Genomic DNA, 228,411 nt, shown 5'->3' on the forward strand with positions numbered 1-228,411 from the left:
GGTGTCTTTCCTTCATGGAACGTGGAGCCCTTGAATTCGTCCACGTAGTCCTTGATCCGGCCTCGGCGGTGGGTCTTGTGCGCTTTTACCCAGTCGATCTTTTCCAGGGTCAATCCCTCGGGATCGTGGATGAATCCGCCGGAATCCGACAGCGTAACCGGCTTCCCGCCAAGGTGGACGATCTTCTCCGCAGCGTGCGTGGCGACATTGCCCGAACCCGAAATTACGGCGATCTTCCCATCGAGATCCATGCCCTTGGCTTCCAGCATGTTCGCAAGGAAATAGACGGCGCCATAGCCGGTTGCTTCCGGCCGGATCAGCGACCCGCCGTATTCCAGGCCCTTGCCCGTGAGAACACCGGTGAAATGTCCGGTGATCCTTTTGTACTGGCCAAACATGAAGCCGATCTCCCGCCCCCCCACGCCGATATCGCCTGCGGGGACGTCCACGTCGGCACCGATGTGGCGATAGAGCTCTGTCATGAAAGACTGGCAAAAACGCATGATTTCGCGCACGCTCTTGCCCTTGGGATTGAAGTTCGATCCCCCCTTCCCGCCTCCCATAGGCAGCCCGGTCAGCGCGTTCTTGAACGTCTGTTCGAATGCCAGGAACTTGAGAACCGATTCCGTTACCGAAGGATGAAAGCGAATACCGCCTTTATAGGGGCCGATGGCATTATTGTTCTGAACGCGCCATCCTCGCTGTACCCGGATATTGCCGTTGTCATCCTCCCAGCACACCCTGAAGCTGACGACACGGTCGGGCTCGGCGATCCGGCGCAGGATTTGCTGCTCGTGATATTCCTCCTTGTCGGCGATGAAGTCGAAGATGTCTTCAGCGACTTCCTGCACGGCCTGCACAAATTCGGTCTGGTGCGGATTGCGCCGCTTCACGCCATCCATAAACCCGCCGAAATCGACGTGATCGGAAATCGCCATTGCCCTTCTCCCGTTTGCCCCCGCCAGCCGTTTTTGATGCAAATGTCAGGCTGTATTTTCGATCATGTCATGGGGAATCGTTCATCCTTCGATCGGGTTTGCCACAAACGGGGCTGGTAAATGTCCCTGCCGGGCAACCCTGGTGTCTTGGAGCTTCGCGCCAGTCGAACCGGACACGAAGCTCGATCCATGGGATCAGACGCCGCCGCTGCCGGCGTTTTGGTTGCTCGACGAGGTGGCGGCGATGATCCCCGCCGTCCCCAAGGCGGTCCCCAACCCCACGAGGGCCGTGGTGCTGAAGCCAGACGAAACCGAAGAAGATGCGATCGTCCCTCCCCTGCTGGAGCCTTGAGCACTTCCAACTCGGCTGCTTCCCGATTGCCCCGCGCCTTCACCCGAAGCCACGCCGCCAGTGGCCCCGGCCTGCAATGCCGCCATCGTGCCGGCAAATGATCCGGGCGCCGTACGCAACACCACATCGAAAGAGGAATAGGTCGGAACATTCAGCTGGAAGGGACCGATCGGCTGCGCCCCCGGATAGGGAATAAAGAGAGCTTGGCCTGGCGAGTTCAGCGTGACCGTCTTGCCACCGGCATTGACGTCGATCATTCCAGGATGCTCGCCCATCTGCGCATTCGGCCCTGGTCCGCGCAGCACAACCATGGTTGCGGTGCTGGGATCGGTATTGCCCGGCAAGGAAAGCCGTTGCTGCTGGGCCATGATCATGGCGTCTTCGCCGACTGCACCTTCCAGCATGGTTCCCCGGATACCGATCGTCGCAGCGGGCGTCTTGACCGAGTGCGATCCTACCTTCTGGGCTTTGCCGGACATGAAGCGGAAAGTCCCCTTGACGACGGACGCGCCTACCGAGGAGGCGTTCTTGGCGGGATCGTAGACGAACCGGTCGACCGTGAAATTGGCGTTGGGCCCGACTGTCAGGTTGGAACGGTCCAACAAGGTCACCTGCAGAGCGCTGGACTTGCCGGTGCGCACCCGATTGCCCAAGGCAACCTTCTCCTTGACCACCGCCGGCCGATAGTCCGACTGCGCATCCCGTTTCACTTTCACGTCGTTGCGCACGGCCGTATTTATGCCGACCACCTCCTGGCCGTCGACCGGGACGGTCGCGAGAATGCATGCCGCCGTGACCACCGCGGCCGCGGCCTTCGCCTTGTTGGGCATCTTCACTGCTCCATCCCCCCACCAGTGTACTCGGACAAGTCTGTCACCCCGCCGCACATAGCCTTTACGCGATCCAGTGCTTCGCTACCGGGTGCCTCGCTCGCCACTTTTGCGCCTTCGAACTTACCGCTTTGCAAGTCATCGAGCCGGCACAGCAGAACGGCGTATTGCGACCGGGGTTCAATGGCATTCTTGTCGATGAGCAGATAGCGTTCCAGCACGGCGGCGGCACCAGTAAGATCGCCCTTCTCGGACTTGCTTTGCGAGAGCGCAAGCGCCCCTGCTTCGCTCGACGACTGGTCCGCTTCCGCCTCCAATTCGGCGACCACTTGCGCGTCCACCCGCTGATCCATGCTTGTCGCGTCGGCAGCCTCTTGCGCACGGGCGGTGCCGGCACTGCCCAGAGCAACAAGGGTTGCCATGGCCAAGGCCCCGCCTTGCTGGCGGAACCTGACGGAAACCTTCCCCCTCATCGTCTTTCTCCTCACCTTCTCCACGACCGGTATTTCACTTGCTCTCCGCCGTGTAAACACCGTCCCAGTTCTTATCGGGGTTTTTAAGCATATAGGCCGCGATACGTTCACCATAGATGTCGTAGAGTCGTGTGAGGCCGTATTCGGCCGCTCGATCCAGTAAAGCCTTCCGGATTCTTTCCGCCTCATCCCAATCCTGGCTGCGATATGCAGCAAACATTTCCGCGTGCTCGGCAGCGAATTTGCGGAAGGCCTCGTTTTCGGCCAACGTCTCGTCCCCCAGCAATGCGTAAACCGCTTCGGCCGTATCGCGACCTACGACGCGGACGAGATCGAGCTGAATTGTAGCGAACGATGCCAGGGACGCCGCCAGCGAGCTTCCGATAGCGATCTGCACGCCATAATACTTGGTCAGCCCCTCGATGCGTGATGCCAGGTTCACCGTGTCACCGATCAGCGAGTAGGACAGGCGCTGCTCGGAGCCCATGTTGCCGACGCAACACCGTCCGGCGTTCAGACCGATACCTATCCTGACCTCGCCCGGCCACACCACGTCCTCCCGCATGGGCATTTCGGCATTGAGCTGCTCGAGCTTTGCCACCATTGCCAAGGCACTGCGTGCGGCGTTGGTGTCCTGGTCGGGATCATCCAGCGGGGCGTTCCAGAATGCCAGAATGGCGTCGCCGATATACTTGTCGATGGTCGCCTTGCGAGCGATCAGCAAGTCGGTCATCGGCGTCAGAAACGCAATCAGGAAGCGAATGATTTCATCGGGGGAGAGCCCTTCGGAAATACTCGAGAAGCTTCGCACATCGCAGAACAGGACTGTCATGTCCCGTTCCTCGCCCCCGAGGTTGAGCCGGCTGGGATCATCGGCGATGCGCTTGACCAGTTCAGGTGCCAGATAGCGATCGAAAGCACGGTGAATGTACGCGCGTTTACGTTCTTCCAGGTAGAAGGTGAGAACGGTCACGATCAGATAACCGAACACAAGCCCGATGATCGGCCAGGTCGGGTTCAGCAGATATCCCCATTCGGTGAAGGCGTACCAGCTTGCCCCGGCCATGAGAGTAATGGCGAAAAGGCCCAATATCGCGCCCCACACTGCACCGAGACGGGGCAAGAGAAGAACCAGTCCCAGACCGGTGACCAGCAGCAGCGTCCGTTCCAGCCCTACGGCCCAGTCCGGACGATAGAGGAACTTGCGAAGGATCATTTGTTCTGCCGCCTCGGCATGGACGATCACGCCCATTTCGCCCTCGTTGAGTGGCGTGGATCGCAGGTCCCGCAAACCGATAGCGCTGGTGCCGACAAAAACTATGCGGCCAGCAAACAGTTGGGACATGGCTTCGGCGTCGAGCTTTCCGGACATGATCTTCCATGCCGGCACCACCCGCTCGGGAACATCTCGGGTATAGTGCATCCACAATTCACCTTCGGCGTTCGTCGGAATCTCTATGTCGCCGACCTTCACCGAAACGACGTCTCCCGGAGCGCTGCCTTCCGCGCTGCCGTCCGTAGTCTTGATCATCACCGAGTCGGTCTGGAAGGCTAGCCGGATCGCTTCGAGCGACAGCCCTGGAAGCATCGTCTTGCCCTGCCGCTGGATCAGCGGCGCGCGGCGGATGATCGAATCCTCGTCTGGCACAATACTGAGCGAGGCCGCGCCTTGCGCCGCGTTCAGCAACACAGGGACGGGCGCAATCGCCGTTCGAAAGTTCCGAACCGACCGCGGAGGCGTCCCCAGGACGACCATGCCTGCCTTGGGTTCCACTTTGGCGCCGGCCCCGCCTTGCGCAAGAAAGAAGCCGAGGACTGTAGGATAGTATTCCACTACCCGTGCGAACTGCTCGTCATTGTCGGGCAATTCGGCAAGGACCTGCGCCGCCTTCGGATCCGTAGCCTCGAACCGTCGCGCCAGTTCGTGCGGTGAGGTGCGATCCTTTTCCGAAAACACGATGTCGTAAGCAATCGCCGCTGCCCCAGCTTCGCCCAGCGCCATGGTCAGCCGGGCAAGGTCGGTACGGGGCCAGGGCCATTGACCAAACCTGCGGATCGTCTCCTCGTCGATGTCCACGACCCGTACCGGCGCGTCTTCGTAGGGCCTTGGCGAAATTCGCTGATAGGCATCGAAAACGGTGTGTCCCACACGCTGGAGAACCGGCGTGACTACCGGCACGTCGACCGTCTGAAAGAAAGCAATCAAGAGGATCACGACCACGCCGGGGATCACGGCCAGACGCCTGTGGCGCGCCCACAGCCTTATTGAGTGCCACGTACGTATGGCCCACTTCTGCCCCAAACTGAGAATGTGACAACCCCTCCCCGTGTCATGTGCCATTCTACTGATCAGCGCTCAAAGCGCGATCACTCGCCCGGTCAGCACCCGCCCTGCATTTCCGGCAAGGTATTCGGCAGGTGTCGGATTGCCAATAGCCATGCTGGCCTCTGCGAGCCTTGCCTGTTCAGGATATCCAGAGATCTATCACCGATACACGAACTCAAGACGTCCAGCCGCGCGTTCCTTCCGTTATCGGAAGAGCGGCTTTCCGCAATCGCTCGTAACGCGGCACAGTTGACCGATGCCGACGGGCTGGTGGGCACGGGATTACGCGGCAAGGCGCCTCGGCCATGGTTCACGTAAGCGACCAGGAGCGCGAGCTGCCAACGTACCGCAACCCTACCAATGTTTGCTAGCGACGAGGCGCGTCAGCACCTCGTCGATTTCATTGGCATTTCACCGCGGCTTACGCTCAGACCAATGCGCCGTGGCAGTGCTTGTACTTGTTCCCGGACCCGCAGGGGCATGGGGCGTTGCGGCTGATGGGCAGGTCGGCATAGGGATTCTCGCCGCTGCCGCCCGGGCTCGCCCCGGCCTCGGGGCTTGCCGCCAGCGAACCGAACAGGGCAGCCTGTGTCGCGGAACCATCGCCGTCACCTGAATCTTCCATGCCGGTGAGTGGATCGATGTGGCCCGTCAGGAAGTCCGGGAGGTCGGGCAATTGCGCCGGTTCCGGGATGCGCAGTTCGCTGACCGACAGGATACGCGTCACGTCTTCACGGATGCCATCAAGCATGCGTTCGAACAGGCTGAAGGCCTCCTGCTTGTACTCGTTGATCGGCGTACGCTGGGCATAAGCGCGCAGGAAAACCACCTGGCGCAGCGCATCGAGCGTGGCGAGGTGCTCTTTCCAGTAATGGTCGAGTCGGTCGAGGAGAATGGACTTTTCGACCTGACGCCAGATCGACGGATCGTCCTTGCCCATCTTTTCGTTCATGTGCGCATCGGCGAGTTCGGTGATGCGCTCCTCGATGATCTCCGGCTCGATGCCGTCCTCGTCGATCCAGGCCTCGATCGGCGGGTCGATGGCGAGAACGTCTTTCACCTTCTCCTTCAGTCCATCGATGTCCCAATGCTCGGGATAGGAACCCTGCGGGCAGGCGTCCGCGACGATGGCGTTGATCGTGTCGTGCCGCATGTCGATGACGACGTCGTCCACCGCCTCGGCATCCATGATATCCGCGCGCTGTTCGTAGATGACCTTGCGCTGGTCGTTCATCACGTCGTCGTATTCGACGACCTGCTTGCGCACTTCGTAGTTTCGCGCCTCGACCTTCTTCTGCGCCGTCTCGATCGCCTTGGACAGCCACTTGGATCCGATCGCCTCGCCGTCCTGCAGATTAGAGTTCATCATCTTGGCGAACAGCGTGTCCGGCCCGAAGATGCGCAAGAGATCGTCCTCGAGGCAAAGGTAGAACTTGGACAGGCCCGGGTCGCCCTGACGCCCTGAACGGCCGCGAAGCTGGTTGTCGATGCGGCGGCTTTCGTGCCGCTCGGTACCGATCACGCAAAGGCCGCCGGCGTCGAGAACCTTCTGCTTCTCTTCGGCGACTTCCATCTTGATACGGGCGATGGCTTCTTCGCGTTCAGGACCTTCGGACATGTCCCTGAGTTCATCGTCGATACGAAACTCGACGTTGCCACCGAGTTGGATGTCCGTACCGCGGCCAGCCATGTTGGTGGCCACGGTGACGGCCCCGAGACGGCCGGCCTGGGCAACGATATGGGCTTCGCTCTCGTGGAAGCGGGCATTGAGCACCGAGTGCTTGACGCCTTCCTTGTTGAGGAAGTCCGACAGCAACTCCGACTTCTCGATCGAGACGGTGCCGACAAGGACGGGCTGGCCCTTCTCGTTCTTCTCGCGGATGAGCTTGGCGATAGCTCCGAACTTGTCCATCGTGTTCTTGTAGAATTCGTCTTCCTCGTCGACGCGCTGGATCGGCAGGTTCGTCGGAATGGTGACGACGTTCATCTTGTAGATGTCGTAGAACTCGGCCGCCTCGGTCGCCGCCGTACCGGTCATTCCGGAGAGCTTCGGATACATCCGGAAATAGTTCTGGAACGTGATCGATGCGAGTGTCTGGTTCTCGGGTTCGATCTTGACGCCTTCCTTGGCCTCGACCGCCTGGTGCAACCCGTTCGACCAGCGCCGCCCATCCATCATGCGGCCGGTGAACTCGTCGATGATCACGACCTTGCCGTCCTTCACGACGTAGTCGGTATCCCGCTTGAACATCACCACGGCCTTGAGCGCTTGGTCGAGGTGATGCACTACCTGCGTGTTTTCCACGTCGTAGAGGTTCGAGCCTACCAGAAGCCCTTCGTTTTCTAGGATGCGCTCCACCTTCTCCACCCCGTCTTCGGTCAGGGTGACATTCTTGGTCTTCTCGTCGGTCTCGTAATCGTCCGCATCGAGCCTCTTCACGATGGCATCGACCGAGATGTACAATTCCGACTTGTCGTCGGTCGGCCCCGAGATGATGAGCGGCGTGCGCGCTTCGTCGATCAGGATCGAGTCGACCTCGTCGACGATGGCGAAGTTGAAGGGGCGCTGTACCATCTGGCTGCGCTCGTGCTTCATGTTGTCGCGCAGGTAGTCGAAGCCGAACTCGTTGTTGGTGCCGTAGGTGATATCGGCGGCGTAGGCCTCGCGGCGTTCGAACTCGTTGAGGTTGGGCACGATCACACCGACCGTCAGGCCGAGGAAACGGTGCACCTGCCCCATCCACTCGGCGTCGCGGCGGGCGAGGTAATCGTTCACCGTAACGATGTGCACGCCCTTGCCTTCGAGCGCATTGAGATAAGTCGCGGTAGTGGCCACGAGGGTCTTGCCTTCACCGGTGCGCATCTCTGCGATTTCGCCGCGATGGAGCACGATGCCGCCGATCATCTGCACATCGAAATGGCGCATGCCGAAGACTCGCTTGGAGGCTTCGCGCACGGTAGCGAATGCTTCGGGGAGGATATCGTCGAGACTGGAGCCGCTGGCCAGTTGCTCGCGAAACTTGGCGGTCTGCCCTGCAAGATCCTCGTCGCTGTAGGCTTCAAGGGTCGGTTCGAAGGCGTTGATCTGCTGAACGATCTTGTCGAGCGACTTGACATAGCGGTCGTTGGACGAGCCGAAAATGGATTTGACGATAGCGCCGAGCATGGCGGGAATCCCTGTTTTCTGAGATTTGTATAGAAATTCGATAACGCGTCACCGGCGCTTGCCGGATGCGTCGAAAACACTCGCGAAGAAGCGAAAAGCCTGCAGGATCCGCCGCTATTCGCGGGCGCGGTCTATCCCTGTCAACACCGACGCAAAGGCAAGCGCGACCGGCTCGGCAATGCGCGCAGGCGCATGGCGGCGAGTGTTGAGACGCCCCGGTTCGGGCAAGCGCGCCAGCGCCGCTGGTGCACGCGGCGCGTTTGCCGCAGTCACTTCGGCCAGGATCGCAACCTGCATGCTGGCGACCTGCGACGCACGTGCCTCGGCCGGGCCGATTTGCGCGGAAAGGCCCGTTAGGAGGGCAAGCAGGGTCAGGAGCAGGCGGTGGGCCATGGCGGTCAGATAAGGACGCTCGGGCCATTAGTCTACTGTCCAACGCATATTGGCCAAATTTACGGATGGGATGACAACGACGCCTCCGGTCTCTGTACCGCTTGACCTGCAAAACCCATGCGCTAGGCGCCTATGGCATGACACATCCCATATCCCCTCTTGCCACGCCTTTCCCTGATGTGCCGCAGATCGCCGGCGTCATCCCGCATGTGGTTCGAGCCGGATACAAGGACTGGGGCCGCTGCGACCTCACCTATGTCACTTTGGACCAAGGCACGGCAGTGGCAGGGGTGTTCACGAAAAACCTGTGCTGCTCCAATGAAGTCGAACTGGGACGGGAAAACGTGAAGCGCGGCAGCGCGCGCGCCCTTGTGGTCAACGCGGGCAACTCCAACGCGTTCACAGGTTATCGCGGCCGCGAGGCCGTTGAGCAGATCATGGAACAGGTAGCGAGCCATCTCGGCTGTGCGAAGCAGGATGTCTTCGTTTCCTCGACCGGCGTAATCGGGGTGCCGCTTCCCAAGGAGAAGGCGCGCGAAGGCGTGGAGAAGGCGCTCACTGCCGCGCCCTGCTCCTGGGAGGAGGCCGCCAACACCATTGCAACCACCGATACGTTCCCCAAGGGCGCGACGGCCACGGCCATGGTCGGCGACACCAAGGTCACGATCAGCGCGATCATCAAGGGCTCGGGCATGATCGCGCCGGACATGGCGACGATGCTCGGATACCTGTTCACCGATGCCGCAGTCGAACCGGGATTCCTCCAGGAATGCCTCTCGGCCGCGAACGAACGCACGTTCTCGTGCATCACTGTCGATTCCGATACATCGACCAGCGACACCGTGCTCGCTTTTGCAACGGGCAAGGCAGGCAACACCCTGCTCTCCTCATTCGACAGTCCGGGCGCCGACGCCTTTGCTGCCGCGATCCACGACGTCTGCCGCCAGCTGGCCCATCTCGTCGTGCGCGACGGCGAAGGCGCGCAAAAGTTCATTGCCGTTACCGTGACCGGAGCAGTCTCCGACGAAAGTGCTCGCAAGGTGGGCTTGGCAATCGCCAATTCGCCGCTGGTGAAGACCGCCATCGCCGGCGAGGACGCGAACTGGGGCCGCGTTGTCATGGCTGTGGGCAAGGCTGGCGAACCGGCGGACCGCGACAAGCTGTCCATCGGGTTCGGCGGGACATGGGCCGCGCGCGAAGGTCTGCCGCTCGCCGACTACGATGAAGCGCCCGTGACGGAACATCTCAAGGGACAGGATGTTACCATCGACGTCGACCTCGGATTGGGAGAGGGCCGCGCCACGGTGTGGACCTGCGACCTCACCCATGGCTACATTTCGATCAACGCGGATTACCGGAGCTGATGACCAAACCGTTCTTCACCGTCTGGGGACGTACGAACTCCCACAACGTCAAGAAGGTGGTCTGGTTCGCGGAGGAATTGGGTCTGGCCTACGAGCGGCGCGATATCGGCGGCCAGTTCGGCTACACCGACGATTATCTCGCCAAGAATCCCAATCGGCTGATCCCGACGATCGAGGACGGCAAGATCGTGCTGTGGGAATCGAATGCGATCCTGCGCTACATGGCGGCCGAATACGGTGGTGAGCGCTGGTTTCCCACCGATCCCATCGACCGCGCCCGCGCCGACCGCTGGATGGACTGGCAAATGACCTATGCAGAGGCCCAGCGTACACCCTTTCTCAGCTTTGCCCGCACTCCGCAGGAGGAATGGGACACCTCCGCCATCGAACAGGCGATTGCCGTTTGCGCCCGGCACTTGTCGGTCATGGAGCATTATCTGAAGGACCGGTTCTGGCTTTCAGGCGGCCGAATCGGCATCGGCGATATCCCCATGGGCGTCTACGCCTACACGTGGTTCAGCCTGCCGTTCGAAAAACCGGAGTTTCCCGCCGTGGCTGACTGGTATGAACGCCTCTGCGAGCGCCCGGGCTACGCCGCGCAAGTCATGATTCCGCTGACATGATTATGCCGATTCTCACCAAGGCCGTCGAAGCCATCATGCGCGAAGCGAGCGAGCAGGCCATCCTGCCGCACTATCAGTCGCTGTCGAACGCCCAGATCGACGCCAAGGCACCCGACGACGTCGTCACCGTGGCCGACAAGAATAGCGAAGCGCTGCTGACCGAGCGATTGTCCGCGCTCCTTCCCGAGGCCGCAGTCGTCGGCGAGGAAGCGACGTTCGATGATGCCAGCGTTCTCGATCAGCTCAAGGACCGCCTGTGCTGGATCGTCGACCCGCTCGACGGGACCAACAACTTTGCTGCCGGTAAACCTCCTTTCGGCGTCCTGGTCGCGTTGGCGGACAAGGGCGAAACGCTGGGAGGCTGGATTCTCGATTGTCTGACCGGCCGGTTCTGCCATGCAAGCCAAGGGGGCGGCGCCTGGATCGACGGCGAGCGCGCTACAGCCACACCGAGCGGCGAACCGCAGCCTGTCGCGGCGATATCGTTGGTCTTTCTGGACGATGCACAGCGTCAGCAAGTGATGACGACCATGGCGCCCTACTATCGGCTCGTCGACATCCCGCGATGCGCGGCGGAACAATACCCCCGGCTCGTGTTGGGCGAGAACGACCTTTCCGTCTTCAAGCGAACGCTGCCGTGGGACCACGCGGCCGGCGCGTTGTTTCTGAATGAAGCAGGCGGCCGGTGTGCACGGCCCGACGGATCCGAATACCGCGTCGACGAGTTCGAGCGCACCGGCATGATCGGCGCATCTTCGCCGGCCCTGTTCGAAGACCTCGCCCGACGGATCGCGGATCTGGGCTGACGCAAACCCCGGCCATTAGGCGATTACCAGATCTGCATTTCCGCTTCGTCCGCCGAAATGCGCCCTCGTTCCTCCATCATGTCCTTCGTGAGGTGGGTCACATAACCGCCGAGCTCGGCTTCATAGGTAAGATCGTTCCAGGGTAGCGGAAGGTAACGCGAAGCCCCGAGGCCGAAAAATCCGCCATCGGAAACGATCACGTGAGCGACCCTCCCGGTCCTCTTGTTGACCATGAAGTTGTGGACGTGACCGATCTTGTCGTGATCGAGACTGTAAACCGCGGTGCCCTCGACGCGGTCGGAAGCGATCAGCTCGTGGTTGCCGACAGTTTCGATCGGGGCACCCTCGCCGGTGGTGGGGACTTCACGTTCAGGCATAGTGGCTCCTCCAGTTCCGCTCGTCTTGAAATGATAACTCGCCCATTCTCCGATATATTGCCGGAAAGACAAAGCCCCTCCCGCCAGTGGCGAAAGGGGCTCTGCCGATCCAAATGCAGTGACGTTCAGGCCTTCACAGCTCGCCTTCGAGCCATCCCTTGAGCGCACTCTTGGGGGCGGCACCCAGCTTCTGGGCCACTGGCTTGCCATCCTTGAACAGTACCATGAGCGGGATCGACTTCACGCCGATCTGGCCGGGGATGTCGGTATTGGCCATGATGTCCATCTTCGCGATAGTCACCTTTTCGGCCAGTTCCTCGCTGATTTCCTCGAGTGCCGGGCCGATCATCTTGCACGGGCCGCACCAGTCCGCCCAGAAATCGACGAGAACGGGCTTGTCGGCATTCAGGACGTCGGTCTCGAAGCTGGCATCGGTGACGGCAATGGTGGACATGAAATAACTCCTCGGGATCTGATGAAGTAGCAATCTAGAGACGAAAGCCTCAGGCGCAACGCCTGCGGTGAAAAGCATTACTCATTGCCCGCCAAGTCCGGCTTGTGAGCGGCCAGCACATCGGCGGGAACGGGAATGAGCCGGGGCGCCGTCGTGTAGAGCAAGGCCACCTCGATTGTGCGTCCGGGAAACGTCGTCTCAAGAGCGGCGGAATAGGCGGCCATCTGACGCAGGACACCCCGGGGCACCTGATCCAGCGACACGGGAGGACGACGCGACGTCTTGTAGTCGACGAGACGGACTCGCTCGGGACTGACCACGAGACGATCAATCGTGCCCGCGACGACCTGCCCACCGACCACCGCCGCGACAGGAACTTCAGCCAGACTGCCCGGCGCAAACAGATCTGCCCAGTCGGAATTCGCAAGCACGGCCAGCGCTGTTTCCAGCAAGAGATCGCGGTCAGCGGTAGAGATATCCTGTGCGTTGCGAGCCAGCCAGGCCCTCCCCGCTGCCTCGCGTCCATCGGGCCCAAGCTCCGGAAGCCGTTCAAGCAGCTTGTGAACCAACGTACCCCTACGCGCGGCGTCGCGGCCTGCCCCGGGCGGAAACGGCGGATCGGGCGCATCGTCCTCGCCGAGGGCGGACGGCGCGAGCGGACGCGGGGGCCGCGGTTCGGCCGGAGGACTTCGCTCCAACCAAGTCGGCAAAGGTTCTTGCAGCGGCAGTTCGGGCGCCGCCGCCGCCGCGGGCAGCGATGCCGGCATCGTCCCATGATCGCACCGGGCACCCCAGATCGGATCGGCCACTTCGGCTTCGGGCGGGAACAGTTCCCGCAGCCGCGCGTACCAACTCTTGGGCGGCGGACCATCCTTGTCGCGCCGCCCTAGTGCGCCGCCCACGAAAAGCGCTTCCTCGGCGCGTGTCATCGCGACGTAGAGGAGGCGCCAGTGCTCTTCCTCATCGGCCTGCTTGTTGGCCTCGATCCGCTCGGCAATGCGGCCCTGCTTTTCTTCCCTGGAAAGCGGCGGCAGCGGGATGGCTCGTTTCTCATTGGCCGGATCGGGCAGGTCCAGCCCGCGTTCGCGCGCGCTTTCGGGATTGCCCGTGGCATCTGCAAGAATGACGATGGGTGCCTGCAGGCCCTTGGAGCCATGCACGGTCATCACCCGCACGAGGCCGGCGGCATTGTCGGCTTCGCGCTTCAGCTCGCCGTCGCCTGCATCGAACCAGGCGAGGAACCCGGCAAGGCTTGGTGTATCGGTGGCAACGTAGGCCTTGGCCGCATTGATCAGTTCGTCGATCGGATCGTTGGCCTCGGTGCCGAGCCGCGCGACAAGCCGCCGCCGTCCCTGCCACGGCCCAACCAGCAGCCAGTGCAGCAAGTCCTGCGGCGGTTCATAGTCGGCAAGTGCGAGCAGTTCGCCGAGTTGCTGCAGCACGGCCACCACTTCCGGCTCGCGCGAGCGGCGCAAGTGGTCCCACAGCCGCGTATGCTTGTCGCGATAGCCGTGCTGCAGCAGTTGCTCCTGGCTCCAGCCCACCAGCGGAGAGACCAGCAGCCCGGCAAGATTAAGATCGTCGAGCGGTTGCACGGCAAAACGCAGCGCGGCGACCAGGTCCTTCACCGCCAGCGGCGCTCCAAGGCGCAGGCGGTCGACACCGGCCACTTTCACGCCGGCCGCATGCAATCGCGCCACGATCAGGCCGGCGAGTTCCTTGCGCTGACGGACCAGCACCATGATGTCGCCTTCCGTAGCCCGGCGCGGTTTACCCTTCACCAGCGTGAAGCCTTCGCCCAGCGGATCGAGCCACGCCTTGACCTGCCGCGCAATATTGTCGGCCATGCGGCGGTCCGGACGCGAGAGCCAGGTCTGGGCGGTGCCCTCTTCCTGTTCCTCCTCGGCTTCGTCGTCGCTCGCTTCTCGGATGGGTTGCCACAGGGCGACATAGCCGGGACGGTCCTGCCCCTCGTGCCGGTCCGGCTTGTGGTCGAGGCCGAAGTTCTCCGGGCCGATACCGGCAATCGCCTGATCGACGAAGTCGAGCACTTGCTGCGCCGTACGGAAGCTGCGGTCGAGCCCCAGCTCGATCAGCTTGCGCGCACGCTGATTGCTGCGCAGCATTTCGGCGTTCTCGGCAGCGAGCAACATCTCGCGGCGCACGCGGTCGGCGGCGCGGCGGAAGTTTTCGGGGCTCGTGCCCTGAAACCGGAAGATCGCCTGCTTGTAGTCGCCCACCACGAAGAGCGTGCGCATGATGTCGCCGCGCTGGCCGAGGCCGGCCCAGAACTCCTCGGCCATGGCGAAGATGATGTCCCACTGCGCAGCATTTGTGTCCTGCGCTTCGTCGACGAGGATATGATCGAAGCGGCGATCCAGCTTGTAGCGGATCCAGTCGGCCTGCGCCTTGTTGCCCAGCAGATCGGCAGCCCGGCGGATCTGGTCGTCGAAGTCGATCAGCCCTTCACGCTGCTTCGCCTCGTCCCAAGCCAGCGCAAAGGCACGACCGAGCCGCAGGGCAGGGACAAGCCTTTCAGCCAGCGCCAACAGTGCCGCAGCCGCACGCACCTTGGCAATGCATTCGATCACGCGCGCAACGTAGTCGGCATAGGCAGGATCGAGTTTCTCCTGCGATGTGCTCGACTTGGGCAGGCCCTTCTGCGTAACGAAGACACTGGCCAGCGCATCTATGCCGTCCATGCGCTGCGCCGCATCGCCGAGCAGCCATTCGCTGATCGCATCGACCGCGCCGAGACCGGTCTTGGTACCCCACTCGTGGTTCACTTCCATGCAGCGGCGCAGCGACTGCACGTCGAACTGTGCATCCTCGCACATGGCCGCCACCCAATCCGCATCGGCGTTGCTTGGCAGGCCGAGCAGACGCAGGACATTGGCGCGCATGTCGCTCGCCTGCCAGCTGCCGGGTCCGATCCACGCTTCGCGCGCTGAAGCACAGCGCAGCAGAAAGCCGACGACCGCGTCGGGCCCATGCCGCACCGACAGTTCCTCCACCGCACGCAGCAATTGCGGATCGCCCAGCGGGTCGCTTTCGGCATGGAGCAGGAGATCGGCGAGCACCTGCCGAGCGAGCAGCACCCGCTCGCGGTCCTCCATCGGACGGCTGCCGGGGATGAGATCGGCCTCAAGCGGGAATGTCGCGAGCAACCACTGCGAAAAGGCGTGGATCGTATCGATCCTGAGCCCTCCGCCCGGGCAGTCGAGCACGGCGGCGAACAGGGTGCGCGCATGGGCCAGCGTATCCGGATCGCTCGGCGCGCCGATAGCGTTCAGGCGTGCGAACAGATCCGTCTCGCTCAGCCGCACCCATTCGGCCAACGTGCCGTTGATGCGCGCCGCCATTTCCGTGGCACCGGCCTTAGTGAAGGTGAGGCACAGGATCTGTGACGGCTCCACGCCCGGCTGCAGCAGAAGTCGCAGCACGCGGGAAGACAGTACCTGCGTCTTACCGGTGCCCGCCGATGCGGAGAGCCACACCGTCTCCTGCGGGTCGACCGCGCGCATCTGGTTGCCATGGAGGGGATGGACCGTGGCCGCGCCGCTCATGCCGCGTCCTCGCCGCCAGTGTCGCCGAGCGACGTCAGCCATTCGTCGAGACGCATCACCTGATCGTAATCGGCATAGCTGCCGAGTTCCGGATTGAGCCGTGCGGTGAAGGGCTCGGTGCCGAGGATCCAGCGGTCGAGCGCGTCGTTCAGGAAAAACTCGGTCTTGGGCAGGAATTCCTCCGGATCGATGCCGCTGCGCTTGTTGCCGATCTTGAGCGGAGTCGCGGCATAGCCGATCTGGTCCTTGTTCTTCGCCAAAGACCAGTATTCGAAGTCGGTTGCCTCGCCATCGATACCGTCAAACCCGCCCCTCTCGGCAATCATGCCGATCAGGCCGAGTTGGAGTGCGAAGCCTTCCTCCACCCGCCGCGAAGACGGCGGCGTCCCGGTCTTGTAGTCGACCACTGCCAGGCTTCCGTCGGGCAAGCGGTCGATGCGGTCGGCGCGCCCGTGGATGCGCACGTCGCGATAGTGCATGCCGCCCCACTGCTCGACCGCGATGACCTTGCGGCCCGCTTCCTTTTGCGCAGCAATGGCCTCGTCGATCCAGTCGAGCCCCTTGAGCAGACGCGGACGCCACAAGGCGCGCATCAGCGGGTGCGCGCTCATCTCGTCGAGCACCTGTTCGGCAATCGCGTGAAGGCCGCCGACAGGCTCGCCGGCCTTGTGCCAGCGCTCGAGAATGGCGTGGACGGCAATGCCCTGCCAGGCCGGGGTCGGTTCGGCATCGAGGCTGTCGAGCGCGCGCAGATGCAGGATCGCATTGGCATAGAACTGGTACGGATCGCCCCGCAGCCTATCGAGCCCGGTGACGGAGACCTCCACCTTGCGCTGCTCGGCCGACGGCATCGGCTGCGGGCGCGGATGCGCCGGCACCGCAGGCGCATCGTCGAGCTTGTGGGCCAAATCCAGCGCGCGCTTTTCCTCATGGCGAGCTACCTGATCGCCGAGCATGGCCTTCAGCCGCAGCACGAAACGCGACGGAATGACGGGGCCACCCTCGTCCCGTTGCGCCCAGCTCAATACCACTTCGGGCGCGCCCAATGCTGCAGCGAGATCGTGCGCAGCAAGACCGATGCGGAAGTCCGCGCCCGGCACGCCCAGTGCGCGCAGTACCGCTGGGGGCAGCAGAGAATCCTGCGAAGGTGTGGCAGGCCAGACACCTTCCGCCAAATTGCCACAAATGACCATGTCGGCCCGACTCATCCGCGCTTCCAGCAGACCGTAGATCGCTACGCGGGGGTGCCCGCCCCAAGGAGGACGTACCGAGCTGCGATCCATGGCATCGCGCAGCACGGCATGCAGTTCGCGCGGATCGAGCACCGTCCCGGCAGCGGCGGCGGCCTCGCGCACCTCCTCGATAAAGGCGCCAAGCGCACGGCCGTCCGGCCCGGTCCAGATCGCCACGCCGCACAGCGCCTCGGCCGTCTCGGATAGCGCCCCCAGCATCGTCGCGAGCAGTTCAGCATCGTCCAGCGTGAAGAGCGGCGCCAGGATCGCTTCGACCTGGCCCCACCATTCGCCGAGCTTATGCTGCGCAGCAATGTCCTTGAGCGGTGCCAAGCCAGCGCCGGGCCTCGGGCCACGTAGCGCGAGATCGAGCTTGCGGGCATTCTCCAGCCAGCGTGCTCTGCCCTCGCCGCTTCCGGCCAGCGGATGCACCAGCAGCGCTATGAGCGGCACGGGCGCGGCTTTTTCGGCCATGACTTCCGCGAGCAACAGAAACAGGCGCCCGGCTGCGGTCTGCGGCAAGGGCTGCCCGGCAGTATCGTCTGCTTCGATCCCCCAGCGCTGCAGGTGCGCAACGACACGCGCGGCCAGACCGCGATCCGGCGTAACCAACGCTACGCGCCGTTCCGGCACTTCCAGCGCCTCGCGGATCATCACCGCGATGGCCTGTGCCTCCTCGCCCGGATGGGTCGCTTCCATCAGCCGCACACCGGACAAGCGGCGATGCTCGGGCTTGAGATCGGCCCATGCGGCAGAAGCCTTCGGCGGCAGGAACAGGTTCGAGATCGCCTTGCTGCGCAAAGGCGGTGCCGCGGACAGACCCGAGCGGTGCCAGGGCTGCACTTCGCCACGCGCAATGCCCATGCGGTTTAGCAGCAATTTGAGATGATACTGCGGATGCGTCACCGCATCCTGCCTGCCGAACGGCGGGTCGTCCTTTTCGGCAGGGGCACCGGCGGTGCCGAGCTCCTCCCAGACCTCCGAGGCAAGTGCCAGATCGAGATCTGGCAGGATCACGCTGCCACGCTCCAGCTCGCTCACCACCCGCAGCAGACGCGCGAGCGAGGGCGAAGCACTGGTGACGCCGGCGGCGACGATCGGATGGGCGGGCGGTGCATCCCGCCAGCGCCGGGCGGCATGCTCGAACAGCCGGTTGCGACGCTCGGGCGCGTCGATCTCGCCGCGTTCGGCCAGTTCGGCGATCCAGTATTGCTGCACCATCAGGAAGGTGCGGGTATTGTCGCTCCAATGGCCGGCCAGATCGCCGACGATACCGATCACCTCTTCGGACATCAGATCGATCGGCGCGATTCCCTCGACCAGCAGACGATCCATGGTGCGGCCGATTTCCCATGCGCGGCGCAGCAAAGCCGCCCCCTTGCCCGCCTTGTCCCCTTCGACCTCACGCAGATAGTGCGCCAGACGCAGCCATCGGCGCGTCGGGTCGGATGCAGACGGAATTTCCACAGCACCAAGCGGATCGAGCAGCGGCCCCAGCGTCTCGTCGAGATCGAGATCGCCGACCACCGCCATGCGCGGCAGCAGCATGCCCTGCGATGTTTCGCCGCCGGAATGTCGCACGAAAGCTTCGGTCACCGTGCGCACCGTGCGGCGGCTCGGCAGCAGCAAAGTCAGCCGGGCGAGACCGAGGTCCGGTTCCGCATATCGCGGGACGAGCCCCGCCACGAGAGCATCGGCAAAACCGCGATGTGCGGCAATCGAATAGAGCTTGGGCCCGGCCCTTTCAGGCACGGGTCAGCCACTCCTCCGTCGGCTTGATCGCCGCCGGTTCGCCGACCTCGAACCACAATCCCATATGCGAGATGCCGAAGAGGCGGTCTTCCTCGATCGCCCGGGTCCACAGCACGTTGGTCGAGAAAGGCCCTTCCGGAGCATCGCGCAGCAAACGGTGCGAAACGAGCTGAATGCCCGAATATATGAAGGGCGCAACATAGCCGCGCTTGCGGCGGGTGATGCGGCCTTCGGGATCGAGATGGAAATCGCCTTCGCCGCGATAGTTCATCGCGCGCGGATGCGGGACGAGCAGCAGCAGCGCATCCATCCGATCCGCGTCCCACGCCTGCGACAACTCGTGGAACACATCGATGGGCCCATCAACCCAGATATTGTCGCTATTGAGGCAGAAGAACGGATCGGGGAGCAGCGGCGCGGCTTTGACCATGCCACCGCCAGTCTCGAGAAGCTGCTCGCGCTCATCCGAAACTTTGATCTTTGGTGCTCGGCTGCGGACCTTGAAATGCCCTTCCAGTGCATCGGCCAGATAGTGGACGTTCACCACCGCATTCTCGATGCCCGCACTTTCGAGCTTGTCCAGCGCATGGTCGATAAGCGACCTGCCGGCCACGCGCACCAGCGGCTTGGGCTGGGTTGCAGTGAGCGGCCGCATGCGTTTGCCAAGCCCTGCCGCAAGGATCATCGCGGTGTCGCTGGCGAGAGGTTTTCCGGTCATACCTGGAATTGTCCTCCATGCGCCGAACGCAGCTCGTCCGGGATATTCGTATCGAACCACGCGGCAACGCGCCCGAGCGCCGGGTGCGCCAGATCGCGTTCGAGCAGCGCCCATACGCGCGGGATCAGATCAAGGTAGCGCGGCTTGTTGTCGCGCCGCCAGAGCCGCACAAAAATGCCGACGATCTTGGTGTTCCGCTGTGCTCCCAGACGCGCATAGTCGGCCAGGAATACCTCGCTTTCCACGCCTGTCGCCCGGACATAGCGATCGAACATTTGCGCTTCCACATCCGGAGACACGTCGCGCCGCGCGTCCTGCAGCAAGGAGACGAGGTCGTAGGCGGGATGGCCAACCAAGGCATCCTGGAAATCCAGCAACCCCTGCTTTTCGAGCGAGCCCAGCAACATGATGTTTTCAGCGTGATAGTCGCGCAATACGGTGACGCCCGGGCGCTGACGCGGCAGCAGGTCGCCGATGACCGATTCCCAGGCGGATACGAACCCGGCGGAGTCGACGTAGAGATTCTGCGCAGTGCAGTACCAGTCGACGAACAACCGGGCCTCGCGCAGGTACTCGCTCATCGAGTAATCGAGGAATGGCCCGGGAGGAAGGTCGTGCAGATTCACAAGCGCATCGACAGCCGCCTTGTAGATCGCGGTTTCGTCATCCGGCCACTGATCGAGGTAATCGCGCATCCGCGCGTCACCGAAGTCTTCCAGCAGCACCAGTCCACGCTCGGCATTCTCGGCAAGGATGCGAGGGGCACGCATGCCATTGCCATCAAGCCAGCGCGCGGCCCGCAGAAAAGGTTGCGGATCCTCGTTGGGTGGAGGGGCGTCCATCAACATTGCGGTCTTTCCGCCCGCCCTGCGAACACGGAAATAGCGGCGAAAAGAGGCATCGCCCGGCAAGGGCTCGACTTCTGCCCCTTCCCACCCGGCCGAGGCCAGAAAGGAATCGAGGTCGGGGGGAAGGTAAGATGGATTCGATGTCATTGCGGCATCCGCCCTAGCCAATCCGAGCCGCCCTCGACAATGGCGATCCTGCCCTCGCCAACAACATCCAGCGCAATCGACAGGCACCCCGGCTCATGCGCGAAACCGCCCGCGTGGTCCGGCCACTCGGCAATCATGGCCGCGTTAGCCCGGTAATCGTCCAGACCTATTTCCTCGGCCTCCAGAGGATGGGCCAAGCGATAGAAATCGGCATGGACCAACGGCAGCCGTACCGCCGGCGGATCGTACCGTTCGACAATGGAGAAGCTGGGCGATGGCACCTCGCCCTCGTGACCGAGTCCGGCAATGATGGCGCGGGCGAGCGTCGTCTTGCCGGCACCCAGGCCTCCGGAGAGAGCCACGACGTCCCCGGACTGCAAGGCTGCTGCGATCTTGCGCCCCAGACGATCCATCGCCGAAAGGTCGGGCAGAGCGATCTTCACGGCAGCTCGATGATTGCGCTGGTGCCCTTGCCCGGCTCGGATTCAAGCCGAAGCGTGCCACCGTGAGCCTCGATGAGCTGCCGAGCAAGCGGCAGCCCGAGTCCGCGGCGCCGCTCCATTGTCCTGCCGTCGGCACTGACCTTCATGCCTTCCATGGCGCGCGCAAGGCTGCGGCCGTCCATGCCCCTGCCCTGATCCTTGACCAGGATGCGGATGCGATCGGAATCGCCGATCTTGCGGCGCGAGACCTGCACGAGAATGCGCCCGCCGCTCTTGCTCGCGGCTATGGCGTTGTCGACGATATGGCCGATCGCCCTGGCCAGTCTGCGCCTGTCTGCCGAGACAACGCGCAGCAAGCCTTCTGCGCGCAGATCCATGCTCAGCCCGGCCTTCTCGAGCCGCGCTACCCTTTCTTCGGCTACCCCGCGCAGGAAAGGCATCACCTCGATGTCCTCCTTTTTGAGCGGAAGCATCCCGGCCTCGCTCTGCGACAAGTCGAGCAGGCTATCGATATGTTCTCCGAGTTGAGCGGACGCCTGCAGGATCGAGGCGACGTATTCCTTGCCGGATTCCGTCAGGTCTCCACCCAATCCGTGCTCGAGCATCTCGGCGTAGCCGCCGATCGAATTGAGCGGATTTCGCAACTCGTAGCTCATCGTCGCCAGGAAACGGGTCTTGATCGCGTCGGCCTCGATCAGCGCGGCATTGCTTTCGCGCAGCGCATCCTCGGCTTTCTGCGAGTCGGTGATGTCGAGCACGGCCAGCAACCCATTGCCGTCGGGCAACGGGACCCCGGCGAACTCTAGGATGCGGCCGTCGGCCAGAGCAATACGCCCACCCTTCTGGGCCCGATCGAGCGTTGCAGCGCGCACAACATTGCCCACGGTTTCGGCCTCGCCGGGACGCTTGAGGCGCGATGCGATTTTCTTGAGCAGCGTTTCGACATGTGGGTGGGTATCGAGGAATTCGCTATCAAGACCCCAGTCAGCGGCGAACCGGCGGTTCCAAAGCTGCATGCGCCCGTCCGGCGCAAAGACCGCGATCGACTCGAACAGGCTGTCGAAGGTCGCGGTCCGAGTGCGCAAAAGTGTGTCGCGTATGGCAGAGAGCCGCAATTGCTCGGTGCGGTCCTCTACGATCAGCAGCAGACCACCGTCGGGAACGGGCTGGGCAACAATGCGCAGGTGGGTCCCGTCCGCCAGCGACCAGGCTTCCTCGTGGGTGTCGCCCGATGCAAACCAGGCCGCCTTTTCGCGCCGCCATGCGGGGAAGTCCCGCACTTCGGGAACGCGGCCGGCATCGCGCGCTGCATCAAGCAGGCGCTCGAAGGCCGGCGGGTCCTTCATGTCGCGGGAAGAGAGGCGGAAGAGCCGCTGGAAAGGCTGATTGGCAAAGGACAGGCGTTTCTTCGCATCGAACTGGGCAACGCCCGCCGAAAGCTGGTCCAGCATGGCACGCTGTGCCTCGCGGAACGCGCGAAACGATCGGGACATTTCCTCCATGTCCTCGATGTCCACCGCATATCCGGCGATTCCGTCCTCTCCCAATGGCAGGTCGCTGACACGCAGGGCCCGGCGTTGTCCGCCGATCGTGGCGTGGACGATCCGTTCGACAGGTGCCCCTTGCGACAGCGCCTGTCGCGCGACCTGCGCCGGCGTCTTGCCATCGACAGTCTCGATAAGTTCGGTGCCGCTCGCGACCACCGCCTCGGCACTGCTCGAACCGACGGCGGTGACATAGGCGGAATTGACGAGCTGCAGTTCGCCGTCGCTGCGGCGAAACCACATCGGCATAGGTGCCGCTTCGATGAGAGAGACGAGCGCATGAAAATCGCCGCGGGCTCGAGCCGCCTCCTCGCGCAGGCGATTGAGTTCGCTTTCGCTGTCGCTGAAGTCGAATATCCACACCAGGGCGGCACCGCCCGGGGACACTTGCGGATCGGCCAGATGACCGCGCAGCGCGAGACTGCGGGTAGAACCTTCCGGAGTGGCCACCATGCGAAAAGGCGCTGCTGTCTTCTGGCAGCGGCGCACCGCTTCGGTCAGTTCGTCGAGTTTGTTCTTCGGCAGGCCGCGGCCGTTGCCATCCAGCTCCGAGAGATATTGCGGCACGGCATCGAGCCCCAGCCATTGCGCCAAGCGCGGGCTGGCTTCGATACGTCCGTCTGACCGCACAAGCAGCGGCAATGCTGGCGATTCTTCCACCATCCGGGCCAGTCGCCGTGCGGAACGGAGCTGGTTTTCGGTACGCTGATACCGTGCCCGCGCTGACAAGACGGCCCAGGCCGCGACCAGGGTCCAGGCCCCCAGCAGCAGGCCGATCAGCAACGGCAGGAAACGGTTCAGCTCCATCGCTTCCGGCTATGGTGCCGCAAACGCTTCATGACAATGGGGGGAGAGCGCCGTGCGGGCGCAATCCCCCGATCTGTCGGATCAGTAACGGTAGTGGTCGGGCTTGAACGGACCCGCCTGTGGCACGCCGATATACTTGGCCTGCTTTTCGGAAAGCTTGGTGAGTTTCACGCCCAACTTGTCGAGATGCAGCGCCGCCACCTTCTCGTCGAGATGCTTGGGCAGCACGTATACGCGGTTCTCGTAATCGTCGGACTTCGTGAACAGTTCGATCTGGGCCAGCGTTTGATTGGTGAAGCTGGCGGACATCACGAAGCTCGGATGGCCAGTGGCGCACCCCAGGTTCACCAGACGTCCCTTGGCCAGAATGATGATCTGCTTGCCGTCCGGGAAGGTAACGAGGTCGGTACCCGGCTTGATTTCCTTCCACTCGTAGTTGTCGAGCGCGGAAATCTGGATCTCGGAATCGAAATGGCCGATGTTGCAGACAATCGCCTTGTCCTTCATCTGCTCCATGTGGTCGCCACTGATGACGGCCTCGTTGCCGGTGGCGGTCACGAAGATGTCGCAGCGCTTCACCGCCTCCTCCATCGTGACCACTTCATAGCCTTCCATGGCCGCCTGCAGCGCGCAGATCGGATCGATCTCGGTGACCATCACGCGGGCCCCACCGTTGCGCAGCGAAGCAGCCGACCCCTTGCCGACGTCACCGAAGCCGGCGACGCAGGCCACCTTGCCGGCGAGCATGACGTCGGTCGCACGGCGAACGGCGTCGACCAGCGATTCACGGCAACCGTAGAGGTTGTCGAACTTCGACTTGGTCACCGAATCGTTCACATTGATGGCGGGGAACGGCAGCTTGCCGTCCTTGGCGAGGTGGTAGAGGCGATGAACGCCGGTGGTGGTCTCTTCCGAAACACCCTTGATCGCGTTGACCGAGCGCGAGAGGTAACCGGGCTTTGCCTTCAGGAAAGCCTTGAGCGCGCGGCAGAACTCGATCTCCTCGGCATTGGAGGGTTCGAAAAGCTCTTCACCCGCTTCGACGCGTGCGCCCCACAGAGCGAACATCGTGGCGTCCCCGCCATCGTCGAGGATCATGTTGGCGGTAAGGTCGGGGCTCCCTTCCGAAGACCAGTCGAAGATCCTGCCGACGTAGTCCCAATAGTCGGCAAGGCTTTCGCCCTTGATCGCATAGACGGGAATGCCCCGGGCAGCGATGGCGGCGGCGGCATGGTCTTGAGTGGAAAAGATGTTGCAGGTCGCCCAGCGCACTTCCGCACCCAGAGCCACGAGCGTCTCGATCAGGACCGCGGTCTGGATCGTCATGTGCAACGAACCGGTGATGCGCGCGCCTTTGAGTGGCTGCGCGTCACCGAATTCCTCCCGCAGGGCCATCAGGCCCGGCATCTCGGTTTCGGCAATGGCGATCTCGTCGCGGCCATATTCGGCAAGCGAGATATCGGCGATGGCATAGTCTTGTGCGTCGATCTTGGCAGTGGCCACGGGCGCGAACTCCTGGGTAGCTTAAGGAACGGTGCCGAGCCCTCGCACATCATGCGTCCAGCGGCACCGGCAATGGGCGATCCCTACCCATTCCGCCGGGCGGACGCAAATATAAAGATATCTTTATATCATCGCGGGAGGGTACCCCTACTCTCCCGCGATGATGATCATCGCATCAGGGATTGGTCATTGTCCGGCAAGCGCCAGGAGCGGCCTCGGGTGTGCATCCAGCAGCTGATCCGCGGCTTTCACCAGCGTTTCGTGCCCTTCGACCTTGGCAAGGTTCTTCGTGGCCTGACGCAGCTGCGCGCAGCTCAACCAGGGGTGTCCGGCACCGTACTGGTTGGCGATCGTGACGCTGATGCGATCAAGCGCACGGTCGGCGCCTCTCGTGCCGTTACGCCCTGTCAATTCGATCCGCAGATCCCGGTTCGCCGCATTGAGTTCGCCGAGGTGATTGCGAGTGAACGCACCGTAATCGACTCTGAAGTCATCCGACGTGGTCCTGCAGCGCAAACTGGTGACCATCAGCATGATGTCGAGCCGCCGCAAAATTTCGGCCTCGCTTCTTCCCGCGGACGCAGCAGCAGGCTGAGCCACGCCCATCGCCAGCGCCAAAACCGCCATCACGCACAAAGATGGACGGGCTGACATCCGCTGTCGCCTCCGCCGTCCGATCCCGCCCCGGCCGGCAGCACCGTTTACGAAGTGTTCAATAGTACCCATTTTAAGTCTCCCCCGCACATTGCTCATGCGGCGAGGGAAGTATCCGGCGTCGCGCCTAACCGGCCTTCACAGCTTGCTGTTAATGGCTGTCGTCAATGGGTGGCGTTAACCGTGATTCACCATACGGGGACGTTGTTCTGAGCAGACTGCTCCCTATATCTCCCCGGATTGCGACTCACTTGCAGAAAAAGGATGCATTCCATGACAATCGCCGTTGGAGACAAGCTGCCTGACGTGAAGCTGATGAAGGCTGGAGAGAGCGGTCCCGAGCCCGTGCAGACTGCCGATTACTTCGCCGGCAAGAAGGTTGCCCTTTTTTCGGTTCCGGGCGCGTTTACGCCGACCTGCTCTGCCAAGCACCTGCCCGGCTTTGTCGACAAGGCCGGCGATCTCAAGGCCAAGGGCATCGACGAAATCGCCTGCACCGCTGTCAATGACGCATTCGTCATGGGTGCGTGGGGCAAGGCCTCTGGCTCGTCCGACATTACCATGCTGGCGGACGGGAACGCAGATTTTGCCAAAGCTGTCGATCTGGTGATGGACGGTTCCGGCTTCGGCATGGGCACGCGCGGCCAACGCTTCTCGATGGTGGTAAACGACGGAGTGGTCGAACAGCTTAACGTCGAAGAGCCGGGCACCTTCGAGGTGAGTTCGGCGGAGCACATGCTGAACCAGCTCTGACGCGCATACGACGGATTCGCCGAAAGGGCGGTCTTCCAAAGCGGGAGGCCGCCCTTCGTTTTGCAGGTGTATCGGGGGGGCGGTGGCCTCCCGGACCGTCTTGCCCCCCTGCCCCGCCCAAGATAGCTTCTTCGCAAAGCAAGGAGTTTTCATGGCACGTTCGGTAATTGTAACGGGTGGTTTCGGAGTCCTGGGTCAGGCCGTGGCAGAAAAGTTCGCCGCTGCGGGCGACAAAGTGGCCCGCATCGATTTTGCCCCTGAAGCAAAAACATCCATCGCCGGCGCACTGGACATCGGCGGCGTTGATCTGACCAACGAAGACGCGACCAATGCCGCTCTCGAGAAGGTTGTCTCGACCCACGGCGGCATTGATGTTCTGGTCAACATTGCCGGCGGCTTCACCTGGGAAACCCTCGAAGACGGCTCGGTCAGCGAATGGGCGCGCATGCACTCGATGAATCTCATGACCGCCGCCACGATCACCAAGGCATCGCTGGGGGAACTGAAAAAATCGAAAGCCGGGCGTATTGTCAACATCGGCGCAGGCGCTGCCGTGAAGGCGGGAATGGGCATGGGCGCCTATGCCGCATCCAAGTCCGGCGTGCATCGGCTGACCGAGGCCTTGGCGGACGAGTTGGCGGGGACCAGCGTGACCGTCAACGCCGTACTGCCGACTATCATCGACACGCCAACCAATCGCGCCGACATGCCCGATGCCGATTTCTCGCAGTGGACGAAGCCGGACGCGATCGCAGACGTCATCGCCTTCCTCGCTTCGAACGAAGCGCGGGCCGTCACCGGGGCCCTGGTGCCGGTTCCTCGCGGAGGGTAAGAGCCCCATCTGCGTTCGGATTGCCGGGCGCGACCGTTAAGGAGACGCCGGGGCCAAGCCCCGGCGTTCTTTTTTCAGTAGCCCATGAGGCTCAGCACTTCCTTGCGCGAGCGATCGTCCTCCAGGAAGGTCCCCATCATCCGGCTCGTTATCATGCCTACCCCGGGGGTACGCACGCCGCGCGCGGTCATGCAGGCGTGGCTGGCTTCGATCACGACAGCTACGCCGTGCGGCTGCAGATTGTCCCAGATACACTGGGCGACTTCGGCCGTCAGCCTTTCCTGAATCTGCAGGCGACGGGCAAACCCGTGCAGGACGCGTGCAAGCTTTGAAATTCCGACCACGTGGTCACGCGGAAGATAGGCGATTGCTGCCTTGCCGATAATCGGCGCCATGTGATGTTCGCAGTGTGACTGGAACGGAATGTCCTTGAGCAGGACAACCTCATCGTAACCGCCCACTTCCTCGAAGATGCGGGACAAGTGAATCGATGGGTCCTGCTGATAGCCCTGACAATATTCGAGCCATGCCCTCGCCACGCGCTTTGGCGTGTCCTGGAGGCCTTCGCGTGTCGGGTCATCCCCCGCCCAGCGGATCAGCGTGCGGATCGCTTCCTGCACATCATCCGGGACGTCCGGTTTGCCGAGCGGATTGTCTTCGTCCGGGCCGACCAGGCTGCTCATCCCTTGAAACTCCTTTTCAACCTTCTCATCAGGCGAATACGCATCAGTTGTCCTTTACGACGGAACAACCCGCGTGTTTCCATCGGCTCGAACATTTCGCCGGGGCGTTCCGGATCGAGAACCCCACTGGAGCCCAGCGCTCTTTCAGCTTCGGAGAGATCTTTCAAGGGCAAGTGTTCCAGACGCTTGCCAGTCCGAGAGAGCGAATCGATCATCCCAGCCATCGAACCATGCCGTTCAATCCCTGCGACGACGTCTTCTTCAGAGGACCCGCAATGCTCCGCAAGAAGTCGTATCCGCAAGTTTCGTATAGTCGGTCCGATATGGGCATTTGCGGGCCGCGCCGCATCGATGAATACATCGCATTCGCTATCGAGCCCCATCGATCGATTGTTCATGTTGGCGGAACCTACGCGCAAGAGTTCGTCGTCCACGATCATCAGCTTGGCGTGGACATAGATGGGCGTGCCGTCCGAGGCCACGGGATGATAGATATGGAAGCGGTTCTGGCGGTCGGCTTCCTGCAGCGTTTCGACCAGTTCCACGCGGGCGGTATCCATTGCGACCTGCTCAAGCCAGCCTTGGGCGGTGAGAGGGTTCACGATTACGATTTCAGGGGGGGCAGGCTCGCACAGCCGTTCGCAGATGACCTCGGCAATGGCCCGCGACGCGAAATATTGCGTTTCGGCGTAAACAAAATGCCTAGCCCGGCGGATCTGCTCGACGAACAGCCGCTCGATCTCGCAAATCTGCGGAGATTGCCCGTAGGCTGCACTGGTACGGGCGATACCGACCTCGACATTTTCGAAGTGGGGCTGGAGCTTCTTCGGCCATGGAGTTTCGTTCTGTGGCTTGCAGGGCGAAAGCGCCCGTCCGCCGGCCGTACGCCAGCGCTCCCTGCCCAGTTCGCCCAGTGCTACGGCGACTTCGCCTTCCATAACCATCGTAACGTCATGCCATGGCCCGTGAAGGCGCCCGCTCGGCCGGCGGCGACGCGGATCGTTCGGCAAGTGTTCGGAGGTATCCCAGCGGTCCGTGGTCATGTCGATGCCGCCACAGGCGGCCATGACGTCATCGAGTACCACGATTTTCTGATGGTGGCTGCAGCCGACCGGATGGGCGGAATCGAACTTGAAATCGATCTGCTTGCGCATGGCCCAGCGCACCAGATCGAACAGCATAGTGCCGCGGAACAGATACTTCACCATGGCGAAGTTCCATTTCAGCAGCCGGACCTCGATCTCCGGGTGTTTTTTCACCAGCCACAGAATGTAGGACCCGAGCCTTGCGGGAAATCGCTTCTTGCGTCCAGGTTGCCACCAACGTCGACCGGCCGGCAGCAGAATGCGCGAATCGAAATCCCACCCGATCAGGAAAATCCGTTGTCGCGTCGCAAACATCGCGTGGCGCATGATGGCGAAGTATTCGGCCGCATCAATGCAGAGATGAGCGCGCTTTGCCTTTTCAAAACGCCAAACGGAGTTCGGCCCCCCGTCGACGCATACGGCTCCCTTGATGATATCGTCTTCCATCGCCCACCTTGCTGAATCAGCCGCTACGCCCGATCAAGCGCCGAATGCACCCCGTTGTTCCCTGAACGCCGCTCCCAGACCCGCTCGGCTGTCAGGCTTGTCTGGTGATGACAGCGGGCAGCCAATTGTTGCACCCACGCCCCCTACCGCCGATCCTTCCAGCACATTCAAGACATGAAGCGGGAGAAGAGACATGTCCACAAAAGTCACCAGGATTGCCGAGGAGCTCGCGGACCGCGAAGCCATCCGGGAATGCCTCTATCGCTATTCCCGCGGTGTCGATCGGCTCGACGCCGACATGGTCCGCTCCGCCTACTGGCCCGACTGCATCGACGAGCACATGGGATTTTCAGGCAATACCGAAGAATTCATAGCCTGGGCCTTTCCGATCATGGGAGGAATGGACCAGACGATGCATATGATCGGCAATGTCCTCACGTCCATTCGCGGAAACCAAGCCGACGTTGAAAGCTATTTTTACGGCATCCATCGCATCAATCTTCCCGATGGCGGCAAATCCGACGTGATCGGCGCAGGGCGTTATCTCGACCGGTTCGAGAAGCGGGACGACGAGTGGCGCATAGCCAAGCGCCTGGTCGTCACGGACTGGTTTCGGCAATATCCGGATTCCGCGGACTGGTCGCAGGGGATGCTGGGGATCATGGTCGATCCCGGGGGGCGCTTTCCCGATGACGACAGCTATCGGCACCTCAAGATCGCTTGATCAACGGGTCGTCAGGCCATTTTCTGGCCTTTTGGCGCGGAAAACTGTCAATTCGCAATTGATCTGAAACCGTTCAGCGGCCATTCGGTTTTCATGATGTAAATAATGCATCTACGCCGTTCGCCCTTCCGCGCGCCTCGACGCCGGCGAGCGCATCTCGGTCCATCGGGCCGGGTCAGCCGTCCGGGCTTTGTTTCCGGACCGTGTTTTGCGCCCCCACAGGGTCGGGGGCATGTTCCGGGATCGCGTTGTGGTCCCGCACCGAAGAGGAGTACAACATGAAGAAATCCCTCATCGCCGCCGCGATTGCTGCTGCGAGCCTCGCTCCCGTCGCCGTCGCGGCGCAGGACGCTGCTAGCGCGGCTGTCGCCCCGACGGTGGGAGCCAAGGTCTACGGCCCCGAAGGTAACGAGGTCGGCTCGGTCGAATCCGTGGCGAATGGTGTCATCACCATCAGCACCGGTTCAGCTCGCGCCGGTCTTCCGCCCAGCGCATTCGCCATGCGCGAAAAGGGCCTGACCATTGGCATGACCAAGGCCCAGCTCGAAGCTGCCGTCAATGGAGCGAAGGCCGAGACCGGCGCGGCGAAGGAAGCCGCCATGGTCGTTGACGCCCCGATCAAGAGCAGCGATGGCATTGTCCTCGGCACGATTTCCAAGATTGAAGGTGACGACGTGACCGTCCAGCTCAGCGATGGCAATTCGGTCATCCTGAAGAAATCGTACCTCGGCCTGGTCGACAACGCGCTTACTCTCGGCATGACAGCCGAGGCTTTCCATCAGCAAACGCAGGCGAGCGCTTCAGCGCAGACTGGCGCTGATGCTGCTGCCCCGGCAACCGGTGAAGCTGCGGCATCCACCGATGTGGCCGCCACTGAAGAAAGCACTGGCGAATAAATCAGAGGCAATCGTCTCGGACGACTGACCGGAGGGCCGGAGCGAGGCAATCGCTCCGGCCCTTTTCCATTGGCGGCTCAGCCTTATCGGCGATAAAACCGGGCATCTTCTCGAAAGCGCGATATTTCGGGGAAAAGTCTTGCTCTTGGCTGCACCATTGGCGCAATAGGGCCCGTGAAAGCCCCTTGCGCGCTTCGGCGTGCCTTCACATCCAGTGCAGCGAGCGACACCGCCTTGACCTCCCAGGAGAGAATTCGGAAACTGATTCACGCCGTCCCCGGCTTCGACAATTCGCTCAATCTCGCCCGTCGGCGTGCGGCGACAGCGATCGGGGCGATCTCTCTTGGCCTCATCGCAATCGTCTTTGCATGGCTCGGCGACAAGTCTCAGGAAATCTTCAACCAGTTCCAGGCAGAAAATCCCTACATCCCGTTGGTCCTCACGCCAGCCATCTTCGTGGCCGTGGTCTGGATCACCAACCGTTGGTCGCCCGACGCGCGCGGTTCCGGCATCCCGCAGGTCATGGCCGCCGGGCGGGACCTAGACCTCGCCTATACGAAGCTGCTGTCGATGCCGACCGCAATCATCAAGCTCCTGCTGACGCTGGCAATGCTGCTGGCCGGCGGTTCGGTGGGGCGCGAAGGGCCCACGGTGCAGGTTGCGGCCGCGATCATGATTACCTGTCATCGCATCTTTCGCGTTCCGATGACGGCCGGCGTGTTGATTGCTGGCGGTGCTGCCGGTGTCGCGGCTGCCTTCAACACCCCGCTGGCAGGGGTTGCCTTCGCCATCGAGGAACTGGCCGCCGCTTTCGAACAACGCGTCGCTGTGCTGGTGATGGGCGCCGTCGTCATTTCCGGCCTCGTCAGCCTCGGCCTTTCCGGCGACTATATCTACTTCGGCGTCATGCATGAGACGCTCAACGTCGGTTCTGTCGTCATCGTCGCGCCGGTGGCCGGCATCGTTGGCGGTTGCCTGGGCGGTCTCTTCTCCCGCACGCTTCTGGCATTTGCGCGCAGCGGTCAGCGTTGGTTCGTACTTTTCCGGCAGCGGCCAGTGCTCCTGGCGCTGATCTGCGGGATCATCGTCGCCGTGACAGGTCTGCTCACCGGTGGTTCGACGTGGGGCACGGGCTACGAAGTCACCAAGTTGATGGTGGAAGGCCAACAGAGCGCCTCCCCCTGGTTTGGTCCGGCCAAGCTCCTTGTCACTGCCGCCACTGCCGTCTCGGGTGCGCCGGGCGGCATCTTCGCCCCGTCGCTCTCTGTGGGCGCGGGTGTGGGCCAGTTACTTGCCTATTGCTTTCCCGACGACCCGATGTCGGCCGTGATCCTGCTGGGCATGACCGGCTATTTCGTCGGCGTCGTTCGCGCTCCGCTGACGGCGGTCATCATTCTCATGGAGACGACTGCGAGCCGCGGCATGATCCTGCCCCTGTTCGCCACGGCCATCATCGCCGACGCCGTCAGCAAGCTGGTGTGCCGCGAGAAGCTCTATCATGGCCTCTCGCATGGCTTCGCGCTGCAAAGCGAGCCGCACCGCACCAAACAGGCGTAGACCATCCGGCTGCCGATCTCCGCGTATCGGGCAGGAGACGGAACGGTTGAACAGCACCGAAACGAAGAAAGCCCTGTCTCACCGACAGGGCTTTCTTCGTTTCGAGAGATGATGGCGCGCCCGGAACGATTCGAACGTCCGACCCTCAGATTCGTAGTCTGATGCTCTATCCAGCTGAGCTACGGGCGCGCAGATACCATCTCGATTCCCGCGGCAGTCCGTGGACCAAGACGGGATAATGGCGCGCCCGGAACGATTCGAACGTCCGACCCTCAGATTCGTAGTCTGATGCTCTATCCAGCTGAGCTACGGGCGCGTTGGAGGTGCGCCAATAGAAAGGGATTCGAGTCCGGTCAACGTCTATATGACCTAATTGCCCGAGGAATCTGCGCGAAGATGTCGAATGAGCGCTTCGGACAGCGGGTAATCGAGAGGCGGCATGGAAAGGCGGGCAATCGTTTCGGGACGATACCAGGCCACCGCCTCAGCTTCGCGGGCCTGAGGCTCGCCCTGCCAGAGGCGGCAAGCGTAAAGAAGTATGACAAGTGTCCTTTGGTGCCGGGACTGGTCCGTTGACGACGGCAAGGCCGAGCTACTTGCAAAGCCGACAGGGTCGAGTGCTTCGGCGGAGATACCGATGCCGAGTTCCTCTTCGAGTTCGCGAACAGCGGCATCTTCAGGGGTTTCGCCCACTTCGACCTTGCCTCCGGGGAATTCCCAGAGCCCGCCATGCACTGCCGAGAAATCCCGTTTCTGTAACAGGACCCTATCGTCCGGTCGGACAAGAGCGACGGCGGTGACCAACAAGGGTGTCAAAAGTTTTTCCAGTTCGATGGCCCCTGTTAAAGATTAATTAAGACCCTCGTGAGACTTCGAGAGTGACGCCAGACGCATTGAAGGATTCGTATGACAAGCTTTCAGCGCCTTTCAAATATTATACGAGATGCGCGGGGTGCGTCCTCCGTCGAATATGGTATTATTCTCGGCATGATCGTGCTTGTGATCTTTGTCGCAATGCAGGGTGTAGCCAACGAGACTATCGGTTTGTGGACCACTATTTCCAATGAGTCTGCAGACGCGATTGCCGGCAACTAAGCTTCCCGAAGCTTTAAACCTTTCTCAAGACTTTTCACTTACTCCTCATAGTGTCCAATGCGCAGCAAATGGGTTGAGGCGCGGCGGAACGGGTACATACGACTGCATCAACAGGAGACACATTATGAAGTTTCTCGCCAAGCTGCGCCGCAACGAAGAAGGCGCCACCGCTATCGAATACGGCCTCATTGCTGCTCTGATCGCCGTTGCCGCGATCGCCGCTATGCAGGGCATGGGTTCGCAGCTCTCCTCGACCTTCGAGAAGACCTCGTCGACCATGGCGGCAGCCTGATCCAGCCCAATTGGCTGAAAAAGATCGGGGCGGCAGGGAAACCTGCCGCCCCTTTCTTTTGTCTGCAAGAGAAGCCAGGGAACGAAATCGCTCTAGTATCTGATAATCTTGACTTTCTGACCTGCCTGGAGGGTTGAATCGGCCTGTAGGGCATTGAGCACCAGAAACCGTTCCAGCTGTCCATTGGTGTAGGCCATCTGCCGGGCCAGGCTCTGCACGGTGTCACCGGGTTTTACAGTCACCACGTCGAGGACACGCGGCTTGATATTACCGGCCTGCTCCGCACTGATGCGGTGGAAGCTCTTGAACATCGGATTGAATACGCCGGCTTGCCCCGCCTGCGTGATCGTCACGAAGTGATAGGCCTTGCCGCCACCGAAGTCATAGGCAAACACGGTAACATCCACCTGCCCGTTCGAAGTCTGGACCCGTGCCACGCTATAAGCGGCCGGAATGCCGTTCACGGTCGTACGTTCGATGCTCGCAGGCGTGATTCTCGTCTGGTTCGAATCGGTCAGACCGGCAAATACATTCTTGATGTATTGATCCATACCGCCCGAAAGATCGCCGCTCGAGAACTGGGCCTTGCCCGACTGCCCGTTGATCGAAACTGCCCGCGTTCCGTTGACCATGTAGAAGCCATTGGGCGCCTCGAATGCGAATCGCAGAACCGGATGGACGAAATCGCTTCCGTCGATGATGCCCTGCTTTGGGTCGTCACCGTAGAGAAGCCCGTCGACATTCGCCAGAAAGCCATCTCGGTTGGTTATGCCGGCGGCGCCGGAGCCTGCCGTAGCGAGGGCATCGCGCACGCGCGAGGCAGGATCGGGGTGGGTAGAAGCCCATTCTGGAACCTGATTGGTTGTGCCGCGCAATTGCGCATCCAGCGCGTTCTGCCGCGCCAGGCTCTCCAGCACATTTGCCATCGCCCGCGGGTCGTAGCCTGCTCGCTTCAAATAGGCGATGCCGAGATCATCCGCCTCCAGTTCCTGCGACCGCGAGTACTTGAGCGTCAGTAGCTGCGACCCCTGGGAGAAAACCTGTTGTCCCAGACGACCGAACGCATTGTCGCCCAGCAACACACCTGAAAGGATCGAACCGAGAGCGCCCAGCAACTGGTTGCGCGACGCGGCCTCCTGCCGCTTGGCTGAATGGCGGGCCGCAACGTGGCCCACTTCGTGCCCCAGCACTGCCGCAAGCTGCGCCTCGTTGTTCATCAAGGCAGTGAGTTGCCGGGTCACGTAGACATACCCGCCCGGGATCGCGAAAGCGTTGTTGACTGGTGAGTTGAGCAGGGTGACGGTGAAATCGCTGCGGGCATTTCCGAGACCGGACTGCACCGCGATAGTCTTGCCCACGTTCTCCACATAGGCTGCTTGCGGACCGGTAACCTTCCCGCCGAATTCGGCGACGAGTTGCGGATGCGCCTTGGCGCCTTCGGCCTTGTCGGCCTGGCTGATCGTGGCTGGAGTCGCGGATTCTCCCGTCGAGGCGAGACCACCACCGCCGCCTGCAGGGACGCAAGCCTGCAGCGTGAATGCGAGTGCGGTTACGGATCCGGCTGCGATGATCTTCAGCCGACTTGAGCGGCGTACCTCAGGCATAATCTTCCCCTATCATGTGCGCTTTTCGCACCGGCTTCCGTGCACAAAACGGCACAAACCGCCGCTAGTTCCCCCGCGCACCCAGAGGGTGCCGTGCATTGACCAGTGCCACCAGCCTTGCGCTATCCACGTGCGTGTATATCTGGGTGGTGGCGATGTCCGCGTGGCCGAGCAGCATTTGCAGCACACGCAGGTCCGCGCCGCCTTCAAGCAGGTGCGTAGCGAAGGCATGCCGTAGAACGTGCGGTGAAATGCGTGTTGGATCGATCTCCGCGCGTACCGCGAGGTCGCGCAGAAGTTGAAACAGTCGCACGCGGGTCAGGTGTCCGCTGGCTCCGTTCGAGGGGAACAGAAACTTGGACCCGCCCGGCCTCACGGACAGCCAACGCGAGAGGACGTGGCGTGCCCGGGTGCTGACCGGGACCATCCGCTGCTGCCCGCCCTTCCCCGTGATATGCAGGAACGGCGCATCTCGCGGAACCGACGCGACAGGCAGCGAGACGAGTTCGCTTGCCCGCAACCCGGACCCGTACAGCAGTTCGAGCAGTGCCAGAAGCCGCACCGCCGCGGGGATTTCACCGGCTGCTTCCGTCTCCGCCTGCGCCAGGAAACGTTCGACCTCGTCGCGGCTGAGAAGTCTCGGCAAGGGGCGTCGGGTACGTGGTCGCGGCAGGGCTCCGGACGGATCGTCCTTTCGTAAGCCTTCGTCGACAAGGAAGCCGTAAAATTGGCGAAGGGCAGAGCACTTGCGGGCCAGGCTGGAAGCTGCAAGGCCACTCCAAGCTTCTCCCAGAGACGCCAACGCCGGGCCGTCGGCCTTGGCCAGATTGCCAATCGCCTCGCGCGCGGATTCCAGATCGCGACGATAGGCAGTCAAAGTATTCGCTGCGGCACCGCGCTCTACGGCCAGCATCGCCAGAAAACGTTCGGCGAGGTCCTCTCCCGCCATCGGTCTTCAGGCTCTTGCGACGGCTTCTGCGGCGATCATGCGCGCTTCTGCCTCCAGGCCGACCTGTCGCAACGTCGAAACGATGTGATAGAGGTAGCGCGGCGTCATGCGGTGCCAGTTCGTGCCCTGCATGCCGAAACCGGCCAACAGCACTACGCTCGCTCTGTCCCCGCGCCGTGCCGCGCTGTCTATGGCGTTGGTCCAGCGGGTCGATCCGCCGAAGTTGAGCGACATGTCATTGGAATAGCGCTCGATGTCACCGGGCGTCAGCCGTTCGAGTCCGGCAAGACCTGCAACGAGGAAAGTCGACTTGCGCTTGTCCGCGCTCTCGTCGGCATCGATGAAGCTATCCAGTGCCCCGGTATCGACGGGGCTTGTGCGCCCGGGCGCTGCCAGCGACAGGAGACCCCAGCTTTCGCTTCCCGACGGCACCACCGAAGCCCAGCGCATGGCATTCGCATCGAAGCCTGCCGAGAGCATCGACGTAATCAGCGGTCCTGACTCGTCGGCCAGGTCCTCGCTCGCCGACATTCGCGCGGCCGCCGCGGCCGTCAGGACCTGGCGCGCATAGCGGGCCGAAGCGTTCGACGCGCCGTTCCACAAGGATTGCATGGCCGCCAGGCGGGCATCGCTGTCGGTAAGGGTATAGGCATCGCGCAAGGTCTCGGCATTGTCCTGCCAGGTCCCGATAACGTCGCCGTCCGAATAGATCTGCGAATAGAGGTCTACCATTGCCGCATTGGACAATATCCCGGCAGCGCCGGCTCGATCTGCTGCAGCAGCACGACGCTCAAGGCCAACCATCGGCGCCAACGCGGTGACGTAACTGTACTGCGGGCCGGCAGCAGTCATCAAGCGCTCGGGCGGCTCGAGTCCGACGCCGATGGCAAGGCCGTAGCGCCAGGGCGTCAAGCTATCGACGTTGTCCCACTCGATAGTAACGGCTCGGCGTGTCTTGCCGGCCGCACCCGCGTATTTCTGAGCCAGGAGAAGGTCTATTTTGGGTAGAGTCCCGCGCGAAGTCTCGCGATCCAGTGCTGAAAGGGCAGCCCGGCTGTTGCCGCGGAAAGCCTCGCATATCGTCTTGGCCGCATCCCAATGCGCATCGTCGCGCAAGTCACCCTGCGTTGCCATGATCGGACACAGCCCGGTGAAGTCGGCTGTCTTTTCGTAAACGGCAAGCGCCACGTTGCCCACCGCCGGGGTGTAGTCTGCGATGTCCATGTCCTGCAGCAGCGCTCGGGCCGCGTCGGTTTCTCCCATGCGCAGCAACAAGCCAACGCGCAGCGCAAGGAAATGCTGGGGCGTCATTCCTTCCGGCGCCTGCAACCTTGAAAGTAGCGCGCGCCGCAAGAGAATATGGCCCCAGCGTGAGACAAGAGCGCCCTTGTTGCCGGAGAGTGCCAGATCGATCAGCCTGGCATTTTGGCCTGCAAGCGAATCCGCCGCCAGCCCGCCTTCGCTCTGGTCGAGCAGCCCGGCCTTCGCCATCGAGCGTCGTGCCTGCGGCGGCATGTCGAATACGACCTGGCTGCCGAACAGTGCCTCGAAGTCGTCCGGCGTCATCTTCGCCAGTTCCTCGAGACTGGGAACCCGCTTCAACGCACCGTTCGTCCCTGTGTCTTCCGCCGCCTGATTGCTGGCATCTGCGCTTCCGTCCGGAATTTGCTGGACGACAGGATTCGAAACCGATTTGGCTCCCTCGCTGCTTGCAGAAGGGGAAGCCGTTGCTGCAGGGCGGGTCGGCGTGGGTCTGGGCGCCGAGGGCGTGGGGGTTGAAGAGGGTGTGTCCTGGAATATCTTTGGAAGAAGCGATTCGGGCGCGTCCTGTGCGACAGCCCACGCCGACGTCAGCGCCAGCGCCGCACCCGTCAGTAGATAGGGAACCCTCATTGCGGCAGCTCCGGCACTGGAACGGCAATCACTATATCTCGCACAGGACGCCGGCCTGCATCGATCCAGGCGAAGGTGCACAAGGCGATGGCGGCAAGCGGAACAGCCACGGCGATTGCTAGAAAAACCCCGCGTCCGCGCATTTGGATCGTCACTCGCCTTCCTTTACCTGTGCTTGCGCTGCGACCTAGCGCAACTATAGGCGATGGAGCAATGGACGTTCAACAAACCCACTTCTCTGCCCAGGAAATCGCGGCGCTGGCGCGACGTATTGATCGCCCAATCGTGCTCGTGGGGATGATGGGCGTGGGCAAGTCCAGTGTCGGCAAGCGGCTTGCATCCCTGCTGGGGTGCCCCTTCGTCGATGCCGACGAGGAAATCGAACGCTCCGCTCAGATGACCATTCCGGAAATCTTCGAGAATTTCGGTGAAGACTATTTCCGCAACGGTGAACGCCGCGTGATTGCGAGGCTGATTAACGAAAGCCTTGAGGACTTCGGCGGGCATATCGTCATTGCCACGGGCGGCGGGGCCTTCTGCAATCCGGAAACCCGCGCCCTGATTCTCGACAAGGCGATCACCGTGTGGCTCGACAGCGCAATCGACACGCTGGTCGAACGTACCTCGCGCAAGGACAATCGCCCTCTGCTCAAGGAGGGCAATCCGCGCGAGATTCTCACGCGGCTGCGTGAAGAACGCGCAGGACACTATTCGCAAGCCCCCATCCATGTGGTCAGCGGCAGCGGACCGCATGTCCAGACCATCAACAAAGTACTTCAGGGAATTTCGCAATGGCTGTGATCTCCGTAGACATCGCCGGCCGCCCCTACGAAGTTCGTGTGGGTGCAGGTCTTCTCGCAGAACTGGTGCCGCATTGCCGCAGTCGTTTGCGCAAGCGTGGCGTACCGATCGTCACGGACTCCAATGTCCACGCCGCCTGGGGCGAGGTAGTCGAGAAAAGCTTGCGGGATAATGGACACGAGCCGCACTGGCGCATCCTTCCTCCCGGCGAACAGACCAAGTCATGGGACGAACTGGCCGCCACGGTGAATTGGCTGCTCACGCTGGAAGTGGAGCGCGGCGATCACATCATCGCGCTGGGCGGCGGGGTGGTCGGTGACCTGACCGGTTTTTGCGCATCCGTGGTGAAGCGGGGGTGTAAGTTCATCCAGGTGCCCACGACACTGTTGGCGCAAGTCGATTCCAGCGTAGGCGGCAAGACCGCGATCAACACGCCCGCGGGCAAGAACCTCGTCGGTGCGTTCCACCAGCCCTCGTTGGTCCTAGCCGATCTCTCGGCGCTCGAAACGCTGCCCGAACGCGAACTGCTGGCCGGCTATGCCGAAATCGTGAAATACGGCCTGATCGACGATGCCGACTTCTTCGCCTGGTGCGAACGCAACGGCGCCGCGCTCATCGCCGGCGACAGCGCGCTGCGCGAATACGCCGTTTCGCACTCGGTGGCAGCCAAGGCACGCATCGTGGCGCAAGACGAATTCGAAACCACCGGCAAGCGTGCCCTGCTCAACCTTGGCCATACCTTCGGCCATGCGCTGGAGGCCGAGACCGGCTTTTCCAACCGGCTGCTCCACGGCGAGGCTGTCGCGCTCGGCATGGTCCTGGCTGCGCGCTACTCGGCTCGCAAGGGGCTCATGCCCAAGGCCAGCGCCGAGCGCGTGGCGCAGCACATCGACGAAGTCGGGCTACCCGCTTCGCTATCGGGCCTCGGACTGGATTGCGACGGCACCGGGCTCGCCAGGCATATGCTGCACGACAAGAAGATGGATGCGGGCACGCTGCCTTTCCTGCTGCTGCATGGCATCGGCAAGACCTACCTCGACAAGGAGGCCTCGCTCGACGACGTCGCCGCTTTCCTCGGCGAGGAACTCGCGCGCGAACCCGCCTGACGCTCTATACGCGACGAACCGATCCGGAACCGTTTGTGCAGCGGCTGCATTTTCACCGTGAAAGGAGAAAATCATGCCAGCCAAGTCCAAAGCACAACAAAAGGCCGCGGGCGCCGCGCTTTCTGCAAAGCGTGGCGATACGAAGAAAAGCGATCTGCAGGGCGCCGCGCGCGACATGTACGATTCCATGTCCGAAAAGCAGCTCGAGGAATTTGCGGAAGGTGGCCGCAAGGGTAAACCAGAGCACGTCGACGAATAGCGTTCGACCTCACCCGGCGTCCTTCCAGCGTGACATTGCCGAAAGGCGTGTCTAAGTTGCGCGACAAGACAACAATAATACGAGGGTCGCCATGACAGCCGCCGAAGCCACGCCGGAACTCGACTTCCCGGAGGAAGCCGCGCACGACGACCGTGCCTTTCTCGGGCACCCCAAGGGGTTGGGTTTCCTCGGCATGGTCGAGGCGTGCGAGCGCTTTTCCTATTATTCCATGCAGACGCTGTTGACGCTCTACATGGTGAAATACCTCCTGCTGCCCGGCCGGCAGGAAAGCGTCATCGGGCTCGCCTGGCTAAAGGCCCATGTCTTTCCCGGGCTGGAGGGACAGCCGCTCGCCTCTGAAATCTTCGGGGTCTACACCGCGACGGTCTATCTGACGCCAATTCTCGGCGGCATACTGGCTGACCTCCTGCTTGGCCGACGCGCCGCATTGATAGCCGGCGCTCTCATCATGTCGCTGGGCCACTTTCTGATGGCCTTCGAAAGCGCCTTCCTTTTCGCGCTGATTTCGCTCGTCGTCGGTGTCGGCCTGTTCAAGGGCAACATCGCGAGCCAGGTCGGCGAACTCTACGGCCCTAACGACAACCGCCGGGCAATGGCATTCCAGATCTTCTACATCTTCATCAACGTATCGGTGATCGCGGCCCCACTCGTCTCCGGCACACTGGGCGAGAAAGTGGGCTGGCATTGGGGTTTCGGCTGCGCTGGTGTGGTCATGGTCCTGGGCCTGTTCCTCTATATCTTCGCTCGTCCGTGGTTGCCCGCCGACAGCGGTAAGCCAGAGAAGTCGGCAGAACCACGTGCCAAGTTCCAGCCCGGAGACGGCCCCCGCGTACTGGCGGTGCTGGTGCTGGTGCCGATCATGGCGGTCTCGCTGCTGACTAATCAGGAAATCTTCAACGCCTATCTCGTCTGGGCGGACCAGCAGTTTCAACTGACTTTCTTCGGCACCACGCTCCCGACAAGTTGGATGATCACAATCGATGCCACGCTCAGCTTCTCGATGCTGGTTGCCGTTGCCGCGTTCTGGGCGTGGATCGGCGGACGCACCGGCAAGGAGCCGGACGAACTGGGCAAGATGCTGATCGGCTGCGTGTTCATCATCGGCGGCGGCCTGTGCCTCTACACGGCAGCCATCACACAAGGCGCGGGCAAGATCGGACTGTTCTGGCCGGTGATGTTCCACCTCGTGAACTCGATCGGCTTCGCGCATCTCCTGCCGGTCAGCCTCGCACTGTTCACCCGGCTGGCCCCACGGGCGCTCAACGCCTCGATCATCGGGATCTACTATCTGTCGTTCTTCGGCGCGAACCTTGCAGTGGGCAAGATCGGTACGTTGTTCGAGACGATGCCGACGCCGCAGTTCTGGCTGCTTCACGTCGCCTCGGCCGTGATCGCGCTCGTAGGGTTCGGCGCCTTCAAGCTGTTCCTGGCCGATCGGCTTATGGGCACAAGTGAAACTGCCGCTGACCGCGAAGCCCAGGCTTTCGACTAGCCGAACAGGGCGATGGACTGCATGCCGGCCATGACCGGCTCGCCCTGCGTATTCCAGATCGCCATGCGCTGGCTGGAGCAGCCACACTCGGCATAGTCGCCGACAGTGCTGAGCAACCACCATCCGTCCTGTGTGGCAGGAGCGGGCGTCAACAGATTGACCTGCCAGTGCATGGTCGAAACGGGCACCGCTGCATGCAGCATCGGCATGACACCCGGCGGCAAGGCATCGCCGACGAGGAGCATCTCGACCATCGGATCGAGGCGATCGCGTTCGCAGGTCCGCACCCAGCGGCACATTTCGGGACGCTTGCCCTCTCGCGGAAGCAGCGCGTGGCGGGTCTCGAAATTGTTGGCAAGGAATGCAGGCGTGTGTCGGGTGTAAGTCACTGCGCGCGCCTCATCGCAGGGAACGAGATGCTCTGGCGTGGGCCTGTCGTTGATGTGAAGGCCGCTATCGACAGCGCCCATGAAGACAAAGCTTGCGCTGAAGGCGAGACCCTTTTCGGCATGTATTTCCGCCGCGATCCAGGTGGCGTTGCGCCCTGCCCGCTCGATCCGCGCACGTGCTTCGACGCGACCATTTACCGGCGCCATCATCGCCATCTGCGCTGAGCGCAGCGGCGGCAGCCCGTCACCGCCGATCTTGCAGGCGGCAGCGAGGGCCAGCGCCGAGGAAAACCCGCCATAGGCCGTCCGCCCCTGGTGCCAGGTCTCCGGCACCATCAGCGCAAGGCCATCCTCCAAGGGCTTCGCCGCAGTTAGCAGCCCGGCAAATCCGGTCATCAGAACAACCGCGATCCGTTCGGGACAGCTTTGTCCGGCGAGAACAGCGTGACTCGCCCTTCTTCATCCGCAAAGCCAAGCGTGAGCACTTCGGACAGAGCCTTGCCGATCTGGCGTTTGGGAAAATTCACCACGGCCGCAACCTGCCGGCCGACAAGGTCTTCCGGCGTGTAGAGCGCGGCAACCTGCCCGACGCTTTTCTTCTCGCCGATACCCGGACCGAAATCGATCCGCAGCTTGTAGCTCGGCTTGCGCGCACCTTCGTAGACTTCCGCCGCGACGACGGTGCCCACGCGAATGTCGACTTTCAGAAAGTCGTCAAACGCGATCTCGGCACCGGCGGGCGCGGCGGGATCGTGATCGAGATGCAACGGTTACTCCAGTTCGAGAATAACCGCGTCCACCGCAAGGCTGTCGCCGGCCTTGGCGTTGACCGACTTCACCACGCCAGACTTCTCGGCGCGCAGGATGTTTTCCATCTTCATCGCCTCGATGACGGCCAGCGGCTGCCCGGATTCGACCTTGTCGCCTTCGGCAACATTCAGCGAAACGAGCAGGCCGGGCATCGGGCAGATGAGGTACTTGGAAAGATCCGGCGGGATCTTTTCGATCATGTGCTGCGACAGCGAGGCCACGCGGGTAGGCAGGCAACCGATCTGGTGGATCGCACCGCGCGTCGTCATCTTGAAGCCCAGACGCGTGGGTTCGATCTTGATCGTCATGTCCTCACCATCGACTTCCGCGTCGATGAAACGGTCACCCGGCGTGTATTCCAGCGCCAGCTCGACCTCGGTGCCATTCACAACGACCGTCTCTTCGCCGATCACTACTTCATAGGGCTTCTTGTCGATCGACACCGTCCATTCCGACGGCGGATCGAGCGGGGTGGCAAGCTGGCCGTCGACGCGGCGCGAACGGTCCGAACGGGCAGTGGCGACGAACGCCGCGACAGCGGCGAGCCTGGTCTTGAGTTCGTCGGACGCCGGTGCGCCCTGGAAACCCTCGGGGTATTCCTCGGCGATGAAGCCAGTCGTCAGTTCGCCCGAGCGGAAGCGCGGATGCTGCATGATGGCCGAGACGAAATCGATATTGTGGCCGAGACCTTCGATCTCGAACGCGTCGAGCGCGGCAATCTGCTTGTCGGCGGCTTCGTCGCGGGTCTCGCCCCAGGTCACCAGCTTGGCGATCATTGGGTCGTAGAACATCGAGACCTGCCCGCCTTCGTAGACGCCATCATCGACACGGATGCCGTCGACACCACGGCGGCCGTTCTCGGCGCCATCGTCCGTCCAACCTTCCACCGGCGGGTTGTAGCGCACGAGGCGGCCGGTCGAGGGCAGGAAGCCGCGGTACGGGTCTTCGGCGTAGACGCGGTTTTCGATGGCCCAGCCATCGATCTTCACGTCGTCCTGGGTCATTTCCAGCTTCTGACCGGCAGCAACGCGGATCATCTGCTCGACAAGGTCGACGCCGGTGATCGCTTCGGTGACCGGATGCTCCACCTGCAGGCGAGTGTTCATTTCGAGGAAGTAGAAGCTCTCGCCCGTCGGGTCGGCGCCCGAGACGATCAGTTCCACGGTGCCCGCCGAATAATAGCCCACGGCCTTCGAGAGCGCGACGCACTGCTCGCCCATGGCCTTGCGCATCTTCGGCGTGACGAAGGGCGACGGCGCTTCCTCGACCACCTTCTGGTGGCGGCGCTGGATCGAGCATTCGCGCTCGTTCAGGTAGAGGATGTTTCCATGCTTGTCGCCGAGGATCTGAATCTCGATGTGGCGCGGGTTGAGAATGAACTTCTCGATGAAAACACGATCATCGCCAAAGGAGTTGAGACCTTCGCGCTTGGTCGCCTCGAAGCCTTCGCGCACATCCTGCTCGGAGTAGGCAAGGCGCATGCCCTTGCCGCCGCCGCCGGCCGATGCCTTCATCATCACCGGGTAACCGATGTCGTTGGAAATCTCGACCGCATGCTCGGTGTCGCGGATCTCGCCGACGAAGCCGGGCACGACGTTGACGCCGGCTTCCTTGGCGAGCTTCTTGGACTCGATCTTGTCGCCCATCGCGGCAATGGCGTTCACCGGCGGGCCGATGAACTCGATGCCTTCCTTGGCCAGCGCCTCGGCGAACGAGGTGCGCTCGGACAGGAAGCCGTAGCCCGGATGGACCGCTTCAGCGCCGGTCTGCTTGCAGGCGGCGATGATCTTTTCGGCGATCAGGTAGGATTCCGAAGCCGGCGGCGGGCCGATGTGGACGGCCTCGTCGGCCATCTGCACGAAAGGCGCCATAGCGTCGGCGTCCGAATAGACGGCCACCGTCTGGATACCCATGCGGCGGGCAGTCTTGATCACGCGGCAGGCGATCTCGCCCCGGTTTGCGATGAGGATCTTCTTGAACAACCCCGTTCCTCCAACTTCAATCCTCCGGCGTCACAGGGCCGGGCGGAAATAAAAATCAAAAATTATTCAGCAGCTTCCAGCTTCGCACAGCCCTTGGGCATGCGTTCCGCGTCCACTTGCGCCTGCGTCTGCTCGATGGCCATAGGCTTGATGCCCAGACGTGCGAACATCGCCATGTCGGTGTCGTCGCCTGCATTGGGCGCCGTCAGCAGCTTGTCGCCGGTAAAGATCGAGTTCGCGCCGGCCATGAAGCACATCGCCTGCGTCATCTCGGACATGGACTCGCGCCCGGCCGAGAGGCGCACCATCGAGTGCGGCATGGTGATCCGCGCAACCGCGACGGTGCGCACGAATTCGACATCGTCGATCTTGGCCATCGGTGTATCGGCGAGCATATCGCCGAGCACCGTGCCCTTGACCGGCACCAGTGCATTGACCGGCACCGACTGCGGATGATCGGGAAGCGTTGCCAACGTGTGGATGAAGCCGACGCGGTCATCGCGCGTCTCGCCCATGCCGACGATGCCGCCAGAGCAGACGTTGATCCCGGCGCGGCGCACTTCGGAGAGCGTGTCGAGACGGTCCTCCATCGTGCGCGTCGTGATCACCTGATCGTAACGCTCGGGCGAGGTATCGATGTTATGATTGTAGTAGTCGAGCCCGGCTTCCTTGAGCATGTCGGCCTGTTCGGGCGTCAGCATGCCCAGTGTCATGCAGGTTTCCATGCCCATGTCGCGCACGCCCTTCACCATCTCGATGATGGCGGGCATGTCGCGGTCCTTGGGATTGCGCCAGGCGGCACCCATGCAGAAGCGGGTTGAACCCTGATCGGCCGCCTGCGCCGCACGCTGCAGCACGGCCTGCACGTCCATCAGCTTGGTCGCCTTGACCCCCGAATCCGCCTTCACCGACTGCGAGCAATAGCCGCAGTCCTCCGCGCAGCCGCCGGTCTTGATCGACAGCAGCGTGGAGAGCTGCACTTCATTGGCCGCATGGTTCGCGCGGTGAACCTCGGCAGCGCGGAAGACCAGCTCAGTAAACGGCAGGTCAAACAGCGCCGCGATTTCCTCGCGCGTCCAGTCGTTGCGGGTTTCGGTCTGGGGGGCTTCAGTCATAAGGTCAGATTTGCTCCAGGGCCTGTGCAAGGTCGGCCACGATATCGTCGATGTGCTCGATGCCAACCGATACGCGCATCACGTCCGGACCGGCGCCGGCCTCGATCTGCGCGCCTTCTTCCAGCTGACGGTGGGTCGTCGAGCTGGGATGGATGATCAGCGAACGCGTGTCGCCGATGTTCGCGAGGTGGCTGAATAGCTTGACCTCGGTAACCAGCTTCACGCCAGCCTCATAGCCGCCTTTGACGCCGAAGGTGAACACCGCACCGCCCTTGCCGCCAAGATACTGCTGCGCAAGCTGGTGATAAGGGTTCTCGGGCAGCCCTGCGTAGTTGACCCAGGCAACCTTGGGGTGTGCCTGCAGCCACTTCGCAAGGTGCAGGGCGTTTTCGCAGTGGCGCTCCATGCGCAGCGCCAGCGTTTCCATGCCTGTGAGCGACAGGAAGGCGTTCATCGGCGCCATCGCGGGGCCGAGGTCGCGCAGGCCGAGCGTGCGGCAGGCGATGATGAAGGCGATGTTCCCGAAAGTCTCGCCCATCTTCATGCCGTGGTAGCTCGGGTTCGGCTCGGTGAGGGTCGGATACTTGTCCGACGCCATCCAGTCGAAGTTACCGGAATCGACGATCAACCCGCCGACGGCATTGCCATGGCCGTTGAGGAACTTGGTGGCCGAGTGGACGACGATGTCCGCGCCATGTTCGATCGGACGGCACAGCGCCGGCGTCGCCAGCGTGTTGTCGACGATCAGCGGCACACCGGCATCGTGCGCGACCTTGGCAATAGCGGCGATGTCTGTGACGACGCCGCCCGGATTGGCAAGGCTTTCCACGAAGACCGCGCGGGTCTTGTCGGTAATGGCAGCGGCGACACTGGCCGGATCGTCGGCATCGACGAACTTGGTCTCCCACGACATCTTGCGGAAGGAATGGCCAAGCTGGTTGAGCGAACCGCCGTAGAGCTTCTTGGCCGCGACGATCTCGCAGCCCGGCTCCATCAGCGTATGGAACACGAGAAGCTGCGCGGCATGGCCCGAAGCCACGCCCAGCGCCGCAACGCCCCCTTCGAGCGCCGCGATCTTGCCTTCGAGCGCGCCGTTGGTGGGGTTCATGATACGGCTGTAGATGTTGCCGAACTCTTCGAGGTTGAAGAGACGCGCGGCGTGATCGGCATCGTCGAACACGTAGCTGGCGGTCTGATAGATCGGCGTGATCCGTGCCTTGGTCGCCGGATCCGGTTCACATCCCGCGTGAACTGCCATGGTATCGAGCTTGTGCGTCATGATCCCTCCTCCTCAGGCTGCTTGCCTTTTTGCGGCGCGTGCCGCTGCGTATTCCCTCAGCGCCGGCCCGTAGTGCGGCCCGGCACGCCGTTCCAGTTCTCCGCTTTCAAAGCCCTCGACCGACTGCGCGATCCGCGCAACGCCGGCGTCGCTGAGCATGCCGAGGGGCGTGCGATAGATGCCGATGGTAAAGACGATCGCCCGCGACTTCGGAAGCCGCCGCAGAGCCTCGCGCTCACAGCGAACGAAAAGCGTCTCGCCAGCGTTTTCCGCCGTAACATGCGCGAAGCGTTCAGAGGGCGGCACTTCGGGCATGTAGCGCAGATCGTCCGAAGCGACGACGAAGGCGTTGGCGCGGCCGAAAATGTTGAACGATTGCAGCCCGTCCATGAACTTGTCGACGGGCGACGCGAGCTTGTCGGCATAGCCATGGATCGGCTCGTGCACCTGATGCACCGGCTTCCCCATTTTCTCCGGCAGGCGCCAGTCGGTCGGAAACGCCACTGCACCGGCACAGAGACGGAACGGCTCGCCGGGTGCGTCCTGCACCATCACGCACAGGTCCTCCCAGACCGATCGTGCGCAGTCTTCCAGCCCGCCATTCACACCCAGAAGGTCTGCCAGTTCGGCAATACCCGCTTCGGCTTCAGGCCGGACCATCACGCTTTCGGGACGGGCATCGAAGCCCGCGTTGCGCGCGGCGAGGTCCGGTCGCGGATCGATCCATGCGTTCTCGGCGAGCTTGACCAGCCCCATGCGCAGCGGGCCGGAAACCCGTGCGCTGGGAAGCAGGTCCTCTACCGAGAAGCCCAGGGACATCGTTCCGAACGCTCCTTCCCGCTTACTCGGCGGCTTCCAGAGCGTCGTCGGCAGGCGGCATGTTGTGGCCGAGCAGGCGCAGCATGTCGGCTGCGCATTCCACCACGTTCGAGCCGGGACCGTAGATGCCCTGGACGCCTGCGCGCTTGAGGAAATCGTAGTCCTGCTGCGGGATAACACCGCCGGCAACGACCTTGATGTCGCTGCGGCCGGCATCCTTGAGATGGCCGATCAATTCGGGGATGAGCGTCTTGTGGCCGGCAGCCAGCGAGCTGGCGCCCACGGCATCGACGCCGTTCTCGACCGCCATCTTGCAGGCTTCCTCCGGCGTCTGGAACAGCGGACCGGTCACCACGTCGAAGCCCATGTCGCCGAATGCCGAGGCAATGACGTTGGCGCCGCGGTCGTGGCCGTCCTGGCCCATCTTGGCAACGAAGAGCTTGGGCGCGCGGCCGAGGCGGGTGGTGACGGCTTCGACGCCATCGAGCACCTGCTGATAGCGGCTGTCCCCGGCGTATGCCGAACCGTAAATGCCCTTAACCGGGGTCGGCATCGTGCCATAGCGGCCGAAGGCGGATTCCATGGCATCCGAGATCTCGCCGAGGGTCGCACGCTCGCGAGCGGCATCGACGGCGAGAGCGAGCAGGTTACCCTTGCCCTTGGCGCCTTCGGCAAGCGCCTTGAGCGCGGCCTGGCACTTGGCCTCGTCGCGGCCCTCACGGGTGCGCTTGATGCGCGCGATCTGCGCTTCGCGGACCTTGTGGTTGTCGACCTCGAGCGTTTCGATCGGGTCCTCCTCGTCGCGGCGGTACTTGTTGACGCCGACGATCACGTCCTCGCCGCGGTCGACGCGGGCCTGACGGCCAGCAGCGGCTTCCTCGATCATTGCCTTGGGCCAGCCAGCGGCCACGGCCTTGGCCATGCCGCCTTCACGCTCGACGCGCTCGATGATTTCCCAGGCCTTGTCGACCAGTTCCTTGGTCAGCGCCTCAATGTAGTAGGAGCCACCCAGCGGATCGACGACATTGGTCATGCCGGTCTCTTCCTGGATGACGATCTGCGTGTTGCGCGCGATGCGGGCCGAGAAGTCGGTCGGCAGCGCGATCGCCTCGTCGAGTGCGTTCGTGTGCAGCGACTGGGTGCCGCCCAGCATCGCCGCCATCGCCTCGATCGTGGTGCGCATGACGTTGTTGTAGGGGTCCTGCTCCTGCAGCGAGACGCCCGAGGTCTGGCAGTGCGTGCGCAGCATCTTCGAACGTTCGGACTGCGCGCCGAGCTGGGTCATGGCGCGGTGCCACAGCGTGCGCGCGGCGCGCAGCTTGGCGATCTCCATGAAGAAGTTCATGCCGATGGCGAAGAAGAACGACAGGCGGCCGGCAAACTTGTCGATATCGAGACCGGAACCGACGCCGTACTTCACGTATTCCATCCCGTCGGCGATGGTGAAGGCGAGTTCCTGCACCTGCGTCGCGCCGGCTTCCTGCATGTGGTAGCCGGAGATAGAAATGCTGTTGAATTTCGGCATGTTATCCGCGGTATATGCGAAAATGTCCGAAATGATCCGCATCGAGGGTTCGGGCGGATAGATGTAGGTGTTGCGGACCATGAACTCCTTGAGGATGTCGTTCTGGATGGTCCCGGTCAGCTTCTCGGGGCTGACGCCCTGCTCTTCGGCTGCGATGATGTAGAACGCCAGGCACGGGATCACCGCACCATTCATGGTCATCGACACCGACATCTCGTCGAGCGGGATGCCGTCGAAGAGGATCTTCATGTCCTCGACAGAGTCGATGGCGACGCCCGCCATGCCGACGTCACCGACCACGCGCGGGTGATCGGAGTCGTAGCCACGGTGCGTGGCAAGGTCGAAGGCCACCGAAAGCCCCTTCTGACCGGCCGCGAGGTTGCGGCGGTAGAAAGCGTTGGACTCTTCAGCGGTCGAGAAACCGGCATACTGGCGGATGGTCCAGGGACGACCGGCATACATCGACGCCTTCACACCGCGGGTGAACGGCGCGAAACCGGGAAGGCCCGGATCGGTCTGGACGTCCTCGGCGGTGTAGAGCGGCTTGACCGCGATGCCTTCGGGCGTGTTCCAGGTCAGGTCCCGGCCCTTGACCTCCTTGTCGGCCAGCGCCTTCCAGTCGTTGATGTCTGCCATAGTCGGTTTCCTCAGTCGGGCGCCCTTCCCTGTCCGAGGGCGCCTTACGTCAATATCAGTGGGCTTCCTTGGGCGTTTCCATGATCTCGGTCAGTTGCCCGCCCATGTCCTTGGGGTGGACGAAGAAGATCAGGGTGCCGTGAGCGCCGATGCGCGGTTCGCCCAGCACGCGCTTGCCCTTGCTTTCAAACCACGCCTTGGCAGCGTGGATGTCCGGCACTTCGTAACAAACGTGGTGCTGGCCGCCCAACGGGTTCTTCTCCAGCCACTTGCCAACCGCGGAGTCCGCCTCGGTGGGCTGCAGCAGTTCGACCTGCGTACCCGCGGTGCCGTTCTCACCCGGCGTGTTGACGAAGCACACACGCACCTTCTGGCTGTCGAGCACGAAAGGCTCGGTAATGTCCGTGGCGCCCATCACGTCGCGGTAGAACGCGATGGAAGCGTCCAGGTCCGGCGTAGCAACGCCGATATGGTTCATGCGGCCGAGTTTCATGGCCGGTTACTCCACATTCTCGATGATCATGGCGATGCCCTGACCGCCGCCGATGCACATGGTGATGAGGCCGTACTTTCCGCCGATGCGCTTCAACTCGTACATGCACTTGATGGTGAGCATACAACCGGTCGCGCCGACGGGGTGGCCGATGGAAACGCCCGAACCGTTAGGGTTCACCTTTTCCGGATCGAAACCAAGCACCCTGGCGCAGGCCGCCGCCTGGGCGGCAAAAGCCTCGTTGGATTCGATTACGTCCATCTGATCGAGGCTGAGGCCGGCACGCTCCAGCGCAATCGGCACCGCCTTGATCGGGCCCTCGCCCATGTAGTCGGGCTCGACGCCGGCGTGACCCCAGGCGACGATCTTCGCCATCGGCTTCAGGCCGCGGCTCTCGACTTCGCTGCCGGTAGCCAGCACGACCGCGGCAGCACCATCGTTGATGCCCGAGGCATTGCCGGCGGTGACCGAACCGTCTTTCTTGAAGGCGGGCTTCATCTTGCCCAGCACTTCCATCGTGGTGTCGGCCTTCACGTGCTCGTCGGTGTCGAACACGACGACGCCCTTGCGCGTCTTCACCTCGACCGGAAGGATCTGTTCCTTGAAGCGGCCTTCCGCGATGGCCCGCGACGCGCGCTGGTGGCTGGTCACGGCCAGCGTGTCCATGTCCTTTCGCGTCACCTGGTGACGTTCGGCCACGTTCTCAGCAGTGATACCCATATGGTAGCCGCCGATGGCGTCGGAAAGGCCGAGCGTCAGCGCGTCTTCCTGCACGTTCGGGCCCATCTTCTTGCCCCAGCGCACGCTATGGTCGTGGTAGGGGACGTTCGACATCGATTCCGCGCCGCCGGCGAGCGTAACCTTGGCCTCGCCCAGCTTCATCATCTGCGCGGCCGACACGATCGCCTGAACGCCCGAGCCGCACAGTCGGTTGAGCGTCAACGCCGGGGTCGCGAGCGGCACACCGGCGTTGATGCCGATCACGCGGCTGAGCATCTCGTCGCGGGCGCTGTTCGGCATCACCTGGCCGATGACGATGTGCTCGATGGCATCCGGCTCGACACCAGCGCGCTTGAGCGCTTCAGTGGCGACCATGCCGCCCAGATCCGCAGGCGAAAAGCTTTTGAGCGAGCCGCCGAAGTCTCCGACTGCCGTGCGCACGCCGCTGACGATGTAGATGTCTTCCATGACCTGTGTTCCAATTTCCAGTTCAGTTTCGATCGGGGAGGACCTGTGCCGATCTTCACCCAATCGCGATACTCGCAAAAGAGACATCTTCGCCCATCAGAGGCGAGCATGCCCCCGTTGCATTACAACGGAATATTATCGTGCTTCTTCCAAGGATTTTCGAGCTGCTTGTTGCGCAGCTTGCGAAGACCCAGGGCAATGCGACGACGCGTCGAATGCGGATAGATCACTTCGTCGATGTAACCACGGCTCGCCGCCACGAACGGGTTGGCGAAGCGGTCCTCGTATTCCTTGGTCTTGGCGGCGATCCCGTCCGCATCTAGCCCGCGGAAGATGATCTCGACCGCGCCCTTGGCGCCCATCACCGCAATTTCGGCGGTCGGCCAGGCGTAGTTGAGGTCGCCGCGCAGATGCTTCGAACTCATGACGTCGTAGGCGCCACCATAGGCCTTGCGGGTAATGACGGTGATCTTGGGCACAGTCGCTTCGGCATAGGCGAAGAGCAGCTTGGCGCCGTGCTTGATGATGCCGTTGTGTTCCTGATCGGTGCCGGGAAGGAACCCCGGTACGTCGACGAAAGTCAGGATCGGAATGTTGAACGCATCGCAGAAGCGCACGAAGCGTGCCGCCTTCTTGGAGGAGTCGATGTCGAGCACGCCCGCCAGCACCATCGGCTGGTTGGCGACGACGCCTACGGTGCGGCCTTCGACGCGGCCGAAACCGCACAGGATATTGCCGGCATGCAGGGGCTGGATCTCGAAGAATTCACCCTCGTCGAGCGTCTTGCGGATCACTTCCTGCATATCATAGGGCTGGTTCGCCGAGGGAGGGATGATCGTGTCGAGGCTTTCCTCGGTACGGTCCCACGGGTCGGCGCAGGGGCGCTCGGGCACTTCATCGCGGTTCGATGCCGGCAGGTAATCGATGAAGTCGCGCGCGGCGAGCAGCGCCTCGATGTCGTTCTCCAGCGCGAGGTCGGAAACCGAAGTCTTGCTGGAGTGCGTAATGGCACCGCCCAGTTCTTCCTGGGTTACGACTTCGTTGGTGACGGTCTTCACCACGTCCGGACCGGTCACGAACATGTAGGAGCTGTCCTTCACCATGAAGATGAAGTCGGTCATCGCCGGCGAGTAAACCGCGCCGCCCGCGCAAGGCCCCATGATCAGCGAGAGCTGCGGCACCACGCCCGAAGCGGTGACATTGCGCTGGAACACGTCGGCATAACCGCCGAGCGAGGCGACGCCTTCCTGAATGCGCGCGCCGCCGGAATCGTTGAGGCCGATCACCGGCGCGCCGACCTTCATTGCCGCGTCCATGACCTTGCAGATCTTCTGCGCGTGGCGAGCCGAAAGCGAACCACCGAAGACCGTGAAGTCCTGCGAGAAGACATAGACGAGGCGGCCGTTGATCGTGCCCGAACCGGTAACGACGCCGTCACCCGGCACCCGCTGGTCCTGCATGCCGAAATCGACGCAGTCGTGCTCTACGTAGAGATCCATCTCTTCGAAGCTGTCTTCGTCGAGCAGTACCTCAAGGCGCTCGCGCGCGGTTAGCTTGCCCTTGGCGTGCTGTGCGTCGATGCGCCGCTGACCGCCACCCATCTTGGCGGCTGCACGACGGCTTTCCATTTCGGCGATATTGGCTGACATCCGGCTTCCCTTGTCCGCAGTGGTTCCAGCTTGGAAATGCTGGGTTTGCTAAGGCAGGTCGAAGCGCTCAGGTCAATAGTTTTAATCGCTCGATTAAAACAAATCGCGTGCCCGGTCCCAGCGTTTTCACTCCGCCGATGGATATCGCGCGACGGCGCTCGGACTATCCCGGAATTTGGCCGGAAAGGCCGAAATCCCGGGCCTTGTCGTGCGGATGATCTATCAGCGAAACGACGCTGAAGACGATCGCCAGCATCAGCAGGGCAAAGCCGGCCAGACCGAATGCCAGGGTCCGATTTGCGCCCGCGCTAGCCACCACGGCCTCGCGACCGGTGCGCAGGCGCCGCGTTGCAATGCGTTCTTCTTCATTGCCCCAGCGATGGATTACGAGGATCGCGCTGACTGCAAACATCATCGTGCCGGGAATCCACATGATGATGCCGCCGGTCTGCTCGTCGGTGAGCATCGACACGTGCCACATGTGGCCGAGCTTCAGGTAGGCGTCATAGAGCGGAATGGTCTTGAACGTCAGGAAGGCGCCGAGCACGATATTGCCGAGCGCCGCGAAGACGAACATGCCCAGACGCGTTCCCAGTCCCGGCCCCTGCGGCGCGGTACGCCGGTCGAAGATCACCGAGAAGAAGATCAGGCCGGTCACCAGCAAACTGATGTGCCACATGTAGTGAATCGGCTCGTCCAGGATTGCCATGTCGTGATAATGCGGCACCATCCAGAAGTAGCTGGCCAGCAGAAACAGCACTGTCGCGACCACGGGATGTCTCAGGAAATCCACCAACCCGCGCATCCAGCCGGTGCCGGCAAAGAACTTGCTCACGCCATCAGGGAGCCCGCGAACCATGGCGGCCTGCGGTCGCGAGAGGAACAGCAGCATCGGCGCAACCGTTCGAAGCAACATGTGCTCGACTTGGTGCACAGCGAATATGTGGTCTGCGAGCCGCTCGACGGGCGAGATGAGCGCGATGAAAAGCGCGACAAGCCCCCCGAAAAACGCCGCAATTCGCCAACGCTCGTCGACCAGTCCGTGGCGACTGCCGCGCCAGTAGATAAGCCCGGCAATGGCAAGTCCCAGCAGGATCTCGGGCGAAAGCTGCCAGAGCGTCCAGGGGCTGGCGTCGGCGTGGACTTCACCGCCGTGGGCCATCGCCGGTGTCGAGAGCAGAGCGAGCAGACTCGCCGGCAACCATCTTAATAATCGCATGGCGGGGGCATAGCCCCCCAGCCCGCGCATGCAACCCCTTCGGTCCGCGATCACTTCAACAGGACGAGTTCTTCCGACATCGTCGGGTGGACCGCGACGGTGGCATCGAAATCGGCCTTGGTGAGCCCTGCCTTCACCGCGATCGCGGCAGCCTGCATGATCTCCGGTGCCTCGGGCCCGATCATGTGCAGGCCTACGACGCGGTCGGTCTCGGCATCGCAGACCATCTTGTAGAGCGCTCGCTCGTTACGATGGGCGACAACATTCTTCATCGGCCGGAAATCGCTGGTGTAGATCTTTACAGAACCCAGCGTGTTGTTGGCTTCAGCTTCGGTCATTCCTACGGCCGCAATGGGCGGATGGCTGAATACCGCCGAAGGAATGCAATGGTAGTCGACCGTCGTGGGCTTGTCGCCAAAGACGGTGTCGGCAAAGGCCTGACCTTCACGGATCGCCACAGGCGTCAATTGTACGCGGTTGGTCACGTCGCCAACCGCATAGATGTAATCGACGCTGCTTTTCGAATGCTCGTCGACCTTGATCGCGCCCTTCTCGTCGATGTCCACGCCGACATCCTCGAGACCCAGACCTTCGCTATTCGGGATACGGCCGGTAGCGAACAACACGCAGTCCACCACGAGCGGGTCGTGATTGGTCATGTGCACGGTCAGTGAGCCGTCGTCGTTCTTCTCGATCTTGCGGCTTTCGGCGTTGAAGCGGAAGTCGATGCCTTTCATGATCGATATCTGCAGCAATCGGTCGCGCAAGCTCTCGTCGTAGCCGCGCAGCAGCTGGTCGGAGCGGTTGATCAGCGTGACCTTGGCACCGAACTCGTTGAAGATGCCGGCAAACTCGTTGGCGATGTAGCCGGCACCGGCGATCAGCACCCGCTTGGGTATCGCATCGAGATGGAACGCCTCGTTCGAGGTAATGCCCAATTCGTGACCGGGGCAGCCGGGAACATGCGGACGCGCGCCGGTGGCGATGAGGATCACCCTGGCTGTTTTCTTCTCGCCGCTGGACAGCGTGACTTCGTGAGGACCGGTAATCCTCGCGCGCTCATGGTAGATCTCGACGCCGTGGCTTTCGAGCGTCTGGGTATAAAGACCGTTGAGCCGGTCTACGTCGCCCATGACATTATCGCGCAGCTTCACCCAGTCGAACGTGCATTCCGGAATCTCCCACCCGAAGTGGCGCGCATCCTCCAGGTCCTCGGCAAAGTGTGCGCCGTAGACCAACATCTTTTTGGGTACGCAGCCGCGGATTACACAGGTGCCGCCGATCCGATGCTCCTCCGCCACTGCAACCCGGGCTCCATGGGCAGAGGCTACGCGACTGGCACGCACGCCCCCCGAACCGGCGCCGATGGTGAAGAGGTCGTAATCGTATTCGGCCATGCAGATGCTCCTGTTGCGCGCCGCCAAGGGGAATGCGGGCGCATATGGGGCATCTACCGGCGGATTGCCAACCGGGGATGCAACGCGGAAATCATCAGGGAAGGACCAGGCGCCAGGTTCCCAGCGCCCGCACGTCGCTTGCATTGGCGTTGCTGGCAAGCCCGAAACGAATGCGCGAATTTGCGCTTCCGCGCTCGTAGCCGAAGGTCAGCAAGGGATCGATGCGGCCCGAAAAATCCACCTGACGGTTGCTGAATTGCAGCGACCGGCTCGCAAGATCATAACTCGAGCCGACCGTGTAAGTGCCCTCGCCGGAAACGACCGTGAGCGGCTGGACGAGGCCCACGCTCATCTTCCCTCCCATGACAGGCCGGCTGGCGGTAACCCCGAACCGGTTGGTCAGGATAGTGCCCGCGTCGGTGAGCAGCATGTCGTCTGCCAGCTTGAGCCACGTCGCACCCATACTGGCGTATCCGCCCACCTTCCATTTTCCCAGCGCAACGTCGTGGGAAGCCTCCAGAAAAACCGTCCGCGCGCCGTCGCCGAACCGCAAGGCCCCGGAGCCCGTGGGGGTGCCGAATACCACTCGTGTTTCGTCGAGCATTCCAGCCTTGAGCGTCGTCCCTGCCTTGCGCCAGGAAACCACGGCACCATTGGCCGAACCGTAGCCAGCCCGACCGCCCACAGCGTCGACACCGAGAACGCCGCCAGCCAGCGGATAGCGCGCGCCGATGGCAAGATCGGCCACGGGAGAGTAGGCGAACACCGCATCCGAACTGGGCGCAAGCCCCATGAACTCGTCCGCAACCGAATCGCTCGAATTGAGCGACGCAGTAAACCACGTCTTGCCGCTGCGGACGGCCACCCTGCCATTCGTGAGCATCGTGCGAACCTCGTCCTCGCCGGGACCGGTGCGCAGCCGGGTGAACCCGGCGCTGGCCTGGAACTTGGGCGTGGCCACGAATGTGGATCCTGCATTGGCCTGGACCTGCACGCGCCGATCCAGCCATGCGGTGTCGGCCCCGGGTCGAACGACGAGCCCGGACAGGTTGCCCTGAAAATCGCGTCCATAGGCGTCTAAGACGGTCACATCACCCAGCGCGTGCGCAGCAAAGCCCGCGCTGCCAACAGCTTCGGGTACCACCATGACCGAACCCGTCGCAGTTGTCTGAACCGCTCCATTGGAAAGCGTCGGATTTACCGGCGAAAGAGCAGCCTGCACGTCGATCAGGCCGTGTCCGAAAACGGGATCGACACCCTTGGCACCGATGTCGCGCGCAGTATTGACGATGACCTCTCCGGCCTCGAGTCCCGAAAGCTGTGGCCACTTGCTCAGGATCAACGCGGCAAGCCCGCTGACTTGCGGCGTTGCAGAACTCGTCCCGCTGAACCAGACCAGCGTGCCGTCGACGTCCTGCGTGGCATTCGTCCCCATCGCGGCGACGCAATTGTTCATGGCCGTGGTGCCGCACTGGTTCGAATAGTCGGCCAGTTCGTAGCTGGTCTCTGTGCCGTCCAGAGCCACGACAAAAAGCCAGCTTCGCGAGTTGCTCGAATTGAGATCGAGGTAGCCCACGGCGTTGGCCGCGCTCTCGTTCCCGGCGGCGTTGACGAAAAGGCCGCCGGTCTTCTGGTAATCCGCAACCGCCTGCGCCCAACCGAAGCTCGGCTTGTCCGGGTCAATCTTGGCGATGGAGGCATTGATGACCTTGATCCCCAGGCTGCCGGCGTAGTCTATTGCGTCTGCCAGACCTATGCCCAGCGTCTCCTGGTCGTCGGGATTGGTCGCATCGAGATCGATCTCGCTTATGCGCAGGGCGACGATCTCGGCATTGGGCGCGATGCCCTGCACGCCGCTACCATTATTGGCGGCAGCGATAACGCCGGCAACCATCGTTCCGTGATCCGAGTAATCATCGCCGATGACGTTGCGCTGGGTGGTCACGCCATTTTCCGTGACGGTGCCATAGTCCCTGCTCAGGCTCGATATCTTGCCGGCAAGTTCGGGCACCTCCTTCACGCCGTCATCCAGCACCGCGACCTTCACACCGTCACCCGTCCAGCCGTTGTCCAGGGCGTAGAGCGCGTTGACGTATTCGAACGAGACGTAATTGCGCCGAAATTCGGTATCGTCCTGGACCGACCGTTTCGGCTGCTGGTCCTCGGGAACGATGACGTAACCCGCGGGCGGGCTGGGGGTGGGCGTGGGTGCCGGAGTCGGCGTCGGTGTAGGGGCTGGTGTAGGCGAGGGCGTTGGCGCAGGAGTCGAGTTTACGCTGCCGCCGCCGCCTCCACACCCGGCCAGCGCGATTGCCATCGCGCTTGCGACCAAACCATTGCGTAAAAATTTAGATGCGCCCGCCATGCCCCGGTATCCCCGCAGGACCGCATGGCACACGTTTCGCGTGCGAGTGCGCGGTCCGCCATTTATGATGTGACGGAGAGATGGTTACCCCAGCAATTCTTGCCGTATGCTGAAGACCGGCATCGGGGCCGCGAAGGCGATCGCCACGAGGCCTGCCGAAATCGGGTCAGGCTATCCCCGCCAGCTGCAACAGCGCTTCGGTCGACGGATCGAACTGGGTGCCGCCCTTCTCGATCTGCCTGGCGATTTCCTTGCCCAATTCGACTCCGAACTGATCGAAGGGGTTGATGCCCATGAGCACGGCATTGGCAAACGTGCGATGTTCGTGGAAGGCGATCAGAGCACCGAAGGTGGCGGGGCTCACCTCATCCAGCAGGATCGTCGCCGAGGGTCGGTCGCCCGGATAGGCTCGCGCCGGGTCATCGCTATCCTTCCCTGCCATCAGGGCGGCGCCCTGTGCGAAGCAGTTGGACAGCAGAATGCGGTGATGCACCGGATCGAGATCGTGCCCCTGCGCGATCGAGGCAATAAAATCCACCGGCACAAGGTTGGTGCCCTGGTGCAGTAGCTGGAATACGGCGTGCTGGGCATCGGTGCCCACACCGCCCCAGGTGATCGGCGCCGTCGGCCCGTCAACGGGGGACCCATCGACCTTCACGCGCTTGCCGTTCGATTCCATCTCGAGCTGCTGCAGATAGTCGGGCAGCATCGCCAGACGTTCGTCATAGGCGAACACGGCGCGCGTCTGGCAGCCCCGCAGCCGGGTGTAATACTGGTCGGCAAATGCAGCGCGAAGCGGCAGATTGGCCATGCCGTCAGTATCGCGGAAATGCTCGTCCATCGCCGCCGCGCCGGCAAGGAATTCCGCGAAGTCCGGCCAGCCCAGCGCCATCGCCACCGGAAAACCGATGGAAGACCACAGCGAATAGCGCCCGCCTACGCTTTCGGAAAACGGCAGGATGCGGGTTTCGTCAACGCCCCACTCCATCGCCTTTTCAGGGGATGCCGTGAGCGCCACGACGCGACCGAAGGGATCGTCGACTTCGTTTTCGCGAAGCCAGCCGATAACGCTTTCGGCATTGGTCATCGTCTCGATGGTTGTGAAGGTCTTGGAAGCGACCGCCAGCATCGTCGTGGCCGGGTCGCAGGCGGCGAAGGCCTGCTCCAGTGCGCACCCGTCGATATTCGAAACGACGTGGACGTCGACCATGGCCCCTTCCCGCGCCAACGCGTCGATCGCCAGGGCCGGTCCCAATGCCGAACCGCCGATGCCGACGTGGATCAGGTGCTTGACATCGCCCATGGCGCCGCGATGGATCGCCTCGACAATCGCGGCCATGCGGTGATGGTTCTCATGGGCTAGCGCAACGCTCTCTTCTTTGCCCACACCGCGCTGAGCCGTGTGTTCGGCAGCGCGTCCTTCCGTGGGATTGACGATGTCGCCGGCAAACAACGCCGCACGGCGGCCGGTGAAGTCCATGGCAGCAGCCAGTTCCTCGAACGCGGCGACGTGGGCCGCATCGAGATGTGTCTTGGACCAATCGAACCGGATCGCGCAGGAATTCTCCTCATCGCCCAATTCGAACGCGGTTGCGTATGTGTCGAGCCGGTCGGGATCTGCAGCAAAGAGCTGCGCCAGGGAGGGCTTTTCCAGATCCTTCAGCTTGTTCCACACCGCTTCGCTCATGCATCACTCCTGACTGGCCCGACGGACCACCGCCTTATGGGTGCTGCATCAGCGAAATCCAAGCGCGAGTTTGTGCCATAATCGATCCGCGCTCTACCTTCGGCGGGAACGCACTTGACGTATCGCCCCACTGGCAACAAGGGTCTGCCCATGAGCGACACTCCCAGCGCCGCCGAGGCGGAAACCGCAAAATCAACGCCGGAAAAGGCTGGCAACAAGCCGCAAGCTCCCGCCAAGAAGGACGAGAATTTCTTCTCTTTCCTGTTCTGGCTGGTCCTAGGTGTAATCGCGCTGCGCAGCTTCATCATTTCACCGTTCAACATTCCCAGCGAATCCATGCTGCCTCGACTGCTCGACGGTGACTACCTGTTCGCCACCAAGTGGTCGTACGGCTATTCCAGATATTCGCTGCCTTTCAGCGTTCCCCTGATCCCGGGCCGTATCTTCGCCAGCCAGCCCGAACGCGGCGATGTCGTCATCTTCAAGGCCCCTCCGGGCAACGACGTCGATTACATCAAGCGCGTGATTGGCCTGCCCGGCGACGAAGTGCAGATGAAGAACGGTCAGGTATGGCTGAACGGCACCCCGGTGCCCAAGCAGAAGGTCGGGGACTTCGTCGTGCCGGTATCGCCCAACACCCATTGCTATTCCGATGAGTTCCGGACGTTGGACAAGCAGGGCAAGCCATTCTGTCACTATCCGCAGTTCCGCGAAACGCTCCCCAACGGCAAGAGCTATAACGTGCTCGATCTCGCGCAGACGCCGCAGGACGATACGGGTGTGTTCATCGTCCCCGAAGGCCACATGTTCCTGATGGGCGACAACCGCGACAACTCGCTCGACAGCCGCTTTCCCGCCATCGAGGGCGAAGGCATCGGCATCGTTCCGCAGGCCAACCTCGTCGGCAGGGCCGCCGTAATGATGTTCTCCACCGATGGTTCGGCCGAGTGGATCAAGCCCTGGACATGGTTCACGGCTGCGCGCTGGAACCGCATCGGAGGCACGTTCTGAGTGCCTTACGACCATGCTTGATGGTGATACCCGCGACTTCCTGACCCGGCATTCGGGCCACGCACCCAAGGACGATGCGCTCTGGCTTGCAGCGCTCACGCACGGCTCGACGGGTGAGAGGCGCAACTACGAAAGGCTCGAGTTCCTCGGCGACCGCGTGCTCGGTCTCTCGATCGCGGAATGGCTCTACCAGCACAGCGACGAGGCGGAAGGCCGCCTCTCCCAGCGACTCAATGCCCTCGTCAGCCGCGCGACGTGCGCCCGGATCGCCCGCGAGATCGGGCTCGGTCCGCACATGCGGCTGGGCAAGCAGGCGCGTGACGACGGGGGAGAGAATTCGGACAATATCCTGGGCGACGTGATGGAAGCCATGATTGGCGCCTGCTTTACCGAACATGGCTTTGCTGCTGCGCGCGACATGGTACGCAGCCTGTGGAGCGGTACGCTCGCCGGCAAGACGGGCAAGCTCAAGCATCCCAAATCCGCCCTGCAGGAATGGGCCGCAGGCAACCGTCGTCGCATGCCCGAATACCGGTTGATCGAACGGTCCGGACCCGATCATGCCTCGCGTTTCACTGTCGAGGTCTCCATCCACAACGTCGGTTCGGCTCAGGCGACCGCCAACTCCAAGCAGGACGCGGAAACGCGGGCGGCCGAAGAGTTCATGCGGAAATTCGCATGATTTTCGATCGTCGGCGGCATCCGGCACCTTTGCAATTGCAACGCGGGACGTGTTGCCCCAGATAGCGCTGGTGCAGAGCGTGTCGACACACCTGCCCCGCACGAAGCTCAGAGGAACATTACGTCAATGACCGAAAAATGCGGTCTGGTCGCCGTAATCGGCGCGCCCAATGCCGGCAAGTCCACGCTCGTCAACGCGCTGGTCGGCCAGAAAGTTGCGATTACATCCGCCAAAGCGCAGACTACCCGCGCACGCCTGATGGGCATCGCCTTGAAGGATGACGTGCAGATCATCCTTGCCGATACGCCGGGCATCTTCGCGCCCCGCCGCAGGCTCGACCGGGCCATGGTCGCCGCAGCCTGGGAAGGCGCGCAGGAAGCCGATGCCATCCTGCTGGTCGTCGACGCCGTCAAGCAGCGGCGCCACGAACTCGAGCCGCTGCTGGAAACGCTGAAAGGCCGTTCGGAGCGCAAGCTCCTCGTCCTCAACAAGGTCGATGCCAGCGCCAAGGAACCGCTTCTTGCCCTTGCCGAAGACCTGACCGGCAAGGCCGCCTTCGACGAAGTGTTCTTCGTCTCGGCTCTCTCCGGCGACGGCGTACCCGAACTGAAGCAGCGCCTTGCCGACCTGATGCCCGAAGGCCCCTGGCACTATCCCGAAGAGCAGGTCTCCGATGCCTCGGAACGCCTGCTGGCCTGCGAAATCACTCGCGAGCAGCTCTACCAGCAGCTGCACGACGAGCTGCCCTACGACACCGCAGTACGCCCCGAGAGCTACACGCAGCGCAAAGACGGCTCGGTCGAAGTCCGCCAGCAGATCGTCGTCGCCCGCGACAGCCAGAAGGCCATCGTGCTCGGCAAGCGCGGCGCGAAGATCCGCGCGATCGGAGAGGCGGCGCGCAAGGAACTCGCCGAAATCCTCGGCCAGAAGGTCCACCTCTTCCTGCATGTGAAGGTCGAGGAAAACTGGGCCGAGGCCCGCGACATCTACGAGGAGATCGGTCTGGACTGGGTGAAGTGATGAAGCGGATTGCTTTTGCGGCTGCCCTGTCGCTTGCTGCATCCACCTTGCCGCTGACGCCCGCCATGGCGGCTGCGGAAAAGGATCATACCGAAGCGGTCGAGGAGACGTTGGAAGGCGCGCAGTATGTCGCGATGGGCTCTTCCTATGCCGCGGGCCCCTTGCTGCCTCCGGCCAAGCCCGGTGCTCCGAAGCGCTGCGGGCAGAGCCTCAACAACTATCCCACCCTGTTGGCCGAGCGGTTCGGGATGGTGCTGATCGACCGCAGCTGCTCGGGCGCAACGACCGACCACGTGCTCGGCCCTTGGAATGAGATCCCGGCGCAGATCGCCAGCGTCACGCCCGAAACGCGGCTGGTCACGATCACTATCGGCGGCAACGACCTGTCCTACGTCGGCAACCTGTTCTCGGCGACCTGCGCCTTCAATGCCAAGGCGCTCGCGCTGTCAGGCGCCAAGCCTAAACCCTGCGGCGTCGTGCGCGTTCCGACCGAGTCCGACTATGCCCGCGACGAAGCCCAGCTCAACGCCATCGTCCAGCGCATCCGCGACGTGGCGCCGCAAGCAAGGGTCGTCTTCGTCCAGTACCTTTCGCCCCTGCCGCCTGCCGGAGCCTTGTGCGCAGCCACGCCGCTCAGCGAAGAGCATGCCGCGATCATCCGCACCATCGGCCAGCGTCTGGCGGAAATGACCGACCGGGTTGCCCTCGCCAATGGGGCGCTGGTCGTCGAGATGAACCTCGCCTCCGCCAACCACACGCCGTGCGATCCCGAACCGTGGATGATCGGCGCGCCGCAAGGCTACGACGGCAAGCAGGGGCTGCAATGGCATCTCAACAAGGCAGGGATGCAGGCTGCAGCGGATGGCATAGCTTACTGGCTCGTCGAAGCCGGCGTGAAGCCGGGCAAGGCCGTGGATCCTGTCACGCCGGAAGCACCGTCCGATCAGCCTGCGACAACGGACGAGGGAGAGAGCGAGCCCCTCTCCAACCCAGTGCCCGTCATCCCAGAGGGCGACGTGCCCTGATCGCCTGCGCCAGCGTGCCCTCGTCGAGGTAGTCCAGCTCGCCGCCGACCGGCAGGCCATGCGCGAGCTGGGTCACGCGGACCGGATAGCTCTCGAGCCGTTCGGCGATGTAGTGCGCGGTCGTCTGGCCCTCCAGCGTCGCGTTCATGGCGAGCAGGACTTCGTCGATCCCGCCTTCCTCGATACGGTGGAGCAGACGGTCGATCGTCAGGTCTTCGGGCCGGACCCCGTCGAGCGCCGAGAGCCTGCCGCCGAGCACGTGATAGCGCCCGGTGAAGAGCTTGGCGCGGTCGAGCGCCCAGAGGTCCGCCACTTCCTCGACCACGCAGATCGAGCGGGTATCGCGGCGCGGATCGCTGCAGATGCCGCAGGGGTTCGCGGTATCGATATTCCCGCAGGTGTCGCATTCGACGAGCGTGTCGCGCACTTTCGCCAGCGCATCGAGCAACTGCACCAGCGCCGTCTCGCGCCGCTTGATCAGCCACAATACGGCGCGGCGGGCGGAGCGGGGTCCGAGGCCGGGAAGGCGCGACAGGGCGGCGGTGAGCGTCTCGATCTCTTGCGATGCCATGGATCGGCAGATAGGGCCTTGCGGGCACAAGCGAAAGAGACCCGGAGATTTCCCCACATATGCGCATCATCTTCATGGGAACCCCCGATTTCGCGGTGCCGGCGCTGGTCGCCCTGGTCGAGGCCGGGCACGAGGTCGTGGCCGCCTATACCCAGCCCCCGCGACCCGGCGGCCGGCGCGGCAAGGAGCTGACCCCCTCGCCCGTCCACAAGGAAGCCGAGATGCGCGGGATCGAGGTGCGCCATCCGGTCTCGCTGAAAAATGCCGAGGAACAGGCCGCCTTCGCCGTGCTGGAGGCCGACATCGCCGTCGTCGCCGCCTACGGGCTGATCCTGCCGCAGGCGATCCTCGACGGGACGGCGCGGGGCTGCCTCAACATCCATGCCTCGATCCTGCCGCGCTGGCGCGGGGCGGCGCCGATCCAGCGGGCGATCCTGGCGGGCGATCCCACCACCGGCGTCACCATCATGCAGATGGAGGCCGGACTCGACACCGGCCCGATGCTCGCCACCCTGCGCACCACCATCGACCGCAAGACCGCCGGCGAGCTGACCACGGAGCTGGCCGAACGCGGCGCGCAGCTCCTCATCGGCACCTTGCGCGATCTCGCGATCCACCGCCCCGTCGCCCAGCCCGAGGACGGGGTGACCTATGCCAGGAAGATCGACAAGGCCGAGGCGCGGGTCGACTTCTCCCAGCCCGCCGAGCAGGTCGAGCGGCAGGTCCGCGCTTTCATGCCAGCACCCGGCGCCTTCTTCGAACTCGACGGCGAGCGCTACAAGGTGCTGGCCGCCGACGTGGCCGAGGGCTCAGGCACGCCGGGCACGACGCTCGACGATGCCCTCACCGTCGCCTGCGGGTCCGGCGCGATCCGGATCACGCGTATCCAGCGCGCCGGCAAGCCCGCGATGGCGACCGGCGACCTGCTGCGCGGCAAGCCCGTTCCGGCAGGAACCAGCCTCGGCTGAACCTTCCCCCGCTCCTCTCGACACGAACGGGAAGTCTGATCGTCAAACCTTCTCCGGCATCTTGCGCACGGGCGGATTCTCGCCATCCCAGCGGCTGCTGGCATCGCGCATGACTTCGACGGTCTTTTCCCAGGCTTCGACCGGCTTGTCCTTCACCTTGATGTTGAAGCTGTCGGTGTTGCGGAACTCGAGGATTTCAACGCCCTCGGGGCCGGCGGTATAGGAATAGGGAACGTCCGCGCCGACGTAGAAACCGTCGCCGGCGCCCAGCGTCTCGCTACCCATGCGCACTGATCCGGCGACGATGTAGTAGAGGCATTCGCAATCGTGGGTGTGCAGCGGCAGCGGGAAGCCGCTCTTGAACCAGAGGCGCGCAAGGCTCATGCCCGGCCGGCGATAGGGCACGTCGTTGTATTCGCCGCGGGCCTGGGTGGCCTCGGCGAACCGGGGCTGCATCGCCGCGAGATTGGGCGCATCGCCCTCGTAGGTCATGCAGCCGCATTCCTCGAGCGTGGGCGCATCGGCGCCGCGGAAGATCTCGAAGCGCGGACGCTGGGTCTCGTTGTCGCTCATGGCATATCCTTTCCCGGTAGAGCAGGCATGGTGCCATTCCCCTGCCCCTGCGCCAAGCCATTTGCACCGCCGCGCCAGTCCTGTATCGGCGTGGCGAAATGACCCGCTTTGCCCTCACTCTCGAATTCGACGGCGCGCCCTTTATGGGGCTGCAGCGGCAGGCGCACGGCCCTTCCGTGCAGCAGACGGTCGAGGACGCGGCCCATGCCGTCACCGGAGAGGCAGTGACGATGCACGCCGCCGGGCGCACCGATACCGGCGTCCATGCCCTCGCCATGCGCGCCCATATCGACATCGCCAAGGACTTCACACCCTTCCGCCTGATGGAAGCGCTCAACGCCCGGATGCGGCCGAACCCGGTTGCGGTTACCGCCTGCGAGGAGGTTGCGGACGACTGGCACGCCCGCTTTTCCTGCATCGGGCGCGCCTATATCTACCGCATCGTCAACCGCCGCGCGCCGCTGACGCTGGAGCGGGGCAAGGCCTGGCTGGTCTCCCGCCCGCTCGATGCAGAGGCCATGCACCGCGCCGCGCAGGCGCTGGTCGGCCAGCACGATTTCACCACCTTCCGCTCGGTCCACTGCCAGGCCAGGAGCCCGCTCAAGACGCTCGACCGGCTCGACGTCCGGCGCGAGGGCGAGCAGGTGCTGATCGAGGCCGAGGCGCGCAGCTTCCTGCACCATCAGGTCCGCTCGATGGTCGGCTGCCTCGCCATGGTCGGCATGGGCCGCTGGCGCGAGGAGCAGGTGGGCGAAGCCCTCGAAGCCCGCGACCGGCAGGCGCTGGGCCTGAACGCCCCGCCCGACGGGCTCTATTTCGTCCGCGCGGTCTATCCGGAGAACTGAATTCACTCCGCCTCCGCTCGTCCTGAGCCTGTCGCAGGACGTTGGCGCCGCGCCAGCACCATCACCCTTCGACAAGCTCAGGGTGAGCGGACGTGTGATCAAGGTCATCCCGCAAGCGCAAGGTGACAGTCCGGTTGACACGCGTGACACGGTCCAGGGGAAATGTGTCACCTTGCGCCTCCGGTGTCACCTTAGCGCGCGTAAGTGTCACCTTGCGGCACCCACCCGTCACCTTGCGCGTCGTAGACCAGCCCGGCCCGCCGCATCTGCGCGCCGAGGCGCAGCCCTTCGTCCCAGACCTCCGCAAAGCCCGCGCCGAGCCGCCGGCGCAGGCGATAGGCAGACTGCCGGCTCACCCCCCACGGCGCGCGTCGCCGCCGCGACCGACCCCGTCACCGCCAGCGCGCGGAGGAAGGCATGGATGCGGAGCCTGCTCCAGCGGTACTCGGCGTTGGAACGGCGGGGCGGACGGGGGTGGTGTGTGTTGGGCATGCGGCGAGGGTACCGCAGGCGGGGGTGTGTAGGAAAATGGGTTTTCCCACTTTGCATCCCCTGAATTGATCTTTGAGAGGAATGGATTCAGCGTGAAAGAAGACATCCGTGCCGGCATGGCCTTCGTCAGCTGCAAACCTATGCAGGCCCTGAACCGCTAAATATCGAACTTACCGGAATCTCATCTTTGCTAACATCACTTTCAGACCTTTGTGAGACCTCCTTCAACTCGACAAGGGGCCATGAAGCGAACGTTATTGGGCAGGCTAGCCCTTAACTTTACCAGCTCCAAGCTCGGCGGCTTTTGCCTTGCGAAGGAGGTGTTGAGCAAAAACGATTAACTCAAGTGCCACGTCGGGTTCTTCAACCCAATTGAACTCGTGAGTCGTTGGGTTACGAATTCCCAGCATCGCACCAGAAAAAAGGCGATGATAACCTTTCTGCTCATCGACTTGAGACGGCGTCTTCATTTCGGACCATTTAAGGTAAGGGCCTCCCGGGGAAAAGACTTGCTCCATCAGCGTTGTACCGTTTTGGATTAAATGAGGAACTCGTTCGGCAACGAACTTGTCTACTGCCTTGAATGCCTCTGCCACCGATAGATTGTAGTGGCCTGAAACGAAGAGGTCGGCTGATACATCATGAATCTCTGCCTCAACAATCACCCGTTCATAGACGCTAGCGGGCTCGGATCCCTCGGATGTGGGTGAAGGGAGGGCCAACATGCGCGGCGCCGGAAGTGCCAGAACCGAACGAGCAAGCCCGACCTCCAGCAAATGCTCTTGAAGTCGCCGGATGCCATCAAGAATCCGGAGCGTCATATAGGTAGCGCCTCATTGCCTGAAAGATGGACTCGATTTGCTCACTGCCAGCGTCGGCACTGATGTGGATTTGCACGTTGATGTTCAACGGAAAAGCGTCCGCACCTGTGCGAGGCGGTGACACGTTTCGATCGTTCCCTTCTCGACGAGTCGGATTCTCATCCGAACTTCGTGCGTTTTTGGATACGCTCCGCGAAGAGCGTGGGGACCGCGTCTTCGGAGCTCCGTCTCCCTGAGAAGATTTCGCGTTGGAGCGAGGGGCTTCATTCGGAGTCGGACTTGAGATGAGTAAATAGGTCGCGGCTTTGTTGCCCGCTGAACCCTGACCAAGCCCCTCGTGCAGAAACCAGGAAACGACTTTCTGTCTGTCGGCATCACCCGGGGGAGCAAGGTGCAACAATCCCTCAGGATAGATGTCCTTGACGATTTGGCTAACCGCCTCGGCATAGCTTTCATCCAGCCGCCACTTCTGCGCGATAGGGGTCGCCTTCCCCTCTTCTGTGAGAATGCCTACATTCTTCAACTCATTGATGTACGCGCGGGCAGCGGCTTCTTGCACGCCGAGCTGCACGCCAAGCAACCGCTCATCGACAGTTACATTCGGAGTCTTATGAAGAATTGCCCGAACACCCCACCAAACTGTGCTCGGGATTTGAGGGTAACGCACCTTTTCCGCCATAATGGTACTCCTTTGTGTAACACATGCCACACAAAGTGGAAGATTGGAAGGTTGAGGGAATTGCCGATTTCAGTAAGTTAATGAGAACTCGGCAGAGTTGATTACTTGTCCGTAGGCCATCCCACAAAAGCCTAAGGCGAATACGCACCCAGCCACTCGGCCGCTTCGACCTTCTTATCTACGGCGGTGGAGGAAAACTTCGTCCTACACTATTCATACTTGAGATTGCCGTGGCTCAACGCAGGACCAAAGCCCAGTAACCGGCTGTTGCCACAAGACGAAAATTACTAACTAACAGCGCCTCGAACCTACGATCCGCAATTTAAAGTTTGAGTTGCCCAAGTGGCGAGCAACCACTTCTTAGGGCGTGCAGCAGAGCTGAAAATTCCGGCCGGATTTACATCGGCCCACAAACCAATTGTTGTGCTAGCGCAGGCAATGGAAGATGGCGCCAAAGCGGCGAACGCCGTTCGCTTCCGCCCCGGCCTCGATACCTCAAGCGCGCGGACTGTCCTGACCGCAATGGCCGAGACGATCCCCGCGCTCGCAATTAATGACCTTGCGCCCCCTCAAGCCTTGCCGACAACACTCTCCGGTAGCTCCGTTCCGAACACGCGCTGGTAGTATTCGGCCACCAGCATGCGCTCGGTCTCGTCGCACTTGTTTAGGAACGAGAGGCGGAAGGCGAAGCCGACGTCGTTGAAGATCGCGGAGTTCTGCGCCCAGGTGATGACCGTGCGCGGGCTCATCACGGTCGAGATGTCGCCGTTCATGAAACCCTGGCGCGAGAAGTCGGCGACCTTGACCATGTTGGCGATGGTGCCGGCATCGACCTGCGGCACCTTGGCGGTGACGATGGCGATCTCGGTTTCGGCCGGAAGGTAGTTGAGGCCGACCACCAGGTTCCAGCGGTCCATCTGGCCCTGGTTGATCTGCTGGGTGCCGTGATAGAGGCCCGAGGTATCGCCGAGGCCCACCGTGTTGGCAGTGGCGAAGAGGCGGAAGTGCTTGTCCGGGCGGATCACGCGGTTCTGGTCGAGCAGGGTCAGCTTGCCCTCGGTCTCCAGAATGCGCTGGATCACGAACATCACGTCGGGCCGGCCGGCGTCGTATTCGTCGAACACCAGCGCGACCGGGTGCTGCAGCGCCCAGGGCAGCAGGCCTTCGCGGAACTCGGTGACCTGCAAGCCGTCGCGCAGGACGATGGCGTCGCGGCCGATCAGGTCGATGCGGCTGATGTGCGCATCGAGGTTGATGCGGATGCACGGCCATTTGAGGCGGGCGGCGACCTGCTCGATGTGGGTCGACTTGCCGGTGCCGTGGTAGCCCTGCACCATCACGCGGCGGTTGTAGGCAAAGCCGGCGAGGATCGCGAGCGTGGTGTCCGGATCGAACACGTAGCTCTCGTCGAGGTCAGGAACGCGCTCGTCCGCCTTCGAGAAGGCGGGCACCTTCATGTCGATGTCGATCCCGAAGGTTTCGCGCACGTCGACTTCGGTGTCGGGAGCAGCCAGTACAGTGGAGTCGCGGGTGTCGGTCATGATGTTCGCAGATTCAGCCATATCGCCCTCCCGCCTAAAGGACGCGGCGCTGCACCGCAATAAGCTTTGGCCGGATTAGCGGCGGACCTGTCCGAAAAGGAAGGGGTGGTATGCAAAACGAAGGGAGTTTGGGCTTCCCCTCAGCCCGCCGCCTTCATCTCCACCTTTGCCGGCAGCACGAACAGGTCGATGAACCGCCGCGCCAGGTCCGCGTCGCCGCCGATGGCCAGGCGGTTGCCGGCTTCCTCGGGCGTCTGCTTGCCGTAGAAGACGGGCAGGAAGTCCGAGGCGCTGCGCGCGCTGAAGCGCAGGTCGGGCGTCATCATCGTATCGCCGACGGGATGGATGCTGAGGCCATCGTGGCGCAGGCGCCCGGCGAAGTGGTCCTCGCCCACGTCGAAGGCGACCCACAGCTCCATGTCGCCGATCTTGCGGTGATCGAGCATCGTGCGCATCGAGAGCATGAGCGAGGTGGGCGTGAGCGGCAACGAGGGATCGTGGAACGGCGCGCGCACGGCCCAGCGGCCCAGCTCCTGCAGCACCTTTTCCAGCCCGCGGCCCCACTCGGTGAGCTGATAGACCTGCGCCGAGACCGGCGGCGGCAAGTGCGCGCGCTCGACGATGCCCAGCTCCTGCAGCGTCTCCAGCCGCTCGGTCAGCGTCTTGGCGGAAAGGTTGGGCAGGCTGGCGCGGATGTCGCTGAAACGGCGGCCGCCCAGCATCAGCTCGCGAATGACGAGCAGCGTCCAGCGCTCGCCGATCAGCTCCATGCCGAAGGCGGCGGCGCAGGCATCGCCGTACCACTTGCCATGGACTTTGCGCGCGTCCTGAACGTCTCGACCCACTTTGGTTTCTTTTTGCAACTTCATCGTTGCTTTTTGTAACCTCGCTGTCACCGTAAGGCAATACCGATTCGCAGCAATGCCTAGGGAACACCACCATGCCGATAACCGATACCGCCGAAACCGTGATCAGCGCCTTCGACAACGTGCCCGACTTCGCGAAAGGCATGGTCCGCGACGTGCGGATCCGCTGGGCGCTGGAGGAAATCGGGCGCGACTATGCGGTGCAGAACCTCGATGCCTTCAAGCCCAAGCCCGATGGCTACCGCGACTGGCAGCCCTATGGCCAGGTGCCGGCCTTTGCCGATGGCGACATGCGCCTGTTCGAAAGCGGCGCGATCCTGCTCTATCTCGGCGAGCAGGACGAGCGGCTGCTGCCGCACGATCCCGACATTCGCTGGTCCGCGATCACCTGGACCATCGCCGCACTCAACAGCGTCGAGCCCTCGCTGATGCAGATCGTCAATCTCGACTTCTTCCTCGCCGGCCAGCCCTGGGCCAGGGAAGCCCGCCCGGCGATGCTTGAACTGGCGCGCGGCAAGCTCAAGAGCACCGAGAAGGCGCTGGGCGAGCGCGAGTGGTTCGCGGGCCCCTTCACAATCGCCGACATCATGATGACATCGGTGCTGCGCAATGTGGACCATACCGACCTGCTGGACGGCTTCCCCGCCCTCGGCGCCTTCAAGGCGCGGGCCGAGGCGCGGCCGGCCTTCCAGCGCGCGCTGGCTGATCAGATGGCGGGATACCGCGAGCCCGCCTGAACCGGAGACATGCCATGTCCTATATCGAAGGCTTCATCATCCCGGTCCCCATTGCCAACAAGGACCTTTTCATCGCCCATGCCCGCGAGATCGACCCGATCTTTCTCGAACACGGGGCAACCCGGGTCTGGGAATGCTGGGGCGACGATCTCCAGCACGGCAAGCAGACCGATTTCTATCGCGCGGTGGAGGCCAAGGAGGACGAGACGGTCTGCTTCAGCTGGATCGAATGGCCCGACAAGGCCACGCGCGAGGTGCAGATGGCCGCGCTGATGAAGCTGATGCAGACCGACCCGCGCTTCGATCCGGACCAGAACCCGGTACCCTTCGATGGCAAGAGGATGGTCTTCGGCGGCTTCGAACCCGTCGTCGTCATGGGAGAATGAGCATGGCCGATCCGGCAGGCAGCTTCATCTGGTACGAGTTGATGACCACCGATCCCGACGCAGCCAGCGCCTTCTACGGTGACGTCATGGGCTGGCAGGTCACCGGCGGAGGCCCTCAGGCAAAAGGCATCGAATATCGCCACATCATCCGCAGCGACGGCGGTAGCGCTGGCGGGATGCTCACGCTCACCGACGAGATGCTGGCCGGTGGCGCGCGGCCGGGATGGTTCGGCTACATCCACACGCGCGATATCGACGCAACGGTAGAAGCGATCCTCGCGGAGGGCGGCGGCGTGATGATGCCGAAGACGACGATCGAGGTCGGCAGCTTTGCGCTCGTCACCGATCCGCAGGGCGTACCCTTCTACGTGATGACTCCGGTCCCGCCCGCGCACGATCCCGACGCCACCAGCGACGTGTTTTCCGTCGACCGCCCGCAGACGGTACGCTGGAACGAGCTTGTCACACCCGACGACGAGGCTGCAGTTGCATTCTACGGCCGGCATTTCGGCTGGACGCAGGAAGGGGCGATGCCGATGGGAGATCTTGGTGATTACCGCTTTCTGCAGGCGAACGGCGTGGGCATCGGCGCGGTGATGAAGAAGGCCGATTTCATGCCGGCCGCCGGCTGGGGGTTCTACTTCGGCGTCGAGGACATCGACACCGCCATTGCCGCAGCCAAGGCCGGCGGCGGCAATGTCTTGGGCGAACCCGACCAAATTCCCGGCGGGGAGTGGACGGTTCACGCGTTCGATCCGCAAGGGGCCTTCTTCGGCCTCGTCGGCCCGCGCCGCATTGCCGGCCAAAATAGTTGACGGCCGCCGCTGTTCCCGTAATGTTCCCCATCCCGGCAATAGCCAAGGAGCCCGAGTGATGGCCGACTACACGTTCTACACGAATCCGATGTCACGCGGGCAGATTGCTCGCTGGGCCCTGCACGAAGCCGGGGCGGATTATCAGTCGGTGATTGTCCAGTGGCAGGACAAGCCGGCCGCGTTTCTCGCCGCCAATCCCATGGGAAAGGTGCCCACCCTCGTCCACCATGCCGCGGACGGGGACAGGGTCGTGACCGAAGCGGCGGCAATCTGCCTGTACCTTGCCGAGATGCATCCCGAAGCGGGCCTACTGCCGAACGACGGGGAAATGGCCAATTATTATCGATGGACATTCTTCGCCGCCGGTCCGGTCGAACAGGCAATCACCTCGCGCAGCCTCAAGTTCGAACCGACACCCGAGCAGGAAGGCATGGCTGGCTGGGGCAACTTCGAGCGAACGATGAAGACGCTCGACGGCCACCTCTCGGCATCGAAGTGGGTCTGCGATGGGCGCTTCACAATGGCCGATGTCTACGTCGGCAGCGCTGTCGACTGGGGCCTCAACTTCGGGATCATGCCGCCCCTGCCCTCCTTCGTCGGTTATGCCGAGCGTTGCCAGGCCCGCCCGGCCTACAAGGCGGCGAAGGCCATCGACAATGCCCTGATCGCGGAGATGAAGAAATGACCGAGCCCAACACGGCCGCCAAGGCGTGCATCTGCCTGTGGTACGATGGCACGGCGCTCGAGGCCGCCGAATTCTACGCCGCCACATTTCCCGACACACATGTGACACGTGTCGAACGCTCGCCGAGCGACTATCCCGACGGCAGCGAAGGCGACGTTCTGACAGTGGAATTCTCGCTGATGGGGATCGACTGCTTTGGCCTCAACGGCGGTCCCCAGTTCCCGCATTCCGAAGCCTTCTCGTTCCAGATCGCGACCGATACGCAGCAAGAGACCGACCGCTACTGGAACGCCATCGTCAATAACGGCGGCGCCGAGAGCGCGTGCGGCTGGTGCAAGGACAAGTGGGGCCTGTGCTGGCAGATCACGCCGCGTGCCCTTACGCAGGCCCTGTCCGATCCGGACAGGGACGCAGCACGCCGCGCAATGCAGGCAATGATGACCATGCAAAAGATTGACATCGCCGCAATTGAAGCGGCGCGAAAGGGAGAAACTGCTTGAGTCTTGAAGTTTTCGGACACCCCTTTTCCTCGTACACGTGGAAAGTGCTTATCGCGCTCTATGCGGCCGAGGTCGATTTCGAATTCCGCATCGTCGATGCCGACCATCCCGAGAACACCGAGGTGGTCCAGTCGGCCGGTCCGCTCGCCAAGTTCCCGGTTCTGCGCGACGGCGAGAACCTCCTGTTCGAGGCGACCACGATCATCGAGTACCTCTCGCAACATCACACCGCGAGCGAGATGCTGATCCCGTCGGAGCCCGACGCGGCCATCGGCATGCGCATGCTCGACCGCGTCTTCGACAATTACGTGATGGCGCCGATGCAGAGCGTGGTGGACGAATACCTGCGCGATGCCGAAAATCCGGATGCGGCGCGCATCGCCGAAGCGCGCACCAAGCTCGACAAGGTCTATGCCTGGCTTGAAGGGTGGCTGCGGTTCTATCCGGCCGGCGATCAGGTCACGCTGATCGAATGCGCCGCCGCCCCGTCGCTCTTCTATGCCGACTGGGTTCACCCGATCCCCGAACAGCTTGCCCGCCTGCGGCGCTGGCGCACCCATCTCCTGCGCCTGCCCGCCGTAGCGCGCTGCGTGGACGATGCGCGCCCGTATCGCCAGTTTTTCCCGCTCGGTGCCCCCGACCGCGATTGAAGGAGAGGATCAATGGCAGATACCCAGCCGGCAAACGAACTTTCGGTCACCCGATACATCGATGCCCCGCCCGCAAAGGTCTGGGAGGTGCTGGCCGAGCGGCAAAGCGAATGGTGGTGCCCTAGGCCGTGGCGCGCGGAAGTGGATCGGCAGGACCGGCGCGCGGGCGGTGCCTGCAACATGACCTTTCACGGCCCCGATGGCGAGGAAATGCCGCAAAACGGCATCTATCTCGCGTTCGAGGAAGGGCGCCGCTTCGTCACGACCGACGCGGTGACCGAAGAATTCCAGCCCTCCGGCCCTTTCATGATCGGCATCTGGGAAATCGCTCCGGAAGGCAATGGCACCCGCTATACCGCCCGCGCCCGGCATTGGAGCGATGAAACCCGCAAGCAGCATGAGGAAATGGGCTTCATCGATGGCTGGACCGTATGTGCCGCACAGCTAGCGGAAATCTGTGAAGGCGAAGCGGGATGACGGCACGCGGTCGCTGCGCCTGCGGAAATGTCCATTTCCGCCTCGAGACGCATCCCATCGTCGTGCATTGCTGCCACTGTCGATGGTGCCAGCGGGAATCGGGAACTGCCTTTGCCCTCAACGCCCTGATAGAGACGGACCGCGTCACCGTCGTCGAAGGAACGCCGGAACGGACGGACATCCCATCCGCCAGCGGCAGGGGCCAGGCGGTGTTTCGCTGTCCGGAATGCCAAGTCGCGCTATGGAGTCATTTCGGCGGCGCCGGCGAAAAAGCCGCATTCGTCCGAGTGGGCACGCTTGACGATCCTGACGCCTGCCCACCCGACGTGCATATCTACGTCGACAGCAAGCAACCCTGGGTAGTGATCCCCGAAGGTGCCGAACAGTTCCCGGCCTATTATTCCGGCAGGGACGTGGTGCGCATCTATGGCGAAGAGGGCGCGGCACGGTGGAAAGTCCTGCGCGAGTCCTGATCGCGTCTCATCTCACGACCGAGACGGCGGTTCGAAACGCCGAGCCAACCGCTGGATGCGGAACGGCTATCGCTGCAGCCAGCCGAAAAGCCGGCGCAGGATTGCAGCTAGCCCGGTCTCCGGTTGTTCCTCAGCCTGCAAAGAGACCCCGAGTTGGGCGCGCAACCTGTGGCTGCGAACCGATGCCTCTGCCGGCGGTGCGGGAGAGGCAGTCTCCGCAGAGGTAGGGACAGGGACAGCCGCAGGCGTAGCCTCGTCCGGCTCCGCATCCGGCTCGTAACTGTGATATTCGTCGGCGCCGAGGTCTTCGGAGACGGCCTCCCGCGCAAGCGTTTTCGGCAATTCCGACGCACTTTTCTCGTCGTCGGCTTCCCGGTCGGCTGCACCGTCATGACCGGCGGCTGCGACATCGGCCTTGCCGATCACCGGCGCAGGTTCGGATACTTCCTCGCGCTCCGACGCGGCTTCCACCGGCTCACTTTCCTGCGTATCGACCGGTTCCTCGATCTGCTGCGTCTCGCCGACAGAAATGGCGTCTTCGGCCTGGGACTGTGCCGGCAATCCGGTTGCCTCGGGCCCCATCTCCGGCTGATCGGATTCGTGAAAGCCGTGTGATGCGTCCAATTGAACCTGACGCGCCGCAGCTTCCGCTTCTCCCGAATCGAGCATCACCACGGGTGTCCGCTTGGACTTGTGAGCGCCGACGTTCAGCAGGCTGGCGAAACCCTTAGATTCCGCCGAATCGTCGACCGTATCGTCCTCCTCTTCGCCGAGGAAATTGGGTCGCGGAAGGTCCGTGGTTCTTTTCATGGCCTCGTGATCGCCTCATTCGTTGCGCATCATGAAGCGGCATACAAAGGCTAATCTGGTTGGCATCGCGTTTCGAAGGATAGTTACGATGCCGGAAGGAATATCCCGCTGCATCCGGCCGTCCCGTACGGGTTACGCGCGGCGTCGCCGCCGCGGAACCGGGACGGTCGCCGAGGGCCGACCTCGGACGTCAGGCGAATGCGGCCGCCTTTCGCAGCAGTTGATAGGCTTCGACCACGGTTTGCAGTCGGGGGGAATGGCTGTGATCGCCACCATTGTGATCCGGGTGGTACTGACGCAGCAGCCGGGTGTAGCGTGCGCGCAGGGTCTTGCGGTCGATGTCCGATTCCAGCCCCAGCACTTCCAGCGCGCGGCGTTCTTCCGCCGTGAACCGGTTCTGGGCGCGAATGTCGGCCTGACGGCGCTTCACGTGAGCGCGGGCCCTGGAACTGATCGCTTCCAACGGGTCCGAAAAGTTCGCCCAGTTCGGCGTTCCGTCCACGCCTGCATCGGCCCGAAACGCGCGCGTCTCGGTTTCCCAGCCATGCAGCGGCGACTGGGCGCGGAAGATCTCTTCGGCTTCCATGCCCTCGAAATAGTCGTAGCCCGAATTGAACTCGCGCACGTGCGCCAGACAGAACCAGCGGTAGTCCCCCGGCCCGTCGAAACCGGACGGCCGACCGCCCGGCGCCCGGAACTCGCCCGCCTCTTCGCATCCCGGCCAGTTGCATTCGCGGCCGCCGGATTCGTACCTGCCATGAAATCTTTGATGTCTCACCGGCTTCAAGATGGGGCATCGCATCGCTAAATGGAACCCATGACCGGACCACTCGCGCAGGAAATGCGGCAACTGCTAACAGCCGCGCTGGAGCCCACGCAGCTCGACATCATCAACGATTCCGCCAGCCACAGCGGCCACATGGGCGATGACGGCAGCGGCGAATCGCACTTCACCATCGTCATCGAAAGCCCGAAGTTCGCCGGCGTCTCGCGCCTGCAACGCCAGCGCATGGTCAACGGCGCGCTGGGCGACATCCCCGGCGAGCGCGTCCACGCCATCGCCATCAAGGCCCGCGCACCGGGCGAATAAGGCCGCCAGCGGCCGCCCCTCATCGCCGGTTGCCCTTTCGCTGCATGCGCCCTAAATGCGCGCACCATGCCGAAACCGCTGACATTCGCCGTGCCCAAGGGCCGTATCCTCGACGAAGCGCTGCCGCTCATGGCGCGTGCAGGCGTCGTGCCCGAGACGGAGTTCCACGACAAGAAGTCGCGCGCGCTGTCGTTTGACTGCGAGAACAGCGACATGCGCCTGATCCGTGTGCGCGCATTCGACGTCGCCACCTTCGTGGCCCATGGCGCCGCACAGGTCGGCATTGTCGGCTCGGACGTGGTCGAGGAATTCAACTATTCCGATCTCTACGCGCCGGTCGATCTCGATATAGGACACTGCCGCCTGTCGGTGGCCGAGCCGGTCGGCGAAGAGGGTGGCGCCCTACCCTCGCACCTGCGGATCGCCAGCAAGTATCCCAACCTCACCCGCCGCCACTTCGAGAAGCTGGGCGTGCAGGCCGAAGTGGTGAAGCTCAACGGCGCGATGGAACTGGCGCCCTCGCTGGGCCTGTCGAGCCGGATCGTTGATCTGGTCTCCACCGGACGCACGCTGAAGGAAAACGGTCTCGTCGAAACGAGCCGCATCCTGGACATTTCCGCGCGCCTGATCGTCAACCGCGCCGCGCTCAAGACCGACGAGCGCGTGGGTGCGCTGGTCGAGGCATTCCGCGCGCTTGTGAGCGAGAAAGCCGCCGCCTGATGCTGCGCCTGTCCTCCAAGGCGCCCGGTTTTGCCGAGGCCTTTTCCCGCGTGGTGGCCGACCGGCGCGAAAGCGCGGTCGATGTCGCTGCCGATGTGGCCGCAATCCTGAAAGATGTGCGGGCACGCGGCGATGAGGCGCTGGCGGAACTGACCGCGAAGTTCGACGGCCACGATCTCGATACGAGCGGCTGGAGCATCGATGCCGAGGCGTGCCGCAAGGCCTTCGACGCGCTCGATCCGTCGCTGCGCGAAGCCCTCGAACTCGCGGCTGAGCGCATCGGCGCCTATCACGCCGCGCAGTTGCCTGAGAACCGCGACTATACAGACGATACCGGCGTGCGCCTCGGCGCGACCTGGCATCCGGTCGATGCGGCGGGGCTCTATGTGCCCGGCGGCCGCGCGGCCTATCCCTCCTCGCTGCTGATGAACGCCATTCCGGCCAAGGTCGCGGGCGTAGAGCGACTGGTCGTCGTCACTCCGACACCCAGGGGCGAAGTCAATCCACTGGTTCTCGCCGCCGCGCATCTCGCAGGCGTCGATGAAGTCTGGCGCGTCGGCGGGGCTCATGCCGTGGGCGCGCTCGCCTATGGCACCGGCCGGATTGCGCCGGTCGATGTCATCACCGGCCCCGGCAATGCCTGGGTCGCCGAAGCCAAGCGCCAGCTCTACGGCGTCGTCGGCATCGACATGGTGGCGGGACCAAGCGAGATCCTCGTGATCGCCGATGGCAAGAACGAGCCGCGCAAGGTTGCAGCCGACCTGCTCAGCCAGGCCGAGCATGACCCGACCTCGCAGTCGATCCTCATCACCGACGATGCGGCTTTTGCCGACGCCGTCGCCGCGGCCGTGGAAGCCGAACTCGCCGCGCTGGCGACACGGGAAACCGCCCGCAAGAGCTGGGATAACAACGGGGTGATCATCGACGTTGCCGCGTTCGACGAAGCTCCCGCGCTCGCCAACCAGCTTGCCGCCGAACACGTCGAGATCGCAACCGACGATCCCGAAGCGCTGATGCGCCAGGTCCGCCACGCCGGTTCGGTATTCCTCGGCCGCATGACCCCCGAGGCCGTGGGCGACTACGTCGCCGGCCCCAACCATGTGCTGCCCACCGGGCGCCGCGCGCGGTTCTCCTCGGGGCTCTCGGTTCTCGATTTCATGAAGCGCACCAGCTTCATTCAGCTCGATCAGGCGGCGCTGGAGGCCATCGGCCCCGCCGCCGTAGCCCTTGCCGATGCGGAAGGGCTTCCCGCGCATGCGCGCTCCATTTCCGTAAGGCTCGGCCAATGACCACATCCAAGAAGGCGCGCACAGCCGCCCGCCTCGCCGCCGTTCAGGCACTCTACCAGCACGAGATGGAAGGCACCCCGATTGCCAGCCTGCTCGACGAATTCCACCGCCACCGCCTCGGCGCGGTGATCGACGACGAGCAGTACCTCGCCGCCGAAGTCGCCTTCTTCGACGACGTGGTGAAGGGTGCCCTCGCCCGGCGCGAGGACATCGACGACCTGCTCGGTCGCAAGCTGGCGCAAGGCTGGTCTCTCAAGCGCCTCGACAAGACCATGCTGCAGATCCTGCGCGCCGGCACATACGAACTCATGGCCCGCGCTGATGTGCCCACGGGAGCCGCGATCACCGAATACGTCGATGTCGCCCACGCCTTCTTCCAGCCACGCGAGGCGAAGTTCGTCAACGGCGTGCTGGACGCCGTTGCCAAGGCGGTTCGCTGATCCCATTGACCTTCCCCCTCGATGGGGGAAGGATACGCAGACTTGGTCGCGCAAGCGACTTAGTCGGAGTTGGATGGGGATGTTGGGTACGCGCGTGATATCACCCCTTCCCAACTGCGGCTAGGCAGACAAGCTGCCAAGCCTTCGTATCCCTCCCCCATCGAGGGGGAGGAAGGGAACTCGCCGGGTTTGAAGAAACATCCGCCTTCGTTGTCGGTCACGCGAGCACGCGAGTTGCGCGGTAATCCCACCGAAGCGGAAAAGGCGATGTGGCGGCTTCTCAAGACCCACTTTCCGGAAGGATGCTTTCGTCGGCAAGTGCCGATCCGGCATTTCATCGCGGACTGTGCCAGCCATCGTTTACGTCTTGTCATCGAGATCGACGGTGGCCAGCATTCGCCGAAAGCCGACGCCGCCCGAACCCGAATGATCGAAGCCGAGGGCTATCGAATGATCCGCTTCTGGAACAACGATGTGCTGAACAACGCGCACGGTTGCATGATCCAACTTCAGGAAGCGCTGCAATGACCACCGAACTCGCCTTCATCGCCGCTCTGCGCGCGCTGGCCGGGACGCCAGAGGCGCGCGGGCTGATGGACGATGCAGCAGTGCTGGAGATCGGTGGCGAGAAGCTGGTGCTGACGCTCGATACCATGGTCGAGAGCGTCCATTTCCTGCCCGACGATCCGCCCGAGGACATCGCCTGGAAACTGGTGGCGGTGAATGCCTCGGACGTGTCCGCCAAGGGCGCCGAGCCGCTGGGCTGCCTCTATTCGCATGCGCTGGGCGAGGAGAGCTGGGACGAGTCCTTCGTCGCCGGGCTGGCTGCTGCCTGCGCGCACTTCCGCATGCCCTTGCTGGGCGGCGACACGGTGCGGATGCCCGAAGGAGCGCCGCGCAGTTTTTCGCTAACCGCGCTCGGCCGTGCCCACGGGCCGGTGCCCTCACGCGGCGGCGCGCAACCGGGCGACCGCGTCTGGGTCAGCGGCACGATCGGTGATTCCGGCCTGGGCCTCGCCGCCCTGACCGGGCGGGGAGCCGATGGCGAGGCCGCGGAGTGGCTTGCAGCTCGTTACCGCCGCCCGTCCCCGGACACACCGCTCGGTCCCGCTCTTGCGCCATGGGTGACGGCTATGATGGATGTATCGGACGGCCTGCTGATCGACGGCCAACGCATGGCCGAAGCCAGTGGCATCGCAATGACGATGAGCGCCGACTCCGTGCCGCTCTCCGACGCCTTCCGCGAGATCGCCGGCGATGAACTGGCCGCCCGGCTCGCGGCGATGACGGCCGGAGACGATTACTGCCTGCTCTTCACCGCTCCGCCCGAACATACCGCCCGGATCAGGGAGACCGCCGCCGGCCTTGGGTGCGAAGTCAATGCAATCGGTCGCATCTCTGCAGGAACAGGGCTGAGCCTCGTCCACAAGGGCGTTTCGGTGCCATTGCCCGACGATCTCGGTTACCGCCACTAAGCGCCGGTTCGCCTTGTCATCACGGCCGAACGCGACACGTGGATGCGTAAAACGCAATTTAGCCGCTTGCCAGTCATAGGGCTTGTCTATAGCCCTTTCGCCTTCGAACGGGAAAACTCGTCGAAATAGCGAAAACATATTGGGAAGGGGGCGTTACGTGAATCTAGTCACGATCGCAATTATCCTGGGACTGCTGGCCATTGTCTATGGCTTCGTAACCAGCCGCCAGGTGCTCGGCTCGCCAGCCGGCAATGAGAAAATGCAGGAAATCGCAGGAGCCATCCAGGAAGGCGCACAGGCCTATCTGAAGCGGCAGTATTCCACCATCGCCATGGTCGGCGTGGTCGTCGCCGTGATCATCGCGGTGACGCTGGGCGCGATCTCGGCTGTCGGATTCGTCATCGGCGCAATCCTTTCGGGCGTCGCCGGCTTCATCGGCATGAACATTTCCGTCCGCGCCAACGTGCGAACGGCCGCCGCTGCCCAGACCGGGCTGCAACAGGGCCTGACGCTCGCGTTTCGCGCCGGCGCCATCACCGGCATGCTCGTCGCCGGCCTCGCGCTCCTCGCAATCGCGGTTTTCTACTGGTACCTTATCGGTCCCGCAGGCCACACCGTGGGCGGCGAGGATCGCACCGTTGTGCAGGCCCTGACCGCCCTCGCCTTCGGCGCTTCGCTCATTTCGATATTCGCGCGTCTCGGCGGCGGCATCTTCACCAAGGCCGCAGACGTCGGCGCCGACCTCGTCGGCAAGGTCGAGGCCGGCATTCCCGAGGACGATCCGCGCAACCCGGCCGTGATCGCCGACAACGTGGGTGACAATGTCGGAGACTGCGCCGGCATGGCTGCCGACCTGTTCGAGACCTATGTCGTGACTGTCGGTGCCACCATGGTGCTGACCGCACTGCTGCTGAAGGGCGCGGACAACCTGATGTCGATGATGGCGCTGCCGCTGCTGATCGGCGGCGTGTGCATCGTCACGTCCATCATCGGGACCTATTTTGTCCGTCTGGGCAAGTCGAACTCGATCATGGGCGCCATGTACAAGGGCTTCCTGGTGACGGCAGTCCTTTCCATCCCGGCCATCTGGTTCGCCATGCAATATGCCCTCGGCAGCATGGAGGCCCCGATCGCGGGTGCGGACTTCAACGGCCGTGTGCTGTTCTACTGCACCCTTCTCGGACTGATCATTACCGGGCTGATCATCTGGATCACCGAGTACTACACCGGTACCGAGTTCCGCCCGGTCAAGTCGATCGCCAAGGCATCGATCACCGGCCACGGAACCAACGTGATCCAGGGTCTTGCCATAAGCCTCGAAGCGACCGCCCTGCCCGCGCTGGTCATCGTTGCCGGCATCGTGGCGGCCTTCCAGTTCGCCGGGTTGCTCGGCATCGCCTATGCGGTGACCGCAATGCTGGCGCTTGCCGGTATGGTCGTGGCCCTCGATGCCTACGGCCCGGTCACGGACAACGCAGGCGGCATTGCCGAAATGGCCGGTCTCGACGATGCGGTCCGCGAAAAGACCGACGCGCTCGATGCCGTCGGCAACACCACCAAGGCCGTGACCAAGGGCTATGCCATCGGATCGGCCGCGCTTGGCGCGCTGGTGCTGTTCGCCGCCTATACGACCGACCTCAGGGAGTTCTTCCCGGGCTTGAGCGTCAACTTCAGCCTCGAGAACCCCTACGTGATCGTCGGCCTGTTGCTCGGCGCGCTCCTGCCGTACCTCTTCGGTGCCATGGGCATGACGGCGGTCGGTCGCGCTGCCGGCGACGTGGTGGTCGACGTGCGTGACCAGTTCGCGGCCGATCCCGGCATCATGGCAGGAACCTCAAAGCCGAACTACGCCAAGACCGTGGACCTCGTCACCAAGGCCGCGATCAAGGAAATGATCGTGCCTTCGCTGCTACCGGTGCTGGCGCCGATCGTCGTCTATTACGTGATCTCCGCCGTGGCGGGATCGGAAAACGGCTTTGCAGCGCTCGGTGCCCTGCTCCTTGGCGTGATCGTCGGCGGCCTGTTCGTCGCCATCTCGATGACTTCGGGCGGCGGTGCATGGGACAATGCGAAGAAATACATCGAGGACGGCAACCACGGCGGCAAGGGCTCCGAAGCCCACAAGGCCGCGGTGACCGGCGATACCGTGGGCGATCCCTACAAGGACACCGCGGGGCCGGCCGTGAACCCGATGATCAAGATCACCAATATCGTCGCCCTGCTGCTTCTGGCAGCCATGGCGGCGGGTTGATAAGAGCCTGACGGCTTAAACTTGCAATGGCCCCGCCGGCCCACGCCGGCGGGGCCTCTTTTTATGCCGGCTGCGAATGTGCCACCGGCCCGGTCCGCAGCGTTAGTAATTCCTTGATGGTTAACGCCTAGGCTTCCCAGGACGAATCCCGCCCCCAACCGGACAATTCGAAACGTGGCAAGCAAGGCAAAGGACGTAGAGCCCAAGCCTTCGGTAACGCATTCCGAAGGCCACCTGGCACGCCCGTCTTTCTGCCGCATCCGGAATGTGCCCTGGCGCACGCTCGAAAACGAAGTGGAGGCGTGGGACAACCTGGCTCGCACCGCCAGCGAACCCAATCCGTTCTTCGAAAGCTGGTACCTTTTGCCTTCGCTGCGCAACATGCCCGAGACCGAGACGATCGAGGTACTTCGCTTCGAACGGGACGGCGAGCTCGCCGGCATTCTTCCGGTCGCGCGGTCCAGCAGATACTACCGTTGGCCGGTCCCTCACCTCACGAACTGGCTGCATGCCAACACGTTTTGCGGAGTGCCGCTGGTTGCGCGCGGCTGCGAAGTGCCGTTCTGGCAGGCCGTCCTGGACTGGGCCGACGAGGCGCCCGGTGCCGCGCTGTTCCTGCACTTGCGCAGGATCGTACTCGGAGGCCCGATGCACACCGCACTCGAAGGCCTCGGAGCCTGCGTCGGGCGCCGGATCGAGATCGTCCATCAGGAAGCGCGCGCGATGCTCGCATCCAGCCTTTCTTCGCAAGCCTATCTGGAAGCCTCGCTACCCGGTAAGAAGCGCAAAGAACTGCGCCGCCAGGCGAAACGCCTCGCTGACCAAGGCGACGTCCGCTTCGAACGCCGTACCGACGCAGACGAGGTCGATGACTGGTGTTCCCGTTTCCTCGCGCTGGAAGCGGCCGGCTGGAAGGGCGCGGCCGGATCCTCGCTCGCCAGCGACGAGAGCACCACACGCCTGTTCCGCGAAAGCCTTGCCGGGGCCGCGGGGCGCGGGAAACTGGAACGGCTTACGCTGTGGCTCGACGACAGGCCGCTTGCCATGCTGGCGACGTTCCTTACGCCGCCGGGCGCCTTTTCCTACAAGACCGCCTTCGACGAGACTTTCGCTCGCTTCTCCCCCGGCGTGCTTCTGCAACGCGAAAACCTCGCCGTGCTGGACCGCCCGGAGATCGCCTGGAGCGACAGCTGCGCTGCAGCAGACCATCCCATGATCGACCACCTCTGGCGCGAACGACGGGCCGTGGGCTCTCTGTCCGTTGCCATCGGCGGCACGCTGCGCCGGTCGCTGTTCAATTGCCTCGTGAAGTCGGAACTGTCCCGCTCTACTGCGCGACGGTAAATTGCGATCACCGTGCAACTCCGATTATTTGCACGACATCCATTCGTTTAATTTGCTCCGGTTGCTCTTTATTTAATAATATAGTAACCCTGTTCACTCGGAAGGCTGGGAGAGCACAATCACATAATTTCTATCTGCCATCTTTCGGTGCGGCTCGAACGCGCCGCAAATTGCGTTCGGCATAACAGGAGAGAGAAGATGCGGTACGGCAAACTTATCTTCATGGCGCTGAGCCTCGTAGCAGCACCGGCACTTGCCCAGGACGAAGGCCCTTCTTACGACAAGGGACCGGTTTGGAATTTCGGACAGATCCAAACTGTCGACGGGCACTTCGAAGACTATATGAAGTGGCTCGCCGGCCCGTGGAAGGAGCAGCAGGAAGCCCTGAAGAAGGCCGGCTACATCTCGGACTACAAGGTTCTCCTCGTCACCGATCCCCGCAAGGGCGAACCGGACATCATTCTCGCTACCGAATATCCCAACATGGCGGCCTTCGATCGGTCGACCGACGAGGAATTCGCCATGGGCCAGAAGATCTGGGGTTCGATGAGCCAGGCCAACAAGGAGCAGGCCGCACGCAGCGAAATTCGCACGGTCCAGGGGGACATGATGCTGCGCGAGGTTACGCTCAAGTAGCGGCCGCCACGAACTCGCGGGCGTGCCAGTAATCGCACGTCCGTGCCGGCGATCCACTTACCCGCCGGGATGGTAGAAATCGTAGATGGTCTGCGCCACTGCGGCGCTGACGCCAGGCGCGCGCTGCAGGTCTTCGAGGCTTGCGGCGCGCACTTTTCCGGCGGTGCCGAAATGCAGCAGTAGCGCCCGCTTGCGCGCGGGGCCGATGCCGGGGATCTCATCGAGCGGGCTTGCCGTGATCGCGCGGCTGCGCTTGGCGCGGTGGGCGCCGATGGCGTAGCGATGGACTTCGTCGCGCAGGCGCTGGAGGTGGAACAGCAGCGGTGAATTCACCGGCAGCATCTTTTCGCGACCATCGGGAAAATGGAACACCTCGCGTCCCTCGCGGCCATGGTGCGGGCCCTTGGCAATGGCGATCAGCGGCACGTCCTCGATGCCCAGCTCTTCCAGCGCATCCTTCACCGCGTTCATCTGCCCCTTGCCGCCGTCGATCAGCACGAGATCGGGCCATGTGCCGCTTTCGCGCTCCGGGTCTTCCTCCTGCGCGCGGCCGAAGCGGCGGGTCATCACTTCGCGCATCATGCCGAAGTCGTCGTCGGTTCGCGCGGTCTTGATGTTGAACTTGCGGTACTGGTTCTTGATGAAGCCCTCGGGCCCCGCGACGACCATCGCGCCCAGCGCCTTGCTGCCCTGGATATGCGAGTTGTCGTAGACTTCGATCCGCTGCGGGACTTCGGGCAGCTCGAGGAACTCGGCCATCTCGCGCATGACCTTCGCCTGCGTGCCGCGCTCCGCCAGTCGGCGCTCGAGCGCTTCCACGGCATTGCGGGTGGCCTGCTCCATCAGGCGCTTGCGCGAGCCGCGCTGGGGAACCGAGATCTCGACCTTGCCCCCTGCCCCTTCGCGGAACGCCTCGGCCAGTAGCTCGCGCTCGGGCAAGTCGCGGTCAACCAGGATAGTCCGCGCGGGCGGCACTTCCTCGTAGAACTGGGTGAGGAAGCTCTGCAGCACGTCTTCCTCGCTCAGGCCCTCGGTATGGGTGGGGAAGAACGCGCGGTGCCCCCAGTTCTGCCCGCCGCGAATGAAGAAGGCCTGCACGCCGATGTGCCCGCCCTTGGCCGCCATCGCGAAGATGTCGGCATTGTCGAGCCCTTCGGCGTTGATCGCCTGACTGCCCTGAATGAAGGTCGCCGCGCGCAGGCGGTCGCGCAGCATGGCGGCGCGTTCGAAGTCGAGCGCTTCGGCCGCCTCGGCCATCTGCGCCTCGATCTTGCGCTGCACCGCGCTGGACTTGCCGCCGAGGAAGTCCTTCGCCTCCTGCACCAGTTCGGCATAGCCTTGCTTGTCGATCCGATCGACGCAGGGCGCCGAGCAGCGCTTGATCTGGTAGAGCAGGCACGGCCGGTCGCGCCGCGAGAAGAAACTGTCGGTGCAGCTGCGCAGCAGGAACAGCTTCTGCAGCGCGTTGATCGTGGTGTTCACCGATCCGGCGCTGGCGAAGGGGCCATAGTAGTTGCCCTTCGCCTTGCGCGCGCCGCGGTGCTTCATGATGCGCGGAAAGTCATTGTCCGCCCGCAGCAGGATGAACGGGAACGATTTGTCGTCGCGCAGCAGCACGTTGTAAGGAGGGCGGAAGCGCTTGATGAGCTGCGCTTCGAGCAGCAGCGCTTCCGCTTCCGAATTGGTTGTGACGATCGTCATCGAGCGCGTCTGGCTGACCATGCGCTGCAAGCGGATCGGCAGCTTGTCCCACTGCACGTAGTTGGCCACGCGATTGCGCAGAACCCGCGCCTTGCCGACGTAGAGCACATCGCCGCGCGCATCCTGCATGCGGTAGACACCGGGCCGCGTCGGCAGTGTGCGCACGGTGTCGCGGATCACTTCGGCGCCGGCCTGCAGATCGGGCTTGTCCGATCCGCGCACGGTATAGGTCGCCCGCTCCTCGTTGAAGCGTTCGAGGCCCTTGGGGTGATCAGGAGTGCCGGCAGGAGTACGCGCCATGCCCGTGCAGATAGGACATGAGGCGCGGGTTCGGTAGCCCCGCGCCGCGATCATCCTCAGAACATCTTGCGGATATCGATGCCCACGACGCGCCCCTGCGGTTCGCGAAAGGCGGCCTGATAGGCGATCGGCACCAGGCCGTTCTCGTCGGTGACCTTCTGGCGGGAATCGAAGAGGTTATCGACAGTGAACGCGACACGCGCGCCCTTCAGAAACGGCACTTTCGCCACCAGATTCTCGTTGCGGCCAAGGTCGGCGAAGAGCCGCAGGTCGACGAGCATCGTACTGCCGAAACGCAAGTCCGAACTGCCTGGGAGGCCGGTTCCGTTGACGCGGGCCGGGGCATCCCACTCGGCCTTCATGCGCAGGCCATAGCCATTGGCGAATACGCCGCCCGATGCCTCGATCGCGTGGCGCGGCACCCCGCCCGTCGACAGTGCATCCCCATCGAGTTCGTCCAGCACCGGCACGCCCTGGGCAATGCGCACCGTCTCGGAGAAGCGCCAGGTATGATAGACCGAAAGATACCAGCGCCCGCCGCGCCTTCCACGCCCGAACCTTGCGGCCGGGCCACGCGAAGAGCGGCTGCGTGCGGCCGATTCCCCACCGGCTTGACCGCCACTGCTGCCGTCGGCCCTGCAGACCCGCATCTTGAACTGCGCGAGCCGGTCCGGATCGATTTTGCCATCCGGTCCCATGAGGCGTTCCCGCAGTCGCTCGGGCAAGGTCGCCGGATCAGGCGCGGCGTCGCCGCTGCACAACTGCTTGCGCAGCGCTTCGAAACGCGACGGGTCGTAACCGGACCGGTTGGAAGCTCCCGTTTGCGCCGATCGAGGCGTAGAATTTCGCCCCCCGCCACCAGAGCGGCCTTGGGAAGACCGATTGCCGCCGCCGATATTGCCGGAAACGTTGAAGCCCCAGCGCATCCGCGAACTGGCAACCCGATCGTACGTCACAGCGCGGCGATCCAGCGCGATCAGGTTTCCGGCAGCATCGCGGATCACGCGGCCGGGAAAAGCCGTCTCCACGGCAGGCGTGAACAGCGGGAACGATTCCGTGACATTGTCCGACCGGTTGCGGAAATACTCCACCAGCAGGTTGGCCCGGTCGAGGAACGGCAACTGCCATGTCGCCGAGAGCTTGATGTCGCGCTGCTTCTCCTTGACCAGGTCCGGGTTTCCGCCGCTGATCGTGGTGACCAGTGCAGTCGTTCCGTTGGCGAAGTCATAGATCGGCACGTTGTAGTTGAACACGGTCGGCGAGCCGAGCTGCGCCAGAGACGGTGCCGCCTCGTCGACGAGGTAGCTGGCCTGTAACGTCAGCTTTTCGGTGGGCGACCAGGTCAGCCCGGCGCTCCAGTCGGTCAGCGTTCCGAAGTCGGAAAGGTGGTTGAGCCCTCCGCTCAGATTCAGCGTCAGGTCGCCGATGGCGCCGAGGACATCCTCATCCTTGCTGGTGAGCGGCAGAGCGAGGTTCAAGCCACCTTGCACGTCGCCGCGCTTGAGATCGACGGTGCCGGGCGTGTTGCGGCTGTCGTCGCTGCGGGTGTTCGTGAAGTCGTACCCGCCCTTCACGGTCAGGTTGGCATCGCCGGCCGGCATCCGGAACGGGGTACCGACGAGCGTGGCGAGGCTGGTGACTTCAAGCGCCCGGTTCCGCGCCGTGTCAACGCCTGCGCCCGGCACGAAAGGCAGTGCGCCGTCTATCGTCAGAACGCCGGCATCCACGGCCGATTGCAGGACGGAGGCGTCGCGGCGCCGGCCGACCTGGGTGGACGTATCGGTATGGCTCCCGTCGAGCGTCGCGCTGAACTCCCAGTCGCCAAGGTACTTGCTGAAACCCAGCCCGCCCTCGAAGGCATCGGTGATCACCCGGGTGGTGAGCGGATCGGGCAACGTGCGCAACGCGCTATCGGCGCCATCCGTCAGCAGCACGGAATCGAGGCCGGAGAGAGATGTCTGCTGGGTGTGGGTGTAACCACCGCTGGCCGTGATCGAGCCGCCCAGCCCGTTCTCGCCCAGGCCCTGCGTCATCGTGCCTTCCAGAGACAGGTCGTAGTCGGAAGAGGCGAGGCTGCGGTAGCGTGCGGGATCGGGATCGCCAGCGACATCGGGCGTCGACGACGCTTCCTGCCGGACGTTGCGCTCGTTCTCGGTCAGCATCGTCGTCTGGACGATCTTGACCGAAAAGTTGTAGCGGCGCGGGCCGGACACATTGAACAGGCCGGTTTCCAGCTCGTAGTTGTCGTAGCCGCCGCGCGTGGGTCGATTGTATTCGCCCGCCCCGGTGATCGACGCGAACTGGTCCTTGAGGATCATGTTCACCACCCGCTGGTTGGCCGGGTAGCCGAAGCGCAGCGCCACTTCCTCGGGCAGTATTTCCACCCGGCGGATCGCTTCGGGCGGCATGCGGCGCATCTCGCGCCAACTGGTGATGCGCTGGCCGTTGATCAGCATGACCGGCCGCCCGCCACCGCGCCCTCTTCCACTATTGGTCTGCGGAGAGATCGCCGCGATCAGTTCCTCGATGGAATTGGCCCCGTAAGCCTCAATGTCCTCTTCTTCGAGGATTTCGACCGGCTTTTGCGGCACCTCGATGTGCCCCCTGATGCGCGGGGCGAGAACCAGGATCTCGTTGCCGTGAACTTCCAGCGGATCTTCCCCGTCCTCGTCCTCGCGAGAGGGAGCCGGGACTTCAGCCGCAAGAACAGGAACTGGTAGACATAGACAACCGGCAAGGCTTGCCAGGGACAAGGGACGCAATCGGATTCTCCGCCAAGAATATTCAATTCCCTTCCCAAAAACGCTCATGCCGCCGCTGGTTTCGTGCCGCAATCTTCCGGAGGGTAACATTTTGTCGCAGAGGTATTGCAGAACGCTGAACTGCCAAGGCTTCCATTTTATCGCCGTGGTGGCTATGTCGCGCCGCGATGACACGACAGAAAAACGGACACTGATCGCCAATGGCGAAAGAAGAACTCCTCGAGATGCGCGGACGGGTGGTAGAACTACTGCCCAACGCCATGTTCCGCGTCGAACTGGAAAACGGCCATGAAATCCTCGGCCACACGGCAGGCAAGATGCGAAAGAACCGCATCCGCGTGCTGGTGGGCGACGAAGTGCTCGTGGAGCTGACGCCCTACGACCTCACCAAGGGCCGTATCACTTATCGCTTCATGCCCGGTCGCGGTGGCCCCGGTCAGTACTGAAGCCCCGTCCGCCGACGCGATGCACGCAGACGCGGCAGCCCACGGTCCTGCTCCCCGACTGATCCTGGCTTCGGCCAGCCCGCGCCGTCGCGAACTGATTTCGCGGCTCGGCGTGGTCCCGGATGCAATCGAGGCGGCCGATATCGACGAAACCCCGGCAGCGCGCGAACTGCCGCGCGACTATGCGCGCCGCATGGCACGCGAGAAGGCGTTAGCGCTGGCTCCGGGCGATGCCCACGTCCTGGCCGGCGATACCGTTGTCGCCTGCGGACGCCGCATCCTGCCCAAGGCCGAAGATGAAGCCGCGGCGCGCCAGTGTCTCGATCTGCTCTCGGGCCGCCGTCACCGGGTTCTCTCCGCCATCGCCCTGCGCGCACCCGACGGTGCCCTGCGCGAACGCGTGTGTGAGACCATCGTGCGCTTCAAGCCGCTCTCGCGCGAGGAAGTGGAGGCCTACATCGCCGGCGGCGAATGGGAGGGCAAGGCCGGGGGCTATGCCATCCAGGGCAGCGCCGAAGGGCTGATCGCCTGGATTTCCGGAAGCCATTCCGCCGTCGTCGGATTGCCGCTTTTCGAAACCCGCGCCCTCCTGAAATCGGCAGGATTCCCGATTGCCTGAGTGGCTGGTGGAAGACGGGATCGGCGAAAGCCGTGCGATCCTGACCGATGGGGGTGAGGTCCTCGCGGCACGCCTGCATTGGCCGGGAGGTCTGGCTGCAGGGAAGATCGACGACGCGGTTCTCGTCTCTCGGCGCAGCGGCGCCTCGCGCGGCACCGTCCGCTTCGCTTCCGGCGAAGAAGCGCTCGTCGACGGCTTGCCCGCCTCGGCCAGCGAAGGCGCGCCGATCCGTGTCGAGGTCACCCGCTCTGCCATGGCCGAGACGGGGCGGTACAAGCGCGCGCAGGCACGTTTCAGCGAAAGGGCGCGTCGGGCTGCACCTCCGCTGGCGACAGCACTGCAGAGCGAAGGCCTGCGGGTCCGCGCCGTCACGCGCTTTCCCGAGGATCCCTGGCCCGACCTGATCGCGGAAGCAGTCGATGGGGTGCTGGCGTTCGATGGCGGCACTCTCGTGGCCTCCCCGACTCCGGCGATGACCCTGATCGACATCGATGGCACCTTGCCACCCAGGGCGCTGGCGCTTGCCGCCGTGCCCGCCATCGCCTGCGCCATCGGCCGCTTCGATCTCGCCGGTTCGATCGGGATCGATTTTCCGACGCTGGAACGCAAGGATGACCGCCGCGCCGTCGACGAGGCTCTGGCCGAAGCCCTTGCGCACTGGCCCCACCAGCGCACGGCGATGAACGGCTTCGGTTTCGTCCAGCTGGTCGCCAGGCTGGAGCGCCCCTCGATCCTGCAGCGCGTCCGCAGCGACCCCGCCGGAGCTGCCGCGCGCCTGCTCTTGCGCCGCGCCGAAAATGTCGCGGAGCCGGGCGTGCTCCTGCTCACCGCGCATCCGGCGGTGCGCTGTGCGGTTACAGCCGCCTGGGAACGCGAGCTGACGCGCAGAACCGGCCGGACGCTTCGCTGGCAGGAGGACCCTGCCCTTGAACTCCTCGGCGGATTCGCGCAGGCGGTGCAGCAATGACCCAGTCCGAACGCAAATGCCCCATCTGCGGAAAGCCGCGCAAACCCGATCATGCTCCCTTTTGCTCGAAGCGCTGCCGCGATCGCGATCTGCTCAAGTGGCTCGACGACGGCTATGCCCTGCCCGGCCCTCCGAGCTTTCCGGACAATTCACAGGACGATTGAATTTCCTTTCGATTAGGGGGTTGCAAAGGCGCCTGAGCTTCGCCATAGGCCCGCAACCAGCCGCTCGACGGTCCCCAGGGACTTCACGTTCGAGGCGACGCCCGGGTAGCTCAGTTGGTAGAGCATGCGACTGAAAATCGCAGTGTCGGTGGTTCGATCCCGCCCCCGGGCACCATCGCCCTTTCCGCGATGGCCCATGGACGTCCAAAAAGCCGCTAATTTCCAAGGGTTTTGACGGTATCTATTCCGTCCAAATTCACCCCCATCCGTTGGAAACCACGGCATTTGACGGTACATTGACGGTATCAGATCGCACACAGCGGAGCAGATACCGTCATGCTCACCGATGCAGCCATTCGCAGGATCAAGCCTGACGAGAAACCTTTCAAGGTCAGCGACATGCACGGCCTGTACCTTCTCGTTCAGCCGAACGGCGGAGGGTACTGGCGCCTGGACTACCGTCACGAGGGCAAGCGAGGTACCGTCGCTCTCGGCGTATATCCTGAGGTTTCGTTGAAGGAGGCGCGGGAGAAGCGGGAAAATGCCCGTCGCATGCTCGAAAAGGGCGTGAACCCGTCCAGCTACAAGAAGCTCACACGCGGCGTTGCTGACATCTCTGCCGGTGACACATTCAAAGTCGTCGCCGAAGAGTGGCTTCACAGGATCGAAGCCGAAGGCCGCGCAATCCGTCCAGCACGATGCGGATCTTGTCTTCGGCCGAGAAATGTTGCCGCGTCTGTCGGCGGATGTCCTTCACCACAACTTCGGCAGAGGCCTTGGTCGGCGATTTTCGCAAGGAGGGTTTGGGCGTCATCTGCGTTCCTTCGTCACTACGACGAAGCCCAAACCCTCCTTGAATCTCAACACCTAATCTGTGCCATGGGCGCTGACGCCGGACAGTATTGTGGTGCGACAGCAAGGTCTGCGCGATCGAGCACATCGGCCAGCGCGAGCGGGTCTACAGCCACAAATGGCAGGCAGGCGATCGGGTCATGTACGACAACCGCGCCACCGTCCATCGCGGCCGCCGCTTCGACCATTCCGAACACCGCGAGATGCGGCGGGTGGAGACGGTGGACGATTCCTGATCGCTCGGCTCGGCACCGAACCAGAACATCGTCTAAGCTCACACCTACAAATGGTATGTGCCGCCGGGCGAGGTAGGCAGTCTTCACTGCTGCTCCTGCCCGGCGGCACACCGATAACCTGCTCTTCCGTAACCCTTGGTCTCATCTCCTCCGTCCTCAACTCAGGCCGGATTCCGATCAAGCTTGGAAGAAGAGCAGGAGCTGACGCCGATTTATGTTATATTTGGTGCGTCAGCAGAATGGGCCCAATCACCTCTCCCCGAATTTGACACCGACGGTCAGGCCGTAAGTGCGCGGCTCGCCCATCGGCGCATACGTGCCCCAGGATCCCGTGCCGTTGTAATGGAGGCGATAACGAGAGTCGGTCAAGTTGTTGACCCATGCCCGAAGGTAATAGGAGTCGGAAGGGTCGGTCCAGGTGACCGAGGTGTTGAGCAGGACGTAGTCGCCCTGGCGGAAGCGTTGCTCATTGGCGCGATCTTCATATTCCGTGCCGATCAGCAAGGGACCCCAGACCGAAGGATTGGTGACAACGTAGCTGTCCGTGTACTTCAGGTTCGCCGCGAAACGGAAACCGCCGTCTCCCACGGGAATGAGATAGTCCATGCCCACATTGGCGGTGAAGTCGGGCGCACGCGACATTTGCTGGCCCGACAAATCCTGAACCTGGCTGACGTTCAGGAATGTCTTGAGCGGATCGGAGCTCGAATTGATACCGACCTGCGTCGGGTCCACGCCTACCGTGCTGAAAGTGAAGTCATCGCCGTAGCGGGCGTGCAACCATGTCGCGCCGGCGCGGAGGTGCAGGTTCTCCAGGACTTCCACATCGAAACTGCCTTCGATGCCATAGACCTCGGCACTCGGGGCATTGGTGATGGTTACGATCGGCGTACCCGTCCCGGGAATGGTCGTCGTCGAACTCACCTGCAGGTTCTTGTAGTCGTAATAGAAACCGGCCACTTCGAATCGGAAGCGGTTTTGCGCCGTTTTGAAACCGACTTCATAGGCGTCGATCGTCTCCTGATCTGCGGGGAGCCAGGGCGTTCCCGGGCTCGGTTGCCTGTTGTTGAAAGCGCCGCTGCGGAAGCCCTTCGAATAGGACGCGTAGATATTCGTCTGCGGCATGATTTCGTAACGAATTGATGCTCTCGGCGTGAACTTGCTGAAGTTTGCGCTGGCACTGGCGTAGGGCAGGTCGAATACGGAAAGAATGCTCGGCTGTTCACCCGAAACACTCTGGTCTTCCTCGCTGTACCGTCCGCCGACGTTGATCGTCAGGCGATCCGTAAGTTTGTATGTAGCATCGGCATAGAGCGCCCAGGCTTCCTTCTCCTCGTCGTAGAAGGTCGTCCAGAGCCCGGTGTACGCGCTCAGCGGCAACGGGTTGTCGGGATCGTAGACCGTGCTGCCGATCCCGAAGTTCGCGTATGGGATCGAAGGATCGATGAACTTCACCTTCTGCTTGTAGTAGGTTCCGCCCAAGGCCAGCGTCAGCCTGTCCACCGCGTCTATCGTATAGTCGACCGCCTGCTGGAAAATCCGCCAGCGCTGCCTGCTCGTGCTCCAGCTGTTAGGAACGTACGAACCGTCGAAATCGAATTCGGTATAGCCCTTGAACTGTGTGTACCCGCTGATCGAGCGCAGTTTGCCCAGTCCCGTATCCAGTTCCATCTTGAGCAGCCCTTCATGGGTCTCGCTGTCGTTGGAGATTTCGAAGTCATAGGCGACCGTGCCGAACTTTGTGGCCCGGTATTCACCGCCCGGCAGCACGTTGTACGTCGGCACGACGTTCTCATACGGAGAGAAGATAAGGCCGCGGGGATCGTCGAGGTGCATGTAGTTGTACCCCAGCGTCACCTTGAAGTTGTGCGATGGAGTAATAACGATCTTGGCGCGCACCGTGTCCTGTTCCAGACCGGGCCCGCGGCCATCGGTCTCTCCCGGAACAGAGCGGCTGGCCAGCTTGTGGTAGCCGTCGGACCGGCGATGGTACCCGGACACGCTGATGCCGATCATGTCATTGATCGGGCCCGCCACGTATCCGCCAATTCGCTTGTCGTCGAACCGGGCGTAAGTGGCCTCGGCCTTGGCGGCCCAGCTTTGCGTTGGAGAAATCGTCTCCATCAGAATGACGCCGCCCGTGGCATTACGGCCGTATAGCGTACCCTGCGGCCCTTTCAGAACCTGCACACTCTGCACGTCGACAAGGTCCACGTTAAGAGCCTGGGCGATAGGCTGGTAAAGATCATCCACATAGAGAGTCACGTTGTTTTCGAACGTGCCGTTGATGATGGTTGTAACGCCGCGCACGGCCGGCTGGGCAAAACCGCCGCCCTGACCAAGCTGGACGCCTGTCGTGACATTCTGAAGGTCGCGCACCGAGATAATGCCAGATGCAGCCAGCGTTTCCTGGTTTACGACCGTGACTGTCATCGGGACATCTTCAAGTGCTTCAGCGCGGCGTTGCGCCGTTACGATGATGACATCACGATCCACCGCCGGCGCATTCTGGGCTTCCTGCGCCAGCGCCGGTGCCTCCAGGAACGGCGCCGTGAGCGCGGTGACACCCAGCAGAGCCGCACGCCGGACTGTCAAATACGAGGAGCGACACCCTTCCGAGCGCGAAAAATGATCAACTTTCAAGACTAACCTCCCTGCGTAGACTTATATTAAATGAAATACATAAATTCACTTTAATAAATAAAGATATAAATCTATTTCAAATTACGTCTTTTACTATTACTATTTTTGTATTTTATATTTACCTGGTGCATCAAAGTCTGGATACGAACCAAGTGTGAGAAACAGTATTCCCGAAATGAGAGCGAGCGGCACGACAGCCCAAAGGAGCGGCAAATAGCTGCCCGTCACATCGAAGGCGTGATTTGCGATAACGGGGCCGACACCACCGGCCAGAGCGACCAGTCCGGCCACCGTGCCATAGACGAGCCCGAACCTGCGCAATCCGAAGTGTCGCCCGACCAGATACGCAGCGCCGTCGAATTCAACACCTATCGCAAAACCCAGCAGCGCTACGGCTGCGACAGCAACGTCTACCGCGCCGGGATAAGCGATCAGGAGAAGGGCCGAGATGGCCGGGGTAGCGGTCATGATGCCGACCACCCGCCCGGCATTGAGACGGTCTATCAGGAAGCCGCCCGTCAGCTTGCCAGCGACACCCGAAAGCCCCGCGATGCCGGCTATCCATGCGGCCGTGGTGCGGTCTATCCCGTCTTGTGAGAAGATGGGAACCAGGTTGACCGTCATGGCGACGCTGCACATGGAAATGACGGACGCAGCCATCGCGACCTTCACGAACTTCAAAGACAACAAAGCTGTCCGCCCGTCGAGCCCCACCGGCGTCGTAGGCGCGCTTGCCGGCTGCCGCATCCGCGCACCGATGCGCGCCTGGTCATGCGCACCGTAGAAGAAGAAAAAGACGAGCGGCAGCACGACCACGAACCAGATCGCGCCGGTCAGGACATAGGCGAGACGCCAACCGAATTCATCTATGAGATGGTTCGTGAGGACCGGCGTTATCGTCGACCCGAGGCTTGCGCCGCAAAGGGCGACAGCCAGGGCAAAGCCCCTCCCCTTCGCAAAGACGCTGGAAACCGCTGCAATCCAGACCGTGGGCTTCACGAAGGGATGAGCGAGGGCGACGAGGAACCACAGCCCCCACCAGCTCCAGATGCTCGCACCGGATTGGGAAAGGAGGGCGATGGTCGCACACAGTGCGATCACGCCAGGTATCGCGATGCGCCGCGCGCCAAACCGGTCGATCGCGTGCCCCATGAAAGGTGCCGCAATGCTGCCGATCACGGCCACTATCGTGGGGCCGGACGTTATTTGCGCACGAGTCCAGCCAAACTCCTGCTCTAGCGGCTGGATCATCAGGCCGGTCGAATAGACATAGACGGTCAACAACCCGATGCCGAACAGGCTCGACAACACGACTGGCCAGTGATCTCGCCATTCCGCTGCCGCCTGACTGTCGACTTTGCCGTGCATGCCCTCCCTCTCGGCCTTGCGACCTCTGGTTGTCCCCGAAGCCCTCAATCACGACGATCCGATTGAGTTGGCCCGAATGCTGCCCCTCGCCGCATCGGCGCTGCCCCCATGACGCCGAGGCAATGGCATCCCGCTCTGTTCAGACGGTTTCAGATTCTCTGGTTTCCTGCTCCCACCGCCCCAGGCCGTAGTCTCCCTTGATAGTCGTGCGATGGACTTCGCGCGGCTCCTCCGGATTGCTCCCCGTCGCGGTATGCAGGACGCGCAGATTGTCCCAGACGACCATGTCGCCCTCTTCCCACTCGTGGAAATAAGGCTTCATCGCCCTTTCCGCTTCATCCCACACTTCGGCGAGCCGCTCGAATGCCGCGTCGCTGCGGTCGCCTTCCAGTCCACGGCAGCCATAGCCGCACATGTGGAACACCTTCTCGCCGGTGGGCCTTTCCCATACCGCCGGATGCACAGCACAGCGCGCGTTTTCGTTGTCCGCGCTCATCGAACTCGCATGGTTCTTCACGAGGCGGAAGTTTTGCGGCAGGCCGAAGCGCTGACGATCGTAACGCAGATCCAGGTTATACAGAACGTTGAGACTCTCAGCCGCCTCTCGCATCTCTGGGGACATGTCATTGTAGATCTGGATGCCGTCGGCAAAAGCCGTGCGTCCGCCGTCCTTGGCGATCTTGATGGACCGCAGCACGGCCGCATACATCAATTCATCATTATAGGCATGATCGAAATGCCAGGGTTGCCAGGTAACGAGCGGCTTGCCGTCGATTTCGACGATACCGGACCCCGGACCTACCGCGATGACGATGACACCAGGCAGGTTGTCACGATCGGCACGATCGACCGACTTTACGGGGTGCTCCTTCAGCGGGCCGAAGACTTCGCTGAGCCTGACCTGCATTTCGCTGGTCTGCTCGAGGCCCTTGAAGACGATCACGCCCCTGTCTTCGAGCAGATGCTTGAGGTTCGAGCGCACGCACGCGTCTTCAAGCGCACTGCGCGTCAGGCCTGTCACCTTCGCGCCGAATTCCAGATCGTCGCGCAGATCGCTTATTCCAAGCAAAGCCATCGCCTCTCCCACGATGCAACTTCCAGTTGACTTACCGATCACATAGTGATCTTTTATGATTTCTATGTGATCATATAGTGAGACCCATGGCTGTCAAGAGAAACCAGAGTCTGCTGCGCGCCTTGCGGACGATCGATGCGATATCGGAACAACAGCCAATCGGGGTCAGCGCGCTTGCGCAACTGCTGGGCGACGACCGTAGCGCGATGCAGCGAACCGTCCTCACGCTGTCCGACGCGGGGTGGATCCGCCTTGCGCCCGGCACCCCGAAGAAATGGGAGCTGACTCCCCATCTCTTCTCGATTGCGAACCTGGCGCGAAGCGGCGATGCGTTGCGCCGCAAAGCCAGAACCGTTTTGAACAGGCTTTGCGAGGAAACGGGCGAAACGGCTTTCCTGGCGATCCCCGACCATCAGCGCTTGGTCGTCGTCGACGTCGTCGAAAGCAAACACATGCTACGAATGGCACCAAGGATCGGCGTACCTGTAACGCCGGACAGGAGTTCGGCCGGGCGCGCGGTCCTGGCGTTTCTCGATGACGAACAGCGGGCCGAGATGCTCGGGCGTCCACCCAGTGCCGAAGAACTCCAGGATTATGCCGAAACCCGACGCCGCGGATTTGCAATGAGCATCGAGGAAGTGATGAAAGGCTCTGCCAATGCGGCGGCGCCGATCCTCGACAGCAAGGGGATCGCGGTTGCGGCAATCGGCATATCCGGTCCCACCGACCGTCTGAATGAGGCAAAGCTCATGCAAATCGGGCAAACGGTGCGAAAGCTTGCGGACCTGATCTGAAGTCCGCCCCCTTCGCAATTCGGGAGGGGGAACCTACGCGCCGATCCGGAAAGTACCGAGATGCGTTGGGGGCCACGGCTCCTCCGCGATGCCGACCGGGCGCCTCTACTACGGCACCACGAATGCCTATTTCAAAGTCCAGCCGTGGCCGCTGGAATCCGGTCGGACATTCACACCAGCCGAGGAAAACGCGGGCAAGGCCGTCTGCATCATCGGCTCGACCGTGAAGAAGAACCTGTTTCGCGGTACCGATGCGCTGGACAAACGCTTTCGCATTGGCGGAATCAGCTGCGATGTGATCGGCACCCTCACAACGCGCGGACAGGCCGGCTTCGGGGGCGATCAGGACGATGTGGTCATCATGCCCATCAAGACGGTCCAGCGCCGTTTCACCGGTTCCACCGACATTCGCATGATCCTTGTCGGTGTCGATGAGAACTATTCCACCGTACAGGTGCAGACCTCGCTCACGAGCCTGCTGCGCGAGCGGCGGCATATCTCCGGCGACAAGGAAGACGATTTCAACATCTTCGATACCAAGCAGATTTCCGACACGCTGACAGGAACGACCACACTCCTGACCCAGATCGTGGCCGAAGTTGCCGCCATCAATCTGGTCGCCGGCGGCATCGGCATAATGAACATCATGCTCGTGTCGGTCACGGAGCGGACACGCGAAATCGGCATCCGGCTTGCCATCGGCGCGGTCGCCCTCATGCAGTTTCTGGTGGAGGCGGTAGTGCTGTCCTGTCTGGGCGGCATCATCGGCCTGGTGCTGGCGCAGCTCGTCATCGCTGCGGCTACCCCGCTGATGCAGGTTCCGTGGACTTTCGACCCTCAGATCAATCTGTTCGCCTTCCTCATATCCGCCGCCATCGGCGTGATCTTCGGCTACTTTCCCGCCCGACGGGCCGCAAATCTCAACCCGATCGACGCCTTGCGGCACGAATGACGGCAGGCTTGCAGGAACCGACGCTCCCACCACTTTGACGGCCTTACGACGGGAACGCGCGAGGACAGGCGTCCGGCATCTGCTGGATCAGGAGAATCAGGGACCTGAACATGTTTGCACCCGGCAGACCGCGTCTGCCGGGTGCATCAAGTCACCAACAATGTTCGGCGATCAGAACGCGACGCTCAGCCCTGCCGAGACAGAGACGCTGGTGCTGTCTGCCGCATGTTCGACGCGGCCACCGATCTTCCAGGTAAAGTCGTAGCCACCGGCAAGAATGCTCGCCTCGCCAATCCATGCCCCTTTCAGGCTGTCGGGCGTAATCGTGAACATGTCACTGGCGTCGTAATCGTCACCGCCGTTGAAATAGGCCGACGTGCGCCCGAGGCTTCCGGCCAGGACTTCGCGGCGGCCGGCTTCCAGCTGGAAGGTCAGCGGACGCCAATCGGGCGATACCGGCCCGAGCGAATAGGCGGCGGTGATGCTTGGCGTCGCGGTCAAGGACTTGCTTGTCCGGCCTGCGACGGTCAGGGCAATGGCATCGCTGTCGGCAGTCTCCGAATAACCATTTTCCTTCAACCACATCTGTTCCAGTTCCAGCTTGGGCTTGAGGCTGAAGCGGCGGCTAGGCTGGTAGCGGTATGACGCGCCTGCCAGTCCGGAAACCAACCAGCCCGACCACGATCCATCGGCATCGTAGGTGAAATCGGTATCGTCGATCGTGCCGGTGAAGGTTCTCGTCGAGTCCACCGAGATATGCGCGCCACCAAGGCGGGCCCAGGCCATCAGCGGTCCCTTGTCGGTACGCCAGAACAGGCCGAAATCATGCTGGGTGAGATCGAGCTTTCCGGTACCGCCGTTGTTCGTGACCTTGCTTTGCAGCCATGCATAGGAAAGGCCGAAATAGCCGAGGCCGGTGCGACGCTCGACACCGCCGGACAGGCCCCATCCGCTAACCTTGTAGGCAGCAGTATCGCCCGCATCGCGCTTGGTGCGCCAATAGATCGGTTCCAGCCAGCCACCCACGTCGGAAACGTCGAAGCGGCTCGTGTCGTCGCTGATGTGACGTGCCGCCAGCCGGTCTGCCCGGGTCACGGCATCGAAAACGCCGCCGGCGTGATCCGGCAGCAGCCCGCTTACTTGCGACTGCAACGTGTCGGTATCCTCCACCTGAAGCAGGCTTTCAGTCACATACTCATCGTTTTCGGCCGTAGCGTAGACCGCATCCCAGGCCGATGCTGCCGAGCTGGTCAGACCAAGGTCCTCGGCACTCTTGCGCCCGATGGTCAGATAGACACTGTCCGTATCGCTGCTGACTGTGCCGTCGTAGATGAATGGCAGGTCAAGCGAGGATGCCAGCGAGCCTTCCAGCGTGAGGTTGTCTGACGTGAGGACCGTATATGTGCCTTCCGCAGTAGCAAGATCACTCACCGTTGCGGTAATGCTCGCGCCGTCTTCGAAGGTGGCGCTGGCAACCTGATAGGTCGAGCTGTCATCGCCTTCGATGTAGACGCCCAGCGTCCCTTCCGATGTGACGTAGAGATCACCGAAACTGACGGTCGAGGTATCGCCGGGCGTAAGCGTGCCGCCATTTACGGTAACCGTCAGGTTGTCGGCATTGTCGAAGTCGCCGGAATAGACGGCGGAATCGGCCAGGGTGAGGCTTGCGGATTCTCCCGCGAAGTCCATTGTGCCTGCAAAGCTGGACGTTCCCGCCATCGTCGCCTTAGCGGTCCCGCTTCCGAAATAGACGTCACCTGTATAGGCTATGTTGCCTGAAAGACTGAGCACATCGTCGCCTTCGGCAAACCAGGTATCGCCGACGATCGCACCCGAAGACGCATCGATGGTATCATCTCCCGACCCCAGCAGGATATCCCCGGTGATCTTGGTGTAGATGGTCGGATCTTCGTCCACCTCGTAGTCCTCGAGATACTCGGCGCTGGTCTCTGCATCGTCGTCGTTGAGGTACTGGACGATGGTGACGCCCGAAGTGTTGGACGTAAGATCAAAAGCGACGCGCGTGTCGGTGCTCGACCCGCTGGCGGTGATGAAGCCCGTGTTCTCGATCGTCCTCAGCGTACCGGAAAGGTCCTGGATCGCCGTCGTGTAGCCCTCGCCCGGCGAGCTTATGGTCGCCGCAATCGTACCGCTGTTGTAGAGGTAGTCTACAGTGCTGCCTTCGTTGATAAGCAGTGCGGTCGCAGATGAGTCATAGGTCGTAGCGCGCACGGTGCCGGTCACGCCGATACCGTCGGTCAGCGTGACGTTGCCGCCCTGCCCGCCAATCACAAGCCCGTATGCGTCGGTGTTGCTGTAATAGGCGTTCCCGGCGACCGATCCATCGATCGCAATCGAAAAGTCTCCGGCGTTGCCGGTCACGGTTCCGATGGTGATATCGCTGGTTCCACCTACCTGCAGCGCAGGGCCGTTGCCGTAGGACGTGATCGAGCCGGTGCCTTCGTCACTGTCATCGACACCGTCGCCATCCTCGTCGTCATCATCATCGTCACGGTCGACCGGAGGAGCAGCCACGTAGATACCGCCTACCACATTGCCGGTCACCGACACGGCCGGCGTGCCTTCACGCAGCGCCGCTCGCGAGAGATAGACCGTATCGCTATCGTCGTTGGTGTAGGATGCCGCCTGGGCCACGGTTCCCTGAATAGTCACGGTACCCGATACATCGCCTGCCACAGAGACACCCGTCGCGCCTTCGCCGACGACGCTGACCGTACCTTCGACAGTCAGATCTCCATCGATCGCCTGAGTCGAAATGCCGGTCGAATAGTCACCGATCACCTTGATCGTGCCCGTGCTGGTCACGGTTCCGGTGTAGGTTCCGTCGAGCACGATACCACCGGAATTGACCCCTTCGACCTTGATGGAGCCTTCGTTCAGAATCGTACCCGAGGCATCGCCGTCGACGTGGATGCCGTAACGGTTGCTCGCCTCGGCAATCGCACCATCGGCGATGGAGTTATCGTCATCATCTTCTGCGACGTAGTCCTCCAGAATATAGATCGTAGCATCCTCCCCCACGGTGATCGTGGCGTCGGTGCCCGAATTCACTTCGATGCCGGTGGCAGCGACCGCATCGTCGAGTTCGATGGCGCCTTCGACGTCCACCGTGGCGTCGCTATCGACGGTAATCGCGGAGCCACTGGCAAGAGATAAAGTACCATCTTCGGTAATCGTGACGTCACCGGCACTCGACGTCACCAGAGGCGTCGTGGAATCGGCAGACACGGTGGTGTCGGCCAGAACGGGTGCCGCCGTGAGCGCGAAAACGAGCGCACCCATGCTGGATGTGGCATGCAGGGATTTCATGAAGGATCTCTTCTGAACAGGGGGAAACAGGGAATTCGGGGAAGGAGGCGCAGCACGTCCGAAGGTGTCAGACCTCGATGCCGATCAGAGCGCTGGCCGAATAGCCAGCCGAGAGACTGCCGCTCATCGTCGGTGTCATCTGCGCTATTTCGGCTGAAGTGTTGTCGCCAAAGACGTTGTCGGACGAAATCGATACGGCGTTGTAGTTGGCAATGCTGGCCGTGTAGCGGGTGTCGCCGGTGAAGACGGCCGTGTTCGTCGCGGCCGGCATGGCGAGCTGCGAGATGAGGTCGGCAGTCCGACCGGTGCTGGCCGACGTGAGGCCATCGAGGAAAATCTCGAAGTGAATATGCGGCCAGCGCCCGGAATAGCAGGCGGGATAGATGGTAGTAAAAGTCACCTTGCCGTCGCTGTCCGTCACCTGGACGCCGCGCAGATAGCTTTCGGTCGTGACCCCGCTGGAATAGAGCGAATATCGGCCGTCGGCGTCGCAATGCCAGATATAGATCGCCGCACCCTCAATCGCCGAACAGCTGTTATTCACGTCGACAAGCTGCAACTCGATCGTGAGCTCCACGCCATCCGCAGTGGTAGTCGAACCGATGAAACTGGAACGGATATCCGAACGTACGACGCCGCTGGTAATCAGGACGTTCGACGTGGAGCCGCTCGAAGAATTCGTGCCGTCCGCGGGATAGGGGCCGTTGGTTTCAGTGGGATCGGCGACACAACTGCTCGAAGTCGAACCTCCCGATGACGATGAACTGGACGAGCTGGTGCTCGTGCTTGTCGGCGTGGGGGTAGGCGTAGCCGTCGTCGTGGTTGTAGTTGTGCCATCCGAAGATTCGTCACCTCCGCCACAGGCGCTGACCGCAACGACGGTTCCTGCACTCGCCAGAAACGCCAGAGCGCGACGACGCGCTACAAGTTCGCGGCTCATAGCTCGCAGATCGTGACTAAGCCCGTGGTCGTGCGCTTCCATGTGCAAACCCTTCTTTCGATACGGGGCGGCAGGCATGCCGCCGTCTCGGGCGAAGAAGTGGTTCGTCGCGATTGCCTGTGAATTTCAGGAGAATTGCAGTTAAGTTGCCGACTGGGTCGCCGTTACCGCGGGGACAAAGAGATAGCCCTCGTTGCGGACCGTCCGAATGATGTCCTGCCCGCCTTCACCCTCGGCGAGTTTCCGGCGAAGCCTTGAGAGCTGCACATCGATCGCCCTGTCATAGTGTTCGCTGTCTTCTCCGCGCGACCAGTCGAGCAATTGATCGCGCGTCAGCACACGCCGGGGATGCTCGGCAAATGCGCGCAGCAATCGGAATTCGCCGTCCGACAGGGTAATCAGTTGATTGGCCGGATCGAACAGCAACCGCAGACCGATATCCATGCGCCAGCCCGCGAAATGCAGCGCATCACCGGAGTCCAGCTCCTGGCTGGCGACATCGACAGGTTGCGGACCATCGTCATTCACCGCCGTTGGAGTTGCGCGGCGACGCAGAACCGTGCGGATACGCGCAAGCAATTCGCGCGGATTGCACGGCTTGGCAAGGTAATCGTCCGCCCCCATTTCCAGGCCGACAATCCGATCGACGTCGCTACCCACGGCAGACAGCATGATCACCGGTGGTGCGTCCGCGCCCAGTTGGCGCAGTGCCGTCAGCCCGTCCTCACGCGGCATCATGACATCGAGAACGATAAGATCGAAATGCTCGCGCCCCATCATCGCGCGCATTTCCAGCGGATCTGCAGCAACCGCGGTTGCATATCCATGCTTGACGAGAAAATCGCTGATCAGCGAGCGAATGCCCTCGTCGTCATCTACAATGAGGATGCGGGTCTGAAGGTCCATTGGGCGTGGTTCTAGAAACATCCTTATCCAATAGAAACCCCATATACCGCCCGCATTTCAAACCCTGCCCCGGCTGGCCGAGGCTTTGAAATCAACGTGCAAAATCCCTGAAATTCGGCGGCAAACTGTGAGACGCACTTTCTGGGTCATGGAAAGTCGAACCCGCTTGGAAATGTCTCGTGCGGCTCGCTTGGCGAAACACCTGGCACCATGCCTCCCCCGTATCGCGAAGTCGGTATCGTTCGAAACGTTTCAAGCCACCGTCCGCAACGCCGCCGCCATGGCGTCGGGCGGTACCGGGACCGTCTGCCAGGCAGGATTTGTAGTCGCACCCGCCCTGCCTGGTGACGGTCCCGGATTTTCGAGAAATGGCTTCATCACCAACGCAAAGCGCAAGGAGGTCGCCACCTCCTCATGGCCTCCTGACCGTTCGCTATGCGAGCATACCGGATATTCGTCATCGACACGCCCTGCTCGTGATCTAGCTTTGCAGAAACATTCGCCCCGCCGGGGCATCCGAGGTGACCGTTCCCGCTTGCCGGACTTCATTCCGGCAGTGGGAACACGGAGCGGGAACAGGAGGGACGTGTCCCTCTCTCCTGTCCCCGCTCCGTTAACTTCAGGCAAGACAGAGACATTCTGCGACAATCGTCCTGCTCGATATTTCGATGGATTGGTGGCAATCCGAGCACCATGACCTTGCCTGGCACTCCCCGCCGATTGGGCCCCCCTCTGGCGATGCAGATGATCGCCATACTGGTATGCGCCCTGCTCGCCGCCCAGTTCGTGACACTGGCGCTTACCGTCCTGTTGCCGCCCAGCCCCACGGCGCGCTGGGATATGGACGAAGTGGCTGCAGCATTGAAGTCGACGGATTTGCCGGACCGCCTTGAACGGCGTGAAATGAAAGGCCCGCCGGATGTAAGCGGACAGGGCTGGCTGGTATCGGAATCCTCGCGCAGGGCCCTTGCCGACCGCCTCGGGCGCCCCTCCGACGAAGTGGTCCTGGCGTTCTATACGCAGCTTCCGGTCGGCGGTGTCGCCGTTCCGACGAACAATCATTCGCCGCTGGCGGTCAGTTCTCCCTCATCTTTCAATCCAACGTCACTGCTGTTCGATACGGCACACGCTCAGTCGATTCCCGGCGGCCCGCCCCCCGGTGGCCCGTCCGGCCCCGGCGGCATGCCGGGTGGAAGCTTCCCCGGCGGCATGCCTCCCGGCGGTTCGGTTCCGCGTGCGCCCGGAACCCCGGGCGGCGGCCTCCCCCGTACGGGCATTCCGGGAGGCGGCCTGCCGCAGGCATCGGGTCCTCGAGCCAGTAACCCCGGTGTGCAGACCCGTCCCGGCCCGGCCCCTGTTTCCCCGGCGCCCGGCACTGCTAGTGCACCTGCGGGAAGCCAGCCGGCCGGCAATCAGCCTGGAAGCGCCCCCCCAACGGCCAATCCAGCAACGCCCGGCGCCGGCCCTGTCGGCGGTGCCCCGGCAAATGCCGCGGGGCCGCGCGGCGCCCCTGCGGGAGGACTACCGGGCGGCGGTGCTCCGGCGGCTAGCCTGCCCTCCATCGGCAGCATTTTCACCGTACCCGAGACAATTTCTGGGCGTCTCCCGGTAGTGCCGAAGCCTCGTGAAAGCAGGTCTTCTTCGGCAGCCCCGGCAACTACCGCGTCTCAAGTTCCAACCGCCTCTGCCCCTGTTGCAATAGCGGCAGACAACGCCCTTACCCCGACACTCTCCATATCGTCCGCTGCAGGTGCAAGCCGGCCTGCAACACTAGCACTTGAGCCCGCGTCTGGTGAGCCTCAACCCGTTCCATTCAGACGCACGCGAGACACTGTCTTCGACCTTGCCTCTCCGCCGTTTATCGAGGGCGACTTCGTGGCAGCGGCGCGTCAGAGCGATGGCACCTGGTTGGCCGTGGCACCGCGCGCAGAACCTTTCCCGAATGCCTGGCAGAAGCGGGTAATTCTATGGTTTGCCCTGTCGCTGGCCGTCGTCAGTCCGCTTGCATGGCTCTTTGCTCGCCGCATCGTGCATCCGCTCAGGGACTTCGCAATGGCTGCGGAGCAATTGGGACGCGATCCTTCAGCAACGATCATCCCGCTTTCCGGCCCCGCCGAAATCGGCAGAGCCGCCAACGCTTTCAACCAGATGCGCAACCGGTTGCGCGCCTTCGTCGACGACCGCACCGCCATGGTGGGGGCGATCAGCCACGATTTGCGAACACCGCTCACACGGCTGCGCTTTCGCATAGAGGACGTGGCCGACGATCAGCGCGACGGTCTCCTGAAGGAAGTCGGCGAAATGGAAGCAATGATCAGTCAGGTCATCGCGTTCATACGCGACGCCTCGACGCCGGGCCCACGCCAGCGTATCGACTTTGCCGAGCTAGTGCGCGGCAGCGTAGCCGATGCGAAACTTGTCGGCGCGGATGTCGAAATTGAGCGCAATGCCCATGTCCCGGTCGACGTCGATCCGGTCGGCATTCGCCGGATTATGGGCAATTTGCTTGAGAATGCAGTTAAATACGGCGCGCGCGCACGCGTGCGGGTGTTCTTGGAGAATGGCGAAGCGGTAGCCGAAGTCGTCGATGCTGGTCCCGGCATACCCGAGGATGAATTCGATCGGGCTTTCGAGCCATTCTATCGAAGCGACACAGCTCGCAAGTCCGGTCAGAGCGGTAGTGGGCTAGGCCTTGCAGTTTGCCGCTCGATTGCGCGCGCTCACGGTGGTGATGTCTCATTCGCGCATGCAAAAGACGGCTTTCTTGCCCGCGTGACCATGCCCGCAGCGTTCACTGCGAAACTGCACCGGGCGGCATGAACATGCTTGTTCGCGCGACTATGCTGGCCACAGCTGCACTGGCAGCGCCCTTCCCGTCCAATGCACAAGATGCCGAAACAGACGGTACCGCAGCAGACACCGCCTCGCATGCAACCGACGCCCGGCAAACCGATGAGGCACCGCACTGGACAATCGCGACATCAACCGGGATCAGTAATCGTGACAATGGTCCGAACGGTTCGTGGCAGGCGATTTCGCTAACTCGGCAAATTGGGCAACTTTACGTGCGTGGTACAGTGATGCGCTACCACGGTACATTGCAGCAGGCCGATACCGCTCTGCCCTCCGATTATCTGATCGGAACGATTGCCGCCGGCGGCAACTTCGAAGGCTGGGTTACGGATGCGTGGATCAGCTACGGTCGTCAAGACTATGGCGACATCAGCACTTCACAAGGAAATCGCCCCAGCACAGGGGCGACTGGAAGCCCCTACTTCGCGATAGGTGGAGACTTCGGAAAGATCATTCCGCTGGGTTCAGGCTGGTATCTGACGCCAACCGTCAACGCGAGCTACGCGAAAGGCAGACTTTTGCGACCAGCTCCCACGGGCACAGGTCTCACTGACCTGGAGACCGAAGAGCCGACCTGGTCAGCCAGCACTGCTGTCCGGCTCGATCACGCGTTTGGCGGTAACAAGCAAAACTATGGCGGCATTTCCCTATCCCGCAATTGGTCGAGTAACGCCTTGTCGACTGTAGTCCTGCCACAACTTTCAGAGGGGTTCGCTGAACCTGATAGCCTCGAGAGCAGACACTACGCCGATGCCTGGTTCGAAATCACCGCTACTGCAAACATGGCTATGACCAATTGCACCTATATTGACCTCTTTGCATCTCGTTCCTTCAATCAGATTTCTGGCAACACGACATCTGCAGGCATCACGGTTCGCGTTAACATCTGACACCGGACGATTGACACGTGCAGAACTGACTCCAGATCGGCAACGGCCTGCTCGTCGATCCTGGTGAATGTCAGCCGTCTGTCCCGGGTAGCGGTCATAGCGTAGGTTCCGGCATAATTACCGGTCAGTGATCGGGAGGCTCGCCAGGTTCCTCGAAAGCGCCGCCTTGCCAATGACAAAGTCTGTTTCGCCGAGGTTCGAGCCAAAAAGAGACTTTCCCGCTCACGCCAATTTTGTGACATTGCCGGCCTCGGCACACGGCGATCAGTAGGTCCGTTTTCGGGGGCACGAAAAGTCATCGCGAGCGTCCCGCAATAGTCGAGAGCCGACGTACTGTGCACGAGGGACCCCATCACAGCCAGATGGGACGCCAAATTTAGCGGCTCGGTTGCGTTGTCCGCTCCTTGTTGCGCTTGTCAGCGACAAAGCTCTGTCCGTTCTCGATGCGCTCAACTTGGAATAGGCCGGTCGCTTCGAAAAGCGCGGTGAAATTCTTGACGCCGTAATTGCGCGGGTAGATTGGAGCCTGCCTTCGGGCGGCAAGCCCCGCCGCCGCCATGTGAGACCAGCCATCTTCCCGTGCGGTGGCCTCGACTGTCCTGCGCAATATGATGACAAGCTTTGTGTCCTGCGACAGCGCTTTACCCGCCGCCTTCGGGGGAGGCAGTGGGGAACTGTTGCCATTTGATTTTGCTGTGCCCTTGGGCTTCGCGGCCGACGCCAAGGGGCTGCGGCAACGAGTGGGTCTCCTAGTGTATCGAGGTAGAGAAATGCAGTGCATGCGTTCACGAACGGCGAAGGCGTCTTGCGCTCGCCGAAGCCCTAGACCTCATGCCCGTTCGCACGGAGCTGCATCACCAGCGGCGTGAAGTCAGCATCGCTAGAGGCTATACAGAAGGCTTCGAGTTTCTGCGTGTAGAGATGTTCCATGGTGTCGATCACGAGCGCTATGTCGGTGGCATTCTTGCCTGTGGAATAGCTGAACTGCTGCGCTGGTCGGATCGCGAAATCGTGCAGCTTGTCCTTCCAATTCTTCAAGCCCTCGCTTGCCCAATCTCCATAGGCCCGTCGAATGTTGGCCGTCCCGTACTTGGATAGTTCTGCAAGTATCTCCGCGATCTTGCTATGCGGCACATTGTCTGCATCGATAAGCAACGCAATCTTGCGATCCTGAGTGCTGCGGCCCCGATCTTCTTAGCTCGGAAATCGACAGGCATAGGAGGTTGAGACGGAAACCTGACCTTCCGCAGTTAGGCGCCAGAATCAGCGGCTCAACGGCAAAGAAGAGGCGCCCTAATAAGTCGACACCGCCGTCCTGCGGTGGGGATTGGTGACTATCCCGAGTGTTACCCTGAACCTGCCAGTCTCGTCACAGCCAGTTGCGGCCACTCCTCTACCTTGTCACGATGGCGAGGCACAGAAACCGCGCAAGCCCCGGAATCCAATATCTACCATTTCAATTTGACGGTATATTGTACGGTACATTTGTACCGTCCTGATCGATATATTTATTTGTTTTGTTGTTATAATTTGGATTGAGTTGGGCTCCGCCCCGGCACCATTCCCCCTCCTTTGGCCATCCTGGATCCGCGCAGGGCTCATCTTTGCGCTGTCGAACGGGTTTTAGAGGATCTCTTTTTCCCGGATGGGGCGGCCCTCCCATGGCCCAAGGGCCACGTTGCGTGGGCCAGCGTCTGTTCGGTATCTTCGCATCATGACGACTGACGCCCTTCCCCGACCGGTGATCGTCCTCGGACTTTCGGGCATCGTGCCGCAAGCGCTTTGCCTCGGCGGGGCATTGATCTCGTCGGACTGGCATTGGATAGCGCTGGCCGCCGGCTGTTTCTACGCTGCCCTTATATTGTCCTTCCTGGGGGGCATGTGGTGGATGCAGGCGCTCGAACGGAGTGCATTGGACTGGGGCCCCTATATCCTCGCCGTGATCCCCAGCCTTGCCGGTTGGGCCGCCTTGCTGCCGTGGTGTCTGGGATGGATCTGGCCGGCGCCCTCCCTTTTCGTTCTTGCGCTGCTGCTGGCTGCCAGCCCTCTCGTCGACCGAACGCTTGCGCGTCGTTTCGCCGCCTCTCCGGCCTGGCTCGCGCTGCGCTGGCGCATGGCGATGGGCCTTGGTGCCCTTACTCTGGCGCTCGGACTCAGCTGATCGATTCGAGAGGATCTTCTCTCTCGATGCCCAACAACGTTCCGGCGACTGTCTCGGCGAGAGCATTACCCGATAGCCAGGCGCCCTCGATGGTGGGAGCGTGGCACCAGTCTCCGCAAGCGCCGAGCCTCAATGAGGCGTTCCACGGCAGGATCTCTTGCTCACTGCGCGGATGGGCATAACGCCAGCGGTGTGCCTTGAGAAAGGTCGTGGCAGGCAAGGACGCTCCGGTCACGTGGCCGAATGCGGCCAGCAATTGCCCGGAGACGTCGGTCGCCTCGCGTTCGATATTGGTACGCGACCAATGCGGATTGGCCTGAATCACCCAGCATTCGCCGTCGGGACGACCGGGCTTTGTGTTGTTCCGCGCCGCCCAGGCAATGGGCGGGCAGTCACGCAGGAAAGCCGGCTCCCATTCCACGGGCTCCGCGAAAGCCACCATCACGCTCCAGCAAGCAATCGAGCGCACGGCCGCCGCTTCCCGGGCGAGCGCGAGATCATGCAAGGACAGGAGCGCCGCGGCCTGCTCGGCCGGCGCAGCTACGAGGGCTGCATCGAAGGATCCTTCATCGAATCCGTCGCCCGCAACGCGCCAACCCTTCGCGTCGGCATAGAGACGCTGGACTTGCGAAGCAAAGCGAACGTCAAGGCGAAGACTGGAAGCCTCGACAAGCGAAGACATGGCCGGTGTGCCGACAAGGGCACCGGTAGGACCGGACCACCAGCGGGCGAGGAGACCGTCGCGTTTCCAGCGGGCAACGCGGGCGCAGAAGACCGGATCGCGCGCAATCAAGTATGGTGCTCCGATATCCCACGCCTGATCGCCCAGACTAAGGCTCGACAGACGTCCGCCAGGGCGCCTCCCCTTGTCGAAAAGTGTCGTTTTGATCCCCAGGGCTTCCAAGCGTTCGGCGCAGGCGAGCCCCGACACTCCTGCCCCAACAATTGCTGCCCGCATCGTTGCGCGAACCTCTGTCAGTTGGCGTTCATCAGCGACAGGACTTCCTTGCGGCTGCTGGGATCCTCACGGAAGCAGCCGAGAAGCTTGCTGGTGACCATGTCGACACCATGCGTCCGCACGCCGCGACCGGTCATGCAGCCATGCGTGGCTTTCACAACCACGGCCACACCGAGCGGATCGAGGTTGTCCCAGATGCACTGGGCAATCTCGGCGGTGAGTCGTTCCTGTATCTGAAGGCGCCGGGCATAACCGTGCAGGACCCGGGCGAGCTTCGATATCCCGACTACGCGATCGGTCGGCAGATAGGCAATCGAGGCGGTGCCGACGATCGGCGCCAGATGATGTTCGCAATGCGAATGGAAGGGAATGTCGCGTAGCAGGACCACTTCGTCATAGCCCGAAACCTCCTCGAAAGTTCGCTTGAGGTGAACGGCCGGATCCTCTTCATACCCGGCACAATATTCGCGCCACGCGCGCCCCACCCGTGAAGGCGTGTCCAGCAGACCCTCGCGCCCGGGATCATCGCCCGCCCAGCGCAGAAGCGTGCGAACCGCTTCCTGCACCTCCGCTGGAACAGGCGCCTCGTCGGTTTCGCGGCAAGCCACGACGTGACCGTGCATGACGTTCATATGTATCCCCTGGCCTGGCTGGCTGTAGTGTCGATCGCCGGGGAGTGAGGAAGGGAGGTTTCAGTGGACCAGCGATCGACAAGACACTAGCTAGCCTTCGACCGTTGGCTTTGCGATATGGCCAAACGGGAAGGTTCGAGAGGCCAATTGCTTGTGGAGATGACCCCGGAAGACTTGATCGCGAGCAGCAATGTTGCCGCAGTAATCAGTGATCCGCGCCGGGCCGATAACCCGATCGTGGCCTGCAATGAGGCTTTCGTCCGGCTAACGGGGTATGCGCGCGAGGAGATACTGGGCCGCAATTGCCGCTTCCTGCGCGGTGAGCGCACCGAGCCGGAACAGACGCTCATGCTGCGCCAAGCCATCGCGGAAACGAGACCGACGATGGTCGAGCTCATCAACTACCGGAAGGACGGCACGCCTTTCCGCAATGCCGTGATGATTGCGCCGTTGTTCGACGATGATGGCGAGCTTCGCTATTTTCTCGGGTCCCAGATGGCCATCGAGGATGACGGGACCAGCAGGCATGAAGTGGCTCGCGAGCAGGTGAACGCCTTGAGCAGGCGCCAGCGCCAGATTCTCGAAGGTCTCGCCAAAGGTCATCTCAACAAGCAGATAGCCTACGACCTCGGGCTCACCGAACGCACCATCAAGATGCACAAGGCGGCCCTCTTGCGGGCCCTCGACGTGCGCACGCTGGCAGAGGCCATCCGGATCGCCATCGAGGCGGGCTACTGAGAGGCAGACAGGCGCAACCGGCACCGAAATTGACGAGGCCTGATCTCGATCAAGGTGTCCTGCCGGATCCGGTATTAGGGACCGACCATTCCTCTCACCGGAGTTCTCTTCCCATGTCTGTTGACACCCTGACGCTTGCCACGCGGTCCGGCATCGATATCGACGTGCGTCCCGCCACCGAAGCCGACGAACCGGCACTCGCCGCATTCTTCGACCGGGTCTCGGACGACGACCGCCGCTTCCGGTTTTTGGCGGCGGCCGATCATGTGTCTCACGAACAGTTGCAGCCGCTGGTCCATACCGATCATTTCCGCACGGAATCATGGCTCGGCTTCAATACCGCCAGCGGCCAGTTGGTGGCCTCGGGATTGCTCGCCTGCGATGGGCCCCTCGATACCTGCGAAGTTGCGATTTCCGTGCGCCGCGATCACCGCGGCAAGGGGATCGGATGGGCCATGCTGGACTTCCTGGCCAGGCAGGCCGAATCCCGTGGCTGCAGGCGAGTCATTTCCATCGAGAGCCGCGACAATCATGCAGCGATCGACCTCGAACGCGAAAAGGGCTTCACGCCCGAGCCGTTCGAAGGTGATCCGACCCTCGTCGTGCTTTCCAAATCCTTTCGGTGATCTGGGCAGAATTGCAGGCCGTCCCGGCAAGGTTCCGCTAGCTTCGGGCAAGGCGGCGGGCCGGCGTTACCGCGTTGATATGAATTGAGTTATCCACCGATTCCCGGTGTAAAACCGGTTGTCGCTAACGGGATGGTAACGGCCCGAAGGCAAATGCGTCTTCGAGGAAGACGGAGACTGGCTTGTACCACCAACGGATCACCCCACCTGCGGGCAACCGACCCCAGCGAACGGAACGGGTCGGCGTGGTTCTGCTGTGCGAAGTTCGCCAGGGCACGCGTCCCTGGAAAATGGCACGGCTGGAAGACATGTCGCCGGGCGGTTTCCGGATTGCGTGGCTTCCCGATGCGCGGCCCGAACTCCCGCTGCGCATCCGCATTCCCCGCATGCAATTGCTGACCGCGCATATCCGCTGGATGCGGGATAATGCCGTCGGCTGCGAGTTTGCCGTCCCGCTCCACCAGGCTGTGTTCGAACACATCGTCGCTGCCGCCGGCACCGACTAACCGCCCACGAGAAAGGGCGCGCCATCGGGCACGCCCTTTCCGGAAACAGTCCGGCACCGAACGTCAGATGTGGATCGCGCGCCCGTAAGCGGCGAGCACCGATTCGTGCATCGATTCCGAGATGGTAGGATGCGGGAACACCGTATTCATCAACTCCGCCTCGGTCGTCTCGAGCGTCTTGCCCACGACATAACCCTGGATCATCTCGGTCACTTCCGCGCCGACCATGTGAGCACCCAGCAATTCGCCGGTCTTGGCGTCGAACACGGTCTTCACAAAGCCTTCCGGCTCGCCCAGCGCAATCGCCTTGCCGTTGCCGATGAACGGGAAGGTGCCGACCTTGAGCTCGTAGCCGGCTTCCTTGGCCTTGGCCTCGGTCATGCCGACCGACGCGATCTGCGGGTGGCAGTAGGTGCAGCCCGGGATGTTGTTGCGGTCGAGCGGGTGCGGATGGACGTCCTTGTTGCCCAGCTCCTGCGCGATAGCCTCGGCCGCGGTGACGCCTTCGTGGCTCGCCTTGTGCGCCAGCCAGGGGCCTTCGACACAGTCGCCGATGGCCCAGACGCCCGGCACGTTGGTGCGGCCATAACCATCGACCTTGATGTGAAAACGCTTGTCGGGCTCGATGTTGAGATCTTCGAGGCCGATGTTTTCCACGTTCGGGACGATGCCGATGGCAACGATGACGTGGCTGAACTCGGCGGTCTCTTCCTTGCCGTCCTTGTCCTTGATCGTGACCTTGACCGCCTTGTCGCTCTTCTCGATTGCGCCGACGTTGGCCTTGGTCTTGATCGTCATGCCCTGCTTCTTGAGCTGCTTCTCAAGGAACGCGGAGACGTCGGCATCTTCCACGGGAACGATGCGGTCCATCATTTCGACCACGGTCACGTCCGCGCCCATGTCGTTGTAGAAGCTGGCGAACTCGATGCCGATCGCGCCCGATCCGATGACCAGCAACTTGCTGGGCATTTCCTTGGGCGTCATCGCGTGGCGATAGGTCCAGATGCGCTCGCCGTCGGCCTTCGCCTTGGGCAGATCGCGCGCACGGGCGCCGGTGGCGATGATGATGTGCTTGGCCTCGAGCGTCTCGGTGCCCTTCTCTCCGGTCACTTCGAGCTTCCCCGGCGCGGTGAGCTTGCCGGTACCCATGTGGACCGTGATCTTGTTCTTCTTCATCAGCCCGGTGACGCCGCGGTTGAGTTGGTCGGCCACGCCGCGCGACCGCTTTACGACCGCGTCGAGGTCGGCGGTGATGTTCTCGGCCGCAAGGCCATAGTCCTTGGCATGCTTCATCTGGTGCATCACTTCGCCCGAGCGCAGCAGTGCCTTCGTGGGAATGCAGCCCCAGTTGAGGCAGATGCCACCGAGCCGTTCGCGCTCGACGATCGCGGTCTTGAGGCCAAGCTGCGCGCAGCGGATCGCCGAAACGTATCCGCCGGGCCCGGAACCGAGAATGATGACGTCGTAGGTATCTGCCACTTGCTTAATTCTCCTGTTCGATAGCGCCCGGATCGATCGGACGGGGCAGGCCCGCCTCATCGATGGCGACAAAGGTGAAGACCGCTTCGGTAACCTTCACCCGTTCTTCTTCATGGCGGTGGCGGCGCCAGGCCTCGATGCCGATGGTCATCGAGGTGCGTCCCACCTTTCGCAAATCGCCGTAGACGGTGACTTCGTCCCCGACCTTCACCGGCTTGTGAAACTGCATGCCGTCCATCGCGATGGTCACCGCCCGTCCATGCGCACGGCGGGCCGCGATCAGGCCCGCGCCCATGTCCATCAGGCTGACCAGCCACCCGCCAAAGATGTCGCCATAGGCGTTGGCATCGGCGGGCATGGCCGTGATGCGGATGACCGGCTCGCGATAAGCTTCGCTCATACAATGGTCTCGTTCAGCGCTTCGGCGATTGCCTTGGGCCTGTCGTTCTGGTCGAGAACGACGAACGTAAACTCCCCGCTGGCGACTTCCGTCCTGGCTTCGCTTGCCCGCGACCGGCCGATCCCGCGCGTGGAAACCGTGATCGACGTTCGCCCGGTCCGCTCGATGCGGGCATAGACATTGAGTTCATCGCCCACGACCATCACACCGGGAAAGGCAAAGTCCGTCGCCCCGACGACCACGGCCTTGAGGCCGGTGCGCCGGGTGACGAGCGAACTGGCGCCGAGTGCGAGCTGACACATCAGCCAGCCCCCGAACACCCCGCCATAGGGATTGAGGTCGGTCGGCATCGCGGTGACGCGAATGACAAGATCGCCGCCCTCGTCCTCCATCTCAGGCAACCATGCCCAGCGGACTTTCGACGTATTCCTTGAACGCGGCCATCAGGCGCGCACCATCGGCGCCGTCGACGGCGCGGTGATCGAAACTGCCGGTTGCTGTCATCACTGTGGCTACTCCCAGCGACCCGTCTGGCATAACCCAGGGGCGCTTTTCACCTGCCCCTATGGCGAGGATGGTTGCCTGCGGCGGGTTGATGACGGCGGTGAAGTGCTTGATGCCCATCATGCCCATGTTCGAGATCGAGGCGGTGCCGCCCTGGTATTCTTCGGGCTTGAGCTTGCCTTCCTTGGCCCGCTTGCCGAGGTCCTTGGTCGCCGCGGCGATCTGCGAGAAGGTCTTGCCGTTGGCGTCCTGCACGATCGGGGTGATGAGCCCGTTCGGGATCGAGACGGCCACCGACACGTCGGCGCGCTCGTACTTGATCAGTTCGGCACCGGCGAAGCTGACGTTGCACTCGGGCACGTCGATCAGCGCCTTGCCCAGCGCCTTCACCAGCATGTCGTTGACCGAGATCTTCACGCCCTGCTTTTCGAGCGCAGCGTTGAGCTCGGCACGCATCGCCATCAGCTTGTCGAGGCGGATATCCACCGTGAGGTAGATGTGCGGCGCTTCCTGCATCGACTGCGTGAGGCGGCGAGCGATGGTCTTGCGCATGCCCGACAGCTTCTCGACGCTGTGCGGGATGCGCTCGTCGAGCAAGGCACGGGTTTCCGCGGCCATCTCAACCGAAGCCGGCTTGGCCACCGGCGCGGCATCGTTGGCGGGGGCAGGCGCGGCGGCCTTCGGCTTGGCGGTGCCGGGCTGTGCGGCCTCGACGTCCGCCTTGATGATGCGGCCATTGGGGCCCGAACCGGTCAGACTATCGAGATCGACGCCCTTTTCGGCGGCGAGGCGCTTGGCGAGCGGAGATGCAATCACGCGGCCATCCTTTGAAATTGCGGGTTTCGAAGCAGCCGGTGTGGCAGGCGCCGGCGCGGGTTCTGCAGGTTTGGATTCGGAATTTTCGGTTTCGGGTTTCGGCTCGGGCTTCGCCTTTTCGGGCTCGGCTGCGGGAGCCGACATTGCCGCAACGTCCGAAACGTCTTCGTCCTCTTCGGCGAGCAATGCGATGACCGTGCCGACCTTCACGCCCTCGGTTCCTTCGGGAACCGTGATCTTGCCGATCGTGCCTTCGTCGACGGCTTCGAACTCCATCGTCGCCTTGTCGGTCTCGATCTCGGCCATGATGTCGCCGGAGCTGACGCTATCGCCTTCCTTCACTAGCCATTTCGCCAGTTTCCCCTCTTCCATCGTGGGAGAAAGGGCAGGCATCTTGATCTCGATAGCCATGGAAGCGTTGTCGTCCCTTCTGTTCCTTGGGGAGGTATGGGGCTCGTGCTCTCCTTGGACAAGTTGTAGCCCGCACACAAGCGCCTAACGGCGGGAATTCGTAATCACGATGGCTTGCACCGCGAAGGGAATGGCTCGATAAGCCGTGCCGGAGAGGAACACCGATGCGCGTCTATCTGGTCATTGTCGATGAAAGCGACGAAGCGCTCGTGGCGCTGCAGTTCGCCGCGCGCCGAGCCGCGAAGACCAATGGCGTGTTGCACCTGCTGGCACTGGTTCCGCCGCAGGAGTTCAATGCCTTTGCCGGCGTCCAGGCCACGATCGAGGAAGAGGCCCGCGCCCGCGCCGAAACGCTGGTGACGGCGGCGGCCGGCAATCTGCTGTCGCAAGGCGCGAAAATGCCCGTCATCGCCGTGCGCGTCGGGGAAGATATCAAGGTTGTTCGCCAATACCTGAAGGAACACCCGGAAGTGTCCGCGCTGGTGCTCGGCGCGGCGAAGGAAGGTGGTCCCGGTCCGATGGTCGCGCACTTCACCGGGGCCGGCATGGCACACATGACGTGCCCTGTGTTCGTCGTTCCAGGAGACCTGGATCCGACAGCCATCGAGCGCTTGAGCGAATAGCGCGCCCGGCCCCTTGCGCAGGACCGAACCTACCGCTTCCGGCGCCCCTGGTGCCGGATATTGCTCGGCCGCCCGCGCTTGCCGACAAGGTGATTGCCCCGTTCCTTGAGCGGGACCGGCCTGCCGCGCGGCTCGATCCGGCCACCACCCTGTTCCAGTTCGAACTTGAGCGCACCTGTCAGTGGGTTCGCTTCGGCAAGGCGCAGGCGCAGGAACTGCCCGATCGAATATGTCGTGCCGGTCTCGTCGCCCGTTAGGACCTGCGCCTTTTCGTCATAGAAGAAGCGCTCGTCCCCGAGCGTCGAGACCGGAACCAGTCCATCGCCGCCCAAGCCGACAATGGTCGCGAAAAAGCCGAATTTCTGGACGCCGGTAATGCGGGTTTCGAAGACCTCGCCGACACGGGCTGACAGCCAGGCCGCGACATAGCGGTCGATGGTCTCCCGCTCGGCTTCCATCGCCCGGCGCTCGGCCTGGCTGATCGCATCGCTGACCTTGCCCAAATCGTCGCGGTCGCGCTCGGACAGGCCCGAGGTCGCGGGAATGTCCCCTTTCGGCTTGGGCTGTTCGAGATGGTAGGCATCGACGAGCGCGCGGTGGACCAGCAGGTCCGCATAACGACGGATCGGTGACGTGAAGTGCGCGTAGGATCCGAGAGCTAGCCCGAAGTGGCCCTCGTTGCGCGGACCGTAATAGGCCTGCGTCTGGCTTCGCAGCACCGCTTCCATGATCAGGGCCTTCTCGCCCTCGTCGGCGATGTCCTTGAGCATGCGATTGAACAGGCCAGGCGTGATGACCTGACCCAGGGCCAGATTCTTGTCGAAGGTGGCGAGATAATCCTTGAGCGCGACCAGCTTCTCGCGGCTCGGTGTCTCATGCACCCGGTAGACCACCGGCGCGACCTTGGCCTCCAACGCCTTGGCGGCGGCAACATTGGCGGCAATCATGAAATCCTCGACCACACGATGCGCGTCGAGGCGTTCGCGGATGGCGATCTCGCTGATGCGTCCCTGCTCGTCGAGCTTTACCCTGCGTTCGGGCAGTTCGAGTTCCAGCGGATCCCGCTTCTTGCGGGCATGGGCGAGAGCCTTCCAGCAGGCCCAGAGGTTTTGAAGATGGGGCTCCGCCTTCTCCTCATCGATCCGCGCCTGCGCATCCTCGTAGGCAATGACCTCGTGAATGCGCACGATGGCGCGGGTAAAGCGCCAGTCCTTGACCTTGCCCTCGGCATCGATCTTGAGATGACAGGCCATTGCCGCGCGGTCATCACCGGCGCGCAGCGAGCAGACATCGGCGGAAAGCACTTCGGGCAGCATCGGCACGACGCGGTCGGGGAAGTAGACCGAGTTGCCGCGGCGCCGGGCCTCGCGGTCGATTTCGCCGCCAGGGCGCACGTAGAACGAGACGTCGGCAATGGCGATGAGGGCATCGAAGCCCCCTTCCCCGTCGGGCTCCGACCAGATCGCATCGTCATGGTCGCGCGCGTCGCTGGGATCGATGGCGACGATCGGCAAGTGCCGCAGGTCTTCGCGCTGCTCCACGCTGAGCGGCATCTTCGCCGCACGCTCCGCCTCGGCGAGGGTCTCTTCGGAGAAGACGTTGGGAATGCCGTGTTTGTGAATCGCAATCAGGCTGAATGCCTTGGGTGCCAGAGGCTCGCCCAGGACCTGGGTGACCTTGACCGCTGCGCGGGCCGACCGCCCGACCGGTTCGGCGAGAACCAGTTCGCCGGCCTCGGCTCCGCCCAGGTCGGACACTGCCGAGGAATGCCGGATGCGTTTGTCGACCGGCGCAAGCCAGGCCTTGCCCGCCTTGTCGATCTCGATCACGCCGAGCACCTGCTCCGAGCGCAGCGCAAGCTTCTTCATCGGATAGGCGCGCCAGCCCGTGTTGGTCTCCTCGGTCCGGGCAAGAACCCGATCGCCCTTCTTGAGCGCGCTACCCCGCCCCTTCTCGACCAGACGGATGCGCGGCGGCGGTGTGGCATCGTCGGGCTGCCAGGTATCGGGCACGGCGATGGCCTCGCCTTCGTCGATATCGACGATGCGCAGGACGGTCACTTTCGGTAAGCCACCCATCTTGTGGAAGGCGGTGCGCTTGCCGTCGATCAGCCCCTCTTCGGCCATGTCCTTCAGCAGCGCCTTCAGCTGGATCTTCTCCTGCCCTTTCAGCCCGAACTCACGCGCGATCTCGCGCTTGCCGGCGGGAACCGGCGAGTTCTGGATGAAGTCGAGGATCTGCTTGCGCGTCGGCAGGCCGGGTGCGGGCCGTTTCTTGGGTGCCATGGCGCTGCAATGGGGACTTGGACGTCCGATTGCAATGGCGCCTGGGCAAGAGCCAGTGGTCAGTCGTCCTGCCCTAGCGGCGTGAATTCGCCACCGGGCACGGCTGCCGCCACCGGGCTTTCGCTACCGTCTGCGGCAATCGAGCTCACGCCGAGTATCCAGTCGTCGCCGCGCAACCCTTCCAGCTTGACGCTTGTGTCTTGCGTATGGCTCACGACCGGTTCGATTTCCCAGTCCGGCGCGTTGCTGCGGCGGCGCCAGACATTGTACGCGGCAGCACCGTTCACCGGCTTCCACGTCACGTCGGTCCATGTCTTCACGGCGGCATCGGCGACGGGCGCCGGCGGCATGGGCGCGCTGGCCAGGGCCGCCAGCGTCGCGACGTTGAGCCGCGTGACTTTGGCGAGATAGGGGAAATCCATCTCCTCGATGGTGTCGCCGTAGGTCACGCCGTCCTCGGTCCGTAGATCCTGGTGCTGATGCTCATAGTCCTCGACGGCAACCGTGAAACGGACCGCGGGATAACCCTGTTCGAGGAACGGCAACTGATCGCCGCCACGCCCCATGCGGTCCGCGCGCCAGATCTGCCGCACGGCCAGATCGTCCTGCACGGCGCCGGCCAGGCCGGCGACAAAACGGGAAACGTTCCTGCTCGGACTGTCGTTCTCACCACCGAAACGGCGCGCAGCGGCCCGCGTGTCGTCGGTGGCATCGGCGCGCGGGCCTTCCGAGAACACGCGCACGTGGGTGTCGTCGCAATAGCCATCGGACCCGCACGAACCGCCGACGATATCGTTGTTGAGCACCGCCTTCACGGTCCAGCCCTGCTGACGGGCGTAGTCGGCCAGCAGCTTGCCGCCGAACAGCCCCTGCTCTTCACCGGACAACACCGCGTAGACGATCGTCGCGGGATACTTGTGCCGGGAGAGCACCCGGGCCGCTTCCAGAACCAGCGCCGTGCCGGAGCCGTCATCGTTGGCGCCGGGGGCGTCGCTCTTCGCGTCCATGACGTCGGTTGCGCGGCTGTCGATATGGCCCTGGACGATCACGACTTCGTTCGGCCGCTCGGTACCGCGCTGTATGGCCACGACATCGACGAGCCGCACCGGCTCGGGAATGCGTGAACCGCTGACCATGGTTTCGGGCGTCACGATTTCGAGGCAATTTCCGCAGGCCTTTGACGAGGCACGGAAATGTCTCTCGGCCCAGCGTCGCGCCGCCCCGATCCCGCGACGGGAATCGGTCTGGGACGAAAGCGTGTGACGCGTGCCGAAGTCGACAAGCGCCTGGACATCGGAACGGAGCCGGGCCTGCGATACGGCACTGGCGGGTTCGGCGGATTCGGCAAGCGCGGCCGTACCGAAGAGGGGTACGGTGCAGAGACCGAACATGAGGGGGGGAAGGAACCTGTTCATGGCCGCGGACTTTTGCCGCAAGCGAAGGCCTTTGCAAGGGCACGGTGCCCGACGCCGGGGTTACCGCTTCAGAGGTGTTCGGGCTCCTGCCCGTAAAGGTTGTCACCATCGCTCGAAGGCCAGATGCCGAACACGACCACCAGCAGAAGCGGAAGCCAACTCAGCAAGCCGCTGAGCGCATACTTCGTGCGGTGCGCCTGGATGGCCGCTTGCATCGCAGCGGCATCTCCCGGCTTCAGGGTTTCGACGAACGAGGCCATTTCACCGATCATTCCGATGGTGAGCGCGATCGAGAGCAATTGCAGCGCGACAGCGGCTCCGGCGATCCAACCGGGCCTGTTCGAATCGTGCAGCCTGCGCGTGAACGATGCCGCCAGCAGCATGGTCATCAGGAAATACATGATGGCCGATCCCCACATCGAGATGCGGATCATGTTGCCCATTCGGGAGATCACGTGCTGCTGGATCGCGGCGTCATCCGCGCCGCCGCGCGCCGAGTGAACCGCATCCATCACCAGCGCTCCGCCGGCCACGAATGACAGTCCGAAAGAAATGACCGCATAAACGATCATGAGGAAGAGGACGTAGAACCAGAAAGTGGAGCGCGAATCGCGCCCGGAAATATTCGCCAGGTTGGTGAGATTGTACCGGATCGCCTCGAGCATCGCGCCCCCCTCTGACTGGTCAGTAAGCCCTTGCGATGTATATCCTTTCAACGGCAGGCCGTCGCGTGAAAATGCAGTCACCGGCCACCGGATCGGCATCGAGCGGCGTATTGCGCATCGTGAGCTTGAGCGCCTTCAGCTTCTGGACGACAGCTTCCAGGTCTTCGCCGGTGGGACGCGACCACTCGGCCTCGACCCATCCGGGATAGCGCTTGTCCTGCGCGAAGAAGGCTTCGACTTCCTCGAACGTGGACACGCGGGTGATGTTCGCATCGCGCCTTTCTCGTGCCTCGGCATAGAGCGCAGACTGGATCTCCTCCAGCTCGGCCGCGGCGCGCGAGACGAACTCCGCTTTCGGCAGCCCCACGAAGTTGGCCTTGGCAGCGTCGTTCCAGAGCCTGTCGCGGCGTAGCATCGACACCTGCCCGCCGGCGGCATCGCGCCCGCCGATCTCGAGGATCAGGGGCACGCCCTTCTTCACCCAGCCCCAGCGCTTTTGCGTGGCCTTGGCCGGACGCTTGTCGAGCAGGACGCGAACGGGCTCACCGAATGCGCTCTGCGCGACGAGCGCCTTGCGCAGGTCTTCGCAGTAGGCCAGCAGCTCGGCGTCCTCCGGCTTGTCGCGGAGCATCGGCAGAATGACGACCTGGTGCGGCGCCACCATCGGCGGCACGCGCAGCCCGTCGTCGTCGCCATGGGTCATGATCAGACCGCCGATCATGCGCGTCGACGTGCCCCAGGACGTCGTGTGGCAGTATTGCTGAGCCCCTTCGCTGTCCTGATACTGGATCCCGGCGGCATGCGCGAAACCGGTGCCGAGATAGTGCGAGGTGCCCGCCTGCAACGCCTTGCCGTCCTGCATCATGGCTTCGATCGAATAGGTCGCGACCGCGCCCGGGAAGCGCTCGTTTTCGGGCTTTTCGCCGGCGATCACCGGCATGGCCAGTTCGGTTTCCGCGAAATCGCGGTACATTTCGAGTGCACGCAGGGTTTCTTCCATCGCCCCTTCGCGGTCGGCATGGGCCGTATGCCCTTCCTGCCAGAGAAACTCGCTGGTGCGCAGGAACATGCGTGTGCGCATTTCCCAGCGAACGACGTTGGCCCACTGGTTGGTGAGCAGCGGGAGGTCGCGCCAGGACTGGATCCAGCGCGACATGGCCGCACCGATCACCGTTTCCGAGGTCGGGCGCACGATCAGCGGTTCTTCCAGCTTCGCTTCGGGATCGGGCACGAGACGGCCCTCGCCATCTCCGATCAACCGGTGGTGGGTGACGACCGCCATTTCCTTGGCAAAGCCCTCCACATGCTCGGCTTCCTTGGCGAAGTACGAGAGCGGAATGAAGAGCGGGAAATAGCAGTTCTCGACGCCGGCGGCCTTTATGCGGTCATCCATCCGGCGCTGCATGCGCTCCCAGATGCCGTAGCCCCACGGCTTGATGACCATGCAGCCGCGCACGCCCGATTCCTCGGCCATTTCGGCCTCGGCGATGACTTCCTGATACCACTGGGCGAAATCGTCCTCGCGCTTGGTCGAGAGGGCGTGACGGATGGCGGACACGGGTGCTCTTCCTGTGAATGTGTTGTGCATGCGGAGGACCGTCCTCCGGAGCGCACCCGCTGGCCTTTATTTGCCTAGCGCGTCAAGCCTCTTCTGCATCTCCGCCATCTGCTCCTTGAGCGCAGTGAGGTCTCCGGTCTCTTCCGGGGCATTGGGCTTGGCCTCCGATTTCTCGGCTCCGGGCATGAACGCGGCGGAAGCTGCCCTGAACATTGCCATGTTCTGCTCGGCCAGCTTGGCCAGCGGATTGTTGCCCAGGCTGTCCTCGAACGCCTTGGCCAGCTTGGCCTGATTGGCGCGGAAGTTCTCCATCGAGGCCTCCAGGTAGTGCGGGACCAGCGACTGCATGGAATTGCCGTACATGCTGATGAGTTCGCGCAGGAAGTTTACGGGGAGCATCTGCTCGCCGTTCGATTCTTCTTCCATGATGATCTGGGTCAGGATGGTGTGTGTGATATCGGCACCCGACTTGGCGTCGAGCACCTTGTAGTCCACGCCCTCGCGGGTCATTTTCGCCAGATGGTCGAGCGTGATGTAGCTCGAAGACCGCGTGTTGTAGAGCCGACGATTGGCGTACTTCTTGATAATTACGGTGTCGTCGTCGCCCTTAGCCTTTTCAGCCATTGCCTATCCCTGTTCATCCCCGTTCCAACTGGAGACACGTTACCATTCAGGGATATCGCGACGCAACAAAAATTGCTGCGCAGCAAAAGAGTCGACAATCCACGGTTTACCGCCCGAATCTGCGCCCCAGCACCGTGAGCAGTTCATATTGGGACAACCCGGTCGCGGCAGATGCGTCCGGGAGGGCGTAGTCCGCGCTCACCCAGTCGCCTTCCTTCAACTCTGAGGCTTCGCTGAGATCGATCACGGTCATGTCCATGCTGACACGGCCAAGCACTGGCAACGTCCGTCCGGCGGCATGGAAACGTCCCGTGTTGGACCAGCACCGCAGGTATCCATCCGCATAGCCGAGGGCGATTGTGCCCGTGCGCATCGGCCGCGTGGCGGTGAACGTGGCGTTGTAACCGATCGTCTCCCCCTGCGCGACTTCGCGGACCTGCATGATGACGGCCTGGGGGATCACCACCTGCCGGATCAGGCTGGCCATGTCGGCCCGCGGGACACCTCCGTAGAGCGCAATGCCGGGACGCGTGAGGTCACCGTGGTAATCGCTGCCCAGTGCGATCCCGGCGCTGTTGCACAAGCTGGAACGCAGATGGGGTATCGCCGTGCAGGCCCGGCGCCACCGCTCGCACTGGACGGCGTTGAAATCGCTTTCCTCTTCCGCAGAGACGAGGTGCGACATGAGAACGTCGATATCGAGCGCCGCCAAGGTTTCATCGCCGATCTGCGACATCGGCAGGCCGAGGCGGTTCATCCCGGTATCGACCATCAGGTCGCAGCGTCCGCCCCCGACATTCAGCCAGCGACGGACCTGGTCCAGCGAATTGATGACCGGCTTCACACCGCAGGCCATCGCGAATGCAGCCTCCGCGTCGGTGGTCGGCCCATGAAGAACCGAAATCGAACCCGGGGCAGCCAGATCGAGCAGGTCGGGCACTTCAGACCAATGCGCCACGAAGAAATCGTGGCAACCGGCCGCATGCAGCACCGGCACCACCAAGCGAGCCCCGAGGCCATAGCCATCAGCCTTGACCGCAGCTCCGGCGCGCGCCGTGCCGGAAAGGCGATCCAGCGCCTGCCAGTTGGATTTCAGGGCATCGGAATCGAAGCCGAGCCTCAAGGCCGGCGCAGGAACTTCAGGACGCATCTTCACCATAATCGCGTGGAGGACCGCCGCGCAGGCCCCAGATCGCCACCACCAGCCCGAAGGCGACAACGGCCCAGGTATACCACAGCCCGGCGTAGGCATCGCCGGTCCGGGCATTGATGTAGCTGGCAATCAGCGGAAGGAAACCGCCCAGATAACCTGCCCCGATGTGGTAGGGGATCGACATCGAACTGTAGCGGATGGGGGCCGGGAACATCTCTGTGAGTTGCGCTGCAACGCCCCCGTAGGTCAATGCCGAAAGCGCGCCCAGCACAAGCAGAATCGCGGCGATGCCCATGAGCGCAATCAAGGGCGGATACTGCACGCTGAAATCGAAGCCACGGGCGGCCAGTGCGCTTTCGATTCCTGCCTTGCGGGCCTTGTCGGCTTCCTTCTTGTGCGCAGCATCGTCGGCCATCCAGGCCGGGGAAATCGCGATCGGATCACCACCCACGGTCAGCGAGACCTGCGAAGCATCCCGCACCGTATAGGGCACGCCGCTGGCGGTCAGCGTTTCCAGCAACTTGCCGCAATCGCTCAGCTTGTTGCCGGAGAGATCGGCAAAGGGATCGGTGTGGCAGGCCGGCCCCGATACCACGACCGGCGCGGCCCTGGCGCTGGCCTGCAGCCCCGGGTTGGCAAGCGATCCCATGCCCCAGAACAGCGGGAAGAGCAGCACCAGAGTGGCGGCCGCTCCGATCACCAGAGGGCGCTTGCGTCCCACCTTGTCCGACCAGGCACCGACGATGACGTAGAAACTCATCGAGATCAGGGCCGTCAGGCCGATGACCACTTCGACCACCGTGGCGTCGACCCGCATCGGCCCCTTGAGGAACGAAAGCGAGGAGAAGAACGCGGTGTACCAGATCGTCGTCAGGATCCCGGTCACGCCGAACAGGGCCACGAAGATACGCCTCTTGTTGCCGGGATAGGTGAAGCTTTCGACGAAGGGATTGCCGGAAACCTCGCCTTCTTGCTGCATCGCCAGAAACACGGGGCTTTCGGAGAGCTTGAGGCGCATCCACAGCGATATCGCCAGCAACGCCAGCGACAGCAGGAACGGCACGCGCCAGGCCCATGCCGCCAGCGTCGCTTCGGAAAAAAACGCCTGGTTGAGCAGCACGACGATGATCGACAGGACGAAGCCCCCGACCACGCTGCTCTGGATGAAGCCGGTGAAGTAACCGCGACGGCGCGGCGGCGAATGCTCGGACACGTAGATCGCGGCGCCGCCATATTCACCGCCCAATGCCAGACCCTGCAGGATGCGCAGGCCGATCACGATCAACGGCGCCCACAGCCCTATCGATTCGGCCGGCGGGGTCAGGCCCACGCCAGCGGTCGAAACACCCATCAACGTAACGGTGACGAGGAAAGTGTACTTGCGTCCGAGCCGGTCGCCCCAATAACCGAACAGGATCGCGCCAAGCGGGCGAAAGCCGAAACCGACCGCGAAGCCTGCCCAGACGAGAAGGATCTGCAAGGTCGGTCCGACGGACGGAAAGAAAGCCTTGCCGATGAAGCTGGCCAAAGTTCCGTAGATGAAGAAGTCGTACCATTCGAAGATGGTACCGGCGGAAGAGGCTGCGATGACCAGCTTGATATCGGATGCGCTGGGCTCCGGTCCATGCGGATGCTGGTGCAGGTCTGCCATGATTTCCCCTCTCGCGTGCTCCCCGTTCGAATTCGTCCTTAGACGGCGCTTCAAGCGCTGGGAAGCACCTGCATTGCCGCATTCCACGGCAGCATCACGGCGCCGTGGCGGGCGGGATAGTCGCGGGCCGCGGCTATCACCGTCAGGCCGGGCCAATCCGGGATGTCTCCCTCACCTGCCAGCCAGGCTGCAATGGCCCTGCCCGCGGCGTGAATTTCGGCAGACTGCATCCCGACGGCGGCATTTGCGAAGACGGCGGCAGAGGCCTGGCCGATCGCGCAGGCCTGGCTGCGCACGCCGATCTTGCCGATCCTACCGTCCGCAGCCAGCGAGAGCCCCAGAGCGATGGTGCTGCCACAGCTTTTGGATCGCGCCTCAGATCGCAGGGGCAGCGTATCAGTTAGCGGATAGCGTGCCAGATCGATGGCAAGCCCCAGCACTTCGGGCGTGTAGAGAACGGTGGCGGACATGATTCAGAGGCCTTCGTTCTCGGCCGCCATGGCCTCGCGCCGGCGCTCCGCGATCAACTTCACCATGGCTTCGCTGCTGGCGTTGACGAACGGGTAGGTCCGTGACTGGGTAATCCAGTCGGGCCGTCCGCCGATACCCCACACGGTGTCGTAGCCGAGGACCAGAATCGAAAAGGCCATGACCACGATGACCACGCCCTTCACGGCACCGAAGCCTAAACCCAGCACGCGGTCGATCGGACCCAGCACCGATGCCCGGCTTTTCTTGCCGGCCCAACCGGCTATGACCTTCACGGCAGCATAGGGGACGAGCAGCAGCAGCGCGAAGGCGAGGATCGCGGAGCCCGATTCGTTCGCGAGATGCGTTTCGAGCCAGGCCGTTACCGGCGTGTGCAACATGCGAATGGCAAAAATCGCGAAAATCCACGCGGCCAGGGCCAGAATTTCCTGCACGAACCCGCGAATGAAGCCGGTAATGGCGCCCAGCCCGACGAAGAGCAGCACTGCGATGTCGAAGCCAGTCATACGCGCGCGAAATTATGCGTCCGAAAGGATGCGGTCAACGAGATTGGGAAGCATCGACAGTCCAGTAAAGCGAAGGGCCTTGTCTGTCTTGCCGTCGCCCCCGGGGCCTCCTGCCGGTCCGACGGCGCGGCCGAAGCCCAGCTTGGCCGATTCGCGCTGGCGGATCGACGCATGGGCGACGGGCCGGATCTCGCCTGCGAGCGACACCTCCCCGAACCAGACGGCATCGTTCGGCAGCGGTTTGTCTCCCAGCGCGGAGATCAGTGCTGCGGCTACCGCAAGATCGGCCGCCGGGTCGGAGAGACGATATCCCCCCGCAACGTTGAGGTAGACTTCGGCGCTGGAGAAATTCAGCCCGCAGCGGGCCTCGAGCACGGCAAGCAGCATGGCCATGCGGCCGTTGTCCCAGCCCACCACGGCACGCCGCGGCGTGGCCCCGCTCTGCAACCGGACGATCAACGCCTGGATCTCGACCAGCACCGGCCTCGTGCCCTCCATGGCCGGGAACACGGCACTGCCGGCCATCGGATCTTCGCGGCCGGACAGGAATAGCATCGACGGATTGCCCACTTCGGCCAACCCATCGCCCTCCATCGCGAAGACGCCGATTTCGTCTACCGGGCCGAAACGGTTCTTGAGGGAGCGGAGAATGCGATACTGGTGGCTGCGCTCGCCTTCGAAGCTCATCACCACGTCGACCATGTGCTCCAGCACGCGCGGCCCGGCAATCGTACCGTCCTTGGTCACGTGGCCGACGAGCACGAGCGTCACCCCGTTCTCCTTGGCGTAGCGGATCAGTTCGAAGGCACAGCCGCGCACCTGGCTGACCGTTCCGGGCGCGCCTTCGATCTGGTCGGAATGCATCGTCTGGATCGAATCGATCACCAGAAGCGACGGCGGCTCCATCGTTCCCAGCGTGGTGAGAATGTCGCGCACCGAAGTGGCCGCGGCAAGCTGGATCGGGGCCTTGGACAAGCCGAGCCGTTCGGCGCGCAAACGCACTTGTCCGGCCGCCTCCTCACCGCTGACATAGACCGAGCGACCGCCGCTCTGGGCAATGTGCGCCGCCACCTGCAGCAGCAGGGTCGATTTGCCGATTCCCGGATCGCCGCCCATGAGGATGGCCGAACCGGGCACGAGGCCCCCGCCCAGCGCCCGGTCGAATTCGGCAAGTCCGCTGGCGCGGCGCTTGGGCACTTCGCCGGGTTGATCGAGCGGCGTGAACTGGATCGGTCGCCCGCCGGAAGAGAGATCGTGCTTGGCGGAAAAAACGGTCTGCGGTGCGTCTTCGACCAGCGAGTTCCATTCACCGCAATCCGCGCATTGCCCCTGCCAGCGCGAAGCGACGCTTCCGCAGGCCTGACAGGTATATCGACGTTTCGGCTTTGCCATGGCGCGGGAGTAGTGAGAACAGATTGCGAACGCAAGGTCTCAATAGAGTTTGCTGTCGCTCTCTTCGGTAAACCGGTCGAAGGTCTCGCGCAGGCCCGGTTGGGCGAGCGCGTCCGCGTAGATCTTGCCGAAAGAGATCCGTGTCGGCGCATCCCATGCCTCGGGTTCCCAAAGGCGTGCGCGCCGGGCTGAGCGGACGCAGTGAAATGCCGCCCGCTCTACAGCGACGCGGATTATCAGGACGGCCGGTTTGCCGCCGGCCGACATCTTCTCGCAAAGGTCGGCATCGTCATCCAATGTGGCGCGGCCAGATATTCGGAGCACTTCGTCGGTCGCCGGACGAACGATCATCAGCCCGACCCTTGGATCGCGCAGGATGTTCTGCAAGCCGATGCAAAGGTGGTTGCCCGCCCTTTCCGGGATGAGCAGCGTGCGGCTGTCGACCTGCTCGACGAAACCCGGTTGATCGCCTTTCGAGCTAAGTTCCATCCCGTCCACGCCGATCGTTCCCAACACGAGGAACGGGCTTCGTTCGATGAATGCCCTGCCCTGCTCGCAGATGTGGTCGCGAATTTTTGCCGCCCCGCGCGGTCCGTAATCGACAATGATCTCGCGCAGCCGTTCTACCGTCTCGATTCTCGCCATGGCACTTCTCCCGAATGCTGCGCGCGAGAATGCCGCAGCGTGCGCCGCGAAGCACGGCTCTGAGCGGGTGGAATTGCCGGGGCGATTTCACAGTGGTGTTAATCGCCTTTGCGATTGCGGTGGCGCTCGCGGCTTCACTCTGTCAAGCATGGGGTATGCGGCAGAAGGAATTGCGGATCGCGTTAGTCTGCTACGGCGGCATCAGCCTTGCCGTCTACATGCATGGCGTGACCAAAGAGATCTGGAAGGCCATGCAGGCCAGTCGCGCCCATTGGTCCGACGAGCCCGACCCGCCCGGAAGCGCCGGGGTCTACCTGCGGCTGCTGCGCCGGCTCGAATACGGCAGCAATGTGCGCCTTCGCCTGCTCACCGACATCGTTGCCGGCGCAAGCGCGGGCGGCATCAATTCGGTGTTCCTTGCCCAGGCGATCCATTCGGGCCGTTCGCTCGAGCCGCTGACCGAGTTGTGGCTGGAATGTGCCGACGTGGATATCCTGCTCGATCCCGAGGCGCGGCCCTGGTCGCGTGCTGCAAAGTTCTGGGCCACCCCGCTTGTCACGTATCTGTTGCACCGGCCCGGCAACGTGGTCAGCGCCAGCGTCGCGCCGGAAACGCGCGCGGAGGTCCGCGAAAAGCTTTCTCGCCTGATCCGTTCGCGGTGGTTCGAGCCGCCGTTCAGCGGGATCGGGTTCTCACGCCTCTTGTGCCGGGCATTCATGGCCATGGAAAACAGCGAGGCGCAGCGTCCTCTGCTGCCCGAACGCCACCGGCTCGACCTTTTTGTGACGGCCACCGATTTCAAGGGCCATCTCGAGGCCCTCCACCTGCACTCGCCGCAACTGGTGCTCGAAAGCGAGCATCGCCTGACGGTCGACTTTCATGCCGCAGCACCTGCCGAAGGCGGAAATTCGCTCGCGCCGATCCCGGAGCTGGTCTTTGCCGCCCGCTCCACCGCCAGTTTTCCGGGCGCATTTCCGCCGCTCCAAGTGAGCGAGATCGACCGTCTTGTCAGCGAAAAGGAAGCCGACTGGACGGAACGCGCCGCGTTCCTCAAGCGCATCATGCCCGAACATTTGCGCCGGGGAGAGATCGATTCGGTTTCGCTCATCGACGGTTCGGTCTTGGTCAATGCGCCGTTCTCGGATGCCATGTCCGCCCTGCGTGACCGTCCGGCGACCCGTGAAGTCGACCGGCGTTTCGTCTACATCGATCCCACGCCGGATCCGGTCGGTCCAAAGGCCCGCAAGGATACGCGCGCCCCAGGTTTCTTTTCGGTCATCCTCGGTTCGCTGTCCTCTATCCCGCGCGAGCAGCCGATCCGCGATAACCTGGAAGCGCTCGAAAGGGATTCGCGCGAGAAGGGCGCCCTGCGTTCAATCGTTCGCGCCTTGCGTCCCGAAATCGAGGAGACGGTCGAAAAGCTCTTCGGACACACCCTCTTCCTCGACCGCCCCACGCCCAAGCGGCTTGCGGCGTGGCGGACCAAGGCGCAGCAGGCCGCGCTCGAGCAGGCGGGATTTGCCTATCATGGCTACGCCCAGGTCAAGTTCAGCAGCATCGTCACGATGATGGGCCGAATGGTCATGGAGGCCGCACCGGAGCTCGGTCTGCCAAATGCCGCACCGATCCGCGAGCGGCTGTTCGCGCACCTCGAATCGATCGGCATCGACCGCATGGAAGGATTGCGCGATTCCAAGTCGCCCGCCATGATTTCCTTCTTCCGAACCCACGATCTCGCCTTCCGTATCCGCCGCCTGCGTCTGCTGGCGCGGCGCGTGACACAGGAATGGGAGAACGACGAAAGCGTGACCGAGCAGGACCGCGACGATGCACGCACGGCCATATACGGGGCGCTGTCGCTTTACGTGGACCGGGAACCCGTCGGCGCTCTGGGCGAACAGTTCCCGGACCTTGCCCGCGCCTTTTTTGAAGATCCCCAGAAGGTCATCGATACCATCGCGCAGGAGCATCGCCTGATGGAAATCGACGTCCAGGTGGATTCGATACTGGCCGAAGCCATGGCCGCCATGCCCACGGCCCTGCGCCGCCGCATGTTGCTCGCGTACCTTGGATTTCCCTTCTATGACACCGTCACATTACCGCTGCTTCGCGGTGAAGGGCTGACCGAATTCGATCCCGTACTGGTCGACCGGATTTCACCGGAGGACTGCAACGCGATCCGATCGGGCGGCGCCAGCGAAATGCTGCGCGGCACGGAGTTCTACAATTTCGGGGCGTTCTTCAGCCGGGCCTATCGTGAAAACGACTATCTCTGGGGGCGCCTGCACGGGGCCGAGCGGATGATCGACCTGATCGCGTCTGCCGTAGGGCCCGAACATTCGGTGCCGGAGCGCGATCTCAGGCAGTTCCGGCGGGAAGCGTTCCTCGCCATCCTGGAAGAGGAACGGGATCGGCTTGGAGCCGATCCCGGACTGATCGATCGTATTCTTGCAGAAGTGACGTAAAACGCGTCCGGTTGCGCCACGGCATTCGCCGGCTCCAACCGGTGTGCGCCCTATTCGGTGAGATCGCTCCAGGCATCCTTGATGCGATCGAAGAAGCCCTTCGATTGCGGACATTCCTCGCCGGTCTCGGTTTCCTGCAACTCGCGCAACAGTTCCTTCTGGCGCGCCGAGAGTTTGGTCGGCGTTTCCACCGTAATCTCGATAACGAGATCTCCGCGTCCCCGGCCCTGCAAGACCGGCATGCCCGCCCCGCGCTTGCGAAGCTGCTTGCCGGACTGGATGCCGGCGGGAATGTCGAGGCTGATCATCTCCCCGTCCATGCCGGGAATCTCGATCGCCCCGCCCAGTGCCGCGGTCGTGAACGTGATCGGCACACGCGTGAGCAAGGTCGTCCCTTCGCGCTCGAACACCTTGTGGCGCTTCACGTGCAGGAAGATGTACAGGTCGCCCGGGGGCGACCCGAAAGGCCCCGCCTCACCCTTCCCGGAAAGGCGGATGCGCGTGCCGGAATCGACGCCCGGCGGAATGTCGACCTGCAAGTCCTGCGGGGTGTCCACGCGGCCTTCGCCGCCGCACGCCCGGCAATGCTTCTCGATGACTTCGCCGCGGCCATGACAGGTCGGGCAGGTACGCTCGACCACGAAGAAGCCCTGCTGTGCACGAACCTTGCCGTGGCCCGAACACATGGCGCACATGTGCTTGCCGGTGCCCGGTTCGGCGCCGGTACCTTCGCATGTGTCGCAAGTCTGCGAGACCTCGATCGTGATCTCGGTCTGTTTGCCGTGGAACGCATCGTCCAGGCTGATTTCCATGTCGTAGCGCAGGTCGGCGCCGCGGCGGGCCTGCTGACGCGCGCCGCCGGCACCGAAAGCGCTGCCGAAGATGGATTCGAAGATGTCACCGATGTCGCCGAATTCGGCGCCCATCCCGCCACCGCCGGCACCGCCCATGCCCTGCTGGAAGGCAGCATGGCCATAGCGGTCGTAGGCAGCCCGCTTCTGCGGGTCCTTGAGGCAATCGTAGGCTTCGCTGATTTGCTTGAAGCGCGCTTCGGAATCGGCGCATCCGGGGTTCTTGTCCGGATGGTAGCGCATGGCGAGCTTGCGGTAGGCAGACTTGATCGTCTTGTCATCGGCGTCGCGCGAAACTTCGAGCAGTTCGTAGTAGTCTATCTCGGTAGCTGACACGTAGTATCCCCCGTAGATAACCTAACCGCCACCGGCGCAATCGGCACCGGTGGCGGCACGGTTTTCATCAGGACGTTCAGCCCTTGTTTTCGTCGACTTCCGAGAACTCGGCGTCGACCACGTCTTCATCGCCACCCGCCGGAGCTTCCGTTTCCGGCGAACCGGCCTCGGACTGTTCCTTCTCGTAGATCACCTGGCCCATCTTCATGGCAGCCTGGGTGAGCTCCTGGGCCTTGGCGTTGATCTCGGTAGCATCGTCGCCCTCGAGCGCCGTCTTGGTCGCGGCGATCGCGGCCTCGACTTCACCCTTGAGCCCGGCATCGATCTTGTCGCCATGCTCCGAGAGCTGCTGTTCGGTCGCGTGGACGAGGCTGTCGGCGTTGTTGCGGGCCTCTGCGGCCTCGCGACGCTTCTTGTCCTCTTCGGCGAACTTTTCGGCATCCTTGACCATCTGGTCGATGTCGGAATCGGACAGGCCGCCCGATGCCTGGATGCGGATCTGCTGCTCCTTGCCAGTGCCCTTGTCCTTGGCGGACACGTTGACAATGCCGTTGGCGTCGATGTCGAAGGTCACCTCGATCTGCGGCACGCCGCGGCGGGCCGGCGGAATGCCGACAAGGTCGAACTGGCCAAGCAGCTTGTTGTCCGCCGCCATCTCGCGTTCGCCCTGGAACACGCGGATCGTCACCGCCTGCTGGTTGTCCTCGGCCGTCGAGTAGACCTGGCTCTTCTTGGTCGGGATCGTCGTGTTGCGGTCGATCATCTTGGTCATGATGCCGCCCAGCGTCTCGATGCCCAGCGAAAGCGGGGTCACGTCGAGCAGCAGCACGTCCTTGACGTCGCCCTGCAGCACGCCGGCCTGGATTGCCGCGCCCATGGCGACGACTTCGTCCGGGTTCACGCCGGTGTGCGGCTCCTTGCCGAAGAATTCCTTCACCGTTTCGCGGACCTTGGGCATGCGGGTCATGCCGCCCACGAGAACCACGTCATCGACGTCCGAAGCCGAAAGGCCGGCATCGGCCAGCGCCTTCTTGCACGGTTCGATGGTGCGCTTGATGAGGTCGGCGACCATCTTCTCAAGGTCTGCGCGCGTCACCGTCTCGACGAGGTGCAGCGGGGTGGTGCTGCCGCCTTCCATGCGCGCGGTGATGAAGGGCAGGTTGATTTCGGTCGAGGCCGTCGAGGACAGTTCGATCTTCGCCTTCTCGGCCGCTTCCTTCAGGCGCTGCAGAGCGAGCTTGTCGGTCCGCAGGTCCATGTTTTCCTTGGCCTTGAACTTGTCCGCCAGCCATTCGACCAGCTTGGTGTCGAAGTCCTCGCCGCCCAGGAAGGTGTCGCCGTTGGTCGACTTCACTTCGAACACGCCGTCGCCGATCTCGAGGATCGAGACGTCGAAGGTGCCGCCACCAAGGTCGTACACGGCGATAGTCTTGCCGTCCTGCTTCTCGAGGCCATAGGCCAGCGCGGCCGCGGTCGGCTCGTTGATGATGCGCAGCACCTCAAGACCTGCGATCTGGCCGGCGTCCTTGGTCGCCTGGCGCTGCGCGTCGTTGAAGTATGCCGGCACGGTGATCACGGCCTGCGTCACGGTCTCGCCGAGATAGCTCTCGGCCGTTTCCTTCATCTTCTGCAGGATGAAGGCGGAAATCTGCGAGGGGCTGTAGTCTTCGCCGCCGGCCTGGACCCAAGCGTCGCCGTTCTTGCCCTTCACGATCGTGTAGGGGACGAGCTCGGTGTCCTTCTTGGTCACCGGATCGTCGAAGCGGCGGCCGATCAGGCGCTTCACCGCGAAGATCGTGTTGTCGCTGTTGGTCACGGCCTGGCGCTTGGCCGGCTGACCGATCAGACGTTCGCCGTCTTTCGTAAAGGCGACGATGGAAGGCGTCGTACGCGCGCCTTCGGAATTTTCGATGACCTTGGGCTTGCCCCCGTCCATTACCGCTACACAGCTGTTGGTGGTGCCAAGGTCGATACCGATTACTTTTGCCATTATCCCCAATCCTCACGTCAGTGGTTGACACCGCACGGATCGCCTCCCCCGAAAGGCAAGGCGGCTTGTGCGGCTCGATGACGTTCCAAGTCGTCGAAGCGCGATATAGGAGCGGTTTCGCTTGGAACAAGAGCAGCAAGGTGGCATTAGGCTCGCGAATTTTCACAAGTCTCAGTTCGGGGAATTTTCGGTCGTGAAATCGTTCAATACGCTTGCTTTTCTAACCGGCGCCGCTGCCCTGGCATTGTTGAGCGCATGCCAGCAGGCCGAAACGCCGGCGCCTGAATCGTCCGCGACCGAGTCCAACGGCCCCGATGCCAAGCCCGGCATCTCCGCCAGCCAGGGCCGATTGGTCCTGCCGGTCGTGGCGGGGCGCCCGGCGGCCGTCTATTTTTCTGTCCGCAACGACGGCCCGCAGGCGGCAACGATCGCGGGCGTTTACGTCGAAGGCTCCGGCAAGGCGGAAATGCACAAGACAGAAGGCGGCTCGATGAGCGCGGTGGATGCCGTGGAGATCGCCCCGGGCGAAACGATCGCATTCGAACCCGGCGGATATCATGTCATGGCCTTCGACCTGGCCGATACCCTGAAGGCCGGCAACGCCACCGAACTGACCCTGACATTCTCCGGCGGCGACAAGCTGTCCATGCCGCTGCACATCGAGACGATGGGCGATGCCATGAACGGGGGGCATCACTGAGAGGCGGCGCCCCGCACGATTGCCCGCCCGGGGGCGAGCGGAAGCTGACAACCGGCGAAACCGCCCTCGTGCGATCGATATTCGGCGATGCGATCGATCCAGGGCCGGTCCGTATCCGCCGGCAGCGCTGGTTTCCGTTCCAACCTGTAAACACGGTCATGGCGCCGTGCGGCCATCTGCATTTCCACCCCGCCTCACCGACCTACCGGGACGATTTCTCGATTCATGCGCCCGGATTGCAGGGCCTCTTCATTCACGAGATGACGCATGTCTGGCAGACCCAAAACAAGGGCCTTCTGTATCTGCCGCTGATGCGTCATCCATTCTGCCGTTACGATTATACCTTGCGTGAAGCCTGGTCGTTCGAGCGCTACGGCATCGAACAGCAGGCGGAAATCGTGCGCCATGCCTTCATGCTGATGCAAGGATGGCGGGTTCCGCACGCTGCCGCGCTGGACCGGTACCTTGCATTGCTGCCCTTCACGCCTGCGCATCCGGAAACGGCATAGAAAAAGGCGCGGGAATTGGCTCCCGCGCCCTTTCGTTGGGTCCGCCGGATCGCGCGATCAGCAGTCGCGGTCCCAATAGCGGTTGCCGTTGGCATCGTAGCGATAGCAGCCCTTGTCCTTGTCGACCTGCGAGCCGACAGCAGCGCCAGCCGCTGCGCCCACGGCGGCACCGGTGCCGACATCGCCACCCGTCACGGCGCCTACACCTGCACCCAGGGCGCCGCCTGCCAGGGCGCCTTCGCCTGCATAGTTGCTGGCGCAGCCCGCGACGCTGAAGGCACCGGCTGCGAGAATGGGCAGAATATACTTGCGCATCGCACTTCTCCGATAAAACTCTGGATCTGCCAGAAACAACGGAGGTACGCGGAGCAAGTTCCGATAAAATGGCACGGATCGTCTACGGCCTGCATCCGGTCGTCCCGGCGCAGGCCGTAAAAAGACGATATCAGTCCGGCTTCTTGGCCACGGCGACCATGGCCGGACGCAGCAGGCGGTCCTTGATCATGTAACCGGCCTGCATTTCCTGCACCACCGTGCCCGGCTCGGCATCTGCCGAGGGAACTTCGATCATCGCCTGGTGCTGGTTGGGGTCGAGCGGAAGGCCCATCGCCGCCACACGGGTGATGCCGTGCGAGGTGAACACCTTGTCGATCTCGCGCGCAGTGGCTTCGATGCCGGCCACGAGCCCCTTCATCTTCTCGTCCTCGCGCATGTCGTCCGGTATGGCGGACAGAGCCCGGGAGAGGTTGTCCGCCACGGACAGGATGTCGCGCGCAAAGGACGTTGCCGCGTACGCACGGGTATCGGCGACGTCCTTTTCCAGGCGCCGACGCACGTTCTGCGTTTCGGCACGCGCATAGAGCGCGTCCTGCTTGGCGGTTTCCAACTCCTCGCGCAATTTCGCGAGATCGTCATTTTCGTCGTTCTTGTCGAGCATTCCTTCGGGTACGCCCTTCAGTTCTTCGGCCACGGCTGCGTCCACCGTCACGTCTTCGGGCGGCTGCGTCTTGTCGTCGGTCATTCTAATCAGGTTCCAGCTATCCGATAAGCTTGCCCAAGCTCTGGGCGGTAAAATCCACCATGGGGACGACCCGCGCATAATTCAACCGCGTGGGCCCGATAACCCCCACAACTCCCACAACCCTGCCCTCACGATCCCGATAAGGCGATGCGATCACCGACGAGCCGGACAGCGCGAAAAGCCGGTTCTCGGACCCAATGAAGATGCGGGTGGACTTCGCTTCGCGCGCCATGTCGAGCAGATCGGCAACCGATTGCTTGCTTTCGAGATCGTCGAGCAGCGAACGAATCCGCTCGAGGTCCGATACCGCCGCCTCGTCAAGCAGGTTGGCCTGCCCGCGCACGATGAGAACCGGCCGCTGCAGGGCATCCTCGCTCCAGACCGCAAGGCCGCGTTCGACGAGATCGCGGCTCGCATCGTCGAGCGCCGATTTCCCCGAGGCAATCTCGGCATGCATCGTCCGGGCAGCCTCTGCGAGAGTCCGTCCGGCAAGGCGTGCCGAAATGTAATTCGAAGCCTCCTCGAGCGCATTGGAAGGCAGGCTTTGCGGCAGATCCACCACCCGATTCTCCACGGCGCCGTCGGCGCCGACCAGTACGGCGAGAGCCCGATCGGGCGAGAGCGGCACCAGTTGCAGGTTCGTCAGGCGCGGCTCGCGCTTCGGAACCATCACCACGCCGGCGCCCGAGGAAAGATTGGACAGCAGCGAACTAGTCGCCTCGAGGGCAGCCTCGATCGGGCCCGGCGTGGAGATGTGGCTCTCGATCACGGCGCGTTCCTCGGCCGTCGGCTCCGCCACCTGCATGATCCCGTCCACGAAGAGCCTGAGCCCCGCTTCGGTTGGGAGGCGTCCGGCGCTGGTGTGCGGGGCGGCGAGCAGCCCCTGCGATTCGAGATCGGCCAGCACGGAGCGAATCGAAGCCGAGGACAGATTGACCCCGCCCTGACCCGCAAGTGCCTTCGATCCCACCGGAGCGCCGGTATTCAGGTATCCTTCGACCACAAGCCGAAAGATTTCGCGCGCACGGGAGGTCATTTCTGTGATCGGCGGATTGGGCATAGCCAATGCAATTTAGGCAATGGGCTTGCAGCCTCAAGCCTTATGCGCGAAGGGGCGCGCAATATAGCGGATCACACATTCAAACGAGGAATTCCCATGCGACCTTCCGGCCGTGCCCCCGACGAAATGCGGGCCATCGACATCCAGACCGGCTTCACCAAGCACGCCGAAGGTTCCGTCCTGATTTCCTTTGGCGATACCCGCGTGCTCGTCACGGCCTCCGTCGAAGAAAAGGTCCCCCCGTTTCTGCGCGGTAAGGGTGAAGGCTGGGTCACCGCCGAATACTCGATGCTCCCGCGCGCCACGCACACACGCGGTTCGCGTGAAGCGGCCAAGGGCAAGCAGTCCGGCCGGACGCAGGAAATACAGCGCCTGATCGGCCGCTCGCTGCGCGCCGTGGTCGACATGAAGAAGCTGGGCGAGCGCCAGATCGTGCTCGACTGCGACGTCCTGCAGGCCGACGGCGGCACCCGCACCGCGTCGATCTCGGGCGCTTGGGTCGCCTTGCGCCTTGCCGTCGACAAGCTGATGGCCGAGGGCAAGATCACGCAGGACCCCATCGAAAGCCGCGTCGCCGCGATTTCCTGCGGAATTCACGAAGGCACCCCCGTGCTCGACCTCGACTACATCGAGGACAGTGCGGCAGATGCCGATGCCAACTTCGTGCTGATCGAGGGCGGCAAGATCGCCGAAGCGCAGGCGACGGCCGAAGGCGCCTGCTACGATGAGGAAGGCCTGCTGCGCCTGCTGCGCCTGGCCCGCATCGGCTGCGAGCGCATCTTTGCCGAACAGGCGAAGGCGACCGGGCGCTGAGCCCAATCACAGGATAAAAGCCTCCCCGTGGAGGCGATGACGAGTGAACCGTACAAGGAGCGAGTCATGACCCGCAAGATCGACAGCAAGCGCCTGGTCATTGCCACGCACAACGCAGGCAAGCTCAAGGAGATCTCCGCCCTGCTCGCTCCTTACGGAATCGAATGCCTTTCCGCCGGCCAACTCGGATTGCCCGAGCCGGAGGAAACCGGAACGACCTTTGTCGAAAACGCACTGATCAAGGCCCATGCCGCCGCGAAAGCAGCCCAGCTGCCGGCGCTGGCCGACGACAGCGGTCTGTCCGTGGCGGCACTGGACGGGCGCCCCGGCGTCTACACCGCCGACTGGGCGGAGCGGCAGTGGTTCGAAGGACCTGCGGGCCGGGACTGGTACATGGCGATGGGCAAGGTCGAAGGCCTGTTGTGCGAACAGGGCCCGGACGTCGCGCGTTCGTGCTGGTTCTCCTGCGTTCTCGCCATCGCCTGGCCGGAAGGGGACGAGGCCGTCTACGAAGGCCGGGTGAACGGCACGTTTTCCTGGCCGCCGCGTGGCACGATGGGCTTCGGTTATGACCCCGTATTCGTGCCCGAAGGCCGCGAGATGACGTTCGCCCAGCTCGATCCGGAGGAAAAGCACCGTATCAGCCACCGCGCCGATGCCTTCGCGAAACTGGTCGCGGAGCAGTTTGGCGGCTAGACTAGAGGCCCATGGCCCGCGCGCTCTACATCCACTGGCCGTTCTGCCTCGCAAAATGCCCCTATTGCGACTTCAACAGCCATGTTCGCGACCGGGTAGACCACGGCCGTTGGGAGGAAGCGCTCCTTGCCGACATGCGCCACGAGCGCGCCATGACCAACGACGAGCCGCTCGAAAGCATTTTCTTCGGCGGGGGCACTCCATCGCTGATGCCCCCTGCCCTCGTTGCCCGGCTCCTGGAAGAGGCGGAAAGCCTCTGGGGTTTCGCCCCGGAAATCGAGATCACGCTGGAAGGCAATCCTTCCTCGGTAGAGGCCGGCAATTATGCTGCCCTTGCAGGTGTGGGCGTAAATCGGGTCTCGCTCGGCCTGCAGGCGCTCGAAAATGCGACATTGCGGTTCCTCGGCAGGCTTCACGACGCGGACGAAGGACTGGCGGCACTGGCGGTGGCCCAGCGCCATTTCGCCCGCGTTTCCTTCGATCTCATATACGCTCGGCCCGGCCAGACCCTCGATGCCTGGCAGGCTGAGCTGTCCCGTGCCTTGTCGTTCGGCACCGGCCATCTCTCGCTCTACCAGCTGACCATCGAGCCGGGCACCCGCTTCGAAACGATGGTCCGCAAGGGAGAGTTCGTACCGCTCGGCGAGGAAGCCTGTGCCGACATGTTCGCGCTCACTCGTGACATGATGGCCAGCGCCGGATTGCCGGCCTACGAAGTGAGCAACCACGCCCGCCCCGGCGAGGAAAGCCGGCACAACCTCACTTATTGGCGCTACCACGACTATTGCGGCATCGGCCCCGGCGCGCATGGGCGACGATCCGGGGTGGCGACGGTGCGGCACCGCAAGCCCGAAAACTGGCTTCACGCCATCGACGCGCTCGACAACGGCATCCGAGAAACGCGCGCCCTGGACACCCACGAACAGGCGAGCGAGGCCATGCTGATGGGCCTGCGCCTGCGCGAGGGCGTCGATATCGACGGACTGGCCTCGCGTTTCGGTCTGGAGCCGCAAGCGCTGTGCGACGCCCGGAAGGCGCAATTCTACGAAGGCCAGGGATTGGTCTGGCGCCGCGCTTCTCGCCTTGGCATTACCGATTCCGGCATGTCAGTGCTCGACGCCCTGCTCGCGGAACTGGTGCCCTCGGCGCTCGTGGCAACGTGACGAAAGCCGATATTCTCGAGGCCTGGGGCGCTTACCTGTCGCAAGGCCGGCGGCGTAGCCCGCATACGGTGCGTGCCTATCTCGCCGCCGCAGCACGGTTGCTCGACGCGACTGGAGATACCGACTGGACGGGCCTTGCGCGCCTCGACGCGACCGACTTGCGGCGCCAACTCGCGGCGCGCCGGCAAGACGGGCTCGGCAATGTCTCGTCGGCGCGCGAACTTTCGGCGTTGAAGGGTTTTCTCGCCTTTGCCCGCGACCGGGCCGGCATGAGCGATGCACAAGCTCCGCGCCTGCGCGGCCCGCGCGTCAAGAAGGGCTTGCCCCGGCCGGTCACGCCGGACGAAGCCGTGAACCTGGCGGCGGCCGTCGACGAGGATGCCAGCGAGCCCTGGATCGGCGCGAGAGACCGCGCAGTGCTGCTGCTGCTCTACGGTGCGGGGCTGCGGATTGCCGAGGCACTGTCGCTTACCGGAGCGGCGATACCATTGGGCGAAACCCTGACGGTAACCGGCAAGGGGGGCAAGCAGCGCGTCGTGCCGCTGCTTCCGATCGTGCGCGATGGCGTGGCCGATTATGTCGCCAAGTGTCCCTGGTCCCTCTCGCGCGAGGATGCCCTGTTCCGGGGCGCCAAGGGCGGCCGCCTGTCACAGGGCATGGTGCAGAAGGCCATGGCGCGTGCGCGAACTGCGCTCGGCCTGCCATCGACGGCGACGCCGCACGCCCTGCGCCACAGCTTCGCGACCCACCTGCTGGGCGCAGGCGCGGACCTGCGCTCGCTACAGGAACTGCTCGGCCATGCATCGCTGGGATCGACGCAGATCTACACCAAGGTGGATGCCGCCACCCTACTCGACGTCTACCGAAGCGCTCACCCGCGCGAGCAGGACTGATCGCGCGGCTTCCAGCGCATCACCCGCCACAGATAGAACGCGACGGTAGCCACGGTCAGCGCGAGGGTGGCAGTCCCCAGCCAGTCCTCAGCCGTCGAAAAGGTCTGGCCGAGCCACTTTCCGCCCATGATCAGGGCCACGTTCCACACTGCCGCCCCCATCGCCGTGAAGACCAGGAAACGAATGTGCCGCATGTGCGCCAGCCCCGCCGGGATGGAAATGATCGAGCGGAACATGGGGGCGAAGCGAAGGAAGAAGACGACCCAGTGGCCATGGTCGCGCAGGAAGCGGCCGGCGGCCTCCACGTCGTGCCATTCCATCGTGAGCCAGCGGCCCCAGCGGTCCACGAACGGCCGCAACCGCTCGTAACCGAGCCTGTCCGCAGCGAGGAACAGCACATAGTTGCCAAGCGTCGTCCCCACCGTACCCGAGAGGAGCAGCGGCCAGAACTCCATCTTTCCGCGCGCCACGGCTATTCCCGCGACGCCCATGATGAGTTCCGAGGGGATCGGCGGAAAAATGTTCTCTATCATCATCAGGAAGACGATGCCGAGATATCCGCCCTGCCAAATGATGGCGTAGATCCACTCAGACACGCTCACCCTCTCGCGCGGGCATTGCGGCCGGCGTCACATTACGGCGTGCCGCGCTTCGATAGCGTCCCAGATCTTGGCCGCGGTATCGGTCCCGTTGAACCGGTCGATAGCCACGATGCCCGTGGGAGAGGTTACGTTGATTTCTGTCAGCCATTTTCCGCCAATCACATCTATACCGACGAAAACCAGCCCCCGGGCCTTGAGTTCCGGGCCCAGCGACGCACAGATAGCTTCTTCCGCCGAAGTGAGTCCGCAGGCCTCGGCGGACCCCCCGACGGCGAGATTCGAGCGAAATTCGCCCTCGCCAGGCTTGCGATTGATGGCCCCGGCAAATTCCCCGTCCACCAGGACGATGCGCTTGTCCCCTTCCGCCACATCCGCAAGGAACGGCTGCACCATGAACGGTTCCACCCAGGCGTTCTGGAACATCTCCACCAGCGCACCGAGATTGCTGCCATCGGCCGGAACCCGGAAAACCGCCTTGCCGCCATTGCCGTGCAGCGGCTTGACCACGAGATCGCCCGGCATGCCGCGATCGACCATCCGTTGCTGGAAGAGCCGCACATCTTCTATGCGCCGGGCGATGAAGGTCGGTGGCATGAATTGTGCGAAATCGAGGACGAATACCTTTTCCGGCGCATTGCGAACCGACGCCGGATCGTTGACGACCAGGGTTTGCCCGGCAAGCCGCTCGAGAAGATGGGTCGCGGTGATATAGCCGAGATCGAACGGGGGATCCTGCCGCATCAGGACGACATCCACGTCGGTGGCCAGATCGATCAGGCGATGCTCGCCCAGCGTGTAGTGCGCGCCTTCGACGCGCTGTACCGTCACCGGAGCGGCCCAGCAGGTGAGGCGACCGCCGGCTCCCTCTGACGTGTCGTAGGCCAGGGTGCGCACGTCGTAGTGGAAGAGGCTATGGCCGCGCGCCTGTGCCGCCAGCATCAGGGCGAAGGAGGAATCGCCAGCGATGTTGATGCTTTCGAGCGGATCCATCTGGACGGCGATGCGTAAGGTCATGAAGTCAGGTCCTGCATAAAGCTTCGGCGCGCGGCCTAGCGGGATTTCGTGGCGGGTGCGAGCCGTTTCAGCTGCCCGGCTGCCAGGCGTTCTCCACCCGGCGAGGCCAGCTTCGCGGCGCGATCAGGATCACGTCGACGCGCTGGTTGTCGCCGGGCCGGGCATAGCGGTGGGCTATCGCTTCGGCGGCAGCCGCTACCCTGCGCAGGCGCGGCACGGTGATCGCCGTATCGAGTTCCTCTCTGGTCGCGCGCCATTTGACCTCGACAAAGCACAGGGTCTTTCCCCGCCGGGCCACGATATCGACCTCGCCGCGCATCGATCTCACGCGGCGGCCGAGGATTCGCCACCCCTTCATCATCAGGAAAAGCGCCGCCAGCATCTCGCCGCGGCGGCCGTTGCGTTCAGCCTTCGTGCGCTTTCGGCTCATTTCAGCTCCATGGCCCGGGCATAGAGCGACTTGCGATCGAGCCCTGTGGCCTTTGCAACCCGTGCCGCGGCCTGGGACGGTTTGTTTTGCGCGAGTTCCGCCTGCAGCATCGCGTCGACATCGACGTCTTCGGCTGGTTCGTCGGAAGGCGGCGCGACCAGCAGGACAATTTCGCCTTTCGCAGGATGGGCCGCATAGTGCGAGGACAATTCCGATGGCGTTCCACTGCGGCATTCCTCGAACCGCTTGGTGAGCTCGCGCGCGACGGCGACTTCCCGGCCCGGCAGCACGGCGCCGATGGCCCCGAGCGTGGCCTCGAGGCGCGGCGCGGTTTCATAGAAGATAAGCGTGGCGCGCACGGGAGCCAGTTCCGACAGGGCGTCTTCGCGTGCCTTCGCCTTGTTCGGCAGGAACCCGGCAAAGAGAAAGCGGTCGTTTGGTAGGCCCGAGAGGGTCATCGCCATGACAGCGGCATTGGGTCCGGGCAGGCTGGTGACGGGGATGTCCCGTTCCCTTGCGAGTTTAACGAGGCGGTACCCCGGATCGGAGATGAGCGGCGTACCCGCATCGCTCACCAGCGCAACGGGTTCGCTGGCCATCAGCGCCAGCAGCCGCTCACGATCGCCCTCACCGGCATGGTCGTCATAGCGGATCATGCGCTTTTTCAGGCCAAGATGGTTCAGCAGCTTGCCCGTTACCCGCGTATCTTCGCAGGCGACCGCGCCGGCGGCACGCAACACATCGACCGCACGCAGCGTTATATCGCCCAGGTTGCCAATCGGGGTTGCCACTATATACAGCCCCGGTGAAAGAGATTGTTCCATTACAAGACTCATGGCCAAGGACCCAGGGAGCGGCAAGGGATGTTTGACAAGCGCCTGAATTCGCCAATGAATCGGCGAAATCTTCTTGCCGCCGGTACGCTAGCTGTACTCGCCGGTTGTACCGTGGTTCCCAAGGCGCCGGCGCCGACAGCCCCGCCCCCCGGGCCTGCGCCGACCGAAAGCGTCATTCCCGAAGACACCGGGCATCACCGCGTTGCATTGCTCGTTCCCGTCAGCGGAAAGAACGCCGCTGTCGGCCAGTCGATCGCCAATGCCGCCAACATGGCACTGCTCGATACTGGGGCGAAGAACCTGCGCATCACCACCTACGACACGGCGAACAACCCGACGGACGCGGCGCGTCGGGCGCTGGCGGACGGAAATCGCCTGATTCTGGGCCCGCTGCTGTCGGACAACATCCCCGCCGTCGCATCGGTGGCGCGTCCGAGTGACGTCCCCCTGATTTCCTTTTCCAACGACGAGAAGGCGGCGTCCAAGGACGTCTTCATCATGGGCAACCTGCCCGGCCAATCGATCCAGCGCACGGTCGACTACGCCCACTCACAAGGCATTTCCGCCTACGCAGCACTGATCCCGCGAGGAGAATACGGCGACCGGGCAAGCGACGCGCTACTCTCGTCGGTACGCGGCGATGGCGGTGCCGTGATCGCCATGGAGCCCTATGACCGGACAGCAGCCTCGATCAGCGCTGCGGCCAACCGTATCAAGGAAAAGTCCGGATACGGCGCATTGCTTATCGCCGACGGCGGAAAGCTCTCGGCCAGGGCCGCGACGGCCTTCCGCGAGGACGGAGGCGATGCCAATGTCCGCCTGCTGGGCACGGAACTCTGGAGCGGCGAGGCCGATCTGGCGTCGACTGCCGCCCTGCGGGGCGCGTGGTTCTCGACCGTTTCCGATCAACGGTTTTCCCAGTTTTCCAAGAGCTATCGTTCGCGCTTCGGCGCTCAGCCGTTTCGTATCGCTACGCTGGGGTATGACGCCGTACTGCTGACCTTGCGCATCGCGCGCGACTGGAAAGTGGGCAAGAAGTTTCCGACCTCGGAGATGATGAACAGCGACGGCTTCCTCGGCCTCGACGGTGCATTCCGCTTCACACGAGGCGGCATCATCGAGCGTGCACTGGAAGTGCGCGAAATCAGGAACGGTTCAGTGACTGTCGTCAGCCCGGCGCCCACCAAGTTCGGGAATTGATCAGCGCCGGGCTTTCGAACGGAGGATAAGCGCAAATGCGCGCTTGATCGCGGATTCGCGCGCTGCGTATAGTCCCGGCCATGTCCGATGACCTGTTCGACAAGCTGCCCGCCGCTGGCGGGGAATCCTACGACGGCTCCGCGATCGAGGTGCTGGAGGGGCTCGAGCCCGTCCGGCGGCGCCCCGGGATGTATATTGGCGGCACCGACGAGCGTGCCCTGCACCATCTCGCCGCCGAAGTGCTGGACAACGCGATGGACGAAGCGGTGGCGGGCCATGCCAACCGCATCGAGGTCACGCTGGAGGACGAGCCCGGCACCGCAGGACGGCTGACAATCACCGACAACGGTCGCGGTATCCCGGTCGACGAGCATCCGAAGTATCCTGGCAAATCGGCGCTCGAGGTCATTCTTTCCACGCTGCACTCGGGCGGCAAGTTTTCCGGCAAGGCCTATGCCACTTCAGGCGGCCTGCACGGCGTCGGCATTTCGGTGGTCAATGCCCTGTCGGTGAAGACCCGCGTCGAGGTGGCGCGCAACAAGGAATTGTTCGCGCAGGAATTCTCGCGCGGGCAGACGCTGGGCAAGCTGCAGAAGGTCGGCGCAGCGCCCAACCGGCGCGGTACAGCCGTGACTTTCACGCCCGATCCCGAGATTTTCGGCGAACAGAAGTTCAAACCCGCCCGCCTCTTCAAGCTGGTGCGTTCCAAGGCCTATCTCTTCGCCGGCGTGGAAATTCGCTGGAAGTGCTCGCCTGCGCTCGCGAGCGAGGACGTGCCCGAGGAAGCGACATTCCAATTTCCCGGCGGCCTTGCCGACCATCTCGCCGAGCAGATCGGCCAGCGCGAGTGCGTGACCAGCCAGTTCTTTTCGGGCTCGCAGGAATTTCCGGCCGGCGAGGACGGCGCCGAACAGGGCCGCGTCGAATGGGCGATCGCCTGGCCGCTCTATTCGGACGGGTCCTATTCCTGGTACTGCAACACCATCCCGACGCCCGATGGCGGCACCCACGAACAGGGCCTGCGCGCCGCGCTCACCAAGGGCATTCGCGCCTTTGCCGAACTGGTCGGCCAGCAGAAGAAGGCCAAGGACATCACGCCCGACGACGTGGTGACCGGCAGCGAAGTCATGCTCTCGGTCTTCATTCGCGATCCGCAGTTCCAGAGCCAGACCAAGGATCGTCTCACCAGCCCCGAGGCTGCACGACTGGTCGAGAACGCGATCCGCGATCACTTCGACCACTTCCTCACCGACAACCTCGAACGCGGCAAGGCCCTGCTCGGCTCGGTGATGGAACGCATGGACGAGCGCCTGCGCCGCAAGGCCGAACGCGACGTCAAGCGCAAGACCGCGACAAACGCCAAGAAGCTGCGCCTGCCCGGCAAACTGACCGACTGTTCCGGTGAAGGCGACGGCGAGACCGAGCTGTTCATCGTCGAAGGCGACAGCGCCGGGGGCTCCGCCAAGCAGGCCCGCGACCGCAAGACACAGGCAATCCTGCCGATCCGCGGCAAGATCCTCAACGTCGCTTCGGCCAGCGCGGACAAGATCCGAGGCAATCAGGAAATCGCCGATCTCATGCTGGCGCTGGGCTGCGGCGTCCGCAAGGACTGCAACCCGGACAATCTGCGCTACGACCGCATCATCATCATGACCGATGCCGACGTCGACGGCGCGCACATCGCCACGCTACTGATGACGTTCTTCTTCCAGGAGATGCCGGACATCGTGCGGCGCGGGCATCTCTACCTCGCACAACCGCCGCTCTACCGCCTGACCGCCGGGTCGAACTCGGCCTATGCCCGCGACGAAGCGCACCGGGCCGAGCTTGAAGCGACCCAGTTCAAGGGCAAGAAAGTCGAAGTCGGCCGCTTCAAGGGCCTTGGCGAAATGAACCCGCAGCAGCTTCGCGAGACGACGATGGCCCCGGCAACCCGCTCGCTGATCCGCATCACCCTGCCGCCCGAGTACGAGGATCGGGCAGCGGTGAAGGATCTCGTCAATCGCCTGATGGGCCGCAATCCCGAGCACCGCTTCGAGTTCATCCAGAACCGCGCGGGTGAAGTCGACCGCGACCTCATCGACGCCTGAGCCCTCGCGCGATGTCCGAAACTCGCCATCAGCAGATCGACCGCCTGCTCGCGATCATGGCCCGGCTGCGCGATCCGCAGGACGGCTGCGAGTGGGATCGGGCCCAGAACTTCGCGACGATTGCCCCGTATACGATCGAGGAAGCCTACGAAGTCGCTGACGCCATCGAGCGCAACGACCTTGAGGCCCTGCGTGACGAACTGGGCGACCTGCTGCTTCAGGTCGTGTTCCATGCGCGCATGGCAGAAGAGGCGGACCACTTCGCCTTTGCAGACATAGCGGCCTCCATTTCGGACAAGCTGGAAGCGCGCCACCCGCATATATTCGGTGACGATGCTTCCGGTGATGCGCAGACCGAACGCTGGGAAAAGCTCAAGGCAGAGGAACGGGCGGCAAAGGGCGAAACAAGCGCAGTCGATGGCGTGGCCTTGTCATTGCCCGCATTGATGCGCGCTGAAAAGCTGCAGAAACGCGCGGCTCGCGTCGGTTTCGACTGGCCCGATCCCAGCGGCGCCGCCGAAAAGGTCCATGAGGAAATGGACGAGCTCGCCGAGGCCGGTGCCGAGAGCAAGCTTGAAGAAGCTGGCGACCTGCTGTTCGCAGCCGTCAATCTCGTTCGCCTCAACGGCGTGGCTCCCGAGGACGCCTTGCGCGCCGCCAATGCGAAGTTCGAACGGCGATTTCGGGCCATGGAGACTTTGGCATCGAGCGAGAACAAGGATTTCGCCAAGCTCTCGCTCGATGAGCAGGAGCGCTACTGGCAAGCCGTCAAGGCATCAGAGCGAGGCGAACCGGCCTAGTTCGCGTTCGGTCAGCCGGACTTTCAGCCTCAGTTGCGGTCCATCGGCGCCTTCCCCCGCCTGTTCCTCGGACATCACGTCACCACGTGCATGCAGGAATGCTATGCGTTGGCCATCGGCAGCCGGAAGAACGAAGTCGTAAATCTTAGAGCCGGCCGTCAGCTTCTTGCCGACAACATCCAGAAGATTGTCGCAGCCCTCCCCCGTCAGCGCCGAAAGCGGCACGATGGTCTCGCCTTCGCGATGGGCCATGGCCTCGCGCAGTTCATCCGCCTGCATCGGGCCAAGTAAGTCCCACTTGTTCCACACTTCGATGATCGGGATCGGGAATTCGCTCTCTTCCCCGTCTTCACCGGGCACAATGCCCAGGTCGGCGAGAACATCGAGAACCTGCTTCTTTTGCGCTTCGGTATCGGGATTGGCGATATCACGCACATGCAGGATCACGTCCGCGGCGGTCACTTCCTCGAGCGTTGCGCGGAAAGCGGCGACAAGCTGCGTGGGCAGATCGGATATGAAGCCCACAGTGTCAGACAGGATCGCCTTCTCGACGCCCGGCAACCTGACCGAACGCATGGTCGGGTCGAGCGTGGCGAACAGCAAGTCCTGCGCCATCACATCGGCGCCGGTAAGACGATTGAACAGCGTCGACTTGCCGGCATTGGTATAACCGACCAGCGCGACCACCGGCCAAGGCGCCTTTTCGCGCCGTTCGCGATGGAGACCTCGCGTGCGCCGGACCTGTTCGAGTTCACGCCGGATCTTGGCCATGCGGTCGCGGATCAACCGGCGGTCGGCCTCGATCTGCGTTTCACCCGGGCCGCCAAGGAAACCGAAACCGCCGCGTTGCCGTTCAAGGTGGGTCCAACTGCGCACGAGGCGACCGGCCTGATAGTCGAGGTGCGCAAGCTCGACCTGCAGACGGCCTTCCGCCGTTGCCGCGCGTTCGCCGAAGATCTCCAGGATCAGTCCGGTCCGGTCGATGACCTTGCGCTTGAGCTTTTCTTCGAGGTTGCGCTGCTGGATCGCCGACAGCGAGCCGTCGACGATGACCAGTTCGGCCTCGCTAAGCTCGCAGCCCGTGGCGATGTTCTGGATCTGGCCTTCACCGAACAGCGTGCCCGGCCGCGGCTCGCGGATGGGAATGGCCACGGCATCCGCCACCACGAGGCCGATTGCCAAGGCAAGCCCCTTCGCCTCTTCGAGGCGTGCGTCGGGATCGAGGTCCCCTCTCCCGCGCATTTGCGGATAGGCGACGAAGGCACGCGCACCGCGCGTGACCTCGCCCTTAAGTTCGTCGTTCAATTGTTTTCCGTCTCGACTCAGTCGTCGGCTTCTTCATGCGCCTGCAGGTCGACCGGAGTCACGGGCTGAATCGTCGAAACGGCATGCTTGTAGGCCAGCTGTACGTAGCCTTCGCGCTCCAGCAGCATACAGAACAGGTCGTAGGCCGCCACGCGGCCCTGCAGCATGACGCCGTTGATCAGGAACATCGTGACCTGCACACCGGCACTGCGGATGCTGGAAAGGAACACGTCCTGCAGCAGACGTGTCTTCTTCGAGCTGTCGGCACCATTGGCGAACTGCTGCGCATCAACCGGGGTCGACGGCATGATCGTGGAAATCGCGTGCTTATAGACAAGCTGCGACTGCCCGTCGCGGCGAAGCAGGATCGAGAAGTTGTCGAACCAGGTGACGATGCCCTGCAACTTCACGCCCTTGACCAGGAACATCGTGACCGGGGTCTTGTTCTTGCGCAGGAGGTTGAGGAACTGATCCTGAAGGTTCTGCCCCTTGCCCGCCGAATTCCCTGACTTCGCAGGGGCCGGGGCGGGAGCCTCGGACGGCTCGGGTGCCGGTTTCGGCCGCGCGGAAAGCGTTCGACCAGCCATGCTCATTCTCCTTTTCTTGGCGGCCGCGATTGCGGTCCGCGATCTGGCCGTGGGCTTTTCCCGCCGGCCGTTTTCGAATCAAAATCTATCCATTTGCTGCACTGCAGTAAACACGAGAATTCTAACGGCTGTTTTTAGAACCGTTGATTGCCGCATCGACGAACCGTATGGCGCTCGGACACGCGCGCCACAGCGGCCTACAAGGGCGGTGTTTCGGTATTCCCACGCACCTCAGCTCTAATCTGCGTTCTCCTCGCCCTCTCGTCTTTCGGCCATGCCCAGCAGCTTGAGCTTGCGATGCAGCGCAGAGCGTTCCATGCCGATAAAGGCTGCCGTCTTGGAAATATTGCCCGAAAAGCGCCGGATCTGGATGCGCAGGTATTCGCGTTCAAAGCTTTCGCGAGCCTCGCGCAACGGCGCGCTCATCATGACCGATACACCTGAATCACCGCCCCCGCGATTGCTGAAGATTTCAGGCGGCAACATGTCCGCTTCGATCTGGCCGAGCTTTTCGCGCGGGGCCATGATCACCGTGCGTTCCACCACATTTCGCAGCTGGCGCACGTTGCCTGGCCATTCGTATGCCTGCAGCGCCGTCATGGCTTCGGTGGTCACCTTCGGCGGTGGCACACCCTGTTCGTTGGCATAGCGCGCGAAGAAATGGTCCACGAGAGCCGGAATGTCCTCGCGCCGCTCGCGCAAGGCGGGAATCGAGACCGGAACGACGTTCAACCGGTAGAAAAGGTCCTCACGGAAGCGCCTTTCGGCAATTTCCTTCTCGAGATCGCGCGATGTGGACGACACGACACGCACGTCCACCCTGATCTGGCGGGTTCCGCCCACCCGCACGAAGGCCTGGTCGGTGAGGACGCGCAGGATCCGCGCCTGGGTGGACAAGGGCATGTCCGACACTTCGTCGAAATAGAGCGTGCCGCCATCGGCCATCTCGAGCAGCCCCGGCCGGATCAGCGAGCCTTCGGTTTCCTCCCCGAAGAGTTCCTGCTCGAAACGTTCGGGCGTGATCCGGGCCGAGTTGACGCTGACGAAAGCGTTGCCTGCCCGCGGGCTCCAGGCGTGGAGAAGCCGGGCCGCGACTTCCTTGCCCGATCCAGCCGGACCGGCAATGAGCAGGCGGCTGCCGGTGTTGGCCACGCGCTTCAGCGTGGCGCGCACCTGATTGATCGCCGCGCTGGAGCCGGTGAACTCCTCGCCCATCGAGTAGTCCTGCTTGAGCTGTGCGTTCTCGCGGCGCAAACGTTCCGTTTCGGTGGCGCGCCCCACCAGGTGCAGCAGCTTCTCGGCTTCGAACGGCTTTTCGATGAAGTCCACGGCACCGCGGCTGATTGCGGCAACGGCCGTGTCGATATTGCCGTGGCCCGAAAAGATGATCACCGGCAGTTCCGGCTCGCGGGCCTTAATGGCGTCGAGCACCTCGAGCCCGTCCATGGGACTGCCGTGCAGCCATACATCGAGCAGTACCAGCGAAGGACGCCGGGCATCAATCGCCTCCAGTGCCGCTTCGCTGTCCCCCGCCGTCCGGCATTCGTAGCCCTCGTCGCTCAGGACGCCGGCGACCAGTTCGCGGATGTCGCGTTCGTCGTCAACGATCAGGATTTCGAGTGCCATGGCAATGTCTTCTTCGTTTGCGGGTTGGGGGTGGGTGAAGCGTGATACGTCATTCTGCGGCTTCCGATGGCTTGCGCCCCTGGGCCAGGGGATCCTTGGCGAAACGCATGGTTACCGTGGTGCCGCCGCCTTGCGCCGGGATGAACGTCATTTCGCCGCCGTGTTCCTCGATGATCTTGTTGACAATGGCGAGGCCCAGCCCGGTACCCTTTTCTCTCGTGGTGACGTAAGGTTCGATGATGCGGTCGCGGTCCTGCGACAGGCCAATGCCGTTATCGGTGATGCGCACCAGGATCGAGTCATCCTGGTCCACCATCTCCACGGAAATGGTGCCGCGATAACCTTCCTCGGCGTCCTTGGCCTTGGTCTCGATTGCCTCGACCGCGTTCTTCAGGACATTGGTCATCGCCTGGCCGTACTGGTGCCGATCGCAGTCGATATTGGCGATTCCGGGATCTGCGGAAAAACTGAAGGATACCTCCGGCCGCGCGACTTCCTGGAGGAACAGCGCCTGCCGTGTCAGCGCGACGGGATCCTCGGCGCGGAACACCGGCTTGGGAAGCCGGGCAAAGGAGGAAAACTCGTCCACCATCTTCCTGAGGTCGCCGACCTGGCGGATGATGGTGCGCGTGAGATCCTCGAACAGTTCGGGATTGTCGGTGATCTGCTTGCGATAGCGGCGGCTGAGACGTTCGGTCGCAAGCTGGATCGGCGTCAACGGGTTCTTGATCTCGTGCGCGATGCGCCGCGCCACGTCGGACCATGCGGCCGTGCGTTGATCGAGCAGTTGCCGGGTAATATCCTCGAAAGTGATGACGTGACCGGTCGCGTCGCGGCTGGTCTTGACCGCCAGCGTGAGCAGGTCGCCGCCGCGGTTGTACTGGACCAGCCCCACGGAGGTGCCCTCCTCCACCATCGCCGCGATCGGCGGTGCGAGTTGCTCGATGGTGAGGTCTTCGGGAAGGTCGCCATCGTGCTCGGTGAGCATCTTCTGGGCGGTGCTGTTCATCAACAGGATCTTCCCGTTCTCGTCGAGAGAGATGATCCCTGAGGTGACGGATTCGAGCACCGCCTCGATAAATAGTCGCCGTTCGTGAAGCTGGCGGTTCGCGCCGAGCAAGGCCTGGGTCTGCTTGTCGATCTGGGCGGTCATGCGGTTGAAGGCGCGGTTGAGCAGGCCGATTTCGTCGGCGCCCGTGCGCCCCTCGAGGCGCAAGGCATAGTTGCCGGCCCCTACCCGCCGCGCGGCGTCGACCAGTTCATAGAGCGGTTTCACCTGCCGGTCGGCAAATCGCAACGCGAACCAGACCGACAGCCCGACCAGGGCCAGCGAGGCCACGAACAGGGCGATATTGAAGCGCAACTGCAACACCCGTGCCCGGTTGGTCAGGACTTCATAGGCTTGGACAATATTCTCTGCGCTCTGCCCCTGACTCAGAGACAGCAGGTCGTTGCTTCGAGCGACCAGCAGGTAGATCCCGGCCGATCGCTCGATGGGCGCGGCGGCCACGATGCGGTCGTTGCGCGAGGAAACATCGTAAGGCGCCCCCTTGTCGAGCTTTTCGAGCGTGTCGCCGCTGATGCGGTTGTTTTCGGACTGGCCGTCGGGATCGACGATGATCGGCGTGCGCTGATTTCCGTTGGAATCGATCTGGATGATGGCGGCCACGCTGAGGTTCCGGCGCAACACCTGATCGGCGAGGAACGCCTGGAACTCCTGGCTGGCGACCGGATATTCTCCCAGCCAGGTCCTGGAGTCCTCGGCCATGGCGACGGATTCGTAGCCGACGTCGCGCAAGGTCTGCTCGTAATAGCCGCGCGCCAGCTTGTTCGCGTTTTCCAGCAGCCCGCGCGAGCTGTCCGAAAACCAGAACTCCACGCCGGACTGGAACAGCCACGAGGCGAAAACGACCACCAGCAACGTCGGAATCGCAGAGATCAGCGAAAAGAGAAACACCAGGCGCACGTGCATCCGCCCGGTGCCGCCGAAATTCTCCGCCGCGCGCCGCAGGGCGAGTCGTCGCCCAAGCAGAACGAGGATTGCCAGAGCGGGAACCAGGGTTCCGACCAACAGCGTCGCGGTGAGGTTCGAGGGAAGCAGCTTGCCCTTGTCGCTCCCTGCATTGAGCGCAACCCATGTGGTCGCGGTCATCACCAGGAAGGCGAACACCGAGAGCACTTCCATGACGACAAAGAAATTCGCCCGGCGGGCCGCAACCTGCATGCGCCGCCACCAACGCGGCCAAGCGCGCTTTCGGGTCTTCGATTCCGTCATCGTTGCCTTGTTACAACACCACTGTTGCCGGTACGCAAGGGCATTTACACCAATTCTTCGTCACGATCGACGAGCGAATTCCTCCGGGTCGAGAGCCAGCTCGCTCAATCGCTTGCGCAAGGTGTTGCGGTTTATGCCCAGCGCCTGTGCGGCGCGAAGCTGATTGCCGCCCGTGTCGCGCAGCACTTCGGCAAACAGCGGACGTTCGACGGCAGCCATCGCGCGCTCGTAGATGGTACCGCTGGCGGGACGCTCGACCGACAACCAGTGCGATATGGCACTGGCAATGTCACCGCCCTCCTGAACACCGGCTTGCTGAGTGCCGACAGGTTCCTGGGCCAGCAAGGGAACGACGCTGTCGACGTCGATCGTGTCCTCGCGCGCGAGGAGCGCCAGGCGATAGATGAAGTTCTTGAGTTCGCGAACGTTTCCCCGCCATGGCTGCCGGCTCAGGAGCTCGGCGGCCTCCGGAGTAAGCTGACGACGAGGCAGCCCCTCGTTGGCGGCATGCTGCAGGAAATGGCGCGCCAGAACCTCGATGTCGTCGCTACGGTCGCGCAGCGGCGGCATGTGGATCGGCACTACGTTCAGACGATAGTAGAGGTCCTCGCGGAAGCGTCCTGCAGCGATCTCGGGCTCCAGGTCCTTGTTGGTGGCCGCAATGATGCGCGTATCGAGGCGAATCTCCTCTCGCCCGCCGACACGACGCACCGTACCGGACTGCAAGGCGCGCAGAAGACGGGTTTGCGCCTGCATCGGCATGTCGCCGATTTCATCGAGAAACAAGGTGCCGCCGGCCGCCTGTTCGAACTTCCCGACATGGCGGGCCACTGCACCGGTGAAAGCCCCCTTCTCGTGCCCGAACAGTTCGCTCTCGATCAATTCAGCCGGAATGGCGGCGGTATTGACGGCAATGAAGGGACCGTTGCGCCGGTTGCCGAGCTGATGGATTGCCTCGGCCACGAGTTCCTTGCCCGTACCGGACTCGCCCAGGATCAGGACGGTCAGATCGTTGCGCAGTACGCGCGTGATCATGCGGAAGACCGTTTGCATCGCCGGACTTCGGCCTACCAGCGGCAACCCGTCGCCCAGCGGCTCGTCACCGCGCGAAACCTTGCCCTGCGCATTGCCCGCGGCCTGGCGTACCGTCCGGGCAAGCTCGTCGATGTCGAAGGGCTTGGGAAAGTATTCGAAAGCACCGGTGTCGGTCGCACGGACGGCGGTGTCGAGCGTGTTCTGTGCCGACAGGATCACGATCGGCATGTCGGGATGCAGCGCGCGGGCGCGGTCGATCGTTTCGATCCCGTCGCCATCGGGCAGCATCACGTCGGTCACCAGCGCCTCGTAGCCTCTTTCGCCCAGGAGACGATCGCGTTCGGCGATCGTGTCGCAATGGGTCACCGAAAAGCCCTCGTCTTCCAGTGCCGCGGTGATGACGATGGCGATCGACATGTCGTCTTCGACCAGCAGGACGCTCATGCCGGCTTCCTCCGCGGCGCCCGGCGTTGCGTTTCCAGTGCCAGCGGCAAGTGGACGCGAAAGTGCGTGAGCCCGGCTGCTTCGTCGCGTTCGTGCGTGATGCGGCCGTTCATGTCGCGCACGAGCTTGCGCACCAGTGGCAGGCCCAACCCCTGCCCCGACTTCTTGGTGGTGACGAAAGGTTCAAAGATGTGATCGCGCATGGCCGGATCGATCCCCGGGCCATTGTCGCTGACACGCAGTTCCACGGGCAGGCGCACCGGTGTGCCGGAATCCGTGGTGTGCAACTGCAGCCCGCTCGCAAAGCGCGTGCGGATCGTCACGCGCGGTTCCTGCGCTTCCTGGCTGGCCTCGACGGCATTGGAAAGCAGGTTGATAATCACCTGCACCAGTCCGTCGAGACTGCCCAGAACCGGCGGCAAGGACGGGTCGAACTCTTCGACAAGCCGGTAACTGCGCTGCCCCTCTGCGACGCCCTCGCCGTCTGCGGCCTTGATGATGTCCACGGCACGGCGCGCAGCTTCATGCAGATTGCACGGCTCCACGGGCGGGGCAGTCCGGCCGCTCAGCTTCTGCATCTGCTCGATGAGGTTGGCGATCCGATCGACTTCGGAGGTGATGAGATCGGTCAGCGGCCGGTCGCGAGCCTCGATCTTGCGCGCCAGCAACTGGGCGGCGCCACGAATACCGGCCAGGGGATTCTTGATTTCGTGGGCCATGATCTCCGGCCCGCGTACCACGGCATTGTCTACGCCCCCCGAATCGTCGCCCAGCGCCTCGGCGGCGCTGTGGTCGTGGATCGTGAGGATCTGCCAGCCCGTCGTATCCGCGACAGGCGCGACATTGATGTCGATCCTGCGGGCGCCCTTGCCCCTGAGCGTGACGACGATCTCTCGCGCGGAGACGGGCGTCTCGTAGTCATGCAGACGTTCGAACAGCCGCTTGTCGGGAAATACCAGCACATCGCCAAGCTTGCTCCCGACGAGCCGCCGCAACGACTGCCCGAAGAACTGCTCTCCGGCAGGATTTACCGATGCGATGAGAAGTCCGGGCTCCAGTAGCACCACGGCATGCGGAAGACTGGCCAGAACCCGGTTCGCTTCGGGCAGCGTCGTCATGAGCGCGAGACTCATGCGGCTCGCAACTGTCCACCGGCAGACCGGTAGGGGGCATAGAACTCCGCAAGCGCGCGAAGGACCTCGCCAGCGTCGTCCATGAAGTTGACCCGGTTGCGGAACTCGGCCGAGCCTCGGATCCCCTTCACGTACCAGCCAAGGTGCTTGCGCGCCATCTTCACACCGGTCTCGCGACCGTAGTGCGAAAGCATCGCCTCGTAATGCTCGCGAATGATCTCGTACTGCTCGCCGAAATCGGGATCGGCCATGGTTCCGCCAGTGCGCCACCAGTGCATGACCTGCGACAGGACCCACGGTTTCCCATAGGCCCCACGGCCGATCATCAGGCCATCGGCTCCCGATTGCTCGAGAGCGGCGGCGGCATCGTCGATCCCGCAGATATCGCCATTGACGATGACCGGGATCGACACGGCGTCCTTGACGCCGCGAACGAACTTCCAGTCGGCCTCGCCCTTGTACATCTGGTTGCGGGTACGGCCATGCACGGTGATCATCTGCGCGCCCAGGTCCTCGGCGATGCGCGCGAGCTCGGGGGCATTGAGGCTTTCGTGGCACCAGCCCATCCGCATCTTGACGGTAACGGGGACCTTGACCGCCTTCACTGTCGCTTCGATCAGCCTTGTCGCAAGCGGAACGTCGCGCATCAGCGCCGAACCGGCGTCGCCGTTCACCACCTTGCGCACGGGGCAACCCATGTTGATGTCGATGATGGCAGCGCCGCGATCCTCGACGAGCTTGGCTGCCTCGGCCATCTGCTCGGGTTCGCACCCGACGAGCTGCATGGAAACCGGATCCTCGATCTGGTCCCACATCGCCTTCTGGATCGACACGCGCGTCTCGCGGATCGCTGCCGGGCTGGCAATCATTTCCGTGACGTTGAGCCCGGATCCGAAACTGCGCACCATCTTGCGGAACGGAAGGTCGGAAACCCCCGTCATCGGCGCGAGCACGACCGGACAGTCGATCCTGACGGGACCGACCTGGATGGGCTTGAGAGCCGGGGGTGTGGGCAAAGATGTCATACCGTTTGCAATACTGCCTAAAAAACAGGCAGCGCATAGTGGATTGCCCTTGTCCCGGCAAGCGATTACCGGCGGCGACAATGTCGCGTCCGGTATCAGCACAGGCCTCAAGCCAGGAAAGCGCTCCCAAGGTGGGCGCGGTCGTCGTCGCGGCCGGTCAGGGACTGCGCGCCGGCCAGCCCCTGCCCAAGCAGTTCGCCAACTGGCGTGGGAAACCGGTGGTCAGGCACTCGGTGGAAGCCCTCGCCGCTGCCGGCATCGCCCCGATCGTCGTGGTCATTCCCCGGGGAGCGGGGCCGATTGCGCGCGAAGCCTTGCGCGACATCCCGGGCGTTCGATTCACCGGTGGCGGCAAATCGCGGCAGGAGTCCGTTCGTCTCGGCCTCGAAGTCCTTGCGAGCGCCGCTCCCGATCTCGTAGTGATCCATGATGCCGCCCGCCCCATATTGCCTGCTCCCGTCATCGCCAGGCTGATAGACGCCCTGGCTGACCACAACGCAGCGATCCCTGTCCTGCCGGTGGTCGACAGCCTTGCCCATGCCAAGGAGGCGCAACCGTCCGACCTCATGGGAGCGCCGGCGCACCGGGAGGATCTGCGCAGGGTCCAGACACCCCAGGCTTTTCGCTTTGCAGACATTCTCGCGGCCCATCAGGGCTGGACCGGGGAAGCAACGGCCGGCGACGATGCGCAGGTCGCACAGGCATGGGGCATCGACGTGGCCATGGTCGAAGGGGATGAAGCCCTGCACAAACTGACATTTGCATCCGATTTCGCCGAGAGCCGTCCGGCTGTCCGGGTCGGGACAGGATATGATGTCCACCGGTTGGCCGAAGGTGAGGAATTGTGGCTCGCCGGTGTCCGGATCGAGCACACCCACGGCCTGGCGGGACACAGTGACGCCGACGTGGCCATTCATGCCCTCGTCGATGCCCTGCTCGGCGCGATTGGCGCGGGTGATATCGGGCAGCATTTTCCGCCAAGCGATCCCAGTTGGAAGGGCGCGGCTTCGCACCAGTTCCTGTCCCATGCCGGGACGCTGGTTCGCGAAGCCGGATACGCGCTTGGCAATGCCGACGTGACCATCATATGCGAGGCGCCGAAGATCGGCCCGTACCGCGAAGCCATGCGGGCAAGACTGGCCGAAATCCTGCATGTCGACGTATCGGCGATCAGCGTAAAGGCAACCACGACGGAGAAACTGGGTTTTACAGGCCGACAGGAGGGCATTGCCGCCCAGGCTGTGGTCAGTCTGGCCAGGACCTAGGATCAAACTCATGAAACGTATTGCCACCGCCATCGCCGCCCTGCTCTCCGCCGCCCCGGGCCTTGCAAGTGCCGCCGAGCCCATTTGCCTGACGCGCACGGAGGCGACGTCTCTTCTGGCCTACGCGCTTCCGCAAGCGATCGAGGGAACATCCAAGCGATGTGCACAGGTCCTGCCTGCCGACGCCTTCCTTCGGCGCCACGGCGGCGAATTGGCCGCCCGTTACTCGGTCCAGAAGGCAAGATACTGGCCCAAGGCAAAGCCCGCATTTCTCAAGGCGCTGGGCACCGATGCCGCCGATACGGTGCGCAGCCTGCCGGACGAAACGACACAGCAGCTGGCGAATACATTCGTGGAAGGGTTCGTATCGCAACGGATCGCATTGAAAACCTGCGACGAGTTGGACCTCGCCATCGATCTGTTGTCTCCGCTACCTCCGGAAAACACGGCCGGCCTGATTGCGCTGACGATGGAAGTGGCGAGTGAAGCCGAACCGAAACTGGGCAAGATCGCCCTGTGCAAGAACTGACTTTTCGAGGACCTCCATGGCCAAGACAGTTTTCTTTCCCCAAGACCTCGTAACGCTGGCTGAACGGGTCATCGTCGAGAACAAAGCCGCAGGCCGCACCGTAGCGCTCGCCGAGAGCTGCACAGGCGGCCTCGTCTGCGCGGCTTTGACGGAAATTCCCGGCTCGTCGGCGGTGCTCGACCGAGGATTCGTGACCTATTCGAACGATTCCAAGCAGGAACTGCTGGACGTTCAGTCCGACATTCTCGACGCCTTCGGCGCGGTTTCGCCGGCTACCGCCTGGGCGATGGCCCAGGGCGCGATCCGGCACAGCAGCGCGGACGTCGCCGTCGCCGTAAGCGGCATTGCCGGGCCTGAGGGCGGTACGGACATGAAACCGGTCGGAACCGTGGTATTCGCCCTCGCCATCCGGGGCGACGAGGAAGTGAACGCAGAACAGAAGGTCATCGAAGGCGCCAGCCGTGCGGAAATCCGCCATCAGGCAGCCTTGATCGCTCTGGAAATGCTGCTTCCCGCTGCGGGATAAAAGCCCGAGATAACAAGCTATTCCGCCACTAAGATTACATTTGGTAACTTCAGCGCACGATGATCGTTACCTTTTGCAACCCGTCCAACCCATGCGGCAGACGGTGGTTTATAATTGCAACCCTCGATGGTAACTAAACGTAACCTATGCCACTCAGCTATCCTGCGGCGCGCCGTAGAGATCCTCCGCCCGCGCCTCGAAAGCCGAGACCATCTTGCGAAAGGCCTTGTCGAAATACTGGCCGGCAAGCTTTTCGAACAGCGCATTTCGAAACGTAAAGCGCACGTCGAACTCGACGTCGCATGACGTATCACTGACCGGGTGGAAGATCCACTTGTTGTCGAGATCGCGCATCGGCCCATCGACGTAATGGACATTGATTTCCCGCGGCCGGACCTTCTCGACCCGCGACGTGAACTTTTCACGCAGCGCCTTGAAGCCGACCAGCATGTCGGCGATCATCTCGCTGCCATTGTCCGACTTGACCCGCGTGGCGACCACCCAGGGCAAAAACTCCTGATAGCGGCCAACGTCGGCCACCAGGTCGAACATCTGCTCGGCGCTGTAGGGCAACCGGTGGACTTCGTGGATTCCCGGCATGTTCAGGCCCTGGTAGCGGTCATCAAGCTATGTGCATGTACACCGGGAGACATCAACGCTGTCCCCTCGCCAGCCGGGCCTCACGCGCGGCACGCATTTCCGCGAAATCCTCACCTGCGTGGTAGCTCGAGCGGGTGAGCGGGGTGGAGGCGACCTGCAGAAAGCCCTTTGCCCGGGCAATCGCGCCATAGGCATCGAAGGCTTGCGGCGTGACGAATTCCTTGACTTCCGCATGCTTTGGCGTCGGGCGCAGATACTGTCCCATCGTCAGGAAATCGATATCGGCACAACGCATGTCATCCATGACCTGATGGACCTCGAGGCGCTCTTCGCCCAGCCCGAGCATGATCCCCGACTTGGTGAAGATCGACGGATCGTGCCGTTTCACCTCTTCCAACAGGCGCAGCGAAGCATAGTAGCGCGCGCCCGGCCGGATGGTCGGGTAAAGGCGGGGTACCGTCTCTAGGTTGTGGTTGTAGACGTCCGGCCGCGCGGCGACGATTGCCTCGATGGCCGCCTGCATCTTGCCGCGGAAGTCCGGGGTCAGGATCTCGATTGTCGTCGAAGGCGTGGTGCGGCGCAGTTCCTCGATGACTTTCACGAACTGCGCGGCGCCGCCGTCCGGCAAGTCATCGCGGTCCACCGAGGTGATGACGATGTGTTCCAGCCCCATCTTCGCGGCAGCTTCGGCGACATGGGCCGGCTCGTCCTGGTCGACCCGTCCCGGCATGCCGGTCTTCACGTTGCAGAACGCGCAGGCCCGCGTGCAGGTGTCGCCCAGGATCATGACCGTGGCGTGCTTCTTGGTCCAGCATTCGCCGATGTTGGGACAGGCGGCCTCCTCGCAAACGGTGTTGAGCTTGAGGCCGCGCATGAGCTTGCGCGTTTCGCTGTAACCCTTGGTGGTGGGTGCCTTGACCCGAATCCAGTCGGGCTTGCGTTGCCGTTCGGGTCTGCTCTCGGGGCTCGGTGCGGTCGAAAGATCGTTCATGGGGCCCAGATAGTCGCTTGAGCAGCCCCTTGCCAGTACGAATATCCCGGCTAAGGGATGCTTGAACGATCACAGTCAGACCACGGAGCCCCCGCATGTCCGAGACGAGCAACGCGCTGGAACATCTCTTTGAAGGGTACCGTCGTTTTCGGGACACTGGCTGGACGCCCCACCGCGAACGCTGGGCACACCTGCGTGAGGGCCAGCAGCCCGAAGTGATGATCATCGCCTGCTCGGACAGCCGTGTCGATCCCACCCAGATCTTCGACACCGCACCGGGAGAGATGTTCGTCGTGCGCAACGTCGCTGCCCTGGTGCCCCCGTTCGAGACCACCCCGGGCCAGCACGGCGTTTCCGCGGCGCTGGAATTTGCAGTTCAGGTGCTCAAGGTGAAGGAAATCGTGGTCATGGGCCACGGCATGTGCGGCGGTTGCCAGGCGGCTCTGACCCAGGAACTCCACGGCACCGAGCGGGGCGAAGGCGGATTCATCGCCGACTGGATCGCGCTGCTGGATGAAGCCCGCGCGCCCGTCGCAGCCCGGTATGGCACCGAAGGTCGCGAGGCCGAAGTCCACATGGAGCACGCGGCCGTCAAAGTCAGCCTCGACAACCTGATGACCTTCCCCTGCATCCGCCGCAAGGTCCGCGATGGCGAGTTGCGGTTGCGCGGCGCCTTCTTTGCGATTTCCGACGGTATTCTGCACCTGATGAACGACAAGACCGGCGAATTCGAACCGGTGACCTGACAGGGGCAGGCCCCTCGATGTCTACCGCGAGACACCCGATGTCCCGCGGCGACAAAAACAAAAGGGCGGTGGGATCCCACCGCCCTCTTTTTCGTGAAACACTGCCGCGTGGGCGCGATCAGTTCGTCGCGGGTGCCGCCGGTGCGACCGGGGCGGCCTGCTGCGGCGTCGAGGAGCCGGCCTTGCTCTTGGCGTAGCCGGTCCACATCACCGCGACCGGCTCACGCGATCCGCTGACCTTGGCGAAGTTCTGCAAGGCCTCGTCGTACTTGCCCTGCAGGGTCTGAGCGATGCCGAGGCGCAGTGCGGCCTTGTTGGCATCGACCCCGGGCATGCCGAGCGCCTTGGCATAGAAGGTTTCCGCTTCTGCCGGCTTGTCGTAGCTCAGGAACACGTCGCCAGCGCCCACGACCGTGCCGAGGTCGGCTCCGGACTTGGAAGCATCGGCGGCAATCGAGGGGAGCGTGGCCTTGTCCTTGCCGACCCGGGCTTCGGTATTGGTCTTGTCGGCTTCGATCTCGGTCTTGGTCAACGCACCCTTTGCAAGGCCGTCGTTGATGATCTTGAGCGCTTCGCCCGGATAGGCACGCGGATCGACGTCCTCAATGTACGTGAAGTAGTCGCGCTTGTCCGTCATCGCGCCGGTCAGGTACTTCAGGCGCATGAGGTCGAGATCCTGCTCGCGCGGCAGCGCGGCGATCTGGCCGACGACCGAAATCGCAACGTCCCAGGCGTTCGGATAGTACTGACCGAGCAGCGAGGCATACTTGGCCGACGGGCCGACCTGCTTGGCGCTGTAGGTCTGCTGCAGCGCGTTGCGCAGCGACGTTTCGCTGGGCGCGACGCCCTGCGCCTGCGCTGCCGCGATGTCATCCTTGGCCATCTGCAGCACGGCTTCGGTATTGCCGCTGCGCTTGTAGGCATCGGCCAGAACCAGGTCGAGCTGGTTGTTCGGGTCCTGATATCCGGCATCCTTGGCGGCCTTGAGATACTTGGCGGCGGTCGCCCAGTCCTTCAGCTGGTAGGCGGTCACACCGGCATCGAAGTACACGGCACCAGCCTTGTCGGCCGGCAGCTTGCCGCTGTCGATCATCAGCACCGTGCCCTTCTGCTTGAAGGCCAGGTCCTTGGCTAGAATGCCGTAATTGCGCATCAGCGAGCCGAGTGCCTGCTTGTCGTCCGGCGTGGTCGCGGTCGGGACGGCAGCCTCGAAGGCGGCCTTTCCATCGCCGCCCAGTGCGGTGTCGATCTGGGTCTTGGCGGCGGCATAGTCGCTTTCACCCGCCCCGGAAGGGAGGCTCTTGGTCGCATCCGTCATGGCCTTTTCGATGGGACCCGCAGCCTTGCGGAAATCCTCGGAAAATTGCGGAGCCTCCGCCTTTTCCTTCTTCTTCGCCATGGCCGGCGGCGCCACGGCCACAGCCATGCCCGTCGAAAGCGCGAGCGCGAGAGCGATACGGGAAACAACCAATTTGCGAGCCATCAAGGCCACTCCTCTCAAGACTTAGTACAAACAGTGCCTGCAAGCGGGCACCCGGAACCGGGTCGGCGCCGGTACTGACGACGAATTGCCCGGTTTGCAACCTCTCGCTCCGATTAGTCGTATGCCACTGAACGCTGATTGAATGCGATTCACCGCACTTGTTCAGAATCGCCTGCGACCGCCGGACGCGCAGCAGCCATAAATGTGGAAAAAAGCCGATGGCTGCGCCCTCATATCGCGACCGGCTGTGGCATTCGCCCATCGCTTGTCCTAGGGCGGACCATCACCACTTTTCCGCAACAACCTGGCGATAGAACCGCGTGAGCGACGACACCGATATCCTCGAACACACCGGCCCCGAAGGCGAGTACACCCGCGTCGACATCGTCGACGAGATGAAGACGAGCTATCTCGATTACGCGATGAGCGTGATCGTGAGCCGCGCGCTTCCCGATGTGCGCGACGGCCTCAAGCCGGTACACCGCCGCATCCTCTTCGCCAGTCAGGAAGGCGGCTTCGTCGCCGGAAGGCCCTATCGCAAGTCGGCCAAGATCGTCGGCGACGTCATGGGTAACTACCACCCGCACGGCGACAGCGCGATCTATGATGCCCTCGCGCGCATGACCCAGGACTGGTCGATGCGCCTGCCGCTCATCGACGGCCAGGGCAACTTCGGCTCGATGGACCCGGATCCGCCGGCCTCGATGCGTTACACCGAAGCGCGCCTTGCCCGCGTATCCAACTCGCTGCTTGATGACCTCGACAAGGACACTGTCGATTTCGTCGAGAACTACGACGGGTCGCGACAGGAACCCTCCGTCCTCCCTGCCCGCTTCCCGAACCTGCTCGTCAATGGCGCCGGCGGCATCGCGGTCGGCATGGCCACGAACATCCCGCCGCACAACCTCGGCGAAGTCATCGACGGCTGCTTCGCGATGATGGAGAACCCGGGGATCACCTCGGAAGAGCTGTTCGAGATCATTCCGGGCCCGGATTTTCCGACAGCCCCGCTGATCCTGGGCTCGAGCGGTTCGCGTTCGGCTTACACGACCGGCCGCGGCTCGATCGTGCAGCGGTGCCGCCACGAGATCGAGGAAGGCCGGGGCGATCGCCGCTCTATCGTCCTGACCTCCATGCCCTATCAGGTCGGCAAGTCCGGCCTCGTCGAGAAGATCGCCGAGGCCGCCAAGGACAAGCGGATCGAGGGCGTCTCCGACATCCGCGACGAATCCAACCGCGAAGGCGTTCGCGTCGTCATCGATCTCAAGCGCGATGCCTCGCCCGAAGTCGTGCTCAATCAGCTCTGGCGCAACACCCCGGCGCAGTCGAACTTCCCGGCCAACATGCTCGCCATTCGCGGCGGACGACCGGAAATCCTCGCGCTGCGGGACATTATCCAGTCCTTCATCCACTTCCGCGAGGAAGTCATTACCCGGCGCACCAAGTTCGAGCTGAACAAGGCCCGCGACCGGGCCCACATCTTGCTGGGGTTGGTGGTTGCCGTTTCGAACCTCGATGAGGTCGTGGCGATCATCCGCGGATCCTCGAACCCGGCAGATGCCCGCGCGAAGCTGCTGTCGAAGGAATGGCCGATCGGCGAGATCGCGCCGTATATCCGGCTCGTCGAGGCCATCGAGCCATCGGCCGAAGAGAGCGGCGGTGTCTACCGGTTGTCCGAGGTCCAGGTGAAGGCCATCCTCGACCTGCGCCTGCACCGCCTGACCGCGCTCGGTCGTGATGAGATCGGCGACGAACTCAAGGAACTGGCAATCGCCATCGAGGAGTATCTTTCGATCCTCGCTGACCGCGTGAAGCTCTATGGCGTCATGCGCGAGGAACTGCAGGCCGTGCGCGACGCCTACGCCACGCCGCGCGTTTCCGAAATCACCGCGGCTTTCGACGGGATCGAGGACGAAGACCTGATCGAGCGCGAGGACATGGTGGTGACGGTCACCATGGACGGCTACATCAAGCGCACCGCCCTCTCCACGTTCCGCGCCCAGGCCCGCGGTGGCAAGGGCCGTGCCGGCATGGCGACCAAGGACGAGGATGCCGTGACGACGATGTTCGTCACCTCCACGCATAATCCGGTCCTGTTCTTCTCTACCGCGGGCAAGGTCTACCGGCTCAAGGTCTACAAGCTGCCCGAAGGGGGACCCTCCACGCGCGGAAGGCCGATCGTCAACCTGCTGCCCGCACTCGACAAGGACGAGACGATCCAGACCGTGCTCGCCCTGCCCGAGGACGAAGCGGAATGGAGCAAGCTCTCGGTCGTGTTTGCCACGGCGCAGGGCAGCGTTCGCCGCAACGCCATGGATGCCTTCGCCAACATCCCCAGCAACGGCAAGATCGCCATGCGCTTCGATGAGGGCAGCGACGATCATCTCGTCGGCGTGGCGCTCCTGGAGGCCACCGACGATGTCCTGCTGGCGAGCCGCCAGGGCAAGGCGATCCGGTTCGCCGGCGATGACGTGCGCGAATTCACCAGTCGCACCTCGACCGGCGTGCGCGGCATGACGTTGAAAGATGGCGACAAGGTCATCTCGCTGTCGATCCTGCATCGGGTCGGCACGACCCCGGAAGAACGCGAAGCCTATCTCAAGTTCGCTCCCTGGAAGGGTGAAAGGGAAGGAGAACCGGCCCTGTCTGCCGAGCGCATGGCGGAACTGGCTGAAGCCGAGCAGTTCATCCTCACGGTCTGTGCCAATGGCTACGGCAAGATGTCGTCGGCTTACGAATACCGGCGCACGGGTCGCGGCGGCCAGGGCATCACCAACATCGACAACATCGCGCGCAACGGCCCGGTAGTGGCGAGCTTCCCGGCAACGCAGTCCCAGCAACTCATGCTGGTCACCGATCAGGCCAAGCTGATCCGACTGCCGCTGGAAACGCTGCGCGTGATAGGCCGCGGCTCGGCAGGTGTGCGCCTGTTCAACGTCTCCAACGGCGAGCATGTCGTCAGCGCGGTCCGCCTGGACGAGGAAGCGGAAGAGGAAGTTGCGGAAGTCCTTGCCGACGAGACCGTGACCGATACCCCTGCCGCGCCCGAAGAACCGGAAGCGCCCGAAGGCGAAGGGTGAGCATGACCGAAGCCGATCGGCCCGGCGTCGCGTACAAGATCCTGACCCGCGAGCAGCTCGATAGACTGCTCGCGGACGGATCGTTCTCCGGCGCACCGGTCGATCTTGCGGATGGCTACATCCATATGTCCACCGCAAGACAAGTCCGGGGCACGCTGGACAAGCACTTTGCGGAACAGGACGATCTGCACATCGCCGCTGTCGATCTTGCTGCGCTGGGCGATGCGGTAAAATGGGAAGCATCGCGCGGCGGCGCGCTATTTCCGCATCTCTATGCGGCGCTCCCCCTGTCGGCCGTTACCGACCACGCACCGGTTAAACGGGACGAGACGGGTAAAGTGAATCTGCCCTCGCACTAAGCTGCATTGCCTGCACGATTTCTCAGTTCGCCGGTAACGCCCGTCGCAAGCAGCATGAGTCCGAAGTAGAATAGCGGCCATCCCACCAATTCACCTAATGTCGGCCCGTCTGGCGCCCCCGCGCCGCTGATCGCCAGCATGCTCGCCACCACGGCGATCACTGCGCCCAGCCCAACTCGGTAGCGCGGGAAATTGCTCATCCACGCGCTGGCTGCCATGCCGCCGAGGCCAAGTCCGAAGAACGCCGGCGCCCAGCCCGCCTGCAGTTCCGGGCGCGCAAGCGCCTGACAGATGAGCGGTGTCAGCAGCAGCAACGCTACGGCAGCACCTTTCTGGCTGGCAGTCGTTCCAGGGCGGCGGTGCAAGAGGAACAGGCCGATGCCAATTGCGAAACCGGCGATCATGAACACGGTCCCTTCGTAGACGAAGAGGTCGCTGAGGGCGGCGCCGATCCCCAGTAGCACCAGCATCGTGGCCAAGAGCCGCGTGTCGGTGCCGCGGTGGCGCAACAGAGCATAGGCCGAAAGCAGCAGAAACGGTGCGCACTTGACGGCAAGCAGGTACGTTCCGGGAATGCGGCTATCCTGCAGCCAGCTGAGCCACGTAAAGGCCAGTGCCAGCACGATGCTCCCCAGCAACCAGGGACGACGTTCGATCAAGGCGCGTTTCGGCATGGATACCCCTCCAATGCTCCGTGGTCTCCTCCCCCTATGACATCGGCTGCATCGCGCTGTCTTGCGCTGCCGGCGACAGGACGCCTCTTTTCCGCAGCAATCAGACAAGCTAGGCGCACGCGCATGACACATGACGTCCACATCATCGGCGGCGGCCTTGCCGGGAGCGAGGCCGCCTGGCAGCTCGCGCGGCGCGGCTTTGCCGTGCGCCTTTCCGAAATGCGCGGCAGCGGAGAGCGCACGCCGGCCCACCAGACCGACGGGCTCGCCGAACTCGTCTGCTCCAATTCCTTTCGCTCCGACGACGATGAGAAGAATGCCGTCGGACTGCTTCACCACGAGATGCGCCGCTGCGATTCGCTGATCATGGCTGCCGCGGCGAAGGCACAGGTCCCTGCCGGATCGGCGCTTGCCGTCGACCGCGACGTCTTTTCGGCCGAGGTCGAGGCGCGGCTGTCCGAACTGCCCAACCTGCAGGTCGTTCGCGAACGCGTCGATGCCCTGCCCGAAAGCGGTGCGACCGTTGTCGCGACCGGGCCGCTGACAGCCGAAGCGCTCGCCGCCTCGATCGGCCGCGCAACCGGCGCGGAGAGTCTGGCCTTCTTCGATGCCATCGCCCCGATTGTCTATCGCGAGACAATCGACATGGACGTGTGCTGGATGGCCTCGCGCTGGGACAAGCCTTCGAAACTGAGAGGCGAGGCCAAGGACTACATCAACTGCCCGATGACGCGGGAGCAGTACCTCGCCTTTCACCAGGGCCTGCTCGACGGCGAAAAGACCGCGTTCAAGGAGTGGGAAGCCAACACGCCCTATTTCGACGGCTGCATGCCGATCGAGGTCATGGCCGAACGCGGCGTCGACACCCTGCGTTTCGGGCCGATGAAGCCGGTCGGGCTGGACAATCCCCATTGGGCTACGCCCGAACACCCCAACGGCCGCTGGCCTTACGCCGTGGTGCAGCTGCGGCAGGACAACAAGCTGGGCACGCTGTGGAACATGGTTGGTTTTCAGACCAAACTCAAACACGCCGAGCAGGTGCGGTTGTTCCGCACCATTCCCGGCCTGGAAAAGGCGGAGTTTGCGCGTCTGGGCGGTCTGCACCGCAACACGTTCCTCAACTCGCCTGTGCTCCTCGACCGGCAGCTGCGCCTCAAGAGCGCCGCCCATGTGCGCTTCGCCGGCCAGATCACCGGCTGCGAGGGATACGTGGAAAGCGCCGCGGTGGGCCTGATGGCGGGCTTGATGACAGCGGCCGAACTCGCTGGCCGCGAATGGACGGCACCTCCGCGTACGACGGCGATGGGTGCCCTGCTCTCGCACATCACCGGCGATGCAGAGGCGGAAAGCTATCAGCCGATGAACGTCAACTTCGGCCTTTTCCCGCCGCTGCACGAGGTCAAGAAGAAGCAGCGCAAGGAAGCCTATACCGCCCGGGCCAAGCAGGACATTTCCGGGTGGCTGGAGAGCCTCGCTCCTGCAGCCTGATCAGCAGTTGCACCGCGGCTTGCGCTTGCGACGCGGCGGCGCGGTGCGGGCAAATTCCTCTGGCGTAAGCCAGTCGTTGTCATCGACGTCGGCATAGTCGAACTTGTCGACGGTAGTGACCGCCCATTCCTCGAAGGTGAGCAGGTTGTTCCCGTCCTTGTCGAGCCGGTGAAATCCAGAGGTGCGCGTAGACAGCATCTCGTGCCGGGTTATGCGGCCGTCACTGTCGCGATCGTAGCGTCCGAAGCGGCGCTGCTCCCGCGTTAGCTCAGTCGCTACCGGCGGTTCGGGGCCGACGAGATCGCCGACCTCGGCACTCGGCAGGACATCGGGAGTCGGAGCCGCCTCGACCTCGGGCGGTGGCGCCCCGGCCTCCACTTCCGCGCGGCCCTGAAGCCAGAACAGGCCCACGCCGGCCATGACCAGCGCCGCCAGGCCTCCGAGAAGGAAGCGGTGCATGCGGATCTCCCTTTCGCCAAGGGGAGACTAGGCCGTGGCCCGACCCGGTTTAAAATTACAAGTCTTTCACCGCGGATGTTCAGACGCCGAACAGGCCGAGCCGCATCGCCTTCAACATGGCTGCCGGTGACAGCGCCGCGTCCTCGTCTCCCTTTGCAAGGCGGCGATCCGCAAGTCCGTGCAGGACCATGAGCGGCCGCAGGGATCGCGATACCCGTTCGGGCCGGCCTTGCGCCTGCGTGGCGAGCCGGGTGGCTGCCTCGCGCTCTTCCGGATGACCGAGCCGCATCGCCAGATCGGCGGCAGCCCATCGCCGGCCGAGACGGTAAGCTTTCCCGGCCTCTTTCTCGCGCGATAATGCCCGGGCCAGGCCGGAAAAAGCCTCTGCCCGCCCCTCGATCATGGCCTCCAGCCCTTCGACCGGCAAGGGCGCTGGACCCGTGAGGGCTTCCCAGCCATCCACCAGAACAGTCAACGATCCGTGGGTTCCGGACCAACTTCGCAACGCCGAAAGCAGCGGTTCGCCTTCGGGCCATTCCTCCGCCTCGCGCGCCAGTGTCTCGCGCCACCACGAAAGCCGCAGCTGCGCGAGCATCGGTTCGCGCGAATTACGGAGAAGTCCTGCCAGCCGGGCATCGAGGGCAAGGAGGGCAAGCGTCGGCATCCTTGCCTCTCCAGGCGCATATGCCAAGGCAAGCCGGGAAATGGCCGGCAGCGACTGCACAAGCACGTCCTCGGGTGCGGACGGGTGCTGTTCGCCGGCGGATGAGGGAATCTCGGGCACGGCAGCCTCTCTAGATGTCTGTTCACGCCACGCAAGCGTAGCGGCCTCTCCTTCGCGCCGTTTACCAAATTGCTTTGCCACGGATTCAGTCGAGACGGCGCCGAACACGGCGGTTTCGCGATGTTGGGAACGCAGAACAAGAAGCCGCGCACTTATCCGAAGCGCCGGATTTGGCAGCTGTTAACCATGTCTTTTTGCCGATCCCTTACGCGCCCCCGTTTAAATGCAATCGTCGATCAACGCGGAAATTGACCCGGCATGACGAATAGAGGCAATGGGCGTATGCTGGGTTTTGCAATCGTGCAGCGGCTGCTGCGCGACCGAGCCGGCAACACCTTCATGATTGTTGCGGCGGCGATTGCCCCCCTGCTCGCTCTGGTGGGCGGCGGCATCGACATGGGCCGTACCTATATTTCCGAGACGCGGCTGCAGCAGGCTTGCGATGCCGGCGTGCTGGCGGCGCGAAAGGCTCTGGGCTCGCAGGTTGTCACCACCGGCGCGGTGCCCGACGAAGTGTCCCTGGCGGGCAACCGCTTCTTCAACGTCAATTTTCGGTCCGGAGCATACGGGTCGACCGACCGCACGTTCACGATGACCCTGGAATCCGATTACTCGATCTCGGGCAAAGCCTCTGCCAACGTCCCCACGACCATCATGCGGGTGTTCGGCAAGAACAACGTTCCTGTTGCCGTCCAGTGCGAGGCGAAGCTCAATTTCTCCAACACCGACGTGATGATGGTGCTCGACACCACCGGGTCGATGAACCAGACCAATAGCGGCGACAGCCAGCCCAAGATCGCCGTGCTTCGGCAGGTGGTGAAGAACTTTCACACCCAGCTCGAGGCGAGCAAGAGCCCCGGCGTGCGGATTCGCTACGGCTTCGTGCCCTACTCCGCGAACGTCAACGTCGGCTATCTGCTCAAGTCGCGCTGGATGGCTGACGGCTGGGACTACGAAGGCCGGGTCTCCGTGGATACGGGCAAAGTCGAAACCGTCACCAAGTACAAGTACACCTACACGTACATGAGCGGCGCCAAGACCACGCTGGCGAGTTACTCGGCAAGCACGTGCCCCGGCGATACCGCGACGTGGGAAATGATCGCTTACGGCTCCGGGTCCGGCTACGAGGTCTGGGACACGCGGGTCAATGGTACCACGTATAGCTGCGCAAATGCGGATCCCGGTGTGACCGTGACCGGAACCAGCTACAGCAACTATGTCTACCGCACGCTCAAGCAACAGAACGGCACGGAGACGAAGCAGGTCTACAAGTGGCAGTACAAGCCCGTCACGATCGATGTCAGCGGCTTCAAGGATAGCGACCCGGACAAGCCCTATGTCGGCGGTTCCGTCTGGGTGCGCATGATGGGCGACCCGACGCCGTACCCGGATTACATGTCGGCCACCTTCAAGGGCTGTATCGAAGAACGCGCCACCTACCAGATCACCGACTATGCAAACGTCGACCTGTCAAAGGCACTCGACCTCGACATCGATCTCGTGCCCGACCCGAGCAAGCCGAATACGCAGTGGAAGCCGATACTGCACGAGATCTCCTTCCTGCGCGCATGGAAGCCCACCGGCGGCAGTTGGTCGAAAAGCCCTGTCACGACCACCGACAACTACATGCAGGCCAGCAACTACGGCCTCACGGCATGCCCTTCCCCGGCCCACAAGCTGGCCGCGATGACGAGCACCGAGATTGCCAGCTACGTCGACAACCTCAAGGCCGAGGGCAATACCTATCATGACATCGGCATGATCTGGGGCGGGCGGCTGCTTTCCCCGACGGGAATTTTCGCGGACGAGAACGCGGACATCAACGGCAGCCCCACCACCCGGCACCTCATTTTCCTGACCGACGGCGAAACCGCTCCGCTCGACCTGTCCTATGCCAGCTACGGCGTGGAACCGCTGAGCCAGCGTCGCTGGTCCTCCAGTTCGAAGTTCTCCCTTACGCAGACGGTCGAGAACCGCTTCACCTTCGCGTGCAACGAAGTGAAGAAGAAGAACATCACCGTGTGGGTGATCGGCTTCGGCACGCAGATGACCGACATGCTCAAGAACTGCGCCGGAGACGGACACTGGTTCCAGGCCGACGACGCCTCGCAGCTCAGCAAGGCCTTCGACAAGATCGCCAAGTCGATGGGCGATCTGCGGATCATCAAATGATGGAGCGTGCGAACCTCTTGGCGATCGGCGATGAGAGCGGCGCCAGTGCGGTGGAGTTCGCCCTGGTCGCGCCTGTTCTGCTGATGGCGATGATGGGCCTGTTCGATCTCGGCTACAACGTCTACACGGCGACGCTGCTCGAAGGTGCCATTCAGAAGGCCGCACGCGATTCCACGATCGAGGGATCCGTTAGCAAGACCTCGACGCTCGACGGCCGGGTCACCGACATGGTCCGCAACATCGCCCCGCAGGCGCAGCTGACCTTCAAGCGCACGGCCTATGCCTCGTTCTCCGACGTCGGCAAGCCCGAGGACTTCACCGACGTCAACAACGACGGAATGTGCGACGCGGGCGAGCCATTCGAGGATGCCAACGGCAATGGCGTGTGGGATGCCGACCAGGGCAAGGCCGGCTCGGGCGGCGCCCGCGATGCCGTTCTCTACGAAGTCAAAGTCACCTATCCGCGTCCCTTCCCCGTCACCGCGATTTTCGGGATGAGCGCGGACTACGCGATGACTTCGCGAACGGTGCTGCGCAACCAGCCCTACAATGTCTCCGAAAAGACAGTGAAGGTTCTCAATTGCCCATGATCCGCCTGACCGCTCTCCTTTCCCGGCTGCGCAAGGACAGATCGGGCGTCGCCATCACCGAGGCGGCGCTGATCCTGCCGTTCTTCCTCGGTGCCGGCCTGTGGGGCGTCGAGCTGGCCAACTACTCGCTCACGACGATGAAGGTCGGTCAGCTCGCGGTACACGTGGCCGATAATGCCTCGCGCATCGGCGACATATCCACGCTCGAGAACCGCAAGATCTACGAAGCCGACATCAACGACCTGCTCGAGGGCGCAGCCCTCCAGGCGGGGGGCAGGATGGACCTCTACGATCACGGGCGCGTGATCGTCTCCAGCCTGGAAGTGAACGGCGATGCCAGGCAGTACATCCACTGGCAACGCTGCATGGGCACCTACAACGTCTCTTCGACCTACGGCGTCGAGGGCGACGTGCTGGACGACGGCATGGGACCCAATGGCCGCAAGGTCTATGCCCTGGACGGCGAAGCAGTGATTTTCGTCGAGCTACAGTACGAGTACCAGCCCCTGATTTCAGCATCGCTGGTCGGCAAGACGGCGATCAGGTCGATTGCGTCCTATACCGTGCGCTCCAGCCGGGACCTGTCGCAGGTCTATCAGGTCAGCTCATCCAAGCCGGACCCGCAGTATACCTGCGACAAGTTCCAGAACGCGTTTGCCTGAGCCCGGATCGAGAGCCGGCTGGTAGAACCGGCCCGGCTGCCGCGTCAGCGATAACAGACCTTCTTGACTGCCTCGACCACGCGCGTCGCGTCGATCAGCGCCGCCTTTTCAAGGTTTGCGGCATAGGGCAGCGGCACGTCCTCGTTGCAGACCCGCAGCACCGGGGCGTCTAGGTTGTCGAAGCCTTCCTCCATGCAGATCGTCGCGATCTCCGATGCGATCGAGCAGACCGGGAAGCCTTCCTCTGCCACCACGACCCGGTTGGTCTTGGCGAGACTTTCGAGCACGGCTTCCTTGTCGAGCGGACGCAGCGTGCGCAGGTCGAGCACCTCGGCATCGATCCCCTCGCCCGCAAGCGTCTCGGCCGCTTCGAGCGCGATGCCGACACCGATCGAGTACGAAACGATCGTCACGTCCTTGCCCTCGCGCATGATCCGGGCCTTGCCGATTGGCAGGACGTGATCGTCGAGCTCGGGCAGTTCGAAGTTGCGGCCGTAGACCAGCTCGTTTTCCAGGAACACGACCGGATCCTCGCAGCGGATCGCAGCCTTGAGCAGACCCTTCGCGTCGGAGGCGTCGTAGGGCGCGATGACGACCAGACCGGGCACATGGGCGTACCACGGACCGTAATTCTGCGAGTGCTGTGCACCGACGCGGGCAGCCGCGCCGTTGGGGCCTCGGAACACCACCGGGCAGCGCATCTGGCCGCCGGACATGTAGTTCGTCTTGGCCGCCGAGTTGATGATGTGGTCGATCGCCTGCATGGCGAAGTTGAACGTCATGAACTCGACGATTGGGCGCAGGCCGCCCATGGCTGCACCTGTGCCGATGCCGGCAAAACCGTATTCGGTGATCGGCGTGTCGATCACACGCTTGGGACCGAACTCTTCGAGCAGACCCTGGGTCACCTTGTAGGCGCCCTGGTACTCGGCGACTTCCTCGCCCATCACGAAAACCCGTTCGTCGCGCCGCATTTCCTCGGCCATGGCATCGCGCAGCGCTTCGCGCACCGTCGAGGTCTTCATGTTGGTGCCATGCGGGACTTCCGGGTCGCGGACCTTGGGCCGTGCATCGCTGGCAAGCTGGCCCGAACCGCCATCGGCCGGCTTTTCCTGCACCACGTCGGACTTGACCTGCTGCGCCTCGACCTTGGGCTCGGGTTCCTTCGGCGCTTCCAGCGCGGAAGCATCCTCGCCCTCGCCGGCGATCATGGCGATCACGGTGCCGACCTTCACGCCCTCGGTGCCCTCGGGAACCAGGATCTTGCCGAGCGTGCCTTCGTCGACGGCTTCGAATTCCATCGTCGCCTTGTCGGTTTCGATTTCGGCCAGGATATCGCCCGAACTGACTTCGTCGCCTTCCTTGACCAGCCACTTGGCCAGTTTGCCCTCTTCCATCGTCGGAGAGAGCGCGGGCATCTTGAGTTCGATCGCCATCAGTAGCGCTCCACCAGTACGTCGGTATAGAGTTCGGACAGTTCAGGTTCGGGCGAATTCTCAGCGAAATCTGCGGCTTCCGCCACGGTGGCGCGCACGCGCTTGTCGATATCCTTCAGGCTCGCTTCGGACACGCCCATCTCCATCAGTTCGGTCTTGGCATGTTCGATGGGATCGCGCTTTTCCCGCACCCCCTGCACTTCCTCGCGGCTGCGGTACTTGGCCGGGTCGGACATCGAGTGGCCGCGATAGCGGTAGGTGCTCAGTTCCATCAGCACCGGGCCATTTCCGCCGCGTACGTGCTCTAGCGCGATCTCGGCAGCCTTGCGCACTTCGAGGACGTCCATCCCGTCCACCTGCATGCCGGGAATGCGGAACGCCGTGCCGCGGCGGTAGAAGTGCGTCTCGGCAGAGCCGCGCTTCACCGCGGTGCCCATGGCATACTGATTGTTCTCGACCACGAAGATGATCGGCAGCTTCCACAGGCTGGCCATGTTGAAGCTTTCGTAGACCTGGCCCTGGTTGGCCGCGCCGTCGCCGAAATAGGCGAGCGTCACGCCGCCATCCTCATTGTACTTGTGCGCGAAGGCGAGGCCGGCGCCAAGCGGGACCTGGGCACCGACGATGCCGTGCCCGCCGAAGAACTTGTGCTCGACGCTGAACATATGCATCGAGCCGCCCTTGCCCTTGGAAATGCCGGAATGGCGGCCGGTCAATTCGGCCATGATGACCTTGGGGTCGATGCCGTAAGCCAGCATGTGACCGTGATCGCGATAGCCGGTTATGACCGAGTCCAGCCCGCCCTTGAGCGCGGACTGGAGGCCGACCGCAACCGCTTCCTGGCCGATGTAGAGGTGGCAGAAGCCCCCGATCAGGCCCAGACCATACAACTGGCCGGCCTTTTCCTCAAAGCGGCGGATGAGAAGCATCTGCTCGTAAAAATGCAGAAGCTCTTCCTTGCTTGCGGAATAGCGGCGATCCTCGGCGTGGGTCTGCTGCAGACTGCGAAGGGCGAAATCATCCTCCTCTCCGGGCGATCCTGCGGCGATTTCGCTGTTCTTTGCGTCACTCTTGGCTTTGGGCAACGGGTGCTCCCAATCGTTGGTGCGATCGATTCACGCGCGATATAGGCAAAGCCCCGCCAAAGCGGAAGGAGCAGGAACAGAAATTACCCCGGAGACACAAAATATTATAGGCCGTCGGCGATCAACGCGACGCATCAGGGCAGCAACATCACCATTTCGTCGGGCCGGGCAACGTTGAGATTGCTCCGCAGCAGTTCTCCGGCAAGGTCCGCATCCGCGTCCTTGGGATTGAGTAGCTGAACGCGATTCTTGAGTCGCGCGCGTTCGAGCTTGAGCTCGGCCAGCTTCGCCTGACGTTGTTCGAGAAGGCGCTGGTTCTCGCCCCAGGCGATGATCCCGCTGGGACCGGCGACCGCAAACACGCCCATGAGACACAGCACGGCAAGCGCGAGCCCCCGAAAGAGTCTTTCCTTGGCGATGCCCGGTTCGTGCCGCATGGTCCTCATGAGGTTGATAGAATCACAAGTGATTCCGCGTTGCAAGCACAATTGCTTACAGGATTCGTCCGTTCCGGCCCATGATTGCACCATTCGGCTCGTCGCATATGTGGCGCGTTAGGTGTTGATAACTCGGCCGATAGTGTTTGTCCGCGACACCACACCCGTTCTCAGGGTGCACCATCCGTGGTTGCCGGCTCTTCCTCGGGTGCATTTCCTATGGCCTTGTTCAGAGCGACAAAGCGGATACGCAGGCGACCCTCGTTCTCGGCAAGATCGCGCAGTGCCTGCAGATGCGCACGCCGGGCCTCGATGACAGGCAGGTAATTGATAGCCCCGGCCCGGTAGCGGGCTTCAATGAGGTCGCGGGTATCGGCGGTGTTGCGCGCGCGCGCCGTCAGGCGCTCGTGCTGTTGCCGGTCCGACGTGTAGCCGCTGAGCGCATCGTCTATCTCCTGCCACGCCTTCAGGACGGTGCGCTGATAATCGACTGCCGCCTCGCGCGCCTCGAGCTTGCGCAGCTTCACCACTGTGCGCCGGCGCCCGCCGTCGAACAATGGCAAGTTGATGCTGGGCCCTATCGACCACGACCGACTTGCCCAATCGAACAGGTTTTCGCTGCGGTAGGATTCCAGATTGAATCCCCCGCCCAGGCGAATGCTGGGATAGAGATCGGCAGTCGCGACACCGATTCCGGCCGTGGCAGCATGAAGTTTGGCAAGGGCCGCGCGCACGTCAGGACGGTTGATGGCGACTTGCGAGGGCATGCCCAATGACAGGTCCGGCAATTCCGACATTGCCTTGCCCCGATACGCAAGCTCGGCATCGAGTTCGCCCGGATGCTTGCCGAGCAGCACCGCGATGCGATTGATTTGCGTCGCTTCCCGGGCCTTGAGCGCCGGCAACGAGGCCTGCAGACCATTGAGCCGCGCTTCTTCCTGTCGAAGGGTGGCGTGATCATCGAGCCCCCCCTCGACCCGGGCTGCAACCAGGCCCACACGATCCTTGAGCAAGCCTATGTCGTCCTGCGCGATGGCGATTTCCCGCTGGGTCGTGCGCAAGTCGAAATAGCCGCGCGCCACTTCGCTGGTGACACTGAGGCGGGCGAGATCGAGCAGGGCCCGCTGTTGCGAGGTTCGCGCTCCGGCCTGTTCGATCGTCCGGCGTACCTTGCCCCACAAGTCCAGTTCCCAAGAGGCATCGAAACCGCCGCGATAGAGCGTGAAAGGCTGGGAAAGGAACTTCGCAAGCGTATCGCGATCCGCCCCGAGCGCGTCGAACAGGCGGGTCGAAGCGCCATACTCGCTTTGGCGGTTGCGAGTGACATCGGCACTGGCGTTGACTTGCGGCGCGCCTGCAGCGCCTGCGCCTTCCAGTTGAACACGGGCCTGGGCGTAATGCAGGGCTGCCGTCTCGATATCCGGACTGGCCGCGAGCGCCTCGCGCTCGAGTCGATCGAGGACCGCGTCATCGAACACTGTCCACCAGTCTGCGGGGATTTTCGCTTCGGCCGCGACGGGCGCGACCAGCGAGGCATCGCCGCTGCGCCAGCTCGACCAATCCTGCGGCGCAGCCGTCTTGGGCGGAGCGAAATCCGGCCCGACCGTGCAGCCAGGCAGTGAAAGCAGGGCGAGCGAAAGAGCGAGGATCGACACCTTGCTGAGAGCGGTCATGCTCGTGGTTCCTGTATTCATCATGCGAGACGGTGGCGAAACAGCCAGGCGGCCAGCGGCAGCGTCACGCCGGCCACGACCACCAGGGGCAGGAAATCGGGCGCCACATCGAGCAACCCGGCGCCTTCGAGATAGACCCGGCGCACCAGATCGACGCCAAAACGCAGCGGGTTCACGTATGTCAGCACCTGGAGCACTTCCGGCATGTTGCGCACCGGCGTAATCAACCCCGACAGCAGCGTGAGCGGCATGATCACGAGAAACGTGTAGAGCATCGCCTGCTGCATGTTGAGCGACAGTGCCGAAATCGACATGCCGATACCGACCGAGGCCCCGGTGAAACTGAACAGGCCGAGATAGAAAAGCCACAAGGAGCCCGCCATGGGGATCTCGAACCAGAAGCGGACAATCAGCAACACGATCGTCGATTGCATGACTCCCACGAGCACCGAGGGAACCGCCTTGCCGACGAGGATCTGCAGCGGCGTCAATGGTGTCACGAGCAATTGGTCGAAGGTGCCCTGCTCCCGCTCGCGTGCGACGGACAGCGCCGCCAGCAGCAGCGTCTGCAGCATGCTGAGCGTGGCGATCATGGCCGGCATGATCTGCCAGCGGGAATCGAGATTGGGATTGAACCAGGCCCTCCGCACCACGGTGACGGGGGACGCCACGCCGCGTGCCTCGTTGAACGACGTGGTGACGGCATTGACGTACCCTGCCGCGGCCCCGGCCGTGGTCGAGTTGCGGCCATCGAGAATGATCTGCACCGGCGCCCGCCTGCCCATGGCCAGGCGGTCGGCGAAATCCGTCGGGATGCTGACAACCATCAATACCCTGCCCTCCTCGATCACCTGACCGATCTGGTGCGGATTGGCGAGAGTCGCTTCGCGCCGGAAAATGCCGGTTCCCTCCAAGTGCGAGAGAAAATCCGTCGATGCCGCACTGTGGCTCTGGTCCAGCACGGCATAGGGGACGTACTTGAGGTCGAAAGTTGCGGCATAGCCGAACAGCATCGACTGGATCAGCGCCGGCCCGACAAGGATGACCCGGTTCGCCGGATCCTTGAGCAGCGCGACGATTTCCTTGCGGCAGAGCGCGATGATCTGGGCGAGGTTGGCGATGAAGCTTCCCATCGGGTCAGTCCAGCCTCTTGCGCACCGTGCGCCAGGTAAGCGCAAGCAGCAAAAGCGCATAGCCCAACATGATGGCGCAGCTTTGCGCGACCATCGTCCAGTTGGTGCCCGCCAGAAAGAGCGTCTTGATGACCCCCATGAAGTGCGTTGCCGGGACGATCTGGCTCACGATCTTCACGACCAGCGGCACGTTGCGAAGATCGAACACGAAACCGGACAGCATCAGTGCCGGCATGAAACTGGTGAGCAAAGCCATCTGGCTGGCCGCGAACTGGTTTCGCGTGATGCCGGAAATGAACAGCCCCAGCAGCAGCGAAACGATCAGATAGGCGACCGACGTCAGAAATATCGCCAGCAGCGATCCGCGTATCGGAACCTGGAACAGCACGCGCGCCGCCACGATGCAGATCGCCAAGTCGACCACGCCAACCAGCAGGTAGGGCGCGAGCTTGGCGAGCACGAGTTCAAGCGGCCGCACGGGCGTGACGAACAAGGCTTCCAGCGTGCCGCGCTCCCACTCGCGCGCGATCAGCATCGACGTGAGGAAAGCACCGACGAGGGTCATGATCAGGACAACCAGTCCGGGCACCAGGTACCACGTGCTTATGCCGGCCTCGTTGAACCAGGTCCGCTGCACGATCTCCACGCTTCCGGAGCTCCCGGGAACACCCGTCCCCCTGTCCAACCGTCGCAGCGAAACGGTGCCGAGCGCGCCGCCGACATAGGCTTCCAGGCTACGCGCCGTGGTCGAATCGATGCCGTTGAGGATGAGCTGGATGCGCGCATCGCCGCGGGCCTGGGCTTGTGCGAAGTCGATAGGGACGCGCACGATGGCATCGACCCTGCCGGACGTCAGCAGATCCTCGGCCTCGCGCATCGAGGTGGTCCTCACCGGGACGAGATACCGCGAGCCCTCGATGCCCGATACGGCTTCGCGCGCGGCGGCAGACGTGTCTTCCATCACGATGGCGACCGGCGCGTTCTTGACGTCGAAAGACAGGCCGTATCCGAACAGCAGGATCAACCCCACCGGCAGCAGGAGGCCGACCAGCAAGTTGCTGCGGTCCCGCAGCATCTGGCGCGTCTCCTTGCGGATCAACGCGATCAGGCGGGTAAGAAACGCGGAATGGTTCACGCCGCCTCCTGCGCCTGACCTTCTTCGGCCCTGGCCTTTTCGACGATGGCGATGAAGGCCTCGTTCATGTGGCCGCCCTCGAGCCCCGATTCCTCGCGGACCTGTTGCGGCGTGCCGATCGCCAGCAGGCGGCCGGCGTCCTGTATCGCAATGCGATCGCAGTATTCGGCCTCTTCCATGAAGTGCGTGGTCACGACCACTGTCACTCCGGCTTGAGCCAGAGCCGTGATGGTGCGCCAGAACGCCCGGCGCGCGAGCGGATCGATGCCGCTGGTCGGCTCGTCGAGAAACAGGATCTCCGGCTCGTGCAGCAGGCCTGCGGCCATCGCCAGACGCTGCTTGTATCCCAGCGGCAGGTTGCCGCTCTGCGCCGAAGGGTCGAGTTCGAACTGGCAGATGATCTCCTCGACGCGCTTGCGCCTGCGCGCGCCCCTCAACCCGTAGGCACCGCCGAAGAAATCGAGATTTTCATAGACCGTCAGATTGGAATAGAGCGCAAATTTCTGCGCCACGTAGCCAATGCGCGCGCGGGCCGCGGAACGCGCGGTGCGCAAGTTCACCCCGGCCACCTGCAATTCCCCGCTCGTGGCCGGAAGCAGGCCGCACAGCATCCGAAAGGTCGTCGTCTTGCCGGCGCCATTCGGCCCGAGAAGTCCGAAGATTTCGCCGCGCGCGACATCGAAACTGGTGTTTGCAACGGCCGTGAAATCGCCAAAGCGGCGAACCAGATCGCGCACGAGAATAACCGGCCCTTCCCCATGCCCGTTGGTCGGTCCGTGAATCTCCTGCGACGCCAGGGGCGGCGGGGTGGAGGCATCCTGCCCGGGCGTATCTTGCTGATGAAGCAGGAGCATGAAAGCGTCCTCCAACTCCTCCTTGCGCGGCTGCGGATCGCAATCCGGCAGCAGCGCATGCAACCGGGCCTCGTCGCTATCTGGCTGCCGGATGAAATGCACCCGTCCGCCGGCGGGAACCGCATCGACGACGAGGTCCGGCGCATCGATGAGGCGTGCCTGAAGATTGCGCGCCGGCACCCCGTCTTGCGGCGTCACGACATAAGTCAGACCCTTGGCCCGCGCCGTGAGGTCGGCAGGGGTACCCTCGGCCAGAAGGCGCCCGCCATTCAGCACGAAGACATGGTCGCAACGCCCCGCCTCGTCCATGTAGGCGGTGCTGACAATGACGCTGAGCCCTTCTTCCGCGATCAACTGCTTGATGATCTCCCAAAGATCACGGCGCGAGAGCGGGTCGACGCCCACACTGGGCTCGTCGAGCAGAAGCAAGTCGGGCACGCGCACAAGCGTGCAGGCAAGGCCCAGCTTCTGTTTCATCCCGCCGGAAAGCTTGCCTGCCGGTCTGCCGGTAAAATGGGCGAGGTCTGTCATGGCCAGCAGGCGCGAGAACCGTTCGCTGCGAACGTCCTGGGGCACACCATGCAGGTCGGCATAGAGATCGAGGTTTTCCTGGACGGAAAGGTCTTCGTAGAGGCCGAAGCGCTGGGGCATGTAGCTGATGCGGTTCTGCACCGCCTGCGGATCCTCGGCGAGATCGATCCCCAGCACGTGCAGCGATCCGTCGTCGGGCTGCAGCAGCCCCGCCATCATGCGCATCAGGGTCGTCTTGCCAGAGCCGTCCGGGCCCACGAAAGCGGCCAGAGTGCCCGGCCGGATCGTCAACGACATGTTGTCGATCGCCTCGAACGGCTTGCCGTCCGGACCATCGAACCTCTTGCTCAATCCCTCGATGACGACGCTTGGCGGCGTCTCGGTCACTTCGCGGCCCCGAGGTGAAGCGTCACCGTCACCGGCTGTCCAAGCCGCAGAACTCCTGCCTTGTCCTCCACCCGCACACGGACCTCGTAGACCAGGGCCGTTCTCAGGTCTTCGGTCTCGACGGACTTGGGCGTGAATTCGGCGACCGACGATATATAGCCGACGGTTCCGCGTATCGGCCGGTCGGGCGCGCTGTCCGTAGTCACCTGCGCGGGCATGCCCGGCTTGACGCGCCCCAGATTCTCCTCATTCACGTAGACGCGCACCCATTTGGGATCGGTCAGCGCGAGTTCGTAGACCGGCCGCTGCGGTGAAGCCATGTCGCCCACCTGAAGCAATCGCGAACGCACCACGGCGGCTTCCGGCGCCCGCAATTCGCCCTGGTCGATGCGATGGCGTGTCAGGGCCAGCGCAGCCTTTCCTGCCTCCAGCTGCGCGCGCGCTGCCGCAACGTCCTCTGCGCGCGGGCCCTTTAACGCCAGCTGCAAGGCCTCGCGCGCTTCCCGCGCCTGCGCCGTGGCGGCCTTGGCGGCGCTGGCAGCACGGTCCAGTTCCTGCCCGCTCACGCCGCGACCATCGGTCGTTTCCGCGACCTGCCTCAATCGGGCGAGATCGGCGGCCGTGCGGGCTGCATCGGCTTCTGCCGCGGCAAGGCGATCCCGGGCCTGGCGAACTTCCTCGGGTCGCGTACCGTTCTCCATGCGCAGGACGTTTTGCCGGTCGGCTGCAACCTTGGCTTGGGCTTGCCGCGCTTCCAGTGCGAGCGTGCTGGTATCGAGCACGGCCAGCAGATCGCCCTTCTCTACATGGTCGCCCTCTTCCACTTTGAGGGTCTCGATCCTGCCGCTGCCGTCGAAGGCGAGCGAGATTTGCCGCACGTCGACGTTACCGTGCAATTCGAGGGTATTCGGATTGTCGTGGCTACGCAGCAGCAACCACAGGATCACGGCAACCACGGCTATTGCCAGCACGACGAGCGCAGGAAGGCGTTTCTTCATCAATGATCGATCCCGAAACCGCGTGATGCAGGAAGAGCCGCCCGAGTCCCGGGCCTAATCTAAATTGAATTTAAATTGATAGTGCAGTAGTGTCCAGACGCAATGGAGACACCCGAAGCCACTCTCGTTCCTGCCCGGCCGATGCGCGGCTCGCGTACCGACGGCGATGCCACCAGGGCAAGGATCGTGGAAGCGGCCGGGCAACTTTTCGGCCAACAGGGTTTCGCCGAGACAACGAGCAAGGCCATAGCAGCCCGGGCCGGCGTAGACTTGGCCTCGATCAATTATCATTTCGGAACCCGCGACGGCCTCTATGCCGCCGTCCTTGCCGAAGCCCATCGCCGTCTGGTCAGCCTTGCCGAACTGGAAACGATTGTCCGCGCCGACGCTCCGGCCGAAACCAGACTGCGGCAGATCATCGAACTGATCGTCTCGCGCGCCGTGGGCAAACGCGGTTGGAACGCTCATGTGCTGGCCCGCGAACTGCTGTCCCCCTCATCCCATCTCGACGTTCTTTTCACTGAGGAAATGCCCCCCAAGTTCCGGATGGTGGCCGGTCTGCTGTCGGAGATCACCGGGATACCCGTCGGCGACCCCAGCCTCGTGCGATGCCTCATCAGCGTCGGCGCCCCCTGCGCGGTACTCTTCGTCGTCGGACGCATACCCACACCGCTGACAAACCAGCTGATGCAATTGCCCGAGAAGCTACTGGTGGACCATTTGCACACATTCGCCATGGGCGGCCTCGAAGCCATCGCCCGCGAGCGAGCAGCCTGAACGCTCACGCCCAACTCGGACTTGGGCTTTGCCGTCTCCCCTGCTAGGCGCCGCCGCCATGTTGACGATCCGAGACATCACGGTGCGCCTTGGCGGACGCACCATCCTCGACGGAGCGAGCGCCACGCTGCCGCAGGGCGGCAAGATCGGCCTGATCGGCCGCAACGGCGCCGGCAAGTCGACCCTGGTGAAGACGATCATCGGCGAACTCGAACCCGATGGCGGGGCGATCGACATCCCGCGCAGAGCCCGTCTGGGCTATATTGCGCAGGAAGCACCGAGCGGCATGCGAACGCCGTTCGAGGCGGTGCTGGAAGCGGATACGGAACGAACCGCCCTGCTCGCGGAATCCGAAACCTGCACCGATCCCCATCGTCTTGGCGACGTGCACGAGCGGCTGATTGCCATCGATGCCTATGCCGCGCCAGCCCGGGCAGCGCGCATTCTCGTCGGACTCGGCTTTGACGAGGAGATGCAGGCGCGACCGCTTGACGCGTTTTCAGGCGGATGGAAAATGCGCGTCGCCCTGGCCGCGCTGCTGTTCTCCGCACCGGACGTGCTGCTGCTCGACGAACCGTCGAACCACCTGGACCTTGAAGCGACCTTGTGGCTGGAGAGCTTCCTGCAGAACTATCCCGGCACCCTGCTGGTGATCAGCCACGAACGCGATCTGCTCAACACTGTGGTCGACCACATCCTGCACCTGCAGGCAGGCAGGCTGACACTCTATCCCGGCACGTACGACAGCTTCGAGCGACTGAGGGCGGAACGCGCCGCCCAGGCCGAAGCCGCCCGCGCCAATCAGGAAGCGCAGCGCAAGAAGCTGGCGGACTATGTCGCGCGAAATTCCGCCCGCGCCTCCACTGCCAAGCAAGCCCAGTCCCGCGCCAAGATGCTGGCAAAGATGCAGCCCATAGCGGCGATGGTCGACGATCCCTCGATGACATTCGACTTCCCCAGCCCGGATGAATTGCGTCCGCCGCTGGTGACACTCGATCGCGCGGCCGTGGGATACACCGAGGACAATCCGGTGCTGCGCCGGCTAAATCTGCGCATCGATCCGGAGGACCGCATCGCCCTGCTCGGCCGTAACGGCAATGGCAAGACCACGCTGGCACGCCTGTTGGCGCGGCAGCTCGATCCGATGGAAGGCGAAGTCAGCTTCTCGCCCAAGATCCGCATCGGCTACTTCACGCAGTATCAGGTGGAGGAGTTGCCCGCCGGTTCCACCCCGCTCGAGCTGATGACCCGTTCGATGGAAGGCAAGCCCCCGCTCGCCGTGCGCAGCCAGCTCGGCCGTTTCGGCTTTTCCGGCGAGCGTGCCACCGCCGAGACCAAGACGCTTTCCGGCGGCGAACGCGCGCGGCTGGCTTTGGCGCTGGTCACGCGCGATGCGCCGCACCTTCTCATCCTCGACGAGCCGACCAACCACCTCGACGTCGATGCCCGCGAGGCTCTGGTGCAGGCGCTCAATGCCTTCGAGGGTGCCGTCATCCTCGTCAGCCACGATCGGCACATGGTCGAATTGACGGCCGATCGGCTCGTGCTCGTCGATGGCGGCACGGCCGCGAATTACGATGGCTCGATGGAGGACTACATCGATTTCGTGCTCGGCCGGAACCAGCCCCGCGCCGAGGAAAAGCCGGGCAAGGCGGACGACAAGCCGCAACGCAAGGCGGGCGCCGTCGCGCGTGAAGAGCTCAAGGCCCTGCGCCGCAAGGTCACTGAAGCGGAAACTCGGATGAACCGCTTGCAGGAGCAACTGGGCAGGCTCGACGCCGCGCTGGTCGATCCGGCTGCCGCCACGGGCGACCTCAAGGGACTGGGGATCGGGGAAATCGGCAAGCGCCACACGCAGGTCGCTGCGGAGCTGGAAGAAGCGGAAATGGCGTGGCTCGAAGCCAGCGAGGCTCTCGAAGAGGTCATGGGCGGTTGACCTGGATGCCGGACTGAGGACGCGGGACTGTCGCGGCGTCGTCATGGACGGATCCTAGATGAACGCCATGCCCACGCCCTCCCCATCCAAGCGCCTTCTGGCATCGATCCACGATGTCGGTCCCGGCTTCGACCGTCAGGTAGAACAGCTCTGCGCCCTGCTCGACTTGCGGTTGGGCGGACCACGTTTCGCCATGCTGGTCGTACCCGATCACTGGGGACAGCACCCGTTGCGGCAAGACCGCCCATTCCAGGCCAAGCTGCGCGCGTGGTCCGATGCCGGGGTGGAAATGTTCGTGCATGGCTGGTTCCATCGCGACACAGCCGAACACAGCGGAACCGCCAGTTTCAAGGCCCGGCACATGACTGCCGGCGAAGGCGAATTTCTCGGCCTCGACGAGACGACGGCGCTTGCCCGCATGACCGACGGCAAGGCCCTTATCGAGGACATCATCGGCCGGCCGAGTGCCGGTTTCATCGCGCCGGCGTGGCTCTATGGCCAGGGCGCGCAGGCAGCTCTGGCAAAGGCCGGTTTTGCGCTGGCAGAAGACCACTGGAAGGTATGGAACCCGCGCGGTGATGCCGTTCTGGCGAAAGGTCCGGTGATTACCTGGGCAAGCCGTTCGACCGTGCGCACCGCATCTTCAATCGCTTTCGCCGCGCTGGCACGGCAAACGCTGTCGGCGCTGCGAACGGTGCGGATTGCCGTCCACCCCGGCGACGTCAGGAAGGACGCCCTGCTGTCCAGCATCGACCGGACGCTCAGGCATTTCGCGAAATCGCACCGCCCTTCCGCTTACGCAGAAATTCAGGAACCTGGGGTAGATTCATGACCGTCGCGAGGCCGCATTGCGTCGGCCCGGTGACAGCGCCCGGTGCCGTCACAAACCGGAAATCCTCGCGCCATAGAGGGCCAGCGAAATCGTAAAAATCGCCTTCTGCAAACTGCGGAATGCACATGGTGGCGGCGTCAGATCGAACATGCAGAGACCTCTCAGCATAGTGATACCCATTCACAGTCTCGATCCCGGGGGCGTGGAGCGCGTGGCGCTGGGTCTCGCCATGGAATGGAAGCAGGCCGGTCATGCGGTCACGGTGGTGCTGGGCCGATCCGGCAGCCCCAATCTCTGCTCCGCGCCGCCACTTGAGTACTGGCAGATTCCCACCCGCATGCCGACGGCATCCTGGGAAACGCCCTGGATGGTGCACAGCCTGTTCACCTACCTTCTGCGGCACCGTTGCGACGTGGTGTTCTGCCCGGGCAACACCTATGCGATCGTCGGCGCCGCGATGAAGGTGCTGCTGGGCGAACACGCGCCGCCCATGGTGCTCAAGATCAGCAACACGCTCGACCGTCCGGACATGCAACCCATTCTGCGGCGCGGCTATGAAAGCTGGCTTCGCGTGCAAGGTGCCATGTTCGATCGCCTCGTGAGCCTGTCCGAACCGATGCAACGCGAAATCTGCAAGGCCACGCTAGCGTCGATCGGGCACGTCCCGGTCATCGCCAATCCGGTAATCACGCGCAAGCGGCTGAAACACCTCGGCAGGATCGAGCGGCGGACGAACTCGGTCTGGCAGACGTCCTATCTCGCTGCCGGACGGCTCGTGCCGCAAAAGAACTTCGCCATGCTGCTGCGCGCCTTCGCGCGAGCCTCCCGCCCGCACGACACCCTCACGATTGCCGGCGAAGGCCCGGAACGCAAGGCGCTGGGCCAGCTTGCGGCCGAACTGGGCATTGCAGAGCGCGTAAGGTTTCCCGGCCACCTCGCCAGCATCGATCCCTTGCTGGCGGAAGCCGACGCCTTCGTCCTGAGTTCCGACTACGAAGGGCTGCCCGGTGTCGTCGTCGAGGCGCTGGCGGCCGGGCTACCGGTGCTGGCAACAGACTGCTGCGTCAGCATGTCGTGCCTGCTCGACGAGGGCCGCACCGGCATTCTCGTGCGCCGCGGCGATGAGGCGGCTTTTGCCGATGGCCTTGTCCGCATCCGCCGATTCCAGACCGATTCCCACCGAGCCCGAACCATTGCCGCCGGCTACGAGATGGAAAGCGCTGCCCAGCGCTATCTCGACATGATGGCGGACGTCAGGCGTTGCCACCGCAGCAAGGCGGAACGGCAGCGCAACCTGAAGCTCATGTCGCCGCGTGCCTCGCGCCATCCGCTGCATTGAACAGCCCAAGCTGCCGGAGAATTTTGTGCCCGAACCTTCTGTCGCCATGGCCTCCGAGATGCCGGCTGTCGATGTGACCTCCAGGATCGAATTGAGGCCGCAGGATCGCAACACGCACCGCGGTCGCAATGCCATCTTTTCGGTGCTGCTTTCGCTGGGCGTGATCGCCGCGGTGGTCCACGAGATGGGCGGCCTGGACGTCAGCCGCCTGCTGTCCATGGTGCCCGCCAGCCCTGCCTTCTGGCTGGTCTTTGCCGCGGCCTATCTCGTCGCGCCGGCCAGCGAATGGCTGATATTCCAGCGTCTCTGGAGCATTCCCGCCGCCGGTTTCGTCGCCCTCCTGCGCAAGAAGGTCTATAACGAACTGCTGCTGGGCTATCTGGGCGAGGCCTATTTCTACACCTGGGCGCGGCGTCGGGTCTCGCTCGACGCGGCGCCTTTCGGTGCCGTCAAGGACGTGGCCATCCTTTCCGCCATCACCGGCAATGCCGTGACCATGGTCCTGCTGGTCGTCATGCTGCCGATCCTCGGGCATACCCGGCTCGGGATCGACACGCGCACCCTCGCGCTGTCGCTGGGCGTCATCCTCGCCATCTCGATGGCCGCGATGATCTTCCGGCGGCGGGTCTTCACCTTGGCCCGCGCCGACCTGATGATGATCACGCGGATGCATCTGGCCCGCATCATCCTGTCCGCCGTGCTCTCGGCCGTCCTGTGGCACCTCGTCCTTCCCGCCGTTCCGCTGTCGTGGTGGCTATACCTGTCGACCCTGCGCCTGCTGGTCTCGCGCCTGCCGCTGATGCCCAACAAGGATCTGCTCTTCGCCGGGATCGCCGTGGTCGTGCTGGGCCATGAGCACGATATCGCCGCACTCATGACGCTGATGGCCGGCCTGATCCTGGCCACCCACCTGCTGCTGGGCAGCGTGATTGCCATCAACGACCTCGCCAATCCGGAGAAGCGTTAATGCCTGCTGCGGCAGTCCCGTTGTTATCCGCCCTCGCCCTTCCGCTTCTGGCCGCGGCGACCATCCCGTCGACGCCGGACCTTGGCAAGGCCGAAGGACAGTGCCGGCCAAACGAGCCCGGTCCGGCATTTCTCGTCACCGTGGCCGGCCTCAAGGATCACAAGGGCAACCTCAAGCTCGAGGTCTATCCGGCAAACGACGACGATTTCCTCGAAGACGACAACATCCTGATAAGCGCCGGCAAGACCTTTCGGCGGGTCGAAGTACCGGTGCCTGCCGGGACCGAGCCGCAGTTGTGCATCCGGCTGCCCGGGCCGGGAACCTATGCCGTCAGCCTGCTCCACGACCGCAACGAGAACCGCAAGTTCAACTGGACGATCGACGGGATCGGCTTTGCCGGAAACCCCCACCTCGGCTGGGGCAAGCCCAAGGCCAGCAAGGCCAGCGCCCGTGCCGGCGACGGGCTGACGCACATCACCATCGTTCTCAACTACCGCCATGGCCTGGGCGTGGCGCCGCTGCGGAAGGACCGATAATCCGATGAAGATCGTGGACGTATGCGCTTTCTATTCGCCGCGCGGCGGCGGCGTGCGAACCTACGTCGAGCAGAAGCTCAAGATCGGCCCGCAACTCGGCCACGAGATCGTGATCGTGGCGCCCGGAGACGAGGATTCCGTGATCGAGCGCGGCCCGGGCGCGCGTATCGTCTTCCTGCGGAGCCCTCGCTTTCCGCTCGACCGCAAGTACTGGTATTTCAACGAGGCCGAGCGGCTCCATGCCGTTCTCGATGCCGAGGCGCCCGACTTCGTCGAAGCGACCTCGCCCTGGCGCAGCGCCAGCCTCGTGGCCGATTGGCCGGGAGCGGCACCGCGCAGTCTCGTCATGCATGCCGATCCCCTGTCGGCCTATGCCTACAGGTGGTTCGGTCCGATCTTCTCGCGCGAAACGATCGATCGCCAGTTTTCGATGTTCTGGGAACACCTGCGCCGCAACAGCCGGCGTTTCGATCACGTGGTCTGCGCCAACGCCGATCTGGCAAGGCGGCTGCGGGACGGCGGTGTCGCCAATACCGCAACGATCGCTATGGGCGTCGAACCTGGCTGCTTCTCGCCGGACTTGCGCGATGCCGGCCTGCGGGCCCGTTTGCTGCAGGCCTGCGAACTGCCGGAAACCGCCACTCTCCTGCTCGCGGTTGGACGGCTCGCTCCGGAAAAGCGGTGGCCCATGGTCGTCGATGCGGTCAACGCCGCAAGCCGCGACACGCCGATCGGACTCGTCATGCTCGGCGAAGGGCGCGAGCAACGCATGATCCTGCGCCACATTTCCGGCAACCCCCATATCCGACTGCTCAGCCCGGAGCGGGATCGCCGCCGCTTTGCTCGCATTCTTGCGAGCGCTGACGCGCTGGTCCACGGGTGCGAAGCGGAAACGTTCTGCATGGTCGCAGCCGAAGCGCGTGCCAGCGGCGTACCGGTGGTGGTCCCGGATGCCGGTGGAGCCCTGGACCATGCCCAGGACGGCGCCGGCTTCTCCTATACCGCATGCGATCCGGCATCCGCTGCCCAGGCGATCCGGGCGGCGGCGATCTCCCGTCCCCGGCCGGCGACGACCGCCCGCACCATGGACGAGCATTTCGAGGATCTGTTCGCCACTTATGCCGCCACGGCGGCGGTTCCGCGTCAGGCCGCCTGACGCGCGGGGTCACGATCTTCCCAATGTGAAGCGGTTCTGTGGTCAGCGCCAATCCGACCAGAGCGCGCCTGTCGCCTTGTCGCTGTTGCGCGGTCGTTCGGGAAGCTGATCGAAGCCCGGCTCGAAGCCAAGCAGGACGTACATGTCGCGCTCCAGATAAGGGGCGGCGTCCCCGGCGCTCATGTCGACTCGGGCGCACTCTCCGATGCCAGGCAATTGCGTCCGAAACAGCCCTTTTCGCATGACAGAAACACCTTTGAATCTAGATGCCGAACCGGCAAGTCCGGCTAGTGGTGTCGTCGACGGCCTTCAAGCCAGGCGGAAGGCTGTCACATAGCCGTAAGACTGGCAAGGCCGCCGGCTGAGAACAGCGGCCCGAAATGTCCTAGCCTCGCCCCTCGTGCCCGGGCCTCATCCCGCTCTAAGCATGAAGTCAAAGAGATACGCCACGCTGCATTGCAGGACCGGAGATTGCATGACCGAAGCAAGCCCCTTTCCATTGCCGGTTACCGTCGACGGCGTGACCGCCGGATGGCTGACGACGGCCCTTCGAACCCGCACGCCCGGAGTCACGATTCGGTCCTGCGAGGTCGTCGACACGGTCTTTTCCACATGCAGCAAGATTCGGCTGAAACTCGACAGGGACGAAGCTGCCGTTGCGGCGGGCATTCCCGAACTCATCATCGTGAAAGGCGGCTTCGAAGAACACGGGCGCCGCTACCACCAGATGCACGAACGTGAGGTGCGCGGCTATCGCGACGTCTATCCGCACGTCCCCCTGCCCCACCCCGATTGCTACTTCGCCGAATACGACGACCGGGAAAAGCAGGGCATCATCATCATGGAAGACCTGGTCGCCAAAGGCGTGGAGTTCTGCCACGCGACCCGGCCGCAGACCCACGAACAAATCGCCCGGCGTCTCGGCTACCTCGCCCGGTTCCACGCCGCGACCTGGGCCAGTCCCGAGATCGGGCCCGGCGGTCGCTGGGGCGACCTCCCGGAGTTCTTCGCCATCATGCAGGACTTCTTCGACGAAAAGAGCTCGCCGGAAAATTGGGCCAGGTTCATGGCCGCGCCGCGCGGCGTCGCCACCTCACGGCTTTTCCAAGAGCGCGAATGGCTGGTGGATAGCTGGGCCAGGATGAAGGCCTACGCCGGCGAACTGCCGCATTGTGTCCTTCACGGCGACATTCACCTGGGCAACCTCTATATCGAACCCGACGGCACGCCCGGTTTCCTTGATACCCTCGCGAGCCGCGGCCCTGGCATGCTCGAAGTAGCCTACCACATCTCCGGCTCGCTGGACGTCGCGGACCGGCCGAAGTGGGAAGGCGCCCTGGTGCGGCACTATCTCGATGAACTCGAACGGGCGGGCGCACCGGCGCCCGGTTTCGACGAGGCCATGCAGCAATATGCAGTGCTGCTGCTCTATGGCTATTTCATCTGGATCACGACGGAATCGCACTATCAGGCCGAGGCCGTGAACACCGTGAACGCGATGCGCACCACGATGGCCATGCTCGACCACGACACCGCCGGCGTACTTGCCCGGCTCTGAATTCACGCCACCGGCCCTGCCTCAGGCCTGAGATACCTCGCCGCTCCTTGTGCAGCCAACTGCGGTTGGAACGAAGCATAGGGCTGTTCCACGCAAGGGCGGTGACCCCGTATCGAGCGACAGGCAAGGATGCGCAGGCAGCCAATGGGAGAATGCATGCCTGCCCGAAATTCGGACGCTACGCGGCCCTCGACCATCCCCGCCCTGCTCGCTGAGGTGGTCGCCCGCCGCGGCGAAGCAGATGCCATTGCCACGGTTGCCGAGACGATCAGCTACCGCGAACTGGACGAGCGCAGCGCCAACCTCGCCCGCGCTTTGATAGCGGCAGGCGCAGGCAAGGGGACCCGCATAGCCCTGCTGGCCCCGGATGGTATCTTCTGGATCACCGCGTACCTGGCCAGCCTGCGCATAGGCGCGCTGCTGACGTGCATCAGCACTCTGGCAAGCCCGAAAGAACTCGCCCACATGCTGCGCAACAGCGACGTGCGCTTTCTGCTGTCCGCACGGCGCTTTCTGGGGCACGACTACGGGGAAAAGCTGGAAGCGGCATTGCCGGGACTTGCCGCGGCCACGCCTGCCAATCTGCACGTGACGGATGCACCTTACTTGCGCCGCGTGTGGATGGACGACTCCGCCGGGCTGGACTGGTGCGACGCAATCGCCGACCTTCAGGCCCTGGCCGACGCCCCCGGTGCACCGGGGAAGGACCTTCTCGCTGCCATCGAAGCGCAAGTCTCGCCCGCTGACGAAGCGGTGATCGTCTACACCTCGGGCAGCACTTCTCTGCCCAAGGCGGTGGTGCATTCTCAGTGGAACGTCACGCGCCATCCGCCCGAACTGGCCAAGCTGTTCCTCGTCAAGGAAGGCGACCGCATGCTGCCGATGCTGCCGGCGTTCTGGCTCGGTGGCATGGCCATGGCAATGCAGGTCCTCAGCCAGGGCGCGACGCTGGTCTATCCCGCCTCTCCCGACCTGGAGGTGGTGCTGGAGACGATCCGGACATGCGCCGTCGATCGCCTCAATGGCTGGGGCGACGGCCTGATCCGGCTACGCGCCATGGCCAGCGAACAGGGCATCGATGTCGATGCTATCGTCGGCCTCGGCCCATTCCGCGACGCCGAGGGGAACCCGATCCCCCCACACCTGCAATCGAACATGCTGGGCATGAGCGAGACTTTCGCCCCCCACAGCGCCGAGCCGATCAACGTGCGCCTGCCGGACGACAAGCCCGGCGCATCGGGGCGAACCGTCAATGGCTACGAGCGCCGCGTCGTCGACCCTGAAACAGGGGCCGAAGTGCCCCCGGGAGAACTGGGCGAACTGCAACTGCGCGGCGGCGCGTTGATGAGCGGGTTCTATGGCAAGCGGCGCTGCGAGGTGTTCACGCCGGACGGCTATTACCCGACCGGGGATCTCGTGCGGATCGACGAAGACGGATACCTGACCTTCGTCGCCCGCCGCAACGACATGATCAAGACCCGTGCGGCGAACGTCTCCCGCCTGGAAGTCGAAGCCGCCTTGCGCGAACTGCCCGGCGTTGCCAATTGCGTCGTCACCGGATTGCCGGATGAAGAGTTCGGCCAGATCGTCGCCGCGGCGGTGGTGCCTGCCGAGGGAGTGGAACCCGATCCGGAAATGCTGCGCACCATGCTGCGCGACACCATCTCGAGCTACAAGGTGCCGCGTCGCTTCGTGTTCGTGCGCGAAGAAGACATTCCGCGCACGACCACCGGCAAGCTCAAGCTGGACCAACTCAAGGTTCTGTTCGACTGAACCGCGATCAGGCCTCCTCGGCGTAGTCCCGCAGCTCGTTGAAGCTTTCCAGGTCAGGCTCGAGCTTGATGTCGAAACTCTTGGTGAGCATGGCCATCGTCTGATAGCAGCCGCTCAGGAACACCAGTTCCATCATCTGTTCCTGCGAATACCGACGAGACAGCCGCTCCCAGGTGCCGTCGCCGATCCGCTGGTCGCGATAAAGCTCCCCGCAGGCCGCCAGCACGTCGCGGTCGTCATCGGTCAGGGCATCGCCCTCACCGCTTATGAATGCCGTGATTTCCGCTTCGCTGAGACCGCACTTGCGCGAGATGACGACGTGGTGCGTCTTCTCGTAGACGTCGCCGCACAGTTCCAGCACGCGCAGGCAGACGATCTGTCGGTCCCTCGCGGGCAATGCGGTCTCGGCGATCAGTTCCTTCAGCCAGGGAACGAACGTGCCGTACATCCGCGGGCTGTTGATGAGCACGCGGCTGAATTCGAGGTAGGTCCACTCCCCGACGAGGGTCTTCTGTTCCTCGGAAAAGCTTGCGGGATCGAGTGCAGGGATACGGGTCATTGCAAAGCTCCCTCGAATACTACTGGGTTATCCAGCCGCCATCGACGGCGATGGCCTGCCCGTTGATGAAACGCCCACCGTCGCTGCACAGGAACAGCACGGTCGCCGCGATCTCCGAAGGTTCGCCAAGGCGTCCCATCGGGCTTGCATCGAGCACACCCTGCAGCAGGTCCTTGGGCAGGTTCTGGTTCATCTGCGTGTTGATCGTGCCGGGGCAGATCGCGTTCACCGTGAGGTTCTCGCGCGCGTATTCCAGAGCGGCGACTTTCGTCAGCCCTACCACCCCATGCTTGGCGGAAACATAAGCTGCGAAAGTGGCCGCGCCCACCAGCCCTGCGACCGAGGCACAATTGACGATGGCGCCGCCGCCCGACTGCAGCATGGCCGGGATCTGGTGCCGCACACAGTGGAACGTGCCGGTAAGGTCGACTGCCAGCACCCGGTTCCAGTTCTCCAGCGTGCATTCCGCCGTGCGCTTGCCATGCTCCCCATCAATGCCTGCAGCATTGAATGCCGCATCGAGCCGGCCGTAGGCCTCGACTGTCTGCGCCACGGCTGCAGCGACCGAGGCATCGTCCGTCACATCGCAGGCTATGAAGCGGCAGGTGCCCAGCTTTTGCAGTTCGGCTTCCGCCCTGGCTCCAGCGTCGGGATCGCGATCGACCAGTGCCGTTGCATAGCCGGCAGCCACGAAAGCTTCAGCTGTGGCACGTCCGATGCCCGATGCGGCACCCGTCACGAAGGCCACCTTGCGGTCAGCTGCTTCACTCATTGCGTTTTCTCTCCCCAGTGTCGTTCGTGCTCTTGCAGGTCTGTCTATTCCGAAATGATCGGAAAGGCGTCGTCCGGAAACGGCCCGTAAGGCGTCATCCCGTGCGCATCGGGCACGAAGGCCTCCGGCGGCGCCCCGTTCCAGCGGGCATCGGCGGGTTGCGGCAGGACCAGATAGGCCCAGCGCGGCCTGTCGAGATTGTTCTGGCCTGCGCCATGCACGGTGAGATGGCTATGCGCAGTGACGTCGCCCAGTTCGTAAGTCACCTGCTCGGTCATCGGCATGTCAGCGAGTTCGGGATAGACCTCGCGAATGTCCTTGCCGTCATAGCTGGTGTAGTTGCCCAGCACGCCCAGACGGTGCGATCCCTCGATAAAGGACATGGTGCCCGCTTCGGGGCCATAGCCTTCCAGCGGAATCCAGAAGGTCATTCCCCCGGACCGGTCGACGGCAAAAGTAATGAAGTCCTGATGGAAGCTGGTTGCGCCGTTACCCTGATTACGAGTCTTCTTTGCTGCAGGCAGCTTGGGTGCGAAGAAGTCGTTGAACAGCCGGGTCGGCACATCGGCCTTGCGGGCCATCAGCGCTTTTGCTGCAGCACCTATGCCGTGCAGCATGGGCCGCACTGCCGGATCGTCATAACCGCTTGCAGCCTGCGCATTGAAGTAGGGCTGATCGATACCGTAGGGCGGATTGCTGTCGCCGTCCTCGCCCATGATCCCCTGGGCTTTCTTCAGAAGCGTGGCGATTGTCTCGGGCTCGATGAAGCGCTTGAGGAGGACCCAGCCCTTCTCCTGATAATGGGCGACTTCTTCCGGCGTAATGGCACGGCAAGGCGCAATGGTGGCGGCTTCCATAGGGACTCCTTCGAAAAATCTCAGGCCGCAGCCTGTTCGCGGTCGTAAGCCGCAAGGGTCTTCGTCACGACATGATGCTGATGGCGCAGCGCCAGTTCGTGATCGTGATAGTGAAATTCGCGAATCTGACCGGAATCGAGCGCGCGCTGGATCCGCTCCAGCGTGGAGAAGTCCTCCATCACCACGTCGCGGAACTCGACCATCGTGTTTTCCTGCCCGAAGCGCTCGGCAGCGGTCCGGGCCGGCTGTACGAAGACCCGCTGGCGATAGAGACTGCGGTTGGGGCCGAGCGGCCAGACCTGGTGCGCGGTGTACATCCCCGCCGACAGCGTGAAGCTCAGCGTCGGGAAGAACATGATGAGGTCCACCGTCCAGAACGGCGAGCGCGTAGGATTGATGCCCGGGGGATAGTCCCGTGCGGCACCGGCAACGTTCTGCGCGGCGGCAGCATGGAAGTACGCCAGCTTCTGGACCGGCTTCGGCTCGCCCGCGACCGAGTAGTGCGAGTTGGTGCGGTGATTGCCCCGGATACGCACATCGAGGAGTCGCCCCATCGGATTGCCGGAAGCCATCATCGTCGGTGCCGCCGAGTTCGGGTGCAGCACCGGGATATGATAGACCTCGGCAGGGCTATCGTTGACCAGCTTCCAGTTGCAGGCGATTTCGCACTCCCACTGGTAGGACTGCGTGCATTGTCCCCAGGGATAGTCCGCCGTGTCCGCGCCCTGCTCGCCCAGCCATTCCTCCAGCGACTGCGCCGGTTCTTCAGCGGGACAGACGAAGATGAAACCCTGCCATACGCCGGTGGCTATTCGCCTCAGGCCCATCTTCTTCTTGTCGCACCCGAAGAACCCTTCCTCGTCACGAATGCGCTTGAGATTGCCCTCGAGATCGAACGACCAACCGTGGAAGCGGCACGTGAACAACCCGGCGCTGTGCCCCTCACGGCGATGCTCGGCCACATTGCCGCGATGGGTGCACACGTTGTGAAAGCCGTTGACGTTCCCCTGCCGATCACGGCAGATCAGCAGTTCGTAGCCGAAAGTCGGAAGTTCGCAGGTAAAGAAGTCGCCAGCCCTGAGGATCTGCTCAACACGCCCGATCATGTACCACGAAGGTCGCAGGATCGCCTCCAGCTCCTTCGCGTAGACCGCAGGCTCGTGGTAGATCGCCGTATCGACCGGCCCCGTCCCGATATCGGGATAGCGTTGGGTCAGCCCCAAATCCGGGACCGGCGGTTTCGCCATCTCGTTCATGCAGCCTCTCCCGCAAGCGGCTGGGCATCGGTGTCGGAAATCTGGCGCAGATACCGTATGCGCTCGATCGGGAAGCCGTCGTAGACGCGTGGATCGCCGTACCACTCGACGGCTGGCGCCACTTCGGCGAGCATCAGCATCAACCGCAGCAGGTTCTCGACCGGTGGAGCAAGTTCCCCAAGCTGATGCTCGCGCAAACAGGCCAGTGCCGCTTCGCCGCGCGGCAACATGGTATCGTAGAATTCGCGCAGCGCCTCGATCGTGCTGGACTGGCGCTGCGCCATCCGGGCGACGGCATCGGGGCACACCCATTCGGGCACGAAGCGCTCGAGATCGGCGAACCCCTCGGGCAAGCGGGCGTCCACTGCGCTCATCCCAGGGTCCGGATGGGATCGGCCCCGTCCCAACCCTCCGCAGCGGCCTTGAACGCCCCGAATACCTGCTCGGCAACGGGGTTAGCGGTGATCAGTTCGGTCAGATAGCCGAGTTGCGGGGTGGTATCGATGTAGCAGGTTCGCGCGCCCATCATCAGCCCCTCGAAAGCCATTTCCGCGCCGCTCGAGAGATACGCTTCGCGCTCTGCGGCATAGTCCTCGCAGTAGAGCCCTGCATGGTGAAACCCGGCCTTGCCGAAGGGCACGACATCGCTCCACACACCCGCCCTGTCGTCGAGGGGTTGTATGAGTTCGATCTGCGTTTCGCCGTATTGCCCGATTGCGGCGCGATGCGGCGCGATGTCAGACGGCACGCCGCGATAGACGCCGTCCTCGAAATGCACGTCTTCGAACAGGAAGAAGGGACCGGCGCCAGTGGTCCGGACCCAGTGGCCGATGGCGGCCTCGAGGTCCGGAACCACCCAGCAAAGCTGCATGATGTCCTTGTTGCGATCCGAAGGGGCGATCATGCTGCGCGGACTCCCTGATCCGAATGTACCGTGCGCCGCGCATCGGGCGGCAATCGGTCGATGACGAAAGCACCATCGCGGATGACTGCCCTGAGCGCTTCGTGCGGCCGCGCCAGCAGGCCCGGATCCGCCACGGGATCGCCATCGACCACGATCAGGTCGGCCAGGGCATCCGGCGCGACGATTCCCAATGTGTCTTCGCCGTCGAGCAGCGCTTCCGCAGCATTCCTGGTCCCCCATGCGAGGACCTGCTCGGCCGTAAGACCCGGGATATCCGCGTAGTAGGCGAACTCTCGACCATAGTTGCCGACCTGGTGGTCGAGCGGATCGTCCTCGATCACTTCGCGGAACACGCCCGAATAGTCGTCGCCGACAAGCAGGCGTACGCCGGCGGCCTGTGCTGCGGGAAGAATGCCGCGTACATGGTCGTAGAGGCGCTGCATCTCGGCATCGCCCCAGCCCAGGTGCAGCAGGCATTTGGGGTAGATCAGGCTGGGCACCCAGAACGTGCCTTTTTCAGCCATCGCCGCGATCGCTTCCTCGTCGATCTCGTTGCCGTGATCGATGATGTCGACGCCTAGTTCGATGCACTCCATGATCATCGGTTTGTCGGAAACATGTGCCCGGACCTTGGCGCCGCGGCCATGCGCCGCCTGGACGATGGCCTCGATCTCGTCGCGGTCCATGTTGCGCGAAACGCGGTTGGGAAAGCCATGCCCCTGGCTGGCGAAGATCTTGATCGTCTGGCAGCCACGCCGGAAGTACTCGCGCACGATCTTGCGCATTTCCACCGGCCCGTCGAAGAACACATCGGTTCCGGGCGTCACCTGCTTGCGCCACCACAGCTTGCTGTCGTTGAGATCGCCGGTGGTGCCGATGTGCGGGCTGCAGGCACGGATGCGCGGTCCTTCCACGATGCCCTCTGCAATCGCGATCTTGTATTGCGCATCGACGTCGTTGCTGCAGCTTGCGCCGACATAGCCGGTAAACCCGCTTTCCAGCAGAACGCGCCCGTTGCGGATGGCCATGGCCATCATCACACCCGGCGGAAATTCCTTGCCCAGGGGATCCCCGGCCAAGCCCTGGGCCAAGGTGAACTTGTAGAAATCGGGATGAAAGTGACAGGTGATGAGGCCGGGCATGAGCGTCATGCCGCCAAGATCGATCACGTCGCTTCCCGGAGGTGCCGGATCCGTGCCTATCGAGGCTATGCGGTTACCCTCAAGCGTGACGGTGCGCGTCCCGGAAAGCAGCGATGTCCCGTCGAACACCCGGGCATTGGTAAAAGTCGTGGCCATGCCGCGCAGACTATGCCTGCCCCGGCGGCGCGGCCATTGCGACATCCGCGAAACTTAGAACAGCCCGATGCGGCGTGCCAAACATGACGATCCTCACGCCTCGCGCCGCCGGAAAGTCAAGGGAAGCCGCGCAAAAGTCTGGGTCGCAAGTGTCGGAAGAAAGGTCAGTTCGCTTTCGGGAACCGCGAGCCTAATGTCGGTCAGGCGACGGATGAATTCCTGCGCAGCAACCTTCACTTCCATTCGCGCCAGGGCGATGCCCACGCACTTGTGAATGCCGGCGCCGAAGGTCAGGTTCGCGCCGACGTTCGGCCGGGCGATATCCAGCCTCTCGGCGTCCGGAAATCGGGCTTCGTCGTAGTTGGCAGACGCGTACATCACGCAGACCTGCGACATTGCGGGGATCGTCGTGCCACCTACTTCCACGTCACGCATTGCCGTGCGGAAAAGGCCGTGCACCGGCGGCCGCAGACGCAGCACTTCCTCCACGAAGCGGCTCATCACCCGGTCGTCGTCGACCTGCGGATAGAGCTCTTCGGCCAGACCTTCGTGTGTGGCCAGCACGTGCAGCACATTGGCGATACCGGCCGCAGTCGTGTCGTTGCCTGCAATCAGGAAAGCCCGCACTGTCGCGACCAGTTCTGTGAAGGACAGTTTCGGATTGTCCTCGTCATCCAGTTCGGCATTCACGAGGTCCGAAATCATGTCCTCGCGCGGGTTCGTCTGCCGGTCCCGGATCTCCGCAATAAGCGTATTCTGAAGATCGCAGATCGTGCGGGCATTGACGACCATTTCCTCGTGCGTCTGCATACGGCCGATCTGCGCGAGGATAGCCGTCGTCCACCAGGCAACTTTCTCGGTACCGATCTTGGAAAAGTCGAGGCCAAGCTGTTCGCAGATCAGATGCGCGGTCAGCGGAGCCCCGATATCGAGCATGCCATCGCCCTCGCCCTTGTCCGCGACCTTTTCGATAAGGTCTATCACGATCTGGCGAATGCGCGGCTCCAGATCCTTCACCCGGTGCGCAGTAAAGGCCTTTTCGGTGAGGCGGCGCAACCGGGTATGCGCGGGCGGATCGATCGCGAGATCACGGATGAAGCCGCCACCCTCACGATCCAGAATCTCGGCGAATTCCTCGACATGCCCGTTGGCGTACCGGTCCTGGTAACCGTGTTCGAGCGAGAACGTTTCGGAGTCCGCCAGCACCTGCTTGGCGTCGTCGTATCGGGTGACGAGATAGACGTCGAGGCCGGGATCGTAATAGACCGGCCATTCTTCCCGCAGTGCAGCATAGAACGGGAAGGGATCGTTGCGGATCGCAGGGTCGAGCCGGGTCTCGGTCCCTTGAATGCGGGCTTCTGTAGTCTCAGGCATCTTGGTTCTCCGCAGCATAGGGCCGGATTTTCCAGTCGGAGGTATCGTGGGTCGCAAGCCCGACGGTTTCGGCATCATCTTCGGCAACGATGGCGTCCCATTGCGCAGCCACCTCCTCGATGGTCAGTGAGGGAGACGAGATGCCCCGCGTGCGAGCGATAAAGGTTCGCTGCACGCTGCCGCCCACGGAATCGATGCATTCGCCATTTGCCGGGCAGTCCTCGTGGCACAGCCAAGCCAGCGCCGGAGAGGCTAGTTCGGCCGGCAGGCTGGCCTGCGAATGCTGCAGCAAAGGAGAGTCCTCCTGCAGCATGGCCGAGACCATGCGGGTGAAGGCGCCCGGGCTCACGGCATTGACCTGGATGCCCCGGGCGCCCCCTTCGGCAGCGAGCGCGCGGGTAAGCGACCACAATCCGCCCTTGCTGGTGGCATAGGCGGCCTGGCTGGCAAACCCGGTCATCGCGGCAGACGTCGTGTTGACGATCCGGCCATAGCCCTGCGTCTTGAAGTGCGGCCAGGCGGCCCGGCAGCAATGGTAGGCGCCCATGAGATTGATCTGGATGTGCCGCTCGAAGTCACGCGGGGTCATGACGTCGAATGGCGCGCCGATCGAGATACCGGCGTTATTGACGAGGATGTCGATGCGGCCGAACGCCTCGATCGCCGTTTCGATGATCGCGGCGGCGCCTTCCCCGCTGGCAACCGTATCGGTGCTGGCAACCGCCCTGCCTCCCGCCTCGCGTATCTCCGCGGCAACCGCTTCTGCGCTCGCCCGGCCGGTGTAGCCTGGGGTATCGGGGTCGAAACCGATGTCATTCACCACCACGCAGGCACCGCGCTGCGCCAGCAGCATGGCGTGTGCGCGGCCGAGGCTGGGATTGCCCCCCGCGCCCGTCACCACGGCAACGCGTCCGTCGAACCGGAACTCACCGCCCATGCGGATCACAGCCGAGGGTCATAGTAGAAAGAACGGATTGCAACGGCACCTCGCGAACGACTGATGCCCTTCGCGTATCATCCGCTCTCGCAGCCGCTCAACCGGCTCGGACAGGCCGAGCCGAGCAATGCGAGAACATTGGGAGGCGGTGTTCCAGCCTGCTCAGACGTAGAAGCTGTCGGTCAGCCTGCCAGACGATCCGGCATGTTCGCGGCTGATGCGCAATTCACCGCGACTGACCGCACCCGTCATCAGCGTCTCGTAACCACTGCACAGGCGCTCGCGCAGCTCCTCGAATTCAAGATTACGGTCTGCCCACTCGACGCACGCTGCTCCCAGGAACAGCATGAGTTGTTCAGCCAGTCCGCGAGCACTGATGTCGCCGCGGATGACCCCGGCGCGCTGCTGCTCGAGCAGGAATCGGTGCAGCGTCTTCTGCTGCCTGTCGCGAAAGTCGTAGAATATCTGCCGCGAATCCGTGAAGTAGATGCGGCACACGTTGCGGCAGAACTCCGGATTGATGCGGATCGACGTCAGTTCGCGGTCCAGCATCGCCGCCGGCGCCTCCGGATCGAAAGGGTCCGGGGTGGCCGTCAGGTTCACGTAGATCGAATATTCGTGGATCGCCTCTGTGATCGCGAGATCGCGGGGCCCCACAAGGTTGTAGATGGTTTGCACGGCATGGCCCGACTGCTCGGCGATCCGGCGAACGGTCACGCCTTCCAGTCCCTCTTCCATCAGCAGGCGACGGATCGTGGCGAGAATTATCGAACGCCGCTGACGCTGATTATGTCCGGGCGAAGGGGCGCGGCTCTTGCCCTGGGCTGGCCGCCCGATCGGACGGCAAGGATCAAAGATCACGGGTAACGGCGTAGAAGCGATGGATTGTCCCGCCGCTGCATGGGTCTCCATAAGGCCTTCTCTCCTCCTCTCCGCGCGATGATTGTTCTTGTCTGGTCAAGCCGGGGCGCGTCGATCTGCAAAAGTCTGTCCGTCCGAGGGAATGTACGCAAGGGCATTGGCTGCACAGAACAAGACTCAGGTTCGTTCCAGACAATCGCGTTTGCGTCCCTCATACCATCTTCTAGCCCCCACAGCGAACCGTCATGGAAAGGGACAACGGCCGATGGCGACCAGCACCGAACCGCGCCCGTCGGCCGAAGAAATCGTCCTTTACGAAAAGGATCCGGCCACCAAGATCGCGACGATCACCCTCAACCGGCCCGACGCGCTCAACGCGCCCACGATCGCGGCCCGCCAGCGGTTCGCCGATCTGGTCACGCGCGCCAATGTCGACGACGACGTTAAGGTGCTGATCGTGCGCGGTATCGGCAAGCATCTCGGCAGCGGCGCGGACCTTCCGGAGATGGACGGGATGTGGAACGAGGATCCCGACTATTCGTGCCTGCCCGAATTCCGCATCGGCGAGGAAGAGGACGTGAACTACCCACCCAAGGGTTCGTTCCGCTACCTCGCCAACATCACCAATCTCTATGCCAATTCCAATGCGGGGCTGCGCAGCCTGCAGGACTTCAAGAAGATCTCGATCGTCGAGTGCAAGGGCTATTGCTACGGCTGGCACTTCTACCAGTGCGCCGATGCCGACATCATCGTCTCGTCTGACGATGCGCTGTTCGGCCATTCGGCCTTCCGCTACGTCGGCTGGGCCGCGCGCATGTGGCAATGGGCGCTGATGATGGGCCTGCGCCCCTTCATGGAGATGGTCTTCACCGGCCGCCCCTTCACTGCCCAGGAGATGAAGGAACTCCACTTCGTCAATTCGGTTGTCCCGCGCGAGAAGCTGGAGGAGGAGACGATGAAATACGCCCTGGCCTGCGCCCGCAACCGTCCGGTCGACACCGTGGTCATGCAGAAGATGTTCTTCGAGGTCTTCAAGCAACAGCAGGGGGAATACATGGGCTCGATCATGGCCGGCTGGCTGGAATCGATGCTGCCCATGGTGAAGCCCGACGAAGACACCTCGATCGGGGTCGATGCCGAGACGTTCGAGAAGGGACTGGCAAACGCCGTCAAGGACAACGACCGCCAGTTCCCGCCCGACTGGCGCCTCAGCATGAAGGGCCGGAAGGAAACCTGACCGGCTACTTCGGATAGGAAACCAGCGTCGCCAGCGCCTCGTGGGCAAGGCCGCTTGCCAGTTCATCCTGCATCCGCCGGCGCAGTTCGCGCACGAGCAGCGCGCGCGTGTACCGGAGCGCGCCCATCGGTGCTGCAGCAATCTTCTGCGCTAGCGTGCGGGCCCGGGGGAGCAGGTCTTCGCCCGGCAGCACTTCGGCCACGACCCCGAGCCGCTGCGCCTCCTGCGCGCCGATGCGTTCGCCCGTCAGCAGGAAGTACCGCCCGCGATTGGGGCCCAGCAGCATCGGCCAGACGACATGGACGCCGTCTCCGGGGACCGTGCCGTTCGGAAAGTGCGCGAGATCGGCGAATTCCGCGCTCTCGGCAGCCAGCACGATGTCACATAGAACCGCGAGTTCCGCATGGATCAACGCAGGCCCGTTGACGGCCGCGATCATCGGCACCGGGATCGCCAGCAGGTTCTGCAGCAAGCTGTTGCCCTCGTCGTAGATGCGCGGCCACATCGAAGCGAGATCGGGTTCGGGAAACGCAAAGGCAGGATCGAACCCGGCAAGGAAGCTGTCGCCCGTACCGGTGAGGATCACCACGCGGTTCTCCGGATCGCGCGCCACGTCCAGAAAGGCATCGCCCAGTTCGGCGTGCAGGCAATCGGGCGAAGAGCCCCACTTGGCAGGTCCGCCGCGCGTATGGATCGTCATTTCCAGCACGCCGCCTTCGCGGGACATGGCAATGCCGGAGTACTTCTCGCCGTAGTCTGCAAACGCCGTCATGCGATGGCTCCCTTGGCCTTCAGACCTTCGATCTCCTCCCATTCCAGCCCCAGCTCCATCAGGAACATCTCGGTATGTTCGGAGGCCTGCGGCGCGCGCGTGGTCTGCACCGGCGCATGGTCGAACTGGACCGGATTGCGGATCAGCCGGATCGGTTCGCCCCCCGATCCCTCGACCTCGACGATCGTGTCGTTTGCCAGGGTCTGATCGTCCGTCACGACGTCCGTCTGGCTCTGCGCAGGTGCCCATTGCCCTTTCAGCGACTTCAGGTGCTCACGCCAGTAGGCAAAAGGTTTGGACGCGATGGCTTCGGTCACCATGGCTCCGGCCGCTTCCCAGTTCGCCATCAGGTCCGACACTTCGGCGAAGCGCGGATCATCCGCCGCTTCTGCCAAGCCCAGATGCTCGAAGGTGTCGCGGATGTAGGGGCCCGGCGTGATCATGCACAAGTTGATCGTTCCGCCGTCGGAGGTGCGGAAATTGCCCATGAACGGATTGCCCGGCGTCGGCCCCGAACCGGGGTAGGGAGAGCGCAGCTGCGCACCGGTTTCCATCGTCAGGCTGAGGCTGGAAGCCATGGCCCAGGCCGCCGTGCCCATCAGCGATACATCGACTTCGCTCGCTTTCCCCGTCCGTTCGCGGTGTAGCAGGGCCGCGGCAATGCCGCCGGCGATGTTCATTCCGCCAATGGTATCGCCGAAAGCGGGAATGCCCTGCGCCATCACGCTCGGCAGTTCTTCAGGCGTCAGCGCAAAGCCGATCCCGCCGCGGTTCCAGAATGCCGTGCTGTCGAACCCGCCGAGCCGCCGTTCGGGCCCCTTGTCGCCAAAAGCACTGCCGCGCGCGTAGATGATGTCGGGATTGACCGCGCGGATATGCTCGACGTCGATCTGCAGCTTCTGCCGCACGTCGGGGAGGTAGTTGGTGAGGAACACGTCGGCGGTGCGGGCGATACGGTAGATGAGTTCGCGCCCCTCCTCGCTGGAGACATCGACGCCGACGCTGCGCTTGCCGCGGTTGGGGTGCTCCATCACCGTGTTGCGGTCGGGCGAGACCGGCACACTGCCCACGCGCAGGAAACCACGCTGGGCATCGCCGCGCACCGGGTGCTCTATCTTGATCACGTCCGCCCCCCAGTCGGCCATGACCGCCCCTGCTGCCGGCACGAACGTGTATTGCGCCACTTCGAGGACGCGAATGCCCTCCATCACCCGTGTCATCCTGATCTCCCGCTTGTCTGTCCTGCAGGCGCGCGAAAGGCGCCCGTATTTCCGATCCTGTCCTAGTTGGACCACCTCGGCATCGACAATGTCAAAATCATGCACCACATATACGATAGTTCTATAGGCTAGAGGATCACGATGGATATCCGCCGCTTGCGCTATTTCCTGCAGGTCGCCGAGTTCGGCTCGCTCAACGCGACGGCCGAACAGGTAAACCTCAGCCAGCCTTCGCTGAGCCGTCAGATCCGGCTGCTCGAGGAGGAACTGGGCGTCTCTCTCTTCACCCGCCGACGCGACGGCATGGTCCTGAGCCGCGACGGCCTCGAACTGCGCACACGCATCCTCGGCCCACTGCGCCAGCTCGAAATGGCGCTGGACGACATCAAGTCGCATTCCAGCCAGATCGGCGGCAGTGTCGCATTCGGCATGCCTTCCAGCGCGATCGATGCCCTGGCCAGTTCGCTGGCGAAGCGCGCGGAGGCCTTTCCCAACATGGCGCTGCACATCGTCGAGGGCTCGGCCGGAAAGATGCTCAAGTCGCTCGAACGCGGCGAGATCGATATCGCGCTGCTCAACGCGCCGCCGTCGGACACCAAGTGGCGCTGCGAAATCGAGGATCTGTTTATCGAGGAGCTGGTGCTTGGCGGCGCCGCCGGATCGGGCCTGTCACCGGATCAGCCCGTAAGCGTAGAGGAACTCGCGCAACTGCCGTTGATCCTCCCGAGCCCGCCCAATCATCCGCCGCCGATCCGCACACTGGTCGACATCCTCTCCGGCCTGACGGGCGGCAAGTGCAAGTTCCCGCAGTACGCCGACTCGTTCCAGCTCACGAAGTCCTATGTCGAAGCCGGTATCGGCTATTCGATCTTTCCCTATTCGGCGGTTTTGCACGAGGCCGAAAAGGGAACGCTGGTCTATGCCCCGATCACCGGCCACCGGCTTACCCGGCACGTCGTCCTTGGCACCTATCCCGGCGGCCAATACCCGCGCGCGCTCGAGCGGGTGAAAGACATGGTCAGGGCCGAGGCCGTGGATCTAGCCGAGAGGAACCCCTCGCATATAGAACTGCAGTTCTGATCCGACTGGCTGGGCTTGTCAGGCAAGAGTCTATTCTATTCAAGTTCTCTATAGCACTGTCTTCTAATTGCATTGGCGCGCCGCCTTCCGGCCCGGTAGCCAGAATGCACGCCGGGCGCCGCGCTTGCCGATGCCCCGGACAGACCTGCGAGAGGAGAGCTATCATGGCCGATGCCGATGCGAAGGAACTTGCCGAAACCGCGAAGATGTACTGGGCTGCCGAAGGCTACACCCCGGGCGGTACGATCCGCGAAGTCGATTACTCCACCCAGAACGGCGGCCTTCATCCGCTGCTCGAAGGGATCAAGATCGTCGACTGCGACACCCACTTCACCGAAGCGCCCGACCTCTTCACGTCGCGCGCACCCGCCAAGTACAAGGACAAGGTCCCCTACCTGCGCCGCGACACGGATGGCGTCGACCGCTGGTACATCGGCGAGCGTAACTGCGGCTCCACCGGTGGCAACGTGATCCGCAAGGACTACAACAAGCTGCTCGGCAAACTGGCGTTCCCCACGCTCGAGGAGTCCTTTCCCGGCGCCTATCAGGTAAAGCCGCGCCTCAAGATCATGGACGACATGGGCGTGTGGGCGCACATCTGTTTCCAGAATTCGGGCGTCACCCAGCCGGGCATGCTGATGTCGCTGGGCGACAACGATCTGGCGATCGACATCCTGCGCATCTTCAACGACGCCTCGATGGAGTATCAGGAGGAATCCGGCCAGCGGATCTTCAACATGGCCCACCTGCCCTACTGGGACAAAGCCGCCATGAATGCCGAGGCGCGCCGCTGCATCGACCGCGGGATGAAGGGCTTCGTCCTGCCGGACAAGCCCGAGATGTTCGGCATTCCCGGCTACATGACCGACCACTGGGCCGATGTGCTGGAGATGTGCAACGAGACCGGCATGTCGATCAACTTCCACATCAACGCCGCGATCGATCCGGGCACGGTGATCTGGGACGGCTTCACCTTCCAGAAGCGCCTGACGATCCAGCCGATCATGCACTCGCTGGCCTGCGCCGCGACGCTGGGGAACTGGATGGTCTCCGGCCTGCTCGATCGCTATCCCAAGTTAAAGATCGGCCTGATCGAGGCGGGCATGGGCTGGGTGCCCTTCGCGCTGGAAATGCTCGAACACCAGTTCGACGAGATGCTGCCCGATCCGGCCAGCCTGCCCGACAAGCGCCCCTGGGAATACTTCCGCTCGAACTTCTGGACCACCTTCTGGTTCGAAAAGCTCGGCCCCAAGACCCAGATCGACGTCGTCGGTGCCGACAATATCCTGTTCGAGACCGACTTCCCGCATCCCACGTCCCTGTACCCCGACGTGCAATCGCACATCGTCGAGGCCTTGGGAGATCAGCCCTTCGAGGTTCGCAAGAAGATCCTGCAGGACAACCCTGCACGGCTGTACAATCTGGCTCTCTGAGCCCTTGGGATAGGGTCCCGTGGACGCTTTGCCAGAGGCCAGCGTCCACGGGACCCACAGTTTCGCCGGTATCGGGAAAATCAGAGTTGCCGACGATACGCCTCGGCTCCGACAAGCCTATCTTCGCCTGCGCCCGTCGCTGTACCATTGATAGTCGATCTGGTCCGCGAACCTGTTTCGATCGAGAATGCAGAAGTAGCCACGCCGCCGCCTGATGCACCGGTCTCGCTCGAGTTGGCGGACTACGCGGTTTACGTGGACCTGGGTCAGACCGAGCAGGTCTCCCATTTCCTCCTGGGTCAACGGTAGCGGGACCCAGCCGTCGTGCTGAAGCGAATGAGACCATTCGTCTTCAAGGTCGAGCAGAAGATTGATCACTCGAACGGTGGCAGGTTGCGCGATCAGGTTTCGCGTTCTTTGCGAACGGCGCAGTTCGCGGGCGACCTCCATGCGCCGCAGGGCATTGTTGAGCAGGTGCGATTCCGACAACACCTCGTGAAAAATATTGAAATCGAGAGCGGAGATCTGCGTGCCCGCCTTGAAGTTGATGTTGAGTTGCGCATCGCTGCTGTCGCTGCGACGCCAGTTACAGATGGCGCCCGGCCCGAACACGTCACCGATATACCGTCGTCCCGAAGACAGGATCAGAAAGTTATAGGCGCACCCCTGATCCACGATGTAGATGTCGTTGGCACGTGCAGCCTCCGACCAGATCGGCTGATCAGAGGAATACCGCCGCGTACCTTTGAGCGCTTCACTCAAGTCGAGCCCGGATGCATTGCGCGACGTTGCCGTAACCCGCCTGCAAAATGCATGCAGACGCTCCGTACTACGGGAGGTCTGCCTCACTTCAGCGTTCCTTCGGGCTAACTGCGTCTTCATCATACAATTCAACGCGCGAATTCGCTTAAAGTGCCATTAACGTGAAATGTAATGCTCCCTCACCCAAGCACCCGAAATATTACTGATTAACGGTATGCTGGGACGGCAATCATAGTCTCGCAATACAACGGAAAAGAAACAGGTAACGTACCGCGCCTAAAAAACCATCACTCACAGCGCAATTGCTCCTCTTGCAAGTGCCAGAGCCTGATCGCGCTTCGGCGGCGGCATTCGGCGTAGATGCGCAGCCAATTCCAATTCGTAAAGTCGTGCAAGTTGCACATAGAATTCCGCTGCCTCGTCGTTTTGCGCCGAAGTCGCCTTTGCCTTTGCTTCCTCGATCTTTTCGCGACAATGCCGGATCGTATCCATGTTTGTCTGCCTCCTCGCCAACTCGACTTCAAATGCCATGCAAGAGGCCGACGCTGCATTATCATATGTGAAGCGGCGGCATTTTTTAGTCTCCCTGGCATCTCTTCTCGCAAGAAATCTCGCGTTACGAAGCCGGGCCGTCCGGAACCGCGCGAGACGCAATCTGTTCCTAGTCACGAGAAACGCCCCAGGTATTCAGCGGGAAGGATGGCGAGTGACTGTACAGGCAGAACGGGTACCGGACCGCATCCGGAATTTCGAAGACTTCATCCGAAAGCACGATTTTCCCTGCGTTGGCGCCAAGAGCGCGCTCAGCCGCGGCACGTTGAAATTGCACGCGTGTCGATCGATCACCAGCGCCTGGGATGACGTCCGCATCCACCGCGAACTGCTCGATTGGGCCTTTGCATATCGCAAGAACCCCGGTCTTTTTCGCTCCATCGCCTTCGTCTTCGAAGGGCCGGACGACCTGGACGAGGAGGCTTTCGAGCAGGCCATGTGGATGCGGATCCAGTCTCTTTCGGACAAGGACGCCTGGCTCGAGCAAAATTATGATCCCCGCGTCAGCTCCGACCCCTGCGACCCGCATTTTTCCCTCAGCTTCGGCGGCGAGGCTTTCTTCGTGGTGGGCATGCATCCGAATGCGAGCAGGCCCGCACGCCGGTTCGATCACCCGGTGCTCGTCTTCAACCTTCACGACCAGTTCGAACAGCTGCGCGAGCAGAACCGGTACGAGACGATCCGCGCCACCATCCTGGAGCGTGACGAAGCCCTCGCCGGCTCCATCAATCCCATGCTCGCCCGCCATGGGGAGGAAAGCGAGGCTCTTCAGTATTCCGGACGCGCCGTGGAAGATGGCTGGGAATGCCCATTCGAAGACAAGAGGTCCGGCAGTGAACAGGAATAGCGCACAGACACACCGGATCGCCCCGCGCACCGGGGTCGCCTTTCGGCTGCCCAAGGGTGCGGCCCTCGTCGTCGTCGATCCGGAGGGAACCCAGGTTTCCGACTTGCTGGCCTTTGCCGAGGCGGACGTGCGTGAAGTCATCTCCAATGGGCGCACCTTCGATTATGAGCAGACCCTGTCGCTTACGACCGGCAACCGGCTGTGGTCGAACCGTTCGCGAGTGCTTCTGTCGATCGAGGAAGACACGGCCGGCCAGCACGATTTCCTTCTGACGCCGTGCAGCAAGGACACATTTCGCCATTTCTACCCCGACAAACCCGTGCATCGCGGATGCTTCGGCAATCTCGCCGAGGCTCTGGCCCCTTGGGGCATCGCCGAAGACCAGATCCCGGTCGCGTTCAATTGCTTCATGAACGTGCCGGTTCATGCCGACGGATCCATCGACGTGTTGCCGCCCGCCAGCAAGCCCGGCGACCATATCGTCCTGCGCGCACACGAAGACCTGGTGATCGGTCTCACGGCCTGTTCGGCCTACGCAAGCAACGGCGGCGCCTTCAAGCCGATCGATTACCGCATAGACCTGCAGAGCGAGGGAAACTCATGACAGCCGATCGATTCCTCTCCTTTTTCGTGCCGCAGGACATCGGCCCGATGGTAAAGGTGGTGGTGGTTGCGCCGGCCATATATCTGATGGTCATCCTGTTCGTGCGCATCGCCGGCAAGCGCTCGACCTCGCAGATGAACAACTTCGACTGGATCGTGACCGTCGCGCTCGGGTCCATCACCGGTTCCACCATCATCCTCGAAGACGTCAGCCTGGCACGCGGCGCCCTGGCAATTGCCCTGCTGCTGGCCCTGCAGGTAGCGCTCACCCGGTGGGTGCGCCGCTCCAGCCTGGTGGCCCGCACGGTCGAGGCGAGCCCCACCGTGCTGTTCAGCAACGGACGCTTCCACGACGAGGAAATGGAACGCGAAAGGGTTTCGCGCAGCGAAGTGTATTCCGCCGTACGCGAGGATGGAATGGCGGACATGTCACAAATCGCTTTCGTCATTCTCGAAAACGATGCCTCTTTCAGTGTCCTCACGAAGTCCGTCGCGGCGAGCGGCGACGCGCTGGACTCGCTACGAGAGCGCGAAGGTGCGACCGGCATGCCGGAACGAAAGGCCCCGTAGCAGTAGCCAAGGGATTACATGATCCACAAGGCCACGATGAGGGCAGCACTGGCGAGCGACAACAAACCTGCAATCATGTTGATCTGCCGCTTGGGCAGAGGGCTGGCGCGATGTGCGGAGAGCCTGTCGAGCACCCCACCGGCCTTGTGGCGAGCCAGCAGGAAAATCAGGATGCCGACGGCGATGAAGCAGCTGGCGAGCGCTCTCGGCAGCCATGCCGGGTCGAGCTTGGCAAAAAGGGCATTGAAACCGATACCGATGCCGACAGCCGCCAGTCCGGTTCGCACCCATCCGGCGTATGTGCGTTCGTTCGCCATGACCGTACGATCTTCAGCCCAGTCCGTGCGGTCCTTTGCAAGTTCCTGCCTGTCGTTGCCGTCTGCCATGCCATTCTCCCCGAACCAGCCGGCCGGTGCTACCGGCTGATGTCGCAGAATCGGCCGTTTGGCCGAGCTGCGCAACCCCGGCCCATCCCTCTCAGGAATGCGGCTGTGCGTGATCGTGCCCCTCATGCGCATGTGCGGCGTGATCGCGTTCCATGATTTCGTCGTGGTCTGTCGGAGCCGACTTCACCAGATCCTGGTACTGCTGCGGCGAAAGCGACGGCATCGTGCGGATGAAGGAGACCATGTCCCAGACAAGCGCATCGCTGTGGGTCTTGCCCCAGGCCGGCATCGCCGATGCCTTCATGCCATGCTTGATGACCCAGAACTGTTCGGATGCCGTCAGGTCGTCGCCCCTGGCCAGTTCGGGCGCCTGCGGGTACAGGCCGCGGGCCATCTCGGTCTTGTCCATGCCGGGGGCGAGGTGGCAGCCGGTGCACATCTCCGCGTAAAGGCCCGCGCCTCTGGAAATGCGCTGCGGATCGGAGAGGTCTGCTGGCGCGGACGCCTCGCCTGCATGCGAAGCAACCGAGCGGTCGCGGATCGTCTCGAGCAGCCAGTATACCGGCCGCGTGTGCGGATCGTCGGCACCTACGTCGTAGATTCCCGAATAGGCGAAGGCGACCAAACCCACGGCCAACGCGGTGATCACGCCGGCAACGGTACCGACGATCGTCCCAAGTTTTCGCACCGGCCCTATCGCTCCAATATGTCTTTTTTGCGCTGCAGATATTCCTCGCGGTCGATCTCGCCGCGGGCATAGCGCTCGTTCAGCTGGTCGAGAGCAGAAGAAGGTCCCCCTCGCTCTTCATCGCCGCGTCCCCCACCGCCGAAGCTGCGGGCGAGCAAGAGAGTCACTCCCACGATGGCGGCAAGGATCAACACCCAGACGATGACATGGATCACTGCCCCGAGCCCCCAGTAGCCTCCGAACATGTAGCCGCCGTCATGCATGTGCCCGCCATATTGCGCCTGGATTTTTGCGAGACCTTGCGAAGCGTCGAGATTGAGCATGGCCCGTTCCTTTCAGTCAGCTTGAATCAGATGCGCGCAGTCCTGAGCCGCAACGCGTTGGTGACCACGGAAATCGAAGAGGCGCTCATGGCGAACGCCGCGAACATCGGGCTGATCAGCATGCCGAGGAAGGGATAGAGAATCCCGGCTGCCACCGGCACGCCCAGCGAATTGTAGATCAGGGCGAAGAACAGGTTCTGGCGAATGTTGCGCATCGTCGCGTGGGCGAGGCGCCGGGCCCGCACGATGCCATCGAGATTGCCCTTCACCAGCGTGATCCCGGCGCTTTCAATGGCGACGTCAGCTCCGGTGCCCATGGCGATGCCGACATCGGCCTGCGCCAGGGCCGGTGCATCGTTCACCCCATCGCCGGCCATGGCTACTTTGCTTCCGCCGGCTTGCAGGTCCGCAATGATCCGCGCCTTGTCGGCTGGCAGGACATCGGCGCGGATTTCGTCAATACCGAGCCGCGCCGCGACAGCCTTTGCCGTACGTTCATTATCACCGGTGGCCATCACGATCCGAAAGCCGAGGGCGTGGAGATCCTTGAGAGCGGCCGGCGTGGTTTCCTTGACCGGATCGGCCACGCTCACCAGCCCGGCGACCTGGCCTTCGAGCACGACGAACATCACCGTCTCACCCTCGTCGCGGCGGGCATTGGCCTTTTCGGTGAACGCGCCCGCCTCGATCCCGAGTTCGGTGACAAGCGCGAGGTTGCCCAGCGCGACACTCTTGCCATCGACCGTACCCTTCACGCCCTTGCCGGTCACGGCCTGGAAGTCGCTCGCGGCGCCCAACGCAACGCCCCGATCCTCCGCACCCGTGACGATCGCTTCGGCGAGAGGATGTTCGGAGCCCCTCTCCAGCGTGGCGGCAAGGCGCAGCACCTCGGCCTCCTCGTGGCCGGGTTCGGGCAGGACCGACACCAGCCTGGGTTTGCCTTCGGTCAGCGTGCCGGTCTTGTCGACGATCAGCGTGTCCACCTTCTCGAAGCGCTCCAACGCCTCGGCATTCTTGATCAACACGCCGGCCTGCGCCCCGCGCCCGGTCGCGGTCATGATCGACATGGGCGTGGCAAGCCCCAGCGCACAAGGGCAGGCAATGATCAGCACCGAGACGGCAGCAATAAGCGCATAGGACAGCGGCGGAACCGGCCCCCACAATGCCCATCCGATAAAGGCGAGAACCGCAACGCCGATCACCGCGGGCACGAACCAGCCGGCGACCTTGTCGGCATATTTCTGGATCGGCGCGCGGGAGCGCTGGGCGTTGGCAACCATCTCGACGATCTGGGCCAGCACCGTATCGGCGCCGACACGCTTCGCCTCGATGACCAGGCTGCCGGTGCCGTTTATCGTGGCGCCCGTGACGGCATCGCCCTGCACCTTTTCAACCGGCACGGGCTCGCCCGTGATCATGCTTTCATCGATCGCGGACCGTCCATCCATGACGATACCGTCAACGGGTACCTTGTCGCCCGGGCGCACCCGCAGGCGATCGCCCACGTGGACGTCCTCGAGCGGGATCTCTTCCTCGCGTCCGTCCTCGCGGATGACGCGGGCGGTCTTCGCGGCGAGATCGAGCAGAGCGCGGATCGCCTTGCCGGTGCCTTCCCTTGCCCGCAATTCCATCACCTGCCCCAGCAGGACGAGGACGACAATCACGGCGGCAGCTTCGAAATAGACTGGAACATTGCCGTCCGCGTCCCTGAACCCCACGGGAAAGATTCCGGGCGCCACTACCGCAACGACGCTGAAGACCCACGAGGCGCTCACGCCCATGGCGATCAGCGAGAACATGTTGAGGTTCATGCTGCGGAACGAGTTCCAGCCGCGTACGAGAAACGGCCAGCCGCACCAGAGGACGACCGGCGTTCCCAGCACCAGCTCGATCCACAGTGCCCCGCGTTCACCGAATGCCTGCCGGATGCCGCCCAGGCCGACCATCGGCCCCATCGCCAGCACCAGCAGCGGGACCGTCAGCACGGCACCGATCCAGAACCGCCGGGTGAAATCGACCAGTTCCGGGTTCGGCCCCTCCTCGGCCATGGCCGCAGATTCCAGTTCCAGACCCATGCCGCAGATCGGGCACGAACCGGGCCCTGTCTGGCGCACCTGCGGGTGCATGGGACAGGTGTAGACGGCCCCCGAATACCCGCTCGGGACCTTGTCATAGCGGCCGTCCGAATCGGCGGCGCGATCGGCAGTTTCGCTGCCATCCTGATGATGGCAGCAGTGACCGCCTTCGGCGTGTTCGCTTCCTTCGAGGACGAGATGCATGCCGCATTCGGGGCAGTCGCCCGGCTCCGACTGCCGCACCTCGGGGTGCATCGGACAGGTGTAGATCGCGCCGTGCGTTTCGGTCGCCTGCAGGCTCTCGTTGCTATGCTCGTTCATCGCGTACGCCTCATGTCCTCGCGTCGGGCGGTAATGGCTCGACGCCGGAGCTTCCCATGCAACGAACCGACGGCGGCGGCAGTTTTCGAAAAGCGTCGATCCTGCCGCCGCCGCGCGGTTATTGCTGCGGCTGATCGGTCGTGGCGTTCTGGCCATGCATGTGACCGGCACCGTTCATCGTGCCCTGGCCCATGGTCGGGCAATTACCAGCCATGCCCATCTGGCCCTGGTGCATCTGGCCCTGCCCCATCATGTGTCCCTGACCGGTCATCGGCCCGTGGTTCATCTGCCCGTGGGCCATGGGCGCCTGGCCCATCTGCCCGTGGGCCATTTGGCCTTGAGCCATGGTCCCCTGCCCCATTTGCCCGTGGTTCATCTGGCCCTGCCCCATCTGGCCGGCTCCGGACATTCCGGTCCCCGCCATCGGACAGTTCGTGGTGGGACACTGCGCAGTGCCATCGGCCATCCGCGCGCAATTCTGCACGGTGCCGTCGTCGGGGGCCGCGCCGCCATCGGTGTCGCCGGCAAGTGCCGGGGTTGCCGTCAATGCAAGTGCACTGAAGGCAAGCAGGATGGTCTTCATCATTCCTCTCCTTTGTAATGCCCCGGCCACGCCCATGCGTCGTCGGTCCTGGAAAGATCGATGCAACGGTGGGCGCCATGACGTCTCGCGACCGATCAATACCGTATACGTGCATGCTGCAGGCAGCCCTCAAAAAATTTCGAGGGGGGAGCAGGTGCAATGCGTATAGCAGTCGTGAAGAACAATCGGGGAGACCGAACGATGAACGACCAAGATCTGGACCGTTGGCTTCAGGGCCTCGCTGAACGCCCCCTCGCGATGGACGCGGAAGAGGACTTTCACGAGCGTGTCTGGCAGCGCATAGGCCAGATGAGCGAGGCGCGCGATCAACGCCGCAGGACCGTGCTCGGTCTCGCCATGGTGGCAGTCGCCCTCGGCACCGGTATCGGGGCGACGCACAGCCCGGCCCATGCGGCTCGCGCCGGACTGGCACTCGCCGACGGCAGCGACCTTTCCCCGGCCGCCTTGCTGCACGTCTCGCCGTGAAGATTACCCCCTTCCTGGCCGCCATTCTGTTGATCCTGGCCATGGCGGCAGGCGGCCTCGGCGCCGTCGCCGCCAACCGGTGGATGGAACCGTCCGACACCCGCATGGGAATGCATGCCTTCGTTCACGAGGAACTGGACCTGACGAAGGCACAGCAAGCCAGCCTGGGCGAGCTCGAGCGCAACTTTGCCATCGAGCACAACAAGCTGGAACTGGCGCTGCGCTCCGCCAACGCGGGTCTCGCCCAGGCGATGGGCGAGGAACATCGCTATGGCCCCAAGGTTGCCGCGGCCATCGACGAGGTCCACCTGCGCATGGGAGACTTGCAGAAGGCTACGGTCCAGCATGTCTTTCGCATGCGGGCCCTGCTCACCCCCGGACAGCAAAAGGCCTTCGATCGCGAAGTCAACGAGGCGCTCACCAGCGAGCCGAAAACCTAGGCGCCCGTGTCGCGACAGGGGATCATGGATGAGGCGCAACTGGTCGCCGCGGCAAAGCGCGGAGACCGCCGCGCGTTCGACGCGATCGTGGCAGGCCACGCCCCGCGGCTGATCCGCCTTGCCTCGCGAATGCTCGGCGGCGAGGCCGATGCGGAGGATGCCGTGCAGAACGCAATGGCTTCGGCATGGCTTTCGCTCCATCGCTTCGATTCCGACAAGCCCATGGGGCCGTGGCTGACGACGATCACGATCAACAAGTGCCGCGACGCCATGCGAGGCCGCAGTCTTAGGCGCTTCTTCCGGCAGGGCGAGGATGACAGTGCGGAGATGATTGCCGATCCGGCCCCCGGCCAGGACCGTCGATTATCCGACCGCCAGATGCTGCTTCTGGTCCAGCGCGAAATCACGCGACTGCCGCGACGCCTCAGGGAGCCCTTCGTGCTCGTCACGTTCGACGGCCGCAGCCAGGCCGAGGCGGGTGCGATTCTCGGCATCTCGGAAAAGGCGGTCGAAACGCGAATATACCGGGCGCGAAGCCGCCTTCGCGAGAAGTTCGAGAATTTCTGAGGGGAGCACGCGGTCATTTCGTAACCCCGGCAGACAACGAATTCAGGGATGCACAATGTCCTCACTAGATCGAAGAAAGTTCCTCGTCGCCGGCACCGCCTCCATGGGCGCCCTGGGCCTTGCCCATGCCATGCCGGCCTGGGCCATGGGCCGCCCCGAGGGCATGCTTGCCCGGCGCGGAAGCGACGTGCTTTCGGGCGAACACCTGAAGATGACGGTGGCCGACGCCGCCTTCCGCACGGGCAATCGCCACGGCCCGGCGGTCACTGTCAACGGGACGGTGCCCGGCCCGCTGGTAAGGCTCAAGGAAGGCCAGAACCTCGTCGTCGATCTCGTCAACAACAGCTCGGGAGACACCTCGATCCATTGGCACGGCCTGCTGGTGCCCTTCCTGATGGACGGGGTTCCGGGTGTCACCATGGCCGCCGTGAAGCCCGGCGAAACGTTCCGCTACGAATTCCCGGTCCGGCAATCGGGCACCTACTGGTGGCACGCGCATACGCTGCAGGAGCCGATGGGGCATTATGGGCCGCTCGTTATCGACCCGGCCGAGCCCGAGCCCTTTACCTGGGACCGGGAATACGTGCTGATGCTGTCGGACTGGTCGCCGATGCATCCGATGACGATCATGAAGAAGCTTCGGACGCAGCCCGACTATTTCAATTATCAGCAGACCAGCGCCACGGACGATTACGCGCTCAGCGGAGAGCAGCGGCGGATGTGGGCAAGGATGCGCATGATGCCGACCGACATTTCCGATGTCACCGGCTCGACCTACACCTACCTGATCAACGGTCACGGGCCGGCCGACGGGCTTGAACTGCCGTTCACGCCGGGGGAACGCATTCGCCTGCGCGTCATCAACGGCAGCGCAATGACGTTCTTCAACATCCGCATCCCCGGCCTGCCGATGACCGTGGTGGCTGCCGACGGCCAGAACGTGCAGCCCGTCGAGACCGACGAATTCCAGATCGGCGTCGCCGAAACCTACGACGTGCTGATCTCGCCGCAGGACGACCGGGCCTTCGCGTTCGTGGCCGAATCCATCGACCGTTCGGGCATGGGCGTGGCCATGCTGGCATCGCGCCCCGGCGCCCGCGCGCCGGTCCCGGCGTTGCGCAAGCCGCCTCTGCTGACGATGGCGGACATGGGCATGGCGATGGCACGCGGCACGGGGGCCAACGGCGGTGCGATGACCGGGATGGACCACGGCTCCATGGAGGGCACGGGCCATGGCGCAAGCATGGGCCACGGCGAGAGCATGGCACATGGCGACGGGATGGACATGTCCGACATGCCGATGCGCGACACCTCCAAGCTGCCACCGGACGTGAAGGCCGGCCCCGGCGTCGCCATGGTAGCGGCCAATCCGGTCGACCGCATGGGCGATCCCGGTATCGGCCTCTCCGATGTCGGGCACCGGGTGCTCACCTACCGGCAGCTTGTGGCGGCTTCGCCCAATCCCGATCCGCGCGCGCCGACCCGCCTCAAGGAAATCCATCTGACCGGCAACATGGAACGCTACATGTGGTCGTTCGACGGCAAGAACTTCTCTGCCGTCACCGACGATCCCATACGCTTCGCCTTCAACGAGCGGGTTCGCGTCAAGCTCGTCAACGACACGATGATGGTGCATCCCATTCATCTGCACGGACACTTCTTCGAGCTGGTGAACGGGGCCCCCGGCGATCATCAGCCGCGCAAGCATACGGTCAACGTCCAGCCGGGCGGCAGCGCGACGTTCGACCTCACCGCCGATGCGCCGGGAGACTGGGCCTTCCACTGCCACCTCTTCTACCACATGCACCAGGGCATGTTTCAGATCGTCACTGTTCGCCCGCTGGAGGAAGGAGACGAGGCATGAGACATCTGCTTGCCCTCCCGCTGCTGTTCGCCGGCCCCGCCTTCGCGCAGGATCATGCGACGCACGATGCCCATGGACCGTCTCATCCGATGCCCATGGCCAGCGATCAACCGGAAGACGACGGAGAATCGAAAGCCCAAGCCCCGGGGGAAGATACCGTGACATTGGATCATCGGATGATGAACCACGGCGCTATGGAGCATGAACCGATGGACCATGGCTCGATGCAGCATGGTTCGATGGGGCATGCGGACATGGACCATTCCGGCATGGGCCACGACATGACCATGCAGCATGGCGCAACCGCCACACCATCGACTGACAGCATCCCCAAGGCGCCTCCCCCGCCCGAAGCCTTCTCCGGCCCGCTCCATGCCGCAGACCAGTTTCTCGGCGAAGACGTCATGGCGGCATCACGCGAGGAGGTCGTGCGCGAAATCAGCGGCATGCCGGTATTCTGGTTCATGGCGGATCGCGCCGAATATCGCGCGCGGCAGGGCAAGGACGGATACCTGTGGGACGTGCAGGCCGTCTACGGCGGCCATGTCGACAAGCTGTGGCTCAAGAGCGAAGGCGAAGGCAGCTTTGGCGAGAAACCGGAATCGGCCGAAGTGCAGGCCCTGTGGAGCCATGCAATCGGCCCGTGGTGGGACGTGCAGGCAGGCGTGCGACAGGATCTCGTCGGGCCTTCGCGCACGCACGCCGTCGTCGGCATCCAGGGGCTTGCGCCCTACCTGTTCGAAGTCGACGCATCAGCCTTCGTTTCGAACAAGGGCGACGTGACCGGCCGCATCGAGGCCGAGCTCGACCAACGCATCACCCAGCGGCTGATCCTGCAACCCCGGGCAGAACTGAACCTGGCGGCGCAGGACATCCCCGAACTCGGCGTTGGCGCCGGTCTCGACCGCATCGAGGCGGGCCTTCGCCTGCGCTATCAGATCAGGCGTGAATTCGCGCCCTATGTCGGCATCGCCCAGGAATGGAGGGTCGGCCAGAGCGCCGACTACGCGCAGGCCGCCGGAGAGGATCCCAGCGTAACCAACTTCGTGGCCGGCGTCCGGTTCTGGTTCTGACCGGAGCGCACGTCGGGTCACGTCGCCGGAGATCGGCCGGCCTGCCTGCGGGCCATGAGCAGCAGCAAGGCAGCGCCGGCCGCGAACACCGCGCCGCCCATGAATGTAGCAGCCGGGCCGAACAGATCCCACAACACCCCGGCCAGGGCACTGGCAAGAAGCATGGTCACGCCGGTGGCCAGATTGAAGGCACCGAACGCCGTGCCCCTGAGGTTCTCGGGAGCCGTCGCGGCCACCAGCTGCGCCAGCAGGCCCTGTGTGAAGGCCATGTGCACGCCCCAGAGCACAATACCTGCGAACATCCACGGCAGTCCGTCTCCGTACGCAAGGACCACGTCGGCGGCGAGGATGGCGGCGATCCCGGCAAGAAGCGGGGCAAACGGCCCCTTCTGGTCCGCGAGAACACCGGCAGGGTACGCCCCGAGCGAAAAGACCAGGTTCATCACCACGAGGACCGCGGGAGCCAGCGTGATCGGCAAGCCCTGTGACGTCGCCCTCAACACCAGAAAGGCTTCACTGAAGCGAGCCATCGTGAAAGCCACGCCCACCGCGACGACCATCCAGAACGGTCGTCCGAAACGCCCGAGTTCGCGCATCCGGAGCGGTGGGGCCGGTTCTCTTGCAGTCGGCGGTTCCCTGTCCCGCACGCCGAACACGACGACAAGGACGGCCAGCACGCCCGGAACGGCGGCGATCCAGAACACCGATCGCATGTCGTCGCCAAGAACGGCCATGAGGAAGATCGCGGCGAGCGGTCCGGCAAAGGCGCCGGCGGTATCCATGGCCTGACGCAGGCCATAGGCCCGCCCACGGATCTCTTCCGGGGTCGCATCGGCGATCAGGGCGTCGCGCGGCGCGCCTCGCAGCCCCTTGCCGATCCGGTCGATGAAACGTGCCGTGAAGACCAGTGTCGGCGTTCCCGCCAGCGCAAACAGCGGCTTGGAAAGTGTCGCCATTCCGTAGCCCAGAAACAACATCGGCTTTCGCCGGCCGATCGCATCGGAAAGATAACCCGAAAAGACCTTGGTGATCGAGGCTGTTGCCTCGGCAACGCCATCGATGACTCCCACCACTGCGACGCTGGCCCCGAGTGTCACGGTCAGATACAGCGGCAACAACGAGTGGATCATCTCCGACGAGACGTCCATGAACATGCTCACAAAACCGAGTGCCCAGACAGTGCGGGGCATGGTCTGGCGGCTCACGGCGTTCATCATTCAAAGTCTCGCCTCATTGCCACTCCAAGCGGCAGCGGCAGGAAGAGTGCGATCTAGAATGAAAACGGCGATCGACGCCAGAAGCAACGCAATCGACCGGCGCAGCTCCGACCCCGACCATCCGCGACCGGCCATAGCCAGTCCCAAGACCGCCTGTGCCCTGTCGTTGGGCCTATTGCGGCTTGGTGGCCACGAACACCGTGCGTCCCGGAGAAAGGCTGAAGCGGACAGTCTGCTCGCCATCGCAGGTATATTCGTCGAGCGCGAAACCGGCAGCCAGCACGCGCTCGCGAAAATCCCGTCCGTAATAGCGGATATGATCGACCTGCCCGAAATGGAGCAGGCGCTCCCGCGGAGTGGTAACCTCGGGATTTTCGTATGTCGTTTGCCAGCCCTCGACAATCGGGATCATTATGACGGCATGGCCGCCGGGCTTGAGACATCGCCGCAGTTCCGAAAGCGCAGCCTTGTCGTCCACGTGCTCGAGTATGTGAAAAAGAATAAAAGTATCTACGCTTTCATCGGGCAGATCGAGGTTTTCCAGATTCAGTTTCAAATCGGCAGGCTGGAACAGGTCTGCAGACCGGTAATTGCAGCCTGTCCTGCGCAATAACTCCGCCATGGCCGGTTCCGGAGCAAAATGGACTAGAGTATCGCCGATCACTTCGGGGTGGGAATCAAGAAACAGCTTGAACTGCCGATGCCGTTCCAGGCTTCCGCACTTCACGCACAATGCATCCCAGCGCGGAGGATTTCCAAAAGCGCTGAAATACCCCTTAAAACCGCAGACCGAGCAGGTGCGAGGATAGACACCGCCTATATTTTGCACGGTCCGCTTCAGCATTCTGGCGCGACTCAACAAATTCATTACTCTAGAATCCACCAGTCGCACGAAAAATCAAGTCAATTGATTTTATGTTTTGAGTTCTCCGCACATAACCAAAGCCAATTACGCCCATTTTGCGCTGCGGAACGTACTTCTGTCCAAGATTATTAGTTGGCTCTAATAAGCTGGCGCATCGCGTCGCAATGTGACGATATTGCGCGCGTTCCTAAACCGGACCGATCGTCGTCAGATCAGACTCATGATTGAACGGCCAGATGTCGGCATGCCCATCTGCATTGCCGCCGCTTTTGCGGCCGGGATCACTGTCGAAAACAGGGTTCAGGCGGATTGCCCAATTCCAACGGGCTCATTCACCCGGCGGATGCTGCATCGCAATCCCCTCAGCGGCTGGTCGCCGGCAAAGCTCGACAGGTCGGTGTCGTAAGGGGTGATGGCGTTCGCGTTCGCCTCCCACACGCCCGACAGGTCCCGATCAGGACGGCGGTCGGGATCCCACCAGTATCCGGCCAGATTGACGGTCCCTGGCCGGATGGCATCGGTAACCGAGGCGCGTTGCCGTATTGCTCCTTCGGGGCGGGCTATTTCCACCCAGTCGCCATCGGCGATGCCATGTTCGGCCGCCGTCTCGGGATGCAACTCCACGAGCGGCTCGGGATGACGGGCCTTCATCTTCCTGGCCTGGCGCATGGTCGAGCCCATGAATTCCAGTACGCGGCTGCCGGTCAACATCTGCAGCGGATAGGCCGCCTCGTCGTCGACGTCGGATCTGGCGTAGGGGGGGCCGGTATAGGTCGGTCGCGGGTCGATGCCCAAGTCCGCCAGCAGGCTGGGAATGAGTTCTACCTTGCCCGAGGCCGTCGCAAACCCATGCTTCCGGTATTTCCGGAACTGCCGGTCCTGCGGCAGATAGGTGCTGGCCCCTTCATCCGCCCATTCCCGAAAGCTCTTGCCGCTCGGCGCGAGGAACCGGTCGAGCATGTCCTCGACCTTTTCGGGCCATTGCGCCGGATCCAGCAGGCGCCTGCCAAGTCCGGACCAGAGATCATAGTCGTCACGCCGCTCGAACAGGGGATCGACCACCTGCTGCCCCGTGCTGAACATCCGCGTAAAGCCCCAGCGCATCGACAGTTCGGGACGTTCGAGCGAGCCGGTAGCCGGCAGTACATAGTCCGCAAGCTGCGCGGTGGGCGTGAGCCAATGGTCCATTACCACCAGCAGTTCCAATTCCTCGCTGGAGAACGCTTGCTGCGCCAGACGCGATCCTCCGTAATTCACCAGCGGCTCACCGTTCTGGACGATGATGGCACGGACCGGATAGGGATCGCCTTCCAGCACCGCACGGTAGAGATGCGGCTGGCTGGTGAAGAGCATGTACTGGGCCGCATAGTGCCCGTTCGGCTGAACCGCCGCCATCGCCTTGCGGAACGCGGCATAGCCCCCGACCGACGAGATCGGCACATCGCGGGCATTCACATTGTCGCGCGTGCGCCGGGGATGATCGATCAGCCGGGTGAAGTCGATCAGGTCCCAGT

General features: G+C 63.2%; 214 protein-coding genes, 3 tRNA genes and 4 pseudogenes (2 of these 221 running past the window's edge). 92 read left to right on the plus strand and 129 right to left on the minus strand.

Translation table 11 applies throughout. The features are described 5' to 3' along the window. The 6 genes from gdhA to LK12_RS11155 form a co-directional block, all read right to left on the minus strand. On the minus strand, positions 1–938 hold the 5' portion of the coding sequence (gene gdhA, locus LK12_RS11130) for an NADP-specific glutamate dehydrogenase (RefSeq protein ID WP_039283483.1). 418 nt of this gene lie to the left of the window's left edge; only the first 938 of its 1,356 coding nucleotides appear in the window; it begins with the start codon at positions 936–938; its stop codon lies off the left edge, out of view. 195 nt (positions 939–1,133) lie between these two features. After that, the gene (locus tag LK12_RS11135) at positions 1,134–2,120 is read right to left on the minus strand and encodes a FecR family protein (protein WP_039283486.1); all 987 of its coding nucleotides are present in this window, start codon (positions 2,118–2,120) and stop codon (positions 1,134–1,136) included. Between the two features lie 2 nt (positions 2,121–2,122). Continuing rightward, positions 2,123–2,542, minus strand: a complete 420-nt coding sequence (locus LK12_RS11140; protein WP_156135459.1) for a hypothetical protein — start codon at positions 2,540–2,542, stop codon at positions 2,123–2,125. Between the two features lie 85 nt (positions 2,543–2,627). Continuing rightward, positions 2,628–4,826, minus strand: coding sequence for a CHASE2 domain-containing protein (locus LK12_RS11145; RefSeq protein ID WP_052223332.1), 2,199 nt, complete (start codon positions 4,824–4,826; stop codon positions 2,628–2,630). Between the two features lie 520 nt (positions 4,827–5,346). Beyond that, entirely contained in the window at positions 5,347–8,085 is a 2,739-nt protein-coding gene (gene secA, locus LK12_RS11150) for a preprotein translocase subunit SecA (protein ID WP_039283491.1), read from the minus strand. Positions 8,086–8,199: 114 nt separating this feature from the next. Next, positions 8,200–8,478 carry a hypothetical protein gene (locus LK12_RS11155; RefSeq protein WP_039283494.1) on the minus strand — a complete coding sequence of 93 codons (279 nt, stop codon included), beginning with the start codon at positions 8,476–8,478 and terminating at the stop codon, positions 8,200–8,202. A 137-nt stretch (positions 8,479–8,615) separates the two neighbouring features. Here LK12_RS11155 and argJ point away from each other — a divergent pair, with 137 nt between their 5' ends. Genes argJ through LK12_RS11170 form a run of 3 tightly spaced genes read left to right on the plus strand, consistent with a single transcriptional unit; the run spans position 8,616 to position 11,271 of the window. Then, the gene (gene argJ / locus LK12_RS11160; RefSeq protein ID WP_039283497.1) at positions 8,616–9,842 is read left to right on the plus strand and encodes a bifunctional glutamate N-acetyltransferase/amino-acid acetyltransferase ArgJ; all 1,227 of its coding nucleotides are present in this window, start codon (positions 8,616–8,618) and stop codon (positions 9,840–9,842) included. Then, on the plus strand, positions 9,842–10,465 hold the full coding sequence (locus LK12_RS11165; RefSeq protein ID WP_039283500.1) for a glutathione S-transferase family protein: 624 nt from the start codon (positions 9,842–9,844) through the stop codon (positions 10,463–10,465). Before argJ ends, LK12_RS11165 begins: the two co-directional genes overlap by 1 nt. Next, positions 10,462–11,271: an inositol monophosphatase family protein gene (locus tag LK12_RS11170; RefSeq protein WP_039283504.1), complete on the plus strand. Its 810-nt coding sequence runs from the start codon at positions 10,462–10,464 to the stop codon at positions 11,269–11,271. The genes LK12_RS11165 and LK12_RS11170 overlap by 4 nt, the downstream gene beginning before the upstream one ends. Positions 11,272–11,294: 23 nt before the next feature. Here LK12_RS11170 and LK12_RS24930 read toward each other — a convergent pair whose 3' ends face one another. The 10 genes from LK12_RS24930 to LK12_RS11220 form a co-directional block, all read right to left on the minus strand. Next, entirely contained in the window at positions 11,295–11,648 is a 354-nt protein-coding gene (locus LK12_RS24930) for a PRC-barrel domain-containing protein (protein ID WP_052223333.1), read from the minus strand. 133 nt (positions 11,649–11,781) lie between these two features. Further along, entirely contained in the window at positions 11,782–12,102 is a 321-nt protein-coding gene (gene trxA, locus LK12_RS11180; protein WP_039283508.1) for a thioredoxin, read from the minus strand. 77 nt (positions 12,103–12,179) lie between these two features. Continuing rightward, complete coding sequence (addA, locus tag LK12_RS11185) at positions 12,180–15,668, minus strand: double-strand break repair helicase AddA (RefSeq protein ID WP_039283511.1); 3,489 nt, start codon at positions 15,666–15,668, stop codon at positions 12,180–12,182. After that, the gene (locus tag LK12_RS11190) at positions 15,665–18,652 is read right to left on the minus strand and encodes a PD-(D/E)XK nuclease family protein (RefSeq protein WP_039283514.1); all 2,988 of its coding nucleotides are present in this window, start codon (positions 18,650–18,652) and stop codon (positions 15,665–15,667) included. The genes addA and LK12_RS11190 overlap by 4 nt, the downstream gene beginning before the upstream one ends. Continuing rightward, a complete protein-coding gene (locus tag LK12_RS11195) occupies positions 18,645–19,370 on the minus strand; it encodes a nucleotidyltransferase family protein (RefSeq protein ID WP_039283517.1) in 726 nt (241 codons plus the stop codon). The genes LK12_RS11190 and LK12_RS11195 overlap by 8 nt, the downstream gene beginning before the upstream one ends. Further along, entirely contained in the window at positions 19,367–20,365 is a 999-nt protein-coding gene (locus LK12_RS11200; protein WP_039283520.1) for an aminoglycoside phosphotransferase family protein, read from the minus strand. The genes LK12_RS11195 and LK12_RS11200 overlap by 4 nt, the downstream gene beginning before the upstream one ends. Then, positions 20,362–20,808, minus strand: a complete 447-nt coding sequence (tsaE, locus tag LK12_RS11205; protein ID WP_039283523.1) for a tRNA (adenosine(37)-N6)-threonylcarbamoyltransferase complex ATPase subunit type 1 TsaE — start codon at positions 20,806–20,808, stop codon at positions 20,362–20,364. Before tsaE ends, LK12_RS11200 begins: the two co-directional genes overlap by 4 nt. After that, positions 20,805–23,159, minus strand: a complete 2,355-nt coding sequence (locus LK12_RS11210) for a PAS domain-containing sensor histidine kinase (RefSeq protein ID WP_039283526.1) — start codon at positions 23,157–23,159, stop codon at positions 20,805–20,807. The genes tsaE and LK12_RS11210 overlap by 4 nt, the downstream gene beginning before the upstream one ends. A gap of 81 nt (positions 23,160–23,240) precedes the next feature. Then, complete coding sequence (gene ahcY / locus LK12_RS11215; RefSeq protein WP_039285179.1) at positions 23,241–24,647, minus strand: adenosylhomocysteinase; 1,407 nt, start codon at positions 24,645–24,647, stop codon at positions 23,241–23,243. Positions 24,648–24,848: 201 nt separating this feature from the next. After that, positions 24,849–25,289 (minus strand): hypothetical protein, encoded by a 441-nt coding sequence (locus LK12_RS11220; protein ID WP_052223334.1) that lies wholly within the window; start codon positions 25,287–25,289, stop codon positions 24,849–24,851. A 300-nt stretch (positions 25,290–25,589) separates the two neighbouring features. Here LK12_RS11220 and LK12_RS11225 point away from each other — a divergent pair, with 300 nt between their 5' ends. Next, entirely contained in the window at positions 25,590–26,069 is a 480-nt protein-coding gene (locus LK12_RS11225) for a peroxiredoxin (RefSeq protein ID WP_039285185.1), read from the plus strand. 151 nt (positions 26,070–26,220) lie between these two features. Beyond that, positions 26,221–26,901, plus strand: coding sequence for an SDR family NAD(P)-dependent oxidoreductase (locus LK12_RS11230; RefSeq protein ID WP_039283529.1), 681 nt, complete (start codon positions 26,221–26,223; stop codon positions 26,899–26,901). A gap of 74 nt (positions 26,902–26,975) precedes the next feature. Here the strand turns inward: LK12_RS11230 and folE (LK12_RS11235) are convergent, their stop codons facing one another. After that, on the minus strand, positions 26,976–27,584 hold the full coding sequence (folE, locus tag LK12_RS11235) for a GTP cyclohydrolase I FolE (protein WP_039283532.1): 609 nt from the start codon (positions 27,582–27,584) through the stop codon (positions 26,976–26,978). Beyond that, positions 27,581–28,843 carry a phospholipase D-like domain-containing protein gene (locus LK12_RS11240; RefSeq protein ID WP_231568324.1) on the minus strand — a complete coding sequence of 421 codons (1,263 nt, stop codon included), beginning with the start codon at positions 28,841–28,843 and terminating at the stop codon, positions 27,581–27,583. The genes folE (LK12_RS11235) and LK12_RS11240 overlap by 4 nt, the downstream gene beginning before the upstream one ends. Before the next feature lie 466 nt (positions 28,844–29,309). Between LK12_RS11240 and LK12_RS11245 the strand changes: the two genes are divergently transcribed. From LK12_RS11245 to LK12_RS11255, 3 genes are all read left to right on the plus strand, one after another. Continuing rightward, on the plus strand, positions 29,310–29,840 hold the full coding sequence (locus LK12_RS11245; protein WP_052223335.1) for a nuclear transport factor 2 family protein: 531 nt from the start codon (positions 29,310–29,312) through the stop codon (positions 29,838–29,840). A gap of 278 nt (positions 29,841–30,118) precedes the next feature. Next, a complete protein-coding gene (locus LK12_RS11250; protein ID WP_039283538.1) occupies positions 30,119–30,736 on the plus strand; it encodes a hypothetical protein in 618 nt (205 codons plus the stop codon). 234 nt (positions 30,737–30,970) lie between these two features. After that, entirely contained in the window at positions 30,971–32,293 is a 1,323-nt protein-coding gene (locus LK12_RS11255) for a chloride channel protein (RefSeq protein ID WP_039283541.1), read from the plus strand. Between the two features lie 112 nt (positions 32,294–32,405). Here LK12_RS11255 and LK12_RS11260 read toward each other — a convergent pair. The 3 genes from LK12_RS11260 to LK12_RS11270 all read right to left on the minus strand — a co-directional run bounded on the left by LK12_RS11260 (position 32,406) and on the right by LK12_RS11270 (position 33,109). After that, positions 32,406–32,482 (minus strand) — tRNA-Arg (locus LK12_RS11260). A gap of 50 nt (positions 32,483–32,532) precedes the next feature. After that, a tRNA-Arg gene (locus LK12_RS11265) sits at positions 32,533–32,609 on the minus strand. Between the two features lie 53 nt (positions 32,610–32,662). Continuing rightward, a complete protein-coding gene (locus LK12_RS11270; protein ID WP_407938158.1) occupies positions 32,663–33,109 on the minus strand; it encodes a (deoxy)nucleoside triphosphate pyrophosphohydrolase in 447 nt (148 codons plus the stop codon). A gap of 403 nt (positions 33,110–33,512) precedes the next feature. Here LK12_RS11270 and LK12_RS11280 point away from each other — a divergent pair, with 403 nt between their 5' ends. Beyond that, positions 33,513–33,680 carry a Flp family type IVb pilin gene (locus LK12_RS11280; protein ID WP_039283548.1) on the plus strand — a complete coding sequence of 56 codons (168 nt, stop codon included), beginning with the start codon at positions 33,513–33,515 and terminating at the stop codon, positions 33,678–33,680. Positions 33,681–33,772: 92 nt separating this feature from the next. On the opposite strand, the gene LK12_RS11285 is transcribed toward LK12_RS11280, so the two are convergent. From LK12_RS11285 to LK12_RS11295, 3 genes are all read right to left on the minus strand, one after another. Beyond that, positions 33,773–35,284, minus strand: a complete 1,512-nt coding sequence (locus LK12_RS11285) for a M48 family metalloprotease (protein ID WP_052223338.1) — start codon at positions 35,282–35,284, stop codon at positions 33,773–33,775. A gap of 64 nt (positions 35,285–35,348) precedes the next feature. Next, positions 35,349–36,233, minus strand: a complete 885-nt coding sequence (locus LK12_RS11290) for a tyrosine recombinase (protein ID WP_039283551.1) — start codon at positions 36,231–36,233, stop codon at positions 35,349–35,351. 6 nt (positions 36,234–36,239) lie between these two features. Next, positions 36,240–37,835, minus strand: a complete 1,596-nt coding sequence (locus tag LK12_RS11295) for a hypothetical protein (protein ID WP_331454137.1) — start codon at positions 37,833–37,835, stop codon at positions 36,240–36,242. A 504-nt stretch (positions 37,836–38,339) separates the two neighbouring features. Here LK12_RS11295 and LK12_RS11300 point away from each other — a divergent pair. The 4 genes from LK12_RS11300 to LK12_RS11315 all read left to right on the plus strand — a co-directional run bounded on the left by LK12_RS11300 (position 38,340) and on the right by LK12_RS11315 (position 41,805). Next, positions 38,340–38,927: a shikimate kinase gene (locus LK12_RS11300; protein ID WP_039283557.1), complete on the plus strand. Its 588-nt coding sequence runs from the start codon at positions 38,340–38,342 to the stop codon at positions 38,925–38,927. After that, positions 38,918–40,033, plus strand: coding sequence for a 3-dehydroquinate synthase (gene aroB, locus LK12_RS11305; protein WP_039283560.1), 1,116 nt, complete (start codon positions 38,918–38,920; stop codon positions 40,031–40,033). The genes LK12_RS11300 and aroB overlap by 10 nt, the downstream gene beginning before the upstream one ends. A 73-nt stretch (positions 40,034–40,106) precedes the next feature. Further along, positions 40,107–40,292, plus strand: coding sequence for a DUF3008 family protein (locus tag LK12_RS11310; RefSeq protein WP_039283562.1), 186 nt, complete (start codon positions 40,107–40,109; stop codon positions 40,290–40,292). 91 nt (positions 40,293–40,383) lie between these two features. Then, complete coding sequence (locus LK12_RS11315) at positions 40,384–41,805, plus strand: peptide MFS transporter (protein WP_039283563.1); 1,422 nt, start codon at positions 40,384–40,386, stop codon at positions 41,803–41,805. Here the strand turns inward: LK12_RS11315 and LK12_RS11320 are convergent. From LK12_RS11320 to pgi, 14 genes are all read right to left on the minus strand, one after another. After that, positions 41,802–42,590: a thioesterase family protein gene (locus LK12_RS11320; RefSeq protein ID WP_039283565.1), complete on the minus strand. Its 789-nt coding sequence runs from the start codon at positions 42,588–42,590 to the stop codon at positions 41,802–41,804. The two genes, LK12_RS11315 and LK12_RS11320, sit on opposite strands and share 4 nt — an antisense overlap. Then, positions 42,590–42,961: a tRNA-binding protein gene (locus tag LK12_RS11325; RefSeq protein WP_039283568.1), complete on the minus strand. Its 372-nt coding sequence runs from the start codon at positions 42,959–42,961 to the stop codon at positions 42,590–42,592. The genes LK12_RS11320 and LK12_RS11325 overlap by 1 nt, the downstream gene beginning before the upstream one ends. Before the next feature lie 3 nt (positions 42,962–42,964). Then, on the minus strand, positions 42,965–44,986 hold the full coding sequence (locus LK12_RS11330) for an acetyl-CoA carboxylase biotin carboxylase subunit (protein ID WP_039283571.1): 2,022 nt from the start codon (positions 44,984–44,986) through the stop codon (positions 42,965–42,967). Between the two features lie 62 nt (positions 44,987–45,048). Beyond that, the gene (bioB, locus tag LK12_RS11335) at positions 45,049–46,101 is read right to left on the minus strand and encodes a biotin synthase BioB (RefSeq protein ID WP_039283574.1); all 1,053 of its coding nucleotides are present in this window, start codon (positions 46,099–46,101) and stop codon (positions 45,049–45,051) included. 4 nt (positions 46,102–46,105) lie between these two features. Next, positions 46,106–47,380 (minus strand): O-acetylhomoserine aminocarboxypropyltransferase, encoded by a 1,275-nt coding sequence (locus tag LK12_RS11340; RefSeq protein ID WP_039283576.1) that lies wholly within the window; start codon positions 47,378–47,380, stop codon positions 46,106–46,108. Positions 47,381–47,392: 12 nt separating this feature from the next. Then, positions 47,393–48,199, minus strand: coding sequence for a heme-dependent oxidative N-demethylase subunit alpha family protein (locus LK12_RS11345; RefSeq protein ID WP_039283579.1), 807 nt, complete (start codon positions 48,197–48,199; stop codon positions 47,393–47,395). A 22-nt stretch (positions 48,200–48,221) separates the two neighbouring features. Continuing rightward, positions 48,222–50,360: a methylmalonyl-CoA mutase gene (gene scpA / locus LK12_RS11350; protein ID WP_039283583.1), complete on the minus strand. Its 2,139-nt coding sequence runs from the start codon at positions 50,358–50,360 to the stop codon at positions 48,222–48,224. A 55-nt stretch (positions 50,361–50,415) separates the two neighbouring features. Next, complete coding sequence (gene mce, locus LK12_RS11355) at positions 50,416–50,853, minus strand: methylmalonyl-CoA epimerase (RefSeq protein WP_039283584.1); 438 nt, start codon at positions 50,851–50,853, stop codon at positions 50,416–50,418. A 6-nt stretch (positions 50,854–50,859) separates the two neighbouring features. Then, positions 50,860–52,041: a beta-ketothiolase BktB gene (gene bktB, locus LK12_RS11360; RefSeq protein ID WP_039283586.1), complete on the minus strand. Its 1,182-nt coding sequence runs from the start codon at positions 52,039–52,041 to the stop codon at positions 50,860–50,862. A 122-nt stretch (positions 52,042–52,163) separates the two neighbouring features. Then, positions 52,164–53,690 (minus strand): acyl-CoA carboxylase subunit beta, encoded by a 1,527-nt coding sequence (locus tag LK12_RS11365; protein WP_039283588.1) that lies wholly within the window; start codon positions 53,688–53,690, stop codon positions 52,164–52,166. A gap of 163 nt (positions 53,691–53,853) precedes the next feature. Beyond that, complete coding sequence (locus LK12_RS11370; RefSeq protein ID WP_231568325.1) at positions 53,854–54,891, minus strand: cytochrome c oxidase assembly protein; 1,038 nt, start codon at positions 54,889–54,891, stop codon at positions 53,854–53,856. A gap of 68 nt (positions 54,892–54,959) precedes the next feature. Beyond that, entirely contained in the window at positions 54,960–56,306 is a 1,347-nt protein-coding gene (gene gor / locus LK12_RS11375) for a glutathione-disulfide reductase (protein ID WP_039283590.1), read from the minus strand. A 94-nt stretch (positions 56,307–56,400) separates the two neighbouring features. Then, positions 56,401–58,623: a S8 family peptidase gene (locus LK12_RS11380; RefSeq protein WP_082010460.1), complete on the minus strand. Its 2,223-nt coding sequence runs from the start codon at positions 58,621–58,623 to the stop codon at positions 56,401–56,403. Positions 58,624–58,837: 214 nt separating this feature from the next. After that, on the minus strand, positions 58,838–60,358 hold the full coding sequence (gene pgi / locus LK12_RS11385; protein ID WP_039283592.1) for a glucose-6-phosphate isomerase: 1,521 nt from the start codon (positions 60,356–60,358) through the stop codon (positions 58,838–58,840). 150 nt (positions 60,359–60,508) lie between these two features. Here pgi and lepB point away from each other — a divergent pair, with 150 nt between their 5' ends. From lepB to LK12_RS11405, 4 genes are all read left to right on the plus strand, one after another. Beyond that, positions 60,509–61,369 carry a signal peptidase I gene (gene lepB / locus LK12_RS11390; protein WP_039283594.1) on the plus strand — a complete coding sequence of 287 codons (861 nt, stop codon included), beginning with the start codon at positions 60,509–60,511 and terminating at the stop codon, positions 61,367–61,369. 13 nt (positions 61,370–61,382) lie between these two features. Beyond that, entirely contained in the window at positions 61,383–62,051 is a 669-nt protein-coding gene (rnc, locus tag LK12_RS11395; protein ID WP_039283595.1) for a ribonuclease III, read from the plus strand. 126 nt (positions 62,052–62,177) lie between these two features. Next, on the plus strand, positions 62,178–63,071 hold the full coding sequence (gene era, locus LK12_RS11400; protein WP_039283597.1) for a GTPase Era: 894 nt from the start codon (positions 62,178–62,180) through the stop codon (positions 63,069–63,071). Further along, positions 63,071–64,096 carry an SGNH/GDSL hydrolase family protein gene (locus LK12_RS11405; RefSeq protein WP_082010461.1) on the plus strand — a complete coding sequence of 342 codons (1,026 nt, stop codon included), beginning with the start codon at positions 63,071–63,073 and terminating at the stop codon, positions 64,094–64,096. Before era ends, LK12_RS11405 begins: the two co-directional genes overlap by 1 nt. On the opposite strand, the gene recR is transcribed toward LK12_RS11405, so the two are convergent. Then, positions 64,071–64,667, minus strand: coding sequence for a recombination mediator RecR (gene recR / locus LK12_RS11410; RefSeq protein ID WP_039283598.1), 597 nt, complete (start codon positions 64,665–64,667; stop codon positions 64,071–64,073). The two genes, LK12_RS11405 and recR, sit on opposite strands and share 26 nt — an antisense overlap. Positions 64,668–64,726: 59 nt before the next feature. Between recR and fmt the strand changes: the two genes are divergently transcribed. Next, a complete protein-coding gene (gene fmt / locus LK12_RS11415; RefSeq protein ID WP_039283600.1) occupies positions 64,727–65,635 on the plus strand; it encodes a methionyl-tRNA formyltransferase in 909 nt (302 codons plus the stop codon). 42 nt (positions 65,636–65,677) lie between these two features. Here the strand turns inward: fmt and LK12_RS11420 are convergent, their stop codons facing one another. Next, on the minus strand, positions 65,678–66,208 hold the full coding sequence (locus tag LK12_RS11420) for a cupin domain-containing protein (RefSeq protein WP_039283602.1): 531 nt from the start codon (positions 66,206–66,208) through the stop codon (positions 65,678–65,680). A 98-nt stretch (positions 66,209–66,306) separates the two neighbouring features. Between LK12_RS11420 and truA the strand changes: the two genes are divergently transcribed. After that, positions 66,307–67,053 (plus strand): tRNA pseudouridine(38-40) synthase TruA, encoded by a 747-nt coding sequence (gene truA, locus LK12_RS11425; RefSeq protein WP_039283605.1) that lies wholly within the window; start codon positions 66,307–66,309, stop codon positions 67,051–67,053. 191 nt (positions 67,054–67,244) lie between these two features. On the opposite strand, the gene LK12_RS24635 is transcribed toward truA, so the two are convergent. From LK12_RS24635 to LK12_RS11445, 5 genes are all read right to left on the minus strand, one after another. Further along, positions 67,245–67,409: a hypothetical protein gene (locus tag LK12_RS24635; protein ID WP_156135461.1), complete on the minus strand. Its 165-nt coding sequence runs from the start codon at positions 67,407–67,409 to the stop codon at positions 67,245–67,247. A gap of 402 nt (positions 67,410–67,811) precedes the next feature. Then, entirely contained in the window at positions 67,812–68,366 is a 555-nt protein-coding gene (locus tag LK12_RS23815; RefSeq protein ID WP_052223339.1) for a TIGR02391 family protein, read from the minus strand. Continuing rightward, positions 68,347–69,045, minus strand: coding sequence for a DUF5343 domain-containing protein (locus tag LK12_RS11435; protein WP_039283607.1), 699 nt, complete (start codon positions 69,043–69,045; stop codon positions 68,347–68,349). Before LK12_RS11435 ends, LK12_RS23815 begins: the two co-directional genes overlap by 20 nt. 569 nt (positions 69,046–69,614) lie before the next feature. Continuing rightward, positions 69,615–70,607 (minus strand): cobaltochelatase subunit CobS, encoded by a 993-nt coding sequence (gene cobS, locus LK12_RS11440; RefSeq protein ID WP_039283609.1) that lies wholly within the window; start codon positions 70,605–70,607, stop codon positions 69,615–69,617. A gap of 119 nt (positions 70,608–70,726) precedes the next feature. Continuing rightward, positions 70,727–71,455, minus strand: coding sequence for a winged helix-turn-helix transcriptional regulator (locus LK12_RS11445; RefSeq protein ID WP_039283612.1), 729 nt, complete (start codon positions 71,453–71,455; stop codon positions 70,727–70,729). Positions 71,456–71,526: 71 nt separating this feature from the next. Here LK12_RS11445 and LK12_RS11450 point away from each other — a divergent pair, with 71 nt between their 5' ends. From LK12_RS11450 to LK12_RS11485, 8 genes are read left to right on the plus strand one after another with little or no spacing between them, the layout of a single operon-like run. Then, positions 71,527–72,189 carry a glutathione S-transferase family protein gene (locus tag LK12_RS11450; RefSeq protein ID WP_039283614.1) on the plus strand — a complete coding sequence of 221 codons (663 nt, stop codon included), beginning with the start codon at positions 71,527–71,529 and terminating at the stop codon, positions 72,187–72,189. A gap of 14 nt (positions 72,190–72,203) precedes the next feature. Next, positions 72,204–72,575, plus strand: coding sequence for a DUF1428 domain-containing protein (locus LK12_RS11455; RefSeq protein ID WP_039283617.1), 372 nt, complete (start codon positions 72,204–72,206; stop codon positions 72,573–72,575). Positions 72,576–72,577: 2 nt separating this feature from the next. Then, positions 72,578–73,390, plus strand: a complete 813-nt coding sequence (locus tag LK12_RS11460) for a VOC family protein (protein ID WP_039283620.1) — start codon at positions 72,578–72,580, stop codon at positions 73,388–73,390. 58 nt (positions 73,391–73,448) lie between these two features. Further along, on the plus strand, positions 73,449–74,075 hold the full coding sequence (locus LK12_RS11465) for a glutathione S-transferase family protein (RefSeq protein ID WP_039283622.1): 627 nt from the start codon (positions 73,449–73,451) through the stop codon (positions 74,073–74,075). Continuing rightward, complete coding sequence (locus tag LK12_RS11470; RefSeq protein WP_039283624.1) at positions 74,072–74,575, plus strand: VOC family protein; 504 nt, start codon at positions 74,072–74,074, stop codon at positions 74,573–74,575. Before LK12_RS11465 ends, LK12_RS11470 begins: the two co-directional genes overlap by 4 nt. Beyond that, positions 74,572–75,225 carry a glutathione S-transferase family protein gene (locus tag LK12_RS11475; RefSeq protein ID WP_039283627.1) on the plus strand — a complete coding sequence of 218 codons (654 nt, stop codon included), beginning with the start codon at positions 74,572–74,574 and terminating at the stop codon, positions 75,223–75,225. Before LK12_RS11470 ends, LK12_RS11475 begins: the two co-directional genes overlap by 4 nt. A 12-nt stretch (positions 75,226–75,237) precedes the next feature. Continuing rightward, a complete protein-coding gene (locus tag LK12_RS11480; protein ID WP_039283629.1) occupies positions 75,238–75,702 on the plus strand; it encodes an SRPBCC family protein in 465 nt (154 codons plus the stop codon). Then, positions 75,699–76,175: a GFA family protein gene (locus LK12_RS11485; RefSeq protein ID WP_039283631.1), complete on the plus strand. Its 477-nt coding sequence runs from the start codon at positions 75,699–75,701 to the stop codon at positions 76,173–76,175. Before LK12_RS11480 ends, LK12_RS11485 begins: the two co-directional genes overlap by 4 nt. A 66-nt stretch (positions 76,176–76,241) precedes the next feature. On the opposite strand, the gene LK12_RS11490 is transcribed toward LK12_RS11485, so the two are convergent. Both LK12_RS11490 and LK12_RS11495 read right to left on the minus strand, forming a co-directional pair. Beyond that, entirely contained in the window at positions 76,242–76,985 is a 744-nt protein-coding gene (locus LK12_RS11490) for a hypothetical protein (RefSeq protein ID WP_039283633.1), read from the minus strand. A 190-nt stretch (positions 76,986–77,175) separates the two neighbouring features. Further along, positions 77,176–77,763, minus strand: coding sequence for a J domain-containing protein (locus tag LK12_RS11495; RefSeq protein ID WP_039285208.1), 588 nt, complete (start codon positions 77,761–77,763; stop codon positions 77,176–77,178). Between the two features lie 39 nt (positions 77,764–77,802). Between LK12_RS11495 and LK12_RS11500 the strand changes: the two genes are divergently transcribed. From LK12_RS11500 to LK12_RS23820, 9 genes are all read left to right on the plus strand, one after another. Beyond that, positions 77,803–78,075 carry a BolA family protein gene (locus LK12_RS11500; RefSeq protein ID WP_197063515.1) on the plus strand — a complete coding sequence of 91 codons (273 nt, stop codon included), beginning with the start codon at positions 77,803–77,805 and terminating at the stop codon, positions 78,073–78,075. A gap of 66 nt (positions 78,076–78,141) precedes the next feature. Continuing rightward, positions 78,142–78,795: an ATP phosphoribosyltransferase gene (hisG, locus tag LK12_RS11505; RefSeq protein ID WP_039283636.1), complete on the plus strand. Its 654-nt coding sequence runs from the start codon at positions 78,142–78,144 to the stop codon at positions 78,793–78,795. Then, positions 78,795–80,084, plus strand: a complete 1,290-nt coding sequence (gene hisD, locus LK12_RS11510; protein WP_039283639.1) for a histidinol dehydrogenase — start codon at positions 78,795–78,797, stop codon at positions 80,082–80,084. Before hisG ends, hisD begins: the two co-directional genes overlap by 1 nt. Then, positions 80,081–80,524 carry a transcription antitermination factor NusB gene (gene nusB, locus LK12_RS11515; RefSeq protein WP_039283641.1) on the plus strand — a complete coding sequence of 148 codons (444 nt, stop codon included), beginning with the start codon at positions 80,081–80,083 and terminating at the stop codon, positions 80,522–80,524. The genes hisD and nusB overlap by 4 nt, the downstream gene beginning before the upstream one ends. A gap of 189 nt (positions 80,525–80,713) precedes the next feature. Continuing rightward, positions 80,714–81,052 carry an endonuclease domain-containing protein gene (locus LK12_RS11520; RefSeq protein ID WP_052223340.1) on the plus strand — a complete coding sequence of 113 codons (339 nt, stop codon included), beginning with the start codon at positions 80,714–80,716 and terminating at the stop codon, positions 81,050–81,052. Then, positions 81,049–81,999 (plus strand): thiamine-phosphate kinase, encoded by a 951-nt coding sequence (gene thiL / locus LK12_RS11525; RefSeq protein ID WP_039283643.1) that lies wholly within the window; start codon positions 81,049–81,051, stop codon positions 81,997–81,999. Before LK12_RS11520 ends, thiL begins: the two co-directional genes overlap by 4 nt. A 157-nt stretch (positions 82,000–82,156) precedes the next feature. Next, positions 82,157–84,250 (plus strand): sodium-translocating pyrophosphatase, encoded by a 2,094-nt coding sequence (locus tag LK12_RS11530; protein WP_039283645.1) that lies wholly within the window; start codon positions 82,157–82,159, stop codon positions 84,248–84,250. Between the two features lie 174 nt (positions 84,251–84,424). Next, positions 84,425–85,594, plus strand: coding sequence for a GNAT family N-acetyltransferase (locus LK12_RS11535; protein ID WP_231568326.1), 1,170 nt, complete (start codon positions 84,425–84,427; stop codon positions 85,592–85,594). 198 nt (positions 85,595–85,792) lie between these two features. Continuing rightward, positions 85,793–86,230 (plus strand): hypothetical protein, encoded by a 438-nt coding sequence (locus LK12_RS23820; protein WP_052223341.1) that lies wholly within the window; start codon positions 85,793–85,795, stop codon positions 86,228–86,230. Positions 86,231–86,287: 57 nt separating this feature from the next. On the opposite strand, the gene uvrC is transcribed toward LK12_RS23820, so the two are convergent. Continuing rightward, positions 86,288–88,231, minus strand: a complete 1,944-nt coding sequence (gene uvrC / locus LK12_RS11545) for an excinuclease ABC subunit UvrC (protein WP_039285215.1) — start codon at positions 88,229–88,231, stop codon at positions 86,288–86,290. Positions 88,232–88,287: 56 nt separating this feature from the next. Then, entirely contained in the window at positions 88,288–90,984 is a 2,697-nt protein-coding gene (locus LK12_RS11550) for a TonB-dependent receptor (protein WP_231568327.1), read from the minus strand. Between the two features lie 209 nt (positions 90,985–91,193). Here LK12_RS11550 and infA point away from each other — a divergent pair, with 209 nt between their 5' ends. The 6 genes and pseudogenes from infA to LK12_RS25300 all read left to right on the plus strand — a co-directional run. Further along, a complete protein-coding gene (gene infA, locus LK12_RS11555; RefSeq protein ID WP_007014967.1) occupies positions 91,194–91,439 on the plus strand; it encodes a translation initiation factor IF-1 in 246 nt (81 codons plus the stop codon). Positions 91,440–91,458: 19 nt separating this feature from the next. Next, positions 91,459–92,058: a Maf family protein gene (locus tag LK12_RS11560; protein WP_039283651.1), complete on the plus strand. Its 600-nt coding sequence runs from the start codon at positions 91,459–91,461 to the stop codon at positions 92,056–92,058. Beyond that, entirely contained in the window at positions 92,051–93,025 is a 975-nt protein-coding gene (locus tag LK12_RS11565) for an Rne/Rng family ribonuclease (RefSeq protein WP_039283654.1), read from the plus strand. The genes LK12_RS11560 and LK12_RS11565 overlap by 8 nt, the downstream gene beginning before the upstream one ends. Beyond that, complete coding sequence (locus LK12_RS24205) at positions 93,022–93,189, plus strand: DNA gyrase inhibitor YacG (RefSeq protein ID WP_082010463.1); 168 nt, start codon at positions 93,022–93,024, stop codon at positions 93,187–93,189. The genes LK12_RS11565 and LK12_RS24205 overlap by 4 nt, the downstream gene beginning before the upstream one ends. Before the next feature lie 99 nt (positions 93,190–93,288). Next, positions 93,289–93,364: transfer RNA gene (locus LK12_RS11570), tRNA-Phe, on the plus strand. A 161-nt stretch (positions 93,365–93,525) separates the two neighbouring features. Further along, positions 93,526–93,768: pseudogene (locus LK12_RS25300) on the plus strand (Arm DNA-binding domain-containing protein); the annotation flags it as partial. Between the two features lie 97 nt (positions 93,769–93,865). Here LK12_RS25300 and LK12_RS24215 read toward each other — a convergent pair. Then, a pseudogene (locus LK12_RS24215) lies at positions 93,866–94,003 on the minus strand (IS3 family transposase); the annotation flags it as partial. A gap of 88 nt (positions 94,004–94,091) precedes the next feature. Between LK12_RS24215 and LK12_RS11575 the strand changes: the two are divergent. Continuing rightward, positions 94,092–94,277 (plus strand): TauD/TfdA family dioxygenase, encoded by a 186-nt coding sequence (locus LK12_RS11575; RefSeq protein WP_039283657.1) that lies wholly within the window; start codon positions 94,092–94,094, stop codon positions 94,275–94,277. A gap of 249 nt (positions 94,278–94,526) precedes the next feature. On the opposite strand, the gene LK12_RS11580 is transcribed toward LK12_RS11575, so the two are convergent. From LK12_RS11580 to LK12_RS11590, 3 genes are all read right to left on the minus strand, one after another. Further along, positions 94,527–96,872 (minus strand): TonB-dependent receptor, encoded by a 2,346-nt coding sequence (locus LK12_RS11580; protein WP_039283660.1) that lies wholly within the window; start codon positions 96,870–96,872, stop codon positions 94,527–94,529. 147 nt (positions 96,873–97,019) lie between these two features. Beyond that, positions 97,020–98,288 (minus strand): MFS transporter, encoded by a 1,269-nt coding sequence (locus LK12_RS11585; protein WP_039283663.1) that lies wholly within the window; start codon positions 98,286–98,288, stop codon positions 97,020–97,022. A gap of 139 nt (positions 98,289–98,427) precedes the next feature. Then, positions 98,428–99,363, minus strand: coding sequence for a TauD/TfdA dioxygenase family protein (locus LK12_RS11590; RefSeq protein WP_039283667.1), 936 nt, complete (start codon positions 99,361–99,363; stop codon positions 98,428–98,430). An 86-nt stretch (positions 99,364–99,449) separates the two neighbouring features. Between LK12_RS11590 and LK12_RS11595 the strand changes: the two genes are divergently transcribed. Then, entirely contained in the window at positions 99,450–100,157 is a 708-nt protein-coding gene (locus LK12_RS11595) for an IclR family transcriptional regulator (RefSeq protein WP_039283670.1), read from the plus strand. Positions 100,158–100,266: 109 nt separating this feature from the next. Next, positions 100,267–101,109: pseudogene (locus LK12_RS11600) on the plus strand (ABC transporter permease); the annotation flags it as partial. A gap of 171 nt (positions 101,110–101,280) precedes the next feature. Here the strand turns inward: LK12_RS11600 and LK12_RS11605 are convergent. The 3 genes from LK12_RS11605 to LK12_RS11615 all read right to left on the minus strand — a co-directional run bounded on the left by LK12_RS11605 (position 101,281) and on the right by LK12_RS11615 (position 106,285). Next, positions 101,281–104,439, minus strand: coding sequence for an autotransporter outer membrane beta-barrel domain-containing protein (locus LK12_RS11605; RefSeq protein WP_082010466.1), 3,159 nt, complete (start codon positions 104,437–104,439; stop codon positions 101,281–101,283). A 67-nt stretch (positions 104,440–104,506) separates the two neighbouring features. Beyond that, positions 104,507–105,421, minus strand: a complete 915-nt coding sequence (locus tag LK12_RS11610) for an intradiol ring-cleavage dioxygenase (protein ID WP_039283672.1) — start codon at positions 105,419–105,421, stop codon at positions 104,507–104,509. Between the two features lie 99 nt (positions 105,422–105,520). Then, entirely contained in the window at positions 105,521–106,285 is a 765-nt protein-coding gene (locus LK12_RS11615) for a response regulator (RefSeq protein ID WP_039283675.1), read from the minus strand. Between the two features lie 1,875 nt (positions 106,286–108,160). On the opposite strand from LK12_RS11615, the gene LK12_RS25160 reads away from it, so the two are divergent. Both LK12_RS25160 and LK12_RS11625 read left to right on the plus strand, forming a co-directional pair. Continuing rightward, on the plus strand, positions 108,161–109,105 hold the full coding sequence (locus LK12_RS25160) for an ATP-binding protein (protein WP_231568328.1): 945 nt from the start codon (positions 108,161–108,163) through the stop codon (positions 109,103–109,105). Beyond that, a complete protein-coding gene (locus LK12_RS11625) occupies positions 109,102–110,028 on the plus strand; it encodes an autotransporter domain-containing protein (protein WP_039283680.1) in 927 nt (308 codons plus the stop codon). The genes LK12_RS25160 and LK12_RS11625 overlap by 4 nt, the downstream gene beginning before the upstream one ends. Before the next feature lie 376 nt (positions 110,029–110,404). On the opposite strand, the gene LK12_RS25165 is transcribed toward LK12_RS11625, so the two are convergent. Together LK12_RS25165 and LK12_RS25170 are read right to left on the minus strand one after the other, a co-directional pair. After that, positions 110,405–110,752 (minus strand): OST-HTH/LOTUS domain-containing protein, encoded by a 348-nt coding sequence (locus LK12_RS25165; RefSeq protein ID WP_231568329.1) that lies wholly within the window; start codon positions 110,750–110,752, stop codon positions 110,405–110,407. 98 nt (positions 110,753–110,850) lie between these two features. Beyond that, positions 110,851–111,162 carry an NYN domain-containing protein gene (locus tag LK12_RS25170; protein WP_231568357.1) on the minus strand — a complete coding sequence of 104 codons (312 nt, stop codon included), beginning with the start codon at positions 111,160–111,162 and terminating at the stop codon, positions 110,851–110,853. A 580-nt stretch (positions 111,163–111,742) separates the two neighbouring features. Between LK12_RS25170 and LK12_RS11635 the strand changes: the two genes are divergently transcribed. Further along, positions 111,743–112,189, plus strand: coding sequence for a DUF3429 domain-containing protein (locus LK12_RS11635; RefSeq protein WP_039283683.1), 447 nt, complete (start codon positions 111,743–111,745; stop codon positions 112,187–112,189). Here LK12_RS11635 and LK12_RS11640 read toward each other — a convergent pair. From LK12_RS11640 to folE (LK12_RS11645), 3 genes and pseudogenes are all read right to left on the minus strand, one after another. Continuing rightward, positions 112,182–112,982, minus strand: coding sequence for an NAD(P)/FAD-dependent oxidoreductase (locus tag LK12_RS11640; protein ID WP_052223346.1), 801 nt, complete (start codon positions 112,980–112,982; stop codon positions 112,182–112,184). The two genes, LK12_RS11635 and LK12_RS11640, sit on opposite strands and share 8 nt — an antisense overlap. A gap of 3 nt (positions 112,983–112,985) precedes the next feature. Next, positions 112,986–113,147, minus strand: a pseudogene (locus LK12_RS25365) (FAD-dependent oxidoreductase); the annotation flags it as partial. A 17-nt stretch (positions 113,148–113,164) separates the two neighbouring features. After that, the gene (gene folE / locus LK12_RS11645) at positions 113,165–113,779 is read right to left on the minus strand and encodes a GTP cyclohydrolase I FolE (protein WP_039283689.1); all 615 of its coding nucleotides are present in this window, start codon (positions 113,777–113,779) and stop codon (positions 113,165–113,167) included. A 159-nt stretch (positions 113,780–113,938) separates the two neighbouring features. Here folE (LK12_RS11645) and LK12_RS11650 point away from each other — a divergent pair, with 159 nt between their 5' ends. From LK12_RS11650 to LK12_RS11660, 3 genes are all read left to right on the plus strand, one after another. Further along, complete coding sequence (locus LK12_RS11650; protein WP_039283692.1) at positions 113,939–114,517, plus strand: PAS domain-containing protein; 579 nt, start codon at positions 113,939–113,941, stop codon at positions 114,515–114,517. Positions 114,518–114,630: 113 nt separating this feature from the next. After that, a complete protein-coding gene (locus LK12_RS11655) occupies positions 114,631–115,143 on the plus strand; it encodes a GNAT family N-acetyltransferase (protein WP_039283694.1) in 513 nt (170 codons plus the stop codon). A gap of 182 nt (positions 115,144–115,325) precedes the next feature. Beyond that, on the plus strand, positions 115,326–115,649 hold the full coding sequence (locus LK12_RS11660) for a PilZ domain-containing protein (protein WP_269430663.1): 324 nt from the start codon (positions 115,326–115,328) through the stop codon (positions 115,647–115,649). Positions 115,650–115,712: 63 nt separating this feature from the next. On the opposite strand, the gene lpdA is transcribed toward LK12_RS11660, so the two are convergent. The 4 genes from lpdA to LK12_RS11680 are packed head-to-tail and all read right to left on the minus strand — an operon-like array spanning position 115,713 to position 119,259. Then, positions 115,713–117,128, minus strand: coding sequence for a dihydrolipoyl dehydrogenase (gene lpdA, locus LK12_RS11665; protein WP_039283696.1), 1,416 nt, complete (start codon positions 117,126–117,128; stop codon positions 115,713–115,715). A gap of 4 nt (positions 117,129–117,132) precedes the next feature. Further along, on the minus strand, positions 117,133–117,528 hold the full coding sequence (locus LK12_RS11670; RefSeq protein WP_039283698.1) for an acyl-CoA thioesterase: 396 nt from the start codon (positions 117,526–117,528) through the stop codon (positions 117,133–117,135). After that, the gene (locus LK12_RS11675) at positions 117,525–117,920 is read right to left on the minus strand and encodes an acyl-CoA thioesterase (RefSeq protein WP_039283700.1); all 396 of its coding nucleotides are present in this window, start codon (positions 117,918–117,920) and stop codon (positions 117,525–117,527) included. The genes LK12_RS11670 and LK12_RS11675 overlap by 4 nt, the downstream gene beginning before the upstream one ends. Position 117,921: 1 nt before the next feature. Beyond that, the gene (locus tag LK12_RS11680; RefSeq protein WP_039283703.1) at positions 117,922–119,259 is read right to left on the minus strand and encodes a pyruvate dehydrogenase complex dihydrolipoamide acetyltransferase; all 1,338 of its coding nucleotides are present in this window, start codon (positions 119,257–119,259) and stop codon (positions 117,922–117,924) included. A gap of 164 nt (positions 119,260–119,423) precedes the next feature. Between LK12_RS11680 and LK12_RS11685 the strand changes: the two genes are divergently transcribed. Then, positions 119,424–119,882, plus strand: a complete 459-nt coding sequence (locus LK12_RS11685; protein ID WP_039283707.1) for a universal stress protein — start codon at positions 119,424–119,426, stop codon at positions 119,880–119,882. Positions 119,883–119,911: 29 nt separating this feature from the next. On the opposite strand, the gene rnr is transcribed toward LK12_RS11685, so the two are convergent. From rnr to LK12_RS11740, 11 genes are all read right to left on the minus strand, one after another. Beyond that, positions 119,912–122,167 (minus strand): ribonuclease R, encoded by a 2,256-nt coding sequence (gene rnr, locus LK12_RS11690; protein ID WP_082010467.1) that lies wholly within the window; start codon positions 122,165–122,167, stop codon positions 119,912–119,914. A 59-nt stretch (positions 122,168–122,226) separates the two neighbouring features. After that, complete coding sequence (locus tag LK12_RS11695) at positions 122,227–123,582, minus strand: M20/M25/M40 family metallo-hydrolase (RefSeq protein ID WP_082010468.1); 1,356 nt, start codon at positions 123,580–123,582, stop codon at positions 122,227–122,229. Positions 123,583–123,650: 68 nt separating this feature from the next. Further along, entirely contained in the window at positions 123,651–124,247 is a 597-nt protein-coding gene (locus tag LK12_RS11700) for a DUF805 domain-containing protein (protein ID WP_039283714.1), read from the minus strand. A 19-nt stretch (positions 124,248–124,266) separates the two neighbouring features. Further along, positions 124,267–125,835, minus strand: a complete 1,569-nt coding sequence (proS, locus tag LK12_RS11705) for a proline--tRNA ligase (RefSeq protein WP_039283718.1) — start codon at positions 125,833–125,835, stop codon at positions 124,267–124,269. Between the two features lie 36 nt (positions 125,836–125,871). Next, the gene (gene phaR, locus LK12_RS11710; RefSeq protein WP_039283723.1) at positions 125,872–126,429 is read right to left on the minus strand and encodes a polyhydroxyalkanoate synthesis repressor PhaR; all 558 of its coding nucleotides are present in this window, start codon (positions 126,427–126,429) and stop codon (positions 125,872–125,874) included. Positions 126,430–126,535: 106 nt separating this feature from the next. Further along, a complete protein-coding gene (alr, locus tag LK12_RS11715) occupies positions 126,536–127,579 on the minus strand; it encodes an alanine racemase (protein WP_039285227.1) in 1,044 nt (347 codons plus the stop codon). Next, positions 127,569–129,233, minus strand: coding sequence for an MFS transporter (locus tag LK12_RS11720; RefSeq protein WP_039283726.1), 1,665 nt, complete (start codon positions 129,231–129,233; stop codon positions 127,569–127,571). Before LK12_RS11720 ends, alr begins: the two co-directional genes overlap by 11 nt. A gap of 50 nt (positions 129,234–129,283) precedes the next feature. Continuing rightward, positions 129,284–129,703 carry an iron-sulfur cluster assembly scaffold protein gene (locus LK12_RS11725; protein ID WP_039283730.1) on the minus strand — a complete coding sequence of 140 codons (420 nt, stop codon included), beginning with the start codon at positions 129,701–129,703 and terminating at the stop codon, positions 129,284–129,286. Between the two features lie 3 nt (positions 129,704–129,706). Further along, complete coding sequence (locus LK12_RS11730; RefSeq protein ID WP_039283732.1) at positions 129,707–130,228, minus strand: CvpA family protein; 522 nt, start codon at positions 130,226–130,228, stop codon at positions 129,707–129,709. 12 nt (positions 130,229–130,240) lie between these two features. Then, positions 130,241–131,620 (minus strand): DNA repair protein RadA, encoded by a 1,380-nt coding sequence (gene radA, locus LK12_RS11735; protein ID WP_039283737.1) that lies wholly within the window; start codon positions 131,618–131,620, stop codon positions 130,241–130,243. Between the two features lie 39 nt (positions 131,621–131,659). Continuing rightward, the gene (locus LK12_RS11740) at positions 131,660–132,265 is read right to left on the minus strand and encodes a pyridoxamine 5'-phosphate oxidase family protein (protein ID WP_052223347.1); all 606 of its coding nucleotides are present in this window, start codon (positions 132,263–132,265) and stop codon (positions 131,660–131,662) included. A gap of 155 nt (positions 132,266–132,420) precedes the next feature. Here LK12_RS11740 and LK12_RS11745 point away from each other — a divergent pair, with 155 nt between their 5' ends. Next, the gene (locus LK12_RS11745; RefSeq protein ID WP_039283740.1) at positions 132,421–134,730 is read left to right on the plus strand and encodes a patatin-like protein; all 2,310 of its coding nucleotides are present in this window, start codon (positions 132,421–132,423) and stop codon (positions 134,728–134,730) included. Positions 134,731–134,780: 50 nt separating this feature from the next. Here the strand turns inward: LK12_RS11745 and dnaJ are convergent, their stop codons facing one another. Together dnaJ and dnaK are read right to left on the minus strand one after the other, a co-directional pair. Next, a complete protein-coding gene (gene dnaJ, locus LK12_RS11750; RefSeq protein WP_039283747.1) occupies positions 134,781–135,917 on the minus strand; it encodes a molecular chaperone DnaJ in 1,137 nt (378 codons plus the stop codon). A gap of 76 nt (positions 135,918–135,993) precedes the next feature. Continuing rightward, entirely contained in the window at positions 135,994–137,907 is a 1,914-nt protein-coding gene (dnaK, locus tag LK12_RS11755) for a molecular chaperone DnaK (protein ID WP_039283750.1), read from the minus strand. A 193-nt stretch (positions 137,908–138,100) separates the two neighbouring features. Between dnaK and LK12_RS11760 the strand changes: the two genes are divergently transcribed. Both LK12_RS11760 and LK12_RS11765 read left to right on the plus strand, forming a co-directional pair. Next, positions 138,101–138,607 carry a copper chaperone PCu(A)C gene (locus LK12_RS11760; protein ID WP_231568331.1) on the plus strand — a complete coding sequence of 169 codons (507 nt, stop codon included), beginning with the start codon at positions 138,101–138,103 and terminating at the stop codon, positions 138,605–138,607. A gap of 68 nt (positions 138,608–138,675) precedes the next feature. Beyond that, a complete protein-coding gene (locus LK12_RS11765) occupies positions 138,676–139,116 on the plus strand; it encodes a vgr related protein (protein ID WP_231568332.1) in 441 nt (146 codons plus the stop codon). Between the two features lie 57 nt (positions 139,117–139,173). On the opposite strand, the gene LK12_RS11770 is transcribed toward LK12_RS11765, so the two are convergent. The 3 genes from LK12_RS11770 to hrcA all read right to left on the minus strand — a co-directional run bounded on the left by LK12_RS11770 (position 139,174) and on the right by hrcA (position 141,197). Then, the gene (locus LK12_RS11770; protein ID WP_039283805.1) at positions 139,174–139,431 is read right to left on the minus strand and encodes a YMGG-like glycine zipper-containing protein; all 258 of its coding nucleotides are present in this window, start codon (positions 139,429–139,431) and stop codon (positions 139,174–139,176) included. A 130-nt stretch (positions 139,432–139,561) separates the two neighbouring features. Then, on the minus strand, positions 139,562–140,137 hold the full coding sequence (gene grpE / locus LK12_RS11775) for a nucleotide exchange factor GrpE (protein ID WP_039283808.1): 576 nt from the start codon (positions 140,135–140,137) through the stop codon (positions 139,562–139,564). A gap of 16 nt (positions 140,138–140,153) precedes the next feature. After that, on the minus strand, positions 140,154–141,197 hold the full coding sequence (gene hrcA, locus LK12_RS11780) for a heat-inducible transcriptional repressor HrcA (protein WP_039283811.1): 1,044 nt from the start codon (positions 141,195–141,197) through the stop codon (positions 140,154–140,156). Positions 141,198–141,293: 96 nt separating this feature from the next. On the opposite strand from hrcA, the gene rph reads away from it, so the two are divergent. The 4 genes from rph to LK12_RS11800 all read left to right on the plus strand — a co-directional run bounded on the left by rph (position 141,294) and on the right by LK12_RS11800 (position 144,762). After that, positions 141,294–142,010, plus strand: coding sequence for a ribonuclease PH (rph, locus tag LK12_RS11785; protein ID WP_039283814.1), 717 nt, complete (start codon positions 141,294–141,296; stop codon positions 142,008–142,010). Positions 142,011–142,076: 66 nt separating this feature from the next. Beyond that, positions 142,077–142,706, plus strand: a complete 630-nt coding sequence (gene rdgB / locus LK12_RS11790) for an RdgB/HAM1 family non-canonical purine NTP pyrophosphatase (RefSeq protein WP_039283816.1) — start codon at positions 142,077–142,079, stop codon at positions 142,704–142,706. A gap of 11 nt (positions 142,707–142,717) precedes the next feature. Then, entirely contained in the window at positions 142,718–143,869 is a 1,152-nt protein-coding gene (hemW, locus tag LK12_RS11795; RefSeq protein WP_039283820.1) for a radical SAM family heme chaperone HemW, read from the plus strand. After that, positions 143,866–144,762, plus strand: coding sequence for a tyrosine recombinase XerC (locus tag LK12_RS11800; RefSeq protein ID WP_039283824.1), 897 nt, complete (start codon positions 143,866–143,868; stop codon positions 144,760–144,762). Before hemW ends, LK12_RS11800 begins: the two co-directional genes overlap by 4 nt. On the opposite strand, the gene LK12_RS11805 is transcribed toward LK12_RS11800, so the two are convergent. The 4 genes from LK12_RS11805 to rsmI all read right to left on the minus strand — a co-directional run bounded on the left by LK12_RS11805 (position 144,741) and on the right by rsmI (position 147,632). After that, positions 144,741–145,358, minus strand: coding sequence for a DedA family protein (locus LK12_RS11805; RefSeq protein ID WP_039283828.1), 618 nt, complete (start codon positions 145,356–145,358; stop codon positions 144,741–144,743). The two genes, LK12_RS11800 and LK12_RS11805, sit on opposite strands and share 22 nt — an antisense overlap. Positions 145,359–145,391: 33 nt before the next feature. Further along, the gene (gene gshB / locus LK12_RS11810; RefSeq protein ID WP_039283833.1) at positions 145,392–146,378 is read right to left on the minus strand and encodes a glutathione synthase; all 987 of its coding nucleotides are present in this window, start codon (positions 146,376–146,378) and stop codon (positions 145,392–145,394) included. Positions 146,379–146,445: 67 nt separating this feature from the next. Beyond that, positions 146,446–146,808, minus strand: coding sequence for a YraN family protein (locus LK12_RS11815; RefSeq protein WP_039283837.1), 363 nt, complete (start codon positions 146,806–146,808; stop codon positions 146,446–146,448). Further along, the gene (gene rsmI, locus LK12_RS11820; protein WP_052223349.1) at positions 146,805–147,632 is read right to left on the minus strand and encodes a 16S rRNA (cytidine(1402)-2'-O)-methyltransferase; all 828 of its coding nucleotides are present in this window, start codon (positions 147,630–147,632) and stop codon (positions 146,805–146,807) included. The genes LK12_RS11815 and rsmI overlap by 4 nt, the downstream gene beginning before the upstream one ends. Before the next feature lie 66 nt (positions 147,633–147,698). Between rsmI and LK12_RS11825 the strand changes: the two genes are divergently transcribed. The 3 genes from LK12_RS11825 to mazG all read left to right on the plus strand — a co-directional run bounded on the left by LK12_RS11825 (position 147,699) and on the right by mazG (position 151,734). Further along, positions 147,699–148,844, plus strand: a complete 1,146-nt coding sequence (locus LK12_RS11825) for a penicillin-binding protein activator (protein WP_231568333.1) — start codon at positions 147,699–147,701, stop codon at positions 148,842–148,844. Between the two features lie 80 nt (positions 148,845–148,924). After that, the gene (gene parE, locus LK12_RS11830) at positions 148,925–150,934 is read left to right on the plus strand and encodes a DNA topoisomerase IV subunit B (RefSeq protein WP_039283849.1); all 2,010 of its coding nucleotides are present in this window, start codon (positions 148,925–148,927) and stop codon (positions 150,932–150,934) included. Positions 150,935–150,945: 11 nt separating this feature from the next. Then, a complete protein-coding gene (mazG, locus tag LK12_RS11835) occupies positions 150,946–151,734 on the plus strand; it encodes a nucleoside triphosphate pyrophosphohydrolase (RefSeq protein WP_039283851.1) in 789 nt (262 codons plus the stop codon). Here the strand turns inward: mazG and hflX are convergent. The 7 genes from hflX to dusB form a co-directional block, all read right to left on the minus strand. After that, positions 151,711–153,039 carry a GTPase HflX gene (hflX, locus tag LK12_RS11840; RefSeq protein WP_039283854.1) on the minus strand — a complete coding sequence of 443 codons (1,329 nt, stop codon included), beginning with the start codon at positions 153,037–153,039 and terminating at the stop codon, positions 151,711–151,713. The genes mazG and hflX overlap by 24 nt on opposite strands. A 17-nt stretch (positions 153,040–153,056) precedes the next feature. Further along, the gene (hfq, locus tag LK12_RS11845; protein WP_039283859.1) at positions 153,057–153,626 is read right to left on the minus strand and encodes an RNA chaperone Hfq; all 570 of its coding nucleotides are present in this window, start codon (positions 153,624–153,626) and stop codon (positions 153,057–153,059) included. 237 nt (positions 153,627–153,863) lie between these two features. Next, positions 153,864–155,252, minus strand: a complete 1,389-nt coding sequence (ntrX, locus tag LK12_RS11850; protein ID WP_039283862.1) for a nitrogen assimilation response regulator NtrX — start codon at positions 155,250–155,252, stop codon at positions 153,864–153,866. 49 nt (positions 155,253–155,301) lie between these two features. Continuing rightward, positions 155,302–157,476: a HAMP domain-containing histidine kinase gene (locus LK12_RS11855; RefSeq protein ID WP_039283865.1), complete on the minus strand. Its 2,175-nt coding sequence runs from the start codon at positions 157,474–157,476 to the stop codon at positions 155,302–155,304. Between the two features lie 111 nt (positions 157,477–157,587). After that, complete coding sequence (ntrC, locus tag LK12_RS11860) at positions 157,588–159,006, minus strand: nitrogen regulation protein NR(I) (RefSeq protein WP_039283868.1); 1,419 nt, start codon at positions 159,004–159,006, stop codon at positions 157,588–157,590. Further along, positions 159,003–160,139: a two-component system sensor histidine kinase NtrB gene (locus tag LK12_RS11865; RefSeq protein ID WP_039283871.1), complete on the minus strand. Its 1,137-nt coding sequence runs from the start codon at positions 160,137–160,139 to the stop codon at positions 159,003–159,005. The genes ntrC and LK12_RS11865 overlap by 4 nt, the downstream gene beginning before the upstream one ends. Further along, complete coding sequence (gene dusB / locus LK12_RS11870) at positions 160,136–161,164, minus strand: tRNA dihydrouridine synthase DusB (protein WP_039283873.1); 1,029 nt, start codon at positions 161,162–161,164, stop codon at positions 160,136–160,138. Before dusB ends, LK12_RS11865 begins: the two co-directional genes overlap by 4 nt. An 80-nt stretch (positions 161,165–161,244) precedes the next feature. Here dusB and LK12_RS11875 point away from each other — a divergent pair, with 80 nt between their 5' ends. The 3 genes from LK12_RS11875 to LK12_RS11885 are packed head-to-tail and all read left to right on the plus strand — an operon-like array spanning position 161,245 to position 163,484. Beyond that, complete coding sequence (locus tag LK12_RS11875) at positions 161,245–162,429, plus strand: bifunctional 2-C-methyl-D-erythritol 4-phosphate cytidylyltransferase/2-C-methyl-D-erythritol 2,4-cyclodiphosphate synthase (protein WP_052223350.1); 1,185 nt, start codon at positions 161,245–161,247, stop codon at positions 162,427–162,429. Between the two features lie 10 nt (positions 162,430–162,439). Next, the gene (locus tag LK12_RS11880) at positions 162,440–162,958 is read left to right on the plus strand and encodes a hypothetical protein (protein WP_039283876.1); all 519 of its coding nucleotides are present in this window, start codon (positions 162,440–162,442) and stop codon (positions 162,956–162,958) included. A gap of 16 nt (positions 162,959–162,974) precedes the next feature. Beyond that, positions 162,975–163,484, plus strand: coding sequence for a CinA family protein (locus LK12_RS11885; RefSeq protein WP_039283879.1), 510 nt, complete (start codon positions 162,975–162,977; stop codon positions 163,482–163,484). A 153-nt stretch (positions 163,485–163,637) separates the two neighbouring features. Here the strand turns inward: LK12_RS11885 and LK12_RS11890 are convergent, their stop codons facing one another. Together LK12_RS11890 and lipA are read right to left on the minus strand one after the other, a co-directional pair. After that, positions 163,638–164,084, minus strand: a complete 447-nt coding sequence (locus LK12_RS11890) for a type II toxin-antitoxin system RatA family toxin (RefSeq protein WP_039283882.1) — start codon at positions 164,082–164,084, stop codon at positions 163,638–163,640. A 52-nt stretch (positions 164,085–164,136) separates the two neighbouring features. Further along, positions 164,137–165,075: a lipoyl synthase gene (gene lipA, locus LK12_RS11895; protein ID WP_039283885.1), complete on the minus strand. Its 939-nt coding sequence runs from the start codon at positions 165,073–165,075 to the stop codon at positions 164,137–164,139. Positions 165,076–165,170: 95 nt separating this feature from the next. Here lipA and LK12_RS11900 point away from each other — a divergent pair, with 95 nt between their 5' ends. Next, positions 165,171–165,821 (plus strand): carbonic anhydrase, encoded by a 651-nt coding sequence (locus LK12_RS11900; protein ID WP_039283888.1) that lies wholly within the window; start codon positions 165,171–165,173, stop codon positions 165,819–165,821. Between the two features lie 118 nt (positions 165,822–165,939). Here LK12_RS11900 and LK12_RS11905 read toward each other — a convergent pair whose 3' ends face one another. Next, on the minus strand, positions 165,940–167,304 hold the full coding sequence (locus LK12_RS11905; protein WP_039283891.1) for a hypothetical protein: 1,365 nt from the start codon (positions 167,302–167,304) through the stop codon (positions 165,940–165,942). A 320-nt stretch (positions 167,305–167,624) separates the two neighbouring features. On the opposite strand from LK12_RS11905, the gene gyrA reads away from it, so the two are divergent. Together gyrA and LK12_RS11915 are read left to right on the plus strand one after the other, a co-directional pair. Then, positions 167,625–170,384, plus strand: a complete 2,760-nt coding sequence (gene gyrA / locus LK12_RS11910) for a DNA gyrase subunit A (RefSeq protein ID WP_039283894.1) — start codon at positions 167,625–167,627, stop codon at positions 170,382–170,384. 2 nt (positions 170,385–170,386) lie between these two features. After that, on the plus strand, positions 170,387–170,743 hold the full coding sequence (locus LK12_RS11915; RefSeq protein WP_039283896.1) for a DUF952 domain-containing protein: 357 nt from the start codon (positions 170,387–170,389) through the stop codon (positions 170,741–170,743). Here the strand turns inward: LK12_RS11915 and LK12_RS11920 are convergent. Further along, positions 170,740–171,417 (minus strand): hypothetical protein, encoded by a 678-nt coding sequence (locus LK12_RS11920; RefSeq protein ID WP_039283899.1) that lies wholly within the window; start codon positions 171,415–171,417, stop codon positions 170,740–170,742. The genes LK12_RS11915 and LK12_RS11920 overlap by 4 nt on opposite strands. A gap of 123 nt (positions 171,418–171,540) precedes the next feature. Between LK12_RS11920 and trmFO the strand changes: the two genes are divergently transcribed. Then, on the plus strand, positions 171,541–172,905 hold the full coding sequence (gene trmFO, locus LK12_RS11925) for a methylenetetrahydrofolate--tRNA-(uracil(54)-C(5))-methyltransferase (FADH(2)-oxidizing) TrmFO (RefSeq protein ID WP_039283901.1): 1,365 nt from the start codon (positions 171,541–171,543) through the stop codon (positions 172,903–172,905). Here trmFO and LK12_RS11930 read toward each other — a convergent pair whose 3' ends face one another. Next, positions 172,906–173,364, minus strand: a complete 459-nt coding sequence (locus LK12_RS11930; RefSeq protein ID WP_039283903.1) for an EF-hand domain-containing protein — start codon at positions 173,362–173,364, stop codon at positions 172,906–172,908. A gap of 79 nt (positions 173,365–173,443) precedes the next feature. Continuing rightward, the gene (locus LK12_RS11935) at positions 173,444–174,148 is read right to left on the minus strand and encodes a squalene/phytoene synthase family protein (protein WP_231568334.1); all 705 of its coding nucleotides are present in this window, start codon (positions 174,146–174,148) and stop codon (positions 173,444–173,446) included. Between the two features lie 258 nt (positions 174,149–174,406). Between LK12_RS11935 and LK12_RS11940 the strand changes: the two genes are divergently transcribed. From LK12_RS11940 to LK12_RS11950, 3 genes are read left to right on the plus strand one after another with little or no spacing between them, the layout of a single operon-like run. After that, complete coding sequence (locus tag LK12_RS11940; RefSeq protein ID WP_082010470.1) at positions 174,407–176,320, plus strand: TadE/TadG family type IV pilus assembly protein; 1,914 nt, start codon at positions 174,407–174,409, stop codon at positions 176,318–176,320. After that, positions 176,320–176,910 (plus strand): TadE/TadG family type IV pilus assembly protein, encoded by a 591-nt coding sequence (locus tag LK12_RS11945; RefSeq protein ID WP_052223351.1) that lies wholly within the window; start codon positions 176,320–176,322, stop codon positions 176,908–176,910. The genes LK12_RS11940 and LK12_RS11945 overlap by 1 nt, the downstream gene beginning before the upstream one ends. Further along, a complete protein-coding gene (locus LK12_RS11950) occupies positions 176,907–177,572 on the plus strand; it encodes a TadE/TadG family type IV pilus assembly protein (RefSeq protein ID WP_052223352.1) in 666 nt (221 codons plus the stop codon). Before LK12_RS11945 ends, LK12_RS11950 begins: the two co-directional genes overlap by 4 nt. A gap of 44 nt (positions 177,573–177,616) precedes the next feature. Here LK12_RS11950 and LK12_RS11955 read toward each other — a convergent pair whose 3' ends face one another. From LK12_RS11955 to LK12_RS11990, 8 genes are all read right to left on the minus strand, one after another. Beyond that, positions 177,617–179,008: a pyruvate dehydrogenase complex E1 component subunit beta gene (locus LK12_RS11955; RefSeq protein ID WP_039283912.1), complete on the minus strand. Its 1,392-nt coding sequence runs from the start codon at positions 179,006–179,008 to the stop codon at positions 177,617–177,619. Then, positions 179,008–180,093 carry a pyruvate dehydrogenase (acetyl-transferring) E1 component subunit alpha gene (pdhA, locus tag LK12_RS11960; protein ID WP_039283915.1) on the minus strand — a complete coding sequence of 362 codons (1,086 nt, stop codon included), beginning with the start codon at positions 180,091–180,093 and terminating at the stop codon, positions 179,008–179,010. The genes LK12_RS11955 and pdhA overlap by 1 nt, the downstream gene beginning before the upstream one ends. Positions 180,094–180,227: 134 nt before the next feature. Continuing rightward, a complete protein-coding gene (locus tag LK12_RS11965) occupies positions 180,228–180,539 on the minus strand; it encodes an FtsB family cell division protein (protein WP_039283917.1) in 312 nt (103 codons plus the stop codon). Between the two features lie 161 nt (positions 180,540–180,700). Next, positions 180,701–182,203, minus strand: coding sequence for an efflux transporter outer membrane subunit (locus LK12_RS11970; RefSeq protein ID WP_039283920.1), 1,503 nt, complete (start codon positions 182,201–182,203; stop codon positions 180,701–180,703). Between the two features lie 20 nt (positions 182,204–182,223). Beyond that, on the minus strand, positions 182,224–183,336 hold the full coding sequence (locus LK12_RS11975; protein ID WP_039283922.1) for an ABC transporter permease: 1,113 nt from the start codon (positions 183,334–183,336) through the stop codon (positions 182,224–182,226). 4 nt (positions 183,337–183,340) lie between these two features. Beyond that, positions 183,341–184,471 (minus strand): ABC transporter permease, encoded by a 1,131-nt coding sequence (locus tag LK12_RS11980; RefSeq protein WP_039283925.1) that lies wholly within the window; start codon positions 184,469–184,471, stop codon positions 183,341–183,343. Beyond that, positions 184,468–186,243, minus strand: a complete 1,776-nt coding sequence (locus LK12_RS11985) for an ATP-binding cassette domain-containing protein (protein WP_039283928.1) — start codon at positions 186,241–186,243, stop codon at positions 184,468–184,470. The genes LK12_RS11980 and LK12_RS11985 overlap by 4 nt, the downstream gene beginning before the upstream one ends. Then, positions 186,240–187,241 carry an HlyD family efflux transporter periplasmic adaptor subunit gene (locus tag LK12_RS11990; RefSeq protein WP_039283931.1) on the minus strand — a complete coding sequence of 334 codons (1,002 nt, stop codon included), beginning with the start codon at positions 187,239–187,241 and terminating at the stop codon, positions 186,240–186,242. Before LK12_RS11990 ends, LK12_RS11985 begins: the two co-directional genes overlap by 4 nt. Positions 187,242–187,343: 102 nt before the next feature. Between LK12_RS11990 and LK12_RS11995 the strand changes: the two genes are divergently transcribed. The 7 genes from LK12_RS11995 to LK12_RS12025 all read left to right on the plus strand — a co-directional run bounded on the left by LK12_RS11995 (position 187,344) and on the right by LK12_RS12025 (position 194,784). After that, positions 187,344–188,018 (plus strand): TetR/AcrR family transcriptional regulator, encoded by a 675-nt coding sequence (locus LK12_RS11995; protein WP_039283933.1) that lies wholly within the window; start codon positions 187,344–187,346, stop codon positions 188,016–188,018. A 58-nt stretch (positions 188,019–188,076) separates the two neighbouring features. Beyond that, complete coding sequence (locus tag LK12_RS12000; RefSeq protein WP_039283935.1) at positions 188,077–189,954, plus strand: ABC-F family ATP-binding cassette domain-containing protein; 1,878 nt, start codon at positions 188,077–188,079, stop codon at positions 189,952–189,954. A 58-nt stretch (positions 189,955–190,012) separates the two neighbouring features. Beyond that, the gene (locus tag LK12_RS12005) at positions 190,013–190,786 is read left to right on the plus strand and encodes a DUF2334 domain-containing protein (protein ID WP_231568335.1); all 774 of its coding nucleotides are present in this window, start codon (positions 190,013–190,015) and stop codon (positions 190,784–190,786) included. Between the two features lie 148 nt (positions 190,787–190,934). Next, on the plus strand, positions 190,935–192,125 hold the full coding sequence (locus LK12_RS12010) for a glycosyltransferase (RefSeq protein WP_039283941.1): 1,191 nt from the start codon (positions 190,935–190,937) through the stop codon (positions 192,123–192,125). 46 nt (positions 192,126–192,171) lie between these two features. After that, positions 192,172–193,092 (plus strand): hypothetical protein, encoded by a 921-nt coding sequence (locus LK12_RS12015; RefSeq protein ID WP_156135491.1) that lies wholly within the window; start codon positions 192,172–192,174, stop codon positions 193,090–193,092. Beyond that, the gene (locus LK12_RS12020; RefSeq protein WP_039283944.1) at positions 193,092–193,628 is read left to right on the plus strand and encodes a DUF2141 domain-containing protein; all 537 of its coding nucleotides are present in this window, start codon (positions 193,092–193,094) and stop codon (positions 193,626–193,628) included. The genes LK12_RS12015 and LK12_RS12020 overlap by 1 nt, the downstream gene beginning before the upstream one ends. A gap of 4 nt (positions 193,629–193,632) precedes the next feature. Continuing rightward, on the plus strand, positions 193,633–194,784 hold the full coding sequence (locus tag LK12_RS12025; RefSeq protein WP_039283945.1) for a glycosyltransferase: 1,152 nt from the start codon (positions 193,633–193,635) through the stop codon (positions 194,782–194,784). Between the two features lie 42 nt (positions 194,785–194,826). On the opposite strand, the gene LK12_RS12030 is transcribed toward LK12_RS12025, so the two are convergent. Further along, positions 194,827–194,967 (minus strand): hypothetical protein, encoded by a 141-nt coding sequence (locus tag LK12_RS12030; protein WP_231568336.1) that lies wholly within the window; start codon positions 194,965–194,967, stop codon positions 194,827–194,829. Between the two features lie 292 nt (positions 194,968–195,259). Between LK12_RS12030 and LK12_RS12035 the strand changes: the two genes are divergently transcribed. Beyond that, the gene (locus LK12_RS12035; RefSeq protein ID WP_039283949.1) at positions 195,260–196,342 is read left to right on the plus strand and encodes a phosphotransferase; all 1,083 of its coding nucleotides are present in this window, start codon (positions 195,260–195,262) and stop codon (positions 196,340–196,342) included. 156 nt (positions 196,343–196,498) lie between these two features. Then, complete coding sequence (locus LK12_RS12040) at positions 196,499–198,115, plus strand: class I adenylate-forming enzyme family protein (RefSeq protein WP_039283952.1); 1,617 nt, start codon at positions 196,499–196,501, stop codon at positions 198,113–198,115. A gap of 7 nt (positions 198,116–198,122) precedes the next feature. On the opposite strand, the gene LK12_RS12045 is transcribed toward LK12_RS12040, so the two are convergent. The 10 genes from LK12_RS12045 to LK12_RS12090 all read right to left on the minus strand — a co-directional run bounded on the left by LK12_RS12045 (position 198,123) and on the right by LK12_RS12090 (position 206,984). Then, entirely contained in the window at positions 198,123–198,674 is a 552-nt protein-coding gene (locus LK12_RS12045; protein WP_052223353.1) for a carboxymuconolactone decarboxylase family protein, read from the minus strand. 19 nt (positions 198,675–198,693) lie between these two features. Beyond that, complete coding sequence (locus LK12_RS12050) at positions 198,694–199,446, minus strand: SDR family NAD(P)-dependent oxidoreductase (protein ID WP_039283955.1); 753 nt, start codon at positions 199,444–199,446, stop codon at positions 198,694–198,696. 44 nt (positions 199,447–199,490) lie between these two features. Beyond that, on the minus strand, positions 199,491–200,303 hold the full coding sequence (locus LK12_RS12055) for a phytanoyl-CoA dioxygenase family protein (RefSeq protein WP_039283958.1): 813 nt from the start codon (positions 200,301–200,303) through the stop codon (positions 199,491–199,493). Between the two features lie 20 nt (positions 200,304–200,323). Further along, positions 200,324–201,559, minus strand: a complete 1,236-nt coding sequence (locus LK12_RS12060; RefSeq protein ID WP_039283961.1) for an aromatic ring-hydroxylating oxygenase subunit alpha — start codon at positions 201,557–201,559, stop codon at positions 200,324–200,326. Then, entirely contained in the window at positions 201,556–201,933 is a 378-nt protein-coding gene (locus LK12_RS24935) for a hypothetical protein (protein WP_052223354.1), read from the minus strand. Before LK12_RS24935 ends, LK12_RS12060 begins: the two co-directional genes overlap by 4 nt. Further along, complete coding sequence (locus tag LK12_RS12070) at positions 201,930–202,463, minus strand: VOC family protein (protein ID WP_039283962.1); 534 nt, start codon at positions 202,461–202,463, stop codon at positions 201,930–201,932. Before LK12_RS12070 ends, LK12_RS24935 begins: the two co-directional genes overlap by 4 nt. After that, entirely contained in the window at positions 202,460–203,761 is a 1,302-nt protein-coding gene (locus LK12_RS12075) for an amidohydrolase family protein (RefSeq protein WP_052223355.1), read from the minus strand. The genes LK12_RS12070 and LK12_RS12075 overlap by 4 nt, the downstream gene beginning before the upstream one ends. Before the next feature lie 93 nt (positions 203,762–203,854). Next, positions 203,855–205,135: a cytochrome P450 gene (locus LK12_RS12080; protein ID WP_156135462.1), complete on the minus strand. Its 1,281-nt coding sequence runs from the start codon at positions 205,133–205,135 to the stop codon at positions 203,855–203,857. Beyond that, positions 205,128–206,072 carry an SDR family NAD(P)-dependent oxidoreductase gene (locus LK12_RS12085; protein ID WP_231568358.1) on the minus strand — a complete coding sequence of 315 codons (945 nt, stop codon included), beginning with the start codon at positions 206,070–206,072 and terminating at the stop codon, positions 205,128–205,130. The genes LK12_RS12080 and LK12_RS12085 overlap by 8 nt, the downstream gene beginning before the upstream one ends. A gap of 162 nt (positions 206,073–206,234) precedes the next feature. Beyond that, a complete protein-coding gene (locus LK12_RS12090; RefSeq protein WP_039283968.1) occupies positions 206,235–206,984 on the minus strand; it encodes a TetR/AcrR family transcriptional regulator in 750 nt (249 codons plus the stop codon). Positions 206,985–207,198: 214 nt separating this feature from the next. On the opposite strand from LK12_RS12090, the gene LK12_RS12095 reads away from it, so the two are divergent. After that, entirely contained in the window at positions 207,199–208,170 is a 972-nt protein-coding gene (locus LK12_RS12095) for an enoyl-CoA hydratase/isomerase family protein (protein WP_039283970.1), read from the plus strand. A gap of 4 nt (positions 208,171–208,174) precedes the next feature. On the opposite strand, the gene LK12_RS12100 is transcribed toward LK12_RS12095, so the two are convergent. Together LK12_RS12100 and LK12_RS12105 are read right to left on the minus strand one after the other, a co-directional pair. After that, positions 208,175–208,942, minus strand: a complete 768-nt coding sequence (locus tag LK12_RS12100) for an enoyl-CoA hydratase/isomerase family protein (protein ID WP_039283973.1) — start codon at positions 208,940–208,942, stop codon at positions 208,175–208,177. Further along, complete coding sequence (locus LK12_RS12105; protein ID WP_039283976.1) at positions 208,939–210,162, minus strand: CaiB/BaiF CoA transferase family protein; 1,224 nt, start codon at positions 210,160–210,162, stop codon at positions 208,939–208,941. Before LK12_RS12105 ends, LK12_RS12100 begins: the two co-directional genes overlap by 4 nt. A 141-nt stretch (positions 210,163–210,303) precedes the next feature. Here LK12_RS12105 and LK12_RS12110 point away from each other — a divergent pair, with 141 nt between their 5' ends. Together LK12_RS12110 and LK12_RS12115 are read left to right on the plus strand one after the other, a co-directional pair. Continuing rightward, on the plus strand, positions 210,304–211,242 hold the full coding sequence (locus tag LK12_RS12110; RefSeq protein WP_039283977.1) for a LysR family transcriptional regulator: 939 nt from the start codon (positions 210,304–210,306) through the stop codon (positions 211,240–211,242). Between the two features lie 164 nt (positions 211,243–211,406). Further along, a complete protein-coding gene (locus LK12_RS12115) occupies positions 211,407–212,675 on the plus strand; it encodes an amidohydrolase family protein (protein ID WP_039283980.1) in 1,269 nt (422 codons plus the stop codon). Positions 212,676–212,792: 117 nt separating this feature from the next. On the opposite strand, the gene LK12_RS24640 is transcribed toward LK12_RS12115, so the two are convergent. After that, entirely contained in the window at positions 212,793–213,437 is a 645-nt protein-coding gene (locus LK12_RS24640; protein WP_039283983.1) for a Crp/Fnr family transcriptional regulator, read from the minus strand. 291 nt (positions 213,438–213,728) lie between these two features. Continuing rightward, entirely contained in the window at positions 213,729–213,968 is a 240-nt protein-coding gene (locus LK12_RS12125; protein WP_156135464.1) for a hypothetical protein, read from the minus strand. On the opposite strand from LK12_RS12125, the gene gntA reads away from it, so the two are divergent. From gntA to LK12_RS12140, 3 genes are read left to right on the plus strand one after another with little or no spacing between them, the layout of a single operon-like run. After that, positions 213,967–214,836: a guanitoxin biosynthesis heme-dependent pre-guanitoxin N-hydroxylase GntA gene (gene gntA / locus LK12_RS12130; RefSeq protein WP_082010509.1), complete on the plus strand. Its 870-nt coding sequence runs from the start codon at positions 213,967–213,969 to the stop codon at positions 214,834–214,836. The genes LK12_RS12125 and gntA overlap by 2 nt on opposite strands. Beyond that, entirely contained in the window at positions 214,823–215,440 is a 618-nt protein-coding gene (locus tag LK12_RS12135; RefSeq protein ID WP_039283992.1) for a DUF1989 domain-containing protein, read from the plus strand. The genes gntA and LK12_RS12135 overlap by 14 nt, the downstream gene beginning before the upstream one ends. Further along, the gene (locus LK12_RS12140) at positions 215,437–216,009 is read left to right on the plus strand and encodes a DUF421 domain-containing protein (protein WP_052223357.1); all 573 of its coding nucleotides are present in this window, start codon (positions 215,437–215,439) and stop codon (positions 216,007–216,009) included. The genes LK12_RS12135 and LK12_RS12140 overlap by 4 nt, the downstream gene beginning before the upstream one ends. 14 nt (positions 216,010–216,023) lie before the next feature. On the opposite strand, the gene LK12_RS12145 is transcribed toward LK12_RS12140, so the two are convergent. From LK12_RS12145 to LK12_RS24940, 5 genes are all read right to left on the minus strand, one after another. Beyond that, positions 216,024–216,395, minus strand: coding sequence for a YidH family protein (locus tag LK12_RS12145; RefSeq protein ID WP_039283996.1), 372 nt, complete (start codon positions 216,393–216,395; stop codon positions 216,024–216,026). 91 nt (positions 216,396–216,486) lie between these two features. Further along, the gene (locus LK12_RS12150; RefSeq protein WP_052223358.1) at positions 216,487–217,083 is read right to left on the minus strand and encodes a c-type cytochrome; all 597 of its coding nucleotides are present in this window, start codon (positions 217,081–217,083) and stop codon (positions 216,487–216,489) included. A 5-nt stretch (positions 217,084–217,088) separates the two neighbouring features. After that, complete coding sequence (locus LK12_RS12155; RefSeq protein ID WP_052223359.1) at positions 217,089–217,406, minus strand: SHOCT domain-containing protein; 318 nt, start codon at positions 217,404–217,406, stop codon at positions 217,089–217,091. Positions 217,407–217,432: 26 nt separating this feature from the next. Next, positions 217,433–219,802, minus strand: a complete 2,370-nt coding sequence (locus LK12_RS12160) for a copper-transporting P-type ATPase (RefSeq protein WP_197063519.1) — start codon at positions 219,800–219,802, stop codon at positions 217,433–217,435. 118 nt (positions 219,803–219,920) lie between these two features. Continuing rightward, positions 219,921–220,385, minus strand: coding sequence for a hypothetical protein (locus LK12_RS24940; RefSeq protein ID WP_197063520.1), 465 nt, complete (start codon positions 220,383–220,385; stop codon positions 219,921–219,923). Between the two features lie 201 nt (positions 220,386–220,586). Between LK12_RS24940 and LK12_RS12170 the strand changes: the two genes are divergently transcribed. Genes LK12_RS12170 through LK12_RS12190 form a run of 5 tightly spaced genes read left to right on the plus strand, consistent with a single transcriptional unit; the run spans position 220,587 to position 224,815 of the window. Then, the gene (locus tag LK12_RS12170) at positions 220,587–220,871 is read left to right on the plus strand and encodes a hypothetical protein (protein ID WP_052223360.1); all 285 of its coding nucleotides are present in this window, start codon (positions 220,587–220,589) and stop codon (positions 220,869–220,871) included. Then, positions 220,868–221,311: a periplasmic heavy metal sensor gene (locus LK12_RS12175; RefSeq protein ID WP_039284002.1), complete on the plus strand. Its 444-nt coding sequence runs from the start codon at positions 220,868–220,870 to the stop codon at positions 221,309–221,311. Before LK12_RS12170 ends, LK12_RS12175 begins: the two co-directional genes overlap by 4 nt. Before the next feature lie 24 nt (positions 221,312–221,335). Further along, positions 221,336–221,878 carry an RNA polymerase sigma factor gene (locus LK12_RS12180; protein WP_039284005.1) on the plus strand — a complete coding sequence of 181 codons (543 nt, stop codon included), beginning with the start codon at positions 221,336–221,338 and terminating at the stop codon, positions 221,876–221,878. Positions 221,879–221,933: 55 nt separating this feature from the next. Next, positions 221,934–223,742, plus strand: a complete 1,809-nt coding sequence (locus LK12_RS12185; RefSeq protein WP_039284008.1) for a copper resistance system multicopper oxidase — start codon at positions 221,934–221,936, stop codon at positions 223,740–223,742. Next, a complete protein-coding gene (locus LK12_RS12190; protein WP_039284011.1) occupies positions 223,739–224,815 on the plus strand; it encodes a copper resistance protein B in 1,077 nt (358 codons plus the stop codon). The genes LK12_RS12185 and LK12_RS12190 overlap by 4 nt, the downstream gene beginning before the upstream one ends. A gap of 17 nt (positions 224,816–224,832) precedes the next feature. Here LK12_RS12190 and LK12_RS12195 read toward each other — a convergent pair whose 3' ends face one another. The 3 genes from LK12_RS12195 to LK12_RS12205 all read right to left on the minus strand — a co-directional run. After that, on the minus strand, positions 224,833–226,032 hold the full coding sequence (locus tag LK12_RS12195; protein ID WP_156135465.1) for an MFS transporter: 1,200 nt from the start codon (positions 226,030–226,032) through the stop codon (positions 224,833–224,835). A 172-nt stretch (positions 226,033–226,204) separates the two neighbouring features. Beyond that, complete coding sequence (locus LK12_RS12200; protein WP_197063521.1) at positions 226,205–226,876, minus strand: class I SAM-dependent methyltransferase; 672 nt, start codon at positions 226,874–226,876, stop codon at positions 226,205–226,207. A gap of 321 nt (positions 226,877–227,197) precedes the next feature. Next, positions 227,198–228,411: the 3' portion of a molybdopterin-containing oxidoreductase family protein gene (locus tag LK12_RS12205; protein WP_052223426.1), read on the minus strand. Its footprint extends 1,048 nt past the window's final position; only the last 1,214 of its 2,262 coding nucleotides appear in the window; the start codon falls outside the window, past its right edge — the gene reads right to left on this strand; the stop codon is at positions 227,198–227,200.

It is taken from the genome of Novosphingobium malaysiense (assembly GCF_000802225.1).
GTDB lineage: Bacteria > Pseudomonadota > Alphaproteobacteria > Sphingomonadales > Sphingomonadaceae > Novosphingobium > Novosphingobium malaysiense.

What these genes read in the sequence shown, in the direction of transcription:
- LK12_RS11135 (WP_039283486.1), bottom strand. Translation starts at nt 2,120, where the DNA reads ATGCCCAACAAGGCGAAGGCCGCGGCCGCGGTGGTCACGGCGGCATGC.
- LK12_RS11140 (WP_156135459.1), bottom strand. Translation starts at nt 2,542, where the DNA reads ATGGCAACCCTTGTTGCTCTGGGCAGTGCCGGCACCGCCCGTGCGCAA.
- secA (WP_039283491.1), bottom strand. Translation starts at nt 8,085, where the DNA reads ATGCTCGGCGCTATCGTCAAATCCATTTTCGGCTCGTCCAACGACCGC.
- LK12_RS11155 (WP_039283494.1), bottom strand. Translation starts at nt 8,478, where the DNA reads ATGGCCCACCGCCTGCTCCTGACCCTGCTTGCCCTCCTAACGGGCCTT.
- argJ (WP_039283497.1), top strand. Translation starts at nt 8,616, where the DNA reads ATGACACATCCCATATCCCCTCTTGCCACGCCTTTCCCTGATGTGCCG.
- LK12_RS11165 (WP_039283500.1), top strand. Translation starts at nt 9,842, where the DNA reads ATGACCAAACCGTTCTTCACCGTCTGGGGACGTACGAACTCCCACAAC.
- LK12_RS11170 (WP_039283504.1), top strand. Translation starts at nt 10,462, where the DNA reads ATGATTATGCCGATTCTCACCAAGGCCGTCGAAGCCATCATGCGCGAA.
- LK12_RS24930 (WP_052223333.1), bottom strand. Translation starts at nt 11,648, where the DNA reads ATGCCTGAACGTGAAGTCCCCACCACCGGCGAGGGTGCCCCGATCGAA.
- trxA (WP_039283508.1), bottom strand. Translation starts at nt 12,102, where the DNA reads ATGTCCACCATTGCCGTCACCGATGCCAGCTTCGAGACCGACGTCCTG.
- addA (WP_039283511.1), bottom strand. Translation starts at nt 15,668, where the DNA reads ATGAGCGGCGCGGCCACGGTCCATCCCCTCCATGGCAACCAGATGCGC.
- LK12_RS11195 (WP_039283517.1), bottom strand. Translation starts at nt 19,370, where the DNA reads ATGACCGGAAAACCTCTCGCCAGCGACACCGCGATGATCCTTGCGGCA.
- LK12_RS11200 (WP_039283520.1), bottom strand. Translation starts at nt 20,365, where the DNA reads ATGACATCGAATCCATCTTACCTTCCCCCCGACCTCGATTCCTTTCTG.
- LK12_RS11210 (WP_039283526.1), bottom strand. Translation starts at nt 23,159, where the DNA reads ATGGAGCTGAACCGTTTCCTGCCGTTGCTGATCGGCCTGCTGCTGGGG.
- LK12_RS11220 (WP_052223334.1), bottom strand. Translation starts at nt 25,289, where the DNA reads ATGGCGGTTTTGGCGCTGGCGATGGGCGTGGCTCAGCCTGCTGCTGCG.
- LK12_RS11225 (WP_039285185.1), top strand. Translation starts at nt 25,590, where the DNA reads ATGACAATCGCCGTTGGAGACAAGCTGCCTGACGTGAAGCTGATGAAG.
- LK12_RS11230 (WP_039283529.1), top strand. Translation starts at nt 26,221, where the DNA reads ATGGCACGTTCGGTAATTGTAACGGGTGGTTTCGGAGTCCTGGGTCAG.
- folE (WP_039283532.1), bottom strand. Translation starts at nt 27,584, where the DNA reads ATGAGCAGCCTGGTCGGCCCGGACGAAGACAATCCGCTCGGCAAACCG.
- LK12_RS11245 (WP_052223335.1), top strand. Translation starts at nt 29,310, where the DNA reads ATGTCCACAAAAGTCACCAGGATTGCCGAGGAGCTCGCGGACCGCGAA.
- LK12_RS11250 (WP_039283538.1), top strand. Translation starts at nt 30,119, where the DNA reads ATGAAGAAATCCCTCATCGCCGCCGCGATTGCTGCTGCGAGCCTCGCT.
- LK12_RS11280 (WP_039283548.1), top strand. Translation starts at nt 33,513, where the DNA reads ATGAAGTTTCTCGCCAAGCTGCGCCGCAACGAAGAAGGCGCCACCGCT.
- LK12_RS11285 (WP_052223338.1), bottom strand. Translation starts at nt 35,284, where the DNA reads ATGCCTGAGGTACGCCGCTCAAGTCGGCTGAAGATCATCGCAGCCGGA.
- LK12_RS11290 (WP_039283551.1), bottom strand. Translation starts at nt 36,233, where the DNA reads ATGGCGGGAGAGGACCTCGCCGAACGTTTTCTGGCGATGCTGGCCGTA.
- LK12_RS11300 (WP_039283557.1), top strand. Translation starts at nt 38,340, where the DNA reads ATGGACGTTCAACAAACCCACTTCTCTGCCCAGGAAATCGCGGCGCTG.
- aroB (WP_039283560.1), top strand. Translation starts at nt 38,918, where the DNA reads ATGGCTGTGATCTCCGTAGACATCGCCGGCCGCCCCTACGAAGTTCGT.
- LK12_RS11310 (WP_039283562.1), top strand. Translation starts at nt 40,107, where the DNA reads ATGCCAGCCAAGTCCAAAGCACAACAAAAGGCCGCGGGCGCCGCGCTT.
- LK12_RS11315 (WP_039283563.1), top strand. Translation starts at nt 40,384, where the DNA reads ATGACAGCCGCCGAAGCCACGCCGGAACTCGACTTCCCGGAGGAAGCC.
- LK12_RS11320 (WP_039283565.1), bottom strand. Translation starts at nt 42,590, where the DNA reads ATGACCGGATTTGCCGGGCTGCTAACTGCGGCGAAGCCCTTGGAGGAT.
- bioB (WP_039283574.1), bottom strand. Translation starts at nt 46,101, where the DNA reads ATGACTGAAGCCCCCCAGACCGAAACCCGCAACGACTGGACGCGCGAG.
- LK12_RS11340 (WP_039283576.1), bottom strand. Translation starts at nt 47,380, where the DNA reads ATGACGCACAAGCTCGATACCATGGCAGTTCACGCGGGATGTGAACCG.
- LK12_RS11345 (WP_039283579.1), bottom strand. Translation starts at nt 48,199, where the DNA reads ATGTCCCTGGGCTTCTCGGTAGAGGACCTGCTTCCCAGCGCACGGGTT.
- scpA (WP_039283583.1), bottom strand. Translation starts at nt 50,360, where the DNA reads ATGGCAGACATCAACGACTGGAAGGCGCTGGCCGACAAGGAGGTCAAG.
- mce (WP_039283584.1), bottom strand. Translation starts at nt 50,853, where the DNA reads ATGAAACTCGGCCGCATGAACCATATCGGCGTTGCTACGCCGGACCTG.
- bktB (WP_039283586.1), bottom strand. Translation starts at nt 52,041, where the DNA reads ATGGAAGACATCTACATCGTCAGCGGCGTGCGCACGGCAGTCGGAGAC.
- LK12_RS11365 (WP_039283588.1), bottom strand. Translation starts at nt 53,690, where the DNA reads ATGTCAGCCAATATCGCCGAAATGGAAAGCCGTCGTGCAGCCGCCAAG.
- gor (WP_039283590.1), bottom strand. Translation starts at nt 56,306, where the DNA reads ATGGCCGAATACGATTACGACCTCTTCACCATCGGCGCCGGTTCGGGG.
- LK12_RS11380 (WP_082010460.1), bottom strand. Translation starts at nt 58,623, where the DNA reads ATGGCAATCGCGCTGGCCGGGTGTGGAGGCGGCGGCGGCAGCGTAAAC.
- pgi (WP_039283592.1), bottom strand. Translation starts at nt 60,358, where the DNA reads ATGAGCGAAGCGGTGTGGAACAAGCTGAAGGATCTGGAAAAGCCCTCC.
- lepB (WP_039283594.1), top strand. Translation starts at nt 60,509, where the DNA reads ATGAGCGACACTCCCAGCGCCGCCGAGGCGGAAACCGCAAAATCAACG.
- rnc (WP_039283595.1), top strand. Translation starts at nt 61,383, where the DNA reads ATGCTTGATGGTGATACCCGCGACTTCCTGACCCGGCATTCGGGCCAC.
- era (WP_039283597.1), top strand. Translation starts at nt 62,178, where the DNA reads ATGACCGAAAAATGCGGTCTGGTCGCCGTAATCGGCGCGCCCAATGCC.
- LK12_RS11405 (WP_082010461.1), top strand. Translation starts at nt 63,071, where the DNA reads ATGAAGCGGATTGCTTTTGCGGCTGCCCTGTCGCTTGCTGCATCCACC.
- recR (WP_039283598.1), bottom strand. Translation starts at nt 64,667, where the DNA reads ATGGCATCGCAAGAGATCGAGACGCTCACCGCCGCCCTGTCGCGCCTT.
- fmt (WP_039283600.1), top strand. Translation starts at nt 64,727, where the DNA reads ATGCGCATCATCTTCATGGGAACCCCCGATTTCGCGGTGCCGGCGCTG.
- LK12_RS11420 (WP_039283602.1), bottom strand. Translation starts at nt 66,208, where the DNA reads ATGAGCGACAACGAGACCCAGCGTCCGCGCTTCGAGATCTTCCGCGGC.
- truA (WP_039283605.1), top strand. Translation starts at nt 66,307, where the DNA reads ATGACCCGCTTTGCCCTCACTCTCGAATTCGACGGCGCGCCCTTTATG.
- LK12_RS23815 (WP_052223339.1), bottom strand. Translation starts at nt 68,366, where the DNA reads ATGACGCTCCGGATTCTTGATGGCATCCGGCGACTTCAAGAGCATTTG.
- LK12_RS11435 (WP_039283607.1), bottom strand. Translation starts at nt 69,045, where the DNA reads ATGGCGGAAAAGGTGCGTTACCCTCAAATCCCGAGCACAGTTTGGTGG.
- cobS (WP_039283609.1), bottom strand. Translation starts at nt 70,607, where the DNA reads ATGGCTGAATCTGCGAACATCATGACCGACACCCGCGACTCCACTGTA.
- LK12_RS11445 (WP_039283612.1), bottom strand. Translation starts at nt 71,455, where the DNA reads ATGAAGTTGCAAAAAGAAACCAAAGTGGGTCGAGACGTTCAGGACGCG.
- LK12_RS11450 (WP_039283614.1), top strand. Translation starts at nt 71,527, where the DNA reads ATGCCGATAACCGATACCGCCGAAACCGTGATCAGCGCCTTCGACAAC.
- LK12_RS11455 (WP_039283617.1), top strand. Translation starts at nt 72,204, where the DNA reads ATGTCCTATATCGAAGGCTTCATCATCCCGGTCCCCATTGCCAACAAG.
- LK12_RS11460 (WP_039283620.1), top strand. Translation starts at nt 72,578, where the DNA reads ATGGCCGATCCGGCAGGCAGCTTCATCTGGTACGAGTTGATGACCACC.
- LK12_RS11465 (WP_039283622.1), top strand. Translation starts at nt 73,449, where the DNA reads ATGGCCGACTACACGTTCTACACGAATCCGATGTCACGCGGGCAGATT.
- LK12_RS11470 (WP_039283624.1), top strand. Translation starts at nt 74,072, where the DNA reads ATGACCGAGCCCAACACGGCCGCCAAGGCGTGCATCTGCCTGTGGTAC.
- LK12_RS11480 (WP_039283629.1), top strand. Translation starts at nt 75,238, where the DNA reads ATGGCAGATACCCAGCCGGCAAACGAACTTTCGGTCACCCGATACATC.
- LK12_RS11485 (WP_039283631.1), top strand. Translation starts at nt 75,699, where the DNA reads ATGACGGCACGCGGTCGCTGCGCCTGCGGAAATGTCCATTTCCGCCTC.
- LK12_RS11490 (WP_039283633.1), bottom strand. Translation starts at nt 76,985, where the DNA reads ATGAAAAGAACCACGGACCTTCCGCGACCCAATTTCCTCGGCGAAGAG.
- LK12_RS11500 (WP_197063515.1), top strand. Translation starts at nt 77,803, where the DNA reads ATGACCGGACCACTCGCGCAGGAAATGCGGCAACTGCTAACAGCCGCG.
- hisG (WP_039283636.1), top strand. Translation starts at nt 78,142, where the DNA reads ATGCCGAAACCGCTGACATTCGCCGTGCCCAAGGGCCGTATCCTCGAC.
- hisD (WP_039283639.1), top strand. Translation starts at nt 78,795, where the DNA reads ATGCTGCGCCTGTCCTCCAAGGCGCCCGGTTTTGCCGAGGCCTTTTCC.
- nusB (WP_039283641.1), top strand. Translation starts at nt 80,081, where the DNA reads ATGACCACATCCAAGAAGGCGCGCACAGCCGCCCGCCTCGCCGCCGTT.
- thiL (WP_039283643.1), top strand. Translation starts at nt 81,049, where the DNA reads ATGACCACCGAACTCGCCTTCATCGCCGCTCTGCGCGCGCTGGCCGGG.
- LK12_RS23820 (WP_052223341.1), top strand. Translation starts at nt 85,793, where the DNA reads ATGCGGTACGGCAAACTTATCTTCATGGCGCTGAGCCTCGTAGCAGCA.
- uvrC (WP_039285215.1), bottom strand. Translation starts at nt 88,231, where the DNA reads ATGGCGCGTACTCCTGCCGGCACTCCTGATCACCCCAAGGGCCTCGAA.
- infA (WP_007014967.1), top strand. Translation starts at nt 91,194, where the DNA reads ATGGCGAAAGAAGAACTCCTCGAGATGCGCGGACGGGTGGTAGAACTA.
- LK12_RS11560 (WP_039283651.1), top strand. Translation starts at nt 91,459, where the DNA reads ATGCACGCAGACGCGGCAGCCCACGGTCCTGCTCCCCGACTGATCCTG.
- LK12_RS24205 (WP_082010463.1), top strand. Translation starts at nt 93,022, where the DNA reads ATGACCCAGTCCGAACGCAAATGCCCCATCTGCGGAAAGCCGCGCAAA.
- LK12_RS11585 (WP_039283663.1), bottom strand. Translation starts at nt 98,288, where the DNA reads ATGCACGGCAAAGTCGACAGTCAGGCGGCAGCGGAATGGCGAGATCAC.
- LK12_RS11590 (WP_039283667.1), bottom strand. Translation starts at nt 99,363, where the DNA reads ATGGCTTTGCTTGGAATAAGCGATCTGCGCGACGATCTGGAATTCGGC.
- LK12_RS11595 (WP_039283670.1), top strand. Translation starts at nt 99,450, where the DNA reads ATGGCTGTCAAGAGAAACCAGAGTCTGCTGCGCGCCTTGCGGACGATC.
- LK12_RS11605 (WP_082010466.1), bottom strand. Translation starts at nt 104,439, where the DNA reads ATGAAATCCCTGCATGCCACATCCAGCATGGGTGCGCTCGTTTTCGCG.
- LK12_RS11610 (WP_039283672.1), bottom strand. Translation starts at nt 105,421, where the DNA reads ATGGAAGCGCACGACCACGGGCTTAGTCACGATCTGCGAGCTATGAGC.
- LK12_RS11615 (WP_039283675.1), bottom strand. Translation starts at nt 106,285, where the DNA reads ATGGACCTTCAGACCCGCATCCTCATTGTAGATGACGACGAGGGCATT.
- LK12_RS11625 (WP_039283680.1), top strand. Translation starts at nt 109,102, where the DNA reads ATGAACATGCTTGTTCGCGCGACTATGCTGGCCACAGCTGCACTGGCA.
- LK12_RS11635 (WP_039283683.1), top strand. Translation starts at nt 111,743, where the DNA reads ATGACGACTGACGCCCTTCCCCGACCGGTGATCGTCCTCGGACTTTCG.
- folE (WP_039283689.1), bottom strand. Translation starts at nt 113,779, where the DNA reads ATGAACGTCATGCACGGTCACGTCGTGGCTTGCCGCGAAACCGACGAG.
- LK12_RS11650 (WP_039283692.1), top strand. Translation starts at nt 113,939, where the DNA reads ATGACCCCGGAAGACTTGATCGCGAGCAGCAATGTTGCCGCAGTAATC.
- LK12_RS11655 (WP_039283694.1), top strand. Translation starts at nt 114,631, where the DNA reads ATGTCTGTTGACACCCTGACGCTTGCCACGCGGTCCGGCATCGATATC.
- LK12_RS11670 (WP_039283698.1), bottom strand. Translation starts at nt 117,528, where the DNA reads ATGAGCGAAGCTTATCGCGAGCCGGTCATCCGCATCACGGCCATGCCC.
- LK12_RS11675 (WP_039283700.1), bottom strand. Translation starts at nt 117,920, where the DNA reads ATGGAGGACGAGGGCGGCGATCTTGTCATTCGCGTCACCGCGATGCCG.
- LK12_RS11680 (WP_039283703.1), bottom strand. Translation starts at nt 119,259, where the DNA reads ATGGCTATCGAGATCAAGATGCCTGCCCTTTCTCCCACGATGGAAGAG.
- LK12_RS11685 (WP_039283707.1), top strand. Translation starts at nt 119,424, where the DNA reads ATGCGCGTCTATCTGGTCATTGTCGATGAAAGCGACGAAGCGCTCGTG.
- rnr (WP_082010467.1), bottom strand. Translation starts at nt 122,167, where the DNA reads ATGGCACCCAAGAAACGGCCCGCACCCGGCCTGCCGACGCGCAAGCAG.
- LK12_RS11695 (WP_082010468.1), bottom strand. Translation starts at nt 123,582, where the DNA reads ATGAACAGGTTCCTTCCCCCCCTCATGTTCGGTCTCTGCACCGTACCC.
- LK12_RS11700 (WP_039283714.1), bottom strand. Translation starts at nt 124,247, where the DNA reads ATGCTCGAGGCGATCCGGTACAATCTCACCAACCTGGCGAATATTTCC.
- proS (WP_039283718.1), bottom strand. Translation starts at nt 125,835, where the DNA reads ATGCACAACACATTCACAGGAAGAGCACCCGTGTCCGCCATCCGTCAC.
- phaR (WP_039283723.1), bottom strand. Translation starts at nt 126,429, where the DNA reads ATGGCTGAAAAGGCTAAGGGCGACGACGACACCGTAATTATCAAGAAG.
- alr (WP_039285227.1), bottom strand. Translation starts at nt 127,579, where the DNA reads ATGCGTCCTGAAGTTCCTGCGCCGGCCTTGAGGCTCGGCTTCGATTCC.
- LK12_RS11720 (WP_039283726.1), bottom strand. Translation starts at nt 129,233, where the DNA reads ATGGCAGACCTGCACCAGCATCCGCATGGACCGGAGCCCAGCGCATCC.
- LK12_RS11725 (WP_039283730.1), bottom strand. Translation starts at nt 129,703, where the DNA reads ATGTCCGCCACCGTTCTCTACACGCCCGAAGTGCTGGGGCTTGCCATC.
- LK12_RS11730 (WP_039283732.1), bottom strand. Translation starts at nt 130,228, where the DNA reads ATGACTGGCTTCGACATCGCAGTGCTGCTCTTCGTCGGGCTGGGCGCC.
- radA (WP_039283737.1), bottom strand. Translation starts at nt 131,620, where the DNA reads ATGGCAAAGCCGAAACGTCGATATACCTGTCAGGCCTGCGGAAGCGTC.
- LK12_RS11740 (WP_052223347.1), bottom strand. Translation starts at nt 132,265, where the DNA reads ATGGCGAGAATCGAGACGGTAGAACGGCTGCGCGAGATCATTGTCGAT.
- LK12_RS11745 (WP_039283740.1), top strand. Translation starts at nt 132,421, where the DNA reads ATGCGGCAGAAGGAATTGCGGATCGCGTTAGTCTGCTACGGCGGCATC.
- dnaK (WP_039283750.1), bottom strand. Translation starts at nt 137,907, where the DNA reads ATGGCAAAAGTAATCGGTATCGACCTTGGCACCACCAACAGCTGTGTA.
- LK12_RS11770 (WP_039283805.1), bottom strand. Translation starts at nt 139,431, where the DNA reads ATGCGCAAGTATATTCTGCCCATTCTCGCAGCCGGTGCCTTCAGCGTC.
- grpE (WP_039283808.1), bottom strand. Translation starts at nt 140,137, where the DNA reads ATGACCGACGACAAGACGCAGCCGCCCGAAGACGTGACGGTGGACGCA.
- hrcA (WP_039283811.1), bottom strand. Translation starts at nt 141,197, where the DNA reads ATGCCCAATCCGCCGATCACAGAAATGACCTCCCGTGCGCGCGAAATC.
- rph (WP_039283814.1), top strand. Translation starts at nt 141,294, where the DNA reads ATGCGACCTTCCGGCCGTGCCCCCGACGAAATGCGGGCCATCGACATC.
- rdgB (WP_039283816.1), top strand. Translation starts at nt 142,077, where the DNA reads ATGACCCGCAAGATCGACAGCAAGCGCCTGGTCATTGCCACGCACAAC.
- hemW (WP_039283820.1), top strand. Translation starts at nt 142,718, where the DNA reads ATGGCCCGCGCGCTCTACATCCACTGGCCGTTCTGCCTCGCAAAATGC.
- gshB (WP_039283833.1), bottom strand. Translation starts at nt 146,378, where the DNA reads ATGACCTTACGCATCGCCGTCCAGATGGATCCGCTCGAAAGCATCAAC.
- LK12_RS11815 (WP_039283837.1), bottom strand. Translation starts at nt 146,808, where the DNA reads ATGAGCCGAAAGCGCACGAAGGCTGAACGCAACGGCCGCCGCGGCGAG.
- rsmI (WP_052223349.1), bottom strand. Translation starts at nt 147,632, where the DNA reads ATGGAACAATCTCTTTCACCGGGGCTGTATATAGTGGCAACCCCGATT.
- LK12_RS11825 (WP_231568333.1), top strand. Translation starts at nt 147,699, where the DNA reads ATGAATCGGCGAAATCTTCTTGCCGCCGGTACGCTAGCTGTACTCGCC.
- parE (WP_039283849.1), top strand. Translation starts at nt 148,925, where the DNA reads ATGTCCGATGACCTGTTCGACAAGCTGCCCGCCGCTGGCGGGGAATCC.
- mazG (WP_039283851.1), top strand. Translation starts at nt 150,946, where the DNA reads ATGTCCGAAACTCGCCATCAGCAGATCGACCGCCTGCTCGCGATCATG.
- hfq (WP_039283859.1), bottom strand. Translation starts at nt 153,626, where the DNA reads ATGGCTGGTCGAACGCTTTCCGCGCGGCCGAAACCGGCACCCGAGCCG.
- ntrX (WP_039283862.1), bottom strand. Translation starts at nt 155,252, where the DNA reads ATGGCACTCGAAATCCTGATCGTTGACGACGAACGCGACATCCGCGAA.
- LK12_RS11855 (WP_039283865.1), bottom strand. Translation starts at nt 157,476, where the DNA reads ATGCAGGTTGCGGCCCGCCGGGCGAATTTCTTTGTCGTCATGGAAGTG.
- ntrC (WP_039283868.1), bottom strand. Translation starts at nt 159,006, where the DNA reads ATGAGCGTCCTGCTGGTCGAAGACGACATGTCGATCGCCATCGTCATC.
- LK12_RS11865 (WP_039283871.1), bottom strand. Translation starts at nt 160,139, where the DNA reads ATGAGTCTCGCGCTCATGACGACGCTGCCCGAAGCGAACCGGGTTCTG.
- dusB (WP_039283873.1), bottom strand. Translation starts at nt 161,164, where the DNA reads ATGACATCTTTGCCCACACCCCCGGCTCTCAAGCCCATCCAGGTCGGT.
- LK12_RS11875 (WP_052223350.1), top strand. Translation starts at nt 161,245, where the DNA reads ATGTCGCGTCCGGTATCAGCACAGGCCTCAAGCCAGGAAAGCGCTCCC.
- LK12_RS11880 (WP_039283876.1), top strand. Translation starts at nt 162,440, where the DNA reads ATGAAACGTATTGCCACCGCCATCGCCGCCCTGCTCTCCGCCGCCCCG.
- LK12_RS11885 (WP_039283879.1), top strand. Translation starts at nt 162,975, where the DNA reads ATGGCCAAGACAGTTTTCTTTCCCCAAGACCTCGTAACGCTGGCTGAA.
- LK12_RS11890 (WP_039283882.1), bottom strand. Translation starts at nt 164,084, where the DNA reads ATGCCGGGAATCCACGAAGTCCACCGGTTGCCCTACAGCGCCGAGCAG.
- lipA (WP_039283885.1), bottom strand. Translation starts at nt 165,075, where the DNA reads ATGAACGATCTTTCGACCGCACCGAGCCCCGAGAGCAGACCCGAACGG.
- LK12_RS11900 (WP_039283888.1), top strand. Translation starts at nt 165,171, where the DNA reads ATGTCCGAGACGAGCAACGCGCTGGAACATCTCTTTGAAGGGTACCGT.
- LK12_RS11905 (WP_039283891.1), bottom strand. Translation starts at nt 167,304, where the DNA reads ATGGCTCGCAAATTGGTTGTTTCCCGTATCGCTCTCGCGCTCGCGCTT.
- LK12_RS11915 (WP_039283896.1), top strand. Translation starts at nt 170,387, where the DNA reads ATGACCGAAGCCGATCGGCCCGGCGTCGCGTACAAGATCCTGACCCGC.
- LK12_RS11920 (WP_039283899.1), bottom strand. Translation starts at nt 171,417, where the DNA reads ATGCCGAAACGCGCCTTGATCGAACGTCGTCCCTGGTTGCTGGGGAGC.
- trmFO (WP_039283901.1), top strand. Translation starts at nt 171,541, where the DNA reads ATGACACATGACGTCCACATCATCGGCGGCGGCCTTGCCGGGAGCGAG.
- LK12_RS11930 (WP_039283903.1), bottom strand. Translation starts at nt 173,364, where the DNA reads ATGCACCGCTTCCTTCTCGGAGGCCTGGCGGCGCTGGTCATGGCCGGC.
- LK12_RS11940 (WP_082010470.1), top strand. Translation starts at nt 174,407, where the DNA reads ATGACGAATAGAGGCAATGGGCGTATGCTGGGTTTTGCAATCGTGCAG.
- LK12_RS11945 (WP_052223351.1), top strand. Translation starts at nt 176,320, where the DNA reads ATGGAGCGTGCGAACCTCTTGGCGATCGGCGATGAGAGCGGCGCCAGT.
- LK12_RS11950 (WP_052223352.1), top strand. Translation starts at nt 176,907, where the DNA reads ATGATCCGCCTGACCGCTCTCCTTTCCCGGCTGCGCAAGGACAGATCG.
- LK12_RS11955 (WP_039283912.1), bottom strand. Translation starts at nt 179,008, where the DNA reads ATGGCGATCGAACTCAAGATGCCCGCGCTCTCTCCGACGATGGAAGAG.
- LK12_RS11965 (WP_039283917.1), bottom strand. Translation starts at nt 180,539, where the DNA reads ATGAGGACCATGCGGCACGAACCGGGCATCGCCAAGGAAAGACTCTTT.
- LK12_RS11970 (WP_039283920.1), bottom strand. Translation starts at nt 182,203, where the DNA reads ATGACCGCTCTCAGCAAGGTGTCGATCCTCGCTCTTTCGCTCGCCCTG.
- LK12_RS11975 (WP_039283922.1), bottom strand. Translation starts at nt 183,336, where the DNA reads ATGGGAAGCTTCATCGCCAACCTCGCCCAGATCATCGCGCTCTGCCGC.
- LK12_RS11990 (WP_039283931.1), bottom strand. Translation starts at nt 187,241, where the DNA reads ATGAAGAAACGCCTTCCTGCGCTCGTCGTGCTGGCAATAGCCGTGGTT.
- LK12_RS11995 (WP_039283933.1), top strand. Translation starts at nt 187,344, where the DNA reads ATGGAGACACCCGAAGCCACTCTCGTTCCTGCCCGGCCGATGCGCGGC.
- LK12_RS12000 (WP_039283935.1), top strand. Translation starts at nt 188,077, where the DNA reads ATGTTGACGATCCGAGACATCACGGTGCGCCTTGGCGGACGCACCATC.
- LK12_RS12005 (WP_231568335.1), top strand. Translation starts at nt 190,013, where the DNA reads ATGAACGCCATGCCCACGCCCTCCCCATCCAAGCGCCTTCTGGCATCG.
- LK12_RS12010 (WP_039283941.1), top strand. Translation starts at nt 190,935, where the DNA reads ATGCAGAGACCTCTCAGCATAGTGATACCCATTCACAGTCTCGATCCC.
- LK12_RS12015 (WP_156135491.1), top strand. Translation starts at nt 192,172, where the DNA reads ATGGCCTCCGAGATGCCGGCTGTCGATGTGACCTCCAGGATCGAATTG.
- LK12_RS12020 (WP_039283944.1), top strand. Translation starts at nt 193,092, where the DNA reads ATGCCTGCTGCGGCAGTCCCGTTGTTATCCGCCCTCGCCCTTCCGCTT.
- LK12_RS12025 (WP_039283945.1), top strand. Translation starts at nt 193,633, where the DNA reads ATGAAGATCGTGGACGTATGCGCTTTCTATTCGCCGCGCGGCGGCGGC.
- LK12_RS12030 (WP_231568336.1), bottom strand. Translation starts at nt 194,967, where the DNA reads ATGAGCGCCGGGGACGCCGCCCCTTATCTGGAGCGCGACATGTACGTC.
- LK12_RS12035 (WP_039283949.1), top strand. Translation starts at nt 195,260, where the DNA reads ATGACCGAAGCAAGCCCCTTTCCATTGCCGGTTACCGTCGACGGCGTG.
- LK12_RS12040 (WP_039283952.1), top strand. Translation starts at nt 196,499, where the DNA reads ATGCCTGCCCGAAATTCGGACGCTACGCGGCCCTCGACCATCCCCGCC.
- LK12_RS12045 (WP_052223353.1), bottom strand. Translation starts at nt 198,674, where the DNA reads ATGACCCGTATCCCTGCACTCGATCCCGCAAGCTTTTCCGAGGAACAG.
- LK12_RS12050 (WP_039283955.1), bottom strand. Translation starts at nt 199,446, where the DNA reads ATGAGTGAAGCAGCTGACCGCAAGGTGGCCTTCGTGACGGGTGCCGCA.
- LK12_RS12055 (WP_039283958.1), bottom strand. Translation starts at nt 200,303, where the DNA reads ATGGAAGCCGCCACCATTGCGCCTTGCCGTGCCATTACGCCGGAAGAA.
- LK12_RS12060 (WP_039283961.1), bottom strand. Translation starts at nt 201,559, where the DNA reads ATGAACGAGATGGCGAAACCGCCGGTCCCGGATTTGGGGCTGACCCAA.
- LK12_RS24935 (WP_052223354.1), bottom strand. Translation starts at nt 201,933, where the DNA reads ATGAGCGCAGTGGACGCCCGCTTGCCCGAGGGGTTCGCCGATCTCGAG.
- LK12_RS12070 (WP_039283962.1), bottom strand. Translation starts at nt 202,463, where the DNA reads ATGATCGCCCCTTCGGATCGCAACAAGGACATCATGCAGCTTTGCTGG.
- LK12_RS12075 (WP_052223355.1), bottom strand. Translation starts at nt 203,761, where the DNA reads ATGGCCACGACTTTTACCAATGCCCGGGTGTTCGACGGGACATCGCTG.
- LK12_RS12080 (WP_156135462.1), bottom strand. Translation starts at nt 205,135, where the DNA reads ATGCCTGAGACTACAGAAGCCCGCATTCAAGGGACCGAGACCCGGCTC.
- LK12_RS12085 (WP_231568358.1), bottom strand. Translation starts at nt 206,072, where the DNA reads ATGGGCGGTGAGTTCCGGTTCGACGGACGCGTTGCCGTGGTGACGGGC.
- LK12_RS12090 (WP_039283968.1), bottom strand. Translation starts at nt 206,984, where the DNA reads ATGGAGACCCATGCAGCGGCGGGACAATCCATCGCTTCTACGCCGTTA.
- LK12_RS12095 (WP_039283970.1), top strand. Translation starts at nt 207,199, where the DNA reads ATGGCGACCAGCACCGAACCGCGCCCGTCGGCCGAAGAAATCGTCCTT.
- LK12_RS12100 (WP_039283973.1), bottom strand. Translation starts at nt 208,942, where the DNA reads ATGACGGCGTTTGCAGACTACGGCGAGAAGTACTCCGGCATTGCCATG.
- LK12_RS12105 (WP_039283976.1), bottom strand. Translation starts at nt 210,162, where the DNA reads ATGACACGGGTGATGGAGGGCATTCGCGTCCTCGAAGTGGCGCAATAC.
- LK12_RS12110 (WP_039283977.1), top strand. Translation starts at nt 210,304, where the DNA reads ATGGATATCCGCCGCTTGCGCTATTTCCTGCAGGTCGCCGAGTTCGGC.
- LK12_RS12115 (WP_039283980.1), top strand. Translation starts at nt 211,407, where the DNA reads ATGGCCGATGCCGATGCGAAGGAACTTGCCGAAACCGCGAAGATGTAC.
- gntA (WP_082010509.1), top strand. Translation starts at nt 213,967, where the DNA reads ATGCAAGAGGCCGACGCTGCATTATCATATGTGAAGCGGCGGCATTTT.
- LK12_RS12125 (WP_156135464.1), bottom strand. Translation starts at nt 213,968, where the DNA reads ATGGCATTTGAAGTCGAGTTGGCGAGGAGGCAGACAAACATGGATACG.
- LK12_RS12140 (WP_052223357.1), top strand. Translation starts at nt 215,437, where the DNA reads ATGACAGCCGATCGATTCCTCTCCTTTTTCGTGCCGCAGGACATCGGC.
- LK12_RS12145 (WP_039283996.1), bottom strand. Translation starts at nt 216,395, where the DNA reads ATGGCAGACGGCAACGACAGGCAGGAACTTGCAAAGGACCGCACGGAC.
- LK12_RS12155 (WP_052223359.1), bottom strand. Translation starts at nt 217,406, where the DNA reads ATGCTCAATCTCGACGCTTCGCAAGGTCTCGCAAAAATCCAGGCGCAA.
- LK12_RS12160 (WP_197063519.1), bottom strand. Translation starts at nt 219,802, where the DNA reads ATGAACGAGCATAGCAACGAGAGCCTGCAGGCGACCGAAACGCACGGC.
- LK12_RS24940 (WP_197063520.1), bottom strand. Translation starts at nt 220,385, where the DNA reads ATGAAGACCATCCTGCTTGCCTTCAGTGCACTTGCATTGACGGCAACC.
- LK12_RS12170 (WP_052223360.1), top strand. Translation starts at nt 220,587, where the DNA reads ATGAACGACCAAGATCTGGACCGTTGGCTTCAGGGCCTCGCTGAACGC.
- LK12_RS12180 (WP_039284005.1), top strand. Translation starts at nt 221,336, where the DNA reads ATGGATGAGGCGCAACTGGTCGCCGCGGCAAAGCGCGGAGACCGCCGC.
- LK12_RS12185 (WP_039284008.1), top strand. Translation starts at nt 221,934, where the DNA reads ATGTCCTCACTAGATCGAAGAAAGTTCCTCGTCGCCGGCACCGCCTCC.
- LK12_RS12190 (WP_039284011.1), top strand. Translation starts at nt 223,739, where the DNA reads ATGAGACATCTGCTTGCCCTCCCGCTGCTGTTCGCCGGCCCCGCCTTC.
- LK12_RS12195 (WP_156135465.1), bottom strand. Translation starts at nt 226,032, where the DNA reads ATGATGAACGCCGTGAGCCGCCAGACCATGCCCCGCACTGTCTGGGCA.
- LK12_RS12200 (WP_197063521.1), bottom strand. Translation starts at nt 226,876, where the DNA reads ATGCTGAAGCGGACCGTGCAAAATATAGGCGGTGTCTATCCTCGCACC.